At 69.8% G+C, this 165515-nt stretch carries 157 protein-coding genes, 1 pseudogene and 1 riboswitch (1 of these 159 cut by a window edge); of the genes and pseudogenes, 77 read left to right on the top strand and 81 right to left on the bottom strand.

Annotated elements, in window-relative coordinates:
• A protein-coding gene (locus F8566_RS05045; RefSeq protein ID WP_151558488.1) for a protein kinase domain-containing protein crosses the window boundary here: on the top strand, nt 1-97 show its 3' end. It extends 2183 nt beyond the left edge of the window; only the last 97 of its 2280 coding nucleotides appear in the window; its start codon lies beyond the left edge, outside the window; the stop codon is at nt 95-97.
• A gap of 82 nt (nt 98-179) precedes the next feature.
• Here the strand turns inward: F8566_RS05045 and F8566_RS49660 are convergent, their stop codons facing one another.
• The 5 genes from F8566_RS49660 to F8566_RS05065 all read right to left on the bottom strand — a co-directional run bounded on the left by F8566_RS49660 (nt 180) and on the right by F8566_RS05065 (nt 9557).
• The gene (locus F8566_RS49660) at nt 180-332 is read right to left on the bottom strand and encodes a hypothetical protein (protein ID WP_192809550.1); all 153 of its coding nucleotides are present in this window, start codon (nt 330-332) and stop codon (nt 180-182) included.
• Nucleotides 333-396: 64 nt separating this feature from the next.
• A complete protein-coding gene (locus F8566_RS05050; protein WP_151558490.1) occupies nt 397-6663 on the bottom strand; it encodes an ATP-binding protein in 6267 nt (2088 codons plus the stop codon).
• Nucleotides 6664-6871: 208 nt separating this feature from the next.
• The gene (locus F8566_RS05055) at nt 6872-7804 is read right to left on the bottom strand and encodes a hypothetical protein (RefSeq protein WP_151558492.1); all 933 of its coding nucleotides are present in this window, start codon (nt 7802-7804) and stop codon (nt 6872-6874) included.
• Nucleotides 7805-7896: 92 nt separating this feature from the next.
• Nucleotides 7897-8715 carry a protein phosphatase 2C domain-containing protein gene (locus F8566_RS05060; RefSeq protein WP_151558494.1) on the bottom strand — a complete coding sequence of 273 codons (819 nt, stop codon included), beginning with the start codon at nt 8713-8715 and terminating at the stop codon, nt 7897-7899.
• Nucleotides 8712-9557 (bottom strand): helix-turn-helix domain-containing protein, encoded by an 846-nt coding sequence (locus F8566_RS05065; RefSeq protein ID WP_151558496.1) that lies wholly within the window; start codon nt 9555-9557, stop codon nt 8712-8714. The genes F8566_RS05060 and F8566_RS05065 overlap by 4 nt, the downstream gene beginning before the upstream one ends.
• A gap of 392 nt (nt 9558-9949) precedes the next feature.
• Between F8566_RS05065 and F8566_RS05075 the strand changes: the two genes are divergently transcribed.
• From F8566_RS05075 to F8566_RS05165, 19 genes are all read left to right on the top strand, one after another.
• Nucleotides 9950-10285, top strand: a complete 336-nt coding sequence (locus tag F8566_RS05075) for a hypothetical protein (protein ID WP_192809523.1) — start codon at nt 9950-9952, stop codon at nt 10283-10285.
• A gap of 174 nt (nt 10286-10459) precedes the next feature.
• A complete protein-coding gene (locus F8566_RS05080) occupies nt 10460-11179 on the top strand; it encodes a hypothetical protein (protein ID WP_151558501.1) in 720 nt (239 codons plus the stop codon).
• Nucleotides 11176-11433, top strand: coding sequence for a hypothetical protein (locus F8566_RS05085; protein ID WP_225992890.1), 258 nt, complete (start codon nt 11176-11178; stop codon nt 11431-11433). The genes F8566_RS05080 and F8566_RS05085 overlap by 4 nt, the downstream gene beginning before the upstream one ends.
• A gap of 377 nt (nt 11434-11810) precedes the next feature.
• Nucleotides 11811-12587, top strand: coding sequence for a DUF5131 family protein (locus F8566_RS05090; RefSeq protein ID WP_151558503.1), 777 nt, complete (start codon nt 11811-11813; stop codon nt 12585-12587).
• A 52-nt stretch (nt 12588-12639) separates the two neighbouring features.
• Nucleotides 12640-13764, top strand: a complete 1125-nt coding sequence (locus tag F8566_RS05095; RefSeq protein WP_192809524.1) for a three-Cys-motif partner protein TcmP — start codon at nt 12640-12642, stop codon at nt 13762-13764.
• A 196-nt stretch (nt 13765-13960) separates the two neighbouring features.
• Nucleotides 13961-14548 (top strand): hypothetical protein, encoded by a 588-nt coding sequence (locus tag F8566_RS05100; RefSeq protein WP_151558506.1) that lies wholly within the window; start codon nt 13961-13963, stop codon nt 14546-14548.
• Nucleotides 14545-14739 (top strand): hypothetical protein, encoded by a 195-nt coding sequence (locus F8566_RS05105; protein WP_151558508.1) that lies wholly within the window; start codon nt 14545-14547, stop codon nt 14737-14739. Before F8566_RS05100 ends, F8566_RS05105 begins: the two co-directional genes overlap by 4 nt.
• Nucleotides 14723-14980 carry a hypothetical protein gene (locus F8566_RS05110; RefSeq protein ID WP_151558510.1) on the top strand — a complete coding sequence of 86 codons (258 nt, stop codon included), beginning with the start codon at nt 14723-14725 and terminating at the stop codon, nt 14978-14980. The genes F8566_RS05105 and F8566_RS05110 overlap by 17 nt, the downstream gene beginning before the upstream one ends.
• 53 nt (nt 14981-15033) lie before the next feature.
• Nucleotides 15034-15621, top strand: coding sequence for a hypothetical protein (locus tag F8566_RS05115; RefSeq protein ID WP_151558512.1), 588 nt, complete (start codon nt 15034-15036; stop codon nt 15619-15621).
• A complete protein-coding gene (locus F8566_RS05120) occupies nt 15618-17078 on the top strand; it encodes a DUF2637 domain-containing protein (protein WP_151558514.1) in 1461 nt (486 codons plus the stop codon). The genes F8566_RS05115 and F8566_RS05120 overlap by 4 nt, the downstream gene beginning before the upstream one ends.
• Nucleotides 17078-17545, top strand: a complete 468-nt coding sequence (locus F8566_RS05125) for a transcriptional regulator (protein WP_151558516.1) — start codon at nt 17078-17080, stop codon at nt 17543-17545. Before F8566_RS05120 ends, F8566_RS05125 begins: the two co-directional genes overlap by 1 nt.
• The gene (locus tag F8566_RS05130) at nt 17542-18033 is read left to right on the top strand and encodes an ATP-binding protein (protein WP_151558518.1); all 492 of its coding nucleotides are present in this window, start codon (nt 17542-17544) and stop codon (nt 18031-18033) included. Before F8566_RS05125 ends, F8566_RS05130 begins: the two co-directional genes overlap by 4 nt.
• A gap of 198 nt (nt 18034-18231) precedes the next feature.
• Nucleotides 18232-19407 (top strand): hypothetical protein, encoded by a 1176-nt coding sequence (locus F8566_RS05135; RefSeq protein WP_151558520.1) that lies wholly within the window; start codon nt 18232-18234, stop codon nt 19405-19407.
• Nucleotides 19404-19883 carry a DUF1707 SHOCT-like domain-containing protein gene (locus tag F8566_RS05140; protein WP_151558522.1) on the top strand — a complete coding sequence of 160 codons (480 nt, stop codon included), beginning with the start codon at nt 19404-19406 and terminating at the stop codon, nt 19881-19883. The genes F8566_RS05135 and F8566_RS05140 overlap by 4 nt, the downstream gene beginning before the upstream one ends.
• Complete coding sequence (locus F8566_RS05145; RefSeq protein WP_151558524.1) at nt 19880-20134, top strand: hypothetical protein; 255 nt, start codon at nt 19880-19882, stop codon at nt 20132-20134. Before F8566_RS05140 ends, F8566_RS05145 begins: the two co-directional genes overlap by 4 nt.
• Before the next feature lie 50 nt (nt 20135-20184).
• Complete coding sequence (locus F8566_RS05150; RefSeq protein WP_151558526.1) at nt 20185-20475, top strand: hypothetical protein; 291 nt, start codon at nt 20185-20187, stop codon at nt 20473-20475.
• The gene (locus F8566_RS05155; RefSeq protein ID WP_151558528.1) at nt 20476-20790 is read left to right on the top strand and encodes a hypothetical protein; all 315 of its coding nucleotides are present in this window, start codon (nt 20476-20478) and stop codon (nt 20788-20790) included.
• Nucleotides 20791-20914: 124 nt separating this feature from the next.
• On the top strand, nt 20915-21271 hold the full coding sequence (locus F8566_RS05160; protein WP_151558529.1) for a hypothetical protein: 357 nt from the start codon (nt 20915-20917) through the stop codon (nt 21269-21271).
• A complete protein-coding gene (locus F8566_RS05165) occupies nt 21272-23608 on the top strand; it encodes a DNA translocase FtsK (protein WP_151558531.1) in 2337 nt (778 codons plus the stop codon).
• A 495-nt stretch (nt 23609-24103) separates the two neighbouring features.
• On the opposite strand, the gene F8566_RS05170 is transcribed toward F8566_RS05165, so the two are convergent.
• Nucleotides 24104-24667: a hypothetical protein gene (locus F8566_RS05170; protein ID WP_151558533.1), complete on the bottom strand. Its 564-nt coding sequence runs from the start codon at nt 24665-24667 to the stop codon at nt 24104-24106.
• 515 nt (nt 24668-25182) lie between these two features.
• Here F8566_RS05170 and F8566_RS05175 point away from each other — a divergent pair.
• The 5 genes from F8566_RS05175 (at nt 25183) to F8566_RS05195 (ending at nt 30351) form a co-directional block, all read left to right on the top strand.
• The gene (locus F8566_RS05175) at nt 25183-25431 is read left to right on the top strand and encodes a helix-turn-helix transcriptional regulator (protein ID WP_151558535.1); all 249 of its coding nucleotides are present in this window, start codon (nt 25183-25185) and stop codon (nt 25429-25431) included.
• Between the two features lie 184 nt (nt 25432-25615).
• Nucleotides 25616-27424, top strand: a complete 1809-nt coding sequence (locus F8566_RS05180; protein WP_151558537.1) for an ATP-binding protein — start codon at nt 25616-25618, stop codon at nt 27422-27424.
• A 247-nt stretch (nt 27425-27671) separates the two neighbouring features.
• Entirely contained in the window at nt 27672-28760 is a 1089-nt protein-coding gene (locus F8566_RS05185; protein WP_151558539.1) for a bifunctional DNA primase/polymerase, read from the top strand.
• Between the two features lie 97 nt (nt 28761-28857).
• Nucleotides 28858-29079, top strand: coding sequence for a helix-turn-helix transcriptional regulator (locus F8566_RS05190; RefSeq protein WP_151558541.1), 222 nt, complete (start codon nt 28858-28860; stop codon nt 29077-29079).
• A gap of 3 nt (nt 29080-29082) precedes the next feature.
• Nucleotides 29083-30351: a tyrosine-type recombinase/integrase gene (locus tag F8566_RS05195; protein WP_151558543.1), complete on the top strand. Its 1269-nt coding sequence runs from the start codon at nt 29083-29085 to the stop codon at nt 30349-30351.
• 104 nt (nt 30352-30455) lie between these two features.
• Here the strand turns inward: F8566_RS05195 and F8566_RS05200 are convergent, their stop codons facing one another.
• Nucleotides 30456-31625, bottom strand: a complete 1170-nt coding sequence (locus F8566_RS05200) for an acyl-CoA dehydrogenase (RefSeq protein WP_151558545.1) — start codon at nt 31623-31625, stop codon at nt 30456-30458.
• A gap of 67 nt (nt 31626-31692) precedes the next feature.
• On the opposite strand from F8566_RS05200, the gene F8566_RS05205 reads away from it, so the two are divergent.
• Nucleotides 31693-33036, top strand: coding sequence for a UDP-glucose dehydrogenase family protein (locus F8566_RS05205; RefSeq protein ID WP_151558547.1), 1344 nt, complete (start codon nt 31693-31695; stop codon nt 33034-33036).
• Between the two features lie 39 nt (nt 33037-33075).
• The gene (locus F8566_RS05210) at nt 33076-33501 is read left to right on the top strand and encodes a CoA-binding protein (protein ID WP_151558549.1); all 426 of its coding nucleotides are present in this window, start codon (nt 33076-33078) and stop codon (nt 33499-33501) included.
• Between the two features lie 9 nt (nt 33502-33510).
• Here F8566_RS05210 and purE read toward each other — a convergent pair whose 3' ends face one another.
• On the bottom strand, nt 33511-34005 hold the full coding sequence (purE, locus tag F8566_RS05215; RefSeq protein ID WP_151558551.1) for a 5-(carboxyamino)imidazole ribonucleotide mutase: 495 nt from the start codon (nt 34003-34005) through the stop codon (nt 33511-33513).
• A complete protein-coding gene (locus F8566_RS05220; RefSeq protein ID WP_151558553.1) occupies nt 34002-35195 on the bottom strand; it encodes a 5-(carboxyamino)imidazole ribonucleotide synthase in 1194 nt (397 codons plus the stop codon). Before F8566_RS05220 ends, purE begins: the two co-directional genes overlap by 4 nt.
• A gap of 219 nt (nt 35196-35414) precedes the next feature.
• Here F8566_RS05220 and F8566_RS05225 point away from each other — a divergent pair, with 219 nt between their 5' ends.
• Complete coding sequence (locus F8566_RS05225) at nt 35415-36011, top strand: GtrA family protein (protein WP_225992891.1); 597 nt, start codon at nt 35415-35417, stop codon at nt 36009-36011.
• Between the two features lie 43 nt (nt 36012-36054).
• On the opposite strand, the gene F8566_RS05230 is transcribed toward F8566_RS05225, so the two are convergent.
• From F8566_RS05230 to glgX, 5 genes are all read right to left on the bottom strand, one after another.
• The gene (locus tag F8566_RS05230; RefSeq protein ID WP_151558557.1) at nt 36055-37332 is read right to left on the bottom strand and encodes an ATP-binding protein; all 1278 of its coding nucleotides are present in this window, start codon (nt 37330-37332) and stop codon (nt 36055-36057) included.
• 142 nt (nt 37333-37474) lie between these two features.
• The gene (locus F8566_RS05235; protein WP_151558558.1) at nt 37475-38146 is read right to left on the bottom strand and encodes a response regulator transcription factor; all 672 of its coding nucleotides are present in this window, start codon (nt 38144-38146) and stop codon (nt 37475-37477) included.
• A 179-nt stretch (nt 38147-38325) separates the two neighbouring features.
• Nucleotides 38326-40095 carry a malto-oligosyltrehalose trehalohydrolase gene (gene treZ, locus F8566_RS05240; RefSeq protein ID WP_151558560.1) on the bottom strand — a complete coding sequence of 590 codons (1770 nt, stop codon included), beginning with the start codon at nt 40093-40095 and terminating at the stop codon, nt 38326-38328.
• 4 nt (nt 40096-40099) lie between these two features.
• The gene (gene treY / locus F8566_RS05245; RefSeq protein ID WP_225992892.1) at nt 40100-42364 is read right to left on the bottom strand and encodes a malto-oligosyltrehalose synthase; all 2265 of its coding nucleotides are present in this window, start codon (nt 42362-42364) and stop codon (nt 40100-40102) included.
• Nucleotides 42357-44480 (bottom strand): glycogen debranching protein GlgX, encoded by a 2124-nt coding sequence (gene glgX, locus F8566_RS05250; protein WP_151558562.1) that lies wholly within the window; start codon nt 44478-44480, stop codon nt 42357-42359. The genes treY and glgX overlap by 8 nt, the downstream gene beginning before the upstream one ends.
• A gap of 163 nt (nt 44481-44643) precedes the next feature.
• Here glgX and F8566_RS05255 point away from each other — a divergent pair, with 163 nt between their 5' ends.
• Nucleotides 44644-44943, top strand: coding sequence for a (2Fe-2S)-binding protein (locus F8566_RS05255; RefSeq protein WP_151558564.1), 300 nt, complete (start codon nt 44644-44646; stop codon nt 44941-44943).
• A 105-nt stretch (nt 44944-45048) separates the two neighbouring features.
• A complete protein-coding gene (gene bfr, locus F8566_RS05260; RefSeq protein ID WP_151558565.1) occupies nt 45049-45546 on the top strand; it encodes a bacterioferritin in 498 nt (165 codons plus the stop codon).
• 152 nt (nt 45547-45698) lie between these two features.
• Here bfr and F8566_RS05265 read toward each other — a convergent pair whose 3' ends face one another.
• Together F8566_RS05265 and F8566_RS05270 are read right to left on the bottom strand one after the other, a co-directional pair.
• Nucleotides 45699-46685: an adenylate/guanylate cyclase domain-containing protein gene (locus F8566_RS05265; RefSeq protein WP_151558567.1), complete on the bottom strand. Its 987-nt coding sequence runs from the start codon at nt 46683-46685 to the stop codon at nt 45699-45701.
• Between the two features lie 186 nt (nt 46686-46871).
• Nucleotides 46872-47717, bottom strand: a complete 846-nt coding sequence (locus F8566_RS05270; RefSeq protein WP_151558569.1) for a biotin--[acetyl-CoA-carboxylase] ligase — start codon at nt 47715-47717, stop codon at nt 46872-46874.
• 79 nt (nt 47718-47796) lie between these two features.
• Between F8566_RS05270 and F8566_RS05275 the strand changes: the two genes are divergently transcribed.
• Nucleotides 47797-48579, top strand: coding sequence for an enoyl-CoA hydratase/isomerase family protein (locus F8566_RS05275; protein WP_225992893.1), 783 nt, complete (start codon nt 47797-47799; stop codon nt 48577-48579).
• Between the two features lie 12 nt (nt 48580-48591).
• Here the strand turns inward: F8566_RS05275 and F8566_RS05280 are convergent, their stop codons facing one another.
• Nucleotides 48592-51183 carry a phosphoenolpyruvate carboxylase gene (locus F8566_RS05280; RefSeq protein WP_225992916.1) on the bottom strand — a complete coding sequence of 864 codons (2592 nt, stop codon included), beginning with the start codon at nt 51181-51183 and terminating at the stop codon, nt 48592-48594.
• Between the two features lie 133 nt (nt 51184-51316).
• On the opposite strand from F8566_RS05280, the gene F8566_RS05285 reads away from it, so the two are divergent.
• From F8566_RS05285 to F8566_RS05300, 4 genes are all read left to right on the top strand, one after another.
• Nucleotides 51317-52918, top strand: a complete 1602-nt coding sequence (locus tag F8566_RS05285; protein ID WP_151558575.1) for an acyl-CoA carboxylase subunit beta — start codon at nt 51317-51319, stop codon at nt 52916-52918.
• Nucleotides 52915-53181, top strand: a complete 267-nt coding sequence (locus F8566_RS05290; protein WP_151558577.1) for an acyl-CoA carboxylase subunit epsilon — start codon at nt 52915-52917, stop codon at nt 53179-53181. The genes F8566_RS05285 and F8566_RS05290 overlap by 4 nt, the downstream gene beginning before the upstream one ends.
• Before the next feature lie 118 nt (nt 53182-53299).
• Nucleotides 53300-54349, top strand: coding sequence for an NYN domain-containing protein (locus F8566_RS05295; RefSeq protein ID WP_151558579.1), 1050 nt, complete (start codon nt 53300-53302; stop codon nt 54347-54349).
• An 87-nt stretch (nt 54350-54436) separates the two neighbouring features.
• Entirely contained in the window at nt 54437-55702 is a 1266-nt protein-coding gene (locus F8566_RS05300) for a YncE family protein (RefSeq protein WP_151558581.1), read from the top strand.
• A 122-nt stretch (nt 55703-55824) separates the two neighbouring features.
• Here the strand turns inward: F8566_RS05300 and F8566_RS05305 are convergent, their stop codons facing one another.
• From F8566_RS05305 to F8566_RS05365, 13 genes are all read right to left on the bottom strand, one after another.
• Entirely contained in the window at nt 55825-56286 is a 462-nt protein-coding gene (locus tag F8566_RS05305) for a carboxymuconolactone decarboxylase family protein (RefSeq protein ID WP_151558583.1), read from the bottom strand.
• Nucleotides 56287-56374: 88 nt separating this feature from the next.
• Nucleotides 56375-56860, bottom strand: a complete 486-nt coding sequence (locus tag F8566_RS05310) for an RrF2 family transcriptional regulator (RefSeq protein WP_225992894.1) — start codon at nt 56858-56860, stop codon at nt 56375-56377.
• A 61-nt stretch (nt 56861-56921) separates the two neighbouring features.
• A complete protein-coding gene (locus F8566_RS05315; RefSeq protein ID WP_151558585.1) occupies nt 56922-60071 on the bottom strand; it encodes a bacterial transcriptional activator domain-containing protein in 3150 nt (1049 codons plus the stop codon).
• Nucleotides 60072-60201: 130 nt separating this feature from the next.
• Complete coding sequence (locus tag F8566_RS05320; RefSeq protein WP_151558587.1) at nt 60202-60588, bottom strand: Tad domain-containing protein; 387 nt, start codon at nt 60586-60588, stop codon at nt 60202-60204.
• A gap of 80 nt (nt 60589-60668) precedes the next feature.
• The gene (locus F8566_RS05325; protein ID WP_225992895.1) at nt 60669-61106 is read right to left on the bottom strand and encodes a TadE/TadG family type IV pilus assembly protein; all 438 of its coding nucleotides are present in this window, start codon (nt 61104-61106) and stop codon (nt 60669-60671) included.
• A gap of 29 nt (nt 61107-61135) precedes the next feature.
• Complete coding sequence (locus F8566_RS05330) at nt 61136-61525, bottom strand: TadE/TadG family type IV pilus assembly protein (protein ID WP_151558589.1); 390 nt, start codon at nt 61523-61525, stop codon at nt 61136-61138.
• A 23-nt stretch (nt 61526-61548) separates the two neighbouring features.
• Complete coding sequence (locus F8566_RS05335) at nt 61549-61755, bottom strand: hypothetical protein (RefSeq protein WP_151558591.1); 207 nt, start codon at nt 61753-61755, stop codon at nt 61549-61551.
• Between the two features lie 75 nt (nt 61756-61830).
• The gene (locus F8566_RS05340; protein ID WP_151558593.1) at nt 61831-62748 is read right to left on the bottom strand and encodes a type II secretion system F family protein; all 918 of its coding nucleotides are present in this window, start codon (nt 62746-62748) and stop codon (nt 61831-61833) included.
• A complete protein-coding gene (locus tag F8566_RS05345) occupies nt 62745-63716 on the bottom strand; it encodes a type II secretion system F family protein (RefSeq protein WP_151558595.1) in 972 nt (323 codons plus the stop codon). The genes F8566_RS05340 and F8566_RS05345 overlap by 4 nt, the downstream gene beginning before the upstream one ends.
• 34 nt (nt 63717-63750) lie before the next feature.
• Entirely contained in the window at nt 63751-65052 is a 1302-nt protein-coding gene (locus F8566_RS05350; protein ID WP_151558597.1) for a CpaF family protein, read from the bottom strand.
• Nucleotides 65053-66018 (bottom strand): hypothetical protein, encoded by a 966-nt coding sequence (locus F8566_RS05355; protein ID WP_225992896.1) that lies wholly within the window; start codon nt 66016-66018, stop codon nt 65053-65055.
• 2 nt (nt 66019-66020) lie between these two features.
• A complete protein-coding gene (locus tag F8566_RS05360) occupies nt 66021-66941 on the bottom strand; it encodes a hypothetical protein (protein WP_192809525.1) in 921 nt (306 codons plus the stop codon).
• A gap of 233 nt (nt 66942-67174) precedes the next feature.
• Complete coding sequence (locus F8566_RS05365) at nt 67175-67876, bottom strand: TetR/AcrR family transcriptional regulator (protein WP_151558599.1); 702 nt, start codon at nt 67874-67876, stop codon at nt 67175-67177.
• Between the two features lie 131 nt (nt 67877-68007).
• Between F8566_RS05365 and F8566_RS05370 the strand changes: the two genes are divergently transcribed.
• Together F8566_RS05370 and F8566_RS05375 are read left to right on the top strand one after the other, a co-directional pair.
• Complete coding sequence (locus F8566_RS05370) at nt 68008-68925, top strand: NAD-dependent epimerase/dehydratase family protein (protein WP_151558601.1); 918 nt, start codon at nt 68008-68010, stop codon at nt 68923-68925.
• Between the two features lie 107 nt (nt 68926-69032).
• Complete coding sequence (locus tag F8566_RS05375) at nt 69033-73802, top strand: FtsK/SpoIIIE domain-containing protein (RefSeq protein WP_151558603.1); 4770 nt, start codon at nt 69033-69035, stop codon at nt 73800-73802.
• Nucleotides 73803-73832: 30 nt separating this feature from the next.
• Here F8566_RS05375 and sigJ read toward each other — a convergent pair whose 3' ends face one another.
• Both sigJ and F8566_RS05385 read right to left on the bottom strand, forming a co-directional pair.
• The gene (gene sigJ / locus F8566_RS05380; RefSeq protein ID WP_151558605.1) at nt 73833-74708 is read right to left on the bottom strand and encodes an RNA polymerase sigma factor SigJ; all 876 of its coding nucleotides are present in this window, start codon (nt 74706-74708) and stop codon (nt 73833-73835) included.
• A 98-nt stretch (nt 74709-74806) separates the two neighbouring features.
• On the bottom strand, nt 74807-75526 hold the full coding sequence (locus tag F8566_RS05385) for a TetR/AcrR family transcriptional regulator (RefSeq protein WP_151558607.1): 720 nt from the start codon (nt 75524-75526) through the stop codon (nt 74807-74809).
• Between the two features lie 87 nt (nt 75527-75613).
• Between F8566_RS05385 and F8566_RS05390 the strand changes: the two genes are divergently transcribed.
• Both F8566_RS05390 and F8566_RS05395 read left to right on the top strand, forming a co-directional pair.
• The gene (locus F8566_RS05390; RefSeq protein ID WP_225992897.1) at nt 75614-77071 is read left to right on the top strand and encodes an MFS transporter; all 1458 of its coding nucleotides are present in this window, start codon (nt 75614-75616) and stop codon (nt 77069-77071) included.
• A complete protein-coding gene (locus F8566_RS05395; RefSeq protein WP_151558609.1) occupies nt 77068-77418 on the top strand; it encodes a nuclear transport factor 2 family protein in 351 nt (116 codons plus the stop codon). The genes F8566_RS05390 and F8566_RS05395 overlap by 4 nt, the downstream gene beginning before the upstream one ends.
• Nucleotides 77419-77444: 26 nt before the next feature.
• Here F8566_RS05395 and F8566_RS05400 read toward each other — a convergent pair whose 3' ends face one another.
• From F8566_RS05400 to F8566_RS05425, 5 genes are all read right to left on the bottom strand, one after another.
• Nucleotides 77445-78638: a threonine synthase gene (locus tag F8566_RS05400; protein ID WP_151558612.1), complete on the bottom strand. Its 1194-nt coding sequence runs from the start codon at nt 78636-78638 to the stop codon at nt 77445-77447.
• A 367-nt stretch (nt 78639-79005) separates the two neighbouring features.
• Nucleotides 79006-79782, bottom strand: a complete 777-nt coding sequence (locus tag F8566_RS05410) for an MOSC domain-containing protein (RefSeq protein ID WP_151558614.1) — start codon at nt 79780-79782, stop codon at nt 79006-79008.
• A gap of 1014 nt (nt 79783-80796) precedes the next feature.
• Nucleotides 80797-82809, bottom strand: coding sequence for a hypothetical protein (locus F8566_RS05415; RefSeq protein WP_151558616.1), 2013 nt, complete (start codon nt 82807-82809; stop codon nt 80797-80799).
• A gap of 2 nt (nt 82810-82811) precedes the next feature.
• Nucleotides 82812-83054, bottom strand: coding sequence for a hypothetical protein (locus tag F8566_RS05420; RefSeq protein WP_151558618.1), 243 nt, complete (start codon nt 83052-83054; stop codon nt 82812-82814).
• Nucleotides 83055-83195: 141 nt separating this feature from the next.
• Nucleotides 83196-83468 carry a WXG100 family type VII secretion target gene (locus F8566_RS05425; RefSeq protein ID WP_151558621.1) on the bottom strand — a complete coding sequence of 91 codons (273 nt, stop codon included), beginning with the start codon at nt 83466-83468 and terminating at the stop codon, nt 83196-83198.
• A 522-nt stretch (nt 83469-83990) separates the two neighbouring features.
• Between F8566_RS05425 and F8566_RS05430 the strand changes: the two genes are divergently transcribed.
• Nucleotides 83991-84779, top strand: coding sequence for an SAM-dependent methyltransferase (locus F8566_RS05430; protein ID WP_151558622.1), 789 nt, complete (start codon nt 83991-83993; stop codon nt 84777-84779).
• Between the two features lie 68 nt (nt 84780-84847).
• Here F8566_RS05430 and F8566_RS05435 read toward each other — a convergent pair whose 3' ends face one another.
• Both F8566_RS05435 and F8566_RS05440 read right to left on the bottom strand, forming a co-directional pair.
• Complete coding sequence (locus F8566_RS05435; protein ID WP_151558624.1) at nt 84848-85387, bottom strand: hypothetical protein; 540 nt, start codon at nt 85385-85387, stop codon at nt 84848-84850.
• A gap of 1057 nt (nt 85388-86444) precedes the next feature.
• Nucleotides 86445-87566, bottom strand: coding sequence for a CobW family GTP-binding protein (locus F8566_RS05440; protein ID WP_151558626.1), 1122 nt, complete (start codon nt 87564-87566; stop codon nt 86445-86447).
• 80 nt (nt 87567-87646) lie between these two features.
• Between F8566_RS05440 and rpmG the strand changes: the two genes are divergently transcribed.
• The 8 genes and pseudogenes from rpmG (at nt 87647) to F8566_RS05475 (ending at nt 92692) form a co-directional block, all read left to right on the top strand.
• Nucleotides 87647-87811: a 50S ribosomal protein L33 gene (gene rpmG / locus F8566_RS05445; RefSeq protein WP_151558628.1), complete on the top strand. Its 165-nt coding sequence runs from the start codon at nt 87647-87649 to the stop codon at nt 87809-87811.
• Nucleotides 87808-88059 (top strand): type B 50S ribosomal protein L31, encoded by a 252-nt coding sequence (locus F8566_RS05450; protein WP_151558630.1) that lies wholly within the window; start codon nt 87808-87810, stop codon nt 88057-88059. The genes rpmG and F8566_RS05450 overlap by 4 nt, the downstream gene beginning before the upstream one ends.
• Complete coding sequence (rpmB, locus tag F8566_RS05455; RefSeq protein ID WP_151558632.1) at nt 88059-88295, top strand: 50S ribosomal protein L28; 237 nt, start codon at nt 88059-88061, stop codon at nt 88293-88295. Before F8566_RS05450 ends, rpmB begins: the two co-directional genes overlap by 1 nt.
• Nucleotides 88295-88438 carry a hypothetical protein gene (locus tag F8566_RS53240; RefSeq protein WP_225992898.1) on the top strand — a complete coding sequence of 48 codons (144 nt, stop codon included), beginning with the start codon at nt 88295-88297 and terminating at the stop codon, nt 88436-88438. The genes rpmB and F8566_RS53240 overlap by 1 nt, the downstream gene beginning before the upstream one ends.
• Nucleotides 88439-88459: 21 nt before the next feature.
• Nucleotides 88460-88600, top strand: a pseudogene (locus F8566_RS53245) (30S ribosomal protein S14); the annotation flags it as partial.
• Nucleotides 88601-88953: 353 nt separating this feature from the next.
• Nucleotides 88954-90720 (top strand): acetyl/propionyl/methylcrotonyl-CoA carboxylase subunit alpha, encoded by a 1767-nt coding sequence (locus F8566_RS05465; RefSeq protein WP_151558634.1) that lies wholly within the window; start codon nt 88954-88956, stop codon nt 90718-90720.
• Nucleotides 90721-90910: 190 nt separating this feature from the next.
• The gene (locus tag F8566_RS05470) at nt 90911-92227 is read left to right on the top strand and encodes a hypothetical protein (protein WP_192809526.1); all 1317 of its coding nucleotides are present in this window, start codon (nt 90911-90913) and stop codon (nt 92225-92227) included.
• A 156-nt stretch (nt 92228-92383) separates the two neighbouring features.
• Nucleotides 92384-92692: a DUF5313 family protein gene (locus F8566_RS05475; protein ID WP_151558636.1), complete on the top strand. Its 309-nt coding sequence runs from the start codon at nt 92384-92386 to the stop codon at nt 92690-92692.
• 81 nt (nt 92693-92773) lie between these two features.
• Here F8566_RS05475 and F8566_RS05480 read toward each other — a convergent pair whose 3' ends face one another.
• Complete coding sequence (locus tag F8566_RS05480) at nt 92774-94159, bottom strand: NAD(P)H-quinone dehydrogenase (RefSeq protein WP_151558638.1); 1386 nt, start codon at nt 94157-94159, stop codon at nt 92774-92776.
• Between the two features lie 190 nt (nt 94160-94349).
• Between F8566_RS05480 and F8566_RS05485 the strand changes: the two genes are divergently transcribed.
• The 3 genes from F8566_RS05485 to F8566_RS05495 are packed head-to-tail and all read left to right on the top strand — an operon-like array spanning nt 94350 to nt 97289.
• Nucleotides 94350-94802: a gamma-glutamylcyclotransferase gene (locus F8566_RS05485; protein WP_151558640.1), complete on the top strand. Its 453-nt coding sequence runs from the start codon at nt 94350-94352 to the stop codon at nt 94800-94802.
• Between the two features lie 34 nt (nt 94803-94836).
• Nucleotides 94837-95637, top strand: coding sequence for a purine-nucleoside phosphorylase (locus F8566_RS05490; protein ID WP_151558642.1), 801 nt, complete (start codon nt 94837-94839; stop codon nt 95635-95637).
• Entirely contained in the window at nt 95634-97289 is a 1656-nt protein-coding gene (locus F8566_RS05495; RefSeq protein WP_151558644.1) for a phospho-sugar mutase, read from the top strand. Before F8566_RS05490 ends, F8566_RS05495 begins: the two co-directional genes overlap by 4 nt.
• A 54-nt stretch (nt 97290-97343) precedes the next feature.
• Here the strand turns inward: F8566_RS05495 and F8566_RS05500 are convergent, their stop codons facing one another.
• The 10 genes from F8566_RS05500 to F8566_RS05545 all read right to left on the bottom strand — a co-directional run bounded on the left by F8566_RS05500 (nt 97344) and on the right by F8566_RS05545 (nt 109544).
• Nucleotides 97344-97994, bottom strand: a complete 651-nt coding sequence (locus tag F8566_RS05500) for a PH domain-containing protein (protein WP_151558646.1) — start codon at nt 97992-97994, stop codon at nt 97344-97346.
• Nucleotides 97995-98030: 36 nt separating this feature from the next.
• A complete protein-coding gene (locus F8566_RS05505) occupies nt 98031-99104 on the bottom strand; it encodes an adenosine deaminase (RefSeq protein WP_151558648.1) in 1074 nt (357 codons plus the stop codon).
• Nucleotides 99105-99125: 21 nt separating this feature from the next.
• Nucleotides 99126-100403, bottom strand: a complete 1278-nt coding sequence (locus tag F8566_RS05510; RefSeq protein ID WP_151558650.1) for a thymidine phosphorylase — start codon at nt 100401-100403, stop codon at nt 99126-99128.
• A gap of 75 nt (nt 100404-100478) precedes the next feature.
• Complete coding sequence (locus F8566_RS05515) at nt 100479-100895, bottom strand: cytidine deaminase (RefSeq protein ID WP_151558652.1); 417 nt, start codon at nt 100893-100895, stop codon at nt 100479-100481.
• Between the two features lie 120 nt (nt 100896-101015).
• A complete protein-coding gene (locus F8566_RS05520; RefSeq protein WP_225992899.1) occupies nt 101016-102368 on the bottom strand; it encodes an ABC transporter permease in 1353 nt (450 codons plus the stop codon).
• 65 nt (nt 102369-102433) lie between these two features.
• The gene (locus tag F8566_RS05525) at nt 102434-103828 is read right to left on the bottom strand and encodes an ABC transporter permease (protein ID WP_151558654.1); all 1395 of its coding nucleotides are present in this window, start codon (nt 103826-103828) and stop codon (nt 102434-102436) included.
• Entirely contained in the window at nt 103821-105362 is a 1542-nt protein-coding gene (locus F8566_RS05530) for an ABC transporter ATP-binding protein (protein WP_151558656.1), read from the bottom strand. The genes F8566_RS05525 and F8566_RS05530 overlap by 8 nt, the downstream gene beginning before the upstream one ends.
• Before the next feature lie 127 nt (nt 105363-105489).
• Nucleotides 105490-106542 (bottom strand): BMP family lipoprotein, encoded by a 1053-nt coding sequence (locus F8566_RS05535; protein ID WP_151558658.1) that lies wholly within the window; start codon nt 106540-106542, stop codon nt 105490-105492.
• Nucleotides 106543-106885: 343 nt separating this feature from the next.
• Complete coding sequence (locus F8566_RS05540) at nt 106886-108391, bottom strand: M20 family metallopeptidase (protein WP_404800267.1); 1506 nt, start codon at nt 108389-108391, stop codon at nt 106886-106888.
• Nucleotides 108378-109544: a glutamate--cysteine ligase gene (locus F8566_RS05545; protein ID WP_151558660.1), complete on the bottom strand. Its 1167-nt coding sequence runs from the start codon at nt 109542-109544 to the stop codon at nt 108378-108380. Before F8566_RS05545 ends, F8566_RS05540 begins: the two co-directional genes overlap by 14 nt.
• Nucleotides 109545-110179: 635 nt before the next feature.
• Between F8566_RS05545 and F8566_RS05550 the strand changes: the two genes are divergently transcribed.
• The gene (locus F8566_RS05550; protein WP_225992900.1) at nt 110180-111208 is read left to right on the top strand and encodes a D-alanyl-D-alanine carboxypeptidase family protein; all 1029 of its coding nucleotides are present in this window, start codon (nt 110180-110182) and stop codon (nt 111206-111208) included.
• 166 nt (nt 111209-111374) lie between these two features.
• Nucleotides 111375-111797, top strand: coding sequence for a nuclear transport factor 2 family protein (locus F8566_RS05555; protein WP_192809527.1), 423 nt, complete (start codon nt 111375-111377; stop codon nt 111795-111797).
• Here F8566_RS05555 and F8566_RS05560 read toward each other — a convergent pair.
• The 4 genes from F8566_RS05560 to F8566_RS05575 are packed head-to-tail and all read right to left on the bottom strand — an operon-like array spanning nt 111794 to nt 115549.
• Complete coding sequence (locus F8566_RS05560; protein WP_151558666.1) at nt 111794-112825, bottom strand: YihY/virulence factor BrkB family protein; 1032 nt, start codon at nt 112823-112825, stop codon at nt 111794-111796. The genes F8566_RS05555 and F8566_RS05560 overlap by 4 nt on opposite strands.
• Before the next feature lie 38 nt (nt 112826-112863).
• On the bottom strand, nt 112864-113394 hold the full coding sequence (locus F8566_RS05565; protein ID WP_151558668.1) for a 2'-5' RNA ligase family protein: 531 nt from the start codon (nt 113392-113394) through the stop codon (nt 112864-112866).
• A 58-nt stretch (nt 113395-113452) separates the two neighbouring features.
• The gene (gene trpS, locus F8566_RS05570) at nt 113453-114517 is read right to left on the bottom strand and encodes a tryptophan--tRNA ligase (protein ID WP_151559032.1); all 1065 of its coding nucleotides are present in this window, start codon (nt 114515-114517) and stop codon (nt 113453-113455) included.
• Between the two features lie 18 nt (nt 114518-114535).
• Nucleotides 114536-115549: a hemolysin family protein gene (locus tag F8566_RS05575; RefSeq protein WP_151558670.1), complete on the bottom strand. Its 1014-nt coding sequence runs from the start codon at nt 115547-115549 to the stop codon at nt 114536-114538.
• A gap of 140 nt (nt 115550-115689) precedes the next feature.
• On the opposite strand from F8566_RS05575, the gene galE reads away from it, so the two are divergent.
• Together galE and galK are read left to right on the top strand one after the other, a co-directional pair.
• On the top strand, nt 115690-116661 hold the full coding sequence (gene galE, locus F8566_RS05580) for a UDP-glucose 4-epimerase GalE (RefSeq protein WP_151558672.1): 972 nt from the start codon (nt 115690-115692) through the stop codon (nt 116659-116661).
• Nucleotides 116658-117794 (top strand): galactokinase, encoded by a 1137-nt coding sequence (galK, locus tag F8566_RS05585; protein ID WP_151558674.1) that lies wholly within the window; start codon nt 116658-116660, stop codon nt 117792-117794. The genes galE and galK overlap by 4 nt, the downstream gene beginning before the upstream one ends.
• Here galK and F8566_RS05590 read toward each other — a convergent pair.
• The 6 genes from F8566_RS05590 to F8566_RS05615 form a co-directional block, all read right to left on the bottom strand.
• Entirely contained in the window at nt 117779-118624 is an 846-nt protein-coding gene (locus F8566_RS05590; RefSeq protein WP_192809528.1) for a COG1361 family protein, read from the bottom strand. The two genes, galK and F8566_RS05590, sit on opposite strands and share 16 nt — an antisense overlap.
• Nucleotides 118625-118807: 183 nt before the next feature.
• Nucleotides 118808-121501, bottom strand: coding sequence for a hypothetical protein (locus tag F8566_RS05595; RefSeq protein WP_151558679.1), 2694 nt, complete (start codon nt 121499-121501; stop codon nt 118808-118810).
• The gene (locus F8566_RS05600; protein WP_151558681.1) at nt 121498-123378 is read right to left on the bottom strand and encodes an HSP90 family protein; all 1881 of its coding nucleotides are present in this window, start codon (nt 123376-123378) and stop codon (nt 121498-121500) included. The genes F8566_RS05595 and F8566_RS05600 overlap by 4 nt, the downstream gene beginning before the upstream one ends.
• A gap of 190 nt (nt 123379-123568) precedes the next feature.
• Entirely contained in the window at nt 123569-124558 is a 990-nt protein-coding gene (locus tag F8566_RS05605) for a malate dehydrogenase (RefSeq protein WP_151558683.1), read from the bottom strand.
• 312 nt (nt 124559-124870) lie between these two features.
• On the bottom strand, nt 124871-126094 hold the full coding sequence (locus tag F8566_RS05610; protein ID WP_151558685.1) for an NADP-dependent isocitrate dehydrogenase: 1224 nt from the start codon (nt 126092-126094) through the stop codon (nt 124871-124873).
• A 126-nt stretch (nt 126095-126220) separates the two neighbouring features.
• Nucleotides 126221-126535 carry a DUF3017 domain-containing protein gene (locus F8566_RS05615; RefSeq protein ID WP_151558687.1) on the bottom strand — a complete coding sequence of 105 codons (315 nt, stop codon included), beginning with the start codon at nt 126533-126535 and terminating at the stop codon, nt 126221-126223.
• Between the two features lie 301 nt (nt 126536-126836).
• On the opposite strand from F8566_RS05615, the gene F8566_RS05620 reads away from it, so the two are divergent.
• Nucleotides 126837-127568, top strand: coding sequence for an FHA domain-containing protein (locus tag F8566_RS05620; RefSeq protein WP_151558689.1), 732 nt, complete (start codon nt 126837-126839; stop codon nt 127566-127568).
• 144 nt (nt 127569-127712) lie between these two features.
• Here F8566_RS05620 and F8566_RS05625 read toward each other — a convergent pair whose 3' ends face one another.
• From F8566_RS05625 to purN, 4 genes are all read right to left on the bottom strand, one after another.
• A complete protein-coding gene (locus tag F8566_RS05625; RefSeq protein ID WP_151558690.1) occupies nt 127713-128567 on the bottom strand; it encodes a bifunctional methylenetetrahydrofolate dehydrogenase/methenyltetrahydrofolate cyclohydrolase in 855 nt (284 codons plus the stop codon).
• Nucleotides 128568-128590: 23 nt separating this feature from the next.
• Nucleotides 128591-128678: riboswitch (ZMP/ZTP riboswitch) on the bottom strand.
• A 68-nt stretch (nt 128679-128746) separates the two neighbouring features.
• Complete coding sequence (locus tag F8566_RS05630; RefSeq protein WP_151558692.1) at nt 128747-128926, bottom strand: hypothetical protein; 180 nt, start codon at nt 128924-128926, stop codon at nt 128747-128749.
• A 149-nt stretch (nt 128927-129075) separates the two neighbouring features.
• A complete protein-coding gene (purH, locus tag F8566_RS05635; protein ID WP_225992917.1) occupies nt 129076-130626 on the bottom strand; it encodes a bifunctional phosphoribosylaminoimidazolecarboxamide formyltransferase/IMP cyclohydrolase in 1551 nt (516 codons plus the stop codon).
• Between the two features lie 43 nt (nt 130627-130669).
• Nucleotides 130670-131335, bottom strand: coding sequence for a phosphoribosylglycinamide formyltransferase (purN, locus tag F8566_RS05640; protein WP_151559033.1), 666 nt, complete (start codon nt 131333-131335; stop codon nt 130670-130672).
• A 130-nt stretch (nt 131336-131465) separates the two neighbouring features.
• Between purN and F8566_RS05645 the strand changes: the two genes are divergently transcribed.
• Nucleotides 131466-132089, top strand: coding sequence for a hypothetical protein (locus tag F8566_RS05645; protein WP_151558696.1), 624 nt, complete (start codon nt 131466-131468; stop codon nt 132087-132089).
• A 43-nt stretch (nt 132090-132132) separates the two neighbouring features.
• Here the strand turns inward: F8566_RS05645 and F8566_RS05650 are convergent, their stop codons facing one another.
• The 3 genes from F8566_RS05650 to sucC all read right to left on the bottom strand — a co-directional run bounded on the left by F8566_RS05650 (nt 132133) and on the right by sucC (nt 136234).
• Nucleotides 132133-134004, bottom strand: a complete 1872-nt coding sequence (locus F8566_RS05650; protein ID WP_225992901.1) for a cell division protein PerM — start codon at nt 134002-134004, stop codon at nt 132133-132135.
• A gap of 161 nt (nt 134005-134165) precedes the next feature.
• Nucleotides 134166-135053 carry a succinate--CoA ligase subunit alpha gene (gene sucD, locus F8566_RS05655; protein ID WP_151558698.1) on the bottom strand — a complete coding sequence of 296 codons (888 nt, stop codon included), beginning with the start codon at nt 135051-135053 and terminating at the stop codon, nt 134166-134168.
• Between the two features lie 2 nt (nt 135054-135055).
• Nucleotides 135056-136234 (bottom strand): ADP-forming succinate--CoA ligase subunit beta, encoded by a 1179-nt coding sequence (sucC, locus tag F8566_RS05660; RefSeq protein ID WP_151558699.1) that lies wholly within the window; start codon nt 136232-136234, stop codon nt 135056-135058.
• A gap of 349 nt (nt 136235-136583) precedes the next feature.
• Between sucC and F8566_RS05670 the strand changes: the two genes are divergently transcribed.
• Both F8566_RS05670 and F8566_RS05675 read left to right on the top strand, forming a co-directional pair.
• Nucleotides 136584-138254 carry a glycoside hydrolase family 15 protein gene (locus F8566_RS05670; protein ID WP_192809529.1) on the top strand — a complete coding sequence of 557 codons (1671 nt, stop codon included), beginning with the start codon at nt 136584-136586 and terminating at the stop codon, nt 138252-138254.
• A 177-nt stretch (nt 138255-138431) separates the two neighbouring features.
• A complete protein-coding gene (locus F8566_RS05675; protein ID WP_151558701.1) occupies nt 138432-139667 on the top strand; it encodes a Tm-1-like ATP-binding domain-containing protein in 1236 nt (411 codons plus the stop codon).
• A 153-nt stretch (nt 139668-139820) separates the two neighbouring features.
• Here the strand turns inward: F8566_RS05675 and F8566_RS05680 are convergent, their stop codons facing one another.
• Both F8566_RS05680 and F8566_RS05685 read right to left on the bottom strand, forming a co-directional pair.
• Entirely contained in the window at nt 139821-140258 is a 438-nt protein-coding gene (locus F8566_RS05680; RefSeq protein WP_192809530.1) for an HPP family protein, read from the bottom strand.
• Entirely contained in the window at nt 140255-140749 is a 495-nt protein-coding gene (locus F8566_RS05685; RefSeq protein WP_225992902.1) for a carboxymuconolactone decarboxylase family protein, read from the bottom strand. Before F8566_RS05685 ends, F8566_RS05680 begins: the two co-directional genes overlap by 4 nt.
• Nucleotides 140750-140832: 83 nt before the next feature.
• On the opposite strand from F8566_RS05685, the gene F8566_RS05690 reads away from it, so the two are divergent.
• The gene (locus tag F8566_RS05690) at nt 140833-141399 is read left to right on the top strand and encodes a CGNR zinc finger domain-containing protein (protein WP_151558708.1); all 567 of its coding nucleotides are present in this window, start codon (nt 140833-140835) and stop codon (nt 141397-141399) included.
• On the opposite strand, the gene F8566_RS05695 is transcribed toward F8566_RS05690, so the two are convergent.
• Complete coding sequence (locus F8566_RS05695) at nt 141400-141933, bottom strand: GNAT family N-acetyltransferase (RefSeq protein ID WP_151558710.1); 534 nt, start codon at nt 141931-141933, stop codon at nt 141400-141402.
• Nucleotides 141934-141980: 47 nt separating this feature from the next.
• Between F8566_RS05695 and F8566_RS05700 the strand changes: the two genes are divergently transcribed.
• Complete coding sequence (locus tag F8566_RS05700; protein WP_151558712.1) at nt 141981-142574, top strand: TetR/AcrR family transcriptional regulator; 594 nt, start codon at nt 141981-141983, stop codon at nt 142572-142574.
• On the opposite strand, the gene F8566_RS05705 is transcribed toward F8566_RS05700, so the two are convergent.
• Both F8566_RS05705 and F8566_RS05710 read right to left on the bottom strand, forming a co-directional pair.
• Nucleotides 142571-142957 (bottom strand): RidA family protein, encoded by a 387-nt coding sequence (locus F8566_RS05705; protein ID WP_151558714.1) that lies wholly within the window; start codon nt 142955-142957, stop codon nt 142571-142573. The two genes, F8566_RS05700 and F8566_RS05705, sit on opposite strands and share 4 nt — an antisense overlap.
• 85 nt (nt 142958-143042) lie before the next feature.
• Complete coding sequence (locus F8566_RS05710; protein WP_151558716.1) at nt 143043-143450, bottom strand: winged helix-turn-helix transcriptional regulator; 408 nt, start codon at nt 143448-143450, stop codon at nt 143043-143045.
• Nucleotides 143451-143515: 65 nt separating this feature from the next.
• On the opposite strand from F8566_RS05710, the gene F8566_RS05715 reads away from it, so the two are divergent.
• Both F8566_RS05715 and F8566_RS05720 read left to right on the top strand, forming a co-directional pair.
• Nucleotides 143516-143980 (top strand): luciferase domain-containing protein, encoded by a 465-nt coding sequence (locus tag F8566_RS05715; RefSeq protein ID WP_151558718.1) that lies wholly within the window; start codon nt 143516-143518, stop codon nt 143978-143980.
• 4 nt (nt 143981-143984) lie between these two features.
• Nucleotides 143985-144902 carry an NADP-dependent oxidoreductase gene (locus F8566_RS05720; protein WP_151558720.1) on the top strand — a complete coding sequence of 306 codons (918 nt, stop codon included), beginning with the start codon at nt 143985-143987 and terminating at the stop codon, nt 144900-144902.
• On the opposite strand, the gene pcrA is transcribed toward F8566_RS05720, so the two are convergent.
• Complete coding sequence (gene pcrA / locus F8566_RS05725; RefSeq protein WP_225992903.1) at nt 144899-147160, bottom strand: DNA helicase PcrA; 2262 nt, start codon at nt 147158-147160, stop codon at nt 144899-144901. The two genes, F8566_RS05720 and pcrA, sit on opposite strands and share 4 nt — an antisense overlap.
• Before the next feature lie 377 nt (nt 147161-147537).
• Here pcrA and F8566_RS05730 point away from each other — a divergent pair, with 377 nt between their 5' ends.
• Nucleotides 147538-149016, top strand: a complete 1479-nt coding sequence (locus F8566_RS05730; protein WP_151558722.1) for a gluzincin family metallopeptidase — start codon at nt 147538-147540, stop codon at nt 149014-149016.
• Nucleotides 149017-149084: 68 nt separating this feature from the next.
• Nucleotides 149085-149435: a protealysin inhibitor emfourin gene (locus F8566_RS05735; protein WP_151558724.1), complete on the top strand. Its 351-nt coding sequence runs from the start codon at nt 149085-149087 to the stop codon at nt 149433-149435.
• 85 nt (nt 149436-149520) lie between these two features.
• On the opposite strand, the gene F8566_RS05740 is transcribed toward F8566_RS05735, so the two are convergent.
• The 3 genes from F8566_RS05740 to dhaK are packed head-to-tail and all read right to left on the bottom strand — an operon-like array spanning nt 149521 to nt 151525.
• Nucleotides 149521-149901 carry a PTS-dependent dihydroxyacetone kinase phosphotransferase subunit DhaM gene (locus F8566_RS05740; RefSeq protein WP_151558726.1) on the bottom strand — a complete coding sequence of 127 codons (381 nt, stop codon included), beginning with the start codon at nt 149899-149901 and terminating at the stop codon, nt 149521-149523.
• A gap of 2 nt (nt 149902-149903) precedes the next feature.
• Nucleotides 149904-150533, bottom strand: coding sequence for a dihydroxyacetone kinase subunit DhaL (gene dhaL / locus F8566_RS05745; RefSeq protein WP_151558728.1), 630 nt, complete (start codon nt 150531-150533; stop codon nt 149904-149906).
• Nucleotides 150530-151525, bottom strand: coding sequence for a dihydroxyacetone kinase subunit DhaK (gene dhaK / locus F8566_RS05750; protein ID WP_151558736.1), 996 nt, complete (start codon nt 151523-151525; stop codon nt 150530-150532). The genes dhaL and dhaK overlap by 4 nt, the downstream gene beginning before the upstream one ends.
• Before the next feature lie 119 nt (nt 151526-151644).
• Here dhaK and F8566_RS05755 point away from each other — a divergent pair, with 119 nt between their 5' ends.
• The 3 genes from F8566_RS05755 (at nt 151645) to F8566_RS05765 (ending at nt 153989) form a co-directional block, all read left to right on the top strand.
• On the top strand, nt 151645-152364 hold the full coding sequence (locus F8566_RS05755; RefSeq protein ID WP_151558738.1) for a PIG-L deacetylase family protein: 720 nt from the start codon (nt 151645-151647) through the stop codon (nt 152362-152364).
• A 40-nt stretch (nt 152365-152404) separates the two neighbouring features.
• The gene (locus tag F8566_RS05760) at nt 152405-153349 is read left to right on the top strand and encodes a nucleoside hydrolase (protein ID WP_151558740.1); all 945 of its coding nucleotides are present in this window, start codon (nt 152405-152407) and stop codon (nt 153347-153349) included.
• A 118-nt stretch (nt 153350-153467) separates the two neighbouring features.
• On the top strand, nt 153468-153989 hold the full coding sequence (locus F8566_RS05765) for an SRPBCC family protein (RefSeq protein ID WP_225992904.1): 522 nt from the start codon (nt 153468-153470) through the stop codon (nt 153987-153989).
• Here the strand turns inward: F8566_RS05765 and F8566_RS05770 are convergent.
• Nucleotides 153977-154510 carry an AAA family ATPase gene (locus F8566_RS05770; RefSeq protein ID WP_151558742.1) on the bottom strand — a complete coding sequence of 178 codons (534 nt, stop codon included), beginning with the start codon at nt 154508-154510 and terminating at the stop codon, nt 153977-153979. The genes F8566_RS05765 and F8566_RS05770 overlap by 13 nt on opposite strands.
• Nucleotides 154511-154548: 38 nt before the next feature.
• On the opposite strand from F8566_RS05770, the gene F8566_RS05775 reads away from it, so the two are divergent.
• Together F8566_RS05775 and F8566_RS05780 are read left to right on the top strand one after the other, a co-directional pair.
• Nucleotides 154549-155274: a helix-turn-helix transcriptional regulator gene (locus F8566_RS05775; protein WP_151558744.1), complete on the top strand. Its 726-nt coding sequence runs from the start codon at nt 154549-154551 to the stop codon at nt 155272-155274.
• A gap of 80 nt (nt 155275-155354) precedes the next feature.
• Nucleotides 155355-155735 carry a DUF3703 domain-containing protein gene (locus F8566_RS05780; protein ID WP_225992905.1) on the top strand — a complete coding sequence of 127 codons (381 nt, stop codon included), beginning with the start codon at nt 155355-155357 and terminating at the stop codon, nt 155733-155735.
• Nucleotides 155736-155739: 4 nt separating this feature from the next.
• On the opposite strand, the gene F8566_RS05785 is transcribed toward F8566_RS05780, so the two are convergent.
• Nucleotides 155740-156342 (bottom strand): short chain dehydrogenase, encoded by a 603-nt coding sequence (locus F8566_RS05785; RefSeq protein WP_151558745.1) that lies wholly within the window; start codon nt 156340-156342, stop codon nt 155740-155742.
• A gap of 142 nt (nt 156343-156484) precedes the next feature.
• Between F8566_RS05785 and F8566_RS05790 the strand changes: the two genes are divergently transcribed.
• From F8566_RS05790 to F8566_RS05800, 3 genes are all read left to right on the top strand, one after another.
• Nucleotides 156485-157420, top strand: coding sequence for an LLM class F420-dependent oxidoreductase (locus tag F8566_RS05790; protein WP_151558747.1), 936 nt, complete (start codon nt 156485-156487; stop codon nt 157418-157420).
• Between the two features lie 68 nt (nt 157421-157488).
• Nucleotides 157489-158025 carry a hypothetical protein gene (locus tag F8566_RS05795; protein ID WP_151558749.1) on the top strand — a complete coding sequence of 179 codons (537 nt, stop codon included), beginning with the start codon at nt 157489-157491 and terminating at the stop codon, nt 158023-158025.
• A complete protein-coding gene (locus tag F8566_RS05800; RefSeq protein ID WP_151558751.1) occupies nt 158022-159146 on the top strand; it encodes a winged helix DNA-binding domain-containing protein in 1125 nt (374 codons plus the stop codon). The genes F8566_RS05795 and F8566_RS05800 overlap by 4 nt, the downstream gene beginning before the upstream one ends.
• 102 nt (nt 159147-159248) lie before the next feature.
• Here F8566_RS05800 and F8566_RS05805 read toward each other — a convergent pair whose 3' ends face one another.
• The 3 genes from F8566_RS05805 to F8566_RS05815 all read right to left on the bottom strand — a co-directional run bounded on the left by F8566_RS05805 (nt 159249) and on the right by F8566_RS05815 (nt 162020).
• Nucleotides 159249-159950 (bottom strand): DUF4190 domain-containing protein, encoded by a 702-nt coding sequence (locus F8566_RS05805; protein WP_192809532.1) that lies wholly within the window; start codon nt 159948-159950, stop codon nt 159249-159251.
• 205 nt (nt 159951-160155) lie between these two features.
• On the bottom strand, nt 160156-160791 hold the full coding sequence (locus F8566_RS05810; RefSeq protein ID WP_151558755.1) for a LuxR C-terminal-related transcriptional regulator: 636 nt from the start codon (nt 160789-160791) through the stop codon (nt 160156-160158).
• Nucleotides 160788-162020, bottom strand: a complete 1233-nt coding sequence (locus F8566_RS05815; protein WP_151558757.1) for an ATP-binding protein — start codon at nt 162018-162020, stop codon at nt 160788-160790. The genes F8566_RS05810 and F8566_RS05815 overlap by 4 nt, the downstream gene beginning before the upstream one ends.
• A 165-nt stretch (nt 162021-162185) precedes the next feature.
• On the opposite strand from F8566_RS05815, the gene F8566_RS05820 reads away from it, so the two are divergent.
• The 4 genes from F8566_RS05820 (at nt 162186) to F8566_RS05830 (ending at nt 165425) form a co-directional block, all read left to right on the top strand.
• On the top strand, nt 162186-163586 hold the full coding sequence (locus F8566_RS05820) for a PspC domain-containing protein (RefSeq protein ID WP_151558759.1): 1401 nt from the start codon (nt 162186-162188) through the stop codon (nt 163584-163586).
• Nucleotides 163579-163803 carry a hypothetical protein gene (locus F8566_RS05825; RefSeq protein WP_151558761.1) on the top strand — a complete coding sequence of 75 codons (225 nt, stop codon included), beginning with the start codon at nt 163579-163581 and terminating at the stop codon, nt 163801-163803. Before F8566_RS05820 ends, F8566_RS05825 begins: the two co-directional genes overlap by 8 nt.
• An 86-nt stretch (nt 163804-163889) precedes the next feature.
• Nucleotides 163890-163976, top strand: coding sequence for a putative leader peptide (locus tag F8566_RS52815; RefSeq protein WP_404800269.1), 87 nt, complete (start codon nt 163890-163892; stop codon nt 163974-163976).
• A gap of 129 nt (nt 163977-164105) precedes the next feature.
• Nucleotides 164106-165425: a dicarboxylate/amino acid:cation symporter gene (locus tag F8566_RS05830; RefSeq protein WP_192809533.1), complete on the top strand. Its 1320-nt coding sequence runs from the start codon at nt 164106-164108 to the stop codon at nt 165423-165425.
• Nucleotides 165426-165515: the final 90 nt, after the last annotated feature.

Here is a 165515-nt window from a genome sequence, read left to right on the forward strand (position 1 = left end):
GCTGCCACGGCTCGCGCCGGACTTCTCCGGCACCCGGTCGGGCAAGGTGTACGCATGGGCCGACAAGAACACGGTCCAGGCCGTCCACGTCAAATAACCAGACACCGTCAAATGGCCGGACACCCCGACGTGCCCCCACCCGTTAGCCGGGAGGGGACACGTTTTCGCATTTCACCGGCCTACTTGAGAAGTTGGCGGGCCATGACCATGCGCTGGATCTGGTTGGTGCCCTCGTAGATCTGGGTGATATCCGCCGTGCCATCCACCACCTTGATCACGCCTTCCGACCGCCACCCCCACCTGCGCAGAAGACAGCCATCCCCTCGCATCATCTTCCGTCCTCTGCCGGTACCTCACGGAACAGAGACGGAACGGGGCATCAGTACCAAGCAGGCCTCAGTCCTCGCTGGTAGCTGCCTCTTGACCTTTCGCTACTGATGCGGGCTCTTGGATAGAGGCCTGCGCGGATGCAGTTTCCTCCACGAGTCGCAAGCGCCGATTGGCCGGCAAAGTCCGTGTCACATGTATCTTTCTGGCTATCCCAGGAAACGTCCTTGAGAGTTCGGCGCGACCAATGTCACTGAGCACGACCTGCCATACCTCGGCACAAGCTGTGTTTGCTGGCGGCTGATGACTTAGTTGTCCCCGGGCACGCCGAATAGTGCGCGCCCGCCAGCCGCCATCTTGACCACGCCATGCGAAAAGTTCATCAGGGTTCGGTAGCCAACCTAGACGCGCTGCCGCTGCTGGATGCATAGCAAGCCAGTCGAAGTAAGGGGGGTCACTGTGAGGTTCACGACCACGCAAGACAAGTTCTTCACCAGACCAGCCAAGAGACATCCGGTCTGGGTATCCCATGGCGCTAGCGAATGTGTTCTCCCATGCTTGTCCAGGCGTCAATATAAGGGTACCAATCGACTGTCCATGGGTCGTGCTGACAATGCGAACCTCTTCTGGGCGTCCCCATTCGAGTCCGTGCCATTCGCTAGACTCAGCGAGCACATACGGCGTTGCATCGGCCGTGGCTTTTGCGTATACCTGGGCGGCTTGGCCCACCTCACCGCACCAACCACTTGCGTCGTAGTTAGACGCGCCATCAGAGCGCCAAGGCACAGGTGTCGATACGGGAACCGGATGCGTCTCTATACACAGAAGGCGTTCATCGACGAGCCCCAATTCATATGCTGGATATCTGGGCGAATCCCCGAGCATATTTGCGTCCAAGAGTTCAGCCAATACAAACCCAAGAGCGCGGCGGCCCGCCATGTATGCCCACGGACGATAGGTATGCTTTTGGCCACGTCTTTTGAGTCGATCCGCCTGTGCTCGATGCCCTCCGCGAGCCCATGGCTCGGTGTTCGCGCTGGCGATGGCAGCTGCGCGACTCATAACGGCAGATAGGTCGAGACCTGCCAATTCTGCTATCCATTCGACTGGAATGTCAAAGGGAGCCACGAGATGCTGAGGGTCATGCAGGTTGAGGTGCGGTGTGCCCTCAGCGTCGAGTTCGGGTGCACTGCGCGGGAGGAGCGGCGGGAGTGTTAGCCGATATACGGCCGGAAGCGGCCGGTGCGGCGGGACCGCCATCGGCATGCCGTAAAGCTCCGCAAGGCGCCGCGCGATGGAACGACAGATCGCATCGCTGCTTACAACTGCGGCATCCACAGCAGCGGCAAGTTCTTCGTCTAGAGAGGGTGGCCGGTCTGCCGGCGGCGCCGTAACGATCGCAAGTAGTGCGGCTTCAGCGGCCCATCCCCCAAGGCCGATAGCCTCGGCGAGTACGCGTTGTGCCGCATCTGGAGACAACCGCAATGCGACCTGCAACACGCGGCGAGCACCAAAATCGAGTGGCCGAACCGGGTGCCCGAGATAGCCGGCCGCCCATCGCACTACTGCTTCGCCAGCCGATGTCGCCGGTACCACCCCACAGCCAAGTGAGGAGCCTCCGGTCGGCGCAAATTTGTCGAGATAGGCGATCACGTCCGGCCAAGCGGCAGCGATCACCTCAGACCCACCAATGAGTTCGGCAATCCGATGAAGATCGTTCGGCTGAATCTGCCCTCGGATCTCCCCACTCGTAAGTGACCCAGCGAGGTCACGTGCGGCGAGACCGATGAGCTCAGGATTGCGATCGCGCAGTGCCGCTTTGAATAGCTTCAGACGTGAGCCGCCATCGATGTAAGTGAGCCAACCCGTGCCCCGAGTACGGGCAAGCGTTCGCGTAAGCGCTGTCATAGCGCTGGCGGTGTCACCAACGCGTGCAGCGAGCGCGGCCAAGCTGCCAATAGCGGCGCTTCCTAGCTCAAGCCGAGTCGCTTCTTCTAGGAGCGCACGAGCGACTGGCGCCGAGACCGACATAGACGCAACGCGCTCGACTGCAGACTCCCATCCGCCTGAAGGCACGGCCACCAAGTCCCCCGCGGTCCTGGCTGCGCGCATTGCTGTGAGGAGCGTGCGAGCCGTTGTCGGCCGCATGGGTTCTTGACCACCTGTGGGAGTTGACGCCTCGGCTGGGATCGCCTCGGCTTCGTCGGCGCTGCCCGATGATTCTCGATTATCGGGGACGGTCCAGATTCGAGAAGCGTGCTCCAGAATCGCGTCGAATTCGCCGCTGTCGTCACGAGCACGGAGAGTATCTGTGACAGCGGTGGAGGGGACGCGCACGATTGGCAGTAGCAAGTTCGTGGCGATCGCCACACCCAGCATCGCAGGAACTGTGGAGTCGCGAGTAGCGGCCAGGACCACCGCCTTGATTGCACTCGCTTCATCCACCACTCCCGCCTCGCATAGTGACTCGACCATCGCGCAAGCGAGTTCAGGCGACACGGGGAAAGTGAGGAGCGTTAGACGTTCAACGGCGGACGCGGCGTCACCGGTTGTTTCCTGAAAATTGTTGAGGATCCGAGCAGCGTAGTCACGCGCCGTCATCGTCAACTCGTGTGGAGTGATCTTTCCGGCATCGACTGCAGCAGCAAGCCAGTCTAGCCAGTCAGTTAGCTGAGTATCTTCTTCGTGATAACCCGGGCCGAGCGAAGAGCTAACTGCCGCCCGCATTGCATGCTTGCCGCGGCTGGCGTCGCCGGCTCCCGCCCATGCGCGTGCCTGTCTTAGCCACGTCTCAACACGGTCATGGAGACCGAACGCGCGTTTGTCGACCTCCCTGTTAAGCCGCTCCAACCACCTGATTGCCCATGAGGAGGCCGACGGGTGCGCCTGCATGACAGCCATGACGACCATCTGCTGCAGGGAGATGGACCAGAACCGTGCCCGGTCCGGCGTCGTCCAGGCAATGTCGAAGAGGTCCAGTAGCTGGCGCAAGCCGGTGGCCCCACCAGCTCGAGTGGCAACGAGGACCAGACGCCGCATCAGATCTGGCGCAGCGTCGCGGACGTTGTACCACCCATTCCAATCGCGGGTCTGCTGCTGCGGCACCTCGAGAAGGCGGATGATCGGACCCGCGTGTGCTGCGACTACAGGTGTTTCGTCGCGGCCCACGCTAGCCGCACGATGCTGCCCTTCAAGTCGCGCGAGCGTGCGCAAAGCGTGACGGAACCGCTCGTTGCCTACATCTCGTTCCTCAGACAACCTCGATTGGAGATCTGTGGCAGACCGGGTTGGCGTCGGATCTGGGTGAACTACTCGAAGGCGGTGCAAGGAAATCCAACCTTGGAAAGCGCTCAGCCCTTTGCGATGCGCCAGTGAATCCGGCCAGGCAGCGATTGTTCCTGGAGGCACGAGGGCGTCGATCTCAGGCGCGTCGACGAGTCCAACCTGCGTCAGAGCTTCGGCCGCTCTAAGCCGCAATGTCAGTGGGACGGGCCGACGCGCACCCGGTGCATCAGGCCGGGGCTGCTCATCTTCATCGTCTTCTTCTTCGTCTGGCGATGCGGCATCGATCTCGAGGATCTCCCGGACCCATCGCAAGACTTGATTTGGTGCACCATCCTCCGCTGCAGCGAGCGCTCGGACTACACGCGCCCGGGCACGCCAATCCGCCTCCGCTTCCGCATCGATTACGGTTGTAAGAGCATCAAGGGCTTCATCATCGCCCAGCTCCATTAGCAGATCGAAGCAGCGGGCGTGTGCCAGATTGCGGCAGGAAGTCGTGGCCGCATCGCGATCCCGCTGGTCCCGTATTCGCTGGTCCCGTTGCCACGGTTCCTCCGACCTGACCGTTGCCTCAGGTTGTCTGTCGGCTGCCGGCTTCGTCATCGAGGGATGCGGTAGTACGTGGTCGAGCTCCATCATGACCCGGTCGACGCCGGATAGACTCCAGATCACTTGAGCCCAATTAGCGACGCTAGCAGGCCGATTCTGCTGCCTGACCGGACGGTCTTTCTCGACCAGGCCAGCTAGGCCGCCGCATGCATGCATGATGTCGCGCGCCGTATTCAGAGCGCCGATCTCTGCGAACGCGACTGCCTGTTCCATCGCATCTGCTGCGGACAGGCGCAACTGACCGCCGCGGACGATGTGCTCCGCCGCGCGGTCCGGCGTCAACTCGAAGACTGCTGCGGCAAGTTCCTTTGGCTCCAGCACTTGCTCGCGCTGCCAGAGCTCATTGTGAAAAATCAGCAGGCGCACGTAAGCAGCATGGTCATCAACAGCAGCCGCCGCACGCAATGCGAGAAGGGCATGCTCGCGGACAGTCGCGAGCGGACGGAACTCCAGGAGCGCCTCACGTAGATGCGTTGGCGTCGCGACCTTGAGGACAGCGGTGTACTCACCAGCGAGGAATCGTTGAGCGAGTTCTTCGTCCCGGTAAGCCGGCCAATCATGGGCGCTGGCACAGAGATCGGCGAGCGCGGAGTGCAGTTGCCGATTGCGTGTTGGATCGATGGTTCCGGCGACGCGCGCCGTCTCGTCACTGAGGAACAGCCGAAAGCTATTGTGAATGAAGCGCCATTCGTTCTCACTTCGCCGGAAGAATACACTTGTCCGACTTGCAAACGTCGTGAGCGCGTGAGGGTCGGCCCAGGTGGCTAGCCAGTCGAGGCTAACCGGTGATCGTAGCCGTGCGACGGCTGCTAGCAGGTCGAATACTTCACGATCATCACCAACCACTCGCAGGTAGCCGCGGTAGCGCTCTTCAATGTGACGGCCGTATTCCGATGCATCGGCCAGCACAAGGTCAGCGCGTTGTCGGCGAGCATCCAATTCTTGTTCGGCCGACTCAAGCGCCGTCAACTCCTGGAGGAGATACGTAAGTGCAAGCGGATGCCCCTCGCTGGCTTCCACAAGGGTGGAAAGCTGGCCAGGGTACAACCACGTTCCCGGGCCAGCCTTGTCCGCAAGCGCCCTCACCTCATTAGAGGCAAGCGCTGGCACGTCTATCGTTCTCTCCTCGCGACCGAGCGCGGCCTCTATCGAGTCATGAAGGACAGCAGTGGTTTGTGTGCCAAGAATGACGAACACGCCATTCGGGATGGCATTAGGAGCAGGAAGCTCATTGAGCAATGATCGGGTTGGGTTCTGCTCTCGCGGTATATGGTCGAGCCCATCGACGATGATAATCGTCCGCTCACCGCTATTGAGCCAGCGTTGGCCAGCCTGGTCCAACTGATCGAGGAGAACGGCCCGCTGCGCTTGCAGATCATTGCCATAGCCACTGCGATACAGCCCGCCATCCTCGAGCCCGAGCGAGAGGTCATGCAAGAAGCTGTCAGCCTCGCCCCGGCCGCTCAGCGGATCGGGTGCGTCTGGAACGAACGCGTAGTAGCGCACAACGCGCCCGGGCACAACAAGACTGGCTAGCAGCGTCGACTTTCCAGATCCCGCCGGTCCAACAAGCGCAACATACCCGCCAGCTAGCTTCGCAAGCCGTTGCTCCAATGTGGCGCGCGCCGATTCGTTCGCCGTATACACGGCCGGGAGAGGAAAACGATGAGGATGGCGGTATCTGATCCGATCAGACCAGCCAAGGCGATCCAGCAATTCTCCGCGATCAAGATGACTTGGCTGCGCCGGGTCAGCTACTAGCTCTTGCAAAGTTGCCGCGAGCGTTCTCAGCTCTGCATCTGCAGAGGACCCACCAGGACGCATCAGGAGCTCATCAGCCGGCAGCGCGAAAGAGAGCTCAAAGTCGCGAACGAAAGAGACAAACTGGTCGTCGTCGAGGCTTGCGGCGGCACGCATTGCGTTCCATGCGGCCACCCACTCCTTGACCTCGGGCAACTGAGCCAAGTCGTTCCAGCGAAGGCCGCCCTGAGCAATGGAGCGCCGCAACGGCTCGAATGACCGAGCCAGGAATGCGGCAAAGTGCCGCGGCCCGGCAGCCGTTACCTCTGCCAGTGGTGTGCTGCCCCGAGGTGTCGCCGTCGACGCATAGTTGTTGGTGCACAGGTGAAGCACCAACGGACCTGTCCAGCTCTCGCGTAGCCTCGTCCATGCTTGCGCAAGCTCTTTCAGAAGAGCAGGTTCAGTGCCAGACGGATTAACAAGTGTGCCCCACGCGAAGGATTCGGGATACTGCGACCACTTGACCTGAAGGGCATGCCACGTCGGCCCGGCTTGGAATTGGAAGTCGTCGGCGACTCCAGCAGCAGGGTCGGCAACACGAATCCATTCGAGCATCGGAAGCTTCGCGCGCACAATCCGGGCTGCCAGCCCGTACTGACCGGAGAAGCCGACGACAGCCGCTCGCTCGCCCTCCGCTGGTCGCACAACATCCCCCGTGCTCCACATGCATGTCTGAGACTACTCTTCCACAGTAGGCTCCTCATCGATGCAGCTCACGGGTCAGCGAGGTTCAAAGCGCTTCAGTAAGCGACTGAGTCCTCCGGCCGCGCTGGCCACTCATCACTGACTTAGGCCGCGCCCCCATGTTCGAGGCCGCCGGACTCACGTCGAACTTCTCCTCTGATCCGGCATCTCAGGCGGGATCGCTGACCACGACCTGGGCGGCTTCCAACGCACGGTGAACGCTGTCCTGGAGTGTCTGGCCTGCGACCCTGGCCCGGTCGGTGAGGTCATCGACCTCCGCCTCGGCGATCTGGTCGTGAGCGGCAGCGAGGTGGTAGGTGGCATCTGCCGCCTTTACCAGTTCGGCGTACTCTTCGAGCGCCTCCACCCTGCGAACGAGCTTGTCATGCGCCTCTGCTGCCGTCTGTTGGGCTACGGTCGCGGCACTGGCCATTTCATCGACAACGACGTCCGGGTGCTTACGACGGAGCCGCGAGAGCCCGCGCAAGGCCTTGGCGATTTCCCACTCTTGCATCGGGAGGGCGACCTGGTTGTGCACGCTGTCGAGCAGGCCAGCCTCGTTGACGTCCGAGTTGAGCACGGTGTCGACCGCACACTGGGTACGGGTGAGTAGTTCGGCCGATGCCCCGTCCAAATCATGGCTGCCGATGAAGTGCCCGTGCGCCCGACGCAGCTGCTTCTGCGAGTAGTTCTCGCCGATGGCGAAGCCCCCAGAGACCGTCTTCGCGAGCCACAGGACGGGATAGAACAGGGCTACCAGGGCGATTACCAGGACGGCGTCGTGAGCCCACCCAAGGACGGACGCAAGACCTGATAGGTCAGGTGTGAGCCAGAGACCGAACGGGTTTGCTGATTGGTGTGCGAACATGAACGCGCCGACGCCCGGGATCCCTACGACGACGGATCGCTTTAGCCGACGCCGCTCGAAGTAATCGGGCCCATCAACATTGTCGATATCCCAGCTCACATAATGTCCATCAGCCGACTTCGGGCTGACTCGTGGATTGAGCTCCTGAATCCGATCACGAAGCCGTTCGGGGAGGTCGGGATCAACTGCGACGCGTGGAGGCGCTGGAAGATCGGCGCGCCTGACCTTGGTCATGGGGGCATCTCCTCTTCGGGCGTCGCCAGCAACGTAACCCAGCGCTCTGCGGTTGACGAGGCTCCTGTTCCTCCGGCGCCGCCGCTGGTTGCTCAGCCTCCTGGCGAGGGTCGCGTGACGAGGCCGACGGTGGCGTCGTCATGCTTCTTTGATCGCGGCCACCTGGTCCGGTCAGGATCGGTGTTCTCAATGTCCCGGACGCGATCGAGCCACGATGCCGGCCCGCGGTTGGAAACCCACTCGAAGCAGCGTTCCCACGTGACAAGTCCGAAAGGGTCCACAGGGCGAGCGGCACCATCAGACATCAGGAGAGCGGCGGTGGCTTCCCCAGCGGTCTCGCCCATGAGCGCATGATGCGCGGCGGCCGGCTCCCCTGCAGCGATCCAGTAGCCGTCTGGGTGGTTCCGGAGGCGACGCTCCTCCGCGACCAAGTCGGTCCACAAACCACGTTCGCCTCCCTGCGACTGGCGAAGGGCCGCACGCTGCTTCTTCGCACCCTTCTTGAGGCGCTGGTCACTCATCACGTCGAACCCTTCCCGCGTTCGCAAGACCAACGTCGAATCTCCAAGGACCAGCCAATCCATCCCGTGAGGACGAGAGCGCACGGTCACCACGGTGCAGGACGGCGAAAGCGGATGAGTCGGATCGCAGGTGTCGGCGTGATCGTCTGCGGTCGCCTTGATGGCCTGCTCAAGTGCCCCCGCGAGTGGGACATCGAGGTTCTGAGCATGCCGCGCCAACTGCGCCGCCAAGGTTCTGACGAACCAGGGCAGTCCATGCCGACAGCCGGTCTCTGCGCCGGGAGGGACGCCGGAACCGTCCAGAAGTACAGCGATCTCCGGCGTGGCCAACGCGTAATCCTCGTTGCTTGCGTCAGGCGCCTTGGCCGAGGTAGCGAAGGAGACGTTCATCCCTGGTCGTCCCGGCGGTGTCGAAGCGGTGGGGTGAGTGCTCGCGATGACAAGATCTCCTCGGTGTCCGGATCGTGCTCGGAGGCGATGACCATCGAGAACGGCTCCATGCCCACTTCGTCGTACAACTCGGCAAGGTGGCCTTGGAGATAGTGAGCGGCGCCCAGTGATCCGATCGCGTGCACGCCGGCGATGTGGAGGAATACCCCCTCGCCGTCGGGTCTGGGGTGCCTGCCCAAGAAGGCGACATCGCCATTCCCCGGCTTGACGGGGTCATCGGTCGGCGAGGTGTGGCTCACACCGGTCTCTCGCTCCGTGATCGCCCACCGACCATCTCCAAGCTGACTGAAGTCGAGCACCGGATCAGCGCGCAACGCAGCGGCGGTCACAGGTGAGGTTTCAGGGCCACAGACGACGACCAGCCCCTCGCGGTTGAGGTCGATCTCTCCGCCCAGCGGGATGTACTCCAGATCTGCCTTCAGCCCGTGCTGATGAGCAAGGCGGATGACTGTCTGGCCCGTAGCCGCGTCGGCCCTCGCGACGAGTCTCCTGCCGCCAGGCCGTTCCGGCACAGCAACGCGGATCGATTCAATCCCGAGGAACACGCGCTCAGGGGCCGGGCCAGCGTCCTTGAGTTGAGCAACGCGCGCGCGACTGACACCCATGAGTCGAGCAACGTCCGCCATCGAATGGCCCTGATCACGGAGTCGCTTGATGCTCTCCCGCCGTATCCGAGCCGTCTCTCTCACCCCCTCCTGCAGCTCCGCCATAAGCCGCAGGGCTTCCCTCACCCGGATCTCGTCGTTCTCGATCTGCGCAAGCTGCCGGACCTCCTCGATCACACGCCCTCCCAGCTCGGCTCCATGAACACAGGTTAGTGATAAGTCCCCCTTGACATCACTCTCGGGATCATCCATCTTTGCGTTAATCCCCCCTTAGCACTCGTTGGTTAAGGCCGGGGGCGGTGCTAACCCTCCCTTACCAGGGCGGCCCGGGCCGTCGCTCGATTCTTGACAACCTCATAGGCGCTGGCGACCCGGGACAACTTGCGTGTCTGGGCCGATGATCCACGAAGTCCCCAGATCCTCTGGTGCGCGGCAGTGCCCCGTTTGCAGGCAGCGGCTTGCGCTGCCTGTCCGCCACGGAGGACGCCCTGGTTGTGCCGGGTGCGCCCGTGGCGGGCAGAGAACGCAAGCCCGTTCTGGCCCTGTCCCTCGCCCTGCCGGGAGGTCGTATGACGAAGCACAACGGACTCGCTCCGATCAAGGCCAGCTCGATGAACCTTGACCGACTCGCCCTGTACCCGGGTGAGCGTCCTTCGATCGTCTGCCCGTTCTGCGACACCTGGCGGCTATGGCGCCGCGGGATGCTGATGCCTCACCGGATCGATCAGTCGGATCCGTCCTCGCCGCGCTGCGTGGGCAGCGGGCAGCGAATCCAGTTGGACCTGTCGCCGGCGCGGTGGCGCGCCGAGCTGGACGAGGCGCGCGCATTGGCCGCGCGACGCGCGTGCCAGGCGCGCTCCCCGCACACGCACCGCGCGCACCTGGCGCTGCCGTTGGAGGCCTAACCTCCGACCTGCGCGCATGCTTGGTGCGCTGCTCCCGTCTGGTGACGCGCAAACCGCGCGCTCCCCTCTTTGTTCCTCTCTGTTCGTTTCTGCGCCCCGGCCGACCTGTCAGGTCCTTTGCCGGGGCGCTTGCTTGTGCTCGCCCGATCCGCGATCTGATGAAGGAGCGTCAGCATGTTGACCATGTCCTCCACGCTGTGCGTGAACTCTGCCACCCGGCTGTTCACTCCGCATGAGGCCGCGATCATCGCGGCGGCCCGGCTCAGTTCCGCGCAGTCGGCCACCCGTCCGATCTATACGCCGTCGGTGCTGCGTGCCGCGGCTGACCTGCTGGCCGAGGTGTGGGCCGCGAGTGAACGCCACGGCGTCGCCCCGGCGGACTGGGAGACCCTGCACTGCGAGCTGGCGCCGCTGGCGCTGCAGGCCCGCATCGCCGCCTTCCACCGGGCCCCGGCGCCGGACATCGATCCGGCGGAGTTGCTGACCGAGGTGGTCCGCGCCGCCGAGCTGCAGGACGGTGAGCCGGTCCATCTGGTGGAGGCGCCGACGGCGATCAACGCCGATGACGCGTACATGGTGCTGGGCCGCCGTGCCGAGACCCCGGCCTGGGGACCGCGCGGGGACGCGCCGCTGGTGGTGATGCTGACCCGCCCGGCCCGCAGCGGCGTGGCGGCCGCGCCGTGGGAGTGGACGCTGGCCCCCGACGTGCCCGACGGCACGGTGAACACCGCGTGCGTCATCGCGCCGCCGCCCTTCCCCTCGATGGCGCCGACGGTGGCCGCCGAGGTCGGTGCCATCGTGTCCGGTGTGCTGACCGGCGCCATCCACCCGTGGGGCGGCGCCAACCGGCCGGGACGATTCCGCCGGGCCAGCGGGGCGAGGGTGGCTCGGTGAAGCCGGTCGTGGTGAGCACCGAGATCGACCCGGCCCGGGTGAACGGCTACGAGGACGAGTACCTGGCGGTCCTGTGGCACGTGGCGCAGATCAACCCCGCGCCGTTCGGAGACCGGGAAGCCGGAGAGCTCACCGAGAGGATCGGCCGGGAGATCATCCGCCGCTGGCTGTGGAGCCACCAGGACCGAGACCACGACTTCGAGCAGCTGCGGCAGCTCGGCAGTTGGCGCGGCGGCACCTTCGTCCTCAACTAGGCTCCCAGCTCCGAACCAGGCGGAGACGAGGGGAAGGAGGGCTCCGGCGGGGCGGTGGCCTGATGCCCGCCGCCTCGTCGCGGCGTTCCTGGATCCTCAAGCCATCCGCCATTGCCTTCGCACCTGGCCCCCTGGCGGATGGCCGCCCACCTGATGACGCGCAGGCAGCGCCCGGACCGCATCGATCCTGAAGCTCAACTGGGTAGGTAAATTCCTGGGCCATTTCGTCGCCCGGATGGGGTGCGGGTCATGTCGTCACCCGATCGTGTCCGGCGTAGTGAGCGTGTCAGCGGTTGTTTGACGTACCTGAGATGTATGACGAGGTGAGCAAGTGCCCGATTTGCAGTGCCGGGTGGTCAAGCGGGAAGGAATCGGTCATGGCTGACCGCAGCGCCATCGAATGGACCGAAGCGACGTGGAATCCCACCACCGGTTGCGACCGGGTTTCCGCTGGATGCGATCACTGCTATGCGTTGACGCTGGCCAAGCGGCTCAAGGCCATGGGCGCTGCCAAGTACCAGCAGGACGGAAATGAACGCACATCCGGACCCGGATTTGGGTTGACGCTTCATCCGGACTCGCTGGACTTGCCGCGGCGATGGCGGGCACCCCGACTGGTGTTCGTCAACTCGATGTCGGATCTGTTTCACGCTCGGGTACCGCGCGATTTCGTCCGACAAGTTTTCGCCGTGATGGCCGAGACCCCGCAGCACACCTACCAGATTCTGACCAAACGGGCCCGGCGACTGCGGTTGCTGGCGCCGGAACTGCCGTGGCCACCGAACGTGTGGATGGGGGTGTCAGTCGAGGACACCACCACCCTGAACCGCATCGATGACCTGCGCGGCACCGGCGCGCAGGTCAAGTTCCTATCGTGTGAACCGCTTCTGGGGCGCCTCACCGGGATCGATCTGACCGGCATCGACTGGGTCATTGGTGGCGGTGAAAGCGGCCCTGGGCATCGCCGCCTGGACCCGGACTGGGTCAGGCATCTACGGGACGAATGCCTCGCTGCGGACGTGTCGTTCTTCTTCAAGCAATGGGGCGGGCGCACTCCCAAAGCCGGAGGCCGCACCATCGACGGTCGTACCTGGGACCAACGACCCGACACCCAACACCAGGCAGACCCGGTCAAGACCGTCGCGTCGCTGTGACCGTTCCCGGTCAGCACCTTTCCGGAAGTGCCCATCCGGGTACATTCCCGGCGTGCCTGTCCCCTCTGAGCCGATCTGGTCATGCGACCCGCACACCGTGGCCAAGCATCAGATCCTCAAGGTCTATCTCAAGCAATGGCTCCCGACCCTGCTGCTTGGCGGATATCGCGGCGTGACGTACGCGGAGGGCTTCGCAGGCAGCGGTGTCTACCAGGGTGGTGAGGCGGGCTCGCCGGTGATCGCGTTGCGGGCCGCGCTGGGACAGCGGCAGCTACTGGAGGCGGGCAAGACCGTCGACCTCGTCTTCATCGAAGAAGACCAGCGTCGCTTCGACATCCTGAAGCAGGAGCTGACCAAGGTCTGGGCCGCGGCCAGCCAAGCGGCGCCGGTGCCGGCGACGCTGCGGCGGCCGCATCTGCGATGCGCCGATCATGCCGATGTCCTGCTGCCGGTCCTGGAGCAGATCGGTGCGATGCGCCAGCCCGTCTTCGCGTTCCTGGACAGCTGGGGCGGCACCGACGTCCCCCTCGACATCGCCCGCGCGATCGCGACCGCCCCTGCCAGCGAAGTCCTGGTCACCTTCGGAACCCGCTATCTCATCCGGTTCGGCGAGCAAGACCGCCAGAAGGAAGAGGGCGACCGCGTCTTCGGCGGCACCGCGTGGCGGAAGGTCTTCACCCTGCCCGCCGGGCAGAAGAAGCTCTTCCTGGTGTCCACCTACCGCCGATCGCTGCAAGAGGCGGGCTTCCGGTATGTGACCTCCTTCGAAATGCTCGACGAAGGAGGCCACGACCTACACCTGGTACACGGCACCTCCCACCTGCGCGGCCTAGAGAAGATGAAAAACGCCATGTGGGAGGTCGACAAGGTCGGTGGCGTCCAGTTCCGCGACCCCCGCGACCCCGCCCAAGGACTCCTGGAGCTCGGCCTTGAGCCCAACCTGATGGGGCCGCTCCATCGAGCCTTGCAGGCCCGGCTGACCGAACGCCCTCACACCGTGGCTGAGCTCAAGCAGCACGCGCTGTGTGAAACCGCCTACCGTGCCCAGCACGTCTTCCCGCTGGTCCGCCGCATGCTCCGCGAGGGCCACATCGAGCAATCCACACCCGGCCCGCTCAGCGACAACACCCTGCTTCAACTCGCCGGACCCAAGCCTGTTCAAGACAGCCTCTTCTAACCAGGCTCCCACCCGGCTCACCGCCCGGTGGCCCATCGGTCATGCACCGGATGTCATGAAGCCCTCCTGGCTGCGCTTGAACTACCTGGCACTCAGCTCTCCGTAGCTTCCTGCCTTTCATCAACTGCTGCCCGCCCGGGATCGTCCCGGGCGGGCTTCTTGTCATGCCCCTCGATCGGAAAGGACGTCGCCCTCCATGACGAGCATCGGAATCTTCCAGTTCAACGAGACCGACGACCGCGACCGCGCCAGCGACGGCGTCTCCCGCTACGGCGCGTACCTGCGGCAGCGGCCGGAGTTGTTCGCCGACTGGGACGACGACAGCGCCGTCACCACCGACCCGGCCGACTTCGTCCGCTCGGCCTGGCAGGTCGCCACGCCGCCGGTGCTGACCGGCTACACCGAATGGACCGCCGAACGCGTCCAGAACATCACCTGCACCAACAGCGAGCACGACGGCTCCCTGATCGTGCGGGTCCAGATCGCGGTGCCGCGTCCCCGCGCGCTGGACAACCTGCCCGGGTGGGCCGACTGGGACCGCCACAACTTCGGTGACCCGGGCTTCTACACCCCCTACGACGACGATCTGGCTCGCCGCCCGGCGATGTTGACCAGCATCCTGCTGCTGGTCAACATCCCCAACCACCAGCTCTACACGCCCCAGGCCGCGCCCGGCCAGCTGTTGGTCGACGACGCCAAGGCCGCCATCCACCGCCTCGCCGCGCTCCTGGACGCCCACCTGGCCCCCGTGCTGGACGCCCTGGCCTGGGGTGAGCGCCGGTGAAGCTCCGGCTGGTCGGGCTACCCGACGAGATCGACGACGCGGTGGAGGCGATCGGCCAGGTGGTGGAGGTCCTGGAGGTCTCCGCGCACTACCCGCGCCGCGGCAACACCCGGCAGGTGTCGGTCTACCTCGACATCCGCGTCAAGACCGCCATGCGCCCCGGTGAGGTGACCCGTGACGATCAAGACTGATGCAAGCGGCCGCCCCTACGCGGTGGTGTTCTGCCCGCTGTGCCACGCGGTCACCACCGCCTCGGGTTCGGGTGTTGAGGGCGATCCGGTGATGTTTCCCGCGCACGTCTCCTTCACCGACCCGGCGGTGATGTGCCTGAACGAGCCCACGACCGCACGCGAGGTCCTCACCCGGGCGTGCCAGCTGCACACGGACACCGCCAAGCGCCAGTCCCGGGACGCCGACGCCGGCAAGCAGTGACGTCCCGGGCCCTGAACCAACACCCATCCCCGAGGAGAAGGGGTCTTTCCATCATGACCAACTACACCACCAACGGCCAGGACAAACCGCACCACACCCGGGCCGCCTCACTTCCGTCCCTCCCCCAAAGTCAGGCCCAGGCGGCGCTGACGGCCGCGCAGAACGCCGAGACCTTCGCCCACCAGCAGGGCGGCCGCTTCAACTACGCCGCCGGTTTCCGGGCGCTGCGCGACGCGCAGGTCGGCTCCGGCCTGGCGGTCCTGGCGCTGGGCGAGGAACAGGCCGCCGCACACGCCGAACTCGCCGTCGGCCTGGACCGGCTCACGGCCGCGGTCGACCGGCTGACCGAGGCGGTGACCGCGGCGGCCGCGCCGCTGCCCGACGCTGCGGCCGGCCTGCGTGAGCAGCTCGCCGAGATGCAGACCGACCTGGGCGACGAGCTCAGCGAGTTGTCCACCGAAGTGGCCGAGGCCGGTGCCTCGGCCACCTCCGAGTTGGGCGACATCGCGGGGGCGCTGGCGGTCCTGGTGGACCGGCTGGACCGGCCCCGCTGGTGGCAGTGGCGCCGCCGGAACGCGCTCAAGCGCGCGGTGGACCAGGTCCCGGCCGCCGTGAACGGAGAGGAGGAGCTGCTGGTATGAGCTGGGACATCCGATCCGAGCGGATCGCCGCCCGGGCCGCTGCTGATAAGGCGCGGGCCGAGGCCGAGGCGATCCGGGCCAAGACCGCGCGTGAGGCGCGGCTGGCCGATGAGGAACTGAGGAGCAACCGCCAGGACCGCCGCCGGACCCGGGCGCGCGAGCGCCGCCAGGAGCTGGCGAAGAACGTCCGCCGGCACGGCGACCTGGCGCTGCCGACGCTGGCGGTGGGCGCTCCGGCGTTGATTGCCTGGCGGGGCCAGTTCGAGTTCGCGGCCGAGAAGATGAGGCTGGGGCTGATGGCTCCGCTGCTGCCGGTGGCGATCGAGGGCAGCGTGCTCTACAGCGCGTTCCTGACCCACCGAGCGGTGGCCGAGGGCCTGCCGGCGGGCCGGTACCGAGCACTGACCTGGACCCTGGCCGGTGTGGCGGCCGGAATGAACTTCTGGCACGGCCACGCGGCCGGCAGCGCGCAGGTGGGGGTGGCGCTGGCACTGACCAGCCTGCTGAGCATCGTGCTGCTGGAACTGACGGTCGCGCTGCGCAAGGCCCGCACCACCAAGCAGCAGACCGGCCGCGACGCCGCGCAGATCCGGCGGGCGTTGATCCGACGGGTGCGGTACCCGCGACTGAGCATCGCGACGGCCGCGATCGCCGCCGCCCGCGACATCCCCACCGACCAGGCATGGCACGCGGCATGGGTCGACCGGTACGGCCTCGGACCCGAGGCCACGCGCAGCGAGCGCCGGATCGCCCGCGCGGTCATGCGCCGCCAGGCCCGCGCCGCCCGCCGCTCAGCCCGCAAAGGCGGCCTGACCGTCGTCGACGGCCAGGTCGTCCCCACCCAATGGTTCGACGACTCCAGTGAACGGCCCCATGAACGGGCGGGACAGCTGACGGTGGACGCACCGGTGGACGGTGAGGCTGAGCGGTCACGGCCGCTGGCTGAAGAACCCCAAGAGGTGCGCGAGACCGTCGCCCGCGTGCTCGGCCAGGACCTGGTCCGCGACGTCGAGCGGTACCTGAGCACCCGCACCGAACAGCCGGGCGGGCTGGCGGAACTGCCGACCGACGGGCCCCACGAACCGTCCGCTGCCGAGCGGTGGGGGAGCGGTGTTGACGGTGCCGATGAACGACCGGCGCCCGCTCACGACACCGACACCGGACGGATCGGTGAGAGCTGCGATGAGCGGCCGGTGAGCGCTCACGACGACGACGGTGAGCGGTCGCGTAAGCGGCCTGGTGAGCGGCCGCGTAAGCGCTCACCCAAGGGCCGCCGCTCACGTCGCGGCGGTCAGGGTGAGCACGCGCAGCGTCTGGCGCAGGTGCGGAAGCTGCTGGCCGAGGACCCCGAGATGAGCGGTGGGCAGATCGCCGCTCGGACAGGGATTCCGGAGTCGACCGCGCGGCGGCTGGCCGCCCAGGTCCGCGCTGAGCAGTCGGGCGGAGGTGAGGCGTGATGTTCGGCGCCGACCCACTGTCCTTCGCATGCGTGTTCATCGCCTTGTACGCCGCCCACGAGGTCGGTGACCAGTGGGTGCAAACCCACCACCAGGCGTGCGGCAAGGGCCGCCCCGGATGGAGCGGGGCGCTGCTGTGCGCCGCGCATGTGGCCACGCTGACGGCGACCAAGGCCGCCGCGCTCGCGCTGGTGGCAGGCGTGCTGCAACTGCCGCTCACCGGCTGGGCCGTCGTGGCCGGGCTGGCAGTAGACGCGGCCAGCCACTACTGGGCCGACCGCCGCGTCACCCTGGCCGCCCTGGCCCGGGCGGTGGGCAAGGCCGAGTACTACGCGCTGGGCGCTCCCCGCGCCGGCCACGACGACAACGTCTGCGCAGGTACCGGCTCCTTCCACCTGGACCAGGCCTGGCACAAGGGCTGGCTCCTGGTGGCCGCGCTGATCTGCTGCCTGGGGGTGAACGCATGAACACCCGTCTGCAGCATGCCGCCCAGCTGGTTCAGGCCTGCAACGGCCCGGTCCAGCACGGCCGCGTCCAGGGACGTATCCAGCAATACGAGTGCGCGTTCGACTGGCGGCCCGAATCGGTCGCCCTGGCCCGCCGGTTCACGCGCGACGTGCTGGCGGAACTGCCGGACGAGACGGTCGGTGACGCGCAGACGTGCGTCAGCGAGCTGGCCGGCAACGCCGTCCGGTACACCCACTCCGGGCAGCCCGGCGGCAGCTACCGGGTCCGTGTCGAGCGCACCGACGCCTACGCCCTGGTCGAAGTCACCGACCAGGGCAACGACCACGGCCAGGCACCCGAAATCCAGCTCGGCGGCACCGAGTCCGGGCGAGGCCTGTGGATCGTGGCCCAGCTCGGCGACCTCACCACGATCGCCACACCAGACGGGCACCGGGTATCGGCCCGGATCAACCTGCCCAACGCTCACCCCGCCGACGGCAGCGGTTGAGCTATCCCCCTGCACAAAACGGACCGGCGTGTGTGCGGGCACTACCGCGCGGTCCTGGGCAGATGCGGCCGCACCCACGGGGGCGGCCGTACCTGACCGGTCCTCGCTGCCCCCGCGCACACGCCCTCCGCGCTGGCAGGACTCCCCCGAACCAGCCCCCGAGCACGGTCCTTTCCCCGGCCTTTGAGGAGGTCACCCATGAACAACCACGACGCCACCAACCCCGCTGGCATCCCGGCCAGCACCTCCAACCCGACCGCACCCCACATGCCCAGCCTCCTTGCCGGATCCTCCGGGCACGGCAAGAACCAGCGGCTGTGGAAGGAACTGCGCAAGGTCACCAGCGATGACGGCGACCGCTGCCTCTGGATCGTCGACGGCAAGACCGCAGCGCACGTTCACGCCCCCAGCTCTGGCACCGGCGGCCGGGCCGGTGCGGTGCGCCGGCGGCTGGACCGGGCCCGCGCCCGGCGCCGGTACGAGTCGTTGGGCTGGACCCTGGACCAGGTCATGCACGACCTGTTCACCCAGGCCGCCCCCGACGACCGCGCCGCACTGCTGGACCACGCCGCCGACCTCACCACCGACCTGGCCAACCTGCACACCACCGCTTGGGGCCCCGAACCCGACCCCCACGGCCACCCGCAGGCCCTGTATCTGCACTCGCAGGCCTGGGTACTGCGGCAGATCGCCCGCTCCGAGCGCGCCGTCCTCGGCATGACCGACATCCACGACGGCACCGGCACCAGCACGGCCGAGGCCGACGGTGCCTGCGACTGCGACGCCTGCGCAAAGGACGCCTGGGTGCAGGTGGCGCCGCCCACCAGCACCGGCAACAGCGCGGTCTCGGTCGCCGAGACCTTCGCCTGGGCCCGCCTGGCCCACACCATCGACCATGCCGAACGCGCCTACACCCTCCGCCGGCTGCACGACATGATCGCCGTCCGGCTCGGCGACCCCGCCGCCAGCGCCCTGGCGTTCGTCGCCGACACCGAGGAACACCTGGCCGGGCACCGGCCCGCCGCACTGTCACTGGCGCGCCGGTCCAGGAGAGACCTGGCCAGGCTGTATGCGGTCCTCGGCGCCCTGATCGCCGTGGCCGTGCTGAACCCGCCCCAGCCGGTTCGCGGTCTGCTGGCGGTCGCCGTCGTGGCCATCCCCGCGGCCGTCTGGTGGATCGGCGGCCGGTGGGAGATCCGCTGTACGACGAATGGGCAGCGGCTCGGCAGCCGGGCGCATCGCCGCGGCCACCTGCTGCCCCAGCTCCTGGTCCCGGCCCTGGCGCTGATGCTGGTCCCCGACCGCAGCCGCGGCCGCTGCCACCCCAAGCGGCTGCGCATCGTCCGCCGCAACCAGCCGGGGGCGAGCCGATGAGGTCACCGACCAACAGCCCGCGCGATCTGATCGAGCCCACCCCCAGGTGGGTCACGGCCTGCAGGTGGGTCATGGTGCTCGGCCTGCCGGTCGCGATCACCTGCAAGATCCCGGTGACCGTGCCCTTGGCATGGCCGCTCATCGCCACCATCGCCGCTGCCGGGTTCGCGGTGTGGGGGATGCGGCAGCACGCCGCCAAAGCCCTCCAGGCGCACACCAGACAGCGCGAGGACGACGCGTGGACGGCTCAGCCCCAACGGGTGCCGACAGGCTTCGGCTACGGCGACACGCTGCGCATCGGCGACGTCGAACGCAACCAGGCCATCGATGCCCTGCAACAGCACATGGCCGACGGCCGCATCACCATGGCCGAGTTCGACGACCGCAGCGACCAGGCACTCGGCGCGCAGACCATGCCCGACCTGTACAAGGCCCTGCAAGACCTACCCGTACTGGAACGGCGGTGGAACCGATGAGCGCCCGCTGCCGCTGCCACAACCACTGCCGGCCGGGCCGCCGGCGGCCGCCGATCCTCAGCGCCCTGGCCTGGGCCGTTGTGGTGTTCCTGACGGTGTGGGCGGCACTGACGTGGGCGACCACGATGCACGACAGCGCCACCTGCATGCTCGCCGCCCTGGCGGCCTGGTGGGTGCTGGTCCGACGCCTACGCTCCCGCCGCCGGACCGGATGGTGGTCCCCTTTCTGGATGCGCCGGTGGGGCCGATGACCAGTCCCACCGCCAGCGCGGCAGACGCTCACCGCGCTGCTTGCGGGCCCATGGACACTGCCCCGTTCCAAGCGGCGGGACCGCCTGAAACGGGGCTGTGGGAGCGGCTAGTGGCCGTGCTGCGCGGTCTATGGGCCGTCGTGGCGTTCTTGTGGGCCTGGATCGATGAGCAGGTCACCGCGCTGGCCGGTATCGCGCCGCTGTCGCCGCGGCTACGCGCGGCTGGGGAGGCGATCGCGGTCCAGTACCGGCTCGGCCGCGTGGGCAGCGCCGATCCCAACGTCATCGACGCGGAAGTCGTCGAGGACGTGTTCACCCCCGATCCGCAAGGAGGAAGCTAGGTGGCCAACCACATCGATGAGCTGGCCTGGATCGAGTTCCGTGGCTCTTTGGGCGAGGCATTCCTGGACTACGGCGAGGTGCTGGAGGAGATCGGCCGCCGGTGGAAGTTCGAGCTGGAGCTGGCGGCCGGTGAGGCCGAAGCGGCGATCGCCTCGCTGAAGGGGCATTGGTACCTGGTCGGCATCGACACCAAGTGGAAAGCGCGGCAGATCGCCAAGCGGCTCAAGCGCATGCAGGAGATGGCGCACGGCATCGAGTACCACGGCCGCAAGTTCCACGGCTCCTACCGCAAGCACTTCCTCAACCGCGGCTGAGCCAGCGGAACCTCGTTCATGGGCGGTGCCGCTGCCGAGACATCCCCTCCGGCGGCACCGCCTGCCATTCCCATCTTCAACCTGCTGTTTCCCTGCCCACGAGTGATGCCTGGAGGTGATCGGCATGGGATCTGTCGTCCGCCGAATCGAGAGAATCGGCACGATCGGGTTCCGCGGCAAGGTCGGCAAGAACATCGCCGCCTACGCCAAGGAAACCCAGCAACTCGGCCGCGACCTGGGCCGCCAGCTCGACCACGACGCCGGCGCCGCCGAGCGCGCGATGCGCAAGCTCAAAAAGCACCCGCGGCTGCGGCACGTCAACGTCTACGTGCGCGCCCGCTGGGTCTCCCGGCACCTGCGGCAGGCCCGGGACCTGTGCACCGGGATCTCTGCCGAAGCCGTGAAGTTCAACCTCGAATACCGCCGCCACTTCATCGACATCGACAAGCCGCGCAAGCACACCGGGGAGGTGGATCTCTAAATGGCACGCAAGACCCAGACCCTGCAGATCGCCCAGGACGCCACCGTCGAACGCATCACCGTCGCCGCCGTCTCCAAGATCGGCGTGCTGGTGCCGCCGTGGGCGGTCCTTGGCCTGGTCACCATCGTCGCCGCCATTTCACACGCCAAGTGGGGCCAGCCCCCGGCGGTGACGTGGGCGACCCTGGCCTCGGCCTGTTCGACCTTCGTCATGGCCGGAGTGACCTGGGCGGTCTCCCACCAGCGCGGCTGGCTCGGCCGCGCGCACTCCACGTTGACCGCGCTGTTCGCCGGGTTGTGGTTCACCATCGCCACCATCACCGGCGTGGGTGCCCAGCTCACCCTCGGCATGTTGTTCTTTGGTGGCGGCACTCTGGCCGTGCTGTGGAACATCCGCGCGGTCATCCGCCAAACCCCCTCGATGGACGGTGCGACCGCTGACCCGCTGGCGTTCATCTTCGACCGGGCCAAGGACTCCTTCGGCCTGTCGGGCGCCAAGGTCCGCACCACCGAGGTCGACAACTACAAGGTCAAAGGCAAGATGGCGCTGCCGGCCGGGGAGAAGACCGCCGACGACGCCATCAAGAACACCCCCTACATCGAGTCCGGCATGAAATTGCCGCCGGGCTCGGTGAATGTTGCCCAGGATGAGGACGACGCCTCCCAGGCGCACGTCACCATCTCCGACCCCCGCATCATGAAACGGCCGCTGCCCTGGCCCGGCCCCTACCGGCCCGGAGGATCGATCGCCGAGGCGCTGCGGCCCGGCATGTACCAGGACATGAGCGAGGTCCTGCACCCCTTCACCGGCCACCACCTGCAGATCATGGGCATGATCGGGTCCGGCAAGTCCATCGGCGGCGCGTGGAACTACCTAGCCGAGATCATCTCCCGCGCCGACACCGCCGTGTTCTGCATCGACATCTCCAAGGACGATCAAACCGCCGGGCCCGTCCGCCCAGGCCTGCACCGCTTCGAGACCACCAAACCGGGCGCGGTGGATCTGATCCGCAAAATGCACGCTGAGATCCCTCAGCGCACCAAGTGGCTGTCTGAGCACGGCTTCCAGAAGTGGACCAAGGGCTGCGGGCTCCTGTACTGGTTCCTGTGGATCGAGGAGTACTCCAAGCTGTACGAGGCCCTGGGCGAGGCCGATCAGACCAAGCTCGAAGAGATCATCAAGGAGATCCGGTCCGCAGGCGGCTCGGTGGTGATCTCGCTGCAGCGCGCCGACTACACCCAGATCCCGACCCTCATCCGGTCGCAGATGGCCAAGATGTGCTTCGGCCTGGCCGACGACGATGACGCCAAGTTCGGCACCAGCGACCGGCAGCGCAAAGCCGGCGTCGCGCCTGAGCAGTGGGAGAACCACCAGCCCGGCATGGCCTACCTGGACGCCCCCGGCATCCGCGCCACCCACTACGCCATGCCGCTGCGCACCTACGCCTGGGGCAAGACCGACAACGAGGCCAACGCCAACATGCGCGCCCACGCCGCGGCCTTCCCGGCGGCCGCCAAGAACGCCGACGAGTTCACCGCCCGCCTCGCCGACCCCACCGGCTCAGCCGCCCGGCCCGGCCCAGCCATCGCGATGCCCGCCGGCACCAACGCCGACGTCGAAGGGGCGCGCGTTGTCCAGAACGGCCCGGTCGACGAGCTCGATGTTGCTGGCAACGGCTCCGACAATGGCGAGGCCGACGAACGGTTCGCCGAAGTGCTCGCGCAGGCGGCCGAGCTGGTCATCACCGCCCAGCACGCCTCCACCACGATGCTGCAGCGCAAACTCCGCCTCCCACACGCCGACTGCCTACGCGTCATGGAGGTCCTGGAACGGCGCGGCATCATCGGCCCACAGAACGCCGGAGAGGCCACCAGCCGCCCCGTCCTGATACCAGCCGACGCCGAGACCGCCCAGACCGTGGTGGACCAGCTGCGCGACGACGGCGACGCCGTCAGCCAGCACGTGCGCACCGACGACCCCTCACCCAACCTCACCGCCGGACCCGACGACTCCATCACCGAACCCACCGAAGAAGAAGACCCGCTCCAAACCCCCGACACCGTGCCCGCCGGCAAGATGTCGAGAGAGGCCGCCCGCCGCCTGGTCGCCGACTGGCTCCGCCACCGCGCCGCCATCGGCAAACCGAGTTTCACCGCCAGCGAGCCAGAGCTGCAGAAAATCCGCGACACCGCTGGGATGACCTCCCGCGGCTGGGTCTACAACATCCTCAGCACCTTCGTCGACGACGGGGTCCTCACCAAGGACGACACCGGCCCCAGCACCAAGTTCACCGTCACCGACACCGACCCGCTCAACGAACTCGGACAGGCCGCCTGATCCGCGTCGATCTCAACCGCGCGCGTGTACGGCTGCGCGTGGGATGCGCCCGCACCCGCTTGTTGATCTTGTCACGCGTGCCTGCCACACGGGTGTCACGTCCCCTGTCACGCGCCTGTCACGGGCCCGTGTCACGGGCGTGACACCCCCTGCTGACCTGTAACTCCCTCCCCCAGCCCCCGCCCGTGACAGCACAGCGCTGTCACGGGACATGACGCCTCGGCGAGAGCACTATGCGTCGGGCACACGAATCTCGGTCGGCCGTCTATCGGGACCGACCAAGCCGGAGACGGCCCGGACCACAGCCCCGCGGTGGTTCGGGCCTTTTCTCGGCTCATCGAGTCACAACTGTCACAAGGTTCCGTGGCACCACGCCACTCACAGCCCAACCTTGCGCGTGCGCGCACGTAGGAGCCGCCAGAAACGCAAGAAAGGGGAAGGAGGGCGGCGCGACCGCACCCGGTCGGATGCCGGAGGAAGAGACGCCCTCGGCCATCACCGGTTATCCGATGGTTCGGCCGCCTCGAGTTCGGCGAGGTACTCGGCGAGGTTCTCCTCCACTCGCGCCGCCAACGCCGCGAGCCCTCCTGGTCCCACCATCGGGATCGGTCCGCCGCCTGGCCCGGACACCTCCAGCTGCTCAATGTTCTTGCCCCACCCTTGCCGGTGCCGGCGCTCCAGATAGAACGTCACCGCCCTCAAGTCCGGCGGTGCCAAATCGGTCTCGGTCTCCTCTACCACCTGGCCACTCGCCGGATCCCGGTACCGCTTCGTGCGGGACTTCACCACATACCCGCCCTCAGCGATCTTGCGGAGCAGAGCAGCGTTGAACACCTCACCTCGCGCATGCGCGCGTGTAGCGGCCTCCCAAAACTCTCGAAACGGCTCCTCCCGGGAGTCGACGGTGCCGTCCTCTTGGAGCGTTTCTGCGGCATCGTGACCGCGCTCCATCCAGCGGTAGTACGTCGAAACGCCGATGCCTGCCGCGGCTGCGGCGGACTCGACAGTGGCCCCGTGAGAGATCGCTTCGAGTAGCTGTTCACGTACGCCGTCGTCCATGAGCTTCGACGGCCGTCCCGTTCTTGCTCCACGGTCTCGCATGAGACCGCAACGTAGAGCCGTCCACCGTCTTGGGTCGCCCTGATCCTGGCCTGCCCGCCCAGGGGTTCGAGAAGACAGAACGACCCATCGCAGGGCCCGGGGCGCTGGCCGGATTGGGTCATGGCTTCAAGGAGCCGTCTCCGGCGGGACGCTAACCGCCCCGGTGCTGTACTCGCGCACGCGCGCGTAGGGACCGTGAAAAACGCTCAAAACTCCATCCCAGACGCAACGCCCTCCGCCGCTCGACCGTCGCGCTGGGCCCGCCTGCCCAGGTGACTTTCGCGGCGTCTGCGCAGGTCCATCCACGCGACCACCGACTCGCAGCCGCCCCTGCGCGAGCAAGCCGGACGTTAGGGGGTCCGGCCAGACAACATCCGACCCTGCTGATCGCACCAAGCGTTCGGCAAGCCTGCCAGGACCGTCCTGGAGCACCCCGCCACAGGCCGGGCGGCAACGAAAGGGATCGGACACCCATGCCGAACGCGACCGCAAACACCACGCCGGACAACACCTCGGACACGGCTCCGGATACGGCGACGCACACCACCGTCGAATGGCTCACCGTCGCCGAGTTCTGCCAGCGGTGGAGGGTCTCCCGCTCCGCCTTCTTCGAGTGGAGAAGGAAAGGCCTCGGACCCCAGTGCACCGTGTTGCCCAGCGGACAGCTCAGGATCCACCGCGACGAGCTGAACCGCTGGCAACGCAGCCTGCCGAGGCACTGAACACCCCGCCGAGCCGACAACCCCCCACCGGCCCAGATCGCCATGCCCTGCGCGCGGGGCCGAACTGCGATCTGAACGCAAGGCGGGAATCGGTGACGGCGCAGAAAACCCCCTGGAAATGCGAGAAGGCCCCGTGCCGTGGGGACTTCTCGGAACACCTGCAAACTACGAAAGAGGGTCGCATATGCACGCAGCTGATCACAACGACGCCGACCCTAACGAGTGGAACCAGGACGAGGAGAAGGCCGTCGGCGACGGCCTCACCCCAACCCCCGCACCAGCGCGGAAGCCAGTGCCGCCGCCCGGCAGCGGCCCGCGCCAGGAACAGCGGCAGGGCAAGGCCGCCGACAAAGATGAAGACGCGCAGGACGGTGAGTCCGACACCGAGTCCGAGGGGCGGGGGCCGTCGCCAGCGCAGCTGCTGATGCAGTACGCCGAGGACGAGTACCGGATGATCCGCTCTTCTGATGGCCGCACCTACGCGGTGCCTAAGGACGGGCCGAACATCGCGGTGCCGTTGGCCTCGCGCGGGGGTTCGGGGATCCGGACCAAGCTGGCGATGTCGCTGCTGCGTCGTACCGGCAAGGTCGCCACCTCGTCCGCGCTGTCGGACTGCATCAACGTGCTGGAGGGCGAGGCGGCCGAGAAGCAGCCCGAGCCGGTGTTCCTGCGGATGGGCCGCCACCGTTTGTCCGACGGCGCCACGGCGGTGGTGGTGGACATGGGTAGCGAGACCGACCGGTCCGTCATCATCACCGCCCAGGGGTGGACGCTGTCGGCGTCCTCGCCGGTGGTGTTCCGGCGGTCCGAGCTCATCCACCCACTGCCCGAACCGGTCCGCGGCGGCGCCCTGGATGGGCTGCGCGCTCTGGTCAATCTGACCGAGGAGGATTTCCGGCTGGCGATCGGGTGGGTGGTGGCCGCCTACCTGATCGAGATGCCGCACCCCATTCTGTTCGTCCAGGGTGAGCAGGGCACCGCCAAGTCCTCACTGGTGCGCACTCTGCTGGCATTGGTGGATCCGCAGCCGGCCGCCGACCGTGAGGCCCCGGCGGACAAACGCGAGTGGGCGATTTTCTCCCGCGCCTCCTGGGCGTTCTCGTTCGACAACCTCACCGAGATCGCGCCGTGGCTGTCCAACTCCTTGTGCAAGGGCGTGACCGGCGACGCAGTCCTGCAACGCGTGCTGCATTCCGATGAGGACATCGCGGTGTTCTCCTTCCAGCGCGTCATCGCCCTCACCACCATCGGCCTCAAACACGAGATTGCAGGAGACCTGGCCGACCGGATGCTGATGGTCGAACCCGACGTCATCGACACCCGCCTGTCGGAGGCCGAGGTCACCAAGCTGCGCGACGCCGCGGTGCCGCATGCCCTAGGCGCCATCTTGGACCTGGTCTCAGCCGTCCTGCGGCACCTGCCCACAGTGGAGGTGGCGGACCTGCCGCGGATGGCCGACTTCGCCCGAATCCTGGCCGCCCTCGATGCCGCGACCGGCTGGACCACCCTCGCCGCCTATCGGGGGAAGGTCGCCGCGATGGGCGCCGACCTGATCGAGGGCGACCGGCTCGCCCAGGCGCTCTACCTGTTCGCCACCGACCGCCACACCCAGGGCTGCGAGCCGTGGCAGGGCACCGCCCGCGAACTCATCCCACTGCTGAGCGCCACCTGCCGCCGGCACCGCATCCCAGCCGACCAAATCCCCACCGACTACCGCGTCATGGGCCGCAAAGTCCGCGAGATCGCCCCCGCGCTCCGCAAGGTCGGCGTGGACGTCCGCGTGCCCAGCCGCACCGGCAAACGCCGCTTCCTGTTGATCAAAGCACTCGCAGCCCGCCCCGAAGAACGCTCCACTCCTTCTTCAGATTCAAAAGGAGAAGAACCGATGTCACTGATGTCACCAGGCCCCGAAACTCCAGCTCAGGCAAGTGACATCAATCCGAGCGTTGATGTCACCTCGATGTCACCGATGTCACCGGGCCCATCGGGCTGATGTCACCCCAGATGACATCAAAACCGACCTGATGTCACCTGCAAACCCCCAGGTCAACCCCCGGAAACCAGCCGAGGTGACATCAGTGACATCAACCCAGCGGCATTCACACATCAGCTCACCGGCCGCTACCACCCGCGTCGGTCTGCCACCCACGTGCAGCGGCGCGGGATGCCTCGGGCCCCTCGCTCACGCCGTCCCGCCTGTCACGAGCTGAGACATCCCCTCCCTCGATGAAGGAGACGCCATGATCAACATCAACACCGCGCCCGTGCCGCCGCTCCGCCTCGCCCTGGACCTGGCCGCGAACGGCTGGCACGTCTTTCCCCTCAACCCCCGCGACAAGCGCCCGCTGGCCAACTGCCTGGACTGCCGCGACAACCCCACCTGCAGCACAGGCGACTACCGCGGCTGCCCCTGCCTGCCCGACGGCCAGTGGTGCCACGGCGTCCGCGCCGCCACCACCAACCCCGACCACATCACCACCTGGTGGCGCCGCGTCCCGGGCGCCGTCCCCGCCATCGCCACCGGCCCAAGCCGCCTGATCCTTATCGACTTGGACACCCACACCGACCAGCCTCCACCCGACCCCGCTACCCAGCTGCTTCCCGGCATCCGCCTCACTCCCGACCAGGTCCCCGGCGGCCTGGACACCGTCCGAGACGGAGCCGACGTGCTGCGGCTCCTGGCCCACCTGCGCGGCCGCCCGCACCCCTGGCCCGCCGGCCCCGAACACCAGCCCGTCTCCGTCGTCACCCCCAGCAGCGGCCGCCACCTCTGGTACCGAGCACCCGACCTCCCCGACGGTGTCCGGCTCCGCCAGGCCCTAGGCGAACTCGGCTGGCAAATCGACATCAAAGCCGCGTGGTCCTACGGCATCGCTCCTGGCGCCACCACCCCGGCCGGCACATACACCATCCGCGCCGGCACACCCGTGAGCCCGGGGCAGATGCCCGACTGGCTCACCCGCGAAATCCTCCGCGTCATCCAACCGCCGCCCCGGCCACCAGCACCGCCGCCGACACCAGCACCCCCGAGCCAGCAGCAACGCGCCGCCGCGTACCTAACCACCGTCATCGAACGCGGCACCACCGAGCTGGCGACGCTCACCGACGGCCGCAAGACGGCGCTCTCGGCCCTTGCCTTCAAAGCTGGCGGCCTGCTCACCTGGGCCGGACTCAACTACGACCACATCCACCACCAACTGGTGAATGCCGGAATCGCGGCCGGACTCGACGAACGCGCCGCGGACCGCATCGTCCACCGCGCCCTCACGAACGGTCTCGCACGCCCGCTCCCCGAGCCGCGGTCGCGTGCTGCCGAGCACACCCGATGAATACCGAGCACCCGCGCAAAGCAAGACGACCCCGGCAGACACACCGCCAAGCACACCTGCCGGGGCCGCCGCCCCTCACAAGGAGGTAAGCCCCATCATGTCCGCACCCACTGTGTCTACTCAGGAGAACCACAACGTCAGCCTCAGTGACGACCGCCTTTGGAAGCCCGAGGAGGTGGCCGCGTTCCTCGGTGACATCCCGGTCGCCACGCTCTACAGATGGCGACACCAGGGCACCGGCCCGAAGGCACGCCGAATCGGCAAGCACCTGCGTTACCGCCCGGAGGATGTCCGGGCCTGGGTCGCAGCGCAGGACTGAACGATGGGATACACAAAGGATCTCTGGACGCGACCGGAGAAGAGCGCCGAGGGCAAGACCAAGCGCGTCCGGAACGGCCGATGGGGCAAAGGGAAGCGCTGGCTTGCCTGCTGGACGAACACCGATGGGAAGGAAGAGTCCAAGGCTTTCCGGACGCGGACGGCAGCCGACAAGCACTGGCAGGGCAAGGAGACGGACAAGGAGCGCGGCGAGTACATCGACTCGAAGGCCGGCGACGCGCTCTTCGCGACGTTCGGCAAGCGATGGCTCGGCTCGCGGATCGTTGATCCATCCAGCGTCATCCAGTACGAGTCCAAGTACCGACTCCACGTCGAACCCACCTTTGGCAAGCGCAAAGTCAGCCGGATCAAGCCTTCGGACGTCCAGCAATGGCTCCGGAACCTCAGCGAGCGTTTCGAGGTCTCGACCGTTCTGGCATCGTTCCTCGTCCTCCAGGGCGCCCTTGAGCTGGCGGTGGCGGACGGCGCGATCAAGACGAATCCCGCGCGTTCGAAGGCCGTGCAGGTCCCCAAGCGGTCACCCAAGGAAGTCGAGGCCTGGTCCGACGAACGCGTCTTCGCGGTGATCGATGCTCACCCCGAGCGTTACCGCCTGGTCCCGATCCTCGGTGCCGGTTGTGGTCTCCGCGAGGGCGAGATCTTCGGCCTCGCCGAGGAGGACATCGACTTCGACGAGAAGGTCATCAGGGTCCGGAGGCAGCTCAAGAAGGTCAACGGCACGTTCATCTTCTCGCTGCCGAAGAACGACCGGGAGCGGATCGTACCGCTCCCGGACTGGGTGGCCGGTGCGATCCACGACCACGTGAAGGTCCACCCACCCCGGCCGTACTCACTGCCCTGGGAGAAGACGACCGGGAAAGCCCACACCTGCAAGCTGTTGCTGCGCTGGCGCACCGACGACCTGCACATCAGGGCACGCAACTTCAGCGAGACCGTCTGGAAGCCCGCCATCGTCAAGGCCGAAGTCATCCCGGCGCCGGAGAAGGTGAAGGACGAGAAGCCCGGCAAGGACGGGAAGCGGAAGACCAGGGTGCGGTACGCGACCTCACGGAAGGAGGGGACCCACCAGCTCCGGCACTTCTACGCCAGCGTCACGCTCGCGGAGGGGGTGTCTATCAAGGAGCTCGCCGAGTACCTCGGTCACCATGATCCGGGTTTCACGCTCCGGACGTATGCGCACATGCTGCCGTGCTCGCATGAACGGGCGCGCAAGGCCATCGACAACCGGATGCAGCTGCGACTGGCGGCATGATCACGGAACAGAGACGGAACAGAGCCCCGCCAGCACCGCCAGCGAACACGAACCCGCCCTTCCCTGAATCTCGGGGGAGGGCGGGTTTTTGCATGTCACAGGCCCTACTTCAGAAGTTGGCGGGCCATGACCATGCGCTGGATCTGGTTGGTGCCCTCGTAGATCTGGGTGATCTTGGCGTCGCGCATCATGCGTTCGACGGGGAACTCGCGGGTGTAGCCGTAGCCGCCGAGGAGCTGGACGGCGTCGGTGGTGACGTCCATGGCGACGTCGGAGGCGAGGCACTTGCAGGCGGAGGAGACGAAGGTCAGGTCCGGCACCTTCTCGCCGTGCATGGCGCGCTCGGACTTGATGGCGGCGTGGTAGGTCAGCTGGCGGGCGCCTTCGAGGCGCATGGCCATGTCGGCGAGCATGAACTGCACGCCCTGGAAGTCACCGATCGCCTTGCCGAACTGCTTGCGCTCCTTGACGTAGCCGACGGCGTAGTCGAGGGCGCCCTGGGCGATGCCGAGGGCCTGGGCGGCGATGGTGATGCGGGTGTGGTCGAGCGTGGCGAGGGCGGTCTTGAAGCCGGTGCCCTCCGCGCCGATGATGCGGTCAGCGGGGATGCGGACGTTCTCCAAGATGACCTGGCGCGTGGGTGAGCCCTTGATCCCGAGCTTCTTCTCCTTGGGGCCGAACGAGACCCCGGCGTCGGACTTCTCCACGACGAAGGCGGAGATGCCGCGAGCCCCGGCGGCGGGATCGGTGACGGCCATCACCGTGTAGTACTCCGACTCTCCGGCGTTGGTGATCCACATCTTGGCGCCGTTCAGGACCCAGTGATCCCCGTCACGGACGGCCCTGGTCTTCATGCCCGCGGCGTCGGACCCGGCCTCGGCTTCGGACAGGGCGTAGGAGAACATCGCCTCGCCCTTGGCCACCGGATTCAGATACTTTTTCTTCAGCTCTTCGGAGCCCGACAGCAGGACCGGCACCGTGCCGAGCTTGTTGACCGCTGGGATCAGCGAGGAGGACGCGCACGCGCGGGCGACCTCCTCGATCACGATCACCGTTGCCAGGGCGTCGGCACCGGCTCCCCCGTACGCCTCCGGGACGTGCACCGCGTGCAGCTCGTTCTGCACCAGCGCGTCCAGGGCCTCCTTGGGGAAGCGGGACTCCTCGTCGACCTCCACGGCATGCGGGGCGATCTTGGCATCGGCGAGCTCGCGGACCGTCTGGCGGAGGAGTTCATGCTCCTCAGACGGGGCGTATGCAGGAAAGTCGGGACTCATAACACGCATGCTACCGGCCGGTACACTGCGCCCGGCCTGGGCAGGAAGAATGTCGAGAGGAGACACCGTGGCCCACCGCCTCACGGTGATCGGAACCGGGTATCTGGGTGCCACCCATGCGGCCTGCATGGCAGACCTGGGATTCGAGGTCATCGGGCTCGACATCGACCAACGGAAGATCGATCAGCTGTCCGCGGGCCACCTCCCGTTCTACGAGCCGGGGCTGGAGCCGGTCCTGCGCCGCAACCTGGAGAACGGGCGGCTGCGCTTCACCACGTCGTACGAGGAGCTCGCCGAGTTCGGCGACGTGCACTTCGTGTGCGTGGGAACGCCGCAGAAGCTCGGCGAGTACGCGGCCGACCTGACCTTCGTGGACGAGGCCGTCGACGCGCTGGCGCCGCTGCTCCGGCGGCCGTGCCTGGTCGTCGGGAAGTCCACCGTGCCGGTGGGCACCGCGGGGCGCCTGGCGGAGCGCATCGCCCGCCAGGCCCCGGCGGCGGGAGACGCGGTGCTGGCCTGGAATCCGGAGTTCCTGCGGGAGGGCTTCGCCGTCCAGGACACCCTCCACCCGGACCGGATCGTCATCGGCGTGCCCGGCGAGCAGGGCGCCGCCGAGCACGCCGAGAAGGTGCTGCGCGCGATCTACGCGCCGATGCTGGCGGAGGGCACGCCGTTCATCGTCGCCGACTACCCGACGTCGGAGCTGGTCAAGGTCTCCGCCAACGCCTTCCTCGCCACCAAGATCTCCTTCATCAACGCGATGGCCGAGGTGTGCGAGGCGGCGCACGCCGATGTGACGAAACTCTCCGAGGCGCTGTCCTACGACGACCGCATCGGCGGCAAGTTCCTCGGGGCGGGCCTGGGCTTCGGCGGCGGCTGCCTGCCCAAGGACATCCGCGCGTTCATGGCCCGCGCCGGCGAGCTCGGCGCCGACCAGGCCCTGACGTTCCTGCGCGAGGTGGACGAGATCAACATCCGCCGCCGGATCCGCATGGTCGATCTGGCCCGGCACCAGCTCGGCGGCTCGTTCATCGACCGGACGGTCGGGGTGCTCGGCGCGGCGTTCAAGCCCAACTCCGACGACATCCGCGATTCGCCCGCCCTCGATGTGGCCGCGTCCATCCGTGGCCAGGGCGCGACGGTCACCGTCTACGACCCGCAGGCGATGGAGAACGCCCGGCGCGCCCACCCCGATCTCACCTTCGGCGGCTCGGCCCTGGAGGCGGCCAAGGACGCGCACGTGGTGCTCCTCCTGACCGAGTGGGCCGAGTTCCGCGACATGGACCCGTTCGAGCTCGGCGCCGTCGTGGCTGAGAAGAACATCGTGGACGGCCGCAACGCCCTGGACCCCGAACGCTGGCGCGCCGCCGGCTGGAGCTACCGCGCCCTCGGCCGCCCCCAAGCCCCCTAGCTCCGGAATCCCGACGCCCGGGCGGCTGTTGTCGTGGACATGGCTGATGCTTACGCGGACCTGACGGTGATCCGGCGGCTGTTGAACGAGACGAAGACGTGGGCGTTCGTGGGTCTGGGCGACAACCCCGGCCGCGAGGTCCACACCCAGGCGCGGCTCCTTCAGCAGCGCGGCAAAAGGATCATCCCGGTCCATCCGGCCGGGCGGACCGTGCTGGGCGAACAGGGGTACGCGTCGCTGGCCGACATCCCCGCCTCGGAACGACCCATCGACGTCGTCGGCGTCTACCGGCGGGCGGAGCACGCCGGAGCGGTCGTGGACGAGGCGATCGCCGCCGGGGCCAAGGCCGTCTGGCTCCCGCTGGACGTGATCGACGAAGCCGCGGCCAAGCGCGCCCAGGAGGCGGGCCTGGACGTGGTCATGGACCGCTGCCCGGCAGTCGAATGGGCTCTACGACGTAACTAGAGGGCGTAACTAGAGGCTGTCGCGGAGGCGGGCGCCTTTGGTTTTGGCCTGGTCGTACAGGTCTTGCTGGAAGTCCTTCATCTTGGCCTGGAGGGCCGCGTCGGACGCCGCCAGGATGCGTACGGCCAGCAGGCCCGCGTTGCGCGCGCCGCCGACCGCGACGGTCGCGACGGGGACACCGGCGGGCATCTGGACGATCGACAGCAGCGAGTCCATGCCGTCCAGGTACTTCAGCGGCACGGGCACGCCGATGACGGGCAGCGGGGTCACCGAGGCGAGCATGCCGGGCAGGTGGGCGGCCCCGCCCGCACCCGCGATGATCACGCGCAGGCCACGGCCGGCCGCGTCCACCCCGTACTGGATCATGTCGTGCGGCATGCGGTGCGCGGAGACGACGTCGGCCTCGTAGCCCACGCCGAACTCCTCCAGCGCCTCGGCGGCGGCCTTCATGACCGGCCAGTCCGAGTCGCTGCCCATCACCACACCGACCAGCGGCGTCGTCATGCGTCCCCCTTGAGAGTCGTTTCCTTCCGGGGCCCCCCAGGCCCCCAGCGGAGGTAGTCGGCGGCGTGGCGGGCGCGTTCGCGGACGTCGGCGAGATCGTCGCCGAGCGCGGTGACATGGCCGATCTTGCGGCCGGGGCGGACCTCCTTGCCGTAGAGGTTCACCTTGATGCCCGGATCATGCGCCATCACGTGGAGGTAGCGGGAGTGGACGTCCGGGTCGTCGCCGCCCAGCACGTTGGCCATCACGACGTACGGCGCCGTCGGCCTGGTCTCGCCGAGCGGCAGATCCAGGACGGCCCGCAGGTGCTGCTCGAACTGGGAGGTGCGCGAGCCCTCGATCGTCCAGTGGCCGGAGTTGTGCGGGCGCATGGCCAGCTCGTTCACCAGCAGGCCCCGGTCGCCCTCGAACAGCTCGACCGCCAGCAGGCCGGTCACGCCCAGCCTCTCGGCGATCTCCAGGGCGAGTCGCTGGGCTTCGGCGGCGATCTCCTCGTCCAGGCCGGGTGCGGGTGCGAGCACCTCGACGCAGATGCCGTTCTCCTGGACGGTCTCCACGATGGGGTAGGCCGCGCCCTGACCGTGGGGTGAACGGGCCACCAGGGCGGCCAGCTCGCGGCGGAACGGGACGTGCTCCTCGACCATCAGGCTCAGGCCCTGGGCTAGGAGCTCCCGCACCAGTCCTTCGTCCGGCCCGTCGAGCACCCAGACGCCCTTGCCGTCGTAGCCGCCGCGGGTGGCCTTCAGCACCACCGGCCAGCCGGTCTCGCGCCCGAAGCCCTCGATGATCGCCAACGGGTCGTCCCCGCCGACCTCGGCATAACGCGGGCAGGGCGCGCCCAGCGCGCTCAACCGGTCACGCATGACCAGCTTGTCCTGGGCGTGCAGGAGGGCGGCGGCCCCGGGCCGGCAGGGGGTCCCGGCGGCCTCGACGGCCTCGATGTGACCGCCGGGCACGTGCTCGTGGTCGAACGTGACGACGTCGCAGCCCTTGGCGAACGCGCTGAGATCGTCCAGGGAACGGTCATCGCCGATCCGGACGTCCGCGCACACCTTCGCGGCCGAGTCGTCCGGCGAACCGGCGAGCACCCGCAGATTGACGCCGAGTCCGATCGCGGCCTGCTGGGTCATCCGGGCCAGCTGCCCGCCCCCGGCCATCCCCACGACAGGCCCCTGAGCTGGATTTCTCACGAGGAGAAGGTTATCGGCCGCCCAAGAGTGAACGAACGGGGCGTCTCATGCGTCGGACTGGGTGTGGTCACGTGAACGGTGGGCAGGGAACCGCCCAGGTAGTGTGAAACGTTCATGTTCTGGCGTCACGGGGGCACCATACGTCTATTCTCGATGTTTATTCTCGTGGTGCCTTCGCAGCCACCGTGCACTAGCAGCAGCCCGGAAGGACTCCCCTTCGTGAGCCTCGTCGCCAACCTTTATCGCCGTTTCGCGTACCTTGTGCACGAGCTCATGAAGTTCGGCAGCGTCGGCGCCATAGCGTTCGCCATCACGATCGGGCTCAGCAATGTCCTGCACTCCGACTCCGGCCTCGGCATGGGCCCGCTGTCGTCGAACGCGATCGCCACCGTGATCGCCACGACGTTCGCCTACGTGGCCAACCGGTTCTGGACCTTCCGGCACCGCGACCGCACCGGCCTCGGCCGGGAGTACGTGCTGTTCTTCGCGCTGAACGGCGTCGGCCTGGTGATCACCCAGCTGTTCATCGGCTTCACCCACTACGTGCTGGAGCTGACCGGCGCGATCCCCTACAACGCCGCGCTGATCATCGGGACCGGCGTGGCGACGCTGTTCCGCTTCTGGTCGTACAAGAAGTGGGTGTTCCTGCCCATCACCTCACCGCAGGTCGACCCCGCGTCCGGCCTGCCCGAGGCGGGTGAGGAGATCCCCGCACCGGGTCACCAGCCGGTGAACGGGCACACGCTGCAGCCGCTCGGCCATCCCATCGACGCCCGCCAGGCCGAGGATCTCGCGGAGTCCACGCAGAGCCACTGAGACCGGCCACCGGGCCCAAAGCCACGTCGGCCCCCCGACAGGGTCACGTCGGCCCTACGACCACGCGCTGCTCGGCGAGCTGGACCTCGGCGGGCTGGCGCAGGAAGACCCCGAAGACCGCGGGCCGCGGCGAGATCAGCTCCAGTCTGCCGCCGTCCACGACCGCCAGTGAACGCGCCAGGTAGAGCCCGAGGCCCGTGCCCCTGCCGCTGCTGACGCTGCGTTCGAAGATCCGGGGCTCCAGGTCGCCCGGGATGCCCGGCCCCTCGTCGCCGATCTCCACCATCACCGAGCCGACGCCCGGCTTGGTGTTGATCGTGACGGTTCCCCCGCCGTGGACCAGCGAGTTGTCCAGCAGCGTGGCGATGATCTGGGAGAGCCCCTCGGGGTTGGTCATGCCGATCAGGCCGCGGTCGCCGGTGATGCTGATCTCCCGGCCGTCCCGGCGGAAGATCGGCTGCCACTCCTCGACCTGCTGGGCGATGATGTCGTCGATGGACAGGGCTGCGGCGGCGCCGGTGCGGTCATGCCGGGCGCGGGCCAGCAGCTGTTCCACGACGGCGACCAGGCGTTCGGTCTGGGCGACGGCCGCGGCGCCCTCCTCCCGGACCACATCCGGGTATTCGGCCGCCTCGATCATCTCCTCCAGCCGCATGGACAGCGCGGTCAGCGGCGTGCGGAGCTGGTGGCTCGCGTCGGAGGCGAACTCGCGGCTGGCGGCCAGCAGATCCGCGATCCGCACGGCACTGCGGTCCAGCACCTCGGCCACCCGGTCGACCTCGGGGATGCCGTACCGACGTCGCCGCGGCCGGGCGTTGCCCGAGCCGAGCCGGTCGGCCGTCTCGGCCAGATCGCTGAGCGGCAGGGTCAACTTGCGGGCCTGGAAGATGGCCAGGCCGACGGTCACGGCCATGCCGAGCACGGCGAGGCCGCCGATGAGCAGCAACTGCCGCAGCGCCTCGTCCTGGACCTCCGACGCCTCCTGCGAGACCTGAACGTGCACGCCCGACTGGGTCCGCGAGTCGGTCAGCAGGCCGGCGCCGTCCGGCGGCTTGCCGCCCGCGGTTATCACCTTGTTGTCCGGCAGGGTTATCACGATGTAGCGGCCGTGGTACTCCTGCGAGATCTTTTCGCTGGTGATGTCCTGCCCGGACTCGAGGCTGAACAGCACGCCGCCCACGATCGAGGAGGCCTCGCGCTCCAGCGACTGCTGGGCCTCCTCGTAGATGAGCTTGTGCGTCGCGTACGCGAGGGGGATGCCGAGCAGCAGGATCGCCACGACCGCCACCGCGAGCGTCGAGAAGAGCAGTCGACGCCTCATCAGGGCTCCTTACCGAGGTGAAGCCATGACCGTGCAGCCCTGCACCCTCGCCGCGCACGGCGGCCGGTGCAGGACTGCAGGACCACGACGGGTCGGGCCAGGGCGCAACGCCAGAGGACGTGACGCCCCAGGGCGTCACGTCCTAGTCGCCTCGCTCGAACCGGAACCCGACACCCCGCACGGTGGTGATGTAGCGCGGGCTGCCGGCGTCGTCGCCGAGTTTGCGGCGCAGCCAGGAGATATGCATGTCGAGCGTCTTGGTCGAGCCCCACCAGTTGGTGTCCCACACCTCGCGCATGATCTGTTCGCGGGTCACCACCTTGCCGGCGTCCCGGACGAGCACACGCAGCAGATCGAACTCTTTGGTGGTCAGCTGGAGCTCCTGGTCGCCCATCCAGGCACGGCGCGACTCGGCGTCGATCCGCACGCCCTGCACGATCGGGGTCTCGGTGCTGCCGCGTCGCAGCAGGGCCCGGACCCGGGCGAGCAGTTCGGCCAGCCGGAACGGCTTGGTGACGTAGTCGTCGGCGCCGGCGTCCAGACCGACGACCGTGTCCACCTCGTCGGCACGGGCGGTCAAGATGAGGATGGGCACTCCATGGCCCTCCGAACGGACCCGGCGTGCCACCTCGAGCCCGTCGAGCTCGGGCAGTCCAAGGTCGAGAACGATGAGGTCCACGCCACCGCCGAGCGCACGCTCCAGGGCCTGCGGCCCGTCCGGGCTCACTTCAACGGTGTAGCCCTCCCGGCGCAGCGCTCGGGCGAGAGGCTCGGAGATGGACGTGTCGTCCTCGGCGAGCAGTACTGAGGTCATGAACCGATCGTATGGCCATTCATGAACGTTTCCCGGCTACCGCCGCGCTCTTGACCTGCGGTTTGCCACTCGTAGTACATCCTCGAACACCCACAAACCGCGATGTAATGGGAGGTAGTCGCCACACTGGCCCCACCAACCCCCACTGTCCCGCATGGGATGTCGCCCCGGCGATCCCGCTAGGCGACGATCGCGACGGAGGCACCGGGAAGGGTCAAACCCGCTCCGGCGGCCCCCGCTCCCGAACGGTCGAGGTGCACGGCGGGGTCGGAGGCGAGGATCACGCGCGTGCCGGTGACCGGCGGGCGGGCCGCGCCGGTGCCCAGGTTCGCGGCGACCGTGAGCCGGCCGCGACGGACGACCAGCCAGCGCGCCTCCTCGTCGTACGCGACGTCCACCTCGGACAGGCGTGGGTCGGTCAGGTCAGGCCAGGCGTGCCGGAGGGCGATCAGAGACCGGTGCCATTCGAGCATCTCCCGGTGCGGGGGCTTGCCCGGCTCGGCCCAGTCGAGGATCGACCGCCGGTACGTGTCCACAGCCTGTGGATCGGGAACCTCGCCCGCCCAGCCGTGCCGGCCGAACTCCCGCCGCCGCCCCTCGCTGATGGCACGGCCCAGCTCGGGTTCGACGTGGTCGGTGAAGTAGCAGAAGGGCGTGCCCGCCGCCCATTCCTCCCCCATGAACAACATGGGCGTGAACGGCGATGTCAGGACGAGCGCCGCGCCGACCTTGAGCAGTCCGGCCGGGACGGTGGCGCCGATCCGGTCGCCGACGGCCCGGTTGCCCACCTGATCGTGATTCTGGAGGTACGCCAGGAAGCGGTGGCCGGGGATCCTGTGCACGTCCACGGGCCGCCCGTGATGCCTCCCCCGGAAAGTCGACCATGTGCCGTCGTGCACGAAGACCCGTGTGAGGGCCTTGGCGAGCGTCTCCATCGACCCGAAGTCGGAGTAGTAGCCCTGCCGCTCCCCGCTCAGGGCGGCGTGCAGAGCGTGGTGGAAGTCGTCGTTCCACTGCGCGTCGAGCCCGTAGCCGCCCGCCTCCCGGGCGCTGACCAGCCGCGGGTCGTTGAGATCGGATTCGGCGATCAGGAACGGCTCGCGGCCGAGGCTCGCGGCGAGCCCGTCCACCGCGATCGCGAGCTCCTCCAGGATGTGCACGGCCTGGTTGTCGGCGATGGCGTGCACCGCGTCCAGGCGCAGCCCGTCGACATGGTGGTCGCGCAACCACATGAGCGCGTTCTCGACGACGAACGCCCGGACCTCGTCCGCGCCCGCGCGGTCGAAGTTCACAGCGTCGCCCCAAGGCGTGGCGTAGAAGTCGGTGAAGTAGGGGCCGTAGCTCTTCAGCCGGTTTCCGCTGGGCCCGAGATGGTTGTAGACCACGTCCAGCACCACGGCCAGCCCGCGCCCGTGCGCCGCGTCGACAAATCGATTGAGCGCGTCGGGACCCCCGTACGGCTCGTGGACGGCCCACAGATGCACGCCGTCGTATCCCCAACCCTGCGTGCCGGGGAACGAGGCCATCGGCATCAACTCAACGGCGTCGACGCCCAACGACACGAGGTGGTCGAGCTTGCCGATGGCCGCGTCGAGAGTGCCCTCCGGGGTGAAGGTGCCGATGTGCAGCTCGTACAGCACGCTTCCGCGCAGCGGCCGCCCCCGCCAGCTCTGATCGGTCCAGGCGAAGCGATCGTGCTCGTACACCCGGCTCACGCCATGCGCCCCGTACGGCTGCCAGAGGGAACGCGGGTCCGGCAGCACCTCGTCCACGTCGTCCAGAACGAATCCGTAGTCCGTGCCATGTCCGGCGTCGGCGACCTCGGCCCGCCACCTGCCCGGCCGTTCCTCCACGGGCCGCATCGCATGCCGCACGAGCTTCGCGCCGTTGCCAGTCGCCACCTGGACCCGTTCGGCGCCGGGCGCCCACACCTCGAACGTCGTCGTCATTCGCTCACTCACTAGCAGGGACTCGGTCAGGGATCAGGAGGGCCACCGGCAGCAGATCGAGCACCTCGGAGAGGAGCAGCCGCGGCCCCTGGTGGACCACGCCGGTGAGGACGTCCCGCCATGCCTCGGCGGTGACCTCGACGACGGTGCCGCCCCAGCCGCCGCGCCGTTCCAGCCCGGCGGGCAGCCGGGTCACCACGGTGACCGCCTCGCCGCGCCGGAACGCGACCGCGTGATCAGCGGCAGGCCCCGCCACGGCCACCGGGTCGTACGTGCCGCCTCCGAACCACTCCGGATGGTCGCGCCGCAGCCGCAACGCCCGCGCCGTCACCATGAGCTTCTCGTCGTGGGTGTCGCTCGGCGCGCGGCCGCTGTCCAGGCGGGTGAGCCGCGCGCGCCGCCGCCCGTAGTCGACCGGCCGCCGGTTGTCGGGATCGACCAGCGACAGCCCGATCAGCTCGCAGCCCTGGTAGACGTCCGGAACACCCGGCATGGTGAGCTGGACGAGCTTCTGCCCGAGGCTGTTGGCCCGGGCGTACGGCGCGATGCGCCCTACGAAGTCCGTGATGCTCTTGCCCAGGTCCGCGTCCGCCATGATCCGGTGGGCGTACGCGAGGACCGCCTCCTCGTACTCGGGATCGCCGTCGACCCACGACGTGCGGGTCTTGGCCTCCCTCATGGCCTTGGTCAGGAAACCGGCCAGCCGGTCCTCGGTGACCGGCCATGCTCCGGCGAGCGTCTGCCACAGCAGGTATTCCAGGTCGGGCTCCAGCGGAACACCCTCCGGAAACCAGGTGTGCCAGTGCCGCACGGCCGCCGCCCACTCCGCGGGCAGCTCGGCCAGCACCGCCAGGCGTGCCCGCACGTCTTCCTGCCGCTTGGTGTCATGTGTGGAGAGCGTCGTCATGGTGACGGGCCAGTCGCGCGCGATCCGGCCGCAGAACGAGTGGAAGTCTGCGGCACCTACCGAGAACCGCTCGGGGTCACCGCCCACCTCGTTCAAGGCCGCCATCCGCGACCAGCGGTAGAACGCGGTGTCCTCCACCCCCTTGGCCGCCAGCGGCGCCGACGTCTGCTGGAACCGCACCACGAACTCACCGTAGTCCGGTGACTCCGATGAGTCCGGTGTGTCCAGCCCGAGAACGAGCCGGACGACCGCCTCCAGCAGCTCGTGCAGCTCCTCCGGCAGGTGTGCCCGTGCTCGATGGGCCGCCTGTCCGATCACCTCGACCGCCTGCGCGGGCGCCTCCTCGCCGGGAACCGCATAGGCCCGATAGACCGGGACCGCGATCAGCAGCTCGAACAGCACCCGTTCCAAGGCCTCGGGAGACTCCGACGGCAAGGTCCGGCACAGCACCTTGTGCAGGCGTGCCATCTCGGGCCGCAGCCCGTGCTCCGCCACGTACCGCCGCGACGCGTTCTCCACCTCGGCGAACCCCGGCGGCCCACCGGTGAACGAGACGTAGGTGTCGGTGAGCGGCTTCTCCCCATCGGGATCGATGAACAGCCCACCGACCATGCCGAGCGCGTCGTAGCCGGTCGTGCCCGCGCACCGCCAGTCGCCCGGGAGCTCCTCCTCCCCCGTGGTGATCTTCTCGACGAGCACCCACGCCGAGGCGGCCCGCGAGCCCAGGCGGTCCAGATAACCGCGCGGGTCGGCGAGCCCGTCCGGATGATCGACGCGCAACCCGTCGACGAGCCCCTCGTCCACCAGCCGCAACGTGAGCTCATGGGTGCCTTCGAAGACCTCCGGATCTTCCTGACGCAGACCGATCAACCCCGAGATGTCGAAGAACCGCCGGTAGTTGACCTCGCCCTCCCACGGCAGCACGACCCGGCCGTCGCCGGCCTCCCAGTCGATGTCGAACCAGCGCGCGTACGGCGAGGACGCGCCCCCGGCCAGCACCGAGGCCAGCGGCCTGTTGAGGTCCACCGGCATCGGCACGGCCATGTGGTTGGGAACGATGTCCACGAGCAGTTTCAGACCGTGCGAGCGGAAGCGCGCCACCATGGCCCGGAAGGCGTCCTCGCCACCCAGCTCCTCCGCGAGCCGTTCGTGGTCGATCACGTCGTACCCGTGCGTCGAGCCGGGCGCCGCCCGCAACACCGGCGACAGGTAGACATGCGAGACGCCCAGCGAGGCAAGGTACGGAGCGAGCGCCGCCGCCTCGGCGAACCCGAAGCGCTGCCCGGGCTCGTCGCCGACACCGCACAGCTGCAGCCGGTAGGCGCCGGCGGGGAATCCTTGGGTCTCCGACGTCTCAGACACGGCGCAGCACCTGCACCGAACGTTGCTCGACCAGCACCGACTCACCGGCCTTGACGGCGGTGGGGCCCCGATCCTCGGCGAGCATCGGATCCGCGGTGTCGACCACCTTGATCCACATCCCTCCGTACCGCGCCGGCGGCAGCGCGAAGTCGAGATCCTCATGGTGCGCGTTGAACATCAGCAGGAACGAGTCGTCACGGATGGGCTCGCCGCGGCGGCCGGGCTCGCTGATCGCGTTGCCGTTCATGAAGACCTGCATCGACTTCGCGAAACCCGCCGACCAGTCGGCCTCGGCCATCTGCCGCCCGCCGGGGGTGAACCAGACCAGATCCTGCAGCTCCGTCTCCGCCCGCATGATCCGTCTGCCCTGGAAGAAGCGGCGCCGCCGGAACACCGGGTGCTTGGCGCGCAGCCGGGACAGCCGCTGGACGAAGTCCAGCAGCGGGAAATGAACGAGCAGGTCGTCCCAGTTGACCCACGTGAGCGTGTTGTCCTGGCAGTAGGCGTTGTTGTTGCCGCGCTGCGTACGGCCGAGCTCGTCGCCGTGCGACAACATCGGGACTCCCTGGGACAGGAAGATGGTCGCGAGCAGGTTGCGCTTCTGCCGCTCGCGCAGGGCAAGGACCTCCAGGTCATCGACCATGCCCTCGTAGCCGCAGTTCCACGAGCGGTTGTCGTCGGTGCCGTCCCGGTTCGCCTCGCCGTTGGCGTCGTTGTGCTTGACGTTGTACGAGACAAGGTCGTTCAGAGTGAATCCGTCGTGGCAGGTCACAAAGTTGATCGAGGCGAACGGCTTGCGGCCGTCCTCGGCGTAGAGATCGCTCGAACCCGCCAGCCGCGACGCGAATTCCGGCATCGTCGAGGGCTTCCCCCGCCAGAAATCCCGCACCGTGTCCCGGTACTTGCCGTTCCACTCCGACCACAAGGGCGGGAAGTTGCCCACCTGGTAGCCGCCCTCACCGACGTCCCACGGCTCGGCGATCAGCTTGACCTGCGAGACCACCGGATCCTGCTGGACCAGGTCGAAGAACGCCGACAGCCGGTCCACCTCGTGGAACTGCCGGGCCAGCGTGGCCGCGAGGTCGAACCGGAACCCGTCGACGTGCATCTCGGTGACCCAGTAGCGCAGCGAATCCATGATCATCTGGAGGACGTGGGGACTGCGCATGAGCAGGCTGTTGCCCGTTCCCGTGGTGTCCATGTGGAAGCGCGGGTCGTCGTCGACCAGCCGGTAGTACGAGGCGTTGTCGAGCCCGCGGAACGACAGCGTGGGCCCGAGGTGGTTGCCCTCGGCGGTGTGGTTGTAGACGACGTCGAGAATGACCTCGATCCCCGCCTCGTGCAGGGCCTTCACCATCGCCTTGAACTCCAGCACCTGCTCGCCGCGGCGGCCGCCGGCGGAGTACTCGTTGTGCGGCGCGAAGAAGCCGATCGTGTTGTAACCCCAGTAGTTGCGCAGGCCGCGCTTGAGCAGGAAGTCGTCGTGCACGAACTGGTGGACCGGCATGAGCTCGACCGCCGTGATCCCGAGGTTCCGGAAATAGTCGATCATCACCGGATGGCCGAGGGCGGCGTAGGTGCCCCGCGCCTCCGCCGGGATCTCGGGATGCGTGATCGTGAGCCCCTTCACATGGGCCTCGTAGATCACCGTCTCGTGGTACGAGGTGCGCGGCGGCCGGTCGTCCCCCCAGTCGAAATAGGGGCTCACCACCACTGACCGCATGGTGTGCGGGGCCGAGTCGAGATCGTTGCGCGACCAGGGATCCCCGAAGGTGTAGCCGAAACAGGACGCGTCCCAGTCCACCTCGCCCTCGATGGCCATCGCGTACGGATCGAGCAGGAGCTTGGCCGGATTGCAGCGGTGGCCCTCGCTGGGCTCGTACGGCCCGTGCACCCGGTAGCCGTACCGCTGCCCCGGCATGATGCCCGGGAGGTACCCGTGCCAGACGAACGCGTCCGCTTCCGGCAAGGGGATGCGGGTCTCCGTCCCGTCCTCGCCGTCGAACAGGCACAGCTCCACGCGTTCGGCGGCCTCGGTGAAGACGGCGAAGTTGGTGCCCGCACCGTCGAAGTGAGCACCCAGCGGATACGCGTCCCCAGGCCAGACGTCCGCCATGCTCTCTGCCTTTCCAGCCGGGGGGTCCCTCGCGAACGGATGCTTCCCCATGAGGGTTGACTCACACCGAACGGGAGGCGACTGGCCAGATCGGACATTCCTGGGTACCGTTAGGATTGCCTAACCTTAATGAGGCTGCCCTAAGAGAAAGGCCCCCCGGCTCATGTACGTCTGCATCTGCAACGCCGTCACGGAAGACGACGTACGCGGCTGCATGGCGGACGGTTGCAAGACGACCAAGGACGTCAAGACCGCCTGCGGCATGAAGCCGGGTTGCGGCTCCTGCACCAAGCGGCTGTCCGCGATGGTCAGCGAGTACCGGACGGCCAGCGACCTGGTGGACGCCATGACCGGCGGACCGGCCCCGCTGGAGGTCGTTCCGGAGCAGCCTCTCGCGCCACCGGCCCCGGTGGTCGCGACGGAGATCACCAAGAGAGGAAACACCGCCACGACCGCAGCCTGAGGCCCCTTATCAGAGGCCACCCGCCACGACCGTGATCGAGAAGACACGCGCCGGGCGGGCTTCAGTGCTGTCCACGGAGCTCCAGACGTGACAGCATGGGGTGATATGGAAGGCGACAAGGACATCATCGCGCTGCTCAACGAGCAGCTCACCGCGGAGCTCACCGCGATCAACCAGTACTTCCTGCACGCGAAGATGCAGGACAACTGGGGTTTCACGCGCCTGGCCAAGCACACCCGCGAAGAATCCATCGAAGAGATGAAGCACGCGGAGCGCCTGACCGACCGCATCCTCTTCCTCGATGGGCTCCCCAACTACCAGAAGCTCAACACCCTCAAGATCGGCCAGACCGTCGTCGAGACGCTGAAGGCCGACCTCGAGCTGGAGATGGAGGCGGTCAAGCGGCTGCGCCCCGGCATCGAGCTCATGCGCTCGCGCGGCGACGTCACCTCGGCCCGGATCTTCGAGGACATCCTCGCCAACGAGGAGGAGCACGTCGACTATCTGGAGACCGAGCTGGCCCTGGTCAACTCGCTCGGCGAGCAGAACTACCTGCTCCGCCTGACCGAGGGCCCCGGCGAGAGCATCTCCGAACCTGTGTGACCCGAGTTCGCCTTTCGGCCGCTTTCAGCCTTAGGCAACGCAGACGCCCCGGCACCACCGCCGGGGCGTCTTTTCATACACCTGGGTGGCCACGGCCGTGCAAAGGCCCGCCGGGCAGGCGGGCAGGCTGGGCGGAGCTGCGTAACGTCCGATCAGGCGCGGCGGAGGACGTGCGGTTGGATGATGCCCAGGCCGCGGACGGGGCGGCGGACGATGCGCGTGATCTCGAAGCCGGATTCGTCCGCGAGCTCGGTGGCGAGGGCGTCGTCGATCACCACCGAGCCGGGGCGGGCGAGCGAGGTGAGGCGGGCGGCCAGATTGACCGTGGTGCCGAAGACATCGCCCATCAGCGGGAGGACGGGGCCGTAGGCCACGCCCACGCGGACGTCGGGGACCTCGGTCTCGTCCTTGATCGCTTCGGCGATGGCGAGGGCGATCTCGCCGCCGAGGCGGGGGGAGTCGGCGCTGAAGAGCACCTCGTCGCCGAGGGTCTTGACCAGGCGGCCGCCGCTGGCGGCGACGATGTCTGCGGCGGTCTCCTCGAACCTCTCGACGACCCTGGCGAGCTCCAGTTCCTCCAGCTCGCGGCTCATCTGGGTGAACGAGACCATGTCCGCGAAGCCGACCGTGGTCTGCTGGCGCGCGGGGGCGGAGCCCTCCTGCGAGGCGACCGCCGCCATGGCGCGGGTGCCCGCGGCGGCCAGCTGCCGGCGCCAGGCGTGCACGACGAGGGGCTCGAAATCGTCGATGTGCTTCTCGGCGATCTCGACGATCATCTTGACCGCCTCGTCCCCAGGGGGTTCCTGCGGGTCATGGCTCAGCATGCTGCTCAGCAGGTTGACCTGCCATTCGGCGAGCCGGGTCATGGTCTGGCCGAACGCCCGGACCAGCCGGATCACGCCGTCCTCGTCCAGCACGCCGTCGTCCATGAGGCGCTTGATGCGGGTGAGTGCGGAGACGTCACCCTCGGTGTAGGCGATGGTCTCGTCCGGCATGGTGGGGTAGCCGAACGCCCGCCAGAGGCGGCTGGAGAACTCCTTCGTCACGCCCGACAGGCGGACCGCGTCGACCCGGGTGTAGCGCAGATCGCCGCCGAGCAGGAGCTCCTCGATCTCCTTCGGGTCCGGCATCTCAGCCATCTCCCTGCACCTCCTCCCCCGCGACATATCGTGGCAGATCAGGCACCGCCGAGGCGATCAGTGTCCGAAACCCCGTACGCCGTTCACGCGCCGTCAACCTCCGTGTTCACCGGGCATGCACGGCGCTCACCGGGCATGCACGGCGCTCACCGGGCATGCACGGCGCTCATCGGGCATGAACAGTGCTCACCGGACATGAACCACGTCTCCGGCGCTCACCGGGCGGTCGCCGACGACCAGGCGGCCCGAGCCGTCCACGTCGCGCGCCACGCCGCTGAGCGTCTCGTCGCCGGGCAGATCGACCCGGACGGTCCGGCCGAGGGTGGCGCAGAGTTCCTTGTAGCCCGTGCGCAGTCCGCTCTTCTCCGGATCGCCACCCAGCTCGGTCCACTCGCGGTACCAGCCCTCGAAATGCCGCAGGATCGCGCGCAGCAGCGGCGCCCGGTCGCTGAGCGGGGCACCCTCGATCGCCAGGGACGTGGCGGTGGGCACGGGCAACTCCTCCTCGCGGAGGCCCACGTTGAGCCCGACGCCCACGACCAGGGCGTCGTCCACCTTCTCCGCCAGGATCCCGGCGAGCTTCCGTTCGCCCACGATCAGGTCGTTCGGCCACTTGAGCCGTACGTCCACGGCGACGTCGCCGTGTGCCTCACCGAAGTCCCCGGCCTCGACCCGGGCGGTCATCCGCCGGACGGCCGTGGCCACCGAGAAACCGGTGAGCAGCGGGATCCAGCCCAGCCGCTCGACCGGCACGTCCGGCCGCAACAACATCGAGAACATGAGGCCCGAACGCGCGGGGGCCGCCCACCGGCGGCCCAGCCGCCCCCGGCCGGCCGTCTGCAGCTCGGTGGCCAGCACCGTCCCCTCCGGGGCTCCCTCGCGCGCCGCGGCCATGAGGTCGGCGTTGGTGGATCCGGTCTCGGGCACCACGCGGACGTCCCGCCAGAGCCCGCCGTCCCGGATGAGCGCGCGCCGCAGTGCCGTCTCGTGCAGCGGCGGCCGATCAAGATCGCCATATGCTGACTCGTTCACCCGTCCATCCAACCTCACGCGCGGCTCATGGCAATGCCCCGCCCCGCCGTCCGATCGCGCGCGATCTAGAGTGGCCCGTGTGGATGGAGTGACGCTGCGGCGCGACGAGGAGAACGAGCACGTCGCCGAGATCGTGCTGGACCGGCCGGAGGCGCTGAACGCGCTGTCGACGGCGATGGCGCGGCGGCTGGCCGCCGTGTGCGCGGAGGTCGCCGCCGACCGTTCGGTGCGGGCGGTGGTGCTGAGCGCGGCGGGCGAGAAGGCCTTCTGTGTCGGGGCGGACCTCAAGGAACGCAACGCCATGACCGACGACGAGATCATGGCGCAGCGGCCGGTGTTCCGGGCCGCGTTCGGCGGGGTGCTGGACCTGCCGCAGCCGGTCGTCGCCGCGGTGCACGGCTACGCGCTCGGCGGCGGATGCGAGTTCGCGCTGTCCTGCGACCTGATCGTGGCCGACGAGACCGCGGTGTTCGGGCTGCCCGAAGTGGGCGTGGGGCTGGTGCCGGGCGGCGGCGGCACGCAGCTGGCGTTGCGCCGCCTGGGGCCGGGCCGGGCGGCTGATCTGGTGCTGACCGGACGCCGGCTGAGCATCGACGAGGCGCAGACGTACGGGCTGGTCGATCGGCGGGTGCCTGCCGGCACGGTCCGCAACGCGGCACGGGTACTGGCCGGAGTGATCGCGCGGAACTCCCCGACCGCGGTGCGTGCCGCCAAGCGCGCCTTGCGTCTGGGCGCGGGCAAGGACCTCCCCTCGGCGCTGGACCTGGAGGAGAACGCCTGGCGCACGGTCGCGTTCTCCCCCGACCGACGTGAAGGCATCGCCGCGTTCAACGAGAAGCGCACACCCGACTGGCCCTCCTAGCGCGCCCCTTGATCAGCCGGTGTTCTGGAGACCCGCCGCGACACCGTTCACCGAGAGCAGCAGGAGCTCTTCGAGGTGGCCGCGTTCGGCCTCGTCGGTGACGCCGTCCCGGAGCGCGGACAGCGCGCGCAGCTGGAGGTGCGAGAGCGCGTCCACATACGGGTTGCGGAGCTCGACCGCCCGGGAGAGGACCTTGCGGTTCTCCAGCAGGCGCCGGTGACCGGTGACCGCCAGGACCAGGGATCGGGTGAGGTCGTATTCGGCCAGGACGGCCTCGGCCATCTCGGGGCGGCCGCCAAGCGCGAGGTAGCGCTCGGCGATGGCGCGGTCGGACTTGGCCAAACTCATCTCGGCGTTGTCGAGCAAGGTGGCGAAGAGCGGCCACGCCTCGTACGCCTCCTGGAGCTCGCCCAGGTCCGCGCCCTCGCCGGAGACCGCGGCGAGCCCGCTGCCCAGGCCGTACCAACCGGGCAGGTTGACGCGCGTCTGCGTCCAAGCGAACACCCACGGGATGGCCCGCAAGTCCTCCAGGCCGCGGGCGGCCTTGCGCCGGGAGGGGCGGGAGCCGATGCGGAGTTCGGCGATCTCCTCCAGCGGGCTGACGCGGGCGAACCACTCCGCGAAGCCCTCGGTCTCGATCAGAGTGCGGAACGCGGTGCGGGCGGCGTCGCTGATCTTGTCGGCGAGCGGCCGGAACCGGGCGGCGGCCTCGCGGGCACGGTCCTGCACGGCGTCGGTCGAGGCCATCAGGATGGCGTTGGTGACCTGCTCGACGTGGCGGCGGGCGATCTGCGGGTGCCCGTACCGGGCGAAGATGACCTCGCCCTGCTCGGTGACCTTGAACCGGCCCGCGACCGATCCCGGCGCCTGGGCCAGGATCGCCCGGTTGGCGGGGCCGCCGCCGCGGCCCAGCGAGCCGCCCCGGCCGTGGAACATGGTCAGCTTGATGTCGTTGCGGGCGGCCCAGGCGGTCAGTGCCTCCTGGGTGTCGTAGAGCCGCAGGGTCGCGCTGGTGGGGCCGAGCTGCTTGGCCGAGTCGGAGTAGCCGAGCATGACCTCCATGCGCCGCCCGGCGTCGGCCAGCCGCCGCTGGACGGCGGGGATCGCCAGCATTCCCTCGAGTACGGCGGGCGCGCGCTCCAGGTCCTCACCGGTCTCGAAGAGCGGGATCACGTCGAGCACGGGCGCGTGGTCGCCAAGTGAGGCGGCCAGCTCGTGGACGTTGGCGATGTCCCGTTCGGAGCGGGTGAACGAGACGACGTAGCGGCTGCAGGCCCGGACGCCGAACCGCTGCTGGATCCACGCCACCACGCGCAGGGTGTCGAGGATCTCCTCGGTCATCTCGCTGCGTTCGCCCCCGCTCTCAAGCTCGGCGAGGGCCTTCTCGTGGAGCTCGCTGTGCTGGCGGATCTCCAGCTCGGCCAGGTGGAAGCCGAACGTCTCGACCTGCCAGATCAGATCCTGGACCTTGCCGTACGCCTGGCGGCGGGCCCCGGCCACGAGCAACGACTCCTGGACGAGGCGCAGGTCGGCGAGGAGGTCGTCGGGGCCCGGATACGCCAGGTCGGCGTCGCGGCGGCGGGTCGCGGCGATCCGTTCCGCCACGTACAGCAGGAACTGCCGGTGGGGCTCCTCGGGCGAACGCTTGGCGATCTCGCCGATCCGTCCCGGCTGGCCGGTGCGCGCCGCCGCGAGCGCGTTGCGGAGCACGGCCGAAGGCGGCGTGGTCGCCTCGTGCACGGTCAGCTCGCGGCCGATCCGGGTGCAGGCGTTCTCCAACCCGATCAGCACGTGATCCGCCTGGATCATCACGGCCTCGCGGGTCACCTGCGCGGTCACGTACGGGTTGCCGTCCCGGTCGCCGCCGATCCAGCTGCCGAACCGCAGGTACGCGGGAGCCACCGGCGGCCGGGCCCCGGTGTTCGGCGCCATCGCGGCGTCCAGCGTCCGGTAGATGTGCGGGACGACCCGGAAGATCGTCTCGTCGAAGGCCGCCATCGCGGTGCGGACCTCGTCGAGCGGGTCCATCTGGGCGTGGCGGCGCAGGGCGGTGCGCCAGAGGAGGTCGATCTCCTCGCGAAGCCGCCGTTCAAGCTCGTCGCTCTCGCTCGCACCGGGCTCGGCGTTCAGCCGGGTCAGCAGGTCGCTGATGCGCTGGATCGCGGTCACGACGGCGCGGCGGCGGGCCTCGGTCGGGTGCGCGGTGAAGACCGGCCGAAACTCCAGCTCCTCGACCACTTCGGCGAGCCGGTCGCCGCCCGCCGCGCGGATCTCCTCGACCGCGGCCTCCACCGAACTGCGCACCGGCTCGGCGTCGCGGGTGTCGCGTTCGCGGAGCGTGCGGATGCGGTGATGTTCCTCGGCCAGGTTGGTGAGGTGGAAGTAGACGGTGAACGCCCGCGCGACCTGTTCGGCACGTTCCAGCGACCAGCCGTCGACCAGCGCCGCCACGTCCTCGATGCCGGTCTCGCCGCGGCGGGCCGCGATCACGGCGTGCCGCAGGCGTTCGACGTCGTCGAGCAGGTCCTGGCCGCCGTACTCGACCAGGCTGTCGCCGAGCATGGCGCCCAGCAGCCGGACATCGCGGCGCAGCGGTTCGGGCATGTCCTGCCGGAGGGTGTCGCGCGTGTTCGTAACCACGGAAACCAGCGTAGTGAGGCACGGAAAAGGCACCTGACACCGCATCCGTACGACCCGGTAGGAGAGCCGGGGTCAGTGTGCGGTTACCCTGACCCGCATGGCGATGGAAGCACCTGAACCCGCTGTGGACATCGACATCCACACGACGGCCGGAAAGATCGCGGATCTGGAACGGCGCCGGTACGAGGCCGTGCACGCGGGCTCCGCGCGCGCGGTCGAGAAGCAGCACGCCAAGGGCAAGATGACCGCCCGGGAGCGGATCGACGCGCTGCTCGACCCCGGCTCGTTCGTGGAGTTCGACGAGCTGGCCCGGCACCGCTCGACCAACTTCGGCATGGAGAAGAACCGTCCCTACGGCGACGGCGTGGTCACCGGCTACGGTACCGTCGACGGCCGGCCGGTGGCGGTCTTCAGCCAGGACTTCACGGTCTCCGGCGGGTCGCTCGGCGAGGTCTTCGGCGAGAAGATCTGCAAGGTCATGGACCATGCCCTCAAGACCGGCTGCCCGGTGATCGGGATCAACGACTCCGGTGGCGCGCGGATCCAGGAGGGCGTGGTGGCCCTCGGCCTCTACGCCGAGATCTTCAAGCGCAACGTGCACGCCTCCGGTGTGATCCCGCAGATCTCCCTCGTCATGGGCCCGTGCGCGGGCGGCGCGGTGTACTCCCCCGCGATCACCGACTTCATCGTCATGGTCGACCAGACCTCGCACATGTTCATCACCGGGCCGGACGTGATCAAGACGGTCACCGGCGAAGAGGTGACCATGGAGGAGCTGGGCGGCGCGCACTCGCACAACTCGAAGTCGGGCGTGGCGCACTACCAGGGCTCCGACGAGGACGACGCCATCGAGTACGTCAAGGCGCTCCTGTCATACCTGCCGTCCAACAACCTCGGTGACGCACCGGTGTTCGACGCCGCCGCCGACCCGAACGAGCTCGACGCCGAAGACGCCGCGCTGGACTCCTTGATCCCCGACTCTCCGAACCAGCCGTACGACATGCACACCGCCATCGAGCACGTGCTGGACGACGGCGAGTTCCTGGAGGTCCAGGAGCTGTTCGCGCCCAACATCATCGTGGGCTTCGGCCGGGTCGAGGGCCACTCGGTGGGCGTGGTCGCCAACCAGCCGATGCAGTTCGCCGGAACGCTCGACATCGACGCCTCCGAGAAGGCGGCGCGCTTCGTCCGCACCTGCGACGCGTTCAACATCCCGGTGCTGACCTTCGTGGACGTGCCCGGCTTCCTGCCCGGCACCGACCAGGAGTGGAACGGGATCATCCGGCGCGGCGCCAAGCTCCTCTACGCCTACGCCGAGGCCACCGTGCCGCTCGTCACGGTGATCACGCGCAAGGCGTACGGCGGCGCGTACGACGTCATGGGCTCCAAGCACCTCGGCGCCGACATCAACCTGGCCTGGCCGACCGCGCAGATCGCCGTCATGGGGGCGCAGGGCGCGGTCAACATCCTCTACCGGCGCGAGCTGGCCGCGGCCGACGACGCCGACGCCCGCCGCGCCGAGTTGATCACCGAGTACGAGGACACGCTGGCCAACCCCTACATCGCGGCCGAGCGCGGCTATGTCGACGCGGTGATCAAACCGTCCGAGACGCGCGGCCAGGTCATCAAGGCGCTGCGCTCGCTGCGCGAGAAGCGCAAGAGCCTGCCGCCCAAGAAGCATGGGAACATCCCGCTGTGAGCGCCACCGGAGAGAATGCGACCCGAGCGCCGTTCCTGCAGGTGGTGCGCGGCGAGCCGACGGCCGAAGAGATCGCGGCGCTCGCCGCCGTGCTGACCGCCCGGGCGCAGGCCGCCGCGGCCGCCCGGGCCCGAGCCGAGGAGCGCGGCGCGCGCCGGGTCTCGCGCTGGGCCGACCGTTCCCGGCAGGTGGGCGGACCGGTGTCCGAGGGCCTCCGGCCGCGCGGTCCGGGAGCGTGGCGGGCAAGCGCTTTTCCGCGCTGACCGATCACCTGAGGGCGGCGTGCCGAGGTGTGCCGGGCGTGTTAGGGGAAATCATCCAGGGAGATGTAACCGTGGTTCGCGCCCTCGGAAGGCCTCGGCACGAATAAGGTGAAAGGCCATGGCCACCTCGGAGTTCGTCCCACAGCCCGCTCGATACGCCGTCTTCGTCGATGCGGGGTACCTCTACGCGGCCTCCGGTGCGCTGCTGCTCGGGTGCAGTTCCAGACGCGAATACCGGGTGGCCGCGGAGAAATTGATCAAGGCGTTGACGACCCATGCCGACGATCAGTTGCTGGGCGAACTGTTGCGGGTCTACTGGTTCGACGCGGCGCCGAAGAGGCAGCCGACGGTCGATCAGCGAGTGATCGCCAACCTGCCGCTGGTGAAGCTCCGGCTGGGCAATCTGAACGCCCAGGGCCAGCAGAAGGGTGTAGACGCGCAGTTGCGCGCCGATCTGGAGGCACTGGCCCGGCATCGTGCGATCACCGACGCGGTGTTGCTGGCCGGCGACGAGGACATGCTCCCCGCGGTGGAGGCGGCGCAGCGCTACGGCGTGCGCGTCCACCTCTGGGGCGTGGAGCCGACGCACGGCTCCAACCAGGCCGAATGGCTGGTCTGGGAGTCCGACACCGTCGAGGTCCTGCCCGCCGATTTCTTGCGCCCGTACTTCACTAAAGCCAAGGTTCTGCCCGTTCCCACCGCCGCGACCGCCGCGGCCGCCGTACGGGACGCCGCCGCCGTCGCGCAGGCGGGTGCCCGCACGGCTCCGGTGCCGTCGCCCTCGCAGGTCTTCGCCGGGCGTGCCCCGGCGGTCAAGCCGGTGCCCGCCGCCATGAAGAACGCGGTGCCGCACGCCGGCCACCACGTGATCCCGGCCGCCACGACGTCCACGACCGACGGCAAGCTGGGGCCCGACCGCGACCACATGCTGGAGATCGGCGAGCACGTCGCCCAGAAGTGGATCTTCGAGCGGGGGCGTGACAACATCCGCGATCTGCTCCCCGGCCCGATCCTGCCGCCCGTCATCGACAAGGAACTGCTGATCGAGGCGGAGAAGGAGCTGGGCAGTTCGCTGCGGCCCTACCAGGAGGCCCGGACGTGGCTCCGGGACGGTTTCTGGGAGCGCGTCTACCGCGAGTTCGGCATCGGGATCGGCAAGTCCGACTGACCCTCGCCGCCTCCGGCATCCGGCTGTTCGATAACTTTTTGTGATGTGTCCGACACGTTGTGTGGTGGAACCGATACAGTCCCGGCCGTGATGGAGGGACCGCTGTTGGCTGGACCGCTATTGGCTGGACGGAGCACCAGGCACCGTGCCCGGCGCCGCACCGCCGCCGCCATGGCCATGGCCGGCATGGCGGCCGCCGTGCCGGCGGTCGCGGCCTGCGAGTCGCCGGTGCCGTTCTACCCGCCGGGCGCGGGCTCGCCGGACGACCCGGTGGTCGGACTCGGCGGCCACGCCCCGTACATCCAGAGCCCGTCTCCGCGCGCGCCCGGCACGGCGAGGCTGGGGACGGCCGCCTCGGCCGGGGACGGCGTGTACGGAGCCACCGGCCCCGGTCTGCTCGCCCCCGCCATGCGGAAGCTGCCCCCGCGGCTCTTCGTGCCGAACGGGCGCACCGGCATGGTCGACGTCGTCGACCTGCGGACGCTCAAGGTCATCGCGCAGCTGCCCGTCGGCGGGACGCCGCGCCGGATCGCGGCGTCCTGGGACCTGCGACGGCTCTGGGTCACCGACGCGGAAGACGGCACCCTCACCCCGGTGAACCCGCGCAACGGCCGTCGCGGTCCGCCCGTCGAAATCGGCGATCAGGGCGGCCGCCTGTACTTCACGCCGGACGGCGGGGCGGCGCTCGTGCTGACGGGCCCACCACGGCGGATCGAGGTGCGCGACCCGCAGACCATGCGGTCCCGCGGCCGGATGCCCCTGCCGTGCCCCGGTGCCGAGCACGCCGACTTCTCGGCCACGGGCGCATTCATGGTGGCCAGCTGCACCTCGTCCGGGCGTCTCGTCCGCATCGATCCCGCGCTCCGCGAGGTCACCGGCAGGCTGGCGCTCCCTCGGGGCGCGGCTCCCGGTTCGGTGCGGCTGGCCCCGGACGGCCGCACGTTCTTCGTGGCGGACTCGGCCAAGGGCGGGGTCTGGGTGATCGACGCCATCGCGTTCACGATGACGGGATTCGTACCGACCCGGCCGGGCGCCTACGGGCTCACCGTCAGCCGCGACGCGCGGCGGCTGTTCGTGCTCGGCACCGGGTCGTTGTCCGCCATCGACATCGCGACCCGGCGAGCGTCGGACCATTGGCGGCTGCCGAGCGGCGGTTCGCCGGAGCCGGGCGGGGTCTCCGCCGACGGCACCGCGCTGTGGTTGTGCGAGCCACGGACGGGCGTGACGTACGCGGTGTCCACGCGCACAGGACGTCTCATGCACACGGTGAAGGTCGGCGGTGTGCCGCAGGGCATGGCGGTCTATCCACAGCCGGGCCGCCACTCGCTCGGCGGCACGAGCATCTACCGCTGACCTCTCCAGAACGTACGGAGGCCCGTCCCCGGGGGTGGGGCGGGCCTCCGTACCACCTCAGATGTGCCGACGGATGTACCAGCCCGATCAAGACCGGCCCGATCACGAGGAGGCGCGCATGGTCAGGCGGTGCGGTAGGAGCCGGCGATCTGCCGGGTGGTCACGTTGATGCGGTTCCAGGCGTTGATCGCGGCGATCGCCATGACCAGTGCGGCCAGCGCCTCCTCGTCGTAGTGATCGACGGCCTCATCCCACACTTCGTCCGGCACGCCTGCGGCGTTGTCACTGAGCCGGGTGGCCGCCTCCGCCAGCGCCAGCGCCGCCCGCTCGTCGCCGGTGAAGTAGGGCGCCTCGCGCCAGGCCGCCACCGACCACAGCCGCTCGTCGGTCTCCCCGGCCTTCTTGGCCTCGAAGTTGTGCATGTCCACGCAGTAACCGCAGCCGTTGATCTGGCTGACCCGCAGCCGGACCAGCTCCAGCGTCCGGTCCGGGACGGCGCTGCGAGCCACGAAGCCCTCCAGCCGGAGCATCGCCTTGTAGCCGTCGGCAGCGACCTCGTTCAGATTGGTCATCCGAGCCTGCATGTCATCTCTCCACTTCTAGTTATCCTAGATACTGAATATCGAGAATTGCCTCTCGGCTGATCTCGTGCCGCCTCGGCGGTAGGTGGAATCAGGTCCGCAGGTTGGCGAACCAGCTGCGGGTGCTGTCGGGCGTGTACGGGAACCTGCTCTCCACCGTCGCCTTGAGGTCGGCGATGGTCTGCCTGGAGAGCTCCCTGCGCCAGGCGAGCTCCGCCCGGCGCATGGACTGGGAGATCACACAGGTCGTCCGGTAGTCGACGTCCTCGTGCCCTCCCGGACCCTGACGCAGGATCTCCTCGCAGCGGAACGCCTCCTCCGGCCCCTCGATCGCGGCGACCACGTCCATGACCGTGATGTCCTCGGGCCTCCTGGCCAGCCGGAAGCCGCCACGCGGCCCCGAGGTGGAGGTGAGGATGCCCGCACGCGCGAGTGCCTGCAGCTGCTTGTTGAGGTAGGCCGCCGGCAGCTCGTAGAACGCCGCCAGCTTCGCCGCCGTCACCGCCTGCCCGTCGTCCACCCAGGTCAGGTTGAGGCAGCTGTGGAGCGCCCATTCGACGCCCTCGTTCATCCGCATAACCTGGATATTACACATCCAGGATCGCACTCCGCGATCTCCGTCGGAGGGGCAGGCACGATCAGCGGGCGGGGACCTCGCGCCACCATTGGGGGACGAGCTCCTCGACCAGGGCTTCGGTCTCGGACTGGAGCTCGCCGAGGAGGGGGTCACGGGCCACGCGGGAGCGCAGTTCGTCCACCACCACCTGGACCTGGCCCTCGTCGCCGGTGGCATGGGTGGCGCGGAGAAGGTCGCGCCAGAGACCCTCGTCCTCGGGAGCCAGGCGGAGGCCCGCGCGAGCCGCGCCGACGGCACCCCGGGCGTCGCCCTCTTCGAGCCGGAGGACGACAAGGCGGTGGGCGACGTCGATGACGCGGGCACTCGCCTCGTACTCCAGGTCGTCGGACGCCAGCCAGCCGTAGCGGCCGCGGGGCCGGTCGGCGAGCACCGGGCCGCGGACCAGGTCGAGGGCGTACGACATGTAGGCGGTCTCCGAGGAGGGCTCGGCCGCGGAACGCCAGACCAGCCAGCGGAAGACCGCCCAGTCGACCCTGACTTCGGAGCCGAGGCGGATACGGCCCCGGTCGTCGTAGTACAGGTTGGGGCGGCCGCGCGCGTCGCGGCCCAGCCAGTCGGAGACGCGGGCGACACAGGCGTCACGGACACCGGTGGTCACGCCGCGGGGCCAGATCGCGCCGCCGAGGACCGTGGGGTGCACTCCCCCGGGATGGGTGGCCAGGTAGACCAGGACCTCGGTGCAGAGCGCACGGCGGCTCTCGTCCATCGGTCCCGGGGCGTCGACCTCGACGGGCCCGAGCAGGCGGATGTCCACGGAGGACTGGTTGGTGCCGGGCGGTTCGGCGCCCGCGACGTCGGACGGGTCGGACAGCGGCACCGAGTCGAGTCGCTTGGTGGTCCGGAAGAGCTCGAAGACCCCCCGGTAGTGCTCTTCGGGGATCAGCTGAGCGTCCACCTGGAAGCCGAGGACACCGGCCTGGAGCCGCGCGTTCGCGTCGACCTCCCATGTCCACGTCGCACCCTGCACCTCGCCGGGGACGATGTAGCCCGCGGCCATCCGGGTACCGGTACGGGCGAGCGCGACCAGGCGGTCGGCCTCCCGTTCGGTGGGCTGGTCCGCCATGATCAGGTAGTGCGGCATCCATGCCTCGCCGAACACCCCGCGGCACCGGCCGGTGAGCACCGAGTCGACGCCGGAGGCGGCCAGCGCCTGCCGCACCTCCTCGCTGCGGCCTTCGAGCTCGGGCAGGGCCTGGTCGAGGGACGCGACGGTCCGGATACGGTCGGGCGCGATGTCGGCGAGGCCCTCGCCCAGCTCGGCGCCGAAGCCGACGAGGGTGACGCGCATGTGGTCCGACCAGCGGTTGGTCGCCAGCTCCAGCGCGAGGGCGGCGAGCACGGCGCGGCGGGTCTCCACCGGCCCTTGCAGGGCGATGAGCCCGTGCGCGGCCTCCAGGTCGACGAGGATCCGGCCGTTCTCGTTGGTGCCGATCGAGACGAGGCCGGGGTACGGGGCGAGCACGTCACCGAGGTCGGCGGTCCGCAGCCCGGTCATGGCCTCGCCGCGCAGCCGCCACACCTGCCCGTCGTCGTACGCCTCCCACGGCGCGGGCGGATTGCGGTCGGCGGGCGCGACCCACAGGTCGAGGCTCTCCTTGCCCAGGTGCACCCCGTACACCGTGGGCATGGCGCGGCCCTGTCCGCCTCCTTCGGCGGCCATGGACTTGGACAGGTGCCGCAAGCCGAGGTCGAGCAGCTCCACGGCGGCGGTGTCGGCCCCGATGCGCAGGGCCTGCTCGGCCTTCGCGGCCCGGCCCTCCGGCCGTACGATCATCTCCCCGAACGCGCGGTGCCACATCTGCGTGCGGCGCCGTCTGCCCAGCGCGCTGAGCAGCCCGGCGGCGACGAGCGAGGCCGCCGCCAGCCCCTGCGGCCATTCGAGGTCGAACGGGAGCGGCGCCTGGTCTTCCTGCTGCTGCCCGGTGTCACGCCCGGGAACGTTCGCGCCGCCGGTGCCCGCGCCGCCGCCGAGCTCGTCGGCGGGCCGAGGCGCGGGGACCTGTGGGGCGGGCTTCTCCGGCGCCGGTGCCTGGGACGCGGGCGGCTGGGGTGCGGGAACCGCGGGCGCGGGCGTCTCGGGCGCCGGTGCCTGGGGTGCCGGTGTCTCGGGCGCCGGTGTCTCGGGCGCCGGTGTCTCGGGCGCCGGTGTCTCGGGTGCCGGTGTCTCGGGCGCGGGTGCCTGAGTCGCCGGCGGCGGGGTCACGGGGGCCTCGGTGGCGGGCGGTTGCGTCGCGGCGGGCGGCGGTGTGGCCGGCTGCCGCAACGGGGGCTGTTCGGGCGCGGGCTGCCGTGGCAGGGGTTCGGGCGGGCCCGCGTGGCCAGTCCGGAAGTAGTCGTCGACGTCCTTCACCGGAACGACCTGGGCGCCCGACGCGTCCGCGGGCATCTCCAGGATCCAGCCCGGCCGGATGAGGCTGGCGATGTTGAGCTTCGACCCGTCCGGCTGCACCCGGTCCTTGTTGAGCGCGAAGATCTCCTTGTAGCGGCGGCCCTCCCCCAGGCACTTGTCGGCGATCTCCCAGAGGCTCTCGTGGTGCCGCCCCTCCGGCGGCTGCACGCGGTAGATCTTCGTCGTCGGCGACTTGGCCATCGGCTGGACGGCCGGCTCGGCGGCCCGTTCGGGAGCGACCGGCGGCGTGACGGCGGCCGCCTGGACCGGGCGGAACTCCTGTGCCTGCGTCTGCACCGGCCGCTGCGCGTGCAGCTCCCGGCCGCCGAACGCGGGCATGATCGCCGATGTCGCCGTGAACAGCAGCAGCGCCGCGACCACGAGCCGGTGAACGAGCGACTGCGTGCCGCCGGCCAGCGGCACCCGCGCCGGGACGCCCACGCCGCGGATCCCCGCGTACACCTCGACCAGCACGCACAGCGCGAGCTGCAACCACGCCAGCCAGACCAGCGCGACCAGCACGGTGAGGAGCGAACTCGGCCCGAGCTGTTGCGTCAGGTCCGAGGCCGTCGGCACCCGGTCGGGAATCGGTGGCTCGAAGAAGGTCAGCAGCGCGTACGGCACACCGGCGACGAGCGCGAGCAACGCCGCGATCGCGCCGACCCCGGCGGCGATGTCACCGAGACTGCGACGCCCCCGGACCCGCACCGGCGGCCTGGGCCCCCGCCCGGTGCCCGCACTCCCGGGCTGTCCTGTCAGCATCGCACCCCTTGCTCGCCCGTCCGGTGATGCTCACCGGTCCGTGCCTGCACAGACGTCGCCCTTGTCATCGTAGACAGCCATGACCCGCGCGCAATGCCCGTGCGGTAACTATCTCGCGTGGCACCGGACGTCACGGCTCGTCGCCCGTGATCGGCTGGGCCGAGGCGGTGGAGCGCATCGTGAACGAGCCGAAACCGGGGACGATGCCGAGGAACTGGGGGTTCACCGTCAGCTCGACCGTGACCTCCACCTCCTCCTCGGTGGCCCCGCACGAACTCCCGGTGATGTTGTCGTCGTAGTCACCGAGCAGCCCGCACGCGGCGGACTCGGCCCGGCCCGGGTCGAGCACGGGCTTGCCGGTCGCGCGCAGCTCGGCCTCGTTGATCTGGTTCGCCCCGGCGCGGGCGGCCTGCTCGGCCATGTCCGCGGCGCGCTGGCGGGCATGGATCGCCAGGCCGCCGTCGACCAGGAGCCCCGCGAGGACGAGGACGGCGGGGGTGAACAGCACGACGTACATCGAGACCGTGCCCCGATCGCGGCTTTGATCCCGGCCTTGGTCCCGGCCTTGGTCCCGATCCTCTCGCGCCGATCGCCGGATCATCCTTGGTCACCGCCGTTGCCCGTGTCGGTGCCCCGGTAGGTGTAGGTGTCGATGGGCGCCACGGACGTGCCGCTCAGCCGCTTGCTGCCGGGGAATCCGATGAACGAGAGGTCGCCGAGGTCGACGTCGCACACGACGGTCACCGAGACCTTGCCGCCAGGCCCCCAGTCGCCGGTGTTGGTGGTCACGCTCGGTCCGCCTGCGCACCACTTGTTGTTCTGGAGATTGAGCGAGGCGGTCTCCTGCGCAAGGCTCTCGGCGGCGCCCGCGCTGCGTGCCACCGAGGCGGCGCGCACGGCGTCACGTGCGGCGCCGTCTATCTGGCTCTTGGCGTCGACCATCCGCCCGGCTCCGGCCAGCAGCAGGAGGAACGCGACGAAGAGCGGAGTGACCAGCACCATCTCCAGCGACATCGAGCCACGGTCTCTCCTCATCGTGTGATCTCTGTCCGCCGCGTGGTCGTTCATGGGCCCGCTCCCTGGCACGCCGTGCCGGCGCCCACGTCGGGGCGGAAACATTCGATCGGCCCCTGGGATCGTTGTGAGACGCGGAAGGTCATGAACGGGATGACCCGCACGGCGTTGCCGCTCACCTCGATGCCGCGTTCGTCGGCGCCCTGCAGCGGGGTCACCTGCCGCCCGCTGAGCAGTTGCGGTCCGATCTTGTCGACGTCACCGGCCGCCTTGGCGACCGCCGGTCCCTCCCAGTCCGCGCCGACGGGCTGCGTGCGGGCCACCCGCGCCCCTGCCTGCGCGGCGGCGAGGGCGACGTGGCGCGCGTGGAAGACCATCGCGAACTGGACGACGATGAGCAACACCAGGATGAGGACCGGCGTGAGCAGCGCCCACTCCATCGCGGACGCGCCCCGGTCCCGGATCAGCCGGTGTTGATGCTGTTGGCCTTGTCGCTGACCTTCTTGATGATGATCGCGCCCACCGCGATCGCGATGCCGGCGAGCAGCGCGGTGATGATCGCCCACTCGATCGCGGACGCGCCCCGGTCCGTTTCGGCGCGGGCCTTCTCCACCCTGGCGCCCAGCAGGGCGCGCAGGTAGGCGACGGTCGGGTCGTTCAGAGGATTCACGGTTTCTCCTTTGCGGAACGGGATGCGGAACGGAGTTGGGCGGAGCCATATCGGACGCAGCCATATCGGGCGGAGTCATGAGGCCATCACCCGCATCACGGCCGGGTAGACCAGGAAAACGAGGAAGCCGGCGCAGAGGAAGAGCTGGGCGACGAGCATCGACTGGGAACGTTCACCGGCCTTGCCCTCCAGCTCCGACAGCTCCCGGCTGCGCATCGAGGCGGCACGGGCCGCGAGGGACTTGCGGACCTGGGCGCCGTCGTCGGCGACGAGGGCGAGGGCGCCGGCGAGGTCGCGCAGCTCGGCGATGTCGAGGTCGTCGCCGAGGCCGCCCAGGGCCTGCCAGGGGGTCCGGCCAGTGATGCGTGCGTTGGCGAGCGCGTCGCGGATGCGGAGCATCGCCCAGCCATCGCCGACCGCGGAGGCGGTCATCAGGGCCTCGGGGACGCCGCGCCCGCCGGCGAGGTTCATCGAGACCAGGTCGAGGAACGCGCCGACGACGTGCCGGAAGTCCTGGCGCCGGGCGGCGGCCTCCTGGCGCAGCTGCATGTCGGGGAAGAAGAAGAAAAGTCCAGCGAAGATCGCGCAGATCCATACCGGCACCTGGATCGACGCCCCCACGCCGAGCAGCGCGAAGTAGGCGACCACGACCGGGATGAAGAGCAGCGCGGCTGCGGGCAGCAGGAACTTCGTGGCGAGGAAGCCTTCGAGCGACTTGTCGGTGATGGCGAGGTCGGCGCGGATCGAGCGGAGTTGCCACCCGCGTGCCTCGCAGAGGCGCACCAGCTCGCGGCCGACCTTCGCGCGGAGGCCGCCGACCCGTTCGAGGGTGGGAGACACGCGGCGTGCGCGGGCGTCCTCCTGGTCGCGGCGGCGGGCGGCGTCGTACGCGGCGAGGCGTGCCGCCAGCCCGGGACGGGGCGGGAAGACGGCGCGGACGAGCAGGTACAGTCCGAGGCCGACGAGCGCGCCGGCCAGCATCGCTCCGTTCACGAGGCACCGCCTCCGCCCGCGTCCATGGTGTGCCGTCCGCGCAGAGTCGTTTCCGTGGACGCGTGGTCGCCCTGCCAGCCCGCGACGGTGCGCGGCATCTCACCCGGAACCCCGGGACGCGTCTCGCTGGTGAGGAAGCGGCCCGGCAATTCGTGCTTGGCGAGCCGGCGCAGCCACAGGAAACCGGCGGCGTAGAGGGCGATGACCAGGCACAGGACGAGCTGCCCGAGGAAGTCGTCGTACGGCTCCACGTACGAGTGGTTGAAGATGGCCAGCAGCAGCGCCGTGCCGACCGAGACGCCGACGACGATGCGGACGCTGCGCCGGGTGGACCGCCGGTCGGCCTCGACTCGCCGGCGCATGTCCAGCTCGGCGCGGGCCGAGGTCGACAGCGCGCCGAGCATGTCGCGCAGGCCGGGGCCGCGCAGCTTGGAGTTGAGGATGAGCGCCGCGATGACCAGGTCGGCCGACGGGTCGTCGAGGTCGTCGGCGAACCGTCGCAGCGCCTCGGGCATCGGCACACGGGTGTGCAGGCGGTCGACGAGCGTGCGGAGCGGTTGCTGGAGGGCGGGCGCGGCGGCGCGGAGCGAAGCCGGGATGGCCTGCTCCAGGCCGACGGCACCCGCGATGGTGTCGCGGAGCGACTCGGTCCAGGCGGCGAGGCCTTCGAGCCGGACCATGGCCTTGCGCTCCTCGGCGGCGCCGCCCGCCAGGCCGTTCCAGGCCAGGACCAGGACACCGGTGCCGATCGCGGCGATCGGCCAGCGGGTGAGGATCAGGACCAGCAGGCCGACGATGACGGCCACGGCGGTACGGGTCGTCAGGGTCTTGACCAGGTCCTCGCGGCTGCGGCCGCGGACCGGGCCCGGGCGGCTCGGCAGCCCGCGGATCGCCACGACGAGCAGCAGGAACCCGCCGCCGACCAGCCCTCCGGCGACGACGGCGAGGAGCACGTCGGGCGCGTACATCACCCTCCCCCGGAGGTCACTGAATCAAGGCCGGTCACCAGACACCTCCGAGGGAGGTGTCGTAGCCGAACTCGGCGAGCTCGTCGGCGCACGCGATCGGCGCGGCGGGCACCGCGTAGCCCTCCGGGCCGAGCGCGAAGATCTCCGAGGAGAGCACGCGGTTGTCGACGCCGGTGACCTCGCGGACGCTGGCCACGTAGCGGCGCAGGCGGCCGCCGCTGGCGTAGTCGTTGCGCTTCTCGATGAAGACCACGAAGTCGATGGCGCCCGCGATGAGCATGTGGGTGGCCTCGACCGGCAGGCGTTCCTCCGACTGGATCGCGTACGTGGCGATGCGGTTGAAGACCTCCATCGAGGAGTTGGCGTGGATCGTGGAGAGGGAGCCGTCGTTGCCCTGCGTCATCGCGTTCAGCATCGTGACGATCTCGTCGCCGAGCACCTCTCCGACGATGACGCGGGAGGGGTTCATGCGCAGCGAGCGGCGGACCAGCTCGGCCATCGTGATCGCGCCCTGGCCCTCGGAGTTGGGCAGCCGCTGCTCGAACGCGACGCAGTTGGGGTGCAGTTCGGGGAAGGCGTCGAGGCCGAGCTCCAGGGCGCGTTCCACGGTGATGAGGCGTTCGTGCGGCGGGATCTCGTTGGCGACGGCGCGCAGCAGCGTGGTCTTGCCGGCGTTGGTGGCCCCGGCGATCATGATGTTCTTGCGGGCGAGCACGGCGGCCTTGAAGAACGCGCCGAGCTCGGAGCTGAACGTGCCGTTGCCGACCAGGTCGCTCAGGAACACCTTGCCAAGGCGGGCACGGCGGATCGACAGGACGGGCCGGACGGCCACGTCCATCACCGCCGACAACCGCGAACCGTCCGGCAGCCGCAGGTCGAGCTGCGGGTTGGCGGTGTCGAACGGCCGGGACGACAGCCCGCTGTAGGCGGCCAGTATCTGGATGAGCTCGACGAGCTCCTCGTCGGTCTCGGCCACCGGCTCGCCCATGACCTCGCGACCGTCGGCGTAACCGATGAAGACCCGGTCGCAGCCGTTGATGTCGATGTTCTCGATCTCGGGGTCCTCGAGCAGCGGCTGGAGGCGGCCGACGCCGAACAGCGCGGCGTGCACCCCGGCGGCGAGCGCCTCCTCCTCTTCGGCGTTCGGCGGGCGGCGCCCCGCGGTCAGCTCGCCGCGGGCGAACTCCTCCAGCACCTGGCCGATGAGGGCGCGAGCGAACTGGCGTTCGTCCTCACCGGACATCGGCGCGAGCCCGCTGGCGGCGTCGAGCCGGCGCTGCTGGGCCAGCCGGTCACCGACCTCCTGGCGCAGCCGCTTGACGAGGCCGTGGTCCACCTAGCGACTCCCCTCTTCGACGTGCCCGCCTTGACCAGCCTGACCGACCGGCATCTGCGCGGCCGGAGGAACCGGCGGCGTGCCATGCGGCGTGCCCTGGGGCGTGCCGTGGGGCGTGCCGTTCTGTGCGGCGTGCCTGCCACCCGGCCCCACTCGGAGCGCGGAGAGGCGGCCGACCAGCTCGCCGGCGACCTCCCTCGCTGAACGGATGAGCAGGGAGCGGTCGAGCCGGCCTCCCCAGCTGCCCGCCAGCAGCTCCGCGCCCTTGGGATCGAGCGCCAGCCCGCCGAGGACGGTGACCGTCGGCGGCGGTGCTCCGACGGGGGCATCGGCGGTGTGGCGTCCTTGAGCGCTGGTGATGACGCGGTCGACCTCGGCGATCTGCGCGCGGAAGTCCCGCGGATCGGCCAGCACGATGACCCCGATCGGCGGCCCGCCGCGCAGCTCGGCCGACAGCGCCGCGACGCGTTCGCGAAGGTGGGCGACCTGCTCCAGCGTCGCCCGCGTGAACAGCAGGACCAGATCGGCCTCGCGCATGAGGTCGAGCAGCGGCGTGCCCGCGCCGAGCCGCCCGCAGTCGGCCAGCACGTCGACCGGGTCGAGCCCGGCGAACGCGCGGCCCAGCGGGCCCCAGAGCCAGGTCATGCCTTGCGCCTGCTCGGCGCCGGTAATGCCGACGAGCACGTCCAGGCCGCCGACGAGCCGCTGGCAGTGCTCGGCGATCTGGTCGGACCGCAGTCCGCGCCGGGCGGTGGCGGCGAGGCTGAGCAGCCCGCGCGACGGGTTGAGCATGCCGCCGAGCTGGTCGTCGTCCGAAGCGGCCGCGGGCAGCCGGTAGACGAGGTCTCCCCCGGCCTGGTCGCATTCGGCGACGAGCACCGGGCGTGGCCATACGGCGCCGAGGGCGACGGCGGCGGTCGTGACGCCCGGCGCCCCTTTGTCGGCCGCGAGCGCGATGAGTGCCACTGTCAGTTCCCGCCCGGTCCAGTGCCGTTGCCGTTCCCGTTGCCGTTACCGGCTCCGGTGCCGTTGCCCGTGCCGCTGCCGGGTCCTGGGTTCTGGGTGTTGCCGTTGCCGGGTGTCTGCTGCTTTTGCGGGTTGGAGTTGGGCGGCTGCTGGGGCGCCGGCTCGGTGCCCGGTGGGAGCAGGGCGAGACCCACCGCTCCGGCAGAGGCGGCTTGCGCGATCGCCGGCGCCTCGTTGGGCGGAACGGCGACGTTCACCGACGTCTGGTCGCCGCGCAGCCGGTCGCTCTTCCCGGAACTGCTGACGGTGACCACGATCGCGTTCGTCGAGAGCACGGTCCCGGGGCGCGGACCGCCCGAACCCGTGCCGGTGCCCACCGCGTACAGGCTCACCCGCGCGCCGTTGACCAGGCCGTCCGCGCCCGCCGGGAGCTGGCCGGGCTTGAGCGCCAGGCCCACGACGACCCTGCCGCGCTCCGCCTCCGCGGTCTTGCTGAGCATTCCGTTGGTGAGCAGCGCGCCTTGGACGAGCGGCACTGCGGCGTACGCACGCGCCACCTTCTGTCGCTCGGACCACCGGAGGTAGTACTCCACGCCGGTGTCGCCGACCTGCACCTCCTGGAGGGCGCTCAGCGGGATGCGCTGGCCCGCCGCGACCGGCTGGACGATGCGGATCGCCGACACGCGCTGGCCGCTGGCCATCACGAGATACGCGCTGGCGAGCGCGCCGCCGAGGATGAGGAGAACGGCGAGCGCGGCGAGCGCCGGTTTGCGCTCGCGTGGTGCGACCGGAAGCCGCTGCCCGCCCGAGACGCCCAGCCCGGACTGTCCCAGCCCCGCCCGGCCCGCGCCCGCGTTACCGCCGGTACCTGCGGAGACTCCACCCGCGACGGCCGATTGATTGCCCTTCATCGCCCTCGCCACGTGCTCCTTCCCGTCCCCCGTGGCCTCCCGCGTCCCGCGAGATCCCACATCACCGGGGCGATCCATGCTCGCGGGGGGCGCGACGCCACGTCAATGGATTCCACGAGGTGAAGCCGCACCGTAACGGGAAATCCTGATTTGACCAGGCATTTCGTCAATCACTTCCGTTCTTACGCTCAGTCACATGAATGGCTGACAGCTACCGAAAAGGTCAGTCTGTTAGCACCAAAAAGTCAGGATTTGAAGCCGATGAGACGTCCAAGCGTCGTCGCGGTGTGGTCGAAGTAGCCGATCCGGTTTTCGACCACGGTCTCGAACTGCCCGAAGAGCTCGAAGCTCACCGTTCCGTAGAGCCCCGCCCAGGCCATCAGCGCCCGCGCCACGACGTCGTCCGGGACGTTCATCTCCACCGCCGCCCGTCCGCGTCCGAGGTCCGCCTCGATCGAGGCCGGCACCGGCGGCAGGCCGGCCGGCGGGTCGAGCTCTCCTGCGTCGTGCGCCTCGGTGACGATGCGGGCGAAGACGATCGTGTCGCGGAGCGCGGCGGGAACGGTGTCCTCGGGTGCCTCGTAACCGGGCACCGGGGAACCGTAGATCAGCGCGTACTCGTGCGGGTGCGTGACCGCCCACTCCCGGATGGCGCGGCAGACGGTGAGCCACCGCCCCGCGTAGTCGTCCGGACGGCTCTCGGCGTCCGCTCGTTCCACGACCTCGCCGAGCGCGTTGTAGCCGTCGATGATCAGCGCCGTCAGCAGGTCGTCCCGGCTGGGGAAGTACCGGTAGATCGCCGAGGAGACCATGCCCATCTCCCGGGCCACCGCGCGCAGCGACAGTCCGGTCGCCCCCTGGGTGGCCAGCTGCCGGCGGGCGATCTCGGTGATCTCGTGGATCAGCTCTGCCCGGACGCGCTCCCGGGCCGTACGGCTCGCACTCATGGAACCGAGGCTAGCAGAGCACCGAAATAAAACGAGAGCACTGCTCTTGACGAACATCGCTCTCTTGAGAGAGCATTGCTCTCGAAGCGGAGCAGCGAGCTCGGCTCACCCGGATCAAGGGAGCGGTTCTCATGGGTAAGCACGTCATCGTCGGTGCCGGCCAGGTCGGTGGACAGCTCGCCACGCTGCTGATGGCCGAGGGCCACGACGTCACCGTCGTCACGCGTTCCGGCTCCGGCCCGGACGGCGTCCGCAAGGTCGCGGCGAGCGCCGCCGACCGCGACCGGCTGATCGAGATCACGCGGGGCGCGGACACTCTCTACAACTGCATGAACCCGCGTTACCACGAGTGGGCGGAGATCTGGCCGCCCGTCGCCGCCTCGCTGCTCGCCACCGCCGAGCAGACCGGCGCGGCCCTGGTGACGCTGGGCAACCTGTACGTGTACGGCCCGGTGGACGGCCCCATGACCGAGGACCTGCCGCAGGCGGCCCCGGGCCACAAGGGCCAGATCAGGGCGAAGATGTGGGACGACATGCTCGCGTCGCACCGGGCCGGGCGGGCACGGGTCACCGAGCTGCGCGCCTCCGACTTCTACGGCCCCGGGAGCACGGAGAACTCCTACATCGGCTCCGTCCGGTTCGTACGGCCGCTGCTCGCGGGCAAGCGAGTCACCTTCCTCAGCGACCCGGCCCAGCCGCACAGCTGGACCTACCTTCCGGACGTCGCCCGGGCGCTGGCCATCGCCGGCACGGACGAACGGGCACTCGGCCGCGTCTGGCACATCCCGACGGCCCCGGCGTTCACCGCCAAAGCGTTCGGCGAGCGGCTGTGCGAGCTGGCAGGCGCCCCGGCCCCGCGCATCGGCACGATGCCCCGGCCCCTCTTCAACGCGATCGGACTGGTCAACCCGATGATGCGCGAGTTGCGGGAGACCCGTTACCAGTTCGACGCGCCGTACATCCTCGACTCGTCCGCGTTCCAGAACGCCTTCGACGTCGCGCCGACTCCGGTGGACGAGGGGCTTAAGGCCGTCATCGCCGCGGCTTAAGGTGGCGTCGTGTCGTCCCTGGGCCGCTCGGCGGCGGCTGTAATTAAGCTGGCCCGAGCGGCAGCGCCGCCCTTCATACGGGGGCGGCGCACTCTGGAGGGGCTTGAATGCGGATCTCGTTCACGGCGCTGACCGGCCAGGGACCCCGAGATGTCGTGATCAATGTCGACGCCGACGCGACCGTTGACAGCGTCGCCAGGTCGCTCTTCGCCACCCTGGACGCCGCACCACCGGCGGATGGCGTTCCGGCCACGCACACGCCGCGCTTTTCGAAAGAGGCGACGCTCGCCCAGGGCGGTCGCCTGGACCTCCGCGGCGGCGCCCGGACCGGCACCCGTGACGGCACTTATGAGGGCGCGCAGAGCGACGCCCGGGTCGACACGCGCAAGGCCGAGCGGCGGACGTTGTGGATGAACGGGCGCATGCTGGACCCGCAGGCCCCCGCCGTCCGGGAACTGCGAGACGGCGCGGTCGTCGCCGTGGAGCAGCGGGCGGCCGCCGCGACCGTACTGGCCGAGCCGACAGGGCTGGTCGAGGTACGGGTGGTGAGCGGTCCGGCGGCGGGCTCGGTGCACCGGCTCGGCCTCGGCGTCTCCACGCTCGGTTCGGGGGCACCGGACGAGGACGTGGACGTCGCCCTCGACGATCCACTCGTGCCGTCGCGATCGTTGCGGATCACCGTCGAGCCGCATGCCGTCCACGTCGAGCCCTCCGCCCAGACGCTCGCCCGGGGTGTGCTCCTGGACGGCGATCCGCTCGCCGCCACGACCGTCTGGCCGCTCGGCGGCATGCTGGCGATCGGTGGCAGCATCCTCACGCTCGCGCAGAGCTCCGCGCCCGACACGCATCTGGAGCCGCTCCCCGAGGGCGGCCTCGCGTTCAACCGCCCGCCGCGCCTGCACCCCGCGCACCGGACGCGCCAGCTGGAGGTGCCCAAGCGGCCCGAACGCAACCCCAAGGAACGGCTGAGACTCTTCGGCGCGCTGCTGTTCTCGGCGTTCGGCCTGGTGATGGCGTTCGGACTCGGCCAGTGGTGGTGGGCGCTGTTCGCGCTGGCCTGGCCGGTGATGACGGTCGGCGAATGGATCGGCGACCGCGTCCACGGCCGCAAGTCGTACAAGAAGGCGCTGAAGGAGTACCACCGGAAGACCGCCGAGTTCGGCGGCGAACTCGACCGGCTGCGCCGCGAGGACCAAGAGGAACGCCGGGCCGTCCACCCCGATCCCGCCGAGGTGCTGCTGACCGCCACCGGCCCGCGGCGGCGGCTCTGGGAGCGGCGCGCCACCGACCCCGACGTCCTCCACCTGCGGCTCGGCGTCGCCGACCTGCCCGCGCGGATCGAGCTGGCGGGGCTGGAGTCGGCGGGTCCGGAGGCGGCCGACCTTCAGGTGCCGGTGGCACGGCTCGTGCCCGTCGCGCTGCCGCTGCCCGAGCTGGGCGTCATCGGCATCACCGGCACCGCCGCCCGCGAGTCGCGCCCGGCGTCCCGCGCGCTCGCGCGCTGGCTGGTGGCCCAGGCCGCCGCGCTGCACAGCCCGCGTGACCTGGCGATCGTCGTGCTGTGCGCGGACCAGGAGGCGGAAGAGGAGTGGAACTGGGTCCGCTGGCTGCCGCACGCGACGCCGCGCGAAGGGGAGGAGTGCACGGCCCTGGTGGGCACCGATCCCGAATCGGTCGCGCACCGCGTCACCGAGCTGGCGATCCGGGTCAGCGAACGGCGGCGGGCCGCGCAGGCGGCGTCGGCGTCGGGTCTCTTGGCACAGGGCGGGTTCGGCCAGGGCAAGCCGGCCGACCTGATCCCGTACAACATCCTCATCGTGCTCGACGGCGCGCGGCAGCTGCGGCGCGTGCCCGGCATGCCGATGTTGCTGCAACGCGGCGCCGAGTTCGGCCTGAACGCGATCTGCATCGACGACGAGGAACGCCTGCTGCCCGAAGAGTGCACCGCCGTCGCCGCCTGGGATCCCGAGAGCCCCGAGACGCTGCGGCTGCGCGGCCAGGGGCTCGACGTGATCGGTCCCGTCCTCGCCGACCAGGTGTCCGCCGCGTGGACCGACCGGGTCGCGCGGGCGCTCGCCCCCGTCCGGGACGTGTCACGGGAGGACGCCGAGGAGGCGATCCCGGCGGAGGCCCGGCTCCTGGACCTGCTCAACCTGCCCGACCCGACGGCCGACCACGTGGCGCGGGCGTGGAGCGTCACCGGCGGGCGGTCCACCCGCGTCCCGATCGGCGTCGGCGCCGACGGCGTGTACGAGGTGGACCTGCGCACGGACGGGCCGCACGGCCTGATCGCCGGGACGACCGGCGCCGGCAAGTCCGAGCTCCTCCAGACGCTGATCGCCTCGCTCGCCCTCACCAACCGGCCGGACGAGATGACGTTCGTGCTCATCGACTACAAGGGCGGCGCCGCGTTCAAGGACTGCGCCAAGCTCCCGCACACCGTCGGCATGGTCACGGACCTGGACGGCCACGCGACCGAGCGCGCCCTCGAATCGTTGTCGGCCGAGCTGCGGCGCCGCGAGGAGATCCTGCTGAGCGTGGGTGCGAAGGACATCGAGGACTACAACGACCTGCGCGGCATGAAGGCCCATCCCGACCAGGGCCACTCGTTCGTCCGCAGCGACGAGCCTCCCGAGGGGGGACGAACCCCCGTCACTCCACGGGCCGGCGAGCCGGACATTCCTCGCTTCGCTGCGGGTGACCGGCTCGCCCCGATGCCGCGCCTCGTCCTGGTGATCGACGAGTTCGCGGCGATGGTCACCGAGCTGCCCGACTTCGTCACCGGTCTCGTGGACATCGGCCGCCGTGGCCGCTCGCTCGGCGTGCACCTCATCCTCGCCACGCAGCGCCCGGCGGGCGTCGTCACCGCTGACATCCGTGCCAACACCAACCTGCGGATCGCGCTGCGCGTGACCGACCCGGACGAGTCGACCGACGTGCTCGACTCCCCCGAGGCGGCGCAGATCTCCAAGGCCACGCCCGGCCGCTGCTACATCCGTTCCGGCGCGTCGGCGCCGCACGCGGTGCAGTCCGCGCGGATCGGCGGCCGGCGGCCCGGCACCGGACCCGCCGTCGCCGCACCCGCCACCGTGCTCCCCGTGCCGTGGCAGGGCCTCGGCCGGCCCTTGCCCGCGCCGCGCGAGTCCCTGGACGACGCGGACGGGGGAATGGTCACCGACCTAGCCGTCCTCGTCCAGGCGATCGCCGAGGCGGCCCGCCGCGAGGGCATCGAGCGGCAGCCGTCGCCGTGGCTGACCCCGCTGCCGGACAAGGTCAGGCTCGCGCCGCGCACCGCCGCGGGCGGCTCGGTCGTGGACGTCCCGCCGATCGCGTTCGGCATCACCGACCTGCCCGCCGTGCAGTCCCGCGAGCCCCTGACCCTCGACCTCGCCGGCGGCGGCCACCTCTACCTCGCCGGCGCGTCGCAGTCCGGGCGCTCGACCGCGCTGCGCACGATCGCGGGCTCCCTCGCCGGGGCGTGCTCCCCGTACGACGCGCACCTCTACGCGATCGACTGCGGCGCCAACGCGCTGCTGCCACTGGTGTCGCTGCCGCACTGCGGCGCGGTCGTCGGCCGCGACCAGCTCGACCGCGTCGAACGGCTCATCACCGCGCTCGCGGCCGAGGTCGCGCGGCGCCAGCAGCTCCTCGCCGAGGCGGGCTTCGCCTCGCTCGCCGAACAGCGCGCCGCCGTCGCCGCGCCCGACCGGCTCCCATGGATGGTGCTGATCCTCGACCGCTGGGAGGGATTCGTCGGCGCGTTCGAGCACTACGACTACGGCCGCCTGGTCGACGCCGTCCTCCGCCTGCTGCGCGAGGGCGCGGCGGTCGGCCTGCGCGCGGTCTTCACCGGCGACCGCTCCGGGCTGAGCGGCCAGGTGTCCACGGTGTTCGACCGCCGCCTCGTCCTGCGCATGGCCGACCCGAACGACTACGGCTACGCGGGCCTGCAGGAGAAGCAGGTGCCCGCCGAGATGCCGCCGGGCCGCGTCCTGGAGATGGCCGGGGCCGGCATGCCGCCGCGCGAGTCGCAGATCGGTCTGCTCGGCGACGACCCGTCGGGCACCGCCCAGGTCGCCGCGCTGCAGGAGATCGCCCGTACGTGCGTCACGCGCTACGGGCGGCTGCCACGCAGGCAACGCCCGCTCCACGTCGACGAACTCCCGGTCCGCGTCACCTACCGGGAGGCGATGGCGCTCGACCAGGAGTACACGGCCCCCTCCACGTTGTGGGCGCTGGTCGGCGTCGGCGGCGACACCCTCGCCCCGGTCGGCATCGACCTGCTGAACGAGGGCCCCGGCTTCGTCGTCGCCGGCCCACCGCGTTCGGGCCGCTCCACCACGCTCCGCACCATCGTCGAGTCGCTCCTGGACCCCTCGGTGGCGGGCGGCCTCGTCCCGGTCGTCCTCATCACCCCGCGGCGCTCCCCCCTGCGCCTGCTGAGCGGCCGTCCCGGCGTCCTCGGCCTGCTGTCGGCCGACTCCGAAGAAGAGGACCTGACCGCGGCCATCGGCGACGAGCACCGCTACGCCGTCGTGGTCGACGACGCCGAACTCCTCGACGAGACCGAGCTGGACGACGCCCTCCGCACCGTCCTCCGCACCGCCCGCGACGGCGAGCACGCGGTCGTCATCGGCGGCACGACCGAGGACCTCGGACGCGGCTACCGCGGCTTCCTCTCCGACACCCGCCGGTCCCGTTCGGGGCTCCTGCTGTCGGTCGACAGCCCCGAAGACGGCGATCTCTTCGGCCTGCGCCTCCCCCGCAACGCCACGCTGGGCGGCCCGACCGGCCGCGGCCTCTTCGTGGCCACCGGCGCCACCACCCAGATCCAAGTGGCCCTCCCACCCCCCGTGAGCGGCGACCGCCCCGAATGACGGTCAAGCGGCGACCGCCCGGGATGACGGTCAGGCGGCGGGGAAGTCGATGTGCAGGCCGGCCAGGCGGGCGCGGTCGGCGATGATGTGGATCTCGACGACCCTGCCGTCGGTGATCGTGAACGACTGGATCGCGGTGACCCTGCCGTTCTGGACACCGACGAGACCGGGCACACCGTTGATCAGGGCCGGCTGGGCGTACTTCGCCGCGCTCTGGAACATGAGCGCCTGCCCGGCCACGGCCGCCGCACCGAAGATCGGCTTGTTGGCGGCGCCGATGTCGACACGCAGGACGACGTCCGGGTCGAGCACGGCGACCAGCGCCTCGAAGTCGCCGCCGCGGGCGGCCGCGACGAAGGCGTCGACGACCTCGCGCTGCCGGGCCAGGTCGGCGTCGGGAGCCGGGGCGTCCTGGACGCGGCGGCGGGCCCGGCTGGCCAGCTGCCGGGTCGCGGCCGGAGAACGTTCGGCGATGGGCGCGATCTCCTCGAACGGTACGGCGAACATGTCATGCAGGACGAACGCCAGGCGCTCGGCGGGCGAGAGGGTCTCAAGCACGATCATCAGCGCCAGGCCGACCGAGTCGGCCATGAGCACTTCCTGCTCGGGGTCGATGGCGCCGCTGTCGGCGCGGCTCACGATCGGATCCGGCAGGTACACGTCGAGCGGGTCCTCACGCCGGGCCGAACGGGACCGCAACATGTCGAGGCATATCCGCGAGACGACCGTGGTCAGCCAGCCGGCCAGATTGTCGATCTCGGAGGTGTCGGAGCGGCTGAGGCGGAACCAGGCCTCCTGCACCACGTCCTCGGCCTCGGCCAGCGAGCCGAGCATCCGGTAGGCCACCGACTTCAGATGGGACCGGTGGGCCTCGAAGCGCTCCGCGAGCTGGTCGTTCTCGTCCATGGGGGTCCTCCGTCACAAGATCTTGAGATCGTAACGGGCCCGTTCGGGGGCTCGTGCACGGGTCTTCGACGGGATCCTCGCACGCCGAGATTCAGCTGTCAGCGAACATGGGACTCGGACGGGGTGAGGCCGAGCGACCTCGTCAGGTCGAGCATCTCATCACGGAAGATCGCGGCGGTCTTGTGGGTGAGCGGGCGCAGGTGGCCGTAGATCTCCAGGGCGATCAGGCCGTGCATGCGCCCCCAGACGCGTAGGGAGAGCGCGACCGCGGCGGGCGGGAGGCCGGGGAACTGCTCCTGCGTGGCCTCGGCGAGACCGGTCTCGAAGTCCGACCAGTCGTACGTGCCGGACTGGAGGGATTCGGCCTGTGGCCACGCGGCGGCGACCAGTCCGCTGAGACCCGCGCAGGCGCGGTGGGCGGCCTCGCGCGCCGGGCCGCCTTCGGGTGGCCGGTATCCGGGCACCGGATCGCCGTAGATCAGCCGGAAGCCCTCGGGATTGGCGAGCGCCCACGTGCGGACGTTCTCGCCCCAGGCCAGCAGCCGGCCGGCCGGATCGCTCTCGGGGACGGCGTCCCGCGCGGCCTCCACGGCGTCGACGAGCTCGCCGTAGACATCGCTGATCAGCGTGGTGATCAGGTCGTCGCGGGTCGGGTAGTAGCTGTAGATCGCGCCCGCCGTCATCCCCATCTCACGGGCGATGGCGCGCAGCGAGATGGCGTCGGGGCCGCCGGTGGCCATCAGCTTCAGCGCGATGGTCTTGATCTCGGCGCTGGTCTCGGCGCGCAGCCGGGCCCGTCGGCTCACCGTCTCACTCATGCTTGACAGGCTACAGCGTTGCGCTACTGTTCGGCGTGGCAAGTTTGAACGCCGTGTAGTAACACAACGCCGTATAGGAGACCGATCGTGGACAGAGCCGCGCCCAGGCCCGTACGGGGTGGGCTGACGTTGGCACTGCTGGCATTCACCCAGCTCATCGTCGCTCTCGACTACAACATCGTTTATGTGGCGCTGCCCGACATCGGGTCGGCGCTCGGCTTCACCTCCCAGTCCGTGCAATGGGTCGTCAGCGCTTACGCCGTCGGGCTCGGCGGCCTGTTGCTGTTCGGCGGGCGGGCCGTCGACCGGATCGGCGCCCGGCGAATGTTCATGCTGGGCCTGCTGCTGTACGGGATCGCGTCGCTGGCCGGTGGCCTCGCGACGGGCACCGGAACGCTGGTGGCGGCGCGGGCCGTGCAGGGAGCCGGCGGCGCGCTGCTCACCCCGGCGACGCTCGCGTTGATCTATGGCGGGTTTGCGGAAGGGCCCGAGCGCAACCGGGCGCTGGGTGCCTGGGGGATGGCCGGCAGCGGCGGGCTGGCCGCAGGGTCGTTGCTCGGCGGGGTGCTCACCAACTATCTGGGCTGGGAGTCGGTGTTCTTCGTGAACGTGCCGCTCGCGTTGGGTGCCGCCGCGGCCGCGGTCTGGCTCCTGCCTGCGGATCCGCCTCGTTCCGCCGGATGGGGAGGCTTCGACCTGCCGGGCGCGGTGCTCGCGACCGCCGGGTCGGTGTTGCTGGTCTTCGGGCTGGCGAGCGGTCCCGAGACCGGATGGGGCTCGGTCCAGGCGGCGGGCTCCCTGGCGGCGGGTGCGGCGCTGATGGCGCTCCTGCTCGTCGTCGAGTCCCGTACGCGTGACCCGCTCATGCCGCTCCGGCTTCTGCGCACCCGGTCATTGGCCACGACGATGGCGGTGATCGCCGTCTTCCAGGGCACGCTCGGCGCCGGCTACTACGTGTTCACGTCGTACCTGCAGCCCGTTCTCGGCTACAGCTCGCTGGAGGCCGGGCTGGCGTTCCTGCCGCTCACCCTGACCTGCATGTTCACCGCCGTGAAGGTCGTTCCCGTGATGCTCGGGCGGTGGGGCGTCAGGACCACGCTGGTCACCGGCATGTTCGGCGCCGCGGCCGGAATCGCCGTCCTCGTGGCCGGCATGTCGGTCAACGGCTCGTTCTGGGCACTGATCCCCGGCAGCCTGATCTGGGGCGTCTTCGGCGGCATCGCGTTCGTCGCGCTCTTCGCGGCGGCCGGATCCGGCATCGCCCCCGAGGAGCAGGGCGTCGCCTCGGGAGTCGCCACGAGCGCCAAGGAGATCGGCGGCGCCATGGGCCTCGCCGCGTTCGTCGCCATCGCCACCGCGGGCGCCACAGCGTCGACGCCCACCGACGTCCTCGACGGCCTGCAGACCGCCGGATGGGTGGCCGCGGCCGTGACCGCCGTCGGCGGCCTGCTCGCCCTCGTCCTCAAGCGCCCGGCACCGGCCCCGGAAGGGCCTGCGCCGGTATCGGAAGAAATCACCAGTTCACTTGAAGGAGTCAAGCCATGAGCATCAACGAACTCGTTCAGAACTACCTCGACGTTTGGAACGAACGCGACACGGCACGCCGAGCCGAGCTGATGAAGACGGCGCTGACCGATGACTCGATCTACAGCGACCCGGACTACGCGGGAGTCAAGGGCCACAGCGAGTTGTCGGCCGCGATCGACAAGGCCCAGGCGAAATTCGGCGACCTGGTCTTCTCCCTCGGCACGCTGGTCAACGTTCATCACGACAAGGCGCTCTTCAGGTGGCGGCTCGGGCCGGCCGGAGCGGACTCCGCGGTCGCGACGGGCTACGACTACGTGGAGATCGTGGACGGTCGTTTCAGCCGCGTGATCGGCTTCTTCGAGTGATCTGAACGCCCCGGGAAGGCCGCCGATCAGCGGAGACCGGCGGCCTTCAGCCGGCGGAGGACGGAATCCCAGGTGGGGTCGACGGGGTCGAGCGGGCGGGCGCCGACACCGGTGTCCTTGAACCCGCTGGACGTGGCGATGCAGACGACCGGGCCGGTGCGGTCACGTTCGCCCACCTGCCGGAGCCCAGCCAGGCTGCTGGCGGAGGAGAGCTCGTACCAGAGACCGGTCCGGGAGAGTTCGCGCTGCGCGGCACGCATCTCGTCATCGGTGAGGCTCAACGCGGCGCCGCCGCTGTCCCTGACGGTGATCACGCCGCGGTAGCCGTTGAAGTCGCAGTCGATGGCATACGCGTCGGTCGGCCCCGCCTTCAGATGGACGGCGGGGAGCCCCTGGGCGACGGCACGGGCGAGCGGCGCCCCAGCCGCAGGCTCGCACGAGAACATCCGGGGTGCACGCTCGGTCAGGCCGAGCAGCCGGAGCTCGGTGAAGCCCTTCCAGACGCCGAACAGCAGCTCGCCGTATCCGGTCGGCACGTAGACCGCCGAGGGGACGCCGATCTCACTGAAGATCTCGTACGCGATGGTCTTGTAGCCCTCAGGGCCGTACGCGTGCCCGGTGTGCGTCTCGGTCAGGTTGCTGAGCGGGTGGAACCCCAGCTCGTCCACAATGCGGCGCATGAGCGGCCGGCGTTCCTCCTTGGCCACGGGCAGCACATGCGCACCGTACGCGCTGACGAACGAACCGACCGCCGGGGGCGTGTCCGCCGTGGCGAGAACGATGCATGGGAGACCCGCCCGTGCGGCGAACGCGGCAGCCGACGCGCCATGATTGCCGGACGAGGCCACGACGACGCCAGGCGCCCCGATCGCCGCAGCCGCGCTGACCGTGCACCGGTTGATCCGGTCCTTGTGGCTCCACGTCGGGTTGCGGGACTCGTCCTTGACGAAGACGCCGTCCTCAAGCTGGATCAGCGGCGTACCACCCTCACCCAGCCCCGGCGCCACGAGCGGCGGCAGGATCGGCGCCCACTGATCGAGGTCACCCGGCTGCTGCGCGAACAGCTCACGCGGCACCCGGCCGTAGTCGTAGTCGACCTCCACCGGGTAAGCGATCTCCTCAGTGCTCGTCTCCGGGCAACCGCGGGTGAGCGGCGGCGTCAACGGATAACGGATGGACGCATCGAAGAGAGAACGCTGACCGTTGGCAAGGGAGCTCATGCGAGCCGAGTCTATGGTCGCCCTCAGGCGTACCAGGACGAAGGCCCGCGCGGCTGAAGGACCGCTTCGGCCTTTCCTGGCAGATCATCCCCAGGACCCTCACCGAGCCTCCTGACCGACGAGGACCCGGCCCGTTCCGAACGCGTCATGAGAGCCATGTTCGGAATGAAGAAGATCGACATCCAGGCCCCCGGAGAGGCCTACAACGCCTGATTTCGAAGAGAGGGCCGCCAGGCGACCTCCTCGTCACCAATAAACCTTCCACTGAAGAGTCAGAAACCATGAGCACGGGCCGTGCAAAGACGGACCTGTAGCGCTCTCATTGCTTGCCGCTGTCCCCTCCAGGTCATACGCGTGTTTTACCGCGTCACGAACACACAGCCACCTCCCCCACCCGCAAGGTCCCAAGTCCGCGTGGCACCCCCAGCCGCCCGAACATGATCGCCCGACCGCCCTCAAAGCTGGAGGTCCGGTATGCGGCAAGCGTCTTCAGCGGCTCCCGGCCCCTCCGCCCGGTGTCCTGGTCGGTGTTGATGATGACGCACCGCCCGCACGGTCGGATCAGCTCGATCTCCACCTCGCCCACCCGGATCCTGGAGACCGCGTCCTCCCCGTACGCCCCCAGCCCCTCCACCACGACGTTGGGCCGGAACCGCCGCATCGGCAGCGGCTCAGCCAACCGCCCGTTCAGGTCATCCAAAGACTCCACGGACAGCACCGAGATGGGCTCGCCATCCCCGTACATCATCGAGCCGCCCCGCTTAACGACCCGCACGCCGGCAAAGCGCACCAACCGAACGTCCTCGCGCAGCATCTCACCGAGCCATGCCGCCACCTCATCGCCCTGGTCCACGCCCAGACAAGCTTGCCCGTGCACGCTCACATCGCGCACCGGCCCCGGCTCCGGCTCGTACACGAGCGTCGAATAACCCATCTGAACGGTCAGTTTGACCCCGTCGAACGAGGGCCGCAGCAAAGCAAGCCCCGGCACCTCCCGCTGCGAAAGATGTCTCCCGTCCGACCGGATGACCATGAACTCCCGGTCGTACCTCAACCCGGTGGCCAGCACCTCGGCCTCACTCACCGAAGTCCCGCCCGCACTCTTGATCGGATACACATTCAACTGCCGCACAACCACCGTCACCGGACGGACGCTACGTCTCCCCAGCCCTCAAAGCCAGAAAAACAAGCCCTTCCTAACAAAACTCCGTCAAGTTGAACTGACTTGGCACCGGGCCTAGAGGCCCGACTACTACCACCCACTCGCACCACCCTTCCCCCCGGTCTGCTGATGCACTCCTGGCCATGACGAACATGAAGAATCCTCTGCGGGTACTTCAGGCCAAAATACAGTCAAGCATGGCACTCTACTTTCGTCAGGAACGTCGCCATTGCCCGGACATCAAGAACCGGCATCCCTTAGGTCTCGCTCTCAATAAACAGACAGAATACGATTTATGACTCACGCAACCAGTTCAGCAGGTGTCCTCACTCTGGGCCCGGACAACCCCTTACCCCAACAACTGGGAGCCTGACACAGAAGGTGACCTCTTCCGGCACAACGACATTCGCCATTACAGGGGCCCTGGCCTACACTCATGCAGTTGCCCGAACCGCCTTTGGGCGATCACCATAAAGTCGATCATGTCCTGTACAGCGTCCCGCCCACGCACCACCGGGGCGAAATCGATCCGAATCCACGGTTTCTCTTTTCCGCAGCGGAACAGGGCGATCACATAGTTAGGTCGGGCCACCGCTCCGGAGGGAGGAATGACAACGGCCAATCCCCAGCCAAGACTTCTGGGCAAGGATTGGGAGGCCTCACCCGCCCAATACTCCTGCTGACCTCGTACGATCCTCTCTCCGTCGCTATACGACCAATTCACACCGAGTGGCGCTTCCTGCCCCTTGGCATACGCCAAGCAGAGACCATTGCTGGGCTGCGGACCATTGACCCAGTGGGCATCCACTGGTATGGCCAAGCCTGTGACACGGCGAAATGCCTTCTCGGGAACGAGATCACATAGGTAGGGAGAACTATCCGCCACCTTTAAAGTAACCGGCGGCGAAGGCGCACGCACCGGCGTAGCTTGATCACATCCAGCGATCGCGCACTGAACAGTGATGATGGCGCCTGCCCACCAACGCCTCGCGAGAATCATCGCTGTCCGGTCGGTAGGACGTTTTGACCTGCTGAGTTCTTGTAATGACCGGTGACCTCTTCCATGCCCTCGCGGATCGATCCCTTGGCAATGTGCCCAAGCTTGCTCAACCCGACACGGTCATTAGCCCAAGCCAAGAACGCCTCGAATTGTCTGCCATCCATGGACTCGAGAGACCGAATCTTGGGATCCTCTTCGGAGGTAGCGAACGGCTGCCCTCTCAAGTCCTTTGGGTTGTAGCGGTGGTGGGTTATCAGGGAGGTGGCGATCATTTGGTTGATGAGCTTTTCTACGGCTTCGGTGTTGGACTTGGGGGCGAGGATGGCGTCGTTGGGCTTTTCGGCCATGCGGCGGGCTAGCCAGGCGGTGAGGGTGTTCATGACCTGGCTGACCGTGATTCTGTAGGCCTGGCCTGCGGCGGGCGCTCGCGTGGAGATGCCCTGTTCTACCTTGTCGGAGGCGAAGCCGAGGCCTAGGGAGACGTAGCCCTGAATCTGTTGCAGGTCGGCGGCCAGGCGGGCGTTCTCTCCCCAGACGGACTGGTTGCGGGCTTCGAGGAGATGGCCGAACATCCAGCCTTCGCGGACGATTGTGCTCTCAAGGTGTCGGGAGTTCCTGGTGACCGATCTGTCGATGGAGAGCTTGGCGTGTGCGATCTGGGCCTTGAGCAGGATGTCGAAGGCGTTCGCGTCGCGGGCTATGTCGAGGAGCAGGTAGTCGAGGTCCACGTCGTTCATCGGCGTGCTGCCGGACGGTGAGTTGTACCGGAACGACTGGTAGACGTCGTTGACCTTCTCGATGTGAGTGGCGAGAACCTGTGCCATGGAGGGCCGCAGGGCGGAGAGCGCGTCGAGCTTCTCCTGGTCCTTGATGGAGACGTGGCCGTCCTTCACGGCGAAGAGGTCCTTGGCGTCGTCGGCGAGGATCTTGCCGGCTGTGAAGGCCAGGCGTTCGGAGACTTCGTCTTGGCCTGCGGCGGCGGTCTGGAGGGTCTTGCCCAGGGCGGCACCGCGGTCTGTTTGGCCCCAGAGGTCGCGGCGGTCGCGGAGGAGGTATTCGAGGTTCGAGAGCCTCATGCGGGGTGGGGTGTCGACTGTGGGTGGACCCATTGGGGCGTGATTGAGGAGGGCTTGGGCTCCCTCGCGGCCGGACGCGGCGGCGGCGTTGAGGAGGGGGATGAGGAAGTCGGTCTTGCGGTGGTTGAACCTGCCGGCGAGGTCGGGCAGTGGGCTGCCCAGGAGGGCCTTGCGGACGACTCGGTCGTATTCGGTCATGTCGCCGCCCACGACCTTGATGAAGCGGGCGGAAAAGCGGGTGTCTGCGGCGGCCATCAGAGTCGAGAGCGATTGGTAGCCGGCATAGCCGTACGGCGGTTTGGTGCCTGGCGGGAACGTCGTGCGGCCGGCTTCCGTGAGCTCGATGAGGAAGGTGTCGCCTGCGTAGGCGTGGCGGTGAGGGTTTGTGGCCAGGGCAAGGCTGCGCCCCAGAAGGGCCAGAATGTTTTGGTCGTTGCGGAACGCAGCTGGGAGCTTGAGTAGGTCTTCGGCACCCAGCGCCTCCAGGAGGGCCCTGGCGAAAGCCGGAGTGATGTCGTTCGGTTCGTAGCGGCGGAGGCCTTGCAGGGCCTTGGGGTCGTTCTTGGCCGCGCGATGCAGGAGAGGGGGCAGGCGGCGGCCTTCGGCATAGGCGACCTGGTCGGTGTAGCGGTCCGGCAACGTGATGAAGTTGCCGTCAGGGCGGCAGACGCTGAACGTCAGTTTCTGGCGGTCGAGGTCGTGCGCAAGTGTGTTGCGGCGGCGCAGGTCAGCGGCGGCTTCTTGGGCCCACGCGGCGATTCGTTGGATCTCCTGCGCGGGGGTGGTGCTGACGCCGGCGCCGTTCAGTGCCTGCCAGAGCTGGTCGGCCATCTCCGCCAGCCGCGGCCCGGCCTTGGTCATGTCCTGCGTCATCTGCTCGAACTGCGCGAGCTTCACTCCGCACGTGTCGGGTCCGAGCCAGTTGTCCGCCACCGTCAGCTGGCCAGGGGGCGGCGGATCTTTTCCTGGACGAGGTCCAGCGCTTTGCGTATCTGCGCGTGGAGCTCGGCGTCGCTGCGTTCGAGCCGGCGGTCGAACGACCTGGCGGAGGCGCCGCCGACCCAGGCGTGGTCGCCCATGGCCTGGCGCGGCCGCGTGAACGTGTGCCAATGGTCGTTCGACAGCTGTTGGATGCGTCCCAGCAGGAGTTGCAGCCTGAAGCGCTCAGCCTCGTCCACGTCCGCCTCCGTTCTTTCGAACGAGACTGCCAGCCGGAGTGGGAGCTCGTCACGCAACGGAATCAGATCGTTACGCTGAGAATGGCGCGGGCCCCGACCTCGGGGGGATGGGCCGGGACCCGCGGTCTCGCAGAGGCGACGTCAGCGTGTGGCCGCCTCGATGTTCTGCTGGGAGCGCTTGATGTCCTGGCTGCCCTGCTCGAGGGCGACGGCCATCTTGTCGAAGGCCGTCTTGGCCTCCATCCACGCGCTGCGGAACCGGTCGGCGCCCGGGCCCCACCAGATCTCGGTACTGCTGACCGTTCGGCCGTTGAGGTCCTTGATCAGGGCGTCGAGGTTCTTGGAGTGCTTGCTGAACATGCGGGACAGGTCTTCCAGTGCCCCGATGCTGGCGCCCCGCTTGTCACCGCTCATTGCACCGATCCCTTTCGCCGCACTGCCGGAAGAATGGCTGCCAGCCTACGCCCCACGGATCACAGTAATCCACCCGTACGAGGGCCCGCACCTGCCGATTCGGGCGTTTTCCGGTGGACCGGCGGTGGCCGGAAGCGGCCACAGCGGTCCTGACACGGCCCCAACTGCCGTCACGCTGCGCAGTTGGTTGACGAACATTATTACCGAACGTCAATGTATGTGCGGGACAAACGCCTTTCCCGTCGGCCTTCCATTCGAATCAGAACGCCTGTTTTACGGGAATGCACACTTCGCCATTGATCGACTAAGCAATTCGCTCTCAGGGCCATTGCCGATGGGTCACGTGACAACGTCGGGCGGCGCCGCGCGCGGAGGTGCCGAACGAGTTGTGGCGGGCGGAGGAGCAGGTCAGGACGTGCTTGCGGGCGGCGAATTTCGGCCGGGGGCGGCCAAAGTCAGGTGGCGGGCCGGGTGGTAGTGCGAAGATCTCGGGGCACTGTGTCAGGAGAGTGAGAACCGCCGATGAGTAAGCCTCCCGAAATCGACAGCACCGTGCCGCACTCGGCACGGATCTGGAATTACCTGTTGGGAGGGAAGGACTACTACCCCGTCGACCAGCGTGCCGGCGACATGGTGTGCGGCATCTTCCCCGGCATGGTGGAGCTGAGCCGGCAGTCTCGCCACATGCTCGCCCGCGTGGTGCGCTGGCTCGCAGGTGAGGCGGGGGTCCGCCAGTTCCTGGACGTCGGCACCGGGCTTCCCGTGGTCGACAACACCCATGAGGTCGCTCAGCGGGTGGCTCCCGAATCGCGGATCGTGTACGTGGACAACGACCCGTTGGTGCTCGCGTACGCCCAGGCCCTGCTCACGAGCACCCCGGAGGGGGCGACCGACTACATCCAGGCGGACGCGCGCGATCCGGAGAAGATCCTGGCCGCGGCAGCGCGCACTCTGGACTTCAGCCAGCCCGTCGCGCTCATGCTCATGGGCCTCCTGGGATTGGTCCGCGACTACGACGAGGCTCGTTCGATCGTGGAACGGCTGGTGGCGGGACTGCCGTCAGGCAGTTACCTGGCGCTCTACGACGGCACCGACACCGAGCCGGCGTACGTGGAGGCGCTCAGGCGCTACAACGCCGGGAAGGGAGTGATCCCCTACACGGCCCGCAGCCCGCAGCTGATCGCCCGCTACTTCGACGGCCTCGAGGTGCTGGAGCCTGGCATCGTTCCGGTGTCGAGATGGCGCCCTGAGCCGTTGGATGAGACTCCCGAGGTGGCCTGCGCAGGCGGAGTCGGGCGCAAGAACGCCTGAACAGAGTGAACGCCGACAAGCGCGGCCTGTCGCGCACAACGACCACGGGCGATCATGCTCGGTCTCACTCAGTGGTGGTCCGGGTCGTTGACAGGGTGGACGGAGGGGTCCAGGACTCGTTCGCCCACCAGGGTGATCTGCTCTCCTTGGGTCGTGAACTCGAACCGGCGGCGCACCGACTGGGTGAGGCTGCCGTTCTCGTAGCGGACCTCGGTGTGCTCTGTGGCCTCCAGCGTGATGCGGTCGCCCGTCCGAACCGCACGATCGGCGCGGAGGCGCGTGCGGGCGCCGGTGTACGCGGGACCGCCCTCGACGGGGGCGCGGTTGCGATTCGCCAACTCCCGCAAGGCTCGGTCCTGGTTGCGTACGACCACGGGTGATATCTGGACGCCGAGCACCTCGGAGGGGCTTTGCCGGTCGCGTCGCCGGGGCTTCTGGACGAGCGCCTCCGAACGGCGTTCCAGCAGCGACCGTGCGGCGACGGTGAGCTGCTGTTTGGTCTCGTCGTCCACGGTCGGCCGGCTCACCACCGGGGCGGACGACGGCAACATCACGCATGCGGCGATGGCGAGGACCATCGCCAGGCCGGAACGTGTCCCGCGGGCCATCGGTCTCCTCTGTTGATCAGTCGCGAAGATACACCGGCGAAACCCCCGACGGGAGAGGCAAATCAGTCCGAATCACCCCGGAGTCGCCAGGACCAGATCACCCAGAATCACCACGCACAGCCCCAGCCACGACACGCCCCGAACAACCCGGCCCCGAACAACCACAGACAAGCAGCCCAAGCCCTCCACGAACGACCAAGCCAAGCCCCACCGCACGATCCCCCACTGCGCGGCCTCCAGTATCGCCACGCTGGAAACGACCACGAGTGGAACGATCCAGCTCACGGCACCCGCAGATGGAACGGCCAAGCCGTCCGCGAACGATCCGCCGCCGCGCCGAACGGTCCACCTCCGTACCCCGCGACGGCAACAATCCGGCTCAGAAGACCACAGCCGAACGCTTCAGCTCAGTCCGCCCGCGAACGGAGCATCTTGCGACGCCACTGGCTGACCAGGTCAGCGACCACGGGCGGACCGCCTCGGGACCGGACCGCCTCGGACAGCCGCAGGCCAAAGCAGCTCACGACGCCCGCAAACCAGACCAGCTAGGAACGCCCGCAAGCTGGATCGGCACACGACGACCGCGCCGGATCGGCTCACGACGGCCGCAGACCGGATCGGCACACGGCTACCGCAGACCGGATTACATCGGGACGCTTGCAGGTTGGATCGGCTCACGACGGCCGCAGGCCAGATTGGCTCAGGACCCCGCAGAGCGGATCGGCACACGATGGTCGCAGGCCGGATCGGTGCAGGACGCCCACAGACCGGATCGGCTCACGATGGTCACCGGCCTGATCGCATCGGCACGTCCGCAGGCTGGATCAGTTCACGACGGCCGCAGACCGGATCGGCTCAGGACCTCCGCAAACCGGATCGGCACACGGCTGCCGCAGACCGGATTGCATCGGGACGCCTGCAGGTTGGATCGGCTCACGACGGCCGCAGGCCAGATTGGCTCAGGACCCCGCAGAGCGGATCGGCACACGATGGTCGCAGGCCGGATCGGTGCAGGACGGTCGCGGAGCGGATCGGCGCTTGGGGGATGCAGGGCAGGTCAGTCGAGGACGCCTGCGAATGGGTCGGTGTAGGTGGCCCAGGCGTCGGAGCCGGCGCGCATTTCGGCTTCGGTGAGCAGGCACCGGTCGAGGAGGTGGGTCATGGCGGGGCGGTCAAGTTCTGGGCCGGTGAACGCGAGCAGTTGGGTGCGGTCGCCGGTCTTCGGCCGCCAGTCCAGGGCGGCGGCGGCGCGGCGGGCGGGTGTGGCTTTGGACCACGCGCGGCTGGAGCGGGCGGCGAGCCACCGGCCGCGGTCCTCGATGGCCAGCAGACCGGACACGCAGTCCCAGCCCAGGAGCACGTCTGGACGGTTCGCCAGCCATAGGCGCCCACGGCTCCGTACGGCACACGTCGCCAGATCGTCGATCGCCTCGTACAGCCGGACGGGGTGGAGCGGACGGGGGCGCCGCCAGATCAGTGTGGCGACTCCGTCGGAATTCTGGTCGACCGGCAGGCGCAGGCTCTCCGGATCGACCCGGGCTGCGAGTGTCTCGGCGTCGAGCGAGCCGTGCGGGGCCGTGAGCTCGTCGAGCAGAGTGACCGGCGTGCCGGCACCCAGGTGTTCGAGCACGGTGCGCGCCAGGAGGACGTCCTCCGGCTCCCCGGCGCCGAGGACGAGATTCGACGCGTACTCGATCTGGCGGACGAGGACCTCTGCCACGTAGCGCTCGTCCTCCTCGGACGCCGTCAGTGCCCGGTCCCGCAGGCGTTCGCCACCGCCCAGGTCGTTCAGCACGCCGGCGGGGTCCGCTGCCGTGAGCACACCCGCGAGATGTACGCCGGGCACCTTGGCCGCGATCTGTTCGGCGACGGCACGTGGTTCGACAGAGCCCCAGGTCTCGATGACGAGGAGGCGTGCCTCGCCGGCCAGGCGCTCGACCGCGGGCAGCACGTCCTCGCGGATGGTGCACGAAACGCAGCCGTGCGCCAGGCGTACATCGGCTCGTTCCCGCACTCCCCATGCGTCGAGCACGACGCGTTCGACCTGGCCATGGTCGATGCCGCGCAGGTCGTGGTGAACGGCGACGGAGTACGGCGTGGCCGCCAGAAGCCTGCGCACGGCTTCGGCGCGCACCTCAGCGTGCAGACCCGCGACCACGACGACCGGAATGCTCGACATCCTGCTTACCCTCCCCGGAATGAAAACGGTTATCATTATGTTTGCACAAGCACGGAAGCACTGCCGACAGAGAGGGCTCCATGGCCAGGAACGAGCTCCGGCCGGTGATCAAGCTCAGGTCGACCGCCGGCACCGGTCACACGTACGTGACCACCAAGAACCGCCGGAACGACCCCGACCGCCTGACCCTCCGCAAGTACGACCCGATCGTGCGCAGGCACGTGGACTACCGGGAGGAACGATGAAGAAGAACATCCACCCCGACTACCGGCCCGTCGTCTTCCGCGACCGCGGCGCCGACTTCGCCTTCCTGACCCGTTCGACGGTGGCCTCCGACCGCACGATCGAATGGGAGGACGGCAACTCCTACCCCGTCGTCGACGTGGACGTCTCGTCCGCGAGCCACCCGTTCTACACGGGCAAGAGCCGCGTGGTGGACTCCACGGGCGCGGTGGAGAAGTTCAACCGGCGCTACGCGCGGGGCCGCGGCTGATGTCCCGGCGTTGCCGGCTGACGGGCCGCGGACCGGGGTTCGGCAGGCGGGTGTCGCACTCGCACCGCCGGACCCCGCGCCGCTTCGACGTGAACGTGCAGCGCAAGCGCTACTGGCTGCCGAGCGAGCGGCGGTACGTGACGCTCACGTTGAGCACCAAGGCCATCAAGACCATCGACAAGATCGGCATCGACCGGGCGGTGGCCCGGATCAGGGCACGCGGGGAGAAGGTCTGATGGCCAAGAAGAGCAAGATCGCGGCCAACGAACGGCGGCGCGCCGTGGTGGCACGCCATGCCGCCCGCCGCGCCGAGCTCAAGCGGCTCGTGCGCAGCCCCGGCGTCGCCCCGAGGTCCGCGCCGCGGCCGTACGTGAGCTGAGCCGCCAACCCCGCGACGCCAGGCCCCACGCGGATCCGCAACCGCGACGCCGTCGACGGCCGCCCCCGCGGGCACCTTCGCAAGTTCGGCCTCAGCCGCATCCGGTTCCGCGAACTGGCCCACCGAGGCGAGCTCCCAGGCATCCGCAAGTCCAGCTGGTAAACCCGACCCCCGCGCGTGCCGGTTCCCCTGCGTTCCCGTCCCCGGCACGCGCGGGTTCAGACTGCCTGGCTCTCCTCACACAAGTCGGGCGCTTGCTGTAGCGGTCCTGGCGAGCCTTTGTCCGTGGCCGCGTCGACCTTCGCCGAGGCAACGCGCGTGCCCGACGCGCTCTTGTCCGCCACATCCCGCCCTCCTCCGCTGGTGGGCGGTCGTTTCCGGGGGAGCCGTCGGGCGCGGTGACGGGCGTCCTGGGCGCCTGCTTCACAAGGGGGAATGGGCGATAAGGAGGGGCTTACAAAAGTCTGCGGAGGGGGTTATCTAGACTGCGTGCGAGGTTCAGGGAGGAGACCCACGTGCGCAAGGTCCTGATCGCCAACCGCGGGGAGATCGCGGTTCGTATTGCCCGAGCCTGTCGCGATGCGGGTTTGGCCAGCGTGGCGGTGTACGCCGAGCCGGATCTCGACGCGTTGCATGTTCGGGTGGCGGACGAGGCGTACGCGCTCGGCGGCTCGACGGCCGCAGACAGCTACCTGGACATCGACAAGCTGCTGAAGGTCGCCGCTGACGCGGGCGCTGACGCGGTGCATCCGGGTTATGGGTTCCTGGCCGAGAACGCCGACTTCGCCGCTGCGGTCATGGCGGCGGGGTTGACGTGGATCGGGCCGCCGCCTGCCGCGATCACGGCGCTGGGCGACAAGGTGCAGGCGCGGCACATCGCGCAGAAGGTCGGTGCGCCGCTGGTGGCGGGCACCAAGGACCCGGTGTCGGGTGCCGATGAGGTGGTGGCGTTCGCACGCGAGTACGGGCTGCCGATCGCCATCAAGGCCGCCTATGGCGGTGGTGGCCGCGGGCTGAAGGTCGCCCGCACCCTGGAGGAAGTCCCTGAGCTGTATGACTCGGCGGTACGGGAGGCAATTGGCGCGTTCGGGCGAGGTGAGTGCTTCGTCGAGCGCTATCTGGACAAGCCGCGGCATGTGGAGACGCAGTGCCTCGCCGACACCCACGGCAACGTCGTGGTGGTGTCGACGCGGGACTGCTCGTTGCAGCGCCGCCACCAGAAACTGGTAGAAGAGGCCCCTGCCCCGTTCCTGACCGACGAGCAGGTCGACCTGCTCTACAAGTCTTCCAAGGCGATCCTGCGCGAGGCGGGGTACGTGGGGGCGGGGACGTGCGAGTTCCTGGTCGGCCAGGACGGCACCATCTCCTTCCTGGAGGTCAACACCCGTCTGCAGGTGGAGCACCCGGTCACCGAAGAGGTCGCAGGGATCGACCTGGTGCGCGAGATGTTCCGGATCGCTGCCGGTGAAGAGCTGGGCTACGACGATCCCGTACTGCGCGGCCACTCGATAGAGTTCCGGTTGAACGCCGAGGACGCGGGCCGTGGATTCCTGCCCGCGGTCGGCACGCTGACCACCTGGGAGCCGCCGTCGGGGCCGGGAGTGCGGCTGGACTCGGGCTATGTCGAGGGGCAGACGGTGCCGCAGGCGTTCGACTCGCTGATCGCCAAGCTCATCGTCACCGGCGCGACTCGCCGGCAGGCGGTCGAACGTTCCCGCCGCGCGCTGGCCGAGTTCGCCATCGAGGGCATGCCCACCGTGCTGCCCTTCCACCAGGCCGTCCTGGCCGACCCCGCCTTCGTGCCCGCCGATCCCCACGAGCCGTTCACCGTCCACACCCGGTGGATCGAAACCGAGTTCGACAACCAGATCCCGCCGTACGACGCGGGCGTGGCGACCGGCGAGCCCGACGCCGGCGAACGTGAGCGGGTGACCGTCGAGGTCGGCGGCAAGCGCATCGAGGTCGTTCTCCCCGCCGGGCTGGGCGCCTCGACCGCCGCCGGCAAGACGGGAGCCCCGGCCAAACGGCGCGGCGGCAAGAAGGGCGGCGGCTCCCAGGCGTCCGGCGACTCCCTGGTCAGCCCCATGCAGGGCACGATCGTCAAGCTCGTCGCCGAAGAGGGCGCGACCGTGGCGGCCGGGGACACGATCGTGGTCCTGGAGGCCATGAAGATGGAGCAGCCCCTCACCGCCCACAAGGCCGGCACGATCACCGGCCTGGCGGCGGAGGTCGGGCAGACCGTCTCCAGCGGCGCGGTCATCTGCGAGATCAAGGATTCCTGACCGCCGCATTACCCGAACATCGAGCACCCCCGCCACCCGGCGGGGGTGCTTTCCGTTTCCGCGGGTATGGCCCCGGACAGGCCGTGCCCTGGGCATGACCTGGAGCAAGGCCGCTGACCTGCGGTGACGGGGCGTCGGAACGGAGTGTGCCGCGAACTCGTCTTACCAGGTGAGGAGGCAGACTGTCATCATGAGTTCCGAGCTTCGGTTGAGGCGCCCGGCACGCCGTTTCGCTGTGCCGACGATGATCGCCGCCGTCATGCTGCTGCTGTTCGGCTTCGCGGCACCCGCCCAGGCCGACGACGTCTCACAGATCGCCAAGGGCCTGACCAATTCCCGGCTGTACGTGACCACCGACTCCGGTGCGTCGCTGACGGACGCCGACAAGGCCGAGATCAATTCCGCGCTGGCCAACGACGGGGACGCCGACATCCGTGCCGTCGTGGTCAAACCCGGCCACTCCCAGCAGGCGCTGGGCTCCATGCTCAAGGCCGTCGGCAACCGGGTCGGCGAGGGCAAGACCTACGTTGCGATCGACGCCAACGGCCGGGAGATGGTCGGCGTCTCCAAGGACCTCTCCAGCAAAGAGATCAACCAGCTGATCGCCCAGACCTCCGGCGGCGGGATCAAGTCCCGGCTCACCGAGTTCGGGTCGCTCGCCGAGAAGAAGGCCGACGACCAGGCCCGATCCAGCATGATCGGCGCGTTCGTGACGCTGGGCGTGGTCATCCTGCTCCTGGCCGCCGCGTTCGCCGCGTTCCTCGTCGTGCGCGGCAAGCGCCGCAAGCGCGAAGAGCAGCAGATGGCCGAGCTCAAGCAGGGTGTCGAGGAGGACGTGACGCTGCTCGGCGAGGACATCGCCAAGCTCGACCTCAACGTCATGGACCAGAAGCTCGACCCCGAGATCCGCTCGGACTACGAGCGAGCCATGAACTCCTACGACGAGGCCAAGTCCGCGACCGCCAAGGCCGCCAAGCCGCAGGACATGCAGGCGGTCACCACGGCCCTGGAGGACGGCCGCTACTACATGACCGCGACGCGCGCCCGGATGGCCGGTGAGCCGGTGCCAGAGAAGCGCGCCCCCTGCTTCTTCAACCCCAACCACGGCCCGTCTACGCAGGACGTGATGTGGGCCCCACCTGGCAGCACGCCCCGTTCCGTCCCCGCATGTGAGGCCGACGCCCAGGCCGTGCTGAGCGGTGGAAACCCGGACATCCGCATGGTGCCGTACGGCGACGGCCGCCGTCCCTACTGGGACGCAGGCCCCGCCTACGGCCCCTATGCCGGCGGCTACTACTCCTCGTACGGCGGCATGGACCTCCTCAGCGGCATGATGATCGGCACCATGCTCGGCTCGATGATGGGCGGCTGGGGCGGCGGCTACAGCGACATGGGCGCCGGCGCCGGCGACATGGGCGGCTTCGGCGGTGACGGTGGCGATGTCGGCGGAGGCTGGGACTTCGGCTCCGGTGACTTCGGCGGCGGAGGCGACTTCGGCGGATTCTGACCCGCCCTCGTGGGGCGAGGGGTCCCAACGCCGCGGCCCCTCGCTCCACGCCCAGGCGCAGCGCACGCGAAGGTCCCGCTGCAGCCACCGCAGGGGAGGTACGAGGTCTCGGTGCCCCTGCCTCTTGAGGGTGTGGTTTGGGGGAATGACACCCAGATGACCCGGCTGGCTGGTGACCCGGGAGCTTGGCGGCGTGTTCGTTACGCGCTGGGGTTCCGGCTGCCCGCCGAGAACCGGGACTGGGTGCGGCATGACCTGACTGATGCGGGGTGGCGGGGACGGATGCTGTTCCGGCACCTCGCGATCATGATTCCGGTCTGCGTCGGGCTCGGGTTGCTGCCTGCCGAGTGGTGGATCCGGGTCATGGTCGGGATGCTGGCGCTGTTGGCCAGCATGTTCACCGTCGCGGTCAGTGCCGACGACCTGCGACGGTCGCGGCTGCGGCGGCACGGCCTTGATCAGTAGGCGCGGCCCGGATCGGTGGCGCGGCCGGATCGGTGGCGCGGCCGGATAGGTGGCGCGGCCGGATGGGTGGCGCGGCCTGGATCAGTAGGCGTGTTCGGTCATGAGGCGGCGGGCGGCCTCGGTGATGCTGCCCGACAGGGACGGGTAGACGGCGAAGGTGTGCGCCACCTGGTCGACCGTGAGGTGTTGCTGAACGGCGATGGAGAGGCCGAGGATCAGCTCGCTCGCCCGGGGGGCCACGATGACGCCGCCCAGGACGATGCCGGTCGAAGGGCGGCAGAAGAGCTTCACGAAGCCGTCTTCGAAGCCCTGCATCTTGGCGCGTGCGTTGCTGAAGAGCGGGAGCATGACCGTACGGGCGTTCACATCTCCGTCGTCGACCATCTTCTGGGAGACGCCCACCGAGGCCACCTCGGGGTCGGTGAAGATGTTGGACGACACCCAGCCCAGCTTGAGCGGCTGCACCGCCTCGCCCAGGGCGTGCCACATCGCGATCCGGCCCTGCATTCCCGCGACGGAGGCCAGCATGAGCACACCCGTGCAGTCTCCGGAGGCGTAGATGTGGGGGACGCTGGTACGGGAGACCTTGTCGACCTCCACGAAGCCGTGCGGGTTGAGGCGGACGCCGGCCTTTTCGAGGCCCATGCCGCGGGTGTTGGGCACCATGCCGACCGTCATGAGGCAGTGCGAGCCCTCGATCTTGGTGCCGTCCTCCAGCGTGACGATCACGCCGTCGCCGGAACGCTCCACGCCGCCGGCGCGGGACCGGGACATGACCTTCATCCCTCGGCGCAGAAAGACCTCCTGCAGGACGGCCGCGGCGTCGGCGTCCTCGGTGGGCAGGATGCGGTCGCGAGATGAGACGAGCGTCACCTTGGAGCCGAGGGAGAGATAGGCCCCTGCGAGCTCGGCACCGGTGACACCGGAACCGACCACGATCAGGTGCTCGGGGAGCTCCTGCAGGTCGTACAGCTGCCGCCAGTTGAGAATGCGCTCGCCGTCGGGCTCGGCCCCCGGGAGCACGCGGGGCGTGGCGCCGGTCGCGACGAGGATGATGTCGGCCCGCAGGTGACGGTCGCCGACCGCGACGACATGCGGTTCGACCAGGCGGGCCTCACCACGGACGATCTTGACCTCTTCGTAGGCCAGCCGCTCGGCGACGTCGAAGGACTGAGCCCGTGCCAGATCCTTGACGCGCTTGTTGACGGTGCACATGTCGGCTTCGAGACCGCCGACGATGCCGTCGGGGCCTCCGCTGAAGCGAAGCCCGAGACCCGCGGACTCCGACATGACCGCCATCCGGGTCGAGGTGGCGATGAGCGTCTTGGAGGGCACGCAGTCGGTCAGCACGCACGCCCCGCCGGGACCGTCGCGTTCCACCACGGTCACGTCGGCGCCGAGCTGCGCCGCGACGAGGGCGGCCTCGTAGCCGCCTGGGCCTCCTCCGATAATCACGATGCGGGTCACGACTTCTATTGTTTCCTACGCGAGGTAGTGACCTGACCGGTTCCCCCCATACAGGGAGTACTGACCGGTTCTCGCTGTGCTCACGGATGGCTGCTCGCCCCTGCGCCGCATGCCGGTGCGGCGGCGTACGCGTGGGCAACTAGAGACGCCCTAGCTGCGATCGTGGGAAATGCGCGTACGCTAGGCGACCGTGGCACTGTACGCGGCGTACGCCTCCAACTTGGACCCGGACCAGATGGCTTCCCGGGCTCCGCATTCGCCCATGCGCGGCACCGGCTGGCTTTCGGGGTGGCGGCTCACCTTCGGCGGTCAGGACGTCGGCTGGGACGGGGCCCTGGCGACCGTTGTCGAGGACGACGGTGAGCAGGTCTTCGTGGTGATCTACGACGTCCCCGAGTGGGACGAGAAGGAGCTGGACGCCTGGGAGGGCGCGGCCCTCGGCGTCTACCGCAAGATCAGGGTCAGGGTGGAGACCCTGGACGGTGATGTGCTCTGCTGGCTCTACGTCCTCGACGACTACGAGGGCGGGCTGCCCTCGGCGCGCTACCTGGGCATCCTGGCGGACGCCGCTGAGGCGGCGGGGGCGCCGGACGACTATGTGAAGGACCTCCGGACCCGTCCCTGCAAGTCACTGGGCGATTGAGAGCCGCTCCAGGCCCGGCGGTAGTGTCGGCTGGGTGAGCAATGACGCTTTTGCACTGGCACAGGCGGCGGCCGGCGAGCTGCGCGCCCGTACCTCCTTCGACTCCTTTGATGTCGCCCTGGTGATGGGCTCCGGCTGGGTCCCGGCCGCCGACATGTTCGGCGAACCGGTCGCGGACCTGGCTGTGACCGAGTTGCCGGGGTTCGCACCGCCCGCTGTGGAGGGTCACGCGGGGCGGATCCGTGTGGTGGAGGTCGGGGGCCGCCGTGCCCTGGTCTTTCTCGGCCGTACGCACCTGTACGAGGGCCGGGGTGTCGATCCTGTCGTCCATGGCGTCCGGACGGCCTTGGCCGCCGGGGTGCGGACCGTCGTCCTCACCAATGCCGCTGGAGGACTCCGGCCCGAGCACCAGCGTGTCGGCGATCCGGTGCTGATCGCCGACCATCTGAATCTGACGGGCGCGAATCCGCTGACCGGCGCCACGTTCCTGGATTTGACCGAGGCCTATTCGGGTCGCCTGCGCGCACTGGCCAGGGAGGTCGACCCGACGTTGGCCGAGGGTGTGTACGCGGCGTTCCGCGGGCCCACCTACGAGACTCCGGCCGAGATCCGCATGCTCCGGACGATGGGCGCCGACATGATCGGCATGTCCACGGTGCTGGAGACCATCGCGGCCCGGCAGGGCGGCGCCGAGGTGCTCGGCATCTCGCTGGTCACCAACATCGCGGCGGGGCTGTCCGACCAGCCTCTCGACCACGAGGAGGTCCTCGCCGCGGGCCAGGCGGCCGCCACCCGGATGGGCACGCTCCTGCACACGGTGATCGCCAAGCTATGAGCGATCTCCGGGACGCCGCGCGCGCATGGCTGGCCCAGGATCCTGATCCCGAAACGCGCGCCGAGCTGCAGGGGATCCTGGACGCCGGTGATTCGGCGGCTCTGGCCGACCGGTTCGGGGCCCGGCTGGAGTTCGGCACCGCCGGCCTGCGCGGTGAGCTGGGCGCCGGCCCCAACCGGATGAACCGCGTCACGGTCATGCGCGCCGCCGCCGGCCTGGCCTCCCGGCTGCCTGAGCAGGCGGGGGTCGTGATCGGCTATGACGCCCGCCGCAACTCCGAGCGGTTCGCGCTCGACACCGCAGCGGTGATGGCCGGGGCGGGGCTGCGGGCGTGGGTCCTGCCCCGGACGCTGCCAACGCCCGTTCTCGCCTATGCCGTACGGCACCTGGGTGCGGAGGCCGGGGTCATGGTGACGGCCAGCCACAACCCGCCTCGCGACAACGGCTACAAGGTCTACTGGAACGACGGCGCGCAGATCGTTCCACCTGTGGACGCCGAGATCTCGGCCGCGATCGACGCGGTGGGGCCGGTGGACGCGCTTCCGCTCGGCGAGGGCTACGAGCGGCTCGGCGAAGAGATCGTCGAGGCCTATCTGCACGCGCTCTCCCATCTGCCGCTCGGCGACGCCCGCGATGTGAACGTGGCGTACACGCCGATGCACGGGGTGGGCGGCGAGACGCTCCTCCGCGCGTTCGACTGGGCAGGTTTCCCAGCTCCGACTGTGGTCTCCGAACAGGCCGAGCCGGACCCCGACTTCCCGACCGTCGCGTTCCCCAATCCCGAAGAGCCCGGCGCGATGGACCTGGCCCTCGGCCTGGCCGCCGCCTCGGATGTGGATCTGGTGATCGCGAACGATCCGGACGCCGACCGCTGTGCCGTCGCGATCCCGACGTCCGGCGGCTGGCGGATGCTGACCGGGGACGAGGTCGGCGGGCTGCTGGCCGAGCAGACGCTCCGGCAGACCAAGGGGGACGATCGCCTGGTCGTCACCACGATCGTGTCCTCGTCCCTGCTCGGCGCGATCGCCGAGGAGCACCGGGTCCGCTTCGCGGAGTCGCTCACCGGCTTCAAGTGGATCATGAAGGCCGGGGGGCGGGGTGACCGGCTGGTCTACGGCTACGAGGAGGCGCTGGGCTACAGCGTCGGCGGTGACGACGGCGTGATCGTCCGCGACAAGGACGGCATCGGGGCGGCCCTCACGGTCGCCGGGCTCGCCGCTGCGGCCAAACGCGACGGCCGGACGGTTCAGGACCTGCTGGACGACCAGGCCCGTCGCCATGGCCTGTACGCCACCGGCCAGCTCTCCGTCCGCGTCGCCGACCTTTCGCTGATCACTGAGGCGATGGCCCGTCTGCGGGCGGAGCCGCCCGTCCGGCTGGGCGGCCGTACGGTCGAACGCGTCGATGACCTGGCCGAGGGCGCGGGCGGCCTGCCGCCCACCGACGGCCTGCGCTTTCAGCTCTCGGCAGGGGGCTCGGGAGGCAGCGCCCGCGTGGTCGTGCGCCCGTCCGGCACCGAGCCCAAGCTCAAGTGCTATCTCCAAGTCGTCCTGCCGGTCGGTGACGGCGACCTTGCTGAGGTCCGCGCTCAGGCCGCCGACGACCTGGACGCCATCCGCGCCGACGTCTCCACCGCACTGGGTCTCAACTGACACCTCCCAGCCGCACCTGAGGAAGGCTCGTCGAGGCTGCCGCAATCGGGCGGATCAGGTGAGGGTGGCGGCCAGGAGGGCGATGATCACAGCGGTGGCGGGGCCGGCCAGGGCGGCCAGGGCCGTCCTGGACCAGGTCACGGAGCCGGTGGGCTTGGCCACCTGCTCGGCGGCCTTGCTGGGGTTGCCGGACTTGGTGGCCTTGGGGCGGTGGCGGGTGGCCAGCTCGTTCAGCTGCTGGGCGGCGTAGGCGGTCGGCGTGCGGGTCTTCAGCACCTCGGCGGCGCCCGCCGGAAGCTTCTGGGCGTCGCGCTGGGCGCGGGCCTGGGCCCTCGCCTGGGCCCGGGGCGAGCTTTGCAGCGTCCAGGCCCGTGAGACGAACTCGCTGCCGTCGGCACCGGCATACCGGACCTTCACCGAGTCGGTGCCCTCGATCTTGCGTACGGCGCCCCAGGGCACGCGTACGTCGCGAAGGGGGTTGCGGAAGGTGAGGCCGGTCTCGTCGCCGACGATGGCGGGGCGCAGGCCGAGGACGTACGCGACGCCGCAGCCGAAGAGCAGGACCGTGGCCAGGACCAGGGCGGTGAGGTCCCGGCCACGCCACACGATGTCGACGAGGTTGAGGACGGCGAACGCCACCCACGCCCATGCCCCCACCCGTGCGGCGTTGGAACGGAACTTCAGCTGCGGGGACCCGGTCGTCATGGCTCCGATCATGCCAGGGAAACCGGGTCCCCCAGGTCAGCCCTGCTTGAGCTCCTCGTAACCGGGCTTGATCACCCGGTTGATCAGTTCCAGCCGCTCGTCGAAGCCGATGAACGCCGACTTCATCGCGTTCACCGTGAACCAGCGCAGGTCGTCCCAGCCGTAGCCGAACGCGTCGACCAGCTTGGCGAACTCCTCCGAGAGCGTGGTGCCGCTCATCAGCCGGTTGTCGGTGTTGACCGTGACCCGGAAGCTGAGCTGGCGGAGCAGGCCGATCGGGTGCTCGGCGATCGACTTGGCGGCGCCGGTCTGGATGTTGGACGTCGGGCACATCTCCAGCGGGATGCGCTTGTCCCGTACGTACGCGGCGAGGCGGCCCAGCTCGGGGGCGCCGTTCTCCACGGTGATGTCGTCGATGATCCGCACGCCGTGGCCGAGCCGGTCGGCGCCGCACCACTGGATCGCCTGCCAGATCGACGGGAGGCCGAAGCCCTCGCCCGCGTGGATGGTGAAGTGGGCGTTCTCGCGCTGGAGGTATTCGAAGGCGTCCAGGTGGCGGGTGGGCGGGTAGCCGGCCTCCGCCCCCGCGATGTCGAAGCCCACCACGCCCTCGTCGCGGTAGCGCACGGCGAGCTCGGCGATCTCCATGCTGCGCGCCTGGTGCCGCATCGCGGTCACCAGCGTCCCAACCCGGATGCCGTGGTCGCGGCCGCCCGCCGCGAAGCCTGCCAGGACGGCCTCCACGACCTGCTCCAGCGAGAGCCCGGTGCTGGTGTGCAGCTCCGGCGCGTACCGCACCTCGGCGTAGACGATGCCGTCCTTGGCGAGGTCCTCGGCGCACTCGTACGCGACGCGGGTGAGCGACTCGGCCGACTGCATCACCCCGACGGTGTGCGAGAACGTCTCCAGATAACGCTCCAGCGAGCCCGAGTTCGACGCCTCGGCGAACCACGTCCGCAGGCTGCCGGGATCGGTGGTGGGCAGATCCGTGTAACCGCCGTCACGGGCGAGGTCCACGATGGTCTCGGGACGCACCCCGCCGTCAAGGTGGTCGTGGAGCAGGACCTTGGGCGCGCGCCGGATGGTTTCGAGAGTGGGACGTTCTTCCATCTCCTGAACCTACCTCCTGCGTCAGGCGATGCGGTCGATGATCAGCGGGAGCTGGTCGAGGGTGCCCGCCTCGTCAATGTCGTACGCGCCCTCCAGAGACTCCAAAGCACGTTCGAAGCGGCTCGCGTCGTCGGCGTGGAGGGTGAGCAGCGGCTGCCCGGCGGTCACCTTGTCGCCCGGCTTGGCGTGGCAGATGATGCCCGCGCCGAACGAGACGGGGTCCTCCTTGCGGGCCCGTCCCGCACCGAGGCGCCAGGCGGCCACGCCGACGCCGTAGGCGTCCAGGCGGGTGAGGACACCGGTCGCGGGCGCGGTGATCTCGTGCGTCTCGGCTGCGACCGGCAGTTCGGCGTCGGGGTCGCCGCCCTGGGCAGAGATCATCCGGCGCCAGACGTCCATCGCGGAGCCGTCCCGCAGGGCGTCGGCCGGGTCCTTGCCGCCGTCGAGCCCCGCCGCGGCGAGCATCTCGCGGGCGAGCCGCACGGTCAGCTCCACCACGTCGTCCGGCCCGCCGCCGGCCAGGACCTCGACCGACTCGGCGACCTCGACGGCGTTGCCGACCGCGCGGCCGAGGGGCCGGTCCATGGCGGTCAGCAGGGCGACGGTGCGCAGGCCGTGGTCGGTGCCGATGCCGACCATGGTCTCGGCCAGCTCGCGGGCGTTCTCGACGGTCTTCATGAACGCGCCGGAGCCGACCTTGACGTCCAGCACCAGCGCGCCGGTGCCCTCGGCGATCTTCTTCGACATGATCGAGGAGGCGATCAGCGGGATCGACTCGACGGTGCCGGTCACGTCGCGCAGCGCGTACAGCTTGCGGTCGGCCGGGGCCAGCCCGCTGCCCGCCGCGCAGATGACCGCACCGGCGTCGCGCAGCACGCCCAGCATCTCCTCGGGTGAGAGCGACGCGCGCCAGCCGGGGATCGACTCCAGCTTGTCGAGCGTGCCGCCGGTGTGCCCGAGCCCCCGTCCCGACAGCTGCGGGACCGCGGCACCGCACGCCGCCACGACCGGTGCCAGCGGCAGCGTGATCTTGTCGCCGACGCCGCCGGTGGAGTGCTTGTCGGTGGTGGAACGATCCAGCGCGGACCAGTCCATGCGTTCGCCGGAACGGATCATGGCCTCGGTCCAGCGGGCGACCTCGGCGCGGTTCATCCCGTTCAGCAGGATCGCCATCGCCAGGGCCGACATCTGCTCCTCGGCGATCACACCGCGGGTGTAGGCGTCCACCGCCCAGTCGATCTGCTCGGGCGAGAGTTCCCCGCCGTCCCGCTTGGCGCGGATGACATCGATGGCGTCCACGGATTCCTCTCGTTCAGACTCAGGCTCAGCTGATCGGGCTCGGTTGATCGAGCTCAGGTGATCAGGCTCGGTTGATCAGGCTCGGTTGATCAGGTCGTCGGGGCCGAAGGCGTCCGGCAGCACGTCCGACATCGGCAGGACGCCGCGCGTCGTCTCCAGCAACATCGCCGGGCCGCCGTGCTCCCACAGCAGCTGCCGGCAGCGCCCGCAGGGCATCAGCGGATCGCCGTGCCGGTCGACCACCGCCACCGCCACCAGCCGCGGCCGTTCGCCCTCCGCGGCCTTGTCGGGGCCGTGCAGGGCGCTGACCAGGCTGCACTCAGCGCACAGTCCGACGCCGTACGAGGCGTTCTCCACGTTGCAGCCGGTGAGCACGCGCCCGTCGTCGGCCAGCCCGGCGGCGCCCACGGGGAAGTCGGAGTACGGCGCGTACGCCCGCCTCATCGCTCCCTGGGCGGCCTCACGCAGCACTTTCCAGTCGATTTCGTTCATCAGGCCTTCCCAAGCACCATCGCTCACCCACTATTCCACCCGCGCATGCCGGCGTTCCGGCACCACCCGGATGCGGCGAGCCCGCGCCAGCCGGCGGCGGGCTCGCCATCGAGACGACGGTCAGCGGGCCTCGCCGCGCCGGTATCGGAGGCCGTTCGCGGCAGGCATCCGCAGTCGCTGGCTGGCCAGGGCCAGCACAAGCAGCGTGGTGAGGTGCGGCGTGAACGAGACCAGTTCGCCCGGCACCACCTCGCTGTTGAGGAACCAGACGAACAGGCCCAGCGCCGCCAGCACCGAGATCACGATGCCGATGTAGGCGTTGCGCAGCGTACGGCGGTCCAGGTCGGTGGTGACCATGGGCCGGATGCGGCTCGCCCGCACGACCTGCCACACCGCGACCGCGGCCAGGATGACCGCCACGAACAGCAGCAGCGCGTGCACCGACTCGCCACCACCGCGCGCGTTCATCGCGTCGGTGTAGCCGAACAACATCGACCCCGCGAGCAGCCCGCCCGGCCGCCAGTTACCGAAGATCATCGCAGCCAGGCCGATGAAGCCGCGGCCGCCGGTCTGGCCGTCCTGGTAGAGCGGCGCCGCCACGGTGACCAGGAACGCCCCCGCCAGGCCGGAGAAGCCGCCCGAGATGATCACGGCCGCGTACTTCATCCGGTAGACGTTCACGCCAAGCGACTCGCTGGCGTACGGGTCCTCGCCGCAGGAGCGGATGCGCAGGCCGAACGCGGTCTTCCACAAGACGAAGAACGAGAGCGGCACGAGCAGCAACGCGACCAGCGTCAGCAGCGACATCCCCGCTGTCAGGCCGCGCAGGACACCCGCCACGTCCGAAAGCAGGAACCAGTGCTGCTTCTCCAGCGAGCCCAGCCAGTCCGGACTCTTCCAGCCGCCTATCTCCCCACCCGACAACACCGGCAGTGTGAGCGTGGTGATCGGATCGACCGGCGGCGACTGGCGCGGGCCGCCACCCAGCGCCTTCGCCTCGCCGGTGTTGAAGATCAGCCCGGCCAGGAACTGGGTCAGCCCGAGCCCCAGGATGTTGATCGCGACACCCGAGACGATGTGGTCGACCCCGAACGAGACGGTGGCGACGGCATGCAGCAGGCCGCCGAGGGCGCCGCCGAGGATGCCCGCGAGCACCCCGATCCACGGGCCCCACTGGTAACCGGCCCAGGCACCCGTCCAGGTGCCGAGGATCATCATGCCCTCAAGGCCGATGTTGATGATTCCGGACCGTTCGGCCCAGAGCCCGCCCAGCCCGGCCAGGAAGATCGGTACCGCGAGCCGCAGCGCCGCGCTGACCGTGCCGCTGGAGGTGACGTCGTTGGCGTCGTCGATCACGCGCACCAGCGACAGCAGGATCAGCAGCGCCCCGGCCAGCATCAGGTAATGCGGCCAGCGCAGCTTGAGCTTGCCGTTCGCGGCCTTGACCCTGTCGACCACGGCAGTGGCGCTCACGCTGGTTCCCTTGCGGGGGGACGACCCCCCGGAAGCGCCCGCAGGCGTGTGCTCGCTTCGCTCGCTCACGCTGCCCCCTTCGCAAGGTCATGTCCGGTGGCCAGCTCTGCCGCCACGGTCCGCTGTTGCAACCTGATCTCCCAGCGCCGCACGAGTTCGTAGACGATGACGACGGTCAGGACGACGACGCCCTGCATCACGCCGACGATCTCCTTCGGCACGTCGACCTCCTGCAGCACGTCGGAGGTCTGGTCGAGGAAGGCGAACAGCAGGGCCGCCAGCGCGATGCCGAAGGGGTGGTTGCGGCCGAGCAGCGCGACGGTGATACCGGTGAAGCCCAGCCCGGCCGGGAAGTTCAGCGAGTACTCGTACGAGGCGCCGAGGAGCTCGGGCATGCCGATCAGCCCGGCGACCGCCCCGGACGCGATCATCGTGATCACGACCATCCGCTTGGCGCTGACACCGCTGGCCTGCGCCGCTGTCGGGGACAGCCCCGAGACCTTGAGGTCGAAGCCGAACCGGGTGAAGTTGATGACCACCCAGAACACGATTCCCACGACGACCGCCATCGGCAGCAGGCCGTACACCTCGCCGGGCAGGTCGGTCAGGATCGGGCCGACCACCAGGGCGGTGACCGCCACGAAGACGGCCGCGCCGATGACGCCCAGCACCAGTCCGGCGACCGGGCTCTTGCCGGGCTCACCGGCCGCCACCTGCTTGCGGTAGGAGAGGTAGACGATCGCGGCCGCACCGGCGACCAGGATCACCCACAACACCGGGCCGCTGAAGATCGAGTTCAGTGCGCCGTTGAACGGTCCGACCCGGCCCGACTCGGGGATCTGGGCGGTGGCGACGTTGTTGCTGCCCGGCCGCACCTCGGCGAGGCGCTTGTCGTTCAGCAGGTACGCGATCACGCCGGTGGCGATCGCGTTCAGCATGATCGTGGACAGCACCTCGCTGACCCCGCGGGTGACCTTGAGGATGCCCGCGATCGCGGCCCACAGGCCGCCGATCAGCATCGCCGCGACGATCACCAGCATCTGGCCGAACGGGGCGGGCAGCGTCAGAGCGCCGCCCAGCGCGGCAGCCAGGAACGCCGCCAGCCGGTACTGGCCGTCCACGCCGATGTTGAGCAGCGCCATCCGGAAGCCGATCGCCACCGCGACCGCCGACAGGTAGTAGCGGGTCGCGCGGTTGAGGATGTCGACGATCGACGAGTCGGTGGTGCCGTAGTCGATCATGCTCTGGATCGAGCTGACCGGGTCCGCACCGGTCACCCGGAGCAGGATCATCGTGATGACCAGCGAGATGACCAGGGCCAGCACGGGCGCGCCGAGCCGCAGGGCCCAGCCGCGCGGGCCGAGGCCCCGCAAAATCGCCTGCCATGCCGGCACATGCTCCGGGGACCCGCCCCCGGCGGGTGCCGGAGCGGTCTTGGGGGTCTCCTGCGGCTCACTCATCTGCGGCCCCCGCGTCCGAACCGGCGCCGGTCATCGCGGAGCCCAGCTCCTCGGGGGTGACCGTGCCCGGGTCGACCCGGGCGACCAGGCGGCCGCGCAAGATCACGTGCAGCGTGTCGGACATACCGATGAGTTCCTCGAGATCTGCGCTGATCAGCAGCACGGCCAGGCCGGCGGCCCGGGCCTGCCGCAGGTACTCCCAGATGGCTGCCTGGGCGCCCACATCGATACCGCGGGTCGGGTGCGCGGCGATCAGCAGGCGCGGCTCGCCGGACATCTCCCGGCCGACGATCAGCTTCTGCTGGTTGCCACCGGACAGTGCGGCCGCCGGCACGTCGATGCCGGGCGTGCGGACGTCGTACGCCTGGACGATCCGCGTGGTGTCGCGCCGTGCGCCGCCACGGTCGATCCAAGGGCCGCGGACGTTCGGCCGCTGGGTCTGGTGGCCGAGCATGCGGTTCTCCCACAGCGCGCCTTCGAGGACCAGCCCGTGCCGGTGCCTGTCCTCGGGGATGTAGGCGATGCCGGCCTCACGCCGCTTGCGGGTGGGCCAGTGGGTGATGTCGTCCCCGCCGTAGGTGATCGTGCCGGTGTCGGCGGAACGGATGCCCATGAGCGCCTCGATGAGCTCGCTCTGGCCGTTCCCCTCCACCCCGGCGAGGCCGACGATCTCGCCGCGGCGGATCCGCAGTGACACGTCGTCGACGACCGGGCGCCCCTCCGGCGTCAGCACGGTCAGCTTGGCGACGTCGAGCTGGACGTCCTCGGTGACCGTGGACTCGCGCAGCTCCGGCGTCGGCAGCTCGGAGCCGACCATCAGCTCGGCGAGCCGGCGGGAGGTGATCTCTCGCGGGTCCAGGCAGGTGGCGACCGAGGTGCCGCGCCGGATCACCGAGATGGCGTCGGCGACCGAGAGCACCTCGTCGAGCTTGTGCGAGATGAACAGGACCGTGAGCCCCTCGGCCTTCAGCTCACGCAGGTTGCCGAACAGCTCGTCGACCTCCTGCGGCACCAGCACCGCGGTGGGCTCGTCCAGGATGAGCACCTTGGCGCCCCGGTAGAGCACCTTGAGGATCTCCACCCGCTGCCGGTCGCCGACGCCGAGGGTCTCGACCAGCACGTCGGGGTCGACGCGCAGCCCGTACGCCGCGGACATCTCGCGGATCTTCTCGCGGGCGGCGTCGAAGTCGATCCGCCCGCGCCGCTTCGGCTCGGCGCCGAGGATGACGTTCTCCAGCACGGTCAGGTTGTCGGCCAGCTTGAAGTGCTGGTGGACCATGCCGATCCCGCGCGCGATCGCGTCGGCGGGGGTCTTGAACGAGACCTCCTGGCCATCGATCTCGATGGTGCCCTCGTCCGGCTTCTGCATGCCGTAGAGGATCTTCATCAACGTCGACTTGCCCGCGCCGTTCTCACCGCACAGCGCGTGCACCTCGCCCTTGTTGATGGTGAGGTCGATGTCGCGGTTGGCCACCACGCCGGGGAACCGCTTGGTGATCGATGTCAGCCGTACGGCCGGCACCTCGTCAGGCACGAGTGCCCTCCTGACTCGAAAAAGTCGAAATCCCTTCGTCGCGCGGCCCCGCCGGTCGCGAAACCGGCGGGGCCATCACGGCGAAGGGCCGGCACAGAGAGAGGCCAGCAGAGAGGCCGGGCTCAGCTCACTTGGTGGGCACCTTGATCTTGCCGCTGACGATGTCGGCCTTGAACTGGTCCAGCTTGGCCTTGATGTCGTCGACCTTGCCACCGGACGTGGCGTAGCCCACGCCGTCGTTGCTCAGGTCGTACTTCTTCGTGCCGGCCTGGAAGGTGCCCTTGCTGACCGACTCGACGAAGTCGAAGACCGACAGGTCGACCCGCTTGACCATGGAGGTGAGGATCTGCTCCTTCACCGGGGCCACGGCCGGCAGGTTGTACTGGTCCGAGTCGACGCCGATGGCCAGCTTCTTGGCCGCGCCGACGGTGTTGATCACACCGATGCCCGCGCCGCCGGCGGCGTGGTAGATCACGTCGGCGTTCTTGTCGAGCTGGCCCTTGGCGGCCTCGGTGCCGAGCGCCGGGTTCTTGAAGCCGTCGAAGTTCGGCGGCTCGGTCAGGTACTTGGCCGGCAGGACCTTGATCCCCGGCTTGGCGGCCTTGGCGCCCGCCTCGTATCCGGCCTGGAACTTGTGGATCAGCGGCACGTTGACACCGCCGATGAAACCGATGGTGCCGGTCTTGGACTTGAGCGCGGCGGCCGCGCCGACCAGGAACGAGCCCTGCTCTTCGGAGAAGCAGGCGCCGAGCACGTTGGTGCCCTCCACCTTGCACTGGTCGGCGTCGACGACCAGGAACTTGGTGTTGGGGAACGCCTTGGCGACCTTGTTGATCGAGTTGGTGTAGGCGAAGCCGACACCGATGATCGGGTTGTAGCCCTTGGTGGCCAGGAGGCGGAGGCGCGACTCCTTGTCGGCGTCCGGCTCGTCCGGCTTGGCGGAGATCTCCTCGGTCTGGATGTTCAGGTCCTTCTTGACCCGATCCAGACCCGCCGCCGCCGAGTCGTTGAACGACTGGTCGCCACGGCCGCCGATGTCGAACGCCAGACCCACTTTCAGGGTCTTCTTGTCATCGCCACCGCCACCGGTCTCGGCCTTCTTGCCACCGCACGCGGAGGCGCTCAGCGTGAGCGCAGCGCCCGTCAGCGTGACGAGCGAAATCTTGAGTCCACGGCGCAAGGTAGCGCTCCTTCCATTCCCCACCCAGGCATAGCGGCCAAAACCGGCCACTCAAATCGACTGGACGCTACCTCGCATGTGGACCAAAACATCCCACGTGCACCGTTTCGCAATGCGGTCGTTACCAATGCGTACGCATATCGCCACAGGTCACAGCAGTGAAACGGAAGTCGATCACGGCAGGTCCCATGATCGGCGAGGCGGTCGCCCGCAGCTTACCGGGCATGTCCCGGACCGGCGTCCCGACGCGCCCCGGACCAGAGTCCGGATATCACCCAGACCCTGGTCCGGACACTCCCCAGACCGAGGTCCCGGGCGAATCATGTCTCCCTGGGCGAACGGATCAGGTCGCGGTGGAGGCCTTGAGCACCTGGTCGGGGTCGCCAGGGCGGCCGCCGTCCCACAGCGCGGTGAGGGCGGTGGCGACCAGGACCCGGATGCCGACGCCGATGCAGCTCTCGTCGACGTCGAAGTCGCCCCGGTGCAGGTCGTACTCCGCCGTCGAACCCGGCGTGCGGACGCCGAGGCGGGCCAGGGCGCCGGGGATCGACTCCAGGTACCAGCCGAAGTCCTCCCCGCCGAGGCTCTGCGGCGTGGGCACCGCGGCCTCCTCGCCGAGCACCTCCGCCGACGCGTCGCGGAACATCTGCACGCTGGTCGCCTCGTTGACCGTCGGGGGGACGCCGCGGACGTACTCCAGCGAGGCCTCCACGTCGTACGCGGCGGCCACGGACTGCAGGAGCGCCTTCATCATCTCGGGCGCCCGGTGCCAGGCCTCGTCGTCCAGGCAGCGGACGGTGCCCTCGGCGATGCCGTCGTCGGGGATCGCGTTGGCGACCGAGCCGGCCGAGACCCGGCCCCAGACCAGGGACAGGCTGGACCGGGGGTCGACGCGGCGGGACAGCGCGGCGGGCAGCTCCGTGACGATCTTGGCGAGGGCGTAGACCAGGTCGGCGGTGAGGTGCGGCCGGGCGGTGTGGCCGCCGGGGCCCGTCACCTTCACGTACACCTTGTCGCAGGCCGCGGTGATCGGGCCGGTGCGCAGGCCGAGCTGGCCGACCTCGATGCGCGGGTCGCAGTGCAGGGCGAACGCGCGGTCCACGCCGCAGATGCCGCCGGCCGCCATCACGTCCAGGGCGCCGCCGGGGGTCTCCTCGGCGGGCTGGAAGAGCAGCCGGACCCGGCCGGGCAGGAGCCCCGCCGCGGCCTGCTGGGCCAGGAAGAGACCGGCTCCGAGGACCATCGTGGTGTGCACGTCGTGGCCGCAGGAATGGGCGACGCCCGGCACCGTCGAACGGTAGGGAACGTCCTTCTCGTCCTGGAGGGGCAGCGCGTCGATGTCCGCGCGGAGGGCGACGGTCGGGCCGTCCTCCGGGCCGATGTCGCAGAACAGCCCGGTGCCGCGGGGCAGCACCTGCGGGCGGAGCCCGGCGGCGGTCAGCCGCTCGACGATCCGCTGGGTGGTGCGGTGCTCGGCGTAGCCCAGCTCCGGGTGCATGTGGAGATCACGCCGGAAGAGCGTGAGGTCGTCCTCGTGCCCCGCCAGGAAGGCGTCCAGCTGCGGCTGCAGCGCCTCACCTCCCAGCGTGACTCCCGTCGGGGTGATCCCGGCGGACGATGTCTCGCGCTGCTCGGCCGCCCCTGGGGCGGTCGGTGGTTCAAGGCCGGGCATCACCCCGGGTCCGGGTTTCGTCATATGCGCCCCCTGCGCCATGGCGGAGCCGAACGGCACCCGCCCAGTGGTCTGTTCGTTGCCGGCTCCGGCGGCGGATGTGCCGTCCCGCGGAGCGCTCGATGGAGTGTTGCGGGGAGTGTGCGCGTCGCCGGGCGGCTCCTCATGTCCCGACATGTGCAACCTCCCCCAGAGTGACGAATCTGTCCTCTGCGAACTCCGTGATCGCTGCCTCGACCACCTGCTCCAAAGTGCCGCCCTCAGCGCGGATCGCGCGCTGGCGCTCGTATGGTGCCCCGTGTTCGAGGACCTCCCCGGCCACCTTGAGCTCCTCCGCGCAGCCGAGGCGATCCGCCACCGGCTCCAGCTCGCGGATCAGCTCGTAGAGATCGTCGCGGAGCGGGGCGGTGCTTCCAGTGTCATCGGTAATGACGATGGCGTCGAGGCCGTAGCGGGTGGCGCGCCACTTGTTGTCGCGGACCACCCAGGCGGCCGGCCGCGGCAGCGTGTAGCCGCGATCAAGCTGCTGGTCGAAGAGCGTGACGAGACTCTGGCACAACGCGGCGGCCATGCCCACCTCCCGCATGGTGGGAATGCCGTCGAACATCCTGATCTCGATGGTGCCGAAATCGGGATGCGGCCGGATGTCCCACCACACCTCCTTGATGCTCCGGATGGTCCCGGCGCGCAGCAAGGTGTCCATGTAATCCTCGAACGCCGCCCAATCGTCAAGCAAGTGGGGAGGACCGGCCGTCGGCAGCTGGCCGAAGACGACGGCGCGGCTCGACGCCAGCCCGGTGTCACTGCCGCTCCAGAACGGGCTGGAGGCGGTCAGCGCGAGGAAGTGCGGAAGGTACGCGGAAAGCGCGTTGACGATCGGAATCGCCTTGTCGACGTTTCGCACACCCACATGAACGTGCACCCCGAACGTTTGGATCCTGCGGGCCAGCCACTGCATCTGCTCGATCAACTCGGCATAGCGCTGGATCGGCGCCATCACCGCGTCCCGCCAGTCGCTGATCGGATGGGTCCCGAGGCAGGCCAGCGCGATGCCGCGCGCGTCAGCGGCGGCGCGCAGCTCGGCGATCGTGCCGGCCAGATCGGCCTTGGCCTCGCCGACGGTGTGACTGATATCGGTCACGATCTCGACGGTGGACTCCATCAGCTCATGTCGGATCTTGGGGTTGTCGCCGCCCTCACTGAGCGACGGCAGCGCGGCCAGCACCTCGCGCGCGTCCTGCCGAAGGTGCATCGTCTCCGCATCGACGAGCTGGAGCTCCCACTCAACGCCCAGCGTCGCTCCGCGGGAAGGGTTGAAGTCAATGGCCACGGCCAACCTCCGTCCACAATCCTTGCAGGTCGATGCGTGGCACGTGGCGCAATTCAGCCAGCGGGTCCCTAAGCCTGGACAAACGCCGTCCCAGGACGTCCAGGGTCGGCGTTCACTCCATGATGGCGCCCGTGCCCGCCACCCTGCGGGAGTCCATGCCCTTTGCGGATCATTTGACTCGTACGGGCGGCGGTCGATCACGGCCGGTCACCCTTTTCGGTCACCTTTGCCCGAGAGTGCGCCACCCGAACGAACTAGTTATACCTGACCCAAATAAGCACTGGTCACGTAATGTGACAGTACCTGGTGGGGGACAATGGGCAATACATGACCTTCGGTCACTCCTGCCAGACACGTCGTGCACGGCTACCGATCCCCCGGACGTGTCGCCTAGTCTTCGGGGAATCATGAGGAGACCACGCCGCGCCGCCACCACGTTCGCCGTGCCGCTCGCAGCGGCCTCACTCATCGCCGCGTCCGTGTGCGCGGCAGCCCCGGCGACAGCGAGTCCAGCGACAGCGAGTTCGGCGACAGTGAGTCCGGCGACGGCGAGAGCCGCGGTTGCGGCCGCTGCCTCCGCCCGGACGGCGCCCGCCGAGCCGGTCGGAGGGCCCCAGCTGGGCAGCCGGGGAGTCGTGATCAACCCGGGCCCGGGCGTGCCTGCCGCTCCGAAGATCAAGGCGGCGTCGTGGATCATCGCCGACGGCGACACCGGCCAGGTCCTGGCCGCCAGGGACCCGCACGGCCAGTACCTGCCCGCCAGCACGCTCAAGACCCTCACCACGCTGGCGCTGATCCCCAAGCTGGACCCCAACCGGCTGGTCCGGCCGAGCCAGCAGGCCTGCGACGTCGAGGGCACCAAGGTCGGCATGACGCCGAAGCTGCAGTACAAGGTGTCCGACCTGTTCCACGCGCTCATGATGATGTCGGCCAACGACGCGGCGGTCACGCTCGCCGAGGCGAACGGCGGGATGAAGAAGACGCTCGCCGACATGAACGCCGAGGCGCGGCGGATCAACGCCCGCGACACCCTCGCCGGCTCGCCGAACGGGCTCGACAAGGATCTCGGCCTGACGGTGAAGACCCAGCACACCTCGGCGTACGACCTGGCCCTGATCTTGCGGGAGGGCATGAAGAACCCGGCCTTCCGCCGCTACACCGAGAAGATCGACCACTGGTTCCCGGCGCCGCCCACCAAGGCGCAGCGCAAGAAGGGCAAGAAGATCGGGGGTTACCCGATCCACACGCACAACCGCATGCTGCCGGGCCAGGCGCACGACTACGCGGGCATGCTCGGCGGCAAGAACGGCTACACCGAGAACGCCCGGCAGACCTTCGTGGCCGCCGCACGCCGGGGCGGGCACACGATCATCATCTCGCTCATGCGCGCGGACATGCCCCCGTCCAAGTACGCCAAGCAGCTGCTCGATTGGGGTTTCCGGGCACGCGGCAAGGCCAAGCCGGTGGGCACGCTGGTGCCGCCCGGCGACGCCGCCCAGCCGAAGAAGAACAACGACGGGGGCGGTGTCCTCCCAGGCGTGAACGGGCTCCCCGGCGAAGACTCCGGCAGCGGCTGGGGCTTGATCGCCGCCGGTGCCGGCGGCGCGGTCCTGGCCGCGGGCGTCCTCGCCTACGTGTTCCTTCGGCGCCGTCACGACACCTGAGCTGAGCACCGGCCTCCGGCGCGTCTCACGACGATCCGGCCAGGTGGGCCGCCGGTAAGACTTCCCTCACTGGCCGCGGCCGGATCCCGGGACTACCCTCCTCGGTGACGCCGGTCGGCAGTGCCGTGGGCTGGACGGCGGGCCGGCGCGTTCAGGAGGAAGCGTCGTGTCCCATCGCCGTTCCTATGCGCCACCGGCCTCCGAGCATCCCAATGTCACCCTGCTGCGCGACGGCTACACCGCGTTCGCCAAGGGCGACATCGACTTCATCCGCGGCCTGCTGGCAGACCAGGTCGTGCACCGCGTGCCGGGCCGCGGGCCGCTCTGCGGCGAATACCGCACCCCCGAAGAGATCCTCGGCTTCTACGTCCGGCTGTTCGAGCTGTCCGGCGGCACCTTCCGGACCGAGCCGTACGCGGTCATGGCCGACGACGCGAACGGCGTGGCCCTCGTCCAGACGTACGCCGAACGGCCGGGCAAGGTGCTCGACAGCCGGGCGGTGGACGTCTTCCGCCTCGACCACGGCCGGATCACCGAGATAAGGACGCTGGCCGAGGACCAGTACACCGACGACGACTTCTGGTCTTAGGAGCCCTTGCCAGTGGAAGCGCCAGTGGAAGCGCCGGTGGGAGCGCCGGTTGCAGCGCCGCTGGCCACCGGCTTGACGTGCTCGACGTTCACCTTCGCGTCCTCTTCGGCCCGCTCGTCGGCGCTCAGGACGATCTTGCGGGTGGCGGTCCAGGCCGCGACGAAGAGCAGGAAACGCGACACGATGTTGATCCACACCATCAGCCCGACGAGGACCGCGAACGAGGCGTACACGGGGTTGGCCGTGGTGTAGGAGAGCAGCAGCGTGGCCACCTGCTTGAGGATCTCCAGCCCCACGGCCCCGAACAGCGCGCCCTTGATGATGCGCCGCCATGGCGCACGGGTGCCCGACAGCCGCGAGAAGAGCACCAGGAAGATCAGGGTGTTGAAGAGGATCGCGACCGTCAGCGACAGCAGGCGCAGCACGGTGCCCGCCCCGGTGACGTCGTCCAGGCCCAGCCAGCCCAGCACCGTGTGGGTGGCCTGGGTCGTGACCGTGGACACCGCCACGGAGCAGATCAGGGTAGCCCCCAAGAAGATCAGGACGGCGGCGTCGTAGGCCTTCTTGAGGAGGAGGTTGGTCTCGCCGTTCGGATCGTTCCCCCAGATGTCGCGCAACGACTCGCGCAGGACGGTCACCCAGCCGAGACCGGTGAACAGCAGGCCGACCAGGCTGATCGCCCCGACCGCCGCCTTGGAGCTGACGATCTCCTCCACCCCGAGCTGGTCGGACAGGCCGGGCAGCAGCGAGTTGATCGCCTCGACGAAGTAGTCGCGGGCCTTCTCGCTGAACATGACCAGATAACCGAGCAGCGCGTACGCCAGCGCGAGCAGCGGGAAGAACGACAGGAAGGCATAGCAGGTGAGGGCGGCGGCCAGCCGGTCTCCGCGCCGCTCCTGGTAACGCTCGTAACCGCGGGCCAGGTGGTCGAAGACGGGCCAGCGCCCTCGCAGACCGCGCAAGCGGTCCTTGCCCGTCTCCTGCAGCGCGTCGAAGCGACGCTGCACCTCGGCGATCGCCTGCCGCATGTACGGCCCGTACCCGGTGAAACCCGTTCGAAGCGCAATCAGATGATCACTTTGCGCACGGCTCCGCGGTCGGCGCCGCCGAACGCGAAGTGGCGCCGCGGCCGCCAGACCCCGTCGTCGCCGTGCTCGTACAGGGAGAAGCCCCGCACCTCGAAGACGGCCTCGTACCCCGCCAGCTCCTTGAAGGCCCGGTCCATGGCCTCCTCCGGCAGGTGGTGGGCCACCGTCACATGCGGGTGGTACGGGAAGTCGAGCTCACGGGCCAGCGGGCCGGCCAGCACCTGCCGCTGGATCCGTTCGCAACCCGCGATCCCGTCGGCGACCGCCACGAAGACCACCGGCGACACCGGCCGGAAGGTCCCGGTGCCGCGCAGCAGGATCCGGAACGGGTGCTCCGCGGCGGCGATCATCTGGAGATGGTCCTCGATGGCGCCAAGGTCGCCCCCGCCGACCTCGGTCGGCGGCAGGAGGGTGATGTGCGTGGGAATCGCCGACGCCAGCTCGTCGCCGAACGACTCCCGCCTGCGCTGCAGCTCGGAACCATAGGGCTCGGGGATCGGGATGGCCACCCCGATCGCCCTCTCCCCCGTGCCCGGACCACGCGGTGTGGCGGCGTCCGGGGAACGCCTAGTGGCCACGTCCCACGAATCCCACCCGCTCGCGCACGACGTCCATGGTGCCTGCCGCGACCGCGCTGGCCCGCTCGGCGCCGCGCGCCAGGATGCGCTCCAGCTCCGCCTCGTCGTCCAGCAGCTTCTGGGTGCGCTCGCGGATCGGCCCGAACGTGTCGAGCACGGCCTCGGCCAGGTCCTTCTTGAACTGGCCGTAGCCGGAACCCTCGTACCGCCGCTCCAGGTCCTCGATCGAGCTGCCGTCCAGCGCGGCGAAGATGCGCAGCAGGTTGGAGACGCCGGCCTTGTTCTCCTCGTCGAAGGTGACCTCCGAGCCGGTGTCGGTGACCGCGCGCATGATCTTCTTGCGCATCGGGCCCGGCTCCTCCAGCACGTCGATGATGCCCTGCGGCGACGACGCCGACTTGCTCATCTTGGCGGTCGGCTCCTGGAGGTCGGTGATCTTGGCGGCGCCCTGCGGGATGTAGGCCTCAGGTGCGACGAACGTGTCGCCGAACCGGTGGTTGAAGCGCTGCGCGAGCGTCCTCGTCAGCTCCAGGTGCTGGCGCTGGTCCTCGCCGACCGGAACGTGGAAGACCCGCTCGCCCGGGCCGGGCGTGGGCGTGTAGAGCAGGATGTCGGCGGCCTGCAGGATCGGGTAGGTGAACAGCCCCACGGTGGTCGCGTCGGCGCCCTGCTTGGAGGACTTGTCCTTGAACTGCGTCATCCGGCCGGCCTCGCCGAAGCCGGTGAGGCAGCCGAGCACCCAGGCGAGCTCGGCGTGCTCGGGCACGTGGCTCTGCAGGAAGAGGGTGGAACGCTCCGGGTCGACCCCCATGGCGAGCAGCTGGGCCGCGGACACCTTCGAGCGGCGCCGCAGCGCCTCCGCCTCGTACTTCACCGTGATGGCGTGCAGGTCGACGACGCAGTAGAAGGCCTCGTGCGAGTCCTGAAGCGCGACCCACTGCCGCAGCGCACCCAGGTAGTTACCAAGGTGGAACGAGTCGGCGGTGGGCTGGATCCCGGACAGCACGCGAGGTGCGGTCGTGCCGGCGGTGGGCTGCTGGGGCGCTTCGGACATGTGCACGGACCGATTCTCTCAGGCCTCGCTCGAGGCGGCGTCTTGGGTGTCGGCGTCGCGGGTAGCGGCGCCCACGGCAGCGGTTTCCACGGAACCCGTTTCTCCCCCATCCGGTGGGACGCCCCCGCGGGCAGGGGGGTTCGGACTGACACGCACCCGCTCGATGCGCCGCCCGTCCATCCGGGCGACCGCGAGCCGGCTCCCGCCGGCCTCGACCCAGTCACCCTCGGCGGGCACCTGCCCGAGGACGGCCATGATGTGCCCGGCGACGGTCTCGTAGGGCCCCACGGGCAGCCGGATGCCGGTCTCGGCGGCGAAGTCGTCCAGGTTGAGCAGGCCGTCGACCTCGACCACCCCGTCGCGCAGGCGGCGAGCCTGTACGTCCTTCACATCATATTCGTCGCGGATGTCACCGATCAGCTCTTCGACAAGGTCTTCGAGAGTGACGATCCCCGCCGTTCCGCCGTACTCGTCCATGACGATCGCCAGGTGGTGTCCCTCGCGCCGCATCTCCGAGAGCACCGGCAACACCAGCTGCGAGGCCGGCAGGTACAGGACCGGCCGGACCAGCTCGCCCACCGGGACCGACCGGTCCGCCACCTCCGGCACGAGCAGGTCGCGGATGTGCACGAAGCCGATCACCTCGTCATGGGAGTCCCGGCACACCGGGAACCGCGAGTGCGGGGTCGCCGCGGCGATCCGGGCGGCCGTGGACAGCGGCAGCGTCGCGTCCAGGAACACCACCTCGGTACGCGGGACCAGGACCTCGCGCAGGGGCCGTTCCCCGGCCGCGAAGACCTCCTCGATCAGCGCCCGTTCCTCGGTGGTGAGCTGCGTGTTCCCCGCGACCATGGCTCGCATGCGATCCGCGGTGATCTCCTCGCGGAGCGCCTGCGGGTCGCCTCCGCCCAGCCGTACGGCAAGATCGGTGGACTTGGACAACAACCAGACCAGCGGCCGAGCGACCCGCCGCGGCGGTTGCGGTGGGCCTGCCTGCGGCGATACGGGTTGCCGCGGCTCCATCGGGTCCATTCGTTCAGCCTTCCCAGGTTCTCCTTACAGATAGCCTGGACCGGCATCGCCGACTCGCCCAGACCCCAGAAGATCCCAAAGCGAAGACCCCGGAAGCGAAGACCGGGAAGCGAAGACCCCGGAAGCAGGAGGACTCACCAGTGAAGCTGCTCGTCACCGGAGGCGCCGGCTATATCGGCAGCGTCGTCACCGCTCTGCTGCTGGAGGCCGGGCACGAGGTGGTGGTGCTCGACGACCTGTCCACGGGGCATGAGGACGCGACGCCGGAGGGCGCCCTGCTCGTCCGGGGCACGCTGCGCGACCGGGCGTTCGAGGTGCTCGACGGCGCCGGCTTCGACGCGGTGCTGCACTTCGCGGCCAAGTCGCTGGTCGGCGAGTCGGTGGAGAAGCCGGGGCTGTACTGGGACAAGAACCTCGGCGAGTCGCTGGCGCTGCTGGACGCCATGCGCCGGGCCGGCGTGTCCAAGATCGTCTTTTCCTCGACGGCGGCGACCTACGGCGAGCCGGAGTCCACACCGATCCTGGAGACCGACCCGACGCGGCCGACCAACCCCTACGGCGCCTCCAAGCTCGCGATCGACACGGCGCTGGCCGAGTACGCCCGGCTGTTCGGCCTGGGCGGCGTCTCGCTCCGCTACTTCAACGTGGCCGGGGCGTACGGAGCGTATGGCGAGCGTCACACTGTCGAGACCCATCTGATCCCCAACGTGCTCAAGGTCGCGTTGGGCGAGCGCGAGTCGGTCAGCATGTTCGGCGAGGACTACCCGACGCCCGACGGCACCTGCATCCGTGACTACGTGCACGTGGTCGACCTGGGCGTGGCGCACCTGCTGGCGCTGGACGCGTGCGCCCCCGGTGAGGCGGGCGCCCCGGGCGAGCACAAGATCTTCAACCTGGGCAGCGGCAGCGGCTACTCGGTCCGCGAGGTCATCGAGGTCTGCCGCGAGGTGACCGGGCATCCGATCCCGGCAGTGGTCAGCCCGCGCCGCGCCGGCGACCCGGCGGTGCTGGTGGCCTCGTCCGACAAGATCCAGTCGACGCTGGGCTGGAAGCCCGAGCGGGATCTGCGGACCATGGTCACCGACGCCTGGACCTTCCTCCAGTCACGATGAGCCCCGATCCTTCCGCGCTCGCGGCGGCCTTCGGCGAGGCGTACCAGCGGGCCCCCGAGGGCGTCTGGCACGCACCCGGCCGGCTCAACCTGATCGGCGAGCACACCGACTACAACGACGGTTTCGTCCTTCCGTTCGCCCTCGATCTCGGTGTCTCCGTCGCGGCGGCGCGCCGCGACGACGGCATGCTGCACCTGCGGTCGCTGCAAGCCGCCGACCAAGGAATCACCGTGCCGGTGAAGGGTGGTTCGCTGGACGGGTGGGCGGCCTACCCGGCCGGGGTCGCCTGGCTGCTGCACGAGCACGGCGCCGGCGGCGCTTCACTGCTGATCGACTCGGACCTGCCCGCCGGCGCGGGCCTGTCGTCCTCGGCGGCGCTGGAGTGCGCCACCGCACTGGCCCTCTGCGATCTGTACGGGATCGAGATGGACCGGCGGGAGCTGGCGCTGCTCGCCCAGCGGGCCGAGAACGAGCACGTGGGGATGCCCTGCGGGATCATGGACCAGTCGGCCTCGCTGCTGGCCACCGACGGTCACGCGCTGATGCTCGACTGCCGTTCGGGCCTGACCTCCCAGGTACCCTTCGCCCCCGCCGACTCGGGGCTGACCATGCTGGTCGTCGACACCCGCGCCACGCACACCCTGACCGGCGGGGAGTACGCGCAGCGCCGCGCCGAGTGCGAGGAGGCCGCCCGGCTCCTGGGCGTCCCGGCTCTCCGCGACGTCAAGGACCTCGCCGCAGCGCTCGCGGCGCTGGCCGATCCGGTGCTGCGCCGCCGCGTCCAGCACGTCGTCACCGAGAACCACCGCGTCGAGGCGGTCGTCGGGCTGTTGCGGGCGGGCGCGGTGACGGAGCTGGGCTCGATGCTGACGGCGTCCCACCTGTCGCTGCGGGACCAGTTCGAGATCTCGTGGCCGGAGGCCGACGTGGCCGTCGAGGAGGCCCTGCGCGCCGGGGCCCGGGGCGGCCGCATGATCGGCGGCGGCTTCGGCGGCTCGGCGATCGTTCTGACGGCCACCGAGCGCGTCGACGAGGTACGGGCGGCGATCACCGGTGCCTACGCGGCCCGTGGCTGGACACCGCCCACGATCTTCGAGGCGAATCCCGCCCCGGGTGCTCACCGCGTCAGCTGAGGCGGGCTGGTGAAGCGGGCCACCTGGACCCTGGCGGTGGCGGTGTTGTTGACCGGGCGTCGGTCACCGAGGGTGTGTGACGTGGTGACCGCGTACTCCTGAGCGACGACCCGCCCAGACGGGGAGAACCGCGCCCGGAAGTACAGGGTCCGGCGAGCCCCCACCGGCAAGGTGCCCAGCGCGCACCTCAGGAAATGGCCGCCGGCTCGCTCGCCCGTTGCCCGGCAGGAGGTGCCCCGGCGCTTCCACGGCGCTGTGAGGCGGGCTCCGTGCGCGCCCAGATGCAGCTTGACGCGCCGTGCCGGGCGCGGACCGCGGTTGACGACGGTGACCGCGAGCGCCAGCCTGCCGTTCGGAGCCACCCGGCGCGGCGCGGACAGCCGCACCGCCACGTCGGTGCTCGGCGCGACCTTCGTGATCGTGCGGGCCATGTTGTTGCGGAGAACGGGATCCGCCGCGCTGCTCGCGTACGTCCTTGCCTGGACGCGGTACGAGCCACGGGCGGCCGGCTTCACTATCCCCAGGATGTGGACAGTGCGCGACGTTCCCGCGGCAAGGGCGGCGCGCGGGCACGTGAGCGTTCTGCCACGTTCGCGGCAGGCGAGGTCGGAGATCTCGACGACGGAGATCCCGCGCGGCAGCCGCACCACGGTCGCGGCGTCGGTGACGGCCGCCGGACCTGCGTTGCGGAGCCGTACGGCATAGCCGACGACCGAGCCGGTCTTCACCCGGTGGGCCGGACCGGTGACCTCCATCCGCAGGTCGGCCGTGGCCAGGGGCAGCGGGGCGGCGTCCGCCAAGCCGGTGGCGAGCATGACAGTAGCCACCATGGCGCCCATGACGGACAAAGCGATCGGAACCCGACGCATGAAAGATCCACCCCGACGTGCGAAGGTGACGGCCGCCCACCGCGGGCCGGAAGCCGTCACCTCAATCCCCGTGTACGGAACGGAGTCTATTGAACGCGGAAGGTCATCGACTGGCGGACACGCAGAGTCAACAAAAGGCGGGAGTCACGAGAGTTCGTCCTGGATGCTGGAGCGCAGGCGCAAGGCGGCCTCCGCGGCGTCGGTCTCGTTCAGGGACGTGTAACCCTCGATGGCCTCGCCGACGCTGCGCAGCGCCTCGTCGTAGCGGGAGACGTTCGCGAGCAGGCGCGCCTCGTCGTACGCGACCATCGAGGTCTCCCAGGTCAGCGCAGCCGGGTTGTCAGGCGGCAGCTCTTTCAAGCCGGCACGGGCCCGCTCCATCTCGGCCAGGGCCTCGTCCTCTCGGCCGCTCCACAGATGACAGAGGGCGCCGCGCCGACGTGTCCGGACGACGCCGTAGGGATTCCCGGCCTTGGCGAAGGCGTCGGCGGACTCGGCGAACCGCTCCGCCGCCAGCGCGTCCTTGTCCAGGCCGGTGAGGACCTCGGCGGCCGTCTCCAGCAGCTGCGCGGCGGCACCGGGTTCGTCGTCCTCGCGTGCCAGTTCCGTGAAGAGCTCGGCGGCCTGCGGCTCGCCGAGCTCTCGCTGGGAGTGGGCGAGAATGAAGCGGAGGCGGCGTTCGGCCGCGCTGTCGTCCAGCTGGGCGAGCATCGGGGCCGCTTCCTCGGCGACTTCGGCGGCCTCGAAATGCCGTCCGGTCGTGTAGTAGGCCGCCGCCAGCTCCACCCGCGCGTGGGCGGCCTGGGCGTGCGCCCCTTCGGCGGTGAACCCGGCCACCGCCTCCACCAGGTCCGCGACCGCGTCCGCCGCGCGCTCGTGCGACAGCAGGAGCCTGCCGCGCTCGGCGTGCGCGGCCAGGCGGAGCATGGGCAGCACGGCGTTCGCCAGCGTCTCATCGAACGCCGCGAGCGCTTCGTCCAGGCCCGCCGGGTCGTGCGAAAGCAGCTGCCCGAGCATGAAGGCCGCCTCGGCAAGCGGGTCGCGGTCGGCGACGGTCCGCAGCGCGTCGCAGGCCCGCCGTAGCGCGGCCACGGCTTCCTCGTGGCGGCCGAGATGTGCCAGTGCCCGGGCCCGGTTGAGCTCCACGTTGCCGATGTCGTGCGGCTCGTCCGGTGTGAGATCGGCGAGCACCGCGATCGTTTCCTCTGGACTGCCCGACTCCAGATGGTGGCCGCTGAGCCGAAGGCGTGCGGTCAGGGCGCGCCGCGTTCCCGGCGCGTGCTCGTCCAGGTAGGCCACCGCTGTGGTGAGCAGCGGAACGCCCTCGTCGGGCTGGCCCAGCCCCATGAGGGCACCACCGATGCGGCTGAGGACGGAGTGCTGGAGAACGGGATCTCCGGCCTCCGCATACAACTCCGCGGCCCGCCACCACTCGGCCAGCCCGGCCTCGGCCTCACCGCTCATGAGCAGTTCGAGGCCGCGCCCGTCGGCGCGTTGCGCGCTCTGTCCCGTGGTCAGGACGGCATCCGTGGCGGCCAGGACCTCGTCGAAGCGGTGCCAGGCCGCCCGGGCGGAGTCCAGGTCACGGGCCTGCCATCGTTCGTCGGCCGCCGCCAGGAGCGCGTCGAGATCATCGACGTCCGAATAGTCCGCGGCGGGGCGGCGGTCGGGCGCGACGGCCTCGGTCGATGTCATGACTTGAGGGGGCGTCGCGGTGGTGGGGCGGCGGTCGTGCGCGGTCAGCGGCAGGTGATCGACGATCGGGCCGGCGGCGAGGATCTCCCGTACGAGGTCCCCCTGGTACGTGGTGCCGTTGCGGGCGTCGAAGCGCGCCGCGAGCTGCGTGGCCTGCTCGGTCAGCTCGGCCCGCAGTTCGGCGGCGGACACGTCCGCGGCCTTCCGATCGCCGTGCGCGGGACGGCGGAGCGAGACCTCGCCGCCATGGCCGGTCTCGTCGAGCCGCCGCAGCAGCAGTGCCGACGCGGCGGCGAACCGCATCGCCGAGTGCGGGCTGGGTGCCCGGTCCAGCCAGCCCAGGTGACGCTGGAGGATCTCCAGCCCTCGTGGCTCGTTGCCGGTCTGCGCGCAGAACTCGATGTGCTCGGCGATGTCGGCGAAGTCCGCGATGTTGGACCGCATGATCCGGTAGCCGCGGCGGTGCGCATCCCGTGCGTCCTCCACGCGGCCCGTACGGAGATAGACGGGCAGCAGCGCGGTGAGGATGCCCTGCGGCTGTTCGGTGCAGTTGAGCTCGGCGCTCAGCACGGGCGCCGCGATGGCCAGCGCCTCCTCGTCCCGCTCCCGGCTCGCGAGGTGGTAGACCATCCCGGTCGGGTCGCAGCCCGCGCAGTCCGACAGCTCGTCGCGCGGCGCCGCACGCCACCGCGCGTACCACTCGTCGGCCGCGCCGGCATCGCCCACATGGCGCGCCACAGCGTGCCGGTAGTGGTACACCGCCTGCAGGCTGTGGCCGCCGAGCAGGTAACGGCGCTCCATCTCGTCCAGGATCGCGTACGTCCGGTCCAGCGGGATCTCGGGGAAGAGGGTGAGCGAGTTGACCATCCACTTGATCTGCCAGAGCAGCCGGGCCCCCTCGTCGAACCGGCCGGGGTCCCGGTCATGGTCGGCCAGGCAGCGGCTGAACGTGGTGAACGCCTTCGCCGGCTCCCCGCCGTACTGGTAGGCGGTGGTCAGCTCCATCCGTACCCGGAACGCCAGCTCCGGTTCGCCCGCGGCCTCCGCCTGCCGCAGGGCGTCCTCCACGAGGACCGTTTTGGCCTCGCCGTACGGGAGCTCCCCAGCCCGCGCCATCAGGTCGTAGACGTGGTCAACGCTCACGGCGTGGCCTCCGGGTCGTGCACGGCCCAGTCCAGCAGACCGAGGAACGAGCGGTTCAGGACGGCGGTGTCGGCGGCGCGCAGGGGATGATGGCCGAGCAGCAGCGCCTGGCCGTACAGCGCCTGGACCGCCAGCTCGATCAGCCCCTCCTCGGCGGGACCCGGTCCGGCCGCGCCCGAAGCGGCCGGGGGCGGCGCACCGGGTTTGATCATGGTGACGCGGCGGGTGAGGGGGTTGCGATGGTTGAGGACCAGCTGCGGGCGGTCCCGTTCGACCGCGTCGTTCATCGCGCCCAACACGTCGTTCCAGAGGTCGTCGGCCAGTTCCCGGGCCTCCTCCAGCTCCGCCTGGTGCCGGGCCGCGCGGCTGGTGAGGTAGAGCGCGGGCAGCGACGGCGGATCGAAGTCGCGCAGGACCACTTCGCAGCCGAGCCGGTCGACGGCCCTCTGCGCAGCGGCGAGGAACGGCCGCAGCGCGAGTTCCGTGCCCGGATCGAGCACCCCGAAATGGGTGGTCAGCTCGGCCGGGTCGAGACGACGCAGCGCCACGTCCGGATCGATGTCCGGAAGCCGCTCGATGATCTCGGTGTCGTGGACGTAGCCGCCGTTCACCAGCCCGACGCCCTGCGCGGCGGAGACCGCCGACAACCGCCGGAACTCCTCCACGTTGGTGGTGTACCGGCCGCCGGCGTGCCGCTTGCGGAACTCCGCCAGCGTCATCGGCCCGGCGGAGGTCTCGAACTCCAGCCAGCGGTCGACGATGCGCAGCATGTCGTCGTCGTGCACCGCCATCGCCTTGACGCCGAGCTGGTGCAGGCGCAGGAAACCGCGGAGCCGTGCCGGATCGGTCTCCGACAGCCGGACGAGCCACTGGCGCAGTTGCTCGCCCAGCGCATCCCGGGTCGCTTCCAGCAGTTCGTCCTCGTACAGCGCCTCGCGGCTGGCGGTCGGGCGCAGCTCCCCCGCGTCCACCACACAGCGCACGAAGAACGCCCACTCGGGCAGCAGTCCCTCGACGTTCTCGGCCAGCAACATCCGCTTGAGGTAGACGCGGTGCGCGGCGCGGGCACTCGGCGTGACGGGTTGCGGAAGGACGAAGGCGACGCCGGTGAGGCCGGCCTCGGGCACGTTGAGCTCGATCACGTCGAACGGCTCGAATCCGTACAGATCGCGGCAGTAGGCGTCGAGCGCCCGGCGGCGACGCGCCGGATCGGGGTACGCCGCCTGCCAGGGCGGCCCGTCCCCGGTGATCGCCGCACCGTCCACGGTGAGCTCGACCGGCAGCAGCGAGCCGTACGCGCGGGCCAGCTCGGCGACGGTGGCCGGGGCGAGCAGGTCGGCGGAGCCTGGGCGGGGACGCAGAGTGACGGTGGTGCCGGGCTCGTCGCGTTCACCGGGCTCGACCTGGTAGCGGCCGTCTGCGAAGCCGGTCCACTTCACGGCCGTCCCGGTCGTGCTTCTGGCCGACCGGGTCACGACCTCGATCTCGTCGGCGACGAGGAACGCCGAGAGCAGGCCGATCCCGAACTGGCCGAGGAAGTCGTGCCGGGCGAAGCCCAGCTCGTCCCGCTTGGACGAACGGCCGATCGTGGCGAGCAGCCGGTGGACCTCGTCCTCGGTGAGACCGATCCCGTCGTCATGGACCCGCAGCAGACCGTCGCGAGTCTCGACGGCGACCGTGCCGCCGGCTTCGCCGCGAGCTGTGTCACTTGTGGGGGGACGACCCCCCACACCCCCCGGAGCGGCTTCGCCGCGGGCTGTGATCGCGTCCACCGCGTTCTGCAGGAGCTCCCGCAGGTAGACCCGGGGACTGGAGTACAGATGCCGGCTGAGCAGGTCCACCACGCCACGTAGATCGACTTGAAACGCCTGCTCCACCCGTTCGTCCTCCCGGCGACCGCCGCCACCCTCGGTACGCGTAACGGCTGACCCGTCACCTTATCGAGTGCTTGCGGGGCATCCCCGACATTTACGGCACCGTGGCGTCGGCCGGAAACCGGCAAGGGGTCCTCCGGAAAGCCGGCGAGCCCCGGGCCGCCGGCCCGGGGCTCGCGTCACATCGGATCGCTCAGATGAGGCCCAGCTTGCGGACGGCGTCGCGCTCCTCGGCCAGCTCGTTCACCGAGGCGTCGATCCGGCCGCGGGAGAAGCCGTCGATGTCCAGACCCTGGACGATCTCCCACTTGCCGTCCTTGGTGGTGACCGGGAAGGACGAGATGAGGCCCTCGGGCACGCCGTAGGAGCCGTCGGAGACGACCGCCATCGACGTCCAGTCACCCTCGGCCGTGCCGTTCACCCAGGTGTGCACGTGGTCGACGGCGGCAGAGGCGGCCGACGCGGCCGAGGACGCGCCCCGGGCCTCGATGATCGCGGCGCCGCGCTTGGCGACGGTCGGGATGAAGGTGTTCTCCAGCCAGTCCTGGTCGTTCACGGTCTCGGCGGCGTTCTTGCCGGCGATCTCCGCGTGGAACAGGTCCGGGTACTGGGTGGCCGAGTGGTTGCCCCAGATGGTCATCTTCTTGATGTCGGAGACCGAGACGCCGGCTTTCTTCGCCAGCTGCGCCAGCGCGCGATTGTGGTCGAGGCGGGTCATCGCCGTGAAGCGCTCGGCCGGGACGTCCGGGGCGTGCTGCTGGGCGATGAGGGCGTTGGTGTTGGCGGGGTTGCCCACGACCAGGACCTTGATGTCGTCGGCGGCACCGGCGTTGATGGCCTCGCCCTGCGGCTTGAAGATGCCGCCGTTGGCCTCCAGGAGGTCACCGCGCTCCATGCCCTTGGTCCGCGGGCGGGCGCCGACCAGCAGGGCGACGTTGGCGCCGGCGAAGGCCTGGGTGGGGTCGTCGAAGATGTCGACGCCGTCCAGCAGCGGGAAGGCGCAGTCGTCGAGCTCCATGGCGGTGCCCTCGGCGGCCTTGACCGCCTGCGGGATCTCCAGCAGACGCAGGCGTACGGGCGTGTCCGCTCCGAGCAGCTGCCCGGACGCGATGCGGAAGAGCAGCGCGTAGCCGATCTGGCCGGCGGCGCCGGTAACCGTGACTGAGACTGGGGTGCGAGCCATTGCCTTCTTCTCTCCTGCTGTGGCCTGAGGGGCTCAGGCGGCCGTCCTTCGATCTCGAGCCCGACCGCCCGCGAGATGAGCCGCCGCCGAGTTTCTCTCGTCGTCGAGATATTCCACCCGCCAGGCTATCGCGCGCACGATGCGCCGCCTCCCCCAGGTGCGCCACCCGGCATGGACGGAAACGCGAAAGGCCGCCCCGGGGTTTCCGGACCGGCCTTTCATACGTTCCCCGCGTTGGCGAGGCCAACGGTGTCCTTGCCGGCCAGCAGGGCCGGCTCCGGCACCATCCCCGCAGGTGCGGGAACGAAGGAATCAGTTCTCGTTGATCTTCTTCTGGAGGTTGACGTCCAGCGCGTGCAGGAACTCCTGCGTGGTCAGGAACGGCGTCTCTGAGCCCACCAGGAGCGCGAGGTCCTTGGTCATCTGGCCGTTCTCGACGGTCTCGACGCAGACCTGCTCCAGCTTGTTGGCGAACTCCGTGACCTCGGGCTGGTTGTCGAGCTTGCCGCGGTGGGCCAGGCCCCGGGTCCACGCGAAGATGGACGCGATGGGGTTGGTGGAGGTCGGCTTGCCCTGCTGGTGCTGCCGGTAGTGGCGGGTCACCGTGCCGTGCGCGGCCTCGGCCTCGACGGTCCGGCCGTCCGGGGTCATGAGCACCGAGGTCATCAGGCCGAGGGAGCCGAAGCCCTGCGCCACGGTGTCGGACTGGACGTCGCCGTCGTAGTTCTTGCACGCCCAGACGTAGCCGCCCTCCCACTTGAGGGAGGCGGCGACCATGTCGTCGATGAGCCGGTGCTCGTAGGTGAGCCCCTTGGCCTCGAAGTCGGCCTTGAACTCGGCGTCGAAGATCTCCTGGAACACGTCCTTGAACATGCCGTCGTAGGCCTTGAGGATCGTGTTCTTGGTCGACATGTAGACCGGGTAGTCCCGGGACAGGCCGTACCGGAACGATGCGCGCGCGAAGTCCTCGATGGACTTGCGGAAGTTGTACATCGACAGCGCGACGCCGCCACCCTCGGGGTAGTCCGCGACGTGGAACTCCATGGGCTCGGAGCCGTCCTCCGGCGTGAACGTCACCGTGAGCTTGCCCGGGCCGGGAACCTTGAAGTCGGTCGCGCGGTACTGGTCACCGAACGCGTGACGGCCGACCACGATGGGCTTGGTCCAGCCCGGAACGAGCCGGGGGACGTTCTGCATGATGATCGGCTCGCGGAAGATGACGCCGCCGAGGATGTTGCGGATCGTTCCATTGGGGGAACGCCACATCTTCTTGAGGCCGAACTCCTCCACCCGGGCCTCGTCGGGCGTGATCGTGGCGCACTTCACACCGACGCCGTGCTGCTTGATCGCATTCGCGGCGTCAATGGTGACCTGGTCGTCCGTGGCGTCACGGTGCTCGATCCCGAGGTCGTAGTACTTCAGGTCCACGTCAAGGTAGGGCAGGATCAACTGGTCCTTGATGAACTCCCAGATGATCCGCGTCATTTCGTCGCCGTCGAGTTCGACGACGGGGCCCGCTACTTTGATCTTGGGCATGCTGTTGCTGTCCCTTTCCTACACCGGCCAGCAGTCCTTGTAAGGCTCAACTGGTCAGGCTATCCGAGCGCCAACAGAGGTCTAGACCTCGCCCCGGCCTTTTGGACCATTCACTCCATAGTGGAGTTAATCGGGCACGACCCAGGCGACCACGGCGATGGCCACGGCGAAGCCCGTCATCGTGGCCACGTCCATCCACTTCTTGCGGGTCTCGAGCATCCCGACCTGGCTCGGGGGGAGCACCAGCCGGGCGAGCGCGCCGAAGAGGACGGCGGCGGCCATCAACCCCGACCCCTTGCGGAAGTAGTTGAACGAGCACAGCACCAGAGCGCCCGCCACCCCACAGAGAACGATCATGTAGGGCAGCTGTCCCAGCCAGTGCGGCGTGGCGCCGCGCCGCTTGGGTGCTCTCCGCCGGCGCCGGTGCAGCTCCGTGCTCATGGCCTCGCTCTGCGTGTCGGGGCGAACGTTCCGTCAGAACTCACGTTAGCCGCAACCAGCGGCTCTCATGACCGCTCCGACGGGACCGGGTTTCGGTGCGGCATCTCCGGATATTTCTGACGTCCGGCGGCCCCATCCCGGGAAACACTCACCGGAGAGCTGATACAGGTGGGGTCCGATACGTGTGGATGGACACGAAAAGCCTTGTGCCACAGTCCCTACTCGCCAGTAGGAGGGTGTGACTCCGGGGCGCCCGGGTAACCCGGCAGACAGGGGTCGCTAACTAGCTGGGAGGACTGCCGTGGAGGGGCCGTTCATGCGGATCGAGGACAGCGGGCTGGTGATGCCGCTGCGCCCCGACGTCACGACGGTCGGGAGAGGACGAGGAGTGGACATTCGCCTCGACGACCCGAGTGTGTCCCGATTGCACGCAGAGATCGTTCGGCGCGGCCCGTACGTATACGTGGTCGACATGGGGCTGTCACGGAACGGCACCCGCGTCAACGGCCGGCCGATCGCCCGCCGCGTACTGGAGGACGGCGACGTCGTGAGCTTCGGCACGGCGCGCTGCCGGATGGGGGGAATCCCCCGCGAGGAGGTCGATCCCGACGTCGAGCTGCGGCGCGCCGTGGCACCCGAACTCACCCGCCGAGAGGTCGATGTCCTGACCTCGCTCTGCCGGCCCGCCCTTTCGGACGAGGCCTTCGTCGCCCCCGCCACCGCGAGGGAGATCGCCGCCGACCTGGTCGTGACCGAAGCCGCGGTCAAGCAGCACCTGCTGCGGCTCTATCAGAAGTTCCGCATCCCCGAGGGCGCCAACCGCCGTACGCGGCTGGCCAACGAGGTCATCGCGATGGGCCTCGTCCGGCCGCTGCCCCCGGTGCACGTCCCCCAGCAGAACCGGCCGCCACTGGACGGCCAGGGGCCGGGGGGAGTACGACGCGCGGCGCCGCCGGGCGGCAACCACGCGACAGGGCACCCAGCGGGCCCGCGCGGACCGGCCACCAGTACTGCCGGCCGCAGGGCAAGCTGACGTGATCTGCGGCCGTCCCCACGGCAGCGCAAAAACCCGGGGACGGCCGCAGGAACCGCCCGTCGTGGTCACGCGGACGAGCCCGGCTCGCTCGCGTGACCACGGCGGGCGGCCCCGTGTTCAGCGCCTTCACCCCGCATCGGGTCAAGCGTGAAGGGTGCTCTCCGCCGCTTCCACCACGTTGGCCAGGAGCATCGCGCGGGTCATGGGGCCCACGCCGCCGGGGTTGGGGGCCACCCAGGCGGCCACGTCGCGGACGGATTCGGCCACGTCACCGGCGAGCTTGCCGTCGACGCGGGAGACGCCGACGTCCAGAACGGCGGCACCCGGCTTGATCATGTCGCCGGTGATGAGACCGGGCACGCCGGCGGCGGCCACCACGATGTCGGCGTTGCGGACGTGGGCGGCCAGGTCCCGGGTGCCGGTGTGGCAGAGGGTCACGGTCGCGTTCTCGCTGCGGCGGGTCAGCAGGAGGCCCAGCGGGCGGCCGACCGTGACGCCACGGCCGATCACCGTGACGTCGGCGCCGCGCAGCGGCACCTCGAAGCGGCGCAGGAGGGCCACGATGCCCTTGGGCGTGCACGGCAGCGGGGCCGCCTCCATTAGGACGAGGCGGCCCAGGTTGACCGGCTGGAGGCCGTCGGCGTCCTTGGCCGGGTCGATCATCTCCAGCACGCGCTGCTCGTTCAAACCCTTGGGCAGCGGCAGTTGAACGATGTAGCCGGTGCACGCGGGGTCGGCGTTCAGCTCGGTTACGGCCCGTTCGACGTCCTCCTGGGAGGCGTCGGCGGGCAGGTCGCGGCGGATGCTCTGGATGCCGACCTCGGCGCAGTCGCGGTGCTTCATGGTGACGTAGGCGTGGCTGCCGGGGTCGTCGCCGACCAGCACGGTGCCGAGCCCGACCGATACGCCGCGGTCGCGCAGCGCCTCGACGCGGACCTTGAGGTCGGCGCGGATCTCCGCGGCCGTGGCCTTGCCGTCCAGGACCTGTGCCGTCATTGGTTCCTCCGCGTGCTCAGGGGCCCGTACACCCAGGCGCGCGGTGTGCGGACCGTCCTTCGCTCCCCGGTGGTCGAATCCACCTTGACTGCGCCAGTCGCGTTCGCCCCATGCTATCGACGGATCGAACGGGGGCGGGCCTGCCGCGGTCAGTCCTGATCGGGGCGGCCCGGCGCGGGTCAGTCCTGGTCGGGGCGGCTGCGCCAGGCGATCAGGCGGTCGGTGCCGTGCCAGCCGAGCTGCGCGGCCAGAACGGCGGCGAGGAAGGCGGCGACGAGGCCGATCACCTGACGGGACTCCATCAGCAGGGATGCCGTCTGCACGACGTTCCCCAGGATGAGAGTGGCCAGGAAGTCCATCACGCCTCCTTCAGCGCTTGGGCGCGCCGGAGTCAAATGCGGGGCGGAAGGCGCGACGGTTCCCGAGGCTACCAACGTTCAAACGTAAAACTTCCCACACGCCGGATCCGGCCGCGAGACCGGCTGGTCTCGCGGCCGGTTCCGGAGGATCAGTGGAAGAAGTGCCGGACGCCCGTGAAGTAGAGCGTGATCCCGGCCTTCCGGGCCGCCTCGATCACCTTCTCGTCGTTGACGGAGCCGCCCGGCTCGACGACGGCCCGCACGCCCGCTTCCGTCAGCACTTCGAGGCCGTCCGGGAACGGGAAGAAGGCGTCGGAGGCACCCACCGAGGCGGCCGCGCGCTCGGCACCGGCGCGGGTCACCGCCAGCCGGGCCGAGTCGACCCGGTTGACCTGACCCATGCCGACGCCGGTGGTGGCGCCGTCGGCGGCGAGCAGGATGGCGTTGGACTTGACCGCGCGGCAGGCCCTCCAGGCGAACGCCAGGTCGCGCAGCGTCGCCTCGTCGGCCGCCTCGCCGGTCTTGAGCTCCCAGTCGGCCGGGTCGTCGCCGGGGGCGTCGACACGGTCCACGGTCTGGACGAGCAGACCGCCGGTGATCCGGCGGAACTCGGCCGGGCCGGCCGGGGCCTCCGGGCACGCCAGGAGGCGGATGTTCTTCTTCCTGGTGAGGATCTCCAGGGCCTCGGGTTCGAAGCCCGGCGCCACGACCACCTCGGTGAAGACGTCGGCGACCTGGGCGGCCATCGCCGCCGTCACCGGGCGGTTGACGGCGATCACGCCGCCGAACGCCGACACCGGGTCGCACTCGTGCGCCTTGCGGTGGGCCTCGGCGACATCCTCACCGACCGCGATGCCGCACGGGTTGGCGTGCTTGATGATCGCGACGGCGGGCTCGGCGAAGTCGTACGCGGCACGGTGGGCGGCGTCCGCGTCGACGTAGTTGTTGTAGGACATCTCCTTGCCGTGCAGCTGCTCGGCACCGGCGAGCCCGGCAGGGCCGTGGTCGGCGGTGAAGAGCGCGGCGCGCTGGTGCGGGTTCTCCCCGTACCGCAGGACGTTCTTGCGCTGCCAGGTGGCGCCCATGAAGTCGGGCCAGTGCGCCTCGGCCGCGACCTCGTCCGGCGCGTAGACGTTGGCGAACCAGGAGGCCACGGCGACGTCGTACGAGGCCGTGTGGGCGAACGCGGCGGCGGCCAGGCGGCGGCGCTCCTCGAGCGTGAAACCGCCCGCCTCGACCGCGGCCAGCACGGTGCCGTAGGAGGACGGGTCCACCACGACGGCGACGCTGGCGTGGTTCTTGGCGGCGGCGCGGAGCATGGTCGGCCCGCCGATGTCGATCTGCTCGACGCATTCGTCCGGCTTGGCGCCGGAGGCGACGGTGTCGGCGAACGGGTAGAGGTTGACCACCGCCAGGTCGAACGGCTCGACCGAGAGGTCCTCGAGCTGCTGAATGTGATCGTCCTTGCGCCGGTCGGCGAGCAGCCCGGCGTGCACCTTGGGATGCAGGGTCTTGACCCGGCCGTCGAGGCACTCGGGAAACCCGGTGAGCTTCTCGACCTTCATGACCGGCACCCCGGCGGCGGCGATCCGCGCCGCCGTGGAGCCGGTGGACACGATCTCGACGCCGGCCCGGTGCAGGCCCTGGGCCAGCTCCTCCAGCTCCGTCTTGTCATAAACGCTGATCAGCGCACGCTTAATCGGCGCTTGCCCCGGGGGGCCCTGGGGGGTCGTCCCCCCAGAATTACTCGCGACCCGACTCACCGGTCGAGCTCCCCTCATCGGTTGGTCCACAGGTCCGGCACTTCATGGAGACCCGCCTGCCCCGCGTGGTCCAGCCGTCGCGGGCCAGCCGCCCCACGACGTCGACCAGAAGCCGGCGCTCCACCTGCTTGATGCGTTCGTGGAGGGAGTCTTCGTCGTCGTGCCAGCCCACGGGAACGGTCTCCTGGGCGATGACAGGTCCGGTGTCCACGCCTTCGTCGACGAAGTGCACCGTACAGCCCGTCACCTTCACGCCGTACGCCAGGGCGTCCCGTACGGCGTGCGCGCCCGGGAACGAGGGGAGCAGCGCCGGGTGGGTGTTGACAATGCGGCCGCCGAACCGTTCCAGGAAGTGCTTGCCGAGGATCTTCATGAAGCCGGCGGAGACCACCAGATCCGGCTCGTGGGCCGCGACCGCGTCCGTCAGCGCCGCGTCCCAGGCGTCACGGCTCTCGAAGTCGGGGATGCGCACGGTGAACGTGGGGAGCCCGGCGGCGGCCGCCCGCTCCAGCCCGGCGATCTCCCCGCGATCCGCGCCCACGGCCACCACGTGCGCCCCGTAGGCTGGATCTGAACACGCGTCGAGCAGCGCCTGTAGGTTGGTCCCCGCGCCGGAGACGAGGACGACGAGCCGGGCGGACACCATGACTCCCTGGTGGACGATGGGGTTGGACGGTGCGATCGGACTGCGGATGGCTACGAACACCCGAAGCCTACCGGCCGCGCGAGCGGTGCTTATCTCGACACCACAGGTCAGAAGGTCCAGGAGGACGAACGTGAGCGAGCAGCCGGGTCAGGGCGAAAGCGGAGTCGGCACGTCCGGCCGTCCCGACCTCTCCAAGCGCGACGAGATCCCCGGCCGCCCGGAAATTCCCGAGTCCGGCGCCGCCCCCGACGCCGATCGCCCCGACCTCTCCAAGCGTAACGAGACGCCCGGACGTGCGGACCTTCCGGAACGCGGCGGCAATCAGCCTCCGCCATGGCGGCCGCCAGGCCACGATCAGGGGCCCCGCCCGGTCGAACGCCTGGGTTGGCGGGCGCTCTGGCTCGGTGCCGGCGCCATCCTGATCACCCTGTTCTTCTTCCCCGTCGGGCTGATCCTGGGCGTCGCGGCGATCGTGGTCGCCATCAGGGCCCGCCGGAGCGCCCGCCGCCAGCACGCCGTCGCGCCGGGCGCGATCGCGGGCCTGGTGCTGGGCGGGATCGCGCTGGCGTTCTCGACGTTCTCGCTGGCCCTGACGGTGTTCCTGTGGCCCGAACTGAGCGGCTACCAGACCTGCGTGGGCAAGGCCAACACCAGCACGGACGAGAAGGCCTGCCGGGACGACTACTACCCCAAGATCGAGAAGAAGCTGAACCTCCCCGAGGGCAGCATGTCGAAGTACGGCGACCTCTTCTGAGCGACCCTCCGAACGAGGATCCTCGCTTCGCTGCGGTCGTCGTTCAGTCCTGCCCCGGCTCGTCCCTGAGCACGTAGATCGCGCCACCGCGGGTCTCGGTGCGGCCCGGGTCGTCACGGTCGCGGGGCTGTGGCACGGACTGGTGCTCCTCGTCCGGAGCGGGATCGGGCGGTACGTGGGTCTCGGCGACGACGATCTCGCGTTCCGAGGCCCACCGGGCGTCCGGCACCGGGTCGGGCTCGGGTTCCGGTTCGGGTTCCGGCTCGGCGGGGGCCAGCTCCTCGGTCGCCTCGGCGAGATCGGGCAGCGGGTCGGCGAGCCGCGTCCTGGATCTCGGTTTGCGCGGCGCCAGAACGGGCTCGGCCTCCTCGAACTCCACCGGATCGGGCGCGAACGGAGCGGGCTTCCGCGGCGCCTTCGGAACGGGCTGCTCGGGTGCCCGGGGCGGGGCCGGCTCCGGCGACGCCGCGGCCTTGGCGGGCACCGGCGGGGTCGCGGGCGAGGCGGTACGGCGCCACCGGCGCTTGCGGGGCTTGCCGGGGGCCTGAGCCCTTGAAGCGGTGGCCCTCGGCGCCGGCCGCCGCAGGATCATCCAGTTGGCGATCCACGCGGCGATGGCCGCCGAGATGCCCACCTCCAGCGCGGCGAGCAGGCCGACCTGCCAGGCCGAGGGCCCCACGGTGGCCATCCGCCCGCCGCCCAGCGGGCCGCCCGACAGCGCGGCCAGCACGGCGGCCACGGCGCCGGTCAGGGCGCCGGAGAGGAACCCCCAGAGCGGTGCCGCCTCGTACACCGGGCTCGGCATGTTGCGCACGGTCAGCACGCCTCCAACGGCACCCGCGATGAACGGGGCGGCCAGCGCGAACAGCGACAGCGCGGGCGCCGGGCCGGGCTCGGGCAGCGCCGCCAACGGCGGGAACGTGGGCACGATGTCGAGGAAGACCCCCGTGGGCGACACCGTGGTGTTCGCGCCGACCGAGAAGCCTGGACCGATCGCGTACGCCATCCCCCAGATCACCGCGTTCGGCAGGTAGACCAGCTCGACCAGCACCAGCAGCACCCCGCCCACGAACCCGGGCGCCAGCATGTCGTGGAGCCGGGTGGCCTCGGACATATGCAGGGCCAGCGACGTGCCGACGAGCACCGCACCCGAGGCGAGGAGCACGGCCACCGAGCCGGTGACCCCGATCACCAGGGACCGCGGGCGGTCCGGCAGGAGCCGCAGCAGCGCCCCCAGGCCCGAACGGACCCGTGCGTCGGGATCGTCGGCCGCGTTGCGCGCCACCACGGCACGCGCCGCGCCCAGCCCGCCGGCCAGGACCGCCAGCACGAAGCAGGCGATGAGCGCCTGCCAGACGGACGCCCGCACGGCCGTGGATGCGGCGGCCAGCGCCAGCAGCCCGGAAAGGATCGCGTACGGCAGGGCCAGCGCGACCGCCACATGAACGACACCCACGCGGTAGCGGCGGCCGGTGGACACCCCGACCGCGCGGACCATCCACCCCCCGCTGCGGTACAGGAGGGCACCCGGCAGAACGATCAGGCCGAGCGGGAGCAGCCCGACCCGGCCGTGCCCCGCCGAGAAGCCGGCGTGGTGGGAGACCAGCCAGAAGTTGACCGCCGTACGGAAGACGCCGGGGAGGCCGGGGCCCAGCGCGGTGCGCGGAGCGCCGATCCATCCGACGAGCGTGATCGTCGTGAGCACCGCGAGCCCGATGCCGATGCACCACAGCGCGCCGACCAGGCCCGTCACGTACAAGGGCCGGGCCATGCCGCCGGCGAGGCCGCCGGCGATCTTCGGTGGCTGCGGCGCGGCATTCCGCCGGCCGGGTGGCGTGCCACCGCGGCCGGTGGCGGCCCTCGACGGCTCCGGTCGTTCCGGTTTCACGCGCCGCGCAGGGCTCACATCGCTCACGCCGTCAATGCTGGCAGCCAGGCGCCGAAGTGCGCCCCCGCTCGTCCGGCGTGTCGCCTTTGTCGTAGACGATCAAACGCCGTCGCGACCACGAAAGACGCCCGGGCCGCAGGCGGCTCGGGCGTCTTTTCGTCGATCCGTGATCGGGTGAAAGACCCGGATCAGAGGTTCTTCATGATGTCGCGCATGAGGCGGGCGGTCTCGCTCGGCGTCTTGCCGACGCGGACACCGACCTTCTCCAGGGCCTCCTTCTTCGCCTGCGCGGTGCCGGCGGAGCCGGAGACGATCGCGCCCGCGTGGCCCATGGTCTTGCCCTCGGGCGCGGTGAAGCCGGCGACGTAGCCGACGACCGGCTTGGTCACGTTCTGCTCGATGAACGCGGCCGCGCGCTCCTCGGCGTCACCGCCGATCTCACCGATCATCACGATCGCGTCGGTGTCCGGGTCGTCCTGGAACGCCCTGAGCGCATCGATGTGGGTGGTGCCGATGATCGGGTCACCGCCGATGCCCACGCAGGTCGAGAAGCCGAAGTCGCGCAGCTCGTACATCATCTGGTACGTCAGCGTGCCCGACTTGGAGACCAGGCCGATGCGGCCGGGCGTGGTGATGTCGGCCGGGATGATGCCGGCGTTGGAGGCGCCGGGCGAGGCGATGCCGGGGCAGTTGGGCCCGATGATGCGGGTCTTGTTGCCCTTGGACTCGGCGTACGCCCAGAAGTAGGCGGTGTCGTGCACCGGGATGCCCTCGGTGATGACCACGCACAGCGGGATCCCGGCGTCGATCGCCTCGACGACGGCGTCCTTGGTGAACTTCGGCGGCACGAAGACCACCGACACGTCGGCGCCGGTCTCGGCCATGGCCTCGGCCACGGTGCCGTACACCGTGAGCGCCTTGCCGTCGAAGTCGACGGTCTGGCCGGCCTTGCGGGCGTTCACGCCGCCGACGACGGCGGCGCCGGAGGCGAGCATGCGGCGGGAGTGCTTCATGCCCTCCGAGCCGGTGATGCCCTGAACGATGATCTTGCTGTTCTCAGTAAGCCAGATGGCCATTGTCATGCACCTGCCGCAGCGAGTTCGGCGGCGCGCTTGGCCGCGTCGTCCATGGTCTCGACCTGCTCGACACCCGGCAGCGCCGCGTCCTGCAGGATCTGGCGCCCGAGTTCGGCGTTGTTGCCGTCCAGGCGGACCACCAGCGGGCGGTTCACGGTCTCGCCGCGCTCGCCCAGCAGTTTGTAGGCGGACACGATGCCGTTGGCGACCGCGTCACAGGCGGTGATGCCGCCGAAGACGTTCACGAAGACCGACTTGACGTCGGCGTCGGAGAGCACGATCTCCAGGCTGTTGGCCATGACCTCGGCCGAGGCGCCACCGCCGATGTCGAGGAAGTTGGCCGGCTTCTGCCCGTCGAACTCCTCACCGGCGTACGACACCACGTCGAGGGTCGACATGACCAGGCCCGCGCCGTTGCCGATGATGCCGACGCTGCCGTCGAGCTTGACGTAGTTGAGGTCCTTGGCCTTGGCCGCCGCCTCCAGCGGGTCGGCGGAGGCCTTGTCCTCGAGCTTCTCGTGGTCCTGGCGGAACGAGGCGTTGTCGTCCAGGGAGACCTTGCCGTCCAGGGCCTTGACCTGCCCGTCGGCGGTGAGGATCAGCGGGTTGACCTCGACGAGGGTGGCGTCCTCGTCGGTGAAGACTGCCCACAGCCGCTCGATGATCTCGGTGGCGCCGTCCAGTGCGGCCTCGGGGAGCCGGCCCTGCACGGCGATCTCGCGGGCCTTGGCCCTGTCGACGCCCTCCAGCGGCGAGATCGGGATGAGCGCCAGCTTGTCGTGCGGCACGTCCTCGATCTCCACGCCGCCTTCGACGGTGCAGATCGTGAGGAAGGTGCGGTTGGCGCGGTCGAGCAGGAAGGAGAAGTAGAACTCCTGCGCGATGGCGGAGCCCTCCTCGATCAGGACCTTGTGGACCGTGTGGCCCTTGATGTCCATGCCGAGGATCTGTCCGGCGAGCGCTTCCGCCTCGTCGGCGTCGTCGGCGAGCTTCACGCCGCCGGCCTTGCCGCGGCCCCCGGTCTTCACCTGGGCCTTGACCACGACCTTCTTGCTGCCCGCGGCGAAGAGCTCCTCCGCGTACGTCCGGGCTTCCTGGGGAGTATGGGCGACCTTGCCGGTGGGCACCGGTACCCCGTACTCGGCGAAGAGTTCTTTCGCCTGATGTTCGAACAGGTCCACGAGGGCGTCCTTTATACGGATCGACAGCCAAAGACCACTGGAGTGGGGGTTGCACGGGGGTTGCGACCGTGCGGCCGCCACTCCGCGGTCCGCTCCGTCGATGCAGCCTAGTCAACCGGTGTCCATGGTCATGCCGCCGGGTCCGGTCACCAGCGATTTCCGCGCCCCGGTCGGCCGCTCATCACCGGGCAAGCTGCACTTACCTCCCGCTTCCTGGGGTTGTGACGGGGTATGGCTCCTGAGGAGGATGCCGCGTTTGGACCCTGAGGAGGATGACCCACTTGGCGGCGTTTGGTGTACTAATCCTCCGCCTTGCATTAATGCGGGGTGTCAAGGGGGAGATAGGCCGGTGACCATTGAGCGGGGGCGGCTCATCGGAGCCCACGATCGCGCTGAGCTCGCGGGGGCCGAACGCGTCGTGCCGAGCCGGACGAGACTGTCCGGTTCCGTCAAGCGGGGCGGGGGCTGGAGCCGGGTCCGGCGAGCCGCCGCGCTCTTGCTCGTCGCCGCGCTGGTCGCCACCTGCGGAGCCACCCTGAGGAGCCAGGCCGGGCCCGGCTGGGCCAGCCCGGGCCTGGTCGGCGGCGGTGGCTGGCCGTTCGCCGGTGAGCCCCTCAACCCGGTGGACGCCCACGGCGCCACCTATCTGCCGGACAGCTCGGTCGTACGGCTCGCCGACGGCCGGGTCCGGCTGATCCCCTTCGGCTCCGACACCCCGATCACCGTCGCCGCGTCCGACCCGAGGGTGGCCGCCGCGGTCCGTTCCGACAAGGCCTGGCTCGCCGGGGGCACGGTGCCCGGCGCGAACGCGCCGCTTCCGGGCGGCAACCTCCCGCCCCGAACCGCCTCCGCAAGTCCTGACGCGGCCAGTCCGGGCACGGCAAGTCCCAGCACGGCAAGTCCAGGCACGGCAAGTCCCGGCGCGGCGGTGGCACGGCCGGAAGTGGCCGGTTCCATCAGCCCGGACACCCGGGAGGTCTACCGCGACATGGCGGCCCGGGCGCTGCTCGACCTACGGCTGCTCACCCGGCCCAACGGCGCCTCGCTGGCGTCCTGGTACGACAAGTGGCGTTACTCCTGGCCGCGCGACTCGGCCTTCACGGTCGCCGCGTTCGCCGTGACCGGGCACCAGCCGGAGGCCCGGCGGGTGCTGCGCTTCCTCGCCCGGGTGCAGAACGAGAACGGCATGTGGGCGGCGCGCTACAACCCCGACGGCAGCGCGGTCGCCGACGGCCGGGCACCGCAGCTCGACTCGCTCGGCTGGGTGTTGTGGGCGAGCTGGTTCTTCCGCACGCAGAGCCCGACGGCCGCCACCGACCTGCCGGAGTTCTGGCCGATGGTCTCGCGCGCCGCCGACCGGCTGGCCCGGTCACTGGACGTCGAGGGGCTCCCGCCGCCCTCGTCCGACTACTGGGAACGCGACCACGCGTCGGAACAGGACCCCCGCCGCCCCACGCTCGGCGTCGTCGGGCCGGTCCTGGCCGGGCTGCGCTCCGCCGCCGCCCTCGCCCGCGACCTGGGGAGGAAGCAGGAGGCCGCCCGCTGGCAGCACGCCACGCACCGGCTGTCGGACGCGGTCGCGCGGCAGTTCACGCCGCACGGCTACCCGCGCTCACCGATCCCCGGGGGCCGGATGGACACCTCGGTGACGTTCCTCGCACCGCCGTTCGCACCGGTCGATCCGGGCGTGAGCGCGGCGGTGCAGAACGCCTTCGAACGGCAGCGGCTGTCGAACGGCGGTGTGCTGCCGGGCGAACGCTGGGCCGGGGACAAGAGGGTCGCGTGGACCCCGGAGATGGGCATGTTCGCGCTGGCCTCGGCGTGCTCGGGGCGCAAGGAGGAGGCGCTGACCCGGCTGGACTGGCTCGCCGCGCACCGCACCTCGCTGGGCGTCCTCCCCGAGAAGGTCGACGAGCACGGCAAGCCGGCCGGCGTCGCCCCGCTGGGCTGGACGGCCGCCACGGTCATCCTCAGCCTGAGCGCCCTCGAACGCCCTCTCCCCATCCCCAACCCCTCCTGAGACGACCCTCGCCGACCTGCAAGGGGACCTCCGCCGCCCGTGACGATCTACGCCGGGTTCCCATACTCTCCGCGGCTTCACACTTGCTGTCCGGGTTAGTCCTAAATCCCCTTGCGTCAGAAAACTGGGGCGTCTCCGGAGATTGTTCACCGAATAAAGCACGCAAACAGTCAAAATATGCCTTTTGTCGTGCTCATCGGGACGCTTGATACCAAAGGACTTGAATATGAATGGTTGCGAGAACGGCTGAACGGCCTCGGGATGGACGTGGTGCTCGTCGACACCGGCGTCCTCGATCCTCCTTGGGTCCAGCCCGACGTGTCCCGGGACGAGGTCGCCCGCGCCGCCGGCACCAGCCTCGCCGCACTGCGCGCCCAGGGCGACCGCGGCGTCGCGGTGACCGCGATGGCGCGCGGCGCCGCCGCGGTGGTGGCACGGCTGCACCGCGAGGGCCGCGTGCACGGCGTGCTCTCGGTCGGCGGCAGCGGCAATTCCGCGATCTCCACCAACGCGATGCGGGCGCTGCCGGTCGGCGTGCCCAAACTGATGGTCTCCAGCATGACCTCGGGCGACGTCTCCACCTACATCGGCGGCACCGACCTCACGATGATGTACAGCGTCGTCGACATCGCGGGCATCAACCGCATCTCGGTGCGCGTCCTGGCCAACGCGGCCGACGCGATCGCCGGGATGGCCACCGGGTTCGCCGCCGGGACGCCGGCGCCGCCCGGCGGCCGCGCCGTCATCGGCGCGACGATGGCGGGCGTCACCACCCCGGGCGTGAACGCGGCGCGCGAACTCCTGAGCGTGCTCGGGTACGAGGTGCTGGTCTTCCACACCACCGGTCCCGGCGGCCGTTCCCTCGAAGCCATGGCCGCGGGCGGCATGCTCACCGCCGTCCTCGACCCGACCCTGCTGGAGCTCTCGAACGCGCTCGTCGGCGGTGTCGGGGTGGCCGGACCGGACCGCCTGGAGACGGCGGGCCGGCTCGGCATCCCCCAGGTGGTCAGCCTGGGGGCCCTCGACATGGTCAAGTTCGGCCCGGAGGTCCCCGAACGTTTCCGGCACCGCCACGTGCACGCGCACAACCCCTCGGTCACGCTCATCCGCACCAACGCCGACGAGTGCGCTGAACTCGGCCGGACGGTCGCCGCCAAACTCCGTCCCGCAACCGGCCCGACCGCCCTCTTCATCCCGCTCCGCGGGCTCTCCACGCTCGGCTCTCCCGGCGGCCCCTACCACGACCCCGCTCTCGACGCCGTCCTCTTCGACGCCGTACGCGACGGCCTGGCGGGATCCCCCGTCGAGATGGTCGAGATGGACACCGACATCAACGATCCCGCCTTCGGCCGCGCGATGGCCGACCACCTGCACCTCATGCTGACCCCCGCCATACGCGCCGCCGCCTCCTGACCGCTGCGCCGGCACCGACCACGGCCCGGAACGGGCGAGACTGCGATCATGTCCGGCGCTCTCGCCCGCTGGCCGCCGTCCCCGCGGACGGCTGGCCGTCAGCGACCTCGCCGCCCTGAGCCAGAAAGTCGTCAGCGACCTCGACGACCTGAGTCAGAGACCGGCCTCCTGACTCCTCCGGCCGAGCCGCGGCAGGGCGGCGAGGCCGACGATGACCAAGGCGCCGCCCAGCAGGGCGACGGCGGGCACCCATTCCCCCACGGCGCCGACCAGCACCGCCGACGCCACGGCGGGCGCGTGGAACCGGCCGGCGGCCACCATGGCCGCCACCCCCAGCCCGGCGGCGGCCGTCGCCGCGACGGGACCGGGGCCGAGGGCCAGCGCCACGGCGAACCCCGCCGTGACCGAGACCAGATGACCGAACAGCACGGTCTGCGGCCGTGCGGCGGGCGCGGCGGGCGTGGCCGCGACCAGCGCGGCCGAGGCAGCCAGCGGTGGTGCGAGCAGCGGTTCTCCCGCCACCGCCTGCACCACCGCCAGCGGTGCGAGCAGCAGCAGGGTCAGCCACGCCGGGCGCAGCCGCTCGCTCACGCCGCAGGCCAGTCGTTCTCGGTCTCGGCGACCTTGTTGACGTAGTTGGTCAGCGTCTGCAGGGCGACCAGCGCGACGATCTCCAGGATCTGCTCGTCGGTCCAGCCGGCCGCACAAGCGGCAGCCGGGTCAGCGTCACCGCGCGACTCGGTCAACTCCCGGGCGAACGCCACAGCGGCAGCCTCCTTCGGATCCGCCGAAGTGCCCTGCTTGGCGGACTGAATCTCCTCATCGCTGAGTCCCGCCGCGGTCTTGCCCGTGTAGGTGTGGGCGGCCACGCAGTAGTCGCAGGCGTTCGCCGCGCCGACCGTCAAGGCGATCCGTTCGGCGGTGGCAGCGGGAAGCGTGCCCTTCTTAAGGGGGCGCGACAGGCCCAGGTAGCCGTCCAGCACCGCGGGAGCGTTGGCCATGACGCGCAGCATGTTGGGCACCTTGCCCATGCGCTTGGCCAGTTCGTCCAGCTTGGGATCCGTCTGCACAGGCGTGATCACAATGACTCCTTCTAACGGAATAAAGAAACAAGTCCCGTTATAACATAACGGGATCATGATGAGATGGCCGTTAGAATGGAGGCATGAGCGACCCGTTGACCCTCCGCTTCGCGAGCACGATCCGTGCCCGGCGCTCCGGCCTCACCGACGCGCTCGCGACACCGGAGGGCCTGACGACTTGGGTACGGGACCAGGATCTGTCGCCCTATCTCGACACGTCGACCTTCACCGCGGACGAGCCCGTCCGAGAGCAGACAGTCGACCTTCGTCAGGCCGTTCGCGCGCTGTTCGCGCAGGCCGTGGCCCCCACACCGCCGAGCACAGCCGACGCCGCCGCCCTCCCGCCCTTCCCGGACGCGCTCGCGCTCGTCAACGCCACGGCGGCGCCACTGTCCAGGCAGCTGGAGTGGCGGGACACCTGGCAGGAACGCGTCGATCCCACCGTTGAGGGCGACGGTGCCAGGCTCGGTGCAGCGCTCGCCAACGCAGCCATCGATTTCTTCGCCGGACCGTTGCCCGCCCAGGTACGCGTATGCCCGGCACCGCGCTGCGTCCTCTACTTCATCAAGCGCCATCCGCGCCAGGAGTGGTGCTCAGTCGCGTGCGGCAACCGCGCCCGCGCGGCGCGGCACTACCAGCAGCACCGCTGATCACTCACCCTTCAGCAGCACCCAGATCTCCTCGTCACGCCGTTCGCCTTCGATGACCCACGAGCCGCGCAAGGTCGCCTCGTGCGTGAAGCCGATGCGCTTGGCCGCGGCGCGGCTGTTGGCGTTCTCCGGATCGCACCGCCACTCCACCCGCGCCATGCCCCGCACGTTCATCGCCCAGTCGATCATGTGCCGGACCGCCTTGGTGACCAGCCCCCGGCCGCGGGCCTCGGTGCCCAGCCAGACACCGACCTCGCAGACCCCGATGGCCGCGTCGAAGACCCGGAAGAGCACGCCGCCCACCAGCGCGCCGTCCACCCAGATGCCGTAGATCCGGCCCCCGTCCGCCGCCTGCCGGTCGGCGTAGCTCTGCAGGAAGGCCCGTGCGGAGTCCACGTCCACGACCATCCGGGCAAACGGGATCCACGGCAAGAGATCGTCGCGCACCCGATCGACATGCCTGGCGAACTCCTCGGCCTGCCACGGCTCCAGCGGCCTGAGCTCGGCGTTCTCCCCCAACACATGCGCGAACACGGGACCTCCAAGGTGCATACCAAACGTTCGTTACGTACTATAGCGCCATGCCCGCACGCGGAGATCACGATGCCCGCCGCCGCGACGTGTCCGAAGCCGTCTGGCGAGTCCTGGCCGATCGCGGCTTCGGTGGCCTGACCCTGCGCGCCGTGGCCGCCGAGATGAACGCCTCGACCGGCCTGCTGACGCACTATTTCCCCAGCAAGAAGGCCCTCATCGCGTACGCCCTCGACGTGGCCGACGAACGCACGGCCAACCGCCCCCGCCAAACCACCCCTGAGCCGGGCCTGGAGGGCCTCCGCACCGCTCTGCTGGACGTCCTCCCGCTCACCCCCGAGGCCGCGGCGATGAACCGCGTCTGGGTCAGCTCATGGGACGGCTCCCTGGCCGACCCAGAGCTCGGCGCCCGCGAGAAGGACCGCTACGAGGCCTGGCGCAGCCGCCTACGCCCGCACGTCGAAGCCGCCCGCAACGACGGCGACCTCCCACCGGACACGGACATCGACGAAGTAACCGCAACCGTCGCCGCGTTCACCCACGGCATCGTCGTCCAAGCCCTCTTCGACCCCGACCGCTTCCCCCCGACCCGCCAGACCACCCTCCTCAACAACCTCCTCCACTCCCTCGCCGCTCTCGCCTAGTCGGCGGCGATCACTTCCAGTTCGACCAGCCAGTCGTCGGCGAGGTGCTCGACCACGATGCCGGTGACCGGCACGGCGCGGCCGCCCAGCGCCTCCATCCGCGCCGCGGCGTTGGCCTCGGCGTAGGAGGCGTCGCGCAGGTAGCTGGTGATGCGGACGATGTTGTCGACGGTCATGCCGGCCGAGGCGAGGATCGTCCGCAGGTTCGACCAGACCAGGTCCAGCTGTTCGGCGAACGTGGCCCCGGCCACCCCGGCGGCGTCGAGGCCCATCGTCCCTGACACGTACAACGTCCGCCGCGCGTCCCGGACCTCGATGGCGTGCACGTAGTCGCCGGTCGCGGGGTAGATGCCGTCGGCCGGGTTGTGGATCACAGTCTCCATGGGGCCGGATCATGGCAGGGCGGCGGACCCCGCGCATCCGGTTATCCGTTCCGCCACCCCTGGTGACGGGCGGGTCGCGATGCGGCTACCGGTTCTCCTCGTCGTACCGGAGCCGGGACGTCGCGACGTACTCGCGATGCTCCTCCGCCCAGCGGATGAGCGAGCCGACCTCCCTGGAGAGGGTCTCGCCGACCTCGGTCAGCGCATAGTCGACGCGGGGCGGCGATGTCGGCGTGACGGTGCGGATGATGAGGCCGTCGCGCTCCAGGCTCCGCAGGGTCAACGTCAGCATGCGCTGGGAGATGCCGTCGATCCCGCGCTGGAGCTCGGAGTAACGCCGGGGCCCGTCGCCGAGCAGCGCCATGACCAGCACGCTCCATTTGTCGCCGACCCGGTCGAGGACGTCGCGCAGCCGGCAGGTCGGGCTGCCCGCGCCGACCGGCGCACGCACATCGGTGTGCGGTACGCGGGCCAAAGTGCCTTCTTCCACCATCCCTGCATTGTCGACCACACTTCAGACGCACACAAGAAGTAACCAACGCACAGGAAGTGCGGTTGATGCTCGAACTACCGACCAGATCCGGGCCACGCCCGGTGACCACGGGACGCGAAGTCCCGCATGACCAGCTCGACCAGTTCTCCCCACCCGCGATCCGGGCCGCCCTGGTCCAGGAGGCCGACTCACTGCCGGGCGTGTTCACCGGCCCCAGCCAGGTGTCGGAGCCCTCCTCGCTGGCCCTGCGGCTGCATGAGCCGCGCGGGCCGTGGGAGGCGTTCCTGCACCCGAGCCGCGACGAGTTCGGCCACATCCACCGGGCGGGCTTCATGCACCTGACGGTCCCGCCGCCGCTCATGGCAGAGCTGGCCGAGCGCGGATGGGCCGAGCGGCATCCGATCAGCCTCCGCGCCGAATGGCCCGACACGATCGTGATGCTTTACGCCCCCCGTGACGAGGCGGAGCTCGCCGTCGCCGTGGCGGTCCTTCGAGCGTCCTGGCAACAGGCCACGACAGAAACGGAGTAAAGAGATGCGCGCATTGGCATACAGCGATTTCGGGGCGGCACCCGTGATCACCGACCTCCCCACCCCCGAACCCGCGGCGGGTGAGGTGCTCGTCCAGGTGCGGGCCTCGTCGGTGAACGGGTTCGACCTCGGTGCGCTCGGCGGATTCCTCAAGGGCATGTACGAGTACGACTTCCCCGTGGTCGTCGGCAAGGACTTCGCCGGCGTGGTCGCGGCCGTCGGTGACGGAGTGACCAGCGTCGCCGTGGGCGACGCCGTGTTCGGCGTGGTGATGCGCCCGACCCTGGGCCAGGGCGGCTTCGCCGAATATGTCGCGGTGAACGAGGCGTACGGTCTCGCGCCCCTCCCGCCAGGGCTCGACCACACGCGAGCCGGAGCCCTCGGGCTGGCCGGGACGGCCGCCCTCAACGCGGTCGACGCCGTCGCCCCGGCTCCTGGTGAGACGATGCTCATCTCGGGTGCGACGGGCGGCGTCGGCGCTTACGCGATCCAGCTCGCCGCCGCTCGCGGCGCCACCGTCCTCGCCACCGCACGTCCCGGCGCCGAGGCCGCCTTCGTCACCGCGCTCGGTGCCGCCCACACCGTGAACCCCGACGACCTTGCCACGCAGGTACGAGCCGTGGCCCCGGGCGGGGTGCATTCGGCGCTGCACCTCGCGGGCGACGGCGAGGTCGTGGCGGGACTGCTCGTTCAGGACGGGCGATTCACCTCGACGATCCACTTCAGCCCCGCCAGGCCCGGCATCAAGGCCACCGCGGTGATGGCCGATCCGAACAGCGCCACGCTCACCCGCCTCGCCGAGGACGTCGTGGCCGGACGGCTGCGCGTGCCGATCGCGGGCACCTACCCGCTGGCCGGCGCCGCACCGGCCCTCACGGCGTTCACCGAAGGCACCGTCGGCAAGCTGGCCATCACGGTCTAGAGCTTTTCGACGGGGGCGTAGCGGAGGATCAGGCGCTTGACGCCGTATTCGCCGCCGAAGTCGACGCTGGCGGCGGCCTTGTCTCCGGCGCCGTCGACGGTGACGACCGTGCCCAGGCCGAACGCGTCGTGGGTGACCTTGTCACCGGGGGCGAGGCTGGGGACCGAGCGGTTGCCCGGTGACTGGACGCCGGGGCGGGCCGCCATGCGGGACATCGCCGGGGAGGACGCGGACGAGGCCTCGCGCTCCCAGTCGAGGAGGGTCGTGGGGACCTCGCCGAGGAACCGGGAGGGCGGGTTGACCTGGGGGGCTCCCCAGGAGCTGCGCATGGCGGCGCGGGAGACGTAGAGGCGCTGGCGGGCCCGCGTGATGCCGACGTAGGCCAGGCGGCGTTCCTCTTCGAGCTCCTTGGGGTTGCTCATGGCGCGCAGGTGTGGGAAGACGCCGTCTTCCATGCCAGTAAGGAAGACGACGGGGAACTCCAGGCCCTTGGCGGTGTGCAGGGTCATCAGGGTGACGACGCCCTGCTCGGTCTCCTCGGGCTGCTCGCCCGGGGGGACCGGGGCGCTCTTGGCGCCGCCGGGGATGGAGTCGGCGTCGGCGACCAGGGCCACCTGCTCCAGGAAGTCGACGAGGCGGCCCTCGGCGGACTCACCGTCGAGGCGCTCCTCGAACTCGCGGGCGACGGCCTCGAACTCCTGGAGGTTTTCGATGCGGGTCTCGTCCTGCGGGTCCTTGGAGGCCTGCAGCTCGGCCAGGTAGCCGCTCTTGACCAGGATCTGCTCGACCAGCTCGGCCGGGGTCGCCGACTCGACGGCCGCGCCGAGCTCGTCGAGGAGCGCGACGAACTCGCGGACCGCGTTGATCGAACGGGTGGCCATGCCCGGCACGTCCTCGGGACGGCGGAGTGCCTGCCAGAACGAGATGCGCTCGCGGGAGGCGTAGGCCTCGACACAGGCCTCGGCGCGATCGCCGATGCCGCGCTTGGGCACATTGAGGATGCGGCGGAGGCTGACGGTGTCTTCGGGGTTGCCCAGGACACGGAGGTAGGCCAGCAGGTCGCGGACCTCTTTGCGCTCGTAGAAGCGGACGCCGCCGACGACCTTGTAGGGGAGGCCGACCCGGATGAAGACCTCTTCGAAGACACGGGACTGCGCGTTGGTCCGGTAGAAGATCGCGACGTCGCCGGGCCGGGCGTCGCCGGAGTCGGTGAGCTTGTCGACCTCCTGGGCGACGAACGCGGCCTCGTCGTGCTCGTTGTCGGCCACATAGCCAGTGATCTTGTGGCCCTCGCCCTGGTCGGACCAGAGCTTCTTGGGCTTGCGGTCGGCGTTGCGCTCGATGACGGCGTTGGCGGCCGACAGGATCGTCTGGGTGGAGCGGTAGTTCTGCTCCAGGAGGATCGTGGTGGCCTCGGGGTAGTCGCGCTCGAACTCCAGGATGTTGCGGATCGTCGCGCCGCGGAACGCGTAGATCGACTGGTCGGCGTCGCCCACCACGCACAGCTCGGCCGCGCCGATGCCCTCGACCGGTGCCGTCAGCTCGCGGACCAGCTCGTACTGCGCGTGGTTGGTGTCCTGGTATTCGTCGACGAGGACGTGGCGGAAGCGGCGGCGGTAGTGCTCGGCGGCCTCCGGGAAGACCTGCAGCAGATTGACCGTCAGCATGATCAGGTCGTCGAAGTCCATCGCGCCGGCCTGCTGCAGGCGGGCCTGGTACATCTCGTAGGCCTCGGCGAGCGTCTGCTCCATGTGGGTGGACGCCCGGGCCTTGAAGGTCTCGTAGTCGATGAGCTCGTTCTTGAGGTTGCTCACCTGCGCGGAGAACGACTTGGGCGGGTAACGCTTGGGATCGAGGTCGAGCTCGCGGCAGACGAGGGCCATCAGCCGCTGCGCGTCCGCCTGGTCGTAGATCGAGAAACTCGACGGGAAACCCAGCCGCTTGGCCTCGCGGCGCAGGATGCGCACGCACGCCGAGTGGAAGGTCATCACCCACATGGCTCTGGACCGCGGCCCGACCAGCGCGTCGACGCGCTCCTTCATCTCGGCCGCGGCCTTGTTGGTGAAGGTGATCGCCAGGATCTGGCCGGGATGAACGTCGCGCTCGCCCAGCAGGTAGGCGATGCGGTGCGTGAGCACGCGCGTCTTGCCCGAGCCGGCACCGGCGACGATCAGTAGCGGACCACCGGAGTGCACCACGGCGGCCCGCTGCTGCGGGTTGAGGCCCTCGAGCAGGGGGCGAGTTTCGGTCTTCGACATCACGAGCGAGTGTAGAGCCCGGCGCCGACAAACACGTCCCGCTGCGAGGCCAGGCCGCCGTTCTCTGGCACCGCGGCAAGGATGGATCAGTGCATACACACCGCAATGCCTGATCAACAGTCCGAAACCGGACAATGGCCCGATGGGGCCTTTCCCAGGCCTTGACTGACCATCCTGACGGGCGGAGCGTAGTCCGCGCAGGGCGGCGAGCACTTGGGCCCGGGCCTCACCCCACCCGTGGCTCCGGCCTTTCACATCGGCCGGTCACGTCGACGGACACGTCCGCCGAACACCTCCGGCCAGGCATTGCCATGCCCGCCCTCGGCCGCGCTGGGCCAGCAGGGGCCCACGCCAAGTGACGGGAAGGTGGAACGAAGATGATCCACCAGCAGGAACTCCAACGCCAGCAGGAACTCCAGAGGCGCGCCCAGGGACTGGAGGTCCCCGAGTCGCGGATCGAGATGATCCCGGCCCAGCTGCGCGTCGAAGGCGCGGCGGCCCCGCCGACGCCCCAGCCGATCCCGCGTCCGGTGCCGATTCCGGTGCCCGTCGTGACCGGCCACCGCATCCTTATTTACAAGCAGGACCCGACTGTCACGGCGCTCGGCGTCCGCGCGGTGTTCATCCCCACGATCGTGCTGAACGGTCCGACCGACGCGCGCATCACCACCCTCCTCCAGGGGATCACTCCGGTGGCGCGCAACACCAATGGCGACTTCATCTTCCAGCCCAACACCCCCGAGTTCGACTGTGCGCACACCTTCGCGGTCGTACGGCAAACGCTCTCGATGTGGGAGCGGCACAACGGCGGCAACGCCATCCCGTTCGCGTGGAACGTCGGCGGCAACACCGACAAGATCACCGTCCACCCGCGGGCCGGGGTCGGCGCCAACGCGTTCTACAGCCGCACTGCCAAGGTCCTGAAGTTCCTGCACTTCGTGCCGCAGGGCCAGCCGCCGCAGAACGAGGTCTTCACCTGCCGGTCGCTCGACATCACCGCGCACGAGTGCGGGCACGCCGTCCTCGACGGGCTCAAGCCCGGCTGGCTGGGTGCGGGCAACCCGCCGCAGACCGGCGGCCTGCACGAGGCGTTCGGCGACCTCAGTGCCATCTTCCTCGCACTGGCGCAGCCGGACCAGGCCGAGGCGCTGGTGGCGCTCACCCGCGCCAACCTGCACGACAAGTCGTTCCTGCCCGCCATGGCCGAGGAGTTCGGCAAGGCACTGGGCAAGGACTTCGGTCTGCGCAACGCCGACAACGACCTCAAGCTGAGCGAGGTCAGCAACGAGGTGCACGCGGTCTCGCAGGTGTTCACCGGCGCGATCTACGACGTGCTGGCCGACATCTTCGTGTTCGAGCGCAACCGGCAGCGCAGGACCAAGGACCCGACACTGGTCCTCATCGAGGTCGCCTCCAAGCTCGCCAAGCTGCTGTTCGACGCGATCATCGCCGCGCCCGCGACCGGCGCCACGTTCGTGGACGTCGCCAACAAGATGTTGCAGATCTCCAGCAGCCAGGGCGACCCCGCCAACTACCGCACGTTCATCCGCAACCGGTTCGCGGTCCGCGAGATCACGACCTCGCCGACGCCGCTGACCGACCTCATGAGCGGCCGGGTCAACATGACCGACGCCGACTACACCGGCAACGGCCAGGACGTCACCGAGGTCGGGCCGGCCGACGAGCACTCGGCGAGCCTGCGCGCCGAGCAGGACCGTTCGCGCTGCTGCGGCACGATGCAGATGCCGGAGTACGCGGCGATCGACGCCGAGAAGCTGGGGCAGCGCGGATCCCTCGACAACGACGACATTCTCCGGAGTGAGCTGGAGGAACTCCGGAGGGCGTTCAACAAGTAGAAAAAGATCTCTCCGAATCCCGGTCGTCGTGTCCAATGGCGGGCACGACGACCGGGGGAGGCGAGCTCATGCGCGTGAAGATCGAGAGCACCGGCGGCTTCGCGGGCGACCAGGTGATGGTCGCGCTGTACGACACCGACGAGTTGCCAGAGGACCAGGCCGGCAGGATCCGCGAGGCGGTGGACGCGCTCGCCGCCGCCAAGGAGAGCGGCGAGCCCGGTGAAATCGGCGCCGACCTGCCCGCATACCGCGTCACCGTCGGCGACGTGGACGGCGACCAGCGGGTCTTCGAGGTCGTGGGCACGCATCCCGACGCCGTCGATGACCCGCTCACCGTGCTGCTCCGCGGCCCGGCCGAGCCCGTGGAGCCGCCGGAGGGCAAGCCCGGCAACAAGCCCCCGAGCCCCTCCGGCCTCTAGGCCTGCCGCGTTCCAGACAGGCCTGCCGAGTTTCCAGACAAGCCTGCCGAGTTTCCAGACAAGCCCGGCGAGTTGGCCAGACCTGTCAGGTCTTCCGGTGGTCGCGGGCCGACTCGGCCGCCGCGAGCACGGCGTCCAGCCCGGCGCCCGTGGCGGCCATGGACGCTGCCGCGACCGCCCCCTCGACCAGCGGCGCGTCGGCGAGCACGACCTTGCCGTCGGCGCCCTCGACGTACATCTTGGCGGTCAGCACCGAGCTGCCCAGGTCCGCGAGCAGCACCACGCCGTCACCGCCGTCCGCCGCCCGGACGGCCCGTTCGACGAGATCGATGCTCGTCCCGAGCCCGCCGCCGGTGTCGCCGCCCGCGCACTCGACCACCGCCCTGCCGACGCCCATGGCCCGCGCGACCTCGGCGACGCCCTCCGCCAGCACCCGGCTGTGCGAAACGATCACAAGGCCGACCAAGGTCAGCTCCCTTCCCCGGCGGCGACGGCGGCCAGCGCGTGCAGAACCAGCACGGTGGACGCGGCGCCGGGATCGAGGTGGCCGGTGCTGCGCTCGCCGAGATAGCTGGCCCTCCCCTTCCGCGCCCGCATCGGCACGGTCGCCTCGGCACCCTCCTCGGCGCCCTCAGCGGCTGCCCGCGCGCACTGCGCCAGGGACTCGCTCCTCCCCAGCGCCGCCTGGTAGGCGCCGACCGCCGGAATGAGCGCGTCCACCATCGTCTTGTCGCCCTCGGCGGCCTGGCCCAGCTCCTGGACGGCCTCCAGGGCCGACCGCAACGCCGCCCCCAGCAACGCGGCGTCGACCTCCTCCGCGTCGCCCATCGTCTTGCCCGCCTGGCGCAGCGCCGTCCCGTACAGGGGGCCGGAGGCACCGCCGGTCTTCGACACGATCGCCCGGCCGGCCGCGATGAGGACCTTGCCCGGCGGCGCTCCCTCCGGCAGGGCCTCGACGGCGGCGGCGAAACCCCGGCTCAGGTTGAGGCCGTGGTCGCCGTCGCCGATCGCGGCGTCCAGCCGGGTCAGCCGGTCGGCATCGGCCGTGACCACCTCGGCCGCCCGGCGGACGAAGTCCGCCAGTGCCGCCCCGTTCATCGGCCCCACCGCAGCCCCGGGGTCTCGACCGGGGCGTCCCAGAGCCTGGTGAGCTCGGGCGTGAGCCGGCACACCGACACCATGCAGCCGGCCATCTCCAGGCTCGTGACGTACGGGCCGACGAGCGTGCGGGCGACGATCGCGCCATGGTCGGCGAGCCAGTCGGCGGCCGCCGAGTACGCCACGTACTGCTCGATCAGCGGGGTGCCGCCCATCCCGTTCACCAGCACCAGGACCTCGGCGCCCGACAGCGGCATGTCGGCGTCGATCGCCGACAGCGCCGCGTCCACGATCTCGATCGCGGTGGCGGCCTTGGCGCGTTCCCGCCCGGGTTCGCCATGGATGCCGATGCCCAGCTCGATCTCGTCATCGCCCAGTTCGAACGTCGGCTCCCCCGCGGCCGGCACCGTGCACGGCGACAGCGCGACGCCGAACGACCGGCTGCGCTCGTTGACCTCCCGCGCGACGGCCGCGACCTCGTCGAGCGCGCCGCCCTCCTCGGCCAGCGCCCCGGCGATCTTCTCGACGAACAGCGTGGCGCCGGTGCCGCGCCTGCCCGCGGTGTACGTGCTGTCCTCCACGGCGACGTCGTCGTTCACCAGGACCGACGCCACCCCGATGTCCTCGTCCTCGGCCAGCTCTGCGGCCATCCGGAAGTTGAGGACGTCACCCGTGTAGTTCTTGACGATGTGCAGGACGCCCGCACCGCTGCTCACCGCCGTCGTCGCGGCGAGGATCTGGTCGGGCACCGGGCTCGTGAAGACCTCTCCCGGCGCCGCGGCGTCGAGCATCCCGTACCCGACGAAGCCGCCGTGGAGGGGTTCGTGGCCGGAGCCGCCGCCCGACACCAGGCCCACCTTCCCGGCGCGCGGCGCGTCACCCCGGACGACGATCCGGTTCTCGAGATCGACTCGCAGGGACGGATGGGCCGCGGCCAGACCGCGCAGCGCGTCGACGACGACGTCCGCTGGGGCGTTGATGAGTTTCCGCATGTCTCAGCTCTACCCCGCTCATGACGCGTGTCCCAGGCCCAATCCGTCACGGCGCAACAAGGATCACCTGGCGCCCCCTCCGATTCGAAAAACCGATAGGTAGGCATACAGTTGAAATCGTGACCAACGACGTGCGACGGATCCTCGTGGTGATGGCCCATCCCGACGATGTCGACTTCGGCGCCGCCGGGACGGTGGCGGGCTGGACGGATCAGGAGATCGAGGTCGTCTACCTCATGGTCACCGACGGCGACGCGGGCGGCTTCGACGACGCCGTCACGCGGACGGAGATGGCCTCGCTGCGCCGCGACGAGCAGCGCGCCGCCGCCAAGTGCGTGGGCGTGGAGGACGTGCGGTTCCTCGGCTATCCCGACGGCCGGGTGGAGGCGACGCTGGCGCTGCGCCGCGACCTCTCGCGGGTGATCCGGCAGGTACGGCCCGATCGGGTGGTCATGCACAGCCCCGAGCGCAACTACGAGCGCATCCACCCGAGTCACCCCGATCACCGGGCGGTCGGCTCGGCCGCGCTCGACGCGGTCTACCCCGACGCGCGCAACCCCTACGCCTTCCCGGAGCTGCTGGCCGACGAGGGCCTGGCGGCCTGGACTGTGCCCGAGGTGTGGCTCGTCGGCGGGCCCACGCCCAACCATTACGTGGACATCACGGACACGTACGACCGCAAGCTCGCCGCGCTCAAGGCCCATGCCAGCCAGACCGCGCACATGGGCGAGGACGGCCTGGAGCAGATGCTGCACGGCTGGCTCTCGGGGAACGCGCGGACCGCCGGGCTCGGCGAAGGGCGGCTGGCCGAGGCCTTCCAGGTCGTCGACACCGGATAACCTCCACGGCGACGATCACCACGCCCGAAGGGGTTCCCGCATGCCCAAGATCCTTCTTGACTGTGACACCGGCATCGACGACGCGATGACGCTGCTCTACCTGGCCTCGCTGGTGAAGGCGGGCGCGGCGGAGCTGGTCGCGGTGGGCACCGTGCACGGCAACATCGACCCCCGCTCCGGCGCGCTGAACACCCTGCGGGTATTGGAGCTGGCGGGGGTGGACGGGGTGCCGGTGGCGATCGGCGCGCCCCGTCCGATGGCCCAGGACGTGCACTACGCGCTGGACTTTCACGGCAGCGACGGCCTGGGCGACACCGGCCGGCCCGCCCCCCGCGGCGAGCCGACCGCCGAGGCCGCTCCCGCGCAGATCGTCCGGCTGGCCCGGGAGCGGCCCGGCGAGCTGACCCTGCTGGCGACGGGCCCGCTGACCAATCTGGGCGCCGCGCTGCTGCTCGACCCCGAGCTGCCGTCGCTGATCCGCGAGGTCGTCATCATGGGCGGCGCGTTCGACCACCCCGGCAACATCACCACGCACGCCGAGGCGAACATCTGGCACGACCCGGAGGCGGCCGAGCTCGTCTTCGCCGCCGGCTGGCCGGTGGTGCTCGTGCCGCTGGACGCGACGCACCCGACGGCGGTGGAGGCGCCCTGGCTGGACCGGCTGGCCGCGCACGACTCCGAGCCCGCCCGGTTCGCCAGCCGGATCCTGGAGTTCTACATCGACTCCTACGCCCCGATCCTCAAGCGCCGCGGCTGCGTCATCCACGACGCGCTCGCCGCCATGCTGATCGCCGAACCGGACCTCGGCACGTACGTGGAGCGCCCGGTCCGGGTGGAGCTGCGCGGCGAGCTGACCCGCGGCGCGACGATCTGGGACGCCCGCACCGCCCCGGCCCGGGACGACCGGCGCCCGGTCAAGGTCATGGTCGGCAGCGACGTGGAGCGGTTCCAGGAACGCCTGCTCGCCTCGGTGTTCGCGCTGTGACACGGCGGCCGGGCCGGAACGTCGCGGCCGGCTCGTGACGCTGCCCACATCCGGTCCCGTGCCTTGTCGGTACGGGACCGGATGACTACGGTGCGGTGATCAAGACACGGGAGCCGGCATGCCGTACGAGATCGAGTCCACCGCCACCTCCAGCGCGGCCGCAGAGGTGATCTTCAAGCATCTGGCCGTCGCGGAGGCATGGGGCGAGTGGGGCAGTTTCCCGACCAGGGCCCGGCGGGAGCGCGCGGGCGACGAGGTGCCCAACGGGGTCGGCGCCATCCGCAAGATCCCGCCGTCGCGCGAGGAGGTCGTGGCGTACGACCCGCCCCGGCATTACGCCTACGTCATCCTGACGGGGGTGCCCGTCCGCGAGTACCGCGCCGACGTCACGCTGGAACCGCAGGGCCTCAACACCCTCATCCGCTGGAAGGCCAGGTTCGAGCCGGTGATCCCCGGCAGCGGGCCGGTCATCCGCCTTTTCTCGACCGCGCGCTGGCCTCGTTCGCCCGCCGCGTCGCCCGGCACTCCGAACGCTGCGAGCCCGGCTGCCCCGCACGCCTCCCCGACTGACCCGGCTGACGCGACTCACCGCGACTCACCGCGGCTGACGCGACTGACGCGCGCCGGTCAGCCGCCGTGAGGCTCGGCACGTGCAAGGATCTCGTCCACGGTCTGCTCGGCCGTCAGCTCTGAGGTGTCCAGCCAGAGACCGATCCGCGGTGTCTCGCCGCGCAACGACGAGTCCAGGTCGGCGACGCTGAACGAACCTGCGACGTACGCCCGCTTGGGCCGTGCCTCCTCGCGTGCGGCGACCGCCTCGGGGCTCGGCGCCAGCACCACCACGTACAGCGGCCGCGTCCGGATCCGTTCGGTCATCCAGGTGAGCTGCTCACCGAGGATCACGTCCTGCACGACCGCGGCGAACCCTGCGTCCGCGTAAGCATCGGCGGTGCTCGCAGCCAGCCCGTAGCGCAGCCGCAGTTGGCCGAGTGCCTCCGGCGACGGGTCCGGGCTCATGTCAGCGCGGCCGTTGACGACGAAACGGCGGAACATGTCGCCCCGGACATGCACCGACTTCGGCAGCCGCTCGGCCAGCGCCTGCGCCACCGTGGACTTCCCAGCCGCCTGGATGCCGGTGATGAGATAGACCGCCCCCGCCATGCATTCATGATCGCACTCTGGGCGGCTAGCCTGGTTCGATGAGCGGCGACGGCCGGCGTCATGCGAACGTCTGGAACGGCGTCGCGACCGTGCGCCCGGGACTGCTCGTCTACACGGGGACGGTCGGCACCGCCACGCTGCACGCTCATCACTCGGTGCAGGTGTTCGTCGCACGGCACGACGAGATCATCCTGGGCGACGCGGCCGGTGAACGTCTCGGATGCCAGGCCGCAGTGATCCCGCCAGGTGTTCCGCACGAGGTCGTCGGCGGCGTGGACGAGGCCTTGATGGTGCATCTGGATCCGGAGTCGGCGCAGGGACGCGAGCTGAGCCAGCTGCCCGATCCTGACGACGCGGTGGCGGGCTGGGGCCAGGCAGGCGGGCTCCTCGGCTCGGCTGAGGAGATCATCGACGCACTCCCCACCGCGCGGGAGATCGAGGTTCGCCATCCGGCCGTTCGCCGGACGTTGCGGACACTGCCCGAACTGCTCGACGGCCCCCCGATCCGGCTGGGCGAGCTGGCGCGGGCGGTCAACCTCTCGGAGAGCCGGCTGGCGCATCTTTTCAGCGAAGAGGTCGGCTTGCCGCTCCGGCCGTACGTCCAGTGGCTTCGCCTGCAGCGCGCGGCGGAGCTGGTGGCCGCGGGCGCGTCGGTGACCGAGGCCGCCCACGGCGCGGGCTTCGCCGATGGTGCTCACCTCAGCAGGATCTGCCGCCGGATGTTCGGCATCGCCCCCTCCGAGTTCGTCCGGGCCACCGGGTAGCAGGTTCGTTCAAGCGTCACCGGCAGGAGGAGAGCGAGGCTGGTAGCAAGCCATCCGGCATCGATTTCCGAGGAGTCGCCATGCCCTCCCCCATGCCGCCCGCCGTCCGCGCCGCCTTCGAGGCCGAGCTGCGCCAGGCTCGTACAGCCACCGACCTGGACGCGATGTGGACGGCGCTCGAACGCGCGCACATCCTGTCCCAGTCGTGGGCGTGGCCGCACACGCGCGCCCACTGGCACATGTTCGTGCTGGCGCTGAAATGCCGCGACCAGAAGGAGGCATGGGGCCAGGTCATCAGGCTTCTCGTCGGCGCCCCCGGCTCCCTGATGGGCCGTGCCCCCGAAGGGAACATCGGCCGCACGAGCGTCGGCCTGAGGACGGTCATGCCCGTTCCCGAGGATCTCGCGGCGATCCTTGCCGAGGACAAGAAGGTCACGGTCAGCAGCGCTCGCAGCCGGTGACGCCTCACTCGACCACGTACACCTGGCCCGTCTGGTGGCCCTCGATCGAGCGCACGTACGCGCGGGCCGCCGCGGCCACCGGAACGGGCTCGAACCCGACGAAGATCTCGCCGTAGGCGGGCATCGACTCGGTGAAGACGGTCGGGCTGACCACGTTGATCCGCTGCCGGTGCGGCAGCTCGATGGCGGCGGCGCGCACGAACGCCTCGATCGCGCCGTTGGCCAGCGAGGCCATCGAGCCGGTGCGGACAGGGTCCCGGGACAGCACTCCTGTGATCAGGGTGAACGAGGCGTCCTCCACGGCGTGCGCGGTGCCCTGCCGGACGAGCTCGACCTGGCTGAACGCCTTCCCGCGCAGGCCGGCCATCACGTCGCCGGAGCCCAGCTCGGTGAGCGGCTTCCAGGGAACCCATCCCGCCGTGTTGGCCACGGCGTCGACGCGGCCCGTCTTCTCGTACATCGCGCGTACCGACTCGGGGTCGGTGATGTCGACGGAGATGTCCGAGCCGTTCCGGGACGCCGTGACGACCTCATGGCCGCGCGCCCGCAACGCCTCGTGCACCGCACGGCCGAGCTTTCCAGTCGCTCCGATCAGCAGGATCTTCATGATGCGCTCCTCTCGTTGCAACGACGAAAAGAGCCTCGCCTGAGCGGCACTATTCAGTCCAGCTACCTATCCTTCAGATTCTTTGTAGAGATACTAATGAGCAGTCGGAAATAACGGTGAACGCCGTCAGGTTGCCGCCTTCATGACGATCGGAGTAGCACTCCCCCCTGCCACATCCGGTAATGCGATCGACACGGCCGTCGCCAGAGCGCGCGAGGCGTCCGAAGCCGGTCTGCGATCCATATGGAGCGGCCAGCGCCTCGACGCCGATGCCATCGCCCTCGCGGGATTCATCGGACGGGAGGTGCCCGACGTCACCGTCGGCACCTCGGCTGTGCCGATCTTCGCCCGCCATCCGATCCTGGTGGCGAGCCAGGCGCACACCTCGCAGGCCGCCACCGGCGGCCGGTTCCAGCTGGGCCTCGGGCTCGGCGCGGGCGCGTTCGTCGAGCCGGTCTTCGGCGTCCCGTACGACCGTCCCATCGCCCGGCTGCGCGAGTTCCTCACCGTGCTCCGATCGCTCACCGAGGACGGATCGGCCGACTTCCAGGGCGAGACGCTGACCGCCAGCACGCCCATGCCCGCCGCCGTGGCCGGCGCTCCGCCCGTTCCCCTACTCGTCGCCGCGATGGGCCCGCAGGCCCTGCGCGCCACCGGCGAGCTCGCCGACGGAACGCTGCCGTTCCTCGCGGGCCCGAGGACGCTGGGCGAGCACATCGTTCCCCAGATCACCACGGCCGCCGAACGGGCTGGACGCCCCGCGCCGCGCATCGTCGCGTTCGTCGCCGGCATCGTGACGAGCGACGTCGACGCCGCACGCGAAGCCGCCGCCCAGGCCACCGGCTTCTACGACCGCTTGCCGTCCTACCAGCGGGTGGTGGCCCTCGAAGGTGCCTCCCGTGCCGCCGAACTGGTCGTGACCGGCGACGAGGAGACCGTCGCCGCCGAGGTCCGCCGTTACTTCGACGCCGGCGCCACCGAGGTCGTCTTCACCCAGACCGACCTCACCACGGACGAGGACCGCGAGCGGACCTGGAAGCTCCTCGGCGGGCTCGCCGCTGATGCTCAGCCAGGCTGACCTGTCCATGAAACGGGGCCGTATCAAGGGTGGCGGTCACCGATGCCGTACCGGTTATGGTGACGCGCATGAGATGGCTCCTCGCCCTCCATGTCTCACTTGCGGCCGTTTTCGTGCTGGTCAGTCCGTTCTTCCTGCTCGCCGGACTCGCCCTCCTGCCCGTCTACCACCTGGCCACGGACCGCAGGGAGAGCGCGGCCCCGCGCGCCGGCGCGCTGGTCTGCGGGCTGATGGCCGCGGCCGCGCTGGTGTGGTGGGAGTACGGGTGGTGGTTCGAGATGAGCACCATGGACAAGGGCGCGTACGACGTCGAGCTCACGCTGCGACGGATTCTCTTCACCGGCGCACTCGTCCTGACCACCGTCTACGTGACGGTCACGGTGATCCTGCACGGGCGGCGGAAGGCGGTTCACGTACCGGCGCGGGCGCGGGTGGTCGATCTGGTCGTTCTCGCCTCGCCCGCCCTGGTACTGCTCTGGGTTGACGACGGCCAGTCGCGCCTGGCCCCCGGCTGGACCGGATGGCTCGCGCTCGCCGTCGCCGGGGTGGGCGCCGCGACCATCGCCGCCGTACCCCGGCCGGCGGCCCTGACGAAAGAAGGATGATGATCTCGCTGCGCGGCCTCAACCGCACCCTGCTCACCCGCCAGTTGCTGGTGGACCGCGTCCCGATGGCACCGTTCGAGACGATCCGGCACCTGGTCGCCGTGCAGGGCCAGGAGCCCAACTGGCCGTACATCGGGCTCTGGACGCGGCTGACGGACTTCAGGCACGACGACCTGGCCGTGCTGATTCACGAACGCAAGGTCGTGCGGTCCACCATGTTGCGCAGGACCGTGCACCTCGCTCACGCCGATGACTTCACCTGGATCCGGCCGACCGTGGCTCCCATCGTGCGCGCCGCGTTCAGCTCACCCTTCTATGCCGATGAGACCAAGGGGCTGGACCTGGACGAAGTGCACCAGGTGGGCCGTGAGCTGCTGGCCGGGCGAACGCTGACGCGGCGGGAGTACGGGCGGCTGATGGCCGAGCGGTACCCCGGGCGCAACGGCGGCCGGCTCGCCTCAGTGGCAGAGCTCATGTCGGCAATGGTGCACGGTCCCGAGGCGGCGGCATGGGGGCGGTGGGGCAGTCCGCCCAGCGTCTCCGTCACCTTGGCGGAGGAGTGGTCGGGGCTGCCGATGGCCACCGCGCCCGAGCCGGAACGGCTCGTGCTGCGCTATCTGGCGGCGTTCGGGCCGGCCAGCGTCATGGACGTGCAGACGTGGGCGGGGATCACCCGTCTCCGCGCGGTGATGGCAGGGATGCGCGACGAGCTGCGCGTTGTGCGGGACGAGGAAGGGCGGGAGCTGTACGACCTGCCCGATGCGCCGATCGCCGACCCTGACCGGCCCGTGCCCGTACGCTTCCTGCCCGCGTTCGACAACGCGCTGCTCGGCCACAAGGACCGGCGGCGCGTGATCGACGAGGAGGACCGCAGGCGCTACGCGAAGGTCGCGTCGGGCGGGGTGCCGATGTTCCTCGTGGACGGCTTCGTCCAGGGTGTGTGGACCGTCCGGAAGTCGACGTTGACGGTCGCGCCCTTCCGTCCGCTGCCGGACGAGGACGCCGAGGCGGTGCTGGCTGAGGCCGAGCGGCTGCGCACCTTCATCGGCGGCGAGCTGACCATCGACTTCGTCGAGGACGGCTCCGCCCCGATCAACAACCTGCAGGCGGGGTCGCGGTGACGGCCGGGCCCGGCGCACGTGGCGCCGGGCCTGCGACGGCCTGCTGCGGACGGGGCGCCCACCGGCGCTCGTGCCCCTGTGACGCGCGCCGTGGACGGGGACTCAGGTCCGCAGCTTGCGGGTGAGCTTGGTGCCGTCCTTGGCGTGCACGGCGACGCAGGTGATCGCGCGGTCGCCGGACGCCCATGACTGGACGCTCGGGAAGTAGTAGGACGTCGCAAGGCTGCGGCGTGCCGGCTCACGGCTGAGCCTGCTTCCGATCCGCTGCTGGCAGCCCTTCCCGGCCAGCGTGCTCATCTGGCTCTCGCTGGGCAGGGTCGCCGTGGAAAGCCGGAACGTGGCCAGCACCTCGCCGTCATGGGGTGTCGTGCAAGGCACGACCTTGACGCTCTCCACCTCGACGGGACCTTCGATGGAGGTGGTCGCGCCGGAGTTGTCGTTGATGCAGTCGCCCACGCGCATCTTGTTGGCGCGCACGTCCTTCGGCTTGGTCGTGGTCACCTTGGGCGTCGCGAGCTTGTCCAGGTCGTCCTTGTCGAGCGAACTGATGAAGAGGTAGCCGGCGGTGCCGCCCACGACCCAGAGCAGGGACAGGACGATGCCGCCGATGGCCAGGCCACGGCCCTTCTGACCGCGCTCCTTGATCTGCTTCATCGCGATCGCGCCGAGGATCAGCCCGAGGATCCCGAAGCAGCCGAGGAGGCCTGTGATCAGGCTGGCGATGGCGAGCCCGTTGGTGGAGTCGCTGGACGGCCTGTGGGAGGCCGGTCCAGGCAGGGGTGGATCACCGGGCGCGGGGTACATGGGTTGGGGTGCGGCCCCCGGGGCAGGGTCATTGCCCGGAAAGCCGGAACCAGGTGGGTATGTCATGACGAGCGACGATCCCACGCCCGTGATCACCGCGCCGGACTAAGTGATCACGATTCCATCACGAGACGGGCGGAACCCTTGCGGATCGCCCGGAGATGACACTAGGGACACTTCAACTGATCGTCAGAACATCAAAGCGTCAGACCAGGCGGCGGGCGGCGGCCCAGCGCGACAGCTCGTGACGGTTGGAGAGCTGCAGCTTGCGCAACACGGAGCTCACGTGCGTCTCGACCGTCTTCACCGAGATGAAGAGCTCCTTGGCGATCTCCTTGTAGGCGTAGCCACGCGCGATCAGGCGCAGGACCTCGCGTTCACGCTGGGTGAGCTGGTCGAGCTCGGGATCCACGGCGGGCGCGTCGCTGGCGGCGAAGGCGTCCAGCACGAAGCCCGCCAGCCGCGGTGAGAAGACCGCGTCGCCCTCGGCCACCCGGCCGATCGCGTCGGTCAGCTCGGGCCCGGAGATGGTCTTGGTGACGTAACCGCGCGCCCCGCCGCGCACGACACCGATCACGTCCTCGGCCGCGTCCGACACCGACAGCGCCAGGAAGCGCGACTGCACGGTGCCATGGAGCCGGCGCAGCACCTCGATACCGCCGCCACCGGGCAGATGGACGTCGAGCAGCACCACGTCGGGCTCGGCGGCCTTGATGACCGTGACCGCCTCGTCGACGTCCCCGGCCTCGCCGACGATCTCGATGCTGGCGCCGAGCTCGGCCTTGACCCCGGTGCGGAACATCTGGTGGTCGTCGACGAGGACGACCCTGGTGTCGGTCATGACTTTTTGATCTCCAAACGCACTTCGGTGCCCTCACCGGGGGCGGTACGGACGGTGGCCTTGCCTCCGTTGCGTTCCATACGTCCGATGATGGAGCCTCGCACACCCATCCGGTCCGCGGGAATGGCGTCCGGGTCGAATCCCTTGCCGCGGTCCCGGACGAAGATCGCGACCTCGTCGCCCTCGACCTCGGCGTAGACCGAGACGGACGGCGCCTCGGCGTACTTCGCCGCGTTCACCATCGCCTCCCGCGCCGCCTGCAACGCGGCGCCGAGCCGCTCGTCGAGCATGGTGTCCCCGACACAGACCACCTCGATCGGCACGCCGTGGTCGTCCTCCACCTCGCCTGCGATCTCCCGTACCGCCGCCGCGAACGTCTGGTCGGGGTCGGCCTTCGGCTGGTAGAGCCAGCTGCGCAGCGTTCGCTCCTGGGACCGGGCGAGCCTCTGCACCTCGCGCGGGTCGGCCGCGTTGCGCTGGATCAGGGTCAGCGTGTGCAGGACCGAGTCGTGCACGTGCGCCGCGAGCTCGGCACGTTCCTGGGAACGGATGCGCTCGTGCCGCTCGGCGTCCAGGTCCTGCCAGAGCCGGACCACCCACGGGGTCACGATCACGGCCACACCGGTGAGGATCACCAGCGTGGCGATCAGGACGGAGCTCGCCTGGGCCGGCTCGACCTGCTGGGCGACGAAGCCCGCGATGCCGCCGACGACCAGGATCAGGCCCAGTACGCTGCGCAGCCACATCTGGCGGAGCGGGATCCGCGTCAGGCCGACCCAGCGCTGCCGCTGGTCGCGGTCGGCCTGCTGCCAGAGGATCGCGGCGCCGATGCCCCCCGCGATGAACGGCCACAGCGCGCCCTGGATGAGCCCGCTGCTCGCGCTCAGCGTGGCGAGGCCGCCCGCGACCGCGGTGTACGCCAGCAACTGGCCCCAGTCACGGCGGCCGCGACGGGGCCTGACCGCGGTGCCTTCCTCCATGGCCCCGGCGACATCGTCGGCGTCGGCAGTGCCGTGGTCCTCGCTCGGCACCAGAACCCAGAACGCGGCGTACGCCGCCACGCCGAGGCCGCTCGCCATGGTCAGCAGGACGAAGGCGGCCCTGATGATCAGCGTGTCGACGCCGAGATGGGCCGACAGGCCACGGCACACACCGGCCACCAGCCGCCCGTCGGCACGCCGCACCAGCCGGGCGGCCACCGGCGCGTCGGGCACGGCATGTCCGGTCATCGTCGTCGTCCCCAAGCTGTGTGAGAGATCTCCGCTGCAACGATCGTCACATGGGCCGGAGCGGATCGCATCAGGGCGGGTCCCCCATTACCTGAGGAACTCCTCAGGGTCGGGTCAGGGGTGTCCCGGATTCCCCGCGGGAGCGGGGTCCGCAACGATGGGGCCATGGTCGAGGACCGCAGCGCAGCCAGCCCACCGCCGCCGCCCCAGTCGTCCACGCCCCGTTCATCCACGGAGGGGGCGTACGAGCGGATGCCCCGCGTCACCGAGGGCCGCATCCTGGCGGGGGTGTGCACCGGCGTCGGGCGTGCCACCGGGGTCGACCCGGTGGTGATCAGGGTCGGGTTCGGCATCCTGATGCTCGCGCACGGCCAGGGCCTCGTGCTCTACATCGCCGCCGCGCTCCTCATGCCCGGCCGCCCGCAGGACCTGGCGCCGGCGGAGCAGCTGTTCAGGCGCCGGTTCGACAAGGCCGCGGTGTTGTCGATCCTGGGGGCGCTGATGTGCCTGGGCTTCGCGCTGAGCATGGCCGGGGGCGCGGTCTTCGGCGACGCGCTGGCGATCTTCACGGTGTTCGGGTTGGTGCTGCTGGTCTCCCACGCGCGGGGAGTGGATCTCGCCGCCGCCGCCCGCACGTTCCCCGAACGGCTCCAGGGCCACCCGCTCGACCAGCCGTACAGGGGTGCCGCGGGAACGGCCGGCGCGGCGGGAGCAGAGAGCACCGGGATCTCGCTGGACAAGCTCGGCCGGACTCCGGGCGGGCTGCCCGAGGGCATGATCGATCTCGCCGCTCTCGGCGGCACTCCGCACGCGGGCACCCGGCCTGTGGACGACGGGCCTGTGGACACCCTGCCTGCGGATACTCAGCCGGCGGGCACCCGGCCGGCGGCAGAACGTGCCGCACCTTCAATGAAGGCACGCTCGGCAGGAGCCGCCGCGGCGATCCGCAAACAGCAGGGGCCGCCGCTGACGCAGATCACGCTGCTGGCGGCCATGGCCGCCGGTGCGGCCATGATCCCGGTGGCGGGCGGCCACCCGGCGCCGCAGAACGGCATCATCATCGCGTCGGTCGCGCTGGCGGTCATCGGCGGCGGGCTGCTGCTGGGCGGCTGGTTCCGGGCCCGGGGCCTCGCCACGGCCGGCACCGTGCTCACGCTGAGCCTGCTCGCCGGATCGGCGGCCACCGAGGTGCCGAGGGACGCCCGCTACGGCGAGATCAAGTGGCGGCCCACCGATGCCACCCGCACCGAACAGGCCTACAAGGTCGCGGTCGGCTCGGCCGTCCTGGACCTCACCGCGCTGCCCATGAAGCCAGGCGAACGCATCACGATCAACGTCGACGTGCTGCTCGGCGGGCTCAAGGTCAAGCTGCCCCCGAAAGCCCGGGTCGAACTCGACGCGCAGATCGGCCTGGGCGACATGTCCGTGGACCTGCGCACGATCAGCGGCCCGCGCGCCAAGGTCAACGAGGTCCTGCCGCCCTTGGACGGCACGACCGTGAACCCACCGGTGATCAGTCTCCGGATCCGCGGCAAGGTCGGCGAGATACAGGTGGATCATGTCTGAGCACGAGACGCGCGACGAGCGGCGGCACCGGTTCGATCCCGGGGGTGTGATCACCGGGCTGTTCTTCCTGGCCGTCGCGGGAGTGTCGCTGGCGACCGGGTTCTCCGGCGAGTCCGTCGTGAGCCTGCGGTTCCTCGTCCCCGCGGTGCTGATCGGGCTCGGTGTGGTGGGCATCATCCGGGTCCTCACCCGCTCCCGGCGGCGCACCCTGCGGTGACCTTGATCCCGTTCGGTGATCCGGTGTGAGGGGGATCACCGCCGAGCCGGGAACGAACAAACCGGACATCGGGGTTGACCATACCCGTGAGGACCTCCGAGAAGAGCATCCTGCTCGTGGCCCGGCTGCACATCGACCTGTGCCGCCTCGCCAGCGTGCTGTGTCGCGGCTGACCCGCCACCGCGCCCTCTTCTGACTCTCCCGCTCCCCTTCACCTTCTTCACCCCCGCGCACCGCCATGCCCTGATGTGGCCGGCCGGACGGCGCCGTACGGGGTGACTCGACCTCCTGGAGAACCCTCCGTGAATTTGCGTGTCTGGAAATGGCAGTTCTGGCAGCAGATCGTGCTCGCGCTCGTCCTGGGCGTGGCGGTCGGCGCCCTGCTCAACAACCTCGGTGACGGCGCCGGACTCGCCGAGGACTGGCTCGACCCGTTCGGCTCGGTCTACACCAGCCTGCTGAAGGTCGTCGTCGTCCCGCTCGTCTTCGCCGCGATCGTGGTGAGCATCGGCCGGCTCCGCGATGTCGGGAACGTGGCGCGGCTGACCGGCAAGACCCTGGGCTGGTTCGTGGTCACCTCGGCCATCGCCACCGCGATCGGCCTGATCATCGCGCTGATCGTCAACCCCGGTGAAGGGCTGGGCAGGCTCGCCAGCGAGACGGCCGAGACCGAGCCGGTCACCTGGACGCAGATCCTGCAGAACCTCTTCCCGTCCAACATCGTCAACGCGATGTCCGAGGGCAACGTGCTCGGCGTGGTCACGTTCGCCGCGCTGTTCGGCGCCGCCCTCGTGGCGATCGGCGAGCGCGGGCAGCGGCTGACCGCCCTGATCGACGACGTCTACCAGGTCATGCAGAAGGTCGTCTGGTGGGTCGTGCGGCTCACCCCGATCGGCTCGTTCTTCCTGATCGGCTCCGTCGTCGCGACGTACGGGCCGAGCTCGCTGCAGCCACTGGCCAAGTTCACCGGCGCGATCTACCTGGCCGTCGCGGTGATGCTGATCGTCGGCTACCCGGTCCTGCTGCGCGTCTTCGGCCGCGTCTCGCCGCTGAGGTTCTACCGCAACTCCTGGCCGGCGCTGCAGTTCGCGTTCGTCTCCTCGTCCTCCCTCGCCACCCTGCCGATCGCGCAGAAGGTGCAGATCGAGCGGAACGGCGTGCAGCGCGAGTACGCCGGCTTCGCCCAGCCACTGGGCGCCACGATCAAGTTCGACGGCTGCGGCGCGATCTACCCGGCGGTGGCCGCGGTCTTCGTGGCCCAGTACACCGGTGCCCACCTGGGCTTCGCCGAGTACGCCCTGATCGCCCTGGCCGCCGTCATCGGCCAGCTCGGCACCGGCGGCACCCCCGGCCCGGCCCTGGTCGCGCTGACCCTGACCCTCACCACCGTCGGCCTGCCGCTGCAGGCGATCGGCTACCTGATCGCCATCGACAAGGTCATCGACATGGCCCGGACGACCCTCAACGTCGCCGGCCAGCTCACGGTCCCGGTGCTCGTCGCCCGTTCCGAGGGCCTGCTCGACGAGAAGATCTTCAACGGCACCCCGCCCGAGATCACCGACGACCCGGCCACTGTGGAGGAGCCCGAGGCGAGCAGGACACGGGAGCCCGTCCCCGCCTGACCGATCAGACCCGACCGATCAGAAGCGCCGGGGGGGGGGGGGCCCCCGGGCCCCCCCGCCGGCGCCGGGGGGCGCCGGCAGCCCGGCGGG

Origin of the sequence: Actinomadura rudentiformis (assembly GCF_008923185.1) — a bacterium.
In the GTDB taxonomy this organism is placed as follows: Bacteria; Actinomycetota; Actinomycetes; order Streptosporangiales; family Streptosporangiaceae; genus Spirillospora; species Spirillospora rudentiformis.

Coding starts and splice junctions, on each gene's coding strand:
- F8566_RS49660 (WP_192809550.1), bottom strand. CDS start 332: ATGATGCGAGGGGATGGCTGTCTTCTGCGCAGGTGGGGGTGGCGGTCG.
- F8566_RS05055 (WP_151558492.1), bottom strand. CDS start 7,804: ATGACCAAGGTCAGGCGCGCCGATCTTCCAGCGCCTCCACGCGTCGCA.
- F8566_RS05060 (WP_151558494.1), bottom strand. CDS start 8,715: ATGAACGTCTCCTTCGCTACCTCGGCCAAGGCGCCTGACGCAAGCAAC.
- F8566_RS05075 (WP_192809523.1), top strand. CDS start 9,950: ATGACGAAGCACAACGGACTCGCTCCGATCAAGGCCAGCTCGATGAAC.
- F8566_RS05080 (WP_151558501.1), top strand. CDS start 10,460: ATGTTGACCATGTCCTCCACGCTGTGCGTGAACTCTGCCACCCGGCTG.
- F8566_RS05090 (WP_151558503.1), top strand. CDS start 11,811: ATGGCTGACCGCAGCGCCATCGAATGGACCGAAGCGACGTGGAATCCC.
- F8566_RS05100 (WP_151558506.1), top strand. CDS start 13,961: ATGACGAGCATCGGAATCTTCCAGTTCAACGAGACCGACGACCGCGAC.
- F8566_RS05115 (WP_151558512.1), top strand. CDS start 15,034: ATGACCAACTACACCACCAACGGCCAGGACAAACCGCACCACACCCGG.
- F8566_RS05120 (WP_151558514.1), top strand. CDS start 15,618: ATGAGCTGGGACATCCGATCCGAGCGGATCGCCGCCCGGGCCGCTGCT.
- F8566_RS05125 (WP_151558516.1), top strand. CDS start 17,078: ATGTTCGGCGCCGACCCACTGTCCTTCGCATGCGTGTTCATCGCCTTG.
- F8566_RS05130 (WP_151558518.1), top strand. CDS start 17,542: ATGAACACCCGTCTGCAGCATGCCGCCCAGCTGGTTCAGGCCTGCAAC.
- F8566_RS05135 (WP_151558520.1), top strand. CDS start 18,232: ATGAACAACCACGACGCCACCAACCCCGCTGGCATCCCGGCCAGCACC.
- F8566_RS05140 (WP_151558522.1), top strand. CDS start 19,404: ATGAGGTCACCGACCAACAGCCCGCGCGATCTGATCGAGCCCACCCCC.
- F8566_RS05145 (WP_151558524.1), top strand. CDS start 19,880: ATGAGCGCCCGCTGCCGCTGCCACAACCACTGCCGGCCGGGCCGCCGG.
- F8566_RS05150 (WP_151558526.1), top strand. CDS start 20,185: ATGGACACTGCCCCGTTCCAAGCGGCGGGACCGCCTGAAACGGGGCTG.
- F8566_RS05160 (WP_151558529.1), top strand. CDS start 20,915: ATGGGATCTGTCGTCCGCCGAATCGAGAGAATCGGCACGATCGGGTTC.
- F8566_RS05165 (WP_151558531.1), top strand. CDS start 21,272: ATGGCACGCAAGACCCAGACCCTGCAGATCGCCCAGGACGCCACCGTC.
- F8566_RS05170 (WP_151558533.1), bottom strand. CDS start 24,667: ATGGACGACGGCGTACGTGAACAGCTACTCGAAGCGATCTCTCACGGG.
- F8566_RS05175 (WP_151558535.1), top strand. CDS start 25,183: ATGCCGAACGCGACCGCAAACACCACGCCGGACAACACCTCGGACACG.
- F8566_RS05180 (WP_151558537.1), top strand. CDS start 25,616: ATGCACGCAGCTGATCACAACGACGCCGACCCTAACGAGTGGAACCAG.
- F8566_RS05185 (WP_151558539.1), top strand. CDS start 27,672: ATGATCAACATCAACACCGCGCCCGTGCCGCCGCTCCGCCTCGCCCTG.
- F8566_RS05190 (WP_151558541.1), top strand. CDS start 28,858: ATGTCCGCACCCACTGTGTCTACTCAGGAGAACCACAACGTCAGCCTC.
- F8566_RS05195 (WP_151558543.1), top strand. CDS start 29,083: ATGGGATACACAAAGGATCTCTGGACGCGACCGGAGAAGAGCGCCGAG.
- F8566_RS05200 (WP_151558545.1), bottom strand. CDS start 31,625: ATGAGTCCCGACTTTCCTGCATACGCCCCGTCTGAGGAGCATGAACTC.
- F8566_RS05210 (WP_151558549.1), top strand. CDS start 33,076: ATGGCTGATGCTTACGCGGACCTGACGGTGATCCGGCGGCTGTTGAAC.
- purE (WP_151558551.1), bottom strand. CDS start 34,005: ATGACGACGCCGCTGGTCGGTGTGGTGATGGGCAGCGACTCGGACTGG.
- F8566_RS05230 (WP_151558557.1), bottom strand. CDS start 37,332: ATGAGGCGTCGACTGCTCTTCTCGACGCTCGCGGTGGCGGTCGTGGCG.
- F8566_RS05235 (WP_151558558.1), bottom strand. CDS start 38,146: ATGACCTCAGTACTGCTCGCCGAGGACGACACGTCCATCTCCGAGCCT.
- treZ (WP_151558560.1), bottom strand. CDS start 40,095: ATGACGACGACGTTCGAGGTGTGGGCGCCCGGCGCCGAACGGGTCCAG.
- glgX (WP_151558562.1), bottom strand. CDS start 44,480: ATGGCGGACGTCTGGCCTGGGGACGCGTATCCGCTGGGTGCTCACTTC.
- F8566_RS05255 (WP_151558564.1), top strand. CDS start 44,644: ATGTACGTCTGCATCTGCAACGCCGTCACGGAAGACGACGTACGCGGC.
- bfr (WP_151558565.1), top strand. CDS start 45,049: ATGGAAGGCGACAAGGACATCATCGCGCTGCTCAACGAGCAGCTCACC.
- F8566_RS05265 (WP_151558567.1), bottom strand. CDS start 46,685: ATGGCTGAGATGCCGGACCCGAAGGAGATCGAGGAGCTCCTGCTCGGC.
- F8566_RS05280 (WP_225992916.1), bottom strand. CDS start 51,183: ATGCCCGAACCGCTGCGCCGCGATGTCCGGCTGCTGGGCGCCATGCTC.
- F8566_RS05285 (WP_151558575.1), top strand. CDS start 51,317: ATGGCGATGGAAGCACCTGAACCCGCTGTGGACATCGACATCCACACG.
- F8566_RS05295 (WP_151558579.1), top strand. CDS start 53,300: ATGGCCACCTCGGAGTTCGTCCCACAGCCCGCTCGATACGCCGTCTTC.
- F8566_RS05305 (WP_151558583.1), bottom strand. CDS start 56,286: ATGCAGGCTCGGATGACCAATCTGAACGAGGTCGCTGCCGACGGCTAC.
- F8566_RS05310 (WP_225992894.1), bottom strand. CDS start 56,860: ATGCGGATGAACGAGGGCGTCGAATGGGCGCTCCACAGCTGCCTCAAC.
- F8566_RS05315 (WP_151558585.1), bottom strand. CDS start 60,071: ATGCTGACAGGACAGCCCGGGAGTGCGGGCACCGGGCGGGGGCCCAGG.
- F8566_RS05320 (WP_151558587.1), bottom strand. CDS start 60,588: ATGTACGTCGTGCTGTTCACCCCCGCCGTCCTCGTCCTCGCGGGGCTC.
- F8566_RS05325 (WP_225992895.1), bottom strand. CDS start 61,106: ATGAGGAGAGACCGTGGCTCGATGTCGCTGGAGATGGTGCTGGTCACT.
- F8566_RS05330 (WP_151558589.1), bottom strand. CDS start 61,525: ATGGAGTGGGCGCTGCTCACGCCGGTCCTCATCCTGGTGTTGCTCATC.
- F8566_RS05345 (WP_151558595.1), bottom strand. CDS start 63,716: ATGTACGCGCCCGACGTGCTCCTCGCCGTCGTCGCCGGAGGGCTGGTC.
- F8566_RS05365 (WP_151558599.1), bottom strand. CDS start 67,876: ATGAGTGCGAGCCGTACGGCCCGGGAGCGCGTCCGGGCAGAGCTGATC.
- F8566_RS05370 (WP_151558601.1), top strand. CDS start 68,008: ATGGGTAAGCACGTCATCGTCGGTGCCGGCCAGGTCGGTGGACAGCTC.
- F8566_RS05375 (WP_151558603.1), top strand. CDS start 69,033: ATGCGGATCTCGTTCACGGCGCTGACCGGCCAGGGACCCCGAGATGTC.
- sigJ (WP_151558605.1), bottom strand. CDS start 74,708: ATGGACGAGAACGACCAGCTCGCGGAGCGCTTCGAGGCCCACCGGTCC.
- F8566_RS05385 (WP_151558607.1), bottom strand. CDS start 75,526: ATGAGTGAGACGGTGAGCCGACGGGCCCGGCTGCGCGCCGAGACCAGC.
- F8566_RS05395 (WP_151558609.1), top strand. CDS start 77,068: ATGAGCATCAACGAACTCGTTCAGAACTACCTCGACGTTTGGAACGAA.
- F8566_RS05400 (WP_151558612.1), bottom strand. CDS start 78,638: ATGAGCTCCCTTGCCAACGGTCAGCGTTCTCTCTTCGATGCGTCCATC.
- F8566_RS05425 (WP_151558621.1), bottom strand. CDS start 83,468: ATGAGCGGTGACAAGCGGGGCGCCAGCATCGGGGCACTGGAAGACCTG.
- F8566_RS05430 (WP_151558622.1), top strand. CDS start 83,991: ATGAGTAAGCCTCCCGAAATCGACAGCACCGTGCCGCACTCGGCACGG.
- F8566_RS05435 (WP_151558624.1), bottom strand. CDS start 85,387: ATGGCCCGCGGGACACGTTCCGGCCTGGCGATGGTCCTCGCCATCGCC.
- F8566_RS05440 (WP_151558626.1), bottom strand. CDS start 87,566: ATGTCGAGCATTCCGGTCGTCGTGGTCGCGGGTCTGCACGCTGAGGTG.
- rpmG (WP_151558628.1), top strand. CDS start 87,647: ATGGCCAGGAACGAGCTCCGGCCGGTGATCAAGCTCAGGTCGACCGCC.
- F8566_RS05450 (WP_151558630.1), top strand. CDS start 87,808: ATGAAGAAGAACATCCACCCCGACTACCGGCCCGTCGTCTTCCGCGAC.
- rpmB (WP_151558632.1), top strand. CDS start 88,059: ATGTCCCGGCGTTGCCGGCTGACGGGCCGCGGACCGGGGTTCGGCAGG.
- F8566_RS53240 (WP_225992898.1), top strand. CDS start 88,295: ATGGCCAAGAAGAGCAAGATCGCGGCCAACGAACGGCGGCGCGCCGTG.
- F8566_RS05470 (WP_192809526.1), top strand. CDS start 90,911: ATGAGTTCCGAGCTTCGGTTGAGGCGCCCGGCACGCCGTTTCGCTGTG.
- F8566_RS05475 (WP_151558636.1), top strand. CDS start 92,384: ATGACCCGGCTGGCTGGTGACCCGGGAGCTTGGCGGCGTGTTCGTTAC.
- F8566_RS05495 (WP_151558644.1), top strand. CDS start 95,634: ATGAGCGATCTCCGGGACGCCGCGCGCGCATGGCTGGCCCAGGATCCT.
- F8566_RS05500 (WP_151558646.1), bottom strand. CDS start 97,994: ATGACGACCGGGTCCCCGCAGCTGAAGTTCCGTTCCAACGCCGCACGG.
- F8566_RS05505 (WP_151558648.1), bottom strand. CDS start 99,104: ATGGAAGAACGTCCCACTCTCGAAACCATCCGGCGCGCGCCCAAGGTC.
- F8566_RS05515 (WP_151558652.1), bottom strand. CDS start 100,895: ATGAACGAAATCGACTGGAAAGTGCTGCGTGAGGCCGCCCAGGGAGCG.
- F8566_RS05525 (WP_151558654.1), bottom strand. CDS start 103,828: ATGAGTGAGCCGCAGGAGACCCCCAAGACCGCTCCGGCACCCGCCGGG.
- F8566_RS05540 (WP_404800267.1), bottom strand. CDS start 108,391: ATGTCGGGACATGAGGAGCCGCCCGGCGACGCGCACACTCCCCGCAAC.
- F8566_RS05560 (WP_151558666.1), bottom strand. CDS start 112,825: ATGCGGCAGGCGATCGCCGAGGTGCAGCGTCGCTTCGACGCGCTGCAG.
- trpS (WP_151559032.1), bottom strand. CDS start 114,517: ATGTCCGAAGCGCCCCAGCAGCCCACCGCCGGCACGACCGCACCTCGC.
- F8566_RS05575 (WP_151558670.1), bottom strand. CDS start 115,549: ATGGACCCGATGGAGCCGCGGCAACCCGTATCGCCGCAGGCAGGCCCA.
- galK (WP_151558674.1), top strand. CDS start 116,658: ATGAGCCCCGATCCTTCCGCGCTCGCGGCGGCCTTCGGCGAGGCGTAC.
- F8566_RS05590 (WP_192809528.1), bottom strand. CDS start 118,624: ATGGTGGCTACTGTCATGCTCGCCACCGGCTTGGCGGACGCCGCCCCG.
- F8566_RS05605 (WP_151558683.1), bottom strand. CDS start 124,558: ATGGCTCGCACCCCAGTCTCAGTCACGGTTACCGGCGCCGCCGGCCAG.
- F8566_RS05610 (WP_151558685.1), bottom strand. CDS start 126,094: ATGCCCAAGATCAAAGTAGCGGGCCCCGTCGTCGAACTCGACGGCGAC.
- F8566_RS05615 (WP_151558687.1), bottom strand. CDS start 126,535: ATGAGCACGGAGCTGCACCGGCGCCGGCGGAGAGCACCCAAGCGGCGC.
- F8566_RS05625 (WP_151558690.1), bottom strand. CDS start 128,567: ATGACGGCACAGGTCCTGGACGGCAAGGCCACGGCCGCGGAGATCCGC.
- F8566_RS05630 (WP_151558692.1), bottom strand. CDS start 128,926: ATGGACTTCCTGGCCACTCTCATCCTGGGGAACGTCGTGCAGACGGCA.
- purN (WP_151559033.1), bottom strand. CDS start 131,335: ATGGTGTCCGCCCGGCTCGTCGTCCTCGTCTCCGGCGCGGGGACCAAC.
- sucD (WP_151558698.1), bottom strand. CDS start 135,053: ATGGCCATCTGGCTTACTGAGAACAGCAAGATCATCGTTCAGGGCATC.
- F8566_RS05675 (WP_151558701.1), top strand. CDS start 138,432: ATGCCTTTTGTCGTGCTCATCGGGACGCTTGATACCAAAGGACTTGAA.
- F8566_RS05690 (WP_151558708.1), top strand. CDS start 140,833: ATGAGCGACCCGTTGACCCTCCGCTTCGCGAGCACGATCCGTGCCCGG.
- F8566_RS05700 (WP_151558712.1), top strand. CDS start 141,981: ATGCCCGCACGCGGAGATCACGATGCCCGCCGCCGCGACGTGTCCGAA.
- F8566_RS05705 (WP_151558714.1), bottom strand. CDS start 142,957: ATGGAGACTGTGATCCACAACCCGGCCGACGGCATCTACCCCGCGACC.
- F8566_RS05710 (WP_151558716.1), bottom strand. CDS start 143,450: ATGGTGGAAGAAGGCACTTTGGCCCGCGTACCGCACACCGATGTGCGT.
- F8566_RS05715 (WP_151558718.1), top strand. CDS start 143,516: ATGCTCGAACTACCGACCAGATCCGGGCCACGCCCGGTGACCACGGGA.
- F8566_RS05720 (WP_151558720.1), top strand. CDS start 143,985: ATGCGCGCATTGGCATACAGCGATTTCGGGGCGGCACCCGTGATCACC.
- pcrA (WP_225992903.1), bottom strand. CDS start 147,160: ATGTCGAAGACCGAAACTCGCCCCCTGCTCGAGGGCCTCAACCCGCAG.
- F8566_RS05730 (WP_151558722.1), top strand. CDS start 147,538: ATGATCCACCAGCAGGAACTCCAACGCCAGCAGGAACTCCAGAGGCGC.
- F8566_RS05735 (WP_151558724.1), top strand. CDS start 149,085: ATGCGCGTGAAGATCGAGAGCACCGGCGGCTTCGCGGGCGACCAGGTG.
- dhaL (WP_151558728.1), bottom strand. CDS start 150,533: ATGAACGGGGCGGCACTGGCGGACTTCGTCCGCCGGGCGGCCGAGGTG.
- dhaK (WP_151558736.1), bottom strand. CDS start 151,525: ATGCGGAAACTCATCAACGCCCCAGCGGACGTCGTCGTCGACGCGCTG.
- F8566_RS05760 (WP_151558740.1), top strand. CDS start 152,405: ATGCCCAAGATCCTTCTTGACTGTGACACCGGCATCGACGACGCGATG.
- F8566_RS05765 (WP_225992904.1), top strand. CDS start 153,468: ATGCCGTACGAGATCGAGTCCACCGCCACCTCCAGCGCGGCCGCAGAG.
- F8566_RS05770 (WP_151558742.1), bottom strand. CDS start 154,510: ATGGCGGGGGCGGTCTATCTCATCACCGGCATCCAGGCGGCTGGGAAG.
- F8566_RS05775 (WP_151558744.1), top strand. CDS start 154,549: ATGAGCGGCGACGGCCGGCGTCATGCGAACGTCTGGAACGGCGTCGCG.
- F8566_RS05780 (WP_225992905.1), top strand. CDS start 155,355: ATGCCCTCCCCCATGCCGCCCGCCGTCCGCGCCGCCTTCGAGGCCGAG.
- F8566_RS05785 (WP_151558745.1), bottom strand. CDS start 156,342: ATGAAGATCCTGCTGATCGGAGCGACTGGAAAGCTCGGCCGTGCGGTG.
- F8566_RS05790 (WP_151558747.1), top strand. CDS start 156,485: ATGACGATCGGAGTAGCACTCCCCCCTGCCACATCCGGTAATGCGATC.
- F8566_RS05795 (WP_151558749.1), top strand. CDS start 157,489: ATGAGATGGCTCCTCGCCCTCCATGTCTCACTTGCGGCCGTTTTCGTG.
- F8566_RS05800 (WP_151558751.1), top strand. CDS start 158,022: ATGATGATCTCGCTGCGCGGCCTCAACCGCACCCTGCTCACCCGCCAG.
- F8566_RS05805 (WP_192809532.1), bottom strand. CDS start 159,950: ATGTACCCCGCGCCCGGTGATCCACCCCTGCCTGGACCGGCCTCCCAC.
- F8566_RS05810 (WP_151558755.1), bottom strand. CDS start 160,791: ATGACCGACACCAGGGTCGTCCTCGTCGACGACCACCAGATGTTCCGC.
- F8566_RS05815 (WP_151558757.1), bottom strand. CDS start 162,020: ATGACCGGACATGCCGTGCCCGACGCGCCGGTGGCCGCCCGGCTGGTG.
- F8566_RS05820 (WP_151558759.1), top strand. CDS start 162,186: ATGGTCGAGGACCGCAGCGCAGCCAGCCCACCGCCGCCGCCCCAGTCG.
- F8566_RS05825 (WP_151558761.1), top strand. CDS start 163,579: ATGTCTGAGCACGAGACGCGCGACGAGCGGCGGCACCGGTTCGATCCC.